233 protein-coding genes, 1 tRNA gene and 2 pseudogenes (2 of these 236 cut by a window edge) are annotated in these 222,656 nt (G+C 64.1%); 148 read left to right on the top strand and 88 right to left on the bottom strand.

Going from position 1 to position 222,656, the window contains the following annotated elements; genetic code table 11:
- From BSL82_RS08690 to BSL82_RS21750, 6 genes and pseudogenes are all read left to right on the top strand, one after another.
- On the top strand, positions 1-572 hold the 3' portion of the coding sequence (locus tag BSL82_RS08690; RefSeq protein ID WP_072596926.1) for an enoyl-CoA hydratase/isomerase family protein. Its footprint begins 241 nt before the window's first position; the window shows 572 of its 813 coding nt (coding positions 242-813); its start codon lies beyond the left edge, outside the window; it ends in the stop codon at positions 570-572.
- The gene (gloA, locus tag BSL82_RS08685) at positions 565-1,032 is read left to right on the top strand and encodes a lactoylglutathione lyase (RefSeq protein ID WP_083579118.1); all 468 of its coding nucleotides are present in this window, start codon (positions 565-567) and stop codon (positions 1,030-1,032) included. The genes BSL82_RS08690 and gloA overlap by 8 nt, the downstream gene beginning before the upstream one ends.
- Positions 1,025-2,422 (top strand): FAD-binding oxidoreductase, encoded by a 1,398-nt coding sequence (locus tag BSL82_RS08680; RefSeq protein WP_072598695.1) that lies wholly within the window; start codon positions 1,025-1,027, stop codon positions 2,420-2,422. Before gloA ends, BSL82_RS08680 begins: the two co-directional genes overlap by 8 nt.
- 121 nt (positions 2,423-2,543) lie before the next feature.
- Positions 2,544-3,971 carry an aromatic ring-hydroxylating oxygenase subunit alpha gene (locus BSL82_RS08675; RefSeq protein WP_072596925.1) on the top strand — a complete coding sequence of 476 codons (1,428 nt, stop codon included), beginning with the start codon at positions 2,544-2,546 and terminating at the stop codon, positions 3,969-3,971.
- Positions 3,972-4,069: 98 nt separating this feature from the next.
- Positions 4,070-4,402 (top strand): Rieske (2Fe-2S) protein, encoded by a 333-nt coding sequence (locus tag BSL82_RS21755; protein WP_072596922.1) that lies wholly within the window; start codon positions 4,070-4,072, stop codon positions 4,400-4,402.
- Between the two features lie 79 nt (positions 4,403-4,481).
- Positions 4,482-5,239: pseudogene (locus tag BSL82_RS21750) on the top strand (IS5 family transposase).
- Between the two features lie 158 nt (positions 5,240-5,397).
- Here BSL82_RS21750 and gloB read toward each other — a convergent pair.
- Complete coding sequence (gene gloB / locus BSL82_RS08655; protein WP_072596921.1) at positions 5,398-6,174, bottom strand: hydroxyacylglutathione hydrolase; 777 nt, start codon at positions 6,172-6,174, stop codon at positions 5,398-5,400.
- Positions 6,175-6,487: 313 nt separating this feature from the next.
- On the opposite strand from gloB, the gene BSL82_RS08650 reads away from it, so the two are divergent.
- The 3 genes from BSL82_RS08650 to BSL82_RS08640 all read left to right on the top strand — a co-directional run bounded on the left by BSL82_RS08650 (position 6,488) and on the right by BSL82_RS08640 (position 11,389).
- Entirely contained in the window at positions 6,488-8,800 is a 2,313-nt protein-coding gene (locus BSL82_RS08650) for a TonB-dependent receptor (RefSeq protein WP_072596920.1), read from the top strand.
- Positions 8,801-8,901: 101 nt separating this feature from the next.
- Positions 8,902-9,381, top strand: coding sequence for a nuclear transport factor 2 family protein (locus BSL82_RS08645; RefSeq protein WP_072596919.1), 480 nt, complete (start codon positions 8,902-8,904; stop codon positions 9,379-9,381).
- A gap of 13 nt (positions 9,382-9,394) precedes the next feature.
- On the top strand, positions 9,395-11,389 hold the full coding sequence (locus BSL82_RS08640) for an oxidoreductase (RefSeq protein WP_072598693.1): 1,995 nt from the start codon (positions 9,395-9,397) through the stop codon (positions 11,387-11,389).
- A 27-nt stretch (positions 11,390-11,416) separates the two neighbouring features.
- Here BSL82_RS08640 and BSL82_RS08635 read toward each other — a convergent pair whose 3' ends face one another.
- Positions 11,417-12,580: an epoxide hydrolase family protein gene (locus tag BSL82_RS08635; protein WP_072596918.1), complete on the bottom strand. Its 1,164-nt coding sequence runs from the start codon at positions 12,578-12,580 to the stop codon at positions 11,417-11,419.
- Positions 12,581-12,765: 185 nt separating this feature from the next.
- On the opposite strand from BSL82_RS08635, the gene BSL82_RS08630 reads away from it, so the two are divergent.
- Positions 12,766-13,506, top strand: a complete 741-nt coding sequence (locus tag BSL82_RS08630) for an SDR family NAD(P)-dependent oxidoreductase (RefSeq protein WP_072596917.1) — start codon at positions 12,766-12,768, stop codon at positions 13,504-13,506.
- A 16-nt stretch (positions 13,507-13,522) separates the two neighbouring features.
- Here the strand turns inward: BSL82_RS08630 and BSL82_RS08625 are convergent, their stop codons facing one another.
- Positions 13,523-14,608: a Zn-dependent alcohol dehydrogenase gene (locus BSL82_RS08625; RefSeq protein WP_226998680.1), complete on the bottom strand. Its 1,086-nt coding sequence runs from the start codon at positions 14,606-14,608 to the stop codon at positions 13,523-13,525.
- A 232-nt stretch (positions 14,609-14,840) separates the two neighbouring features.
- Here BSL82_RS08625 and BSL82_RS08620 point away from each other — a divergent pair, with 232 nt between their 5' ends.
- The 4 genes from BSL82_RS08620 (at position 14,841) to BSL82_RS08605 (ending at position 19,150) form a co-directional block, all read left to right on the top strand.
- Positions 14,841-16,340: an aldehyde dehydrogenase gene (locus BSL82_RS08620; protein ID WP_072596913.1), complete on the top strand. Its 1,500-nt coding sequence runs from the start codon at positions 14,841-14,843 to the stop codon at positions 16,338-16,340.
- A gap of 19 nt (positions 16,341-16,359) precedes the next feature.
- Positions 16,360-16,836: a nuclear transport factor 2 family protein gene (locus BSL82_RS08615; protein WP_226998679.1), complete on the top strand. Its 477-nt coding sequence runs from the start codon at positions 16,360-16,362 to the stop codon at positions 16,834-16,836.
- 32 nt (positions 16,837-16,868) lie between these two features.
- On the top strand, positions 16,869-17,672 hold the full coding sequence (locus BSL82_RS08610; protein ID WP_072596910.1) for an enoyl-CoA hydratase: 804 nt from the start codon (positions 16,869-16,871) through the stop codon (positions 17,670-17,672).
- Positions 17,673-17,767: 95 nt separating this feature from the next.
- Positions 17,768-19,150, top strand: coding sequence for an MFS transporter (locus tag BSL82_RS08605; RefSeq protein WP_072598692.1), 1,383 nt, complete (start codon positions 17,768-17,770; stop codon positions 19,148-19,150).
- Positions 19,151-19,266: 116 nt separating this feature from the next.
- Here the strand turns inward: BSL82_RS08605 and BSL82_RS08600 are convergent, their stop codons facing one another.
- From BSL82_RS08600 to BSL82_RS08560, 9 genes are all read right to left on the bottom strand, one after another.
- Positions 19,267-21,477, bottom strand: coding sequence for a molybdopterin-containing oxidoreductase family protein (locus BSL82_RS08600; protein ID WP_083579117.1), 2,211 nt, complete (start codon positions 21,475-21,477; stop codon positions 19,267-19,269).
- 143 nt (positions 21,478-21,620) lie between these two features.
- Positions 21,621-22,211 carry a hypothetical protein gene (locus tag BSL82_RS08595; protein WP_158010756.1) on the bottom strand — a complete coding sequence of 197 codons (591 nt, stop codon included), beginning with the start codon at positions 22,209-22,211 and terminating at the stop codon, positions 21,621-21,623.
- A gap of 98 nt (positions 22,212-22,309) precedes the next feature.
- On the bottom strand, positions 22,310-23,410 hold the full coding sequence (locus BSL82_RS08590) for a helix-turn-helix domain-containing protein (RefSeq protein WP_226998678.1): 1,101 nt from the start codon (positions 23,408-23,410) through the stop codon (positions 22,310-22,312).
- A 432-nt stretch (positions 23,411-23,842) separates the two neighbouring features.
- Positions 23,843-24,901 carry a CaiB/BaiF CoA transferase family protein gene (locus BSL82_RS08585; protein WP_237267738.1) on the bottom strand — a complete coding sequence of 353 codons (1,059 nt, stop codon included), beginning with the start codon at positions 24,899-24,901 and terminating at the stop codon, positions 23,843-23,845.
- A gap of 17 nt (positions 24,902-24,918) precedes the next feature.
- A complete protein-coding gene (locus tag BSL82_RS08580; RefSeq protein WP_226998677.1) occupies positions 24,919-25,662 on the bottom strand; it encodes a nitroreductase in 744 nt (247 codons plus the stop codon).
- Positions 25,655-26,110 (bottom strand): Zn-ribbon domain-containing OB-fold protein, encoded by a 456-nt coding sequence (locus tag BSL82_RS08575; RefSeq protein WP_083579116.1) that lies wholly within the window; start codon positions 26,108-26,110, stop codon positions 25,655-25,657. The genes BSL82_RS08580 and BSL82_RS08575 overlap by 8 nt, the downstream gene beginning before the upstream one ends.
- A complete protein-coding gene (locus BSL82_RS08570) occupies positions 26,107-27,285 on the bottom strand; it encodes a thiolase C-terminal domain-containing protein (RefSeq protein ID WP_072596903.1) in 1,179 nt (392 codons plus the stop codon). Before BSL82_RS08570 ends, BSL82_RS08575 begins: the two co-directional genes overlap by 4 nt.
- Positions 27,282-28,541, bottom strand: a complete 1,260-nt coding sequence (locus BSL82_RS08565; protein ID WP_226998676.1) for a CaiB/BaiF CoA transferase family protein — start codon at positions 28,539-28,541, stop codon at positions 27,282-27,284. The genes BSL82_RS08570 and BSL82_RS08565 overlap by 4 nt, the downstream gene beginning before the upstream one ends.
- 104 nt (positions 28,542-28,645) lie before the next feature.
- Complete coding sequence (locus BSL82_RS08560; RefSeq protein ID WP_226998675.1) at positions 28,646-29,869, bottom strand: amidohydrolase family protein; 1,224 nt, start codon at positions 29,867-29,869, stop codon at positions 28,646-28,648.
- A 529-nt stretch (positions 29,870-30,398) separates the two neighbouring features.
- Between BSL82_RS08560 and BSL82_RS08555 the strand changes: the two genes are divergently transcribed.
- The 5 genes from BSL82_RS08555 (at position 30,399) to BSL82_RS08535 (ending at position 36,244) form a co-directional block, all read left to right on the top strand.
- Positions 30,399-31,703 (top strand): amidohydrolase family protein, encoded by a 1,305-nt coding sequence (locus BSL82_RS08555; protein WP_072596899.1) that lies wholly within the window; start codon positions 30,399-30,401, stop codon positions 31,701-31,703.
- Between the two features lie 134 nt (positions 31,704-31,837).
- Positions 31,838-32,755 carry a LysR family transcriptional regulator gene (locus BSL82_RS08550; protein ID WP_072596898.1) on the top strand — a complete coding sequence of 306 codons (918 nt, stop codon included), beginning with the start codon at positions 31,838-31,840 and terminating at the stop codon, positions 32,753-32,755.
- Positions 32,752-33,696 carry a LysR family transcriptional regulator gene (locus BSL82_RS08545; RefSeq protein ID WP_072596897.1) on the top strand — a complete coding sequence of 315 codons (945 nt, stop codon included), beginning with the start codon at positions 32,752-32,754 and terminating at the stop codon, positions 33,694-33,696. The genes BSL82_RS08550 and BSL82_RS08545 overlap by 4 nt, the downstream gene beginning before the upstream one ends.
- Before the next feature lie 243 nt (positions 33,697-33,939).
- Positions 33,940-35,565 (top strand): MFS transporter, encoded by a 1,626-nt coding sequence (locus tag BSL82_RS08540; protein WP_083579114.1) that lies wholly within the window; start codon positions 33,940-33,942, stop codon positions 35,563-35,565.
- A gap of 10 nt (positions 35,566-35,575) precedes the next feature.
- Complete coding sequence (locus tag BSL82_RS08535) at positions 35,576-36,244, top strand: cysteine hydrolase family protein (RefSeq protein ID WP_158010755.1); 669 nt, start codon at positions 35,576-35,578, stop codon at positions 36,242-36,244.
- A 2-nt stretch (positions 36,245-36,246) separates the two neighbouring features.
- Here the strand turns inward: BSL82_RS08535 and BSL82_RS08530 are convergent, their stop codons facing one another.
- The 4 genes from BSL82_RS08530 to BSL82_RS08515 are packed head-to-tail and all read right to left on the bottom strand — an operon-like array spanning position 36,247 to position 38,843.
- Positions 36,247-36,597: a hypothetical protein gene (locus tag BSL82_RS08530; protein WP_072596895.1), complete on the bottom strand. Its 351-nt coding sequence runs from the start codon at positions 36,595-36,597 to the stop codon at positions 36,247-36,249.
- 46 nt (positions 36,598-36,643) lie between these two features.
- Entirely contained in the window at positions 36,644-37,402 is a 759-nt protein-coding gene (locus BSL82_RS08525; RefSeq protein WP_158010754.1) for an SDR family NAD(P)-dependent oxidoreductase, read from the bottom strand.
- On the bottom strand, positions 37,393-37,917 hold the full coding sequence (locus tag BSL82_RS08520; RefSeq protein ID WP_072596893.1) for a nuclear transport factor 2 family protein: 525 nt from the start codon (positions 37,915-37,917) through the stop codon (positions 37,393-37,395). The genes BSL82_RS08525 and BSL82_RS08520 overlap by 10 nt, the downstream gene beginning before the upstream one ends.
- A 17-nt stretch (positions 37,918-37,934) precedes the next feature.
- A complete protein-coding gene (locus BSL82_RS08515; RefSeq protein WP_226998674.1) occupies positions 37,935-38,843 on the bottom strand; it encodes an NAD-dependent epimerase/dehydratase family protein in 909 nt (302 codons plus the stop codon).
- Positions 38,844-39,155: 312 nt separating this feature from the next.
- Here BSL82_RS08515 and BSL82_RS08510 point away from each other — a divergent pair, with 312 nt between their 5' ends.
- The 7 genes from BSL82_RS08510 to BSL82_RS08480 all read left to right on the top strand — a co-directional run bounded on the left by BSL82_RS08510 (position 39,156) and on the right by BSL82_RS08480 (position 45,420).
- Entirely contained in the window at positions 39,156-40,346 is a 1,191-nt protein-coding gene (locus tag BSL82_RS08510) for an acyl-CoA dehydrogenase (protein WP_193408599.1), read from the top strand.
- A gap of 21 nt (positions 40,347-40,367) precedes the next feature.
- Entirely contained in the window at positions 40,368-41,117 is a 750-nt protein-coding gene (locus BSL82_RS08505; RefSeq protein WP_072596890.1) for an electron transfer flavoprotein subunit beta/FixA family protein, read from the top strand.
- Complete coding sequence (locus BSL82_RS08500; RefSeq protein WP_072596889.1) at positions 41,114-42,043, top strand: electron transfer flavoprotein subunit alpha/FixB family protein; 930 nt, start codon at positions 41,114-41,116, stop codon at positions 42,041-42,043. Before BSL82_RS08505 ends, BSL82_RS08500 begins: the two co-directional genes overlap by 4 nt.
- Before the next feature lie 58 nt (positions 42,044-42,101).
- A complete protein-coding gene (locus BSL82_RS08495) occupies positions 42,102-42,806 on the top strand; it encodes a CoA transferase subunit A (protein WP_072596888.1) in 705 nt (234 codons plus the stop codon).
- A 2-nt stretch (positions 42,807-42,808) separates the two neighbouring features.
- Entirely contained in the window at positions 42,809-43,444 is a 636-nt protein-coding gene (locus tag BSL82_RS08490) for a 3-oxoacid CoA-transferase subunit B (RefSeq protein WP_072596887.1), read from the top strand.
- Positions 43,445-43,560: 116 nt separating this feature from the next.
- Positions 43,561-44,583: an IS1595 family transposase gene (locus BSL82_RS08485; protein ID WP_048575010.1), complete on the top strand. Its 1,023-nt coding sequence runs from the start codon at positions 43,561-43,563 to the stop codon at positions 44,581-44,583.
- A 63-nt stretch (positions 44,584-44,646) separates the two neighbouring features.
- Positions 44,647-45,420 carry a crotonase/enoyl-CoA hydratase family protein gene (locus tag BSL82_RS08480; RefSeq protein WP_072596886.1) on the top strand — a complete coding sequence of 258 codons (774 nt, stop codon included), beginning with the start codon at positions 44,647-44,649 and terminating at the stop codon, positions 45,418-45,420.
- 752 nt (positions 45,421-46,172) lie between these two features.
- On the opposite strand, the gene BSL82_RS08475 is transcribed toward BSL82_RS08480, so the two are convergent.
- The 3 genes from BSL82_RS08475 to BSL82_RS08460 all read right to left on the bottom strand — a co-directional run bounded on the left by BSL82_RS08475 (position 46,173) and on the right by BSL82_RS08460 (position 48,261).
- Positions 46,173-46,949, bottom strand: coding sequence for an MFS transporter (locus tag BSL82_RS08475; protein WP_072596884.1), 777 nt, complete (start codon positions 46,947-46,949; stop codon positions 46,173-46,175).
- Positions 46,950-46,970: 21 nt separating this feature from the next.
- A protein-coding gene (locus tag BSL82_RS19945; RefSeq protein WP_158010753.1) for an IS630 family transposase occupies positions 46,971-47,928 on the bottom strand; the annotation gives its coding sequence in 2 pieces (ribosomal slippage) (positions 46,971-47,576 and positions 47,578-47,928; 957 coding nt in all).
- A gap of 66 nt (positions 47,929-47,994) precedes the next feature.
- The gene (locus BSL82_RS08460; RefSeq protein WP_158010752.1) at positions 47,995-48,261 is read right to left on the bottom strand and encodes an MFS transporter; all 267 of its coding nucleotides are present in this window, start codon (positions 48,259-48,261) and stop codon (positions 47,995-47,997) included.
- A 43-nt stretch (positions 48,262-48,304) separates the two neighbouring features.
- Here BSL82_RS08460 and BSL82_RS08455 point away from each other — a divergent pair, with 43 nt between their 5' ends.
- The 5 genes from BSL82_RS08455 to BSL82_RS08435 all read left to right on the top strand — a co-directional run bounded on the left by BSL82_RS08455 (position 48,305) and on the right by BSL82_RS08435 (position 53,669).
- Positions 48,305-49,045, top strand: a complete 741-nt coding sequence (locus BSL82_RS08455; protein ID WP_158010751.1) for a hypothetical protein — start codon at positions 48,305-48,307, stop codon at positions 49,043-49,045.
- A gap of 702 nt (positions 49,046-49,747) precedes the next feature.
- Positions 49,748-51,175, top strand: a complete 1,428-nt coding sequence (locus BSL82_RS08450) for a site-specific DNA-methyltransferase (RefSeq protein ID WP_083579112.1) — start codon at positions 49,748-49,750, stop codon at positions 51,173-51,175.
- 1 nt (position 51,176) lies between these two features.
- Complete coding sequence (locus tag BSL82_RS08445; RefSeq protein WP_072596879.1) at positions 51,177-51,557, top strand: DUF5681 domain-containing protein; 381 nt, start codon at positions 51,177-51,179, stop codon at positions 51,555-51,557.
- The gene (gene terL, locus BSL82_RS08440; protein ID WP_072596878.1) at positions 51,554-53,026 is read left to right on the top strand and encodes a phage terminase large subunit; all 1,473 of its coding nucleotides are present in this window, start codon (positions 51,554-51,556) and stop codon (positions 53,024-53,026) included. The genes BSL82_RS08445 and terL overlap by 4 nt, the downstream gene beginning before the upstream one ends.
- Before the next feature lie 439 nt (positions 53,027-53,465).
- Positions 53,466-53,669, top strand: coding sequence for a hypothetical protein (locus tag BSL82_RS08435; RefSeq protein ID WP_072596877.1), 204 nt, complete (start codon positions 53,466-53,468; stop codon positions 53,667-53,669).
- Between the two features lie 131 nt (positions 53,670-53,800).
- On the opposite strand, the gene BSL82_RS08430 is transcribed toward BSL82_RS08435, so the two are convergent.
- Positions 53,801-54,532 (bottom strand): endonuclease/exonuclease/phosphatase family protein, encoded by a 732-nt coding sequence (locus BSL82_RS08430; protein ID WP_072596876.1) that lies wholly within the window; start codon positions 54,530-54,532, stop codon positions 53,801-53,803.
- Positions 54,532-55,737, bottom strand: a complete 1,206-nt coding sequence (locus BSL82_RS20435) for a PDDEXK family nuclease (RefSeq protein WP_072596875.1) — start codon at positions 55,735-55,737, stop codon at positions 54,532-54,534. Before BSL82_RS20435 ends, BSL82_RS08430 begins: the two co-directional genes overlap by 1 nt.
- A 150-nt stretch (positions 55,738-55,887) precedes the next feature.
- Here BSL82_RS20435 and BSL82_RS08420 point away from each other — a divergent pair, with 150 nt between their 5' ends.
- Together BSL82_RS08420 and BSL82_RS21745 are read left to right on the top strand one after the other, a co-directional pair.
- Positions 55,888-56,091, top strand: coding sequence for a helix-turn-helix domain-containing protein (locus tag BSL82_RS08420; RefSeq protein ID WP_072596874.1), 204 nt, complete (start codon positions 55,888-55,890; stop codon positions 56,089-56,091).
- 26 nt (positions 56,092-56,117) lie between these two features.
- The gene (locus BSL82_RS21745) at positions 56,118-56,357 is read left to right on the top strand and encodes a hypothetical protein (protein WP_072596873.1); all 240 of its coding nucleotides are present in this window, start codon (positions 56,118-56,120) and stop codon (positions 56,355-56,357) included.
- A 75-nt stretch (positions 56,358-56,432) separates the two neighbouring features.
- Here BSL82_RS21745 and BSL82_RS08410 read toward each other — a convergent pair whose 3' ends face one another.
- From BSL82_RS08410 to istA, 3 genes are read right to left on the bottom strand one after another with little or no spacing between them, the layout of a single operon-like run.
- The gene (locus BSL82_RS08410) at positions 56,433-57,167 is read right to left on the bottom strand and encodes an HTD2 family dehydratase (protein ID WP_162274384.1); all 735 of its coding nucleotides are present in this window, start codon (positions 57,165-57,167) and stop codon (positions 56,433-56,435) included.
- 49 nt (positions 57,168-57,216) lie between these two features.
- The gene (istB, locus tag BSL82_RS08405; protein WP_072596180.1) at positions 57,217-57,996 is read right to left on the bottom strand and encodes an IS21-like element helper ATPase IstB; all 780 of its coding nucleotides are present in this window, start codon (positions 57,994-57,996) and stop codon (positions 57,217-57,219) included.
- Complete coding sequence (istA, locus tag BSL82_RS08400; RefSeq protein ID WP_072598586.1) at positions 57,986-59,506, bottom strand: IS21 family transposase; 1,521 nt, start codon at positions 59,504-59,506, stop codon at positions 57,986-57,988. The genes istB and istA overlap by 11 nt, the downstream gene beginning before the upstream one ends.
- A 115-nt stretch (positions 59,507-59,621) precedes the next feature.
- Here istA and BSL82_RS08395 point away from each other — a divergent pair, with 115 nt between their 5' ends.
- Positions 59,622-60,257 carry a tyrosine-type recombinase/integrase gene (locus BSL82_RS08395; protein ID WP_072596871.1) on the top strand — a complete coding sequence of 212 codons (636 nt, stop codon included), beginning with the start codon at positions 59,622-59,624 and terminating at the stop codon, positions 60,255-60,257.
- Positions 60,258-60,467: 210 nt separating this feature from the next.
- On the opposite strand, the gene groL is transcribed toward BSL82_RS08395, so the two are convergent.
- The gene (gene groL, locus BSL82_RS08390; RefSeq protein ID WP_072596870.1) at positions 60,468-62,087 is read right to left on the bottom strand and encodes a chaperonin GroEL; all 1,620 of its coding nucleotides are present in this window, start codon (positions 62,085-62,087) and stop codon (positions 60,468-60,470) included.
- Between the two features lie 55 nt (positions 62,088-62,142).
- Positions 62,143-62,457, bottom strand: coding sequence for a co-chaperone GroES (gene groES / locus BSL82_RS08385; RefSeq protein ID WP_072596869.1), 315 nt, complete (start codon positions 62,455-62,457; stop codon positions 62,143-62,145).
- Positions 62,458-62,706: 249 nt separating this feature from the next.
- Here groES and BSL82_RS08380 point away from each other — a divergent pair, with 249 nt between their 5' ends.
- From BSL82_RS08380 to BSL82_RS08370, 3 genes are read left to right on the top strand one after another with little or no spacing between them, the layout of a single operon-like run.
- Positions 62,707-62,943 (top strand): hypothetical protein, encoded by a 237-nt coding sequence (locus tag BSL82_RS08380; protein ID WP_062061345.1) that lies wholly within the window; start codon positions 62,707-62,709, stop codon positions 62,941-62,943.
- Positions 62,940-63,209 (top strand): usg protein, encoded by a 270-nt coding sequence (locus BSL82_RS08375; RefSeq protein ID WP_062061348.1) that lies wholly within the window; start codon positions 62,940-62,942, stop codon positions 63,207-63,209. Before BSL82_RS08380 ends, BSL82_RS08375 begins: the two co-directional genes overlap by 4 nt.
- Positions 63,206-63,580 (top strand): hypothetical protein, encoded by a 375-nt coding sequence (locus BSL82_RS08370; RefSeq protein ID WP_072596868.1) that lies wholly within the window; start codon positions 63,206-63,208, stop codon positions 63,578-63,580. The genes BSL82_RS08375 and BSL82_RS08370 overlap by 4 nt, the downstream gene beginning before the upstream one ends.
- 43 nt (positions 63,581-63,623) lie before the next feature.
- Here BSL82_RS08370 and BSL82_RS08365 read toward each other — a convergent pair whose 3' ends face one another.
- From BSL82_RS08365 to BSL82_RS08350, 4 genes are all read right to left on the bottom strand, one after another.
- Positions 63,624-64,157, bottom strand: a complete 534-nt coding sequence (locus tag BSL82_RS08365; protein ID WP_158010749.1) for a hypothetical protein — start codon at positions 64,155-64,157, stop codon at positions 63,624-63,626.
- A 65-nt stretch (positions 64,158-64,222) separates the two neighbouring features.
- Positions 64,223-64,600, bottom strand: a complete 378-nt coding sequence (locus BSL82_RS08360) for an NADH dehydrogenase ubiquinone Fe-S protein 4 (RefSeq protein WP_226998691.1) — start codon at positions 64,598-64,600, stop codon at positions 64,223-64,225.
- Positions 64,601-64,694: 94 nt separating this feature from the next.
- Complete coding sequence (locus BSL82_RS08355; protein WP_072596865.1) at positions 64,695-65,216, bottom strand: Hsp20/alpha crystallin family protein; 522 nt, start codon at positions 65,214-65,216, stop codon at positions 64,695-64,697.
- Between the two features lie 84 nt (positions 65,217-65,300).
- Positions 65,301-65,774 (bottom strand): Hsp20 family protein, encoded by a 474-nt coding sequence (locus BSL82_RS08350; RefSeq protein WP_062061360.1) that lies wholly within the window; start codon positions 65,772-65,774, stop codon positions 65,301-65,303.
- Positions 65,775-66,208: 434 nt separating this feature from the next.
- Here BSL82_RS08350 and BSL82_RS08345 point away from each other — a divergent pair, with 434 nt between their 5' ends.
- The 4 genes from BSL82_RS08345 to BSL82_RS08330 are packed head-to-tail and all read left to right on the top strand — an operon-like array spanning position 66,209 to position 68,604.
- Positions 66,209-66,847 (top strand): Bax inhibitor-1/YccA family protein, encoded by a 639-nt coding sequence (locus BSL82_RS08345; RefSeq protein WP_158011062.1) that lies wholly within the window; start codon positions 66,209-66,211, stop codon positions 66,845-66,847.
- 16 nt (positions 66,848-66,863) lie between these two features.
- A complete protein-coding gene (locus BSL82_RS08340) occupies positions 66,864-67,505 on the top strand; it encodes an HdeD family acid-resistance protein (RefSeq protein ID WP_072596863.1) in 642 nt (213 codons plus the stop codon).
- Entirely contained in the window at positions 67,502-67,747 is a 246-nt protein-coding gene (locus BSL82_RS08335) for a hypothetical protein (RefSeq protein WP_072596862.1), read from the top strand. Before BSL82_RS08340 ends, BSL82_RS08335 begins: the two co-directional genes overlap by 4 nt.
- Positions 67,748-67,791: 44 nt before the next feature.
- Positions 67,792-68,604 carry a trypsin-like peptidase domain-containing protein gene (locus BSL82_RS08330; RefSeq protein ID WP_226998673.1) on the top strand — a complete coding sequence of 271 codons (813 nt, stop codon included), beginning with the start codon at positions 67,792-67,794 and terminating at the stop codon, positions 68,602-68,604.
- A gap of 28 nt (positions 68,605-68,632) precedes the next feature.
- Here BSL82_RS08330 and BSL82_RS08325 read toward each other — a convergent pair whose 3' ends face one another.
- From BSL82_RS08325 to BSL82_RS08315, 3 genes are all read right to left on the bottom strand, one after another.
- Positions 68,633-69,694 carry a PAS domain S-box protein gene (locus BSL82_RS08325; protein ID WP_226998672.1) on the bottom strand — a complete coding sequence of 354 codons (1,062 nt, stop codon included), beginning with the start codon at positions 69,692-69,694 and terminating at the stop codon, positions 68,633-68,635.
- 500 nt (positions 69,695-70,194) lie between these two features.
- Entirely contained in the window at positions 70,195-70,620 is a 426-nt protein-coding gene (locus BSL82_RS08320; RefSeq protein ID WP_072596861.1) for a DUF1810 domain-containing protein, read from the bottom strand.
- A 96-nt stretch (positions 70,621-70,716) separates the two neighbouring features.
- Positions 70,717-70,938, bottom strand: a complete 222-nt coding sequence (locus BSL82_RS08315) for a hypothetical protein (protein ID WP_072596860.1) — start codon at positions 70,936-70,938, stop codon at positions 70,717-70,719.
- A gap of 209 nt (positions 70,939-71,147) precedes the next feature.
- Between BSL82_RS08315 and BSL82_RS08310 the strand changes: the two genes are divergently transcribed.
- From BSL82_RS08310 to BSL82_RS08300, 3 genes are read left to right on the top strand one after another with little or no spacing between them, the layout of a single operon-like run.
- On the top strand, positions 71,148-71,741 hold the full coding sequence (locus BSL82_RS08310; RefSeq protein WP_072598684.1) for a DUF3489 domain-containing protein: 594 nt from the start codon (positions 71,148-71,150) through the stop codon (positions 71,739-71,741).
- 2 nt (positions 71,742-71,743) lie between these two features.
- Complete coding sequence (locus tag BSL82_RS08305) at positions 71,744-72,193, top strand: DUF2924 domain-containing protein (RefSeq protein WP_072596859.1); 450 nt, start codon at positions 71,744-71,746, stop codon at positions 72,191-72,193.
- Complete coding sequence (locus BSL82_RS08300; protein ID WP_072596858.1) at positions 72,186-73,856, top strand: recombinase family protein; 1,671 nt, start codon at positions 72,186-72,188, stop codon at positions 73,854-73,856. The genes BSL82_RS08305 and BSL82_RS08300 overlap by 8 nt, the downstream gene beginning before the upstream one ends.
- A 245-nt stretch (positions 73,857-74,101) precedes the next feature.
- Here BSL82_RS08300 and BSL82_RS08295 read toward each other — a convergent pair.
- Positions 74,102-74,176, bottom strand: a tRNA-Thr gene (locus BSL82_RS08295).
- 133 nt (positions 74,177-74,309) lie between these two features.
- Here BSL82_RS08295 and BSL82_RS20775 point away from each other — a divergent pair.
- Both BSL82_RS20775 and BSL82_RS08290 read left to right on the top strand, forming a co-directional pair.
- Complete coding sequence (locus tag BSL82_RS20775; RefSeq protein WP_193408615.1) at positions 74,310-74,462, top strand: hypothetical protein; 153 nt, start codon at positions 74,310-74,312, stop codon at positions 74,460-74,462.
- 39 nt (positions 74,463-74,501) lie between these two features.
- On the top strand, positions 74,502-75,944 hold the full coding sequence (locus BSL82_RS08290; RefSeq protein WP_072596857.1) for an NAD-dependent succinate-semialdehyde dehydrogenase: 1,443 nt from the start codon (positions 74,502-74,504) through the stop codon (positions 75,942-75,944).
- A 12-nt stretch (positions 75,945-75,956) separates the two neighbouring features.
- Here the strand turns inward: BSL82_RS08290 and BSL82_RS08285 are convergent, their stop codons facing one another.
- On the bottom strand, positions 75,957-78,482 hold the full coding sequence (locus tag BSL82_RS08285) for an ABC transporter permease (protein ID WP_072596856.1): 2,526 nt from the start codon (positions 78,480-78,482) through the stop codon (positions 75,957-75,959).
- Entirely contained in the window at positions 78,479-79,180 is a 702-nt protein-coding gene (locus BSL82_RS08280) for an ABC transporter ATP-binding protein (protein WP_072596855.1), read from the bottom strand. The genes BSL82_RS08285 and BSL82_RS08280 overlap by 4 nt, the downstream gene beginning before the upstream one ends.
- Here BSL82_RS08280 and BSL82_RS08275 point away from each other — a divergent pair.
- Positions 79,179-79,901 (top strand): arylesterase, encoded by a 723-nt coding sequence (locus BSL82_RS08275; RefSeq protein WP_072596854.1) that lies wholly within the window; start codon positions 79,179-79,181, stop codon positions 79,899-79,901. The genes BSL82_RS08280 and BSL82_RS08275 overlap by 2 nt on opposite strands.
- Positions 79,902-79,928: 27 nt before the next feature.
- Here the strand turns inward: BSL82_RS08275 and BSL82_RS08270 are convergent, their stop codons facing one another.
- Together BSL82_RS08270 and BSL82_RS08265 are read right to left on the bottom strand one after the other, a co-directional pair.
- Positions 79,929-80,708 (bottom strand): hypothetical protein, encoded by a 780-nt coding sequence (locus BSL82_RS08270; protein ID WP_083579108.1) that lies wholly within the window; start codon positions 80,706-80,708, stop codon positions 79,929-79,931.
- Positions 80,709-80,796: 88 nt separating this feature from the next.
- Positions 80,797-81,951: an aminotransferase gene (locus BSL82_RS08265; RefSeq protein ID WP_072596853.1), complete on the bottom strand. Its 1,155-nt coding sequence runs from the start codon at positions 81,949-81,951 to the stop codon at positions 80,797-80,799.
- Positions 81,952-82,032: 81 nt separating this feature from the next.
- Between BSL82_RS08265 and BSL82_RS08260 the strand changes: the two genes are divergently transcribed.
- The 30 genes from BSL82_RS08260 (at position 82,033) to tatC (ending at position 114,030) form a co-directional block, all read left to right on the top strand.
- Positions 82,033-83,043: a cysteine synthase A gene (locus tag BSL82_RS08260; RefSeq protein WP_072598682.1), complete on the top strand. Its 1,011-nt coding sequence runs from the start codon at positions 82,033-82,035 to the stop codon at positions 83,041-83,043.
- Positions 83,044-83,159: 116 nt separating this feature from the next.
- Positions 83,160-83,408 carry a hypothetical protein gene (locus BSL82_RS08255; protein ID WP_226998670.1) on the top strand — a complete coding sequence of 83 codons (249 nt, stop codon included), beginning with the start codon at positions 83,160-83,162 and terminating at the stop codon, positions 83,406-83,408.
- A gap of 193 nt (positions 83,409-83,601) precedes the next feature.
- A complete protein-coding gene (locus BSL82_RS08250; protein ID WP_072596851.1) occupies positions 83,602-84,732 on the top strand; it encodes a Gldg family protein in 1,131 nt (376 codons plus the stop codon).
- 281 nt (positions 84,733-85,013) lie between these two features.
- A complete protein-coding gene (locus BSL82_RS08245; protein ID WP_072596850.1) occupies positions 85,014-85,487 on the top strand; it encodes a division/cell wall cluster transcriptional repressor MraZ in 474 nt (157 codons plus the stop codon).
- Positions 85,484-86,440 carry a 16S rRNA (cytosine(1402)-N(4))-methyltransferase RsmH gene (rsmH, locus tag BSL82_RS08240; RefSeq protein ID WP_072596849.1) on the top strand — a complete coding sequence of 319 codons (957 nt, stop codon included), beginning with the start codon at positions 85,484-85,486 and terminating at the stop codon, positions 86,438-86,440. The genes BSL82_RS08245 and rsmH overlap by 4 nt, the downstream gene beginning before the upstream one ends.
- Positions 86,440-87,048 carry a hypothetical protein gene (locus tag BSL82_RS08235; RefSeq protein WP_158010747.1) on the top strand — a complete coding sequence of 203 codons (609 nt, stop codon included), beginning with the start codon at positions 86,440-86,442 and terminating at the stop codon, positions 87,046-87,048. Before rsmH ends, BSL82_RS08235 begins: the two co-directional genes overlap by 1 nt.
- Positions 87,045-88,748, top strand: coding sequence for a peptidoglycan D,D-transpeptidase FtsI family protein (locus BSL82_RS08230; RefSeq protein WP_072596847.1), 1,704 nt, complete (start codon positions 87,045-87,047; stop codon positions 88,746-88,748). The genes BSL82_RS08235 and BSL82_RS08230 overlap by 4 nt, the downstream gene beginning before the upstream one ends.
- A 3-nt stretch (positions 88,749-88,751) precedes the next feature.
- Positions 88,752-90,167, top strand: a complete 1,416-nt coding sequence (locus BSL82_RS08225) for a UDP-N-acetylmuramoyl-L-alanyl-D-glutamate--2,6-diaminopimelate ligase (RefSeq protein WP_072596846.1) — start codon at positions 88,752-88,754, stop codon at positions 90,165-90,167.
- The gene (locus BSL82_RS08220; protein WP_072596845.1) at positions 90,164-91,549 is read left to right on the top strand and encodes a UDP-N-acetylmuramoyl-tripeptide--D-alanyl-D-alanine ligase; all 1,386 of its coding nucleotides are present in this window, start codon (positions 90,164-90,166) and stop codon (positions 91,547-91,549) included. The genes BSL82_RS08225 and BSL82_RS08220 overlap by 4 nt, the downstream gene beginning before the upstream one ends.
- Before the next feature lie 123 nt (positions 91,550-91,672).
- Positions 91,673-92,695 carry an IS1595 family transposase gene (locus BSL82_RS08215; protein ID WP_048575010.1) on the top strand — a complete coding sequence of 341 codons (1,023 nt, stop codon included), beginning with the start codon at positions 91,673-91,675 and terminating at the stop codon, positions 92,693-92,695.
- Between the two features lie 15 nt (positions 92,696-92,710).
- On the top strand, positions 92,711-93,784 hold the full coding sequence (gene mraY, locus BSL82_RS08210) for a phospho-N-acetylmuramoyl-pentapeptide-transferase (protein ID WP_072596844.1): 1,074 nt from the start codon (positions 92,711-92,713) through the stop codon (positions 93,782-93,784).
- Complete coding sequence (gene murD, locus BSL82_RS08205) at positions 93,781-95,124, top strand: UDP-N-acetylmuramoyl-L-alanine--D-glutamate ligase (protein ID WP_072596843.1); 1,344 nt, start codon at positions 93,781-93,783, stop codon at positions 95,122-95,124. Before mraY ends, murD begins: the two co-directional genes overlap by 4 nt.
- Entirely contained in the window at positions 95,121-96,311 is a 1,191-nt protein-coding gene (locus BSL82_RS08200) for an FtsW/RodA/SpoVE family cell cycle protein (RefSeq protein WP_072596842.1), read from the top strand. Before murD ends, BSL82_RS08200 begins: the two co-directional genes overlap by 4 nt.
- Complete coding sequence (gene murG / locus BSL82_RS08195) at positions 96,308-97,450, top strand: undecaprenyldiphospho-muramoylpentapeptide beta-N-acetylglucosaminyltransferase (RefSeq protein WP_072596841.1); 1,143 nt, start codon at positions 96,308-96,310, stop codon at positions 97,448-97,450. The genes BSL82_RS08200 and murG overlap by 4 nt, the downstream gene beginning before the upstream one ends.
- 3 nt (positions 97,451-97,453) lie before the next feature.
- The gene (murC, locus tag BSL82_RS08190; RefSeq protein ID WP_072596840.1) at positions 97,454-98,881 is read left to right on the top strand and encodes a UDP-N-acetylmuramate--L-alanine ligase; all 1,428 of its coding nucleotides are present in this window, start codon (positions 97,454-97,456) and stop codon (positions 98,879-98,881) included.
- A complete protein-coding gene (gene murB / locus BSL82_RS08185; RefSeq protein WP_158010746.1) occupies positions 98,878-99,798 on the top strand; it encodes a UDP-N-acetylmuramate dehydrogenase in 921 nt (306 codons plus the stop codon). The genes murC and murB overlap by 4 nt, the downstream gene beginning before the upstream one ends.
- Complete coding sequence (locus tag BSL82_RS08180; protein WP_072596839.1) at positions 99,765-100,715, top strand: D-alanine--D-alanine ligase; 951 nt, start codon at positions 99,765-99,767, stop codon at positions 100,713-100,715. The genes murB and BSL82_RS08180 overlap by 34 nt, the downstream gene beginning before the upstream one ends.
- Positions 100,712-101,608, top strand: a complete 897-nt coding sequence (locus tag BSL82_RS08175; protein ID WP_072596838.1) for a cell division protein FtsQ/DivIB — start codon at positions 100,712-100,714, stop codon at positions 101,606-101,608. Before BSL82_RS08180 ends, BSL82_RS08175 begins: the two co-directional genes overlap by 4 nt.
- Before the next feature lie 65 nt (positions 101,609-101,673).
- On the top strand, positions 101,674-102,933 hold the full coding sequence (ftsA, locus tag BSL82_RS08170; protein WP_072596837.1) for a cell division protein FtsA: 1,260 nt from the start codon (positions 101,674-101,676) through the stop codon (positions 102,931-102,933).
- 110 nt (positions 102,934-103,043) lie between these two features.
- Positions 103,044-104,612 (top strand): cell division protein FtsZ, encoded by a 1,569-nt coding sequence (ftsZ, locus tag BSL82_RS08165; protein WP_072596836.1) that lies wholly within the window; start codon positions 103,044-103,046, stop codon positions 104,610-104,612.
- A 155-nt stretch (positions 104,613-104,767) separates the two neighbouring features.
- Complete coding sequence (locus BSL82_RS08160) at positions 104,768-106,366, top strand: SPOR domain-containing protein (RefSeq protein WP_072596835.1); 1,599 nt, start codon at positions 104,768-104,770, stop codon at positions 106,364-106,366.
- A gap of 11 nt (positions 106,367-106,377) precedes the next feature.
- A complete protein-coding gene (locus BSL82_RS08155) occupies positions 106,378-107,544 on the top strand; it encodes a deoxyguanosinetriphosphate triphosphohydrolase (RefSeq protein WP_072596834.1) in 1,167 nt (388 codons plus the stop codon).
- A 73-nt stretch (positions 107,545-107,617) separates the two neighbouring features.
- The gene (argS, locus tag BSL82_RS08150; RefSeq protein WP_072596833.1) at positions 107,618-109,348 is read left to right on the top strand and encodes an arginine--tRNA ligase; all 1,731 of its coding nucleotides are present in this window, start codon (positions 107,618-107,620) and stop codon (positions 109,346-109,348) included.
- Positions 109,348-110,124: an SPOR domain-containing protein gene (locus BSL82_RS08145; protein ID WP_072596832.1), complete on the top strand. Its 777-nt coding sequence runs from the start codon at positions 109,348-109,350 to the stop codon at positions 110,122-110,124. Before argS ends, BSL82_RS08145 begins: the two co-directional genes overlap by 1 nt.
- Positions 110,124-111,146, top strand: a complete 1,023-nt coding sequence (gene nagZ / locus BSL82_RS08140) for a beta-N-acetylhexosaminidase (protein ID WP_072596831.1) — start codon at positions 110,124-110,126, stop codon at positions 111,144-111,146. The genes BSL82_RS08145 and nagZ overlap by 1 nt, the downstream gene beginning before the upstream one ends.
- Positions 111,143-111,904 carry a segregation and condensation protein A gene (locus BSL82_RS08135; RefSeq protein ID WP_072596830.1) on the top strand — a complete coding sequence of 254 codons (762 nt, stop codon included), beginning with the start codon at positions 111,143-111,145 and terminating at the stop codon, positions 111,902-111,904. Before nagZ ends, BSL82_RS08135 begins: the two co-directional genes overlap by 4 nt.
- Complete coding sequence (scpB, locus tag BSL82_RS08130) at positions 111,904-112,509, top strand: SMC-Scp complex subunit ScpB (RefSeq protein ID WP_072596829.1); 606 nt, start codon at positions 111,904-111,906, stop codon at positions 112,507-112,509. The genes BSL82_RS08135 and scpB overlap by 1 nt, the downstream gene beginning before the upstream one ends.
- A gap of 122 nt (positions 112,510-112,631) precedes the next feature.
- Positions 112,632-112,877 (top strand): twin-arginine translocase TatA/TatE family subunit, encoded by a 246-nt coding sequence (locus BSL82_RS08125; RefSeq protein ID WP_072596828.1) that lies wholly within the window; start codon positions 112,632-112,634, stop codon positions 112,875-112,877.
- A 24-nt stretch (positions 112,878-112,901) separates the two neighbouring features.
- The gene (gene tatB, locus BSL82_RS08120) at positions 112,902-113,243 is read left to right on the top strand and encodes a Sec-independent protein translocase protein TatB (RefSeq protein WP_083579107.1); all 342 of its coding nucleotides are present in this window, start codon (positions 112,902-112,904) and stop codon (positions 113,241-113,243) included.
- Positions 113,244-113,253: 10 nt separating this feature from the next.
- Positions 113,254-114,030 (top strand): twin-arginine translocase subunit TatC, encoded by a 777-nt coding sequence (tatC, locus tag BSL82_RS08115; RefSeq protein ID WP_072596827.1) that lies wholly within the window; start codon positions 113,254-113,256, stop codon positions 114,028-114,030.
- A 47-nt stretch (positions 114,031-114,077) separates the two neighbouring features.
- Here tatC and BSL82_RS08110 read toward each other — a convergent pair whose 3' ends face one another.
- The 5 genes from BSL82_RS08110 to pabB form a co-directional block, all read right to left on the bottom strand.
- Complete coding sequence (locus BSL82_RS08110; RefSeq protein WP_072596826.1) at positions 114,078-114,215, bottom strand: entericidin A/B family lipoprotein; 138 nt, start codon at positions 114,213-114,215, stop codon at positions 114,078-114,080.
- Positions 114,216-114,565: 350 nt separating this feature from the next.
- Positions 114,566-115,267, bottom strand: a complete 702-nt coding sequence (gene msrQ / locus BSL82_RS21740; RefSeq protein WP_072596825.1) for a protein-methionine-sulfoxide reductase heme-binding subunit MsrQ — start codon at positions 115,265-115,267, stop codon at positions 114,566-114,568.
- A gap of 1 nt (position 115,268) precedes the next feature.
- Positions 115,269-116,207 carry a protein-methionine-sulfoxide reductase catalytic subunit MsrP gene (gene msrP / locus BSL82_RS08100; protein WP_072596824.1) on the bottom strand — a complete coding sequence of 313 codons (939 nt, stop codon included), beginning with the start codon at positions 116,205-116,207 and terminating at the stop codon, positions 115,269-115,271.
- Between the two features lie 66 nt (positions 116,208-116,273).
- Positions 116,274-117,476 carry a pyridoxal phosphate-dependent aminotransferase gene (locus tag BSL82_RS08095; RefSeq protein WP_072596823.1) on the bottom strand — a complete coding sequence of 401 codons (1,203 nt, stop codon included), beginning with the start codon at positions 117,474-117,476 and terminating at the stop codon, positions 116,274-116,276.
- A gap of 39 nt (positions 117,477-117,515) precedes the next feature.
- The gene (gene pabB / locus BSL82_RS08090) at positions 117,516-119,315 is read right to left on the bottom strand and encodes an aminodeoxychorismate synthase component I (protein WP_083579315.1); all 1,800 of its coding nucleotides are present in this window, start codon (positions 119,313-119,315) and stop codon (positions 117,516-117,518) included.
- A gap of 99 nt (positions 119,316-119,414) precedes the next feature.
- On the opposite strand from pabB, the gene BSL82_RS08085 reads away from it, so the two are divergent.
- Positions 119,415-120,083 (top strand): MBL fold metallo-hydrolase, encoded by a 669-nt coding sequence (locus BSL82_RS08085; RefSeq protein ID WP_072596821.1) that lies wholly within the window; start codon positions 119,415-119,417, stop codon positions 120,081-120,083.
- Here BSL82_RS08085 and BSL82_RS08080 read toward each other — a convergent pair.
- The gene (locus tag BSL82_RS08080; RefSeq protein ID WP_072596820.1) at positions 120,074-120,457 is read right to left on the bottom strand and encodes an MAPEG family protein; all 384 of its coding nucleotides are present in this window, start codon (positions 120,455-120,457) and stop codon (positions 120,074-120,076) included. The two genes, BSL82_RS08085 and BSL82_RS08080, sit on opposite strands and share 10 nt — an antisense overlap.
- A gap of 217 nt (positions 120,458-120,674) precedes the next feature.
- Between BSL82_RS08080 and rpmF the strand changes: the two genes are divergently transcribed.
- The 3 genes from rpmF to BSL82_RS08065 are packed head-to-tail and all read left to right on the top strand — an operon-like array spanning position 120,675 to position 122,919.
- Entirely contained in the window at positions 120,675-120,854 is a 180-nt protein-coding gene (gene rpmF, locus BSL82_RS08075) for a 50S ribosomal protein L32 (RefSeq protein ID WP_072596819.1), read from the top strand.
- A gap of 30 nt (positions 120,855-120,884) precedes the next feature.
- Positions 120,885-121,964 carry a phosphate acyltransferase PlsX gene (plsX, locus tag BSL82_RS08070; protein ID WP_072596818.1) on the top strand — a complete coding sequence of 360 codons (1,080 nt, stop codon included), beginning with the start codon at positions 120,885-120,887 and terminating at the stop codon, positions 121,962-121,964.
- Positions 121,957-122,919, top strand: coding sequence for a beta-ketoacyl-ACP synthase III (locus tag BSL82_RS08065; RefSeq protein WP_072596817.1), 963 nt, complete (start codon positions 121,957-121,959; stop codon positions 122,917-122,919). Before plsX ends, BSL82_RS08065 begins: the two co-directional genes overlap by 8 nt.
- A gap of 9 nt (positions 122,920-122,928) precedes the next feature.
- Here the strand turns inward: BSL82_RS08065 and BSL82_RS08060 are convergent, their stop codons facing one another.
- From BSL82_RS08060 to dapF, 5 genes are read right to left on the bottom strand one after another with little or no spacing between them, the layout of a single operon-like run.
- Positions 122,929-123,672: an alpha/beta fold hydrolase gene (locus tag BSL82_RS08060; protein WP_083579106.1), complete on the bottom strand. Its 744-nt coding sequence runs from the start codon at positions 123,670-123,672 to the stop codon at positions 122,929-122,931.
- 6 nt (positions 123,673-123,678) lie between these two features.
- Positions 123,679-124,281, bottom strand: a complete 603-nt coding sequence (locus BSL82_RS08055) for a septation protein A (RefSeq protein WP_072596816.1) — start codon at positions 124,279-124,281, stop codon at positions 123,679-123,681.
- A 12-nt stretch (positions 124,282-124,293) separates the two neighbouring features.
- The gene (gene ftsY / locus BSL82_RS08050; RefSeq protein ID WP_072598679.1) at positions 124,294-125,226 is read right to left on the bottom strand and encodes a signal recognition particle-docking protein FtsY; all 933 of its coding nucleotides are present in this window, start codon (positions 125,224-125,226) and stop codon (positions 124,294-124,296) included.
- Positions 125,226-126,470 carry a tRNA (N(6)-L-threonylcarbamoyladenosine(37)-C(2))-methylthiotransferase MtaB gene (mtaB, locus tag BSL82_RS08045; protein ID WP_072596815.1) on the bottom strand — a complete coding sequence of 415 codons (1,245 nt, stop codon included), beginning with the start codon at positions 126,468-126,470 and terminating at the stop codon, positions 125,226-125,228. Before mtaB ends, ftsY begins: the two co-directional genes overlap by 1 nt.
- Positions 126,467-127,273, bottom strand: a complete 807-nt coding sequence (gene dapF, locus BSL82_RS08040) for a diaminopimelate epimerase (RefSeq protein ID WP_072596814.1) — start codon at positions 127,271-127,273, stop codon at positions 126,467-126,469. Before dapF ends, mtaB begins: the two co-directional genes overlap by 4 nt.
- Before the next feature lie 51 nt (positions 127,274-127,324).
- On the opposite strand from dapF, the gene BSL82_RS08035 reads away from it, so the two are divergent.
- Positions 127,325-127,870 (top strand): DUF924 family protein, encoded by a 546-nt coding sequence (locus BSL82_RS08035; protein ID WP_226998669.1) that lies wholly within the window; start codon positions 127,325-127,327, stop codon positions 127,868-127,870.
- 1 nt (position 127,871) lies between these two features.
- Here BSL82_RS08035 and BSL82_RS08030 read toward each other — a convergent pair whose 3' ends face one another.
- The gene (locus tag BSL82_RS08030; RefSeq protein ID WP_158010745.1) at positions 127,872-128,108 is read right to left on the bottom strand and encodes a hypothetical protein; all 237 of its coding nucleotides are present in this window, start codon (positions 128,106-128,108) and stop codon (positions 127,872-127,874) included.
- 207 nt (positions 128,109-128,315) lie between these two features.
- On the opposite strand from BSL82_RS08030, the gene ffh reads away from it, so the two are divergent.
- The 23 genes from ffh (at position 128,316) to BSL82_RS07920 (ending at position 146,062) form a co-directional block, all read left to right on the top strand.
- Positions 128,316-129,776 (top strand): signal recognition particle protein, encoded by a 1,461-nt coding sequence (gene ffh / locus BSL82_RS08025; protein ID WP_072596811.1) that lies wholly within the window; start codon positions 128,316-128,318, stop codon positions 129,774-129,776.
- A gap of 33 nt (positions 129,777-129,809) precedes the next feature.
- Positions 129,810-130,370: a 30S ribosomal protein S16 gene (gene rpsP / locus BSL82_RS08020; protein ID WP_072596810.1), complete on the top strand. Its 561-nt coding sequence runs from the start codon at positions 129,810-129,812 to the stop codon at positions 130,368-130,370.
- 6 nt (positions 130,371-130,376) lie between these two features.
- On the top strand, positions 130,377-130,865 hold the full coding sequence (gene rimM / locus BSL82_RS08015) for a ribosome maturation factor RimM (protein WP_072596809.1): 489 nt from the start codon (positions 130,377-130,379) through the stop codon (positions 130,863-130,865).
- A gap of 30 nt (positions 130,866-130,895) precedes the next feature.
- The gene (locus BSL82_RS08010) at positions 130,896-131,171 is read left to right on the top strand and encodes an AbrB/MazE/SpoVT family DNA-binding domain-containing protein (protein ID WP_072596808.1); all 276 of its coding nucleotides are present in this window, start codon (positions 130,896-130,898) and stop codon (positions 131,169-131,171) included.
- A complete protein-coding gene (locus tag BSL82_RS08005; protein WP_072596807.1) occupies positions 131,168-131,545 on the top strand; it encodes a type II toxin-antitoxin system VapC family toxin in 378 nt (125 codons plus the stop codon). The genes BSL82_RS08010 and BSL82_RS08005 overlap by 4 nt, the downstream gene beginning before the upstream one ends.
- Before the next feature lie 42 nt (positions 131,546-131,587).
- Positions 131,588-132,349: a tRNA (guanosine(37)-N1)-methyltransferase TrmD gene (trmD, locus tag BSL82_RS08000; protein WP_083579314.1), complete on the top strand. Its 762-nt coding sequence runs from the start codon at positions 131,588-131,590 to the stop codon at positions 132,347-132,349.
- Between the two features lies 1 nt (position 132,350).
- On the top strand, positions 132,351-132,740 hold the full coding sequence (gene rplS / locus BSL82_RS07995) for a 50S ribosomal protein L19 (RefSeq protein ID WP_072596806.1): 390 nt from the start codon (positions 132,351-132,353) through the stop codon (positions 132,738-132,740).
- Positions 132,741-132,829: 89 nt separating this feature from the next.
- The gene (locus tag BSL82_RS07990; RefSeq protein ID WP_072596805.1) at positions 132,830-133,870 is read left to right on the top strand and encodes an aspartate-semialdehyde dehydrogenase; all 1,041 of its coding nucleotides are present in this window, start codon (positions 132,830-132,832) and stop codon (positions 133,868-133,870) included.
- Between the two features lie 337 nt (positions 133,871-134,207).
- Positions 134,208-134,435 (top strand): hypothetical protein, encoded by a 228-nt coding sequence (locus BSL82_RS20430; RefSeq protein WP_158010744.1) that lies wholly within the window; start codon positions 134,208-134,210, stop codon positions 134,433-134,435.
- A gap of 43 nt (positions 134,436-134,478) precedes the next feature.
- Positions 134,479-134,925 carry a GFA family protein gene (locus BSL82_RS07985; RefSeq protein WP_072596804.1) on the top strand — a complete coding sequence of 149 codons (447 nt, stop codon included), beginning with the start codon at positions 134,479-134,481 and terminating at the stop codon, positions 134,923-134,925.
- Positions 134,906-135,679, top strand: a complete 774-nt coding sequence (locus BSL82_RS07980; RefSeq protein ID WP_072596803.1) for an alpha/beta fold hydrolase — start codon at positions 134,906-134,908, stop codon at positions 135,677-135,679. Before BSL82_RS07985 ends, BSL82_RS07980 begins: the two co-directional genes overlap by 20 nt.
- Positions 135,680-135,737: 58 nt before the next feature.
- Positions 135,738-137,582: a M2 family metallopeptidase gene (locus BSL82_RS07975; protein WP_158010743.1), complete on the top strand. Its 1,845-nt coding sequence runs from the start codon at positions 135,738-135,740 to the stop codon at positions 137,580-137,582.
- Between the two features lie 257 nt (positions 137,583-137,839).
- On the top strand, positions 137,840-138,931 hold the full coding sequence (locus BSL82_RS07970) for a hypothetical protein (protein ID WP_072596802.1): 1,092 nt from the start codon (positions 137,840-137,842) through the stop codon (positions 138,929-138,931).
- Between the two features lie 24 nt (positions 138,932-138,955).
- Positions 138,956-139,309, top strand: coding sequence for an ArsC family reductase (locus BSL82_RS07965; protein ID WP_072596801.1), 354 nt, complete (start codon positions 138,956-138,958; stop codon positions 139,307-139,309).
- Positions 139,306-139,689 (top strand): RidA family protein, encoded by a 384-nt coding sequence (locus BSL82_RS07960; protein ID WP_072596800.1) that lies wholly within the window; start codon positions 139,306-139,308, stop codon positions 139,687-139,689. Before BSL82_RS07965 ends, BSL82_RS07960 begins: the two co-directional genes overlap by 4 nt.
- Positions 139,690-139,709: 20 nt before the next feature.
- Positions 139,710-140,570, top strand: coding sequence for a 3-methyl-2-oxobutanoate hydroxymethyltransferase (gene panB, locus BSL82_RS07955; RefSeq protein ID WP_072596799.1), 861 nt, complete (start codon positions 139,710-139,712; stop codon positions 140,568-140,570).
- 67 nt (positions 140,571-140,637) lie between these two features.
- On the top strand, positions 140,638-141,348 hold the full coding sequence (locus tag BSL82_RS07950) for a tetratricopeptide repeat protein (RefSeq protein ID WP_072596798.1): 711 nt from the start codon (positions 140,638-140,640) through the stop codon (positions 141,346-141,348).
- Positions 141,345-142,667, top strand: a complete 1,323-nt coding sequence (locus BSL82_RS07945) for an outer membrane protein assembly factor BamB family protein (RefSeq protein WP_072596797.1) — start codon at positions 141,345-141,347, stop codon at positions 142,665-142,667. Before BSL82_RS07950 ends, BSL82_RS07945 begins: the two co-directional genes overlap by 4 nt.
- Positions 142,668-142,719: 52 nt before the next feature.
- Positions 142,720-144,090 carry a ribosome biogenesis GTPase Der gene (gene der / locus BSL82_RS07940; RefSeq protein WP_072596796.1) on the top strand — a complete coding sequence of 457 codons (1,371 nt, stop codon included), beginning with the start codon at positions 142,720-142,722 and terminating at the stop codon, positions 144,088-144,090.
- On the top strand, positions 144,087-144,308 hold the full coding sequence (locus tag BSL82_RS07935) for a sulfurtransferase TusA family protein (protein ID WP_072596795.1): 222 nt from the start codon (positions 144,087-144,089) through the stop codon (positions 144,306-144,308). The genes der and BSL82_RS07935 overlap by 4 nt, the downstream gene beginning before the upstream one ends.
- A gap of 64 nt (positions 144,309-144,372) precedes the next feature.
- Complete coding sequence (locus tag BSL82_RS07930) at positions 144,373-144,780, top strand: Hpt domain-containing protein (protein ID WP_072596794.1); 408 nt, start codon at positions 144,373-144,375, stop codon at positions 144,778-144,780.
- Positions 144,781-144,863: 83 nt separating this feature from the next.
- Positions 144,864-145,580, top strand: coding sequence for an SIMPL domain-containing protein (locus tag BSL82_RS07925; protein WP_072596793.1), 717 nt, complete (start codon positions 144,864-144,866; stop codon positions 145,578-145,580).
- Between the two features lie 80 nt (positions 145,581-145,660).
- Positions 145,661-146,062, top strand: a complete 402-nt coding sequence (locus BSL82_RS07920) for a PRC-barrel domain-containing protein (protein ID WP_083579105.1) — start codon at positions 145,661-145,663, stop codon at positions 146,060-146,062.
- On the opposite strand, the gene BSL82_RS07915 is transcribed toward BSL82_RS07920, so the two are convergent.
- Together BSL82_RS07915 and BSL82_RS07910 are read right to left on the bottom strand one after the other, a co-directional pair.
- The gene (locus BSL82_RS07915; RefSeq protein WP_072596792.1) at positions 146,035-146,793 is read right to left on the bottom strand and encodes a tetratricopeptide repeat protein; all 759 of its coding nucleotides are present in this window, start codon (positions 146,791-146,793) and stop codon (positions 146,035-146,037) included. The two genes, BSL82_RS07920 and BSL82_RS07915, sit on opposite strands and share 28 nt — an antisense overlap.
- Entirely contained in the window at positions 146,790-147,530 is a 741-nt protein-coding gene (locus BSL82_RS07910) for an alpha/beta fold hydrolase (protein WP_072596791.1), read from the bottom strand. The genes BSL82_RS07915 and BSL82_RS07910 overlap by 4 nt, the downstream gene beginning before the upstream one ends.
- Before the next feature lie 80 nt (positions 147,531-147,610).
- On the opposite strand from BSL82_RS07910, the gene thrS reads away from it, so the two are divergent.
- The 15 genes from thrS to BSL82_RS07835 all read left to right on the top strand — a co-directional run bounded on the left by thrS (position 147,611) and on the right by BSL82_RS07835 (position 162,385).
- Positions 147,611-149,623, top strand: a complete 2,013-nt coding sequence (gene thrS, locus BSL82_RS07905; protein WP_072596790.1) for a threonine--tRNA ligase — start codon at positions 147,611-147,613, stop codon at positions 149,621-149,623.
- 249 nt (positions 149,624-149,872) lie between these two features.
- Positions 149,873-150,397 (top strand): translation initiation factor IF-3, encoded by a 525-nt coding sequence (infC, locus tag BSL82_RS07900; RefSeq protein WP_418361275.1) that lies wholly within the window; start codon positions 149,873-149,875, stop codon positions 150,395-150,397.
- Positions 150,398-150,836: 439 nt separating this feature from the next.
- Entirely contained in the window at positions 150,837-151,226 is a 390-nt protein-coding gene (gene flgB, locus BSL82_RS07895; RefSeq protein ID WP_072596788.1) for a flagellar basal body rod protein FlgB, read from the top strand.
- Between the two features lie 2 nt (positions 151,227-151,228).
- Positions 151,229-151,639 carry a flagellar basal body rod protein FlgC gene (flgC, locus tag BSL82_RS07890; protein ID WP_072596787.1) on the top strand — a complete coding sequence of 137 codons (411 nt, stop codon included), beginning with the start codon at positions 151,229-151,231 and terminating at the stop codon, positions 151,637-151,639.
- Between the two features lie 7 nt (positions 151,640-151,646).
- Positions 151,647-152,327 (top strand): flagellar hook assembly protein FlgD, encoded by a 681-nt coding sequence (locus BSL82_RS07885; RefSeq protein WP_072596786.1) that lies wholly within the window; start codon positions 151,647-151,649, stop codon positions 152,325-152,327.
- 39 nt (positions 152,328-152,366) lie between these two features.
- Positions 152,367-153,665 (top strand): flagellar hook protein FlgE, encoded by a 1,299-nt coding sequence (locus BSL82_RS07880; RefSeq protein WP_072596785.1) that lies wholly within the window; start codon positions 152,367-152,369, stop codon positions 153,663-153,665.
- Between the two features lie 28 nt (positions 153,666-153,693).
- A complete protein-coding gene (gene flgF, locus BSL82_RS07875; protein ID WP_072596784.1) occupies positions 153,694-154,437 on the top strand; it encodes a flagellar basal-body rod protein FlgF in 744 nt (247 codons plus the stop codon).
- 16 nt (positions 154,438-154,453) lie between these two features.
- Complete coding sequence (gene flgG / locus BSL82_RS07870; protein WP_072596783.1) at positions 154,454-155,239, top strand: flagellar basal-body rod protein FlgG; 786 nt, start codon at positions 154,454-154,456, stop codon at positions 155,237-155,239.
- Complete coding sequence (locus tag BSL82_RS07865) at positions 155,220-155,909, top strand: flagellar basal body L-ring protein FlgH (protein WP_072596782.1); 690 nt, start codon at positions 155,220-155,222, stop codon at positions 155,907-155,909. Before flgG ends, BSL82_RS07865 begins: the two co-directional genes overlap by 20 nt.
- Positions 155,910-155,919: 10 nt before the next feature.
- A complete protein-coding gene (locus tag BSL82_RS07860) occupies positions 155,920-157,128 on the top strand; it encodes a flagellar basal body P-ring protein FlgI (protein WP_418361274.1) in 1,209 nt (402 codons plus the stop codon).
- Positions 157,129-157,234: 106 nt separating this feature from the next.
- Positions 157,235-157,564, top strand: coding sequence for a rod-binding protein (locus tag BSL82_RS07855; protein WP_072596781.1), 330 nt, complete (start codon positions 157,235-157,237; stop codon positions 157,562-157,564).
- Positions 157,561-159,450, top strand: coding sequence for a flagellar hook-associated protein FlgK (flgK, locus tag BSL82_RS07850; protein WP_072596780.1), 1,890 nt, complete (start codon positions 157,561-157,563; stop codon positions 159,448-159,450). Before BSL82_RS07855 ends, flgK begins: the two co-directional genes overlap by 4 nt.
- 6 nt (positions 159,451-159,456) lie before the next feature.
- On the top strand, positions 159,457-160,386 hold the full coding sequence (gene flgL, locus BSL82_RS07845) for a flagellar hook-associated protein FlgL (protein ID WP_072596779.1): 930 nt from the start codon (positions 159,457-159,459) through the stop codon (positions 160,384-160,386).
- Between the two features lie 99 nt (positions 160,387-160,485).
- Entirely contained in the window at positions 160,486-161,349 is an 864-nt protein-coding gene (gene motA, locus BSL82_RS07840; protein ID WP_072596778.1) for a flagellar motor stator protein MotA, read from the top strand.
- A 124-nt stretch (positions 161,350-161,473) separates the two neighbouring features.
- Positions 161,474-162,385: a flagellar motor protein MotB gene (locus BSL82_RS07835; RefSeq protein ID WP_226998668.1), complete on the top strand. Its 912-nt coding sequence runs from the start codon at positions 161,474-161,476 to the stop codon at positions 162,383-162,385.
- Positions 162,386-162,403: 18 nt separating this feature from the next.
- On the opposite strand, the gene BSL82_RS07830 is transcribed toward BSL82_RS07835, so the two are convergent.
- From BSL82_RS07830 to BSL82_RS07815, 4 genes are all read right to left on the bottom strand, one after another.
- Complete coding sequence (locus BSL82_RS07830; RefSeq protein ID WP_072596777.1) at positions 162,404-162,811, bottom strand: VOC family protein; 408 nt, start codon at positions 162,809-162,811, stop codon at positions 162,404-162,406.
- A 34-nt stretch (positions 162,812-162,845) separates the two neighbouring features.
- Positions 162,846-164,165, bottom strand: coding sequence for an AmpG family muropeptide MFS transporter (locus tag BSL82_RS07825; RefSeq protein ID WP_072596776.1), 1,320 nt, complete (start codon positions 164,163-164,165; stop codon positions 162,846-162,848).
- A gap of 58 nt (positions 164,166-164,223) precedes the next feature.
- Positions 164,224-164,577, bottom strand: a complete 354-nt coding sequence (locus BSL82_RS07820; protein ID WP_072596775.1) for a GFA family protein — start codon at positions 164,575-164,577, stop codon at positions 164,224-164,226.
- Positions 164,578-164,686: 109 nt separating this feature from the next.
- Positions 164,687-166,195 carry a YifB family Mg chelatase-like AAA ATPase gene (locus BSL82_RS07815; RefSeq protein ID WP_072596774.1) on the bottom strand — a complete coding sequence of 503 codons (1,509 nt, stop codon included), beginning with the start codon at positions 166,193-166,195 and terminating at the stop codon, positions 164,687-164,689.
- 112 nt (positions 166,196-166,307) lie between these two features.
- On the opposite strand from BSL82_RS07815, the gene BSL82_RS07810 reads away from it, so the two are divergent.
- The 10 genes from BSL82_RS07810 to BSL82_RS07765 all read left to right on the top strand — a co-directional run bounded on the left by BSL82_RS07810 (position 166,308) and on the right by BSL82_RS07765 (position 174,859).
- Complete coding sequence (locus BSL82_RS07810) at positions 166,308-166,712, top strand: LPP20 family lipoprotein (RefSeq protein WP_072596773.1); 405 nt, start codon at positions 166,308-166,310, stop codon at positions 166,710-166,712.
- The gene (locus BSL82_RS07805; RefSeq protein WP_072596772.1) at positions 166,709-167,809 is read left to right on the top strand and encodes a flagellar assembly protein T N-terminal domain-containing protein; all 1,101 of its coding nucleotides are present in this window, start codon (positions 166,709-166,711) and stop codon (positions 167,807-167,809) included. The genes BSL82_RS07810 and BSL82_RS07805 overlap by 4 nt, the downstream gene beginning before the upstream one ends.
- A gap of 55 nt (positions 167,810-167,864) precedes the next feature.
- Positions 167,865-168,593, top strand: coding sequence for a flagellar basal body P-ring formation chaperone FlgA (gene flgA / locus BSL82_RS07800; RefSeq protein WP_162274383.1), 729 nt, complete (start codon positions 167,865-167,867; stop codon positions 168,591-168,593).
- 38 nt (positions 168,594-168,631) lie between these two features.
- Positions 168,632-168,943: a flagellar biosynthesis anti-sigma factor FlgM gene (gene flgM / locus BSL82_RS07795; protein ID WP_072596770.1), complete on the top strand. Its 312-nt coding sequence runs from the start codon at positions 168,632-168,634 to the stop codon at positions 168,941-168,943.
- Positions 168,940-169,305: a hypothetical protein gene (locus BSL82_RS07790; protein WP_072596769.1), complete on the top strand. Its 366-nt coding sequence runs from the start codon at positions 168,940-168,942 to the stop codon at positions 169,303-169,305. Before flgM ends, BSL82_RS07790 begins: the two co-directional genes overlap by 4 nt.
- 71 nt (positions 169,306-169,376) lie before the next feature.
- A complete protein-coding gene (locus BSL82_RS07785; protein WP_072596768.1) occupies positions 169,377-170,198 on the top strand; it encodes a hypothetical protein in 822 nt (273 codons plus the stop codon).
- On the top strand, positions 170,195-172,282 hold the full coding sequence (gene flhA / locus BSL82_RS07780) for a flagellar biosynthesis protein FlhA (RefSeq protein ID WP_193408598.1): 2,088 nt from the start codon (positions 170,195-170,197) through the stop codon (positions 172,280-172,282). Before BSL82_RS07785 ends, flhA begins: the two co-directional genes overlap by 4 nt.
- 21 nt (positions 172,283-172,303) lie before the next feature.
- Positions 172,304-173,257, top strand: coding sequence for a flagellar biosynthesis protein FlhF (locus BSL82_RS07775; protein WP_072596767.1), 954 nt, complete (start codon positions 172,304-172,306; stop codon positions 173,255-173,257).
- Positions 173,203-174,129, top strand: coding sequence for a P-loop NTPase (locus BSL82_RS07770; protein WP_083579102.1), 927 nt, complete (start codon positions 173,203-173,205; stop codon positions 174,127-174,129). The genes BSL82_RS07775 and BSL82_RS07770 overlap by 55 nt, the downstream gene beginning before the upstream one ends.
- Positions 174,113-174,859 carry a sigma-70 family RNA polymerase sigma factor gene (locus BSL82_RS07765; RefSeq protein WP_072596766.1) on the top strand — a complete coding sequence of 249 codons (747 nt, stop codon included), beginning with the start codon at positions 174,113-174,115 and terminating at the stop codon, positions 174,857-174,859. Before BSL82_RS07770 ends, BSL82_RS07765 begins: the two co-directional genes overlap by 17 nt.
- Before the next feature lie 57 nt (positions 174,860-174,916).
- Here the strand turns inward: BSL82_RS07765 and BSL82_RS07760 are convergent, their stop codons facing one another.
- The 4 genes from BSL82_RS07760 to BSL82_RS07745 form a co-directional block, all read right to left on the bottom strand.
- Positions 174,917-175,642: a hypothetical protein gene (locus BSL82_RS07760; protein ID WP_072596765.1), complete on the bottom strand. Its 726-nt coding sequence runs from the start codon at positions 175,640-175,642 to the stop codon at positions 174,917-174,919.
- A gap of 104 nt (positions 175,643-175,746) precedes the next feature.
- On the bottom strand, positions 175,747-176,562 hold the full coding sequence (locus BSL82_RS07755) for a flagellin N-terminal helical domain-containing protein (protein ID WP_072596764.1): 816 nt from the start codon (positions 176,560-176,562) through the stop codon (positions 175,747-175,749).
- A 169-nt stretch (positions 176,563-176,731) separates the two neighbouring features.
- Positions 176,732-177,391 (bottom strand): glutathione S-transferase family protein, encoded by a 660-nt coding sequence (locus tag BSL82_RS07750; RefSeq protein ID WP_072596763.1) that lies wholly within the window; start codon positions 177,389-177,391, stop codon positions 176,732-176,734.
- Positions 177,392-177,407: 16 nt separating this feature from the next.
- On the bottom strand, positions 177,408-178,736 hold the full coding sequence (locus tag BSL82_RS07745; RefSeq protein WP_072596762.1) for a dihydroorotase: 1,329 nt from the start codon (positions 178,734-178,736) through the stop codon (positions 177,408-177,410).
- 105 nt (positions 178,737-178,841) lie between these two features.
- Here BSL82_RS07745 and ygfZ point away from each other — a divergent pair, with 105 nt between their 5' ends.
- A complete protein-coding gene (ygfZ, locus tag BSL82_RS07740; RefSeq protein ID WP_072596761.1) occupies positions 178,842-179,630 on the top strand; it encodes a CAF17-like 4Fe-4S cluster assembly/insertion protein YgfZ in 789 nt (262 codons plus the stop codon).
- On the opposite strand, the gene BSL82_RS07735 is transcribed toward ygfZ, so the two are convergent.
- Positions 179,609-180,931, bottom strand: coding sequence for a cystathionine gamma-synthase family protein (locus tag BSL82_RS07735; protein ID WP_072596760.1), 1,323 nt, complete (start codon positions 180,929-180,931; stop codon positions 179,609-179,611). The genes ygfZ and BSL82_RS07735 overlap by 22 nt on opposite strands.
- A 217-nt stretch (positions 180,932-181,148) precedes the next feature.
- Between BSL82_RS07735 and BSL82_RS07730 the strand changes: the two genes are divergently transcribed.
- The 4 genes from BSL82_RS07730 to BSL82_RS07715 all read left to right on the top strand — a co-directional run bounded on the left by BSL82_RS07730 (position 181,149) and on the right by BSL82_RS07715 (position 184,980).
- Positions 181,149-181,994: a CHAD domain-containing protein gene (locus BSL82_RS07730; protein ID WP_226998667.1), complete on the top strand. Its 846-nt coding sequence runs from the start codon at positions 181,149-181,151 to the stop codon at positions 181,992-181,994.
- Between the two features lie 77 nt (positions 181,995-182,071).
- On the top strand, positions 182,072-183,172 hold the full coding sequence (locus BSL82_RS07725) for a type III polyketide synthase (RefSeq protein WP_072596758.1): 1,101 nt from the start codon (positions 182,072-182,074) through the stop codon (positions 183,170-183,172).
- Positions 183,165-183,884 (top strand): methyltransferase domain-containing protein, encoded by a 720-nt coding sequence (locus tag BSL82_RS07720; protein ID WP_226998666.1) that lies wholly within the window; start codon positions 183,165-183,167, stop codon positions 183,882-183,884. Before BSL82_RS07725 ends, BSL82_RS07720 begins: the two co-directional genes overlap by 8 nt.
- Positions 183,877-184,980, top strand: coding sequence for an NAD(P)/FAD-dependent oxidoreductase (locus tag BSL82_RS07715; RefSeq protein WP_072596756.1), 1,104 nt, complete (start codon positions 183,877-183,879; stop codon positions 184,978-184,980). The genes BSL82_RS07720 and BSL82_RS07715 overlap by 8 nt, the downstream gene beginning before the upstream one ends.
- A gap of 5 nt (positions 184,981-184,985) precedes the next feature.
- On the opposite strand, the gene BSL82_RS07710 is transcribed toward BSL82_RS07715, so the two are convergent.
- The 4 genes from BSL82_RS07710 to BSL82_RS07695 form a co-directional block, all read right to left on the bottom strand.
- Positions 184,986-185,318, bottom strand: coding sequence for an antibiotic biosynthesis monooxygenase family protein (locus tag BSL82_RS07710; RefSeq protein ID WP_072596755.1), 333 nt, complete (start codon positions 185,316-185,318; stop codon positions 184,986-184,988).
- A 92-nt stretch (positions 185,319-185,410) separates the two neighbouring features.
- Positions 185,411-185,944, bottom strand: a complete 534-nt coding sequence (locus BSL82_RS07705) for a hypothetical protein (RefSeq protein WP_072596754.1) — start codon at positions 185,942-185,944, stop codon at positions 185,411-185,413.
- A gap of 138 nt (positions 185,945-186,082) precedes the next feature.
- Entirely contained in the window at positions 186,083-186,658 is a 576-nt protein-coding gene (locus BSL82_RS21610; RefSeq protein ID WP_083579101.1) for a PRC-barrel domain-containing protein, read from the bottom strand.
- A gap of 39 nt (positions 186,659-186,697) precedes the next feature.
- Positions 186,698-187,120 (bottom strand): hypothetical protein, encoded by a 423-nt coding sequence (locus BSL82_RS07695; RefSeq protein ID WP_072596753.1) that lies wholly within the window; start codon positions 187,118-187,120, stop codon positions 186,698-186,700.
- Positions 187,121-187,356: 236 nt separating this feature from the next.
- Here BSL82_RS07695 and BSL82_RS07690 point away from each other — a divergent pair, with 236 nt between their 5' ends.
- The 4 genes and pseudogenes from BSL82_RS07690 (at position 187,357) to BSL82_RS07670 (ending at position 191,791) form a co-directional block, all read left to right on the top strand.
- Positions 187,357-187,539 carry a CsbD family protein gene (locus BSL82_RS07690; protein ID WP_072596752.1) on the top strand — a complete coding sequence of 61 codons (183 nt, stop codon included), beginning with the start codon at positions 187,357-187,359 and terminating at the stop codon, positions 187,537-187,539.
- A 501-nt stretch (positions 187,540-188,040) separates the two neighbouring features.
- Positions 188,041-189,337 (top strand): annotated as a pseudogene (locus BSL82_RS07680) (IS110 family RNA-guided transposase).
- 415 nt (positions 189,338-189,752) lie between these two features.
- Positions 189,753-190,796 (top strand): NADP-dependent oxidoreductase, encoded by a 1,044-nt coding sequence (locus BSL82_RS07675; protein WP_072596749.1) that lies wholly within the window; start codon positions 189,753-189,755, stop codon positions 190,794-190,796.
- A 32-nt stretch (positions 190,797-190,828) separates the two neighbouring features.
- Complete coding sequence (locus BSL82_RS07670; RefSeq protein WP_072596748.1) at positions 190,829-191,791, top strand: quinone oxidoreductase family protein; 963 nt, start codon at positions 190,829-190,831, stop codon at positions 191,789-191,791.
- Positions 191,792-191,831: 40 nt separating this feature from the next.
- On the opposite strand, the gene BSL82_RS07665 is transcribed toward BSL82_RS07670, so the two are convergent.
- The 8 genes from BSL82_RS07665 to BSL82_RS07630 form a co-directional block, all read right to left on the bottom strand.
- The gene (locus BSL82_RS07665; protein ID WP_418361273.1) at positions 191,832-192,371 is read right to left on the bottom strand and encodes a VOC family protein; all 540 of its coding nucleotides are present in this window, start codon (positions 192,369-192,371) and stop codon (positions 191,832-191,834) included.
- A gap of 13 nt (positions 192,372-192,384) precedes the next feature.
- A complete protein-coding gene (locus tag BSL82_RS07660) occupies positions 192,385-193,812 on the bottom strand; it encodes a dihydrolipoamide acetyltransferase family protein (RefSeq protein ID WP_072596747.1) in 1,428 nt (475 codons plus the stop codon).
- A gap of 12 nt (positions 193,813-193,824) precedes the next feature.
- The gene (locus tag BSL82_RS07655; RefSeq protein WP_072596746.1) at positions 193,825-194,835 is read right to left on the bottom strand and encodes an alpha-ketoacid dehydrogenase subunit beta; all 1,011 of its coding nucleotides are present in this window, start codon (positions 194,833-194,835) and stop codon (positions 193,825-193,827) included.
- A 17-nt stretch (positions 194,836-194,852) separates the two neighbouring features.
- Positions 194,853-195,839 carry a thiamine pyrophosphate-dependent dehydrogenase E1 component subunit alpha gene (locus tag BSL82_RS07650; protein WP_072596745.1) on the bottom strand — a complete coding sequence of 329 codons (987 nt, stop codon included), beginning with the start codon at positions 195,837-195,839 and terminating at the stop codon, positions 194,853-194,855.
- Between the two features lie 19 nt (positions 195,840-195,858).
- On the bottom strand, positions 195,859-197,067 hold the full coding sequence (locus BSL82_RS07645; RefSeq protein WP_072596744.1) for an acyl-CoA dehydrogenase family protein: 1,209 nt from the start codon (positions 197,065-197,067) through the stop codon (positions 195,859-195,861).
- Complete coding sequence (locus tag BSL82_RS07640; protein WP_072596743.1) at positions 197,067-198,212, bottom strand: thiolase family protein; 1,146 nt, start codon at positions 198,210-198,212, stop codon at positions 197,067-197,069. Before BSL82_RS07640 ends, BSL82_RS07645 begins: the two co-directional genes overlap by 1 nt.
- Entirely contained in the window at positions 198,209-198,604 is a 396-nt protein-coding gene (locus BSL82_RS07635; RefSeq protein WP_072596742.1) for a Zn-ribbon domain-containing OB-fold protein, read from the bottom strand. Before BSL82_RS07635 ends, BSL82_RS07640 begins: the two co-directional genes overlap by 4 nt.
- Positions 198,605-198,862: 258 nt before the next feature.
- Positions 198,863-199,633 carry a helix-turn-helix transcriptional regulator gene (locus tag BSL82_RS07630; protein ID WP_158010742.1) on the bottom strand — a complete coding sequence of 257 codons (771 nt, stop codon included), beginning with the start codon at positions 199,631-199,633 and terminating at the stop codon, positions 198,863-198,865.
- A 150-nt stretch (positions 199,634-199,783) separates the two neighbouring features.
- On the opposite strand from BSL82_RS07630, the gene BSL82_RS07625 reads away from it, so the two are divergent.
- Positions 199,784-200,902 carry an acyl-CoA dehydrogenase family protein gene (locus tag BSL82_RS07625; RefSeq protein WP_072596740.1) on the top strand — a complete coding sequence of 373 codons (1,119 nt, stop codon included), beginning with the start codon at positions 199,784-199,786 and terminating at the stop codon, positions 200,900-200,902.
- A 4-nt stretch (positions 200,903-200,906) separates the two neighbouring features.
- On the opposite strand, the gene BSL82_RS07620 is transcribed toward BSL82_RS07625, so the two are convergent.
- Positions 200,907-201,686, bottom strand: a complete 780-nt coding sequence (locus tag BSL82_RS07620) for a ThuA domain-containing protein (protein WP_072596739.1) — start codon at positions 201,684-201,686, stop codon at positions 200,907-200,909.
- Positions 201,683-203,101 (bottom strand): aromatic ring-hydroxylating oxygenase subunit alpha, encoded by a 1,419-nt coding sequence (locus tag BSL82_RS07615; protein WP_072596738.1) that lies wholly within the window; start codon positions 203,099-203,101, stop codon positions 201,683-201,685. The genes BSL82_RS07620 and BSL82_RS07615 overlap by 4 nt, the downstream gene beginning before the upstream one ends.
- Positions 203,102-203,245: 144 nt before the next feature.
- Between BSL82_RS07615 and BSL82_RS07610 the strand changes: the two genes are divergently transcribed.
- From BSL82_RS07610 to BSL82_RS07600, 3 genes are read left to right on the top strand one after another with little or no spacing between them, the layout of a single operon-like run.
- The gene (locus BSL82_RS07610) at positions 203,246-204,028 is read left to right on the top strand and encodes an SDR family NAD(P)-dependent oxidoreductase (protein ID WP_072596737.1); all 783 of its coding nucleotides are present in this window, start codon (positions 203,246-203,248) and stop codon (positions 204,026-204,028) included.
- Positions 204,025-204,843 carry an SDR family oxidoreductase gene (locus BSL82_RS07605; RefSeq protein WP_072596736.1) on the top strand — a complete coding sequence of 273 codons (819 nt, stop codon included), beginning with the start codon at positions 204,025-204,027 and terminating at the stop codon, positions 204,841-204,843. Before BSL82_RS07610 ends, BSL82_RS07605 begins: the two co-directional genes overlap by 4 nt.
- Before the next feature lie 16 nt (positions 204,844-204,859).
- Positions 204,860-205,639 carry an SDR family oxidoreductase gene (locus tag BSL82_RS07600; protein ID WP_072596735.1) on the top strand — a complete coding sequence of 260 codons (780 nt, stop codon included), beginning with the start codon at positions 204,860-204,862 and terminating at the stop codon, positions 205,637-205,639.
- An 18-nt stretch (positions 205,640-205,657) separates the two neighbouring features.
- Here the strand turns inward: BSL82_RS07600 and BSL82_RS07595 are convergent, their stop codons facing one another.
- Genes BSL82_RS07595 through BSL82_RS07555 form a run of 9 tightly spaced genes read right to left on the bottom strand, consistent with a single transcriptional unit; the run spans position 205,658 to position 214,148 of the window.
- On the bottom strand, positions 205,658-206,077 hold the full coding sequence (locus BSL82_RS07595) for a nuclear transport factor 2 family protein (RefSeq protein WP_072596734.1): 420 nt from the start codon (positions 206,075-206,077) through the stop codon (positions 205,658-205,660).
- Between the two features lie 4 nt (positions 206,078-206,081).
- Positions 206,082-206,630, bottom strand: a complete 549-nt coding sequence (locus tag BSL82_RS07590; RefSeq protein ID WP_072596733.1) for a VOC family protein — start codon at positions 206,628-206,630, stop codon at positions 206,082-206,084.
- The gene (locus BSL82_RS07585) at positions 206,627-207,949 is read right to left on the bottom strand and encodes an aromatic ring-hydroxylating oxygenase subunit alpha (protein WP_072596732.1); all 1,323 of its coding nucleotides are present in this window, start codon (positions 207,947-207,949) and stop codon (positions 206,627-206,629) included. Before BSL82_RS07585 ends, BSL82_RS07590 begins: the two co-directional genes overlap by 4 nt.
- Positions 207,950-207,953: 4 nt before the next feature.
- A complete protein-coding gene (locus BSL82_RS07580; RefSeq protein ID WP_072596731.1) occupies positions 207,954-208,493 on the bottom strand; it encodes a nuclear transport factor 2 family protein in 540 nt (179 codons plus the stop codon).
- Positions 208,490-209,227, bottom strand: a complete 738-nt coding sequence (locus tag BSL82_RS07575) for an SDR family oxidoreductase (RefSeq protein WP_226998690.1) — start codon at positions 209,225-209,227, stop codon at positions 208,490-208,492. Before BSL82_RS07575 ends, BSL82_RS07580 begins: the two co-directional genes overlap by 4 nt.
- A gap of 20 nt (positions 209,228-209,247) precedes the next feature.
- Positions 209,248-209,658 carry a GFA family protein gene (locus BSL82_RS07570; RefSeq protein WP_072596729.1) on the bottom strand — a complete coding sequence of 137 codons (411 nt, stop codon included), beginning with the start codon at positions 209,656-209,658 and terminating at the stop codon, positions 209,248-209,250.
- The gene (locus BSL82_RS07565) at positions 209,655-210,863 is read right to left on the bottom strand and encodes a cytochrome P450 (protein ID WP_072596728.1); all 1,209 of its coding nucleotides are present in this window, start codon (positions 210,861-210,863) and stop codon (positions 209,655-209,657) included. The genes BSL82_RS07570 and BSL82_RS07565 overlap by 4 nt, the downstream gene beginning before the upstream one ends.
- The gene (locus BSL82_RS07560) at positions 210,860-211,918 is read right to left on the bottom strand and encodes a nuclear transport factor 2 family protein (protein WP_072598669.1); all 1,059 of its coding nucleotides are present in this window, start codon (positions 211,916-211,918) and stop codon (positions 210,860-210,862) included. Before BSL82_RS07560 ends, BSL82_RS07565 begins: the two co-directional genes overlap by 4 nt.
- 16 nt (positions 211,919-211,934) lie before the next feature.
- The gene (locus tag BSL82_RS07555; RefSeq protein WP_072596727.1) at positions 211,935-214,148 is read right to left on the bottom strand and encodes a TonB-dependent receptor; all 2,214 of its coding nucleotides are present in this window, start codon (positions 214,146-214,148) and stop codon (positions 211,935-211,937) included.
- Between the two features lie 178 nt (positions 214,149-214,326).
- Between BSL82_RS07555 and BSL82_RS07550 the strand changes: the two genes are divergently transcribed.
- The 4 genes from BSL82_RS07550 (at position 214,327) to BSL82_RS07535 (ending at position 217,596) form a co-directional block, all read left to right on the top strand.
- Entirely contained in the window at positions 214,327-214,998 is a 672-nt protein-coding gene (locus BSL82_RS07550; RefSeq protein ID WP_072596726.1) for a TetR/AcrR family transcriptional regulator, read from the top strand.
- Between the two features lie 116 nt (positions 214,999-215,114).
- Positions 215,115-216,455: an aromatic ring-hydroxylating oxygenase subunit alpha gene (locus tag BSL82_RS07545; RefSeq protein WP_072596725.1), complete on the top strand. Its 1,341-nt coding sequence runs from the start codon at positions 215,115-215,117 to the stop codon at positions 216,453-216,455.
- Positions 216,455-217,141, top strand: a complete 687-nt coding sequence (locus BSL82_RS07540) for an SDR family NAD(P)-dependent oxidoreductase (RefSeq protein ID WP_072596724.1) — start codon at positions 216,455-216,457, stop codon at positions 217,139-217,141. The genes BSL82_RS07545 and BSL82_RS07540 overlap by 1 nt, the downstream gene beginning before the upstream one ends.
- A gap of 11 nt (positions 217,142-217,152) precedes the next feature.
- Positions 217,153-217,596 carry a nuclear transport factor 2 family protein gene (locus tag BSL82_RS07535; protein ID WP_072598668.1) on the top strand — a complete coding sequence of 148 codons (444 nt, stop codon included), beginning with the start codon at positions 217,153-217,155 and terminating at the stop codon, positions 217,594-217,596.
- On the opposite strand, the gene BSL82_RS07530 is transcribed toward BSL82_RS07535, so the two are convergent.
- The 3 genes from BSL82_RS07530 to BSL82_RS07520 are packed head-to-tail and all read right to left on the bottom strand — an operon-like array spanning position 217,597 to position 219,945.
- Positions 217,597-217,986 (bottom strand): EthD domain-containing protein, encoded by a 390-nt coding sequence (locus BSL82_RS07530; RefSeq protein ID WP_226998665.1) that lies wholly within the window; start codon positions 217,984-217,986, stop codon positions 217,597-217,599.
- Entirely contained in the window at positions 217,965-218,756 is a 792-nt protein-coding gene (locus BSL82_RS07525) for a sugar phosphate isomerase/epimerase family protein (RefSeq protein ID WP_072596722.1), read from the bottom strand. Before BSL82_RS07525 ends, BSL82_RS07530 begins: the two co-directional genes overlap by 22 nt.
- 10 nt (positions 218,757-218,766) lie before the next feature.
- A complete protein-coding gene (locus BSL82_RS07520) occupies positions 218,767-219,945 on the bottom strand; it encodes an aromatic ring-hydroxylating oxygenase subunit alpha (RefSeq protein WP_072596721.1) in 1,179 nt (392 codons plus the stop codon).
- A 128-nt stretch (positions 219,946-220,073) separates the two neighbouring features.
- Here BSL82_RS07520 and BSL82_RS07515 point away from each other — a divergent pair, with 128 nt between their 5' ends.
- Positions 220,074-221,699, top strand: a complete 1,626-nt coding sequence (locus BSL82_RS07515; protein WP_072596720.1) for an AMP-binding protein — start codon at positions 220,074-220,076, stop codon at positions 221,697-221,699.
- A gap of 175 nt (positions 221,700-221,874) precedes the next feature.
- Here BSL82_RS07515 and BSL82_RS07510 read toward each other — a convergent pair whose 3' ends face one another.
- On the bottom strand, positions 221,875-222,656 hold the 3' portion of the coding sequence (locus BSL82_RS07510) for an SDR family NAD(P)-dependent oxidoreductase (protein WP_072596719.1). The gene runs 25 nt beyond the window's last position; the window shows 782 of its 807 coding nt (coding positions 26-807); its start codon lies beyond the right edge, outside the window; it ends in the stop codon at positions 221,875-221,877.

The raw sequence follows: 222,656 nt of genomic DNA, 5'->3' as shown, positions 1-222,656 counted from the left end.
TCCTCCGGGAGATGGGCGATGCACCCGACATTGTGAAATCCCTTCTTGCGCTTGAGAAGCCGACCATCGCCCATGTGAATGGTCACGCCATGGGATTGGGCGCAAGTCTTGCTCTGATGTGCGACGTGGTCTTCGCAAATGAAGCCGCGAAAATTGCCGATCCTCATGTGCTGGTTGGCCTTTCGGCAGGTGACGGAGGGGCGCTGATGTGGCCGCATCTGATAGGCTATGCGCGGGCACGCCACCATCTGTTGACCGGAGAACCGTTGACGGGAAGGGAGGCCGCGGAAATAGGGCTGATATACAAGGCCCTTCCGGAGGCCGAATTGGCCTCCGCCGTTGCCGACTATGCCGAAAGGCTTGCGGCCAAGCCCTACCAGGCACTCAGCGCCACCAAGGTTTCCATCAACATGGCCCTGTGCCGTCAGGCCTTGGCCGATGCGGACAGCCATGTCCGGCTTGAGACCCTGAGTATGATCTCCAACGATCACAAGGAAGCATTGCAGGCCATGCTCGAAAAGCGCGACCCGCAATTCGATCACGGCCGCTCGAAGGAGAAAGGTCATGGCTGATCCGGCGGACGTCGACGACCGCCTGTGGGTCTGGGGTATGAACGCAAGTCGTCCCCGGCTCCTGCATTCGATGATTCGGGTTCGCGATGTCGATGAATCGCTGCGCTTCTACCGCGACGGCATGGGGATGAAGATCCTCGACCGATATGATTTCGAGGCGCACAAGTTCTCGATCCTGTTCCTGTCATACGACGATTACGGGTCCGGCCCTGCCCTTGAGCTGACCTATAATTGGGGAGCGGAAGAGCCTTACAGTCATGGCACGGGATATGGGCATATCGCCGTGGGAGTGCCGGACGTCGCTGAAATGGCAGCGACTCTTTCCGAGCATGGCGGTACGATCACGAAAGAGCCATATAGGCTGGTTGAAGGTGGTCCTATGATGGCCTTTGTCAAAGACCCGGATGGCTATTCGATCGAGCTGATTCAGACCAGCCGGCAGGATGGCGCCGATGGTTGAGCTGGCCAGCGGCGAAGGCGTGGCATCGCTACGCGCCGAACTGTCCGCCATTCTTGGTGATGGCGGCCTGCTGGAACGGCCGGACTTTGAGACACGTTCCTGCGATCCCTTTCGCCATGTACCCATCCTGTCGCCCTTCATTGCCCGACCGTCCGATGCGCATCAGCTTTCCGCTGTGATAGAAGCAGCTGCTGCTCATGATTTCTGCATCGTGACGCATGGAGGACGAACCGGCGTGGCGGGCGGGGCATTCACCAGACCCGATTCCATCGTTGTCTCACTTGAACGGATGAACCGGATCGAAGAGATTTGCGAAGTGGACCAGCTTGCGGTGGTGCAGGCAGGGGTGCCGATTCAGGCTCTGCATGAGGCGGCGGAGGCGCGCGGCCTTTTCTATCCGGTCGATCTTGGCGCAAAGGGGAGCGCCACCCTTGGCGGCACCATATCAACCAACGCTGGTGGCAACCATGTCGTGCGCTGGGGCATGACGCGGCAGAACCTCCTCGGAGTGGAGGGCGTGCTGGCGGATGGAACGATCGTGAGTTCGCTCAACCGTCTGGTCAAAAACAATACAGGCTATGACCTGAAGCAGCTCTTTACCGGAACCGAAGGTACGATCGGCATTGTCACCAAAGCGGTCGTGAAGCTTGTCGCCATGCCCACGACGCAGTCGGTCGCTCTTGTTGCCGTGGATGGCATGAGCAAGGTTCTCAGCCTGCTCAATCTTGCGCGGGCCATGCCGACGCTGAGCGCGTTTGAGGTCATGTGGCGCGACTATTACGATCTGATGGCCGCCAGCAACAGCGGCCGCCGGCCACTGGAGCCCGGCCACTCCTACTACGTGCTGGTGGAAAGCATGGGTAACGACCAGGAAGCTGACGAAGCCGCTTTCGAGCGGTTCGTCCATCAGGCGACGCAGCAGGACCTTGTTGTCGACGGGGTGGTTGCAAGCTCGGAGAAGCAACGCCGCGACCTATGGCATGTGCGCGAAGGCTCGGAAATAATCGTGCGCGAGTTCGGCAAGATCGTTTCCTTTGATATTTCAGCCGAACTTGGATCAATAGAGCAAGTAGTCGAGGAGGCTTATGCCGCTCTTCGACAACGTTTTCCGCAGGTTCGCGGCACTACCTTCGGGCATCTGGGTGACAACAACATTCACCTGGGTATCGGCATCGGCGAAGAAACGGTGGAACGCACCGCCGAGATCGAGGAAATCGTATTCGACGTTCTGGCCCGCCACCACGGAGCGATCACGGCAGAGCATGGCATCGGGACATTGAAGCGGCAATTCCTTCGCAAATATCTGAGCGAGGGCGAAATGGCCGCGATGCGACGCATGCGCGACGCATTCGACCCCGACCGTCGCCTTAACCCCGACGTCATGCTTTGAACGCGCCACCCGCCGTGCAGGCCGGGCTAATCGCAAGTGCACATGGGGAACGTTGCCGGGGCGGCTTCTCGTTCCATAATGCGGCCAAAGGACCGACCCGGTTCGGGATCGGATTGCAGTGATGGGAGCCGTCATGGTTTATCAGTATTATCACATCGATTATGGCAAACCCGATCCTGGCTCGCGGATCGAGGATGTGCCGACCTATGCCGACATCCTGAAGGCTGATGATGTGCCTTTGCCTCCCATCGTGCAGGAACAGGGAAACCACCAACCTGCACCCAGGCTGATCACTTACGATCGCTATTATTCCAAAGATATTTTCGATCAGGAGATCGAAAAAATCTGGAAAAAGCATTGGCAAGTCGCTTGCCGGGAAGAAGATATTCCCAATGTGGGAGACCGGATATCCTACGACGTGGTCGGGATGTCCTTTGTCGTCGTGCGCTCCGGTCCCAGCGAATTCAAGGCGTTCCACAATTCCTGCAGGCATCGGGGACGCAAGCTTTGCGACAAGAAGGGATCGGGCGGCCATCTTCAATGTGCATTCCATGGATGGACCTATGGCCTCGATGGCAAGCTCAACTGGATTCCCTTCGAGCAGGAGTTCCCCAACGTCGACCGCGCCCAATATAGTCTGGCTGAAGTGCCCACTGCGCGCTGGGGTGGGAATGTTTTCATCAATCCCGATGTGAACGCCGAGCCTTTCGAGACATTTCTAGGGCCGCTTGCGCGGCATTGGGTCGATTGTCCGCAGGAAGATCGTTACACCGCCCTGCATGTTCGGAAAAAGGTGCGTTGTAACTGGAAGTCCGCGCAGGAGGCGTTCAACGAAGCCTATCATGTCGTGGAAACCCACGCGGACGGCATGCCGATGTTCGGATCGGCCCTCACGCAGATCGATTGCTGGGAGGAAGAGAATGCGCGGGTTAACCGGCTCATCACGCCGGGGATGGTTGTGGACCCCTATATTGCCGATCGGGTAAGCACCCACGAAGGATTGCGGGTATTTTGCAGCGCATATGGTTTTGAGGCTCCGCCTGCCGATCGCGGACAGACGGGGCCGGATGCGCGGCGCTATGCCGCCGAACAAATTCGGCGACGGCTGGAGCAAGCGACGGGCAGGGATTTTTCCGGCCGGGCTCCGGCATATTTCCTCGACATGGCGAAATATGCGGTATTTCCCAATTTCCACCCCTGGTGGGGCGAGATGCTTCCCTGGTGGTATCGTTTTCTGCCGTATGAAAACGATCCCGAGGCGTCGACCATGGAAATCAGGGTGCTGCAGCCTATACCGGCCGATGGCAAACTGCCCCCGCCAGCCGAGGTCGTTGAGATCGACTTTGACGAAAAGGGAATGGACTATCCTCAGCTTGGGCCGCTCGGGCATCTCGTCGATCAGGATATGGCCAACATGATCGCTGTTCAGAAAGGCTTTAAGGCAGCGGCGGCGGGCAAGGATTTTCTTACTCTGGCGCCTCGTGCCGAAGCGCAGATCGCGCATTTTTATGAAGTCTATGACAAGTTGATGGGATTCGACCGAAGCTGAAAGGCGACGGCGCTGCAATCTCCCGTTTGGGTGGTCTCGGCCACCCATTTTTTTAAGAAACGCAATCTCGTCCGGTCGCCAATGTCGAAGTTCCGTTGATGAAGAGATACTTCCCCGCCCTCCCAGTCTCGGCGTTTGAAGGGGATTGCCTGCGCGGGGTGGAGGTTGCGGGGCGGCAGATTCTTATCGCCCGCGTTTGCGGGGAGTTCTTCGGCGCGTCGAACATATGTCCGCATGCCGGTTCGCCACTCTCGATGGGGAGATTGGCCGGCACGATCGTTCAATGCTCGCTACACGGGATCCGGTTTCGGCTGTCTGACGGGAAGGTGGTTGGCGCTGCCGCTTGCGGGGCGCTTCCGGTGTACCGGACACGAGTCAAAGACGGCATCGTCGAAGTGGAAATCCCCGATAGCGTTTTGAAAAAACCCTAGGGTCCAAACTCAATCAGCCTCTTGAAAATCGTTGGTCTCATTGATTCAAGGCGTTTTCGCTGAAGAGGAGGCCTTGGGGATGTCGCGTTCGTTGTTCTGGCTATCGGATGAAGCGTGGACAGCAATCGAGCTCCACTTGCCCAAGAACCAGCCAGGAGCACGACGTGTTGATGACCGGCGGGTGATCTCCGGCATCGTTCACATGCTCAAGTGCGGCGGTCGCTGGGCAGATTGCCCCGCCGAATACGGGCCGGCGACGACGGTCTACAACCGATGGAACAGGTGGAGCCGGCGGGGCATCTGGACACGCATCCTGGCTGCACTGACCGAAGAAGGCTGGATCGCCGAGACCGGGCAGATCGATAGCAGCTACATCAAGGCTCACCGTAGCGCCGGTGGGGCAAAGGGGGGGCGCGAGCCAATGCCATTGGGATCTCGCGTGGCGGCCGGACAACAAAGATCCACGCCCTTGTCGACGTCCTCGGACGGCCGCTTCGTCTCGTCCTGACGCCCGGCAACACATCGGACGTGAAGGGCGCCGACCTGCTCATCAACGAAACAGCGGGAATGAAGCGGGTGATCGCCGACCGCGGCTACGACGCCAATCGCATTAGGACCATCCTGCGCGAACAGGGCACGACCCCGGTGATCCCCGGCCGCCGCAACCGCAAGCGCCCGATCCAATATGACAAACGCCGCTACAAAGATCGCTGGCGGGTCGAGGCTATGTTCTGCCGCCTCAAGGATTTCCGCCGGATCGCTACTCGCTACGACAAGCTTGCACGAAACTTCCTCTCAGCCGTAAGCCTCGCTGCCGCTGTGGCTTTCTGGCTCTGATTGAGTCTCAACCCTAGAGCGGCGTGGGTCAGATCTGAACCACCTGCGTTGTCCTGTGACGGACTCGATCGTAGCCACCGCTACGCCCTGCGCTCGCCTCCTGCCCACAGCCGCGAAATCCTCGCGGCGCAGGCGGCTCCGATCTGGCGCACGCCGCTTTAGCCTCTGAAATTGTCCTTGCGCGCTCGCACTTCCGCGAAAACCGCGACATCGTCGCATCCCTCCATGCCCAGCCTCTGCCTTATCGCCGACGAGCCCGTGCGCAAAAACGGGTTGGTTCGCAACTCTTCCCCGATGGTTGTCGGGACGGTTGGTACGTCCTTTTCCCGAAGGCGGTGGATGTGCGCTACCCGAGCCGCGAGATCAGTATTTTCCGGTTCGACGGTAAGGGCAAAATGCGCATTGGCCGCAGTATACTCATGTGCGCTGTAAATCACCGTATCCTCCGGCAGCGACGCCAGCTTCTGGAGGGAGTCATGCATTTGAGCGGGAGAGCCCTCAAACAGCCGGCCGCACCCCAAGGGGAACAGAACATCCCCTACAAACGCGATACTCGCGTCTTTGAAGCAATAGGCGATATGATCGGTCGTGTGCCCAGGCAAGGCAAGGATCGATGCCTGAACTCCACCCAGGTCGACGACGTCTCCGTCGCCAACGGCTATATCCACATTGGCGATCCGCTGTTCCAAATCGGCTGGCGCGACCACCACTGCGCCGTAGCGCTGTTTCAGCGCTTCGTTCCCTCCGGCATGATCGGGATGCCAATGCGTGTTGAGGATATGCGTCAAGCGCCAGCCGCGGCTGTCGAGCTCAGATGTGATCGCCCCTGCGTCGGGCGTGTCGATGGCCGCTGTTATTTCCGTGCCGACCACGTGCACAAGGTAGCCATAGTTATCGTCAAGGCAGGCAAATTGTCGAACTTCCAGATCGTGCAAGACTCCGCTCCTTCTTTCTTGGGTCTGTCAAAAGGTCTGACGAAAAAGACTGCCCAATCTGCGTCTGCGCGAAATATGACCGGGTCCGCAGGCAATGGCGCAAAACTGCTCTACCATGCAGCGAATTCCGAGATTTACCTACTGCTACCATTATAATAGCGCCGGGAAACCGAGTGATATGTGTAATTCCGCGTTGAGCAACGACCCTTTCAGTCAAGGTAAAGACGATCGTTATCGCATTGGGTTAGAAATTACCTGACAACGACCCTGCGATGCGGGCGAAAGTTACGAATTCTGAAATGGGGAGGGAGCTATGAAAATGAGAAAAAGCGCCGTTTCGATGCTGACGTTACTCGGTACGACGATGTTGGCGACATCGGCGTTCGCGCAGGATGCCGTCGAGCCGCAACAGGCTGGCGAGGACCAGCTTGCCCAAGCTCCCGCCGCTACGCAGCCGTCTGTCGTGAGCGAGTCTCAGGCGGGACTGTCCGATATCATCGTGACGGCGCGCCGCCGCGCGGAACCCCTCCAGCAAACGCCGGTGGCGATTTCCGCTATCGATAGCGCAAGGCTGGCAGAAGCTCGGGTCACCAACATCTCCGACGTCACGACCCTGGCGCCTTCGATCACGCTGGCGCGCAACTCGACCAATCCGGTTTCACTGTTCCCGTTCATTCGCGGTTTCGGCACTAAATCAAGCGATCCGGCCCAGGAGCCGCCCATCGCGCTGACTATTGATGAAATCTACCAGGCGCAGCTGATCGGCGCGTATATCAATCTTTTTGACGTTGAGGCGGTTGAAGTGCTTCGCGGTCCGCAGGGCACGGTTCTGGGCAAGAACTCCCCGGCAGGCGGCGTGGCCGTCCGCACGCGGCGACCCAAGGACGAATTTGGTGGTCTGGTGCAGGCCGATTACGGCAGCTTCGATAACGTGCACCTCCGCGGCTATGTCGATGCTCCGCTCGTTCCGGGCAAGTTGCTTGCGACCGTTTCGGCCAATTATCAGAACTCAGATGGTTACATGCGTAACATATTGACCGGCAAACGATTGGGCGGCATTGATCTCCAGTCGTACCGCGTCGGCCTGCTCGCCCATCTTGGCGAAACCGTCGATTGGTACGTCACCGGACAGATCGATTTTGACAAGGGCGAAGATGCCGGCAACCGGAACGTGAGCACCAGGGATCGGCTCGTCGTACCTGGCCTGACCTATGTCGTGCCTCCGCCCGTGACATTGACTTGCACGGCGCCTTATAGCGCAAGCCTGTGCGACTCCGCGCTTCCGATAACCAGTAAGTACAAGACGCGTGCCGCGCCTCAGCCCAAGCGCGACAGCCGCAACCTGAGCCTGGCCTCCAACCTCAATGTGGATGCCGGACCCGTTGGTCTGGCGGTGGTGACGGGATATCGTCACTTCCGCGAAGTTTCCTTCTCTGACATTGATGGCACCGAACTGGGGATCATCGATTCAGGCTATGACGGCAACTACCGCTCATTCTCTCATGAGATGCGCTTGTCCTCGAATGACGGTGAAGGGCTTGACCTTGACGGCCGTCTCAACTGGCTGGTCGGAATATATTTCTTCAACTACGAATATGATCGCTTCAATGACCAGGTCATTCTCGGTAACCGGGGCGGGACCTATCAGGAAGGCTCAACAAACAGCTATGCTATTTTCGGCCGGGCTGAGTACGAAGTGGCGGACGGCTTCAGCCTGTCGGCTGGCGGTCGTCAAACATGGGATCGCAAGAAGCACCTTTCCTGCGGGTCACGCTGCCTTCTCGGGCTTCAGGCGGACATCAGCGAGCGGGCGTCCTGGAACAACTTCTCCTACGATCTGACGGCAAACTATAATTTCACGCCGAATAATATGATCTATCTGCGTTATGCTACGGGCTATCGCGGCGGAGGATTCACCGGCGTTCCGGCCACCGTGGCAGCGTCGTCCATCGCTGATCCGGAAACCGTGAAGGCGTGGGAACTTGGCCTGAAGAACGACTTTTTCGACAATCGCCTTCGAGTCAACGTGTCCATCTTCCAGAACAAGTTCCAGGATTTGCAGCGCGTTGTGACGGAGTCGACCGACATCCCGCCGTTCTTCATCCAAAAGTTGAGGAACGCGGCAAAGGCCAAGACGCAAGGTGTTGAGGTTGAGATGCAGGCAAGGCCAGTCGATGCGCTCACGCTTCGCGGATCGGTCGGCTATCTTGACGCCAAGTATACGGACTTCGTGGCCAATGTTACCGGCGTTGAGGCGAATGGCGCTTCGGATCTGTCGTTCCTGAAGTTCCCTTATACGTCCAAGTGGACCGCAAGTTTTGGCGCCACCTATGATCTTGATCTGGGTACTGTCGGAAGCGTGTCGTTCACTGGAGACTATGCGTACAGGTCAAGCTATTACACAACGGACCTGAACTATCCATTCTCTTATCAGGATGGCGTCGGTGTCCTGTCCGGTAAAATTACCTGGCGCGACGTTGACGACCGGCTATCGGTTTCGGTCTGGGGCAGAAACCTGACGGACGAGTTCTACATTGACGGTGGTGATCCGGTCGCGAGCCTCACCACCTATGTGTCGGACGCACCTCCGCGAGAGATCGGAGTATCGGTTGGCTATCGTTTCTAAGTCAAAGCGAAATGGGGAAGGGCGCTCCGGCGCCCTTCTTCGTCAGTTTTCGTGACTAGGTACAAACTCGTTGCGTTTCGTAAGATGCGGAGGGTCTGATCTTGGATGAACCCGACACCCTAATCGACCGGATGAGAATCCGCGAAGTCGCCGATCTCTATTTTTTCTACTGCGATGCGCACGAGCCCGAAAATGTGGTGCGCTGCTTTGCACGCGAGGGCGTTTTCCGTTCCGCCACCCAGGCTGAAATGGCGCTCCGGGGGCACGCGCAGCTGGAAGAGGGATTCAGAAGTTTCACCGGCTACGGCCGCGCCTGCCACAGCGTGGCCACGATGGAGATCAACGTGACCGGTCAAACGGCTACCAGCCGCTTGTTCGGCACCTGTTTCCTGTCCGGCGCCGCCAAAGTTGGAGATCCCGTCTTCGTCCGGGGGCTTCGCTACAGCGACCGGTGGATAATCGAGGACGGGCGCTGGGTGATCGCCGAGCGGGTCCACGAAGCGTTCTGGCAGTTCGAGAGCACGCTGATCGACCGCATGTTGCCGGAAAAGTCATGCGCACCGGTTGAGCCGCGGCGCTGAAACGAGAGAAAACATGGCCGCGAAAATACTTGACCCGATTACTATAAATAAGCTGGAACTGAAGAATCGCGTGGTGATTACCCCGCACGGTACGTTTCTTTCCGTCGATTCCTTTTCCGAGGCCGCAATCGCCTATCAGACCGCCCGCGCCAGAGGCGGCTGTGGTCTTTCGATTGTCGAATGCACTTCGACCCACCCCACGAGCGTCAACACACTGAACAATTTCGACGACCGCGTTATCCCCGGTTTCCGGAAGATGATCGAGTCGATCCGTCCTTACGGCATGAAGATGTTCCAGCAACTCTATCATGGCGGGCACAACGCCAATCAACCCGGCAAGCGTCCGCCACTGGCGCCGTCGGATGTACATGGCACCGAGTTGAAGGGTGTGCCCGTTCCGCTGCTGGAAGAACAGATTGAAGAGATTGTCGCCTCCTTCGGCGACGCGGCGGAGCGGTGCCGCGAAGGCGGGCTGCACGGCGTCGAAATCCACGGCGCCCATGGCTATCTGATCCATCAGTTTTTGTCGCCGCTGGTCAACCGGCGCGAGGACAAATGGGGCGGCAGCCTGGAAAACAGGACGCGCTTTCTGCAGGAGGTGCTGCGTGCTGTCCGGCGGAAGGTCGGCCGGGATTATGTGGTAGGCGTCCGCCTTTCCGCCAGCGAGGCGATCGGAGGCATCACCGAGGAGGATCTGCAGCAGGTCGTGAGATCGCTGATCGCGGAGGATCTGATCGATTATGTGAGCGGGTCTTTCGGTGATTATTACGAAATGCGCTATATGGTCGGGACGATGGCGGAGCCGACCGGCTATATGCTGCCTTCGGCATCTCAGATCTTGAAAGATGTGCCGATTCCGCGCCTCACCGCCGGCCGTTTCCGTACTCTCGACGAAGCACAGCAGGTGCTCAACGATGACATCGCGGATATGGTCGGCATGCTGCGCGCCCATATCGCCGACCCCAATCTCGTCAGCAAATCCATGGCGGGCAAGGTCGAGGAGGTGCGCCCCTGCATCGCCTGCAATCAGGGCTGCGTCGGTGGCCTGTTCCGTGAACAATGGCTGGGCTGTACGGTAAATCCTGCCGTCGGCTTCGAAAAATACCTGGCCGAGGAACTGATCGAGCCGGCCAAGGAGCCGCGCAAGGTTCTGGTGGTCGGCGGCGGTCCGGCGGGAATGGAAGCGGCGCGTGTTGCCGCGCTTCAGGGGCACAGGGTGATCCTGGCGGAAGCTCAACCCACCCTAGGCGGCGCAGTCAATGCCGCCAAGCGAGCGCCGGTTCTTCATACAATCGGGGATATTGTGGATTGGCAGGAGCGTGAGCTATTCCGCCTCGGCGTCGAGGTGCGGCTCGGCACCTATATGGAGGCGGACGAAATCCTTGCCGAGCAGGCTGATACGATCGTTATCGCCACCGGATCGATGCCGCGCATGGATGGCGTTCAGACTGAACGGCCGGGTGAACCTCCCACAGGTGTGGACCTTCCTCACGTCCTGTCGTCAATTGACCTGATCCTCGGCGGCAAGACGGAGCTCGGCCGCCATGCCGTGGTGCTGGACGATACCGGACATTATGAAGCGATTGCAGTTGCGGACGCATTGTTCGCAAAGGGGCTGTCGGTCACCTGGGTGACGCGCTTTAACAATCTGGCGCCTCATATGCAGTTCAACTATCGCGGTGAAACGGCGCTTGCGCGCTTCTACAACAAAGATGAGGGTTTCACCTTGCTGGTGAACCATCATCTCGCCGAGATCAGGCCGGGCGAGGTGACCATACATCCCACAAAGGCGCCCACGAAGCGGGTCACTATTCCCGCCGATACCGTCGTACTCGTCACGCCCAACCAGTCGGTACGCTATCTCTATGATGAAATCAGGCACCGCCATCCCGATGTGCATCTGATAGGCGACGCGCTTGCCCCGCGCGATGTGCAATATGCAATTGCCGATGGTCACCGGGCAATGCGTCCACCGGCGCCAGTGGTAGGTGATCGCAGCCCGGCCTGACAGCTGGACGGTCCGTCGCGGCGCATGTCACTTTCGCCGGCGCGCCGCGACCAGCCATTCCTGCAAGTCCTCGACAAAGTCACCGGGCTGTTCATGAGCGGGGAAATGCCCCCCTTTTTCCGCGTCGCGCCACTGGACGATATTATAGCTCTGTTCGATGCGGGAGCGAGGCGGCGGGATGATGCGCGGATCGCCCAGCCGGTTGGTGAAGGCGGTTGGAACCTCGCACCTTTCCCCGCGGCTGAGGGTTGTAACACTGCCCCCGCTTTCGCGCGCCAGACCGTTGTAGAGATAGGCGGCTGATGCGAATGCGTCGTTCATGACGTAAACGAGAATAGCCGTGAGCAGCCAGTCGAGATCATAGACCTGTTCAAAAGGCCGATCGCGAAGATCTGACCAGTCATGATATCGTTCGGCTATCCACGCTGCCTGCCCCACGGGGTTGCCTGCGGCAAGCCAGGCGAGCGACTGGGGCCTGCTCCCCTGCAAATGGCTATAGCCGCCCATGTCACGCTGAACCTGGCCGTACCGCACAACCCAATCCTGTTCTTCCGGCGTTTCGGGCCGGGCCGGCATCGGGAGCGAGATCATGCCGAGATGGATGGCGCGCACATGCTCCGGATGGCGGATCGCCAGCCACGAGCTGACGACGGCTCCCCAATCCCCGCCATGCGCAAGATAGCTGCCTTTCCCCAGCTTTTGGATCATCAGCGTGTTGATGATATCCGCGATGAACTGAGGGCCGACGATCCCGTCTGGCTTGCCGCTGAAGCCATAGCCCGGAAGGCTCGGCACGATAACCTCGACGGCATCGGCCGGATCGCCGCCAAAGCGGGACGGGTTGCTCAGCCGCTCGATAACTCCGAAAAACTCGAAAGGGGAACTCGGCCAGCCGTGCAGTAGAAGCAAGGCGGGTGCGTTTTCCACTTCGGCCCTGGCGTGGATGTAGTGGATTTTGAGCCCGTCGATCATCGTCGAGAATTGAGGAAAGCTGTTCAAACGGGCGATTGCCTTGTCCCAGTCGAAAACCTCCAGCCAGTGATCGCGCAATCGCGACAGAAAGGCCGCATCGCATCCGACGGACCAGCCATCACCCTCAGGCGCGGGTGGGAGAGCATAATCCTTTACCTGGCGCATGATCCTGGCGCGCTGATCGGCAGGCCAATCCACTGCGAATGTTTCGATGCTCATGCATATCCTCCCAATTCGCATCCTTTGAATTAGAGTGGAGCCCGGATCAGGGTGCGTCAAAACACTATCATGTTCGATCAATGCGAAATGCAGAGGTGGTAAAGTCGCCTCAATGGACGCGCGCTCCGGCAGCGGTCACAGTCAGAAAACGAAAACGATATGACTAGCGGCGGCAGGAGAGAGATATGCGGCTCAATGGAAAGGTTGCGATTATCACGGGGGCCGCTTCCGGCATGGGCGCGTCGCACGCGCGCCTATTTGGACGCGAGGGCGCTTCGGTCATTGTCGCCGATGTACTGGAGGCAGAGGGACGGGCCGTTGCCGAAGATATTGTTGCGAAGGGCGGCAAGGCGGTTTTCGAGCGGCTCGACATCTCCAGCGAGGCGGACTGGGACAGGGTGATGGACGCAGCCGTCAGCCGGTTTGGCGCGCTTGATATTCTGGTCAACAACGCGGGGCTTACCGGTGCGGGCGTTCAGGACGTGGATGAGATCGGACTGTTCGATCGGTTGGTGGCCGTAAACCTGCGCGGGGCTTTCCTCGGGATACGCGCGGCTGTGCGTCGAATGGACGGCCGGGGTGGGGCGATCGTGAACATAGCATCCATTTCAGCCAATATAGGCAATCCCGGCGTCCACATCGGCTACAACGCTTCAAAAGGCGGGGTCAGAACGCTGACCAAGGCGGCCGCGGCAGAATATGGTCCCAAGAAGATCAGGGTAAACTCCGTGCATCCCGGCGTCCTTCCACCGATGCTCGGCTCCAAGCGAGTGGAAGTGGCGGAATCCCTGCTTTCGAGGGTGCCGCTCAGGCGTACCGGCGAACTGGAAGAAGTCTCGAACGCGGTGTTGTTCCTCGCATCGGACGAGGCATCCTACATCAGTGGTGCGGAACTCTATGTAGATGGAGGGCTGCTGGCGACCTGACCGGGTCGCCCACCTCTTAATCGAATACGACTACAGAACGTGCCACCCCGCCTTTTCCTACTTGCTGCAATGCCTCGTTGACGTCTTCCAGACGGACGCGCTGTGAGACAAGCTCGTCGAGTTTCAGCTTTCCCTGCACGTAGAAATCGATGAGCTGCGGAATGTCGTGGGGAAAGCGATTTGATCCCAGCATACTGCCGATGACCTTTTTCCCGTAAACGAACTCCTTGCCCGGAAAGGAGACATTCTCATCGGGCGGCAGCATGCCGACAAGGACCATGGCGCCACCCCGTCGAATCATTGCAAAGGCGGATTGGGCAGTCAGTGCCGTGCCGACGGCCTCGAACGCCACGTCCACCCCGCCATGCGTCATCTGCGTGACCTGCTCGGCGGCATTGCCCATGCTTGCGTCCACAGTGTCGGTCGCCCCGAACGCACGGGCCAGCTCCAGTTTTTGAGGCTGGGAGTCAATTGCGATGATCCGGCCAGCTCCGGCGATCACTGCGCCGTTGATTGCCGACAGACCCACGCCGCCACATCCGAGAACCGCGACAGACTGGCCCGGCTGCACCTTGGCGGTATTGATGACCGCACCCACCCCTGTCAGGACGCCGCAGCCGACCACTGACGCTTTATCCAGCGGCACGTCGGACCGTATGCGCACGCAGCTGTTTTTATACACCAGCATTTTCTCGGCAAAGCTGCCCAGCCGCCCGTAAGGGTGCAGCTTTTCTCCTCTTGCGGTGATCTTGGGCTTGGCGTTCGGCGCCCGGTCACGCTCCGGACTTTCGCAGAGAACGAGATTTCCGGTGACACAATGGTCGCAATGACCGCAGAAGCTTGTCATGCATGTGACGACGGCGTCTCCGACCGCGACATTGGTGACGCCTTTGCCCACTGCTTCCACGATGCCGCAGCCTTCGTGGCCCAGGATCATCGGCAAGGGGTGGGGGTGTCTTCCGCCCCAATAGGTCAAATCGGTATGACAAATGCCCGAGGCCACTGTGCGGATCAGGACTTCGTCGGCCCGCGGTTCATCGATCTCGATTTCTTCGATCGATAGATCGCCGCGAAATTCCCTCATCACAGCAGCGCGCAACACATTTCTCCCTATCACGAACGGCCCGGGTTTCGTGCCCTTGGTTTCAGTATCTTGCTAACAGATTTGACGCGGCGCTGTTTACTTGAGTGGCATTGCCTTGTGCCCCGTCGAGCAAGCGCGGGCTGCTCGCCGCCTCACCGGTTGTGATGGCGCGCCATGTCGCCCATAGCTGGTTCAGAAGCGTTCGGTCGAGGCCGCGCTTATGCGAAGCGACAGTCCAGCGGAGGGTTGAATGGCAACGGGGCTTCATGACGGGGATCAGGGCTTCAGGCTCGCCAATCCAGAGCGGTTGTTCATTGGCGGGGAATGGAAAAATCCCGTCGAAGGGCAGGGGCTGGACGTAATTTCTCCCGTTGACGGCAAGGTCGGAGCCCGCGTAGCCGCCGGCGGCCCGCGGGACGTGGAAGCGGCTGTGCGTGCGGCGCGGAATGCCTTTGACAATGGACCATGGCCTCGGATGCCCATCGCCGAACGTGCCGCGATCGTGCGCCGGATCGGCGCTTTGCTGCACGAACGGCTTGCGGAAACCGCTTGGGCGACCACGCTGGAAATGGGCGCGCCATTGCCGATGGCGCGTGCTGTGGCGGAACGTGCTGCGGCGTTGTTCGACGATTATGCCGCTATCGGTGAATCCTATCCCGTTGAAGATCTACGCCGCAGGACCAATGGCGAATATGCAATTGTAGTCAGCGAACCCGCCGGGGTCGTCGCGGCGATTGTGCCCTGGAACGGGCCGAGTCTGCTGGCGGCCTTGAAGGTTGCCCCCGCACTGGTGGCGGGCTGCACTGTCATTTTGAAGCCGGCGCCCGAAACGCCCCTGGATTCCTATATCCTGGCGGAATGCATTGAGGCTGCCGGCGTCCCCGCGGGCGTATTCAATCTGGTAACGGCCGATCGCGAGACCAGCGATCATCTGATCCGTCACCGCGACGTGGACAAGATCAGCTTCACCGGCAGCACCGCGGTTGGCAAACACATCCTGCGCACCGCGGCGGATCGCGTGGCAAGGGTAAGCCTGGAACTGGGCGGAAAGTCGGCCGCCATCGTTCTGGACGACGCCGATCCCGAGCTTGCCGTCAGCCGTCTTGCCGGTGAGGCGACGATGAATACCGGACAGGTCTGTGCGGCGCTGATGCGCGTGATCGTTCCCAGGGCGCAGGTGAAGATGTACAGCGAAATGCTGGCGGAGGCGGTTTCCGGAATGAGGGTCGGAAACCCCTTTGACGAAGGAACGCAGATTGGTCCGCTTGCCATGGAACGTCAGCTTGAACGCGTCCAGGGCTATATCAGAAAGGGGCGCGAGGAAGGCGCAAAGCTGGTGTGCGGCGGGGCGCGACCGGCTGACCTCAACAGCGGCTTTTACATCCAGCCCACGGTTTTTGCGGACGTAAGCCAGAGCATGACGATCGCGCGGGAGGAGATTTTCGGACCCGTGACGAGCGTGATCGCGCATGACGGCCTGGATGATGCCGTTCGTATCGCAAACGACAGCGATTATGGGCTGCATGGCGGCGTCTTCACAAGCGATGTGGACGCGGCTTATGCGATTGCCCGACGGATGCGCACCGGCAATGTCGGCCATAACATCCGGGCCATTGATTGGCACATGCCGTTTGGGGGATTCAAGCAGTCCGGCCTCGGCCGGGAAGGCGGCGTGGAAGGCTTCCGCAATTTTCTTGAAGTCAAGACGGTCTATGTTTCAACTCCACCGTCAAAATTCGCGAATTCATGATTTATGGTCCGGTTCAGGAATGAAAATGTCCAAATCTCTTGAAGACAGAATAAGGCATCTGGAGGATATAGAAGAGATCCGTCAGCTTCGTATGCGTTACCACATAAACACCAATGACGGTCATTTCGACCGCATGTGGGAACTTTTTACGGAAGATGCCTATGTCGACTTCGGCTACATCTCTCGCGCGCGCGGCCGAAGGGAAATAAACGAGCTGTTTCTTCGTATTCCCCGCAATCTGCCGCTGGTGAAGCAATTCATTCACAATCATCTGGTGGAGGTGGATGGCGACGAGGCGACCGGCGTCTCTTATCTGGATGCCCGCTACGCGCAGGACGGCGATAGTGTGATGGTCGCTGCCCGTTTCGACGAGATTTACACGCGCACATCAGAAGGGTGGCGGATCAGGCAGATGGGTCTCGAGCTCTATTTCTCGGTTCCGATCACGCAGGGCTGGGCCGGAGATCAGTTGAATTACGTCAAACCTTTCACCTGAGATTCCGGGCTTCAGTTCCGAAGGGACAAGCGATGGTCTATGAGCAGATACTCTACGCCACCAATGATGGCGTTTGCCGCATTGCGTTGAACCGGCCCGAGCACCGCAATGCCCAGGGCCGACAGCTGCTGGAGGAATTGGATGACGCAATGCGCCGCGCGGAGAGCGATTCCAATGTCCGGGTCGTTATCCTCGCCGCCGAAGGCGCGCACTTCTCCGCCGGTCACGACCTGAAGGAATCGCAGCGGGACCGTCCCAGCCTTTCAGTGGAACAGCGTTGGGAATGGGAAGAAGAGCATTATCTGAATTACTGCCTTCGCATCTGGGATCTGAAAAAGCCCACGATCGCGGAGGTGCACGGCGCCTGCATAGCTGCCGGTTTCATGCTCGTGAACATGTGTGATCTGATTGTGGCGTCTGAGGATGCTTATTTCGCGGACCCGGTCGCTCACAGCATCGGCGCGGCATCCGTCGAGGTGCTCGTGCATCCTTGGGTGCTTGGGGCGCGCAAGGCCAAGGAATTGCTCTACACGGGTGGTAAATTGACTGCGGCGGATGCGATGGCCGCCGGCATGGTCAATCGCGTGGTGCCGCGAGGCGAATTGGAGACCGCCACAATGGAGCTGGCGGCACGCATCGCCAATGCGCCGCCCTTCGGTCTGCGTCTCATGAAGAAATCGATCAATCGCCTGCTGGATATTCAGGGTTTTCGTAACTCCATCCAGGCGCATTTCGATACGCACCAGCTTTCACACGAATCCGAGACGTTCCGCTCGGCCACCCAAAAGGGACTTTCTGGAACAATCCGGCAAGGCAAAGCCAAGGCTGCCAGCTGAAGGTTGGATTGTTTCCATGTTCTGCTCTGGCGTGATCGGGCCGGTTCGGCGTCACGGCACAAGGAATGAGGCCTGTTGTGTCGATCGCGCCTGAAATGTCTTCGCTCAGCCCAGCCGCAGCGCGCGAGGGGCGGCGCAGCTTGCCGCCGTGGGCACGACTGTTGCTGGTTTTCAACCTGATTTACATTTTGTCTTACGTCGATCGGCAACTGCTTAGTCTGGTTGTCGGGCCTGTCAAAGCCAGCCTGAATCTAAGCGACGTGCAGATCGGGTTCCTCCAGGGCTTTGGCTTTTCGATGGTGCTTGCGGCCTCCGCGCTGCTCACTGCGCGGCGGGTGGATACCGGCAACCGCGTGCGGTTGATCGGCCTCGCCGTCATTGCCTGGTGCGTGATGACCATCATGTGTGGCCTGGCGCAAAGTTTCACAATGCTGCTCCTCGCGCGGACAGGCCTCGCGGTGGCCGAGGCGGTGGTGCCGATGGCCGTGCTCTCGATCCTGTCGGATGTAGCGCCGCGTTCCACCTTGCCGCGGGCGGCCGCCCTGTTCATGACGTCGCCTTACCTTGGCAGCGGCCTGGCATTATTATTTGGCGGCGCGCTTCTGGCATTGATGGCGCCTTATGAAGGCGTGGTGCTGCCGGTCATCGGCGTGTTCGAGCCTTGGCGCGGCCTTTTCATCATAATCGGTCTTCCAGGCATTCTGCTGGGCCTGCTCGTGCTCTTTTTGATGAAGGAACCTGCCCGTCCCAAAGGCGGAGCGATTGCGGCGAGCCAAGTTTCCGTGTGGCCTTTTCTGCGCAAGAATGCGCTGTTCCTCTTCACGATGATGTCGTTCTATGCGTTCCTGAACAGCCTTGCGATGTCGATCTATGCCTGGACACCGGCATATATGATCCGCGTGCACGGAATGGATGCGGCGAGTGTCGGCTTCTCCGTGGGTCCCATGATCGCCTTGAGTGGTGTGAGCGGCTGCATTCTCGGCACCTATATGATGAGCTGCAAAACGCCCGAGCGCGCGCTCAGCCATGTGGTGCGGCAATCGATGCGGCTCACCGTATTCGCAACGATCCCGCTGCTCCTGATGCCCATCGCGCCAACGCCCTGGCTTGCGGTGCTCTTGTTCGCGATCGGGTTGTTCCTGAACGCCGCCGTCATGTCATCGACTTTGACGCCGATCCAGCTGTTTGCCCCTCCCGAACTGAGGGGGAGGGCAACTGCAATATGCAGTCTCTACACGTCAGCCATGGGCGGCATGGGGCCGCTCGCCGTCGGTGCGCTTGCTGACTTTGTGTTCCCCACGCCCACCGGAATCGGTTATGCGATGGCGGTATCATTCGGCGCTGCGCTGCTCATCGCCTGGATCGTCGGCCCCATATCGGTACGCTGGACGTCGCGTATGGATGATATGCGCATCGCGGCCGCGGCGGAGCGCGTTTCAGATGAACCTCGTAAGCCGGTTCGTTTGCAGCTTGGCTGATAAACCTGGTTTCCTGTCGGCCAAGCCCGAAGATATTCGGCTGAAGCTTGCCAGCTCAATCGCCGGACGCAATTATGCTGCCAAGCCGCTCTTCAACCTCGCGATGGAAAGCGCTGCTACGGCCTCTTCGATATCCGGACGGGAACCGCTCCCATGCGAGGGATGCCGGAAATAGGGTCGAATTCCGCATCGGCACTTAAAAGCCGGCCAGTATTGCATCCCAAGCCTTCGGGATCGTCAGTCTCATCCGGATTGCCGCCGAAGCCTTGGGTAATCGACAGGCATCCTCGCAGGAGTCCCGCGTCAGGCTGGACTATGGCAGTGATCGAGCCGTGGCGGCTGGTGATTTCCACCTGACCGGACGGAACAAGGCGAAGGTCGGCAATGTCGTCTGGATGTAGAAAGGCGGGATTGGTCGGTTCCAGAGGGGCCAACTTCGGATTTAACCGACCGGATGAGTTCATCATCCGGTTCGTCCGCCGGGACACCATCATGAAGATACGGTGACTGGCCTCCGAGCCTCCAAAGGGCGGTGGTTGGAATGCCGCGAGTTCTGCCATCATCCGTACATTGCCGATATCCAGTCGCGCCTCACACTCTGCCGTTCGTGGAAGGACTCGCAGTTGGGCCTCGTTGAACATCCGTCCGTGCGGATAGCTTTTGACCACGTCGAGCGGGACGCGCGATTTGCGGCAGCCGAGCGCAATGAGGTCATCGTCGGTCGGCTTGGAAACCATGTCCAGCAGATCGATCTGCGTTTCGATTTCGAGATGCTGGCCAATGCCGAATGCCGTTTTCATCGCCAGCTGCAGGCCCATGCGCTGCGCGAGACCATAGTACAGTTCCCAATCGGCGATGACGTCGGCGCCTTCTGGAGGAGCGACCACGGCAGGAAAGTATCGGCCATAGGGACCTTCGATCCCGCGATTATGTCCGTAGTATTTTGCGCTCTCGACGAGAGCGGATGTGCCCGGCATCTCCAGCGTCAGCTTCGGGGCAATGACGTAATCCGAGATGCGCGCAGTGGCCGACATTTCAAGGTCCGCCGTCACGAGCAGATCGAGCGACTTCAGCGCAGCGAACGCGCGATGCTGATCCGGCCACGCCATCATGGGGTTTCCGGCCATACAGAAGAGGGCGCGAACGCGGCCTTCGCCTTCGGTGAGAATTTCGTCGGGCAGCGCCCCAGTGGGCATTCCCGCCGCATTGTACCCCAAGCCGCGCATACGCAGACGCTCACCTGTTCCCCACGCCGGAAAGGGGGCCATCGGCTCGGCGCGAGGCTGATACGCGGGAAGCAGGACGTGCGGCTTGGTGACGCGATCACCCGCTCGAGACCAGAAACCGCATAGCGTCATCAGGCAGCTAGCAAGATAGTCAGTCAATGTGCCGGTGAGCGAAAAACTCGGACCTACACCCGTACCGATCCCTGCATATCGTGAATTGGCGAATATTCGCGCCGTCTCTTCAATCGCGGCCGGATCGACGCCCGCCATCGCACCTGCGCGTTCGGGCGGAAAATCGTCCGTCACTGCCTTTAGAGACGCAAGCCCCATCACGTTTTCATCAAGAAAAGCGGAATCTTGGAGCCGTTCGCGCAGAATCACGTGGATCATCGCGGCAAGTATCGCTGGATCGGATCCTGGCCTCGCCTGTAGGTGGAGATCGGCGCGGCCAGCAGTCTCCGTCTCCCGAGGATCGATGACAATCAGCTTCATCCCGCGGCGATCGACCGCTTCCTTCAATCTCAGGCCCGGGTTATTCGGCGGGAAACCTCCGGATCGGCTGATCAACGGATTGAGGCCGATTAAAATCCATGCCTCCGCTTCCTCGAAGGGAGGATGCCCGGCAGGCCAGTGACCGTGCAACGCCTGCGCGATTGGCGCGCCCGGCTTGTCAATTGCGGTCGCGCCGAAAACCATGGGCGAACCAATCGCCTCCATCCAGGCCGCGGCGATGTTGACATTCTGCGGGAAGGTGCACAGTCCCGTGCCCCAGTACAATGCAACAGATCGCGGTCCGTGACGGGCTATGATCGACTGGACCCGCTGCGCGATCTCGTCCATCGCATCATCGCTCGAGATAGGAGCATAGGTTCCGTCAGGCCCACGCTTCCTGCTTGAAAGCAGTCGGCTAGGACCATTGTGGTGTTCAGGAAGGGCGCGCCCCTTGGGGCAGGTATAGCCTTCGTAAAGCGGTGCGTTGCGGTCACCGGTGACCTTGGTTGCCCGACCTTTCTCTACGGTAACGAGGATTGGGCAGTACGATCCGCAAAGGCGGCAAAGCGCAGGTCGAATCCCATTCTGGTCTTCCGCCGCAGTTTTCACCAGGACAGCCTCCTCTGAAGTCGGCGCCGGCCTTCATCAAAAAATGCAGCCGCGCACTGTCACCATGAGTGCCATTCCGGGGTCAGATCGCCCGTTCCTCGAGCGCACCATCAATTGCCGGAAAGGGTAATCGGCGTCGTCCGTTAGCGATCGGCCAACGTGAGGACGATCAGCGAAGCCGGCCGCCGTCCCGGGTTGGTAAAACGCGCTCTGGCCCCGCCAATCCATTTCACCGCACCCTCTTCCAGTGACAATGGCCGGACCTCCCGGTCGATCGTAAGCTGGCCAGGTGTAAGGGCAACGATGAGATCACCAGAAACGGTTTGCCGCGAGCCCGGTCCGATCTCCACGCGTGTTATCTTGCCTTGGGGAAAGTCCAGCACCGCTTGGTCCGGGGCTGCCATCGCGCGGGTCGCAGCGGGTCCGCCGGGCTGGGTGAATTCAATGCCGATAACCCAGAATTCCCTGCCGAAAGGCGTGCTGACGCGGTGGGTGAGAGCGCCAATCGTCGAATGGGGAATATAGCTGATCGCCCCCCGCGTGGAAAGGTTCGGCTGCGGCTGCGAACCCAGAATCTGACCCAAGCTTCGGGTGGAGCGCAGGACGATGCCGAGTTGATCGCGCCGGTGCCGGTGATAGACGCTGCTCTCGCCGGGATTCATCCTCACGCTGTAGACGTCGATGCGATCATTGCGGAAGACGAGCCGGTGCATCGGCTCTTCGAGAACGGGCAAGATGTGCTCTGTTTCGGCCAGTGATGGTGAGGAGGCAAATGCCGCGACCCAAACGCCCAACGAAAACCATCCGGGGACTGACGACATGGCGACTCTTGTCAGTTCATCAGTGGAGGATGCAGCGCTTCACGCAAGGACGTAGAAGGACGAGTGACGCCTTCATCGACCGGACCCTCCATCCACCGCTGGGTTTCGTCGTCGTTCACCGTGTCCTTTTGAGCCTTGTTGCTGAGTGTTTCACGCACTTCGCGTGGAGACTTGGAAAACTGATTGCGGAAGGCGCGACTGAAATGCGCGCTGCTCTTGAAGCCGATCGCATAGGCGATTTCCGATATGGTCCGCCGGGCGAGGGCGGGATCGGTCAGTTGCTGATATGCACTGTTCAGCCGGGCCTGCCAAAGATAATCATAGAATCGCGTTCCCTTGCTCTTCAGTAGATAATGCAGGTAGCGCGTTGAAATGCCACAATCCCGGGCGACCTTTTCGGTCGTCAATTCAGAATCGGAATAATTGAGTTCCAGATAATCCATCAGCCGTTGCAACTTCACTTCGCGAACGCTGAGTGAACGGCCTTGTTCGGCCCCTTCCTGGTTGACAGTCCTGAAAAGCGCGTTGAGCGCCGAAAGCGCCAGCGTTTCGGCGGAAGCGCGGTCAAGATTGTCGGACTCTTCATAGAGTGAAAGAAACAGGTCCCGCGCGATGCGAGCGCCGCCCTGGGTCGTTGAAAAAGAAATTGCGCATAGCCGGCGTGGCTCGGGAATGGCCTGACTCACCAGGTGAGCCGGCGCGGTGATCTGATAGGACAGGTGTTCACTCTCGTCGTCGGAAAGAGTTCCGATGCAAAGAGGCTCGTTGCCATAGGACAAAGCGAAACTACCAGGCTCAACGGTCGCGGTCCGCCCATTCTGGGTTATGGTGATCGCGCCCCGCATCGGCAGCCATACGAGAAAAGTATCGGAGCTGTTGCTGCGCACTTCCTTCAGCGTTCTTCGTGTCACAGTGTGGATACCGATGGTTCTGTGGCGCGAGATCGGGATATAGCCTGCAAATGACCTGGAGTTGCTGAAGTAAAGATCCTCCCTGTCCTGATAAACGCTGCAATCCGCTGTATAGAAGTCACGGCGAATTGAGGAGAGTAGCATATCCCGGTGATCTGCGGTAAAATTTCGTCCTTTAAACTCGTAAAGAGACCGTGTCATTATCCTACTCCTCAGGTTTTTATTGGGTTTTCCCCATTTGTTAATATCTTGGATTTTCCGGTTTCGTCCCCCTGCCTTCCGGCAATGCGTTATGCCGCTGTTGCTCGCTGCCGAGAGCGGCCTTTGAAAGCAGCAGCGTCTTCTTCCCGCATCTCATTCGGGAAAGGTTTTCCATCGCGTCGGGCCTCCTCAAGGGAAGGTTTCCAAAGCTCAGGAGATGTCGCTCCGCGAGTGTCACCCCTTATGGGTATGTTCGCTCACAGACTAATTCCAATGCCATTTTACCATGGTCATTGCATTTGGTTATAGATGGGCTGGGAGTCCAGTATTTGCGCGCCTTTGAGGCGTATGCCCGGCGCGCTCGCACCGCCTGTGACGCCGATTCGCCCGGTTGTCCGACGCCCGACCGGAATTCTCCCGGCCGAGGCCTGGCTAAATGTCTTTTGCGCGGGAAAATGCCGCGAGCGCAGCTTCCGGAGTCATCGCCACCGCTCGCGTGGGAGTGGTGCCGGAAAAGCGGGGGGCGGGTGAAGGGATCCAGCCGTTGTCGTCGTGGAAAAATCCGTTTCTCGCGACATGATGGGGATGCCGTGGGGCCTCTTCCATGTCCAGCACAGGGGTGCAGCATGTCTCTTGGCCATGCATGCGCTCCATCCATTCATCCCGCGTCTGCGATTTGAAGACTGCGGCTACGCGGTCGCACAGTTCTGGCCAAAGCGCGGGGTCGCCGGACGACTCCTCTCCCAGTTCCGGAACGGAGATCACTTCGGCTAAAGCCCTGCGGAATTTCATCTCCAGGGCGCCCGCCGCCACCCATTTGCCATCCTTGCACTGGTAGCAGCGATAATAGGGGCATGCGCCGTCCAACGTGTTGGACTGTCGGGCGTTGTTCCAGAATCCTTGACCGTAGCGCTCGTACTGCATCGAAAAGAGCGTTCCGACGCCATCGATCATCGCCACGTCAAGAACCTGCCCTTTGCCGCTACGATGCGCCTCCAGCAGCGCTGAGAGGACACCAAGACAGGCAAACATGGAACCGCCCCCATAATCCGCCACGAGATTAAGCGGAGGGACGGGCTGTTCCTTCGGGCCGATAGCGGCAAGAGCGCCTGTAAGGGCCAGATAATTTATGTCATGGCCCGGTTCGCTCGCCATTGGGCCTGTCTGCCCCCATCCGGTCATGCGTGCGTAGATCAGCCTCGGGTTGCGAGCCAGGCATATGTCCGGCCCCAGACCAAGCCTTTCCATCACTCCCGGCCGATAGCCTTCGATCAACACGTCGGCGCCGGCGACAAGGTCGAGCACAAAGGCCACGCTCTCCGGCTGCTTTAAGTCGTGCTCCACGACCGGGCGGTTGGCTATATGCGCGCCCTCCTTCCGGCCTTCTACATGGGCCGGACGGTCGATCCGGATAACGGTGGCACCCAGATCCGCCATGATCGTCCCGAACAGGGCGACCGGTCCGACCGCCGAGATCTCAACGATTTTCACGTTTTCCAGCGGGCGGGTCATTCCGACACCCAGGTCACGATTTCGTCGATGTCGTCGCGGCGTGTCCGGAAGCTGTTGGCCGGGTGATCTGGATCGCCATAACCAAAGGAGATTCCGCAGACGATTCGCCGATCATCGGGAATGTCGAAGAATTGTCGTACGGTGTCGGACTGCATCGCTATCGCGGCCTGCGCGATGGTGTCGACGCCAAAGCATTGCGCTGCGGTCATGAAGTTGGCGACATAGCTCCCGCAATCAACAGCGCCGTACACCCCCAGGTCGCGATCCGACGTGATGACCGCAACATGTGGCGCACCAAAAAACCTGAAATTCTCCAGCGTCTGGCGACCGGACGCCTCGCGGTCGCCGTGAGCGACGCCTACGGCTTCATAGAGTTGCCAGCCCGTTTCCCTGCGCCGCTCCTGATAACGCCCGCTATAGCGAGCGGGACGCGGAAAGTCGGTTTCAAGCGACTGGCCTTCCGGCGATGTTGCTGCCGCCATCAATGCTTCGCTGAATCGGCGCGTGGCGTTTCCACTTGTGATGTAGAGTTGCCAAGCTTGGGAGTTGCACCAGGAAGCCGTGAGTTGGGCGATCCGCAAAAAGGAATCGATAGTCTTTTGCGGAACGGGCTCGGGCAGAAAACCCCTGCAGCTATATCGCCGTCCTAAAAGCCCGGCAAAGATATGAGCGTCCTTTGGCTCATCTTCCGGCCGATCGAAAAAATATTTTTTTTCGACACTTTTAGTCAATTCAGTCACCCCGAACTACGCGCCAATGGACAAGGGCATAAGGCGAACCGGCCTCATTGTGGTGCTCGTATTCGGCTATGACTTCTGACCCGATCTGCACCTGCTGCATCGGATCGCCCAGAAGATTGCCAAGCATGCGCACATTACCCGCATCGGGCAGTTCGACCAGTACAGCAAGAAACGGGGTGTGGCCCTTCAGGGCCGGATGAACGGGGTGCCAGACGCGCTCGAAGCTGTAGATGCGGCCGCGCGGAGTCACCTCCTTCCATTTCATGTCCCATGACAGACACTTGTGGCAAATCCATTCCGGCCCCCATTGCCAGCCTCCGCAGGTATCGCAGCGTTGAACCACCAGGCGGCTTTCCAGCGTGGCTTCCCAATAGGGTCGTTCCAGTTCTGGCTCGGCGAGGGCAGGAGTTCCAAGACCTTCCGGCAGGTAATATTTGGATTCTGTCATAGCGTTGTTCCGCTTCCGAGCAGCAGGTTGGACGAGGGCGAAACCATCGGACCAGACGCGACGAACGAGATATTCGCGTCCGGCACCTGTGATGTGGAAGTGCCCCTGATCTGCCTGACCCCCTCCAGAATATGGCCCATCCCATGCACATAGGCTTCCGCGAGATTGCCGCCGCTGGTGTTGAGCGGCAGGCGTCCCGAGGGCGCGGTGAGATTCTGGAGGGTAAAGAACTCATTGGCTTCGTCCGGCGCGCAAAAGCCATGCTCGATCAGGCTCATCAGCACGCCGCCGGTGAAATTCTCATAGGACTGCGCCACATCCACATCGGCAGGGGTCACGCCGGCTTCGGCGAACAGGCGGGGGGCGACGGTGGAAAAGCTGGCAGATCCATAACGTGGGGCGTTGTGGATACGCGCCTGATTGCGATATTCAGAGCCTTGCGCCGCGCCTATTATGTAGGCGGGTTTCTGTTTCAGGTCCCTGGCGGCTTCAGCGGACATGACAACGACGGCCGCCGCGCAGTCATTCTCCATGCAGCAATCGAAAAGGTGATGCGGTTCGACGATCCAGCGGGATTCATCATAGGCCTGTTCGGAAAGCGGCCTTCCATACATGAGCGCGTTGGGATTGGCCTGCGCATGGTGATAGGACGTCATGGATATTGCCCTGAGCGCATCCTGATTTATGCCATGTTCATGCATGAAGCGCGTCACGCGCATCGTGTACCACTGGATCGGCGTGAGGAGGCCATAAGGCGCGACATAGGCTGCGTCGCGGCCATAAGCGCCGATCGTGCGCCCGTCGCCATATCGGCCTTCCGGCCCCTGTACGATGCCGCGATAAACGACCACGCAGGACGCGATACCCGCGATCACGGCAGCGGCGGCATTCGCAACGGCCGCGGAACCACCCCCGCCGCCGCCCCAGAACAGGTTGGCGAAGCGCAGTTCCTCGATGCCCAGCGCCGCGGCCATGCGCGAAGGATCGCTACGGTCGAAGTTGAATGAGCTGAAGCCGTCGATCTTGCGCGGATCGATGCCTGCATCCTCTGCAGCGGCGAGAACAGCTTTCAGCGTGAGTTTGAACTCGCTGTCCGGCGAGGTGCCACGTTTGTAAAATTGCGATGCACCTATTCCGACAATGGCCGTCTTGCCGCGAAGTTTTTTTTCGGTCACGCGGCGTCTCCCGAAACCGGATGGGGCACAGGTTCGCCTTCCAGAAGTTGAACCACACCCTGTGCGGCAAGGGCATCTATTTGCGCGTCGCTGTAGTTGAGTACGCTCTTCAATATCTCGCGGCTATGCTGCCCAAGCAGCGGCGGCGGGGTAGGGTCCACCGCCGGCGTCAGGGTCATCTTGATCGGAGACTTTATAATGGGGATCCGCTCGGCCGTGGGATGCGGTATTTCCGCGATCATATCCCGTTCGGCCGTCTCGCGCGCCATCAACGCTTCGCCGACGCTGCGCACTTCACCGCATGGGATGCCTGCCCGCTTGAGGCGATCCGACCAAAAAGCGCGACTCTGGGTGTTGAACAGGGCGGCAAGGAGATCGAACAGAACGGCAAAGTTGGCATTCCGATGCTCGACCGAATCAAACCGCGGATCATCGAACAATTCAGGCTTTTCGACGACCTGATCGCAGAAGTTGCGGAACATCTTCTGTCCTGTGCACGTAAACCAGATGTCGCCGTCGCTGCACCTGAACTGACCCCCTGGAACGCCGAACTTGGGCTTGCGGCCCAGCGACACGGGGCTCTCGCCAGAGGCCAGGAACTGATAGCCCTTGTACGACAGGTCGGCGATGGCCGTGTCGTACATTGCGGATTCGATGAACTGTCCCTTGCCGTGCAGCTTCCTGGCATGAAGCGCGGCAAGGATACCGATGGTCGCGTTCATTGCTGTCGTGATATCGACAAAGGGGACACCGCCGGGCACCGGATCCTCGCCTTCGACCGCATTCAGTGCGGAAACTCCGGTTTCCATCGAAATCGCGGAATCATATCCGGCGGCATTTGCCAGGCGGCCGGTGCGGCCATAAGCGGAAATCGAACAATAGATCAGCTGGGGAAAGCGAGCCTTGATCGAATCATAGTCCAGCCCGAATTGCTTCATGACGCGCGTCGTGAAGTTTTCGAGAACGACATCGGCGGTGGCGATCAAGTCCAGCGCAATCTTACGTCCCTCTTCGGTTCGCAGATCAAGCGATATACTGCGCTTGTTGCGGTTGAGCGCGAGGTAGAAAAAGCTCTCCCCGCCGAGCTTCGGTTCCGGCAAGAGGTTGCGTGTGTCGTCACCGGACACGATCTGCTCGACCTTGATGATCTCGGCGCCGAAATCGCCCAATATCTGTGTGGCAAACGGTCCCGCCAGCACGCGGGAAAAATCGACAATGCGGATATCGGCCAGCGCCTTGGGCGATGGCTCCGGCAATGGACGATAAGATGGAATCTGCGGCCGTGCGGGCATTCGCTAATCCTGGGATATATTGTTGGAAAACGGGCAGGAAAGGGTTTGCCCTTCCTGCCGACTGCCCGTCAGGCGCGGTATTTCTGAGGTATGTCGAACTTCAATATGCGCGCCGCGTTCAGGCCAAGTAACTTCGCCCGAGTTTCTTCCTTGAGATGGCCCATCTGCCGTTCGATCGCCTGGGCGGAATGCGGCCAGGTACCTTCGTGGTGAGGATAGTCGTTGGCCCACAACGCATTCTGGACAAGGTTGAAATCTTCCACCAGCGCAAGGCCTGAGCGATCCTCGCTGAACGTCGAGGCGCCGCTGGCGCGATAATAGTCGCTCGGCAATCCATGCTTCAACTTCGGCCGCGTCCAGAAGTGATGCTTGAGATAAGCCTCGTCCATTGCGTCAAGCGCCCAGGCTACCCAGCCTATTCCAGCCTCGATCAGCGCGAAACGGAGCTTCGGGAAGCGGTCAAGCACGCCCGACGCGCAGATGTTGGCCATCGGCTCTACGGTCGGAAGCAGGGAATGGATCACGTAGTTGATGACTGCGCCGCCCGCGCCGCGCGAGGTGCGGGGGTCGCGGCCTGTGGAGACATGGAAGGTGAAGGCGAGGTCAGCATCCTGTATGGCCGCCCACATCGGATCATAATCCTTGTGGTTATAATTGGTGTGCGACGGGTCCGAAGGGCCGAACACGGGCTTGCACGGCAGCGTCAGAACCCGGTAGCCCATCTTCGCCACCCGCTCGATCTCGCTGACCGCATTCGCCACGTCGATCGTCGGGATTGTCGCGGCAGGATTGCAGAAATCCTTGTATGGGCCGCAAAGCTCCCACGCCCAGTCATTATAGCACCGAGAAAGCGCGAGGCAGAACTCCGGGTCTGTCGTCCCGAACACGAACTGACCCGCGCCATTCGGAAATATCAGTTCGCCATCGACGCCGTCGGCCAGCTGGTCCGCGATGCGTAGACGGATGGCGGTGTCGTCCACAATGCCGGGGGTCGCCGTATTGGAGCGAGAGCCGCCGGCGACGCTGCGATATTTGTCTTCACCCTCCATCGGGGCTTCGTAGATTTTTTCGCGGCGTCCGTTTTCCAGGCCAACCATCCATTTCACGCCATCGCCGTCAACTTCTACACGGGCGAGCCGCGAATGGAATTTGGAATCCATGCGCTCATGAAATAACTTGGCAGGGGGCGACAAATGTGTGTCGCACGAGATCATGAAATATTTGTCATCGGACTTGGCGTAGGGAGATTTGTTCCAGTTTTCACTGCCGCCGGGCGTTTCGAGACGCCACATATTCTCGGAATTAACTTCGACCGGTTCAGAAGGAGCAATACCAGAACGTTCCAGTATCGTTGCCATTTCGTCTCTCCCAATGCAAAATCATCTCGAATTCAATTACGTCAGCCATTCTGGGTGCTGGCGAAGGTTGGGTCCAATATCCTTTTCCCGCTATTATTGCTTTTCGTTATGCGTCAGGAGACCGCGCCGGTTGAGGACGGCGCTTGCGCCCAATCTCACGGGTAATGTGCTCGGCTGTTTCATAAGGTGTCGGCATTGTAAACTCGAAGCGGCAGGGACTGATTTGTCATATGCGTCCTCGCCCGAGGGGCCGGTCCAGGACAATCGCTGCTTCTGCGCACGCGCTTGACTGGAGGCGAAACGGCGAACGGAGGTGTCAATCCAAGCAAGCCTGGGTGCGTTTCTGGTGAATACAGTCAGGGTCCGTCCGTGCCTAAACACTCCGGCCAGTTGTTGGCGTTGGCGCAGCATGGTCTCCGCCGTTGCCGCTTCGCGAAAGCTGCCGCCGGAAAGGACGCACCGAATGGTCGAGCCCGTCTTGTTTACAAATGTGAATCTGTTCGATGGCCACGGACTTCGTGGGCAGGGAATGGCGGTTCTCTGCCAAGACGGGAAAATCAAGGCCGTGGACCGGGATGGACAGTTTCCAGCCGGTCAAAAGCGGCTGGATCTGGGCGGCCGCACCTTGATGCCTGGTATGACGGTCGGTCATTGGCATGGGGAGTTTGTCAGCATCGGCCCGCCCATGTTCGCCGAGGGGCGAGGGGGCGTATATCTGGGTACCGAATTACCACCGGCCTTGCTTGCCCTTGCAGGTGCCAATGCGTTGCGGATCGCGCTCAACTCCGGTGTCACCCGCGTGGTTGGGGGCAGTTGCAGCAACGATCTGGATGCGCAGCTCAAAATGGCTGTGGAACACGGTCTGATCGTTGGGCCTCACATAACCGCGGCGAGCAGGCATGTGGTCGCGACCGCCGATCACGAGGACCGCGGTGTCTGGTGGCGTTCGGACCCACCGGCGCATCATGACGTGCGCCGTATAGGGCACAATGTTTTCGCCGATGGTCCGGCGGCTTTTTGCAAGGCGGTGCGACAGGAGATCTGGCGTGGTGCGGAGATCATAAAGCTGGTGCCGAGCGGGGGTCATGGTTACGGCTGGAGCAGCCGTTACCGTGGGCTCAACAAGGCGGAGCTGAACGCGGCCGTCACTGCTGCGCATGAGCGGGATGCGCGGGTCCGCGCGCATACATCGACGAAAGAGGTCATCCTGGAATGTCTGGAGGCCGGTGTCGATATCATCGACCATGGCGATTATATGGACGATAGCTGCATAGAGCGGATGGTGAAGCAGGGTACGATCTTTTGTCCCAGTCTGCTCTTTACCAAAATGGTCAGCCACGCAGGTGGGCCGGATCATGACGAGGCCGAACAGCACGATCGCGCGTGGACGAATATGAAGACGATGTTGAAGCGTGCGAATGAGGCCGGCATCACCATCGTTCCCGGTGACGATTATGGAGCGATGGGCATGGAACATGCCGAGGGCATTTATGCCCGGGAACTCGCTGTGTACGTCTATGATTACGGCATTGCGCCAGTGGATGTGCTGCGCTGGGCGACGCTAAACGGGGCAAAGCTCGCCGGACGGGAGGGAAGCAGCGGCGCGATAATTCCCGGGGCAGACGCCGATCTCATCGTTGTGAACGGGGATCCCGTCGCCAATATCGACATACTTTCACGACCGGATGAATATCTGGACATTGTGATGCTCGGGGGTCGCTATATTCGTAACAGGCTTGATCGGGAGACGCCGGTCGGGGCATCCTGATGGCGCTAAAGGAGGCCTCGGTAAAGAAAGGCCGGGGCGGTTCAGGATAAAATGGCATTTAGCAGCAGACTTGGCGGTGCTGGCTGGGGTTTCCTTCCCATAGCTTTTGGTTATACTGCGACGGAGAGGTCGCGGTGGACTTTCAGCTTCGTTTCCTGAGCTATTTCCTCACCATAGTGGAGGAGCAGTCCTTTTCGAAGGCGGCGACGAAACTCGCCATTTCGCAGCCTTCGCTGTCGCAGCGTATCCAGACGCTGGAAGCGCAACTCGGTTTCCCGCTCCTGATCCGTTCGGCGCATGGGGTGGCTCTCACTTCCGAAGCGCAACGGCTGCTGGAACCTTTTCGGGAACTGGTCGGAAGGGGCCATCGAATCGCGCGGCTTGCGCGGGACATTCGCGAGGGCGAACAGAGGCCCATCCAGTTGGGCGTAACGATGTATTCCGACTATCCGGAGCGGGCAAATCTTATCAACGCATTTCTGGACGCTCACCCTGGTAAACATGTTCAGATTGAGACCATTTATACGGTAGAGTTGTATTTGGCATTGCTAAGCGCGAGGTACGACCTCGGATTTTCGGTGGGGCCGCCGCCTGACGATGATTTCGAGTATCTCGTCATCAGGCATTTCCGGATGGAACTTCTTGTCCCGCTTCAGTTGCCACTGTCGCAAACGGATGAGATTCCTTATGAGGCGCTCGCCGGCGTTTCCATCGCTTGTATTCGCAGGCAACGCTTTCCGCGCCTGTTCGATACGGCGCTTCAACCTCTTGAAGAAGCGGGCGCGATCTTGACCTATCCTTCGGATCAGACGCCCATGGGGTTGGTTACGCACGGGCGGACTCACCAGCAGATTGTCGCAATGCCCATTCCGTTCGTGAGCGATGAAGCCTTGACGGGTGCCGGCTTTGTCCGTCGGCCGGTTCGGGGAATGGACCCGCCCGTTGCCCTCATGCTTGTCCGCCCCAAACAGGCGCCCACCCACGTCAGCACATTGATGTGGGAATTTGCCCAGGGCTGGATCTCCCGCAGGGAGAAGGAACAACGGGCGTGAAGCCATTGAATATCAATACCCGCTATCTGCGTTACCTTCTCGCCGTGGTGGATGAGGAATCCTTTTCCCGGGCGGCGGAGCGGTTGCGCGTGTCTCAGCCCGCCATTTCGCGGCGGGTGCAGATGATTGAGGATGAACTTGGCTTTGCGCTGCTGGAGCGGCTTCCGCGCAAGGTTTTGTTGACGCCGCAGGGCAAGGCGATGCTTCCGGCGCTTCGTGATCTTCTGCACTCCGCGGAAGAAACGGGCGCACTGGCGATGCAGCTGTTGTTCGAGCGCGCTCCTGCGCCAAGGATTGGAGTCGCCGTCTATGCCATCCAGCCAGAGCGCAGCGCTCTGCTGGCAGATTTCGAGGCGGCGTTCCCCAATGCCTCGTTCGAAATCGAGACGGGCTATACGCGGGCATTGCTTCACGGCCTTTGGGAAGGCAAGTTCGATATACTCGCCGTCTCCTCGCCGATACCGGATAAGCGTTTTGAGTATATCGCGCTGCGGTGGTTCCCCGTTCAAATGATAATCGCCGAAAGTTCTCCGTTGGCCGCGCTCGATGCGATTCCCTTGGAAGCATTGTCCGGCCTGTCGATATCAACATGGGAACGGCAGAGACAGCCGCGCATGTTTGACGAGATGATTGCACCGCTTGAGAAGGCCGGCGCCCGTCTGATCTTTCCCGAGGACCAAGGCAGGCTGGGCATCCTCACCCATGCGGCGGAGCATGGAATTGCCGCCATGCGTTCCTTCGATGAATATGGCGACGATGATCTTCGGCGTGTCGGCATGGTCGCGCGGCCGATGGAAAATATGCGTCCCGTGGCGGCGCTTATGCTTTTGCGCCTTGCTGGAAAGGAACGTGCTTCAGCGCGCCTGTGGAGCTTCGCCCAGGGTTGGGCGAGGCAGCGGGGAATAGCTCAGCGCCGGGAAGATATTTCCCTAGCAGGTTAGAATATCATCCGCAGTCGGGCTGTTGCAGTGCTCTCCACCGGTTGATGGCCGGCGTTTTGCGTACTCAGGCAATGCGAGGAGGTTGGTTTCGACAAATCATGGTGAACCCTTATCCGATGAACGCGGCTATCGTGCGGCAGGCAGGTTGGGCTTTTGGGATTTGGCGGTGGCAGGTTATTCAAGCCGATCGGCTCGTTCGTGGCTCGCATGACTGAAACACAGACCGCCCCTCCAAGGCAAGGCATGGCCGCCCCGCTGCGCATCCCGCGCTTTCGCCTCATCTGGACCGCAAGTGTGCTCTCCAACCTGGGGCTGCTCATTCAGGGCGTAGGTGCGGCGTGGGCGATGACGGAGTCCACAGGCGATGCAACCCTCGTGGCCATGGTGCAAAGCGCGACCTTGCTGCCCATGCTGTTGTTTACGCTGCCGGCCGGAGCCATGGCGGATATGTATCCGCGCCGGGTTGTTGCACTTGTCTCCGTATTCATATCCCTATGTGGTGTCTCGACCCTGTTCGGCTTGTCGCTGGTCGGCGCCATCACGCCGGGCGCGCTGTTGGCGCTCAGCTTCGTCGCGGGATGCGGCATGGCCTTCTTCTGGCCGTCATGGCAATCCTCGGTGACCGAGGACGTGCCTGCCGAATTACTGCAACCAGCGGTGGGACTGAACAGCCTCAGTTACAATTCGGCGCGCGTCGCCGGGCCGGCCGTCGGTGGACTCATTGTTGCGGCTGGCGGGGCTGTCATCGCCTTCGCCATCAGCGCTTTTCTTTACCTGCCGATGATCTTCGCCCAATTGCGTGCCGCGCCCGAGCGCCAAATGCCCCGGCTTCCACCAGAGCGTCTGGGAAGGGCGGTTGTATCGGGCGTGCGATATGTTTTCCACTCGCCCGCGATTCTCAGCATTGTCATCCGCGCCTTCGCGCTGGGCGCGCTGACCGGCTCGGTCCACACGCTCATGCCGCTGATAGCGCGCGACCTTTTGTCGTCGGGAGCGAACATATTCGGGTTTCTCCTTGGTACATTCGGTGCGGGCGCGATTATAGGCGTTTTCCTGATGCCCCATCTGCGCGCGCGCTTCGGCGTGGAAGGCAGTGTTTCGCGCTGCATATTTGCCCTTGGCTTAAGCATCATTGTGGTGGGCGTCAGCCGCTCGGCCGTGCTCACGGCAGCCGCTCTTCTGGTCGCCGGCGCCATGTGGATGAGCGTTTCGCAGTTCTGTAACGTGAACCTGCAGATGCTCGTGCCACGCTGGGTCGCCGGGCGCGCCGTTGCGTGTTTCCAGGCGGCGATTTCGGGCGGCATTGCGTTGGCGGGCGTTGTCTGGGGCCTTCATTCGGATCGGTTCGGCGTCGGGTCTGCGCTTGTGACCTCGGGCGTACTCACCGGCATATCGTTCTTGCTTGGGCGGCTCTGGCCGGTGCCCGACGGCGGCAGCGCCTATGTCGCGTCGGGCGAAAGCCTGCCCGATCCACAAATCCGGATAGCTGTCTCGGGTCGAAGCGGGCCGATCACGATTGAGGTTGAATATCGGGTGCCGCAGGATCGGGCGCGCGCCTTTTACCGGTTGATCGAGGCTGTGCAGCTCAGCCGCAAGCGCAATGGTGCCTATGCGGTGTCGATCTCTCGTGATCTCGGCGATCCCGAGATATGGATGGAGCGCTATCATTTCCCGACCTGGGATGAATATCTTCGGCAGCGCGATCGCATGACGAAGCAGGAGCGCGAGCTTCAGGACCAGGCGCTCGCATATCACGCCGGCGGCAGTCCAGTGACGGCCAGACGCTTTCTGGAGCGGCCATATGGTTCGGTGCGCTGGAACGAGGAAAGCGCTGATCCCGGGTTCGACAACATCCTGCCATTGAACTGAAGGAGAGATGATGACCGAGGCAATGCAAGCTGCTGCCCATCCGAACAGTACACCTGATTGGGCGCAAGCACGCGCGCTCTTCGATTTTCAGCAGATTGACCTCGCAAGGACCGCGCTTCTGGTCATAGATCTGCAGAACGGTTTCATAGAACCGGCAACGTCGGCGGATGCGATCATTCCAAGGGTGAACCGCTTGGCGAAGGCTCTGCGCTCGGTGGGCGGCACGGTGGCGTATCTGCGCCATACCGGCAGCGATGATCCCGCGCTATCCGTTCCTGCATGGCAGAAGGACATCCCCGCGCTCGCTCGGCTGGATCGGCGAATGCGGCCTGAACGGACCGAACATCGTCTCGACAGTCGGCTCGATGTCCAAGCGGATGATCTCATAGTCGATAAATATCGCTACAGCGCATTCATAGCCGGGTCATCGACGCTTCATGACGAACTGCGCGACCGCAAGATAGAAAATGTGATTATCACCGGCGCGTTCACGAATTTCTGCTGTGAATCCTCCGGACGGGATGCATTGATGCTGGGCTACCGCGTGATCTTTGTGTCCGATGCGACCATGGCGCGAACGCCGCAGGAGCACCAAATGGGACTGACGGCCATGCAACTGGCCTTTGCCGATGTCAGAAATACGGAATCGACGGCCGCGCTGATCGCGAAACCTCGCTAGGATCAGGACTTGCTGGCAGGGGCAGGAGGGGGGTTCTTTTTCAGACTTTCCGGGCCACGCGCATTCATCAGGGCATCGCTTTCCTGCACAAGCGCTTTCCGCGCGACCATGAAATCCGCAATTGCCTGACGTAGCCGCTCCGGCGAAGGCCAGGGACTTTTGGCCGCCTGGCCTTCGCCCGGTCCATTCACGCGACGTTCGAGCCAGACGGATTCACCCTCGAAGTGGACATGCTCTGGATTGGCCAGCAATTGCTCGCCCACATCGCGCAAGAGCGACGCCACCGCGTCCAGATATGCCAGCGATTCCACATAGCGGCTGTGCGCAACTAGATAATCGTCGATAACGTGCATTCTACGTCCTTCCCCCCTACGCCGTTACGATGTGCGATCTGGCTCTTCATGTGTCATCCCTGCGGGCAGGCCGCGTCAGATGCATGCCCCCGCTGACCGGCAGGTTATGGCCGGTAAGATAGGGCGCATGGACAAAGGCCATGACCGCGTCGGCAATATCCTTTGGCAGCGCGACTCGACCGAGGGGGATTTCTCGCGCGCGTCGTTCTTCAGCGCCCGGCTCCGCATAAATGTGCGCCGCCATACCGGTTTTTATCGGACCGGGCAGGATTGAGTTTACGCGAATGCCGCGTGGCCCGAACTCCAGCGCCGCATAGCGGACAAGGCAATCGGCTGCCGCTTTTGCGCAGGCGTAGGGAAACATGGGGAGAAGCGGCTGGTTCGCGCTGGACGAAGAGATCAGAAGAATAAGACCACCATCCCGCATCGCACCGGCTGCATGCCGGATGAAATGGACACTGCCGACATAGTTGACGTTGAGTGCGCGCTCGATGTCGTCGTCGCTTGCATCCTTTATCAACCCCGTGGGTGCGATTGCTGCCGCGTTGACGGCTACATCGATCTCGCCCAACTGTTCTTTGGCCTGCCGGATCATCGCCGCCATGCTCGGGGGCTGTGCAGCGTCCGCCACAATGGCGATCCCGCCGATCCGGGTTGCAAGCGCCTCCAGTCCCTCGCGCCGCCGCGCGGCGACCGCAACCTTGTAACCTTCCTCGGCCAGCCGCTCGGCAATGGCCCAACCGCTCCCTCCTTCCGCCGAGGCGCCAAGCACCACGGCGTTTCGGCTCGTGTTCCCTACGCCCATTGATCCGCCCATCCTTTTAGCGGCTGCAACGACCGGGCGTGCGGCGAGTGCTGCAGCGAGCTTGTCTTGTGCAGGAAGCGCACACCGGTGTTGGAGCCTATGGCGTCGTTTCCTTCGCGATAGACCTGTCGCGATTGCCGTTTGCGCAACCGCCAGCCCTTTGATGTCCGGACATGTTCGTCTTCGTACCAGCCTTCTCCGTACCAGTAATCGCCCCCTTCCGCACCAGATCTTACCAGACGATATTGGCCATAGGTAATGCTGCGGGCGGTGTCTCCGTTCAATTCTATGATGAAATTACTCATCGAGTGGCGCGTGCTGTCGAATATCCGATGAAAAATCTCGAAATCATTTTTGAACATAGCAAGGTCGGTCCATGGTTCCCGCTCTCCATGACGGACATGCAGCCCTTCCGATGCGAATATCTCGTCAAAAAGATCCCAGCGCAGGCTATCGACTGCAAAACCATAGAGTATCAGGCGGGATCGGATATCCTCCCGGTCGTCCAGCGACATGGCATCGTGTCCTTTGGCTATGCGTTGCGAGGCTGAAACCGCTCCCGGTAGCTGCCGTTCAGAATGTCGTCGATCAGGTCGATGTGGCGAGGCGCCCAGTCCAGATCGCGACGGGTTGCAATGGCGCGGCATCTGCTGCTCACCGCGAAGCGGTAGGGCGCGTCCAGCTTGCCCCAAAGGTCGCACATCTCGTCATAGCTTATGCTGCGGGCCTCGCAGCCCATCACAGCGGCCACGGCTTCGGAGATCGTCCGCCAGCAGACTTCGCCGGCGACGGCGTGATAGAGAGCCCCTGGCCGTCCTTTTTGCAGGGCCAGAACGAAAATCTGCGCCAGATCCTCTACATGGACATTGGTGTAAAGATTAAGGCCATAGCCCAGGTAACAGGCGGCGCCCGCCCGGGGTACCGCATCGAATATCCAGGGTATTTGCCCATTGCCGCCGCCATTTCCCCAAATCATCGGCGGACGGACCACGATTCCGCGAACGCCTACTTTCGCCGAACCGCGGACCAGTTGTTCGCTTTCCATCCGAACCCGGGTCCAGAGCTTTGAATCGAAAGGATCGTCTTCGGCAAAACTCTCCTGATTCCATTCACCCAATGGCGTGTCGATGGACAGACAAGAGGTGCCCGATGTCATGATCAGGGGCTTACCGCTGTCGCGCATGGCGCGAATCATCGGCTCCAGGATTTCAGCTTCTCTGGCGAAGTCCACCCGCGCGGCGAATACCACGCCGTCATGCTCCTGCGCCAGTCGCGCCATCAGTTCTGCGTCGTCTATCTGTCCTTCGATCGGCCGCGCGCCTAGTTGGCGGATGCCTGCCGCGCTTTTTTCGTTTCGGGCGAGGGCGGTCAACTCATGACCTGCCGCTCTCAATGCCTGTGCGACATGCGATCCCAGAAAGCCATTGGCGCCGAAGAGCAAGATGTGAATGATGGTCCTCCGCTCTCATGAATCCGGCAAATGCTATGGGGCTATCCGAGGTGAAACACGCCCCCCAAGTGCCAGCCCTGTTGACGCAACCCGCAATTGGCGAGGCGTTCCCATCCCGCTTTTTGGATTTACGGCGCACGAAAGTGTGCAAAAATGTCATTTATTATCGGGTATTTAGCTGACGGCAATTGAGCGGTGAATCCATGGGATCATTTGGGACCGCGGGTGTATGCCGGGTGTGCGGCAGGCTTTTCCTGCCAGGGGCGAACCGTTACCAACGCTGGCCGATGAATGAGGAACTCCATGGCAGATTTAGAATCCTTGCCTTTCGACTGGGCGGATCCATTCGCCCTCGACGCGCAGCTATCCGATGAGGAGCGGATGGTCCGCGACACCGCGGAAGCCTATGCGGCCGAGAAACTTCTTCCCCGTGTAAAACACGCCTATCTGGAAGAGCAGTTCGATCGCGAGATCATGAACGAAATGGGCGCGCTGGGCCTGCTGGGTGCAACTGTTTCGCCGGAATATGGCGGCGCTGGTCTCAACTATGTGAGCTATGGTCTGATCGCGCGCGCGGTGGAGCGGGTGGATTCGGGCTATCGCTCGGCCATGTCGGTGCAATCCAGCCTCGTCATGCACCCCATTGCCGCTTATGGCAGCGAGGAACAGAAGAAGAAGTACCTGCCGCGGCTCGCCAGCGGGGAATGGGTCGGCTGCTTCGGCCTTACGGAACCGGACGCAGGGTCGGACCCCGGTTCCATGCGCACGCGGGCCAAAAAGGTCGACGGCGGATATCTGCTTTCGGGCGCCAAGATGTGGATTACAAATTCACCCATCGCCGACGTCTTTGTCGTCTGGGCAAAGTCCGATGCGCATGACGGCAAGATCAGGGGGTTTTTGCTCGAGAAGGGCATGGCGGGCCTGTCCGCGCCCAAGATCAGGGAAAAACTGTCGCTTCGGGCCTCCGTCACCGGCGAAATCGTGATGGACAATGTTGAGGTGCCGGAAGCAAATCTGCTGCCTCAAATCCAAGGACTCGGCGGTCCGTTCGGATGCCTCAATCGGGCCAGATATGGTATTGCCTGGGGTAGCATGGGCGCCGCCGAAGCCTGTTTTCACGCGGCTCGCGCCTATACCCTGGAGCGCAAGCAGTTCAACCGGCCGTTGGCCGCGACGCAATTGGTGCAACTCAAGCTTGCCAATATGGTGACGGAGATCGCGATGGGCCTGCAGGCCGCGCTGCGGGTGGGGCGGCGTCTTGACGAGGGCGAACTCGTGCCCGAGACGATCAGCCTCATCAAGCGCAACAATTGCGGAAAGGCTTTGGAGATCGCCCGCATTGCGCGCGACATGCATGGCGGAAACGGTATTTCTGCGGAATTTCAAGTCATGCGGCACGCCGCCAATCTGGAAACGGTCAATACTTATGAAGGCACGCACGATGTGCACGCGCTTATTCTCGGCCGAGCTATTACTGGGATTGCCGCGTTCTGACTGTTTTCAAGGAGCGTAAAGATGAAGCTGTTGGTGGCAGTGAAGCGAGTGCTGGATTACAATGTGAAGCCGCGTGTGAAGGCGGACGGGACGGGTGTCGATCTTGCGAATGTGAAGATGTCGATGAACCCGTTTGACGAGATTGCGGTGGAAGAGGCGATCCGGCTGAAGGAAAAGGGTGCGGCGTCGGAGATAGTGGTGGTGTCGATCGGCGAGGCGAAGGCGCAGGAGACGCTGCGCACGGCGCTTGCGATGGGCGCTGACCGTGCGATCCTGATCCAGGCCGAGGGCGTGGTGGAGCCGCTGGCGGTCGCCAAGCTGCTGGCGAAGGTCGCCGAGGAAGAGCAGCCGGGCATGGTGATCCTTGGCAAGCAGGCGATCGACGATGATTCGAACCAGACGGGGCAGATGCTGGCGGCGCTGCTCGGCTGGAGCCAGGGCACCTTTGCGTCGAAGGTGGAGATTGCCGACGGCCGCGCCAAGGTGACGCGCGAGGTGGACGGCGGCCTTGAGACGGTGGACCTGAAGCTTCCGGCGATCGTCACGACCGATCTGCGGCTCAACGAGCCGCGCTATGCGTCGCTTCCCAACATCATGAAGGCGAAATCCAAGCCGCTGGCGAGCAAGACGCCGGCGGATTACGGCGTCGACGCGACGCCCCGGCTGACGACGCTGAAGGTGGAAGAGCCGCCCAAGCGGCAGGCCGGGATCAAGGTGGCCGATGTCGACGTGCTGGTCGCCAAGCTTAAGGAAATGGGAGTAGGCGCATGAAGACGCTGGTCTGGGTTGAGCATGACAATGCCTCGGTGAAGGACGCGACGCTGTCGGCAGTGACGGCGGCGGGCAAGCTGGGCGAAGTGCATCTGCTGGTTGCGGGCAAGGGCTGCGGCGCGGTGGCGGAGGCTGCGGCGAAGATCGCGGGCGTGGGCAAGGTGCATGTCGCAGACGACGCGGCCTATGAGCATGGGCTGGCCGAGAATGTCGCGCCGCTGGTGGTGGGGCTGATGGCGCACCATGATGCGTTTGTCGTGCCTGCGACGACGACGGGCAAGAACATCGCCCCGCGCGTGGCGGCGCTGCTCGATGTGGCGCAGATCTCCGACATTCTGTCGGTCGAGGGGCCGGACAGCTTCACCCGCCCGATCTATGCGGGCAACGCGATTGCGACGGTGAAGACGTCGGATGCAAAGAAGGTGATCACGGTGCGCGGCACGGCGTTCGAAAAGGCGTCGGCGACCGGCGGCAGCGCGACGGTGGAAGCCGTGTCGGGCGCGGGCGATGCGGGGCTTTCGAGCTTTGCGGGCGCCGAGATCGCAAAGTCGGAGCGGCCGGAGCTGACCAGCGCAAAAATCATCGTCTCGGGTGGACGCGCGCTCGGTTCGTCCGAGCAGTTCCATGCGCTGATCGATCCCTTGGCCGACAAGCTGAAGGCGGGCGTCGGCGCGAGCCGCGCGGCGGTGGACGCGGGCTATGCGCCCAATGACTATCAGGTCGGCCAGACCGGCAAGATCGTCGCGCCCGAAATCTATATCGCGGTCGGCATCTCCGGGGCGATCCAGCACCTTGCGGGCATGAAGGACTCAAAGACCATCATCGCCATCAACAAGGACGAGGACGCCCCGATCTTCCAGGTCGCCGACCTCGGCCTCGTCGGAGACCTCTTCAAGATCCTCCCCGAACTCACACAAAAATTGTGAGAAAGGGCGGGGCAGGAAGGTTGATGACGGGCCGCGCAACTCAGGCTGGAGAGTATTGATGTCGCAAAAGCTTTATGCGGATGCGTCGAGTGCGCTGGACGGGTTGTTGTTTGACGGAATGACGATCGCGGCGGGTGGGTTCGGCCTTTGCGGGATACCGGAGACGTTGATCGGGGCGCTGTTGGAAAGCGGGGTCGGCGACCTGACGATTATATCCAATAATGCCGGTGTGGACGATTATGGTCTGGGGCTTCTGTTGAAGGCGCGTCGCGTGCGCAAGATGATTGCGTCCTATGTCGGCGAGAACAAGGAGTTTGAACGGCAGTATCTGTCTGGCGAGCTGGAACTGGAGTTCAACCCGCAGGGGACGCTGGCGGAGCGGATCCGTGCCGGGGGTGCGGGGATCGGCGGCTTCTATACCCGCACCGGGGTGGGCACGATGGTGGCGGAAGGAAAGGAGGAGCGAGTCTTCAAGGGAGAGCGCCAGATATTGGAGACGGGCCTGACGGCGGACCTCGCGATCGTAAAGGGGTGGCGCGGGGATAGCCGTGGCAATCTGGTGTACCGGAAGACCGCGCGGAACTTCAATCCGATGGTCGCGACCTGTGGGGCCGTGACGGTGGCCGAGGTTGAGCACATTGTGGAAGCGGGGGAGATCGATCCGGATCATATCCACACCCCCGGCATTTTCGTGCAGCGTCTGATCCCGGCGGCGGTGAACGAGCGGCGGATCGAGCGGCGCGTTCTTCGGGCGGAGGGCTGATCATGCCGTGGACACGGAACGAAATGGCCGCTCGCGCCGCCCGGGAACTGCGCGACGGCTATTATGTGAACCTGGGGATCGGCATCCCGACGCTGGTGGGGAACAATATTCCGCCCGGTATCGACATCACGCTGCAGTCAGAGAACGGGATGCTTGGCCTCGGCCCCTATCCGCGCGCGGACGAGGTAGACCCCGACATCATAAACGCGGGCAAGGAGACGATCACAGAGCTTGCCGGCACAAGCTATGTCTCGTCCGCCGATAGCTTTGCGATGATCCGGGGCGGGCACATGGATGCCTCTGTGCTCGGGGCGATGGAGGTGTCGGAGAGGGGCGACATCGCCAACTGGATGATTCCGGGAAAAATGGTCAAGGGGATGGGCGGGGCAATGGACCTTGTCGCTGGTGCCAGGCGGATCATCGTGTTGATGGATCATGTCTCGCGCGATGGCGCGCCCAAGTTCCGCAAGGCCTGCACCCTGCCGCTTACCGGCTCCAACGTCGTCGACATGATCATCACCGATCTCGCGGTCTTCTCCCGACCCGATCGTAATGCTCCGTTCCGGCTTGAAGAAATCGCTCCGGGTATAAGTATCGAGACCATCCGGTCTCAAACAGAGGCGCGATTTGAGGAATAAACCGTGCCTATCCGCTTGACGCATACACCCACTACATCTAGTGGCTGCCTTGTGGCGCGCGCCTGACTTTTCCTGCGGCTTGGTGCCACCCAAAGCGGTTGTAAAGGGTGGGGATTGTGGACGTTCTTGACCGCGACAAGCTGCCGTTCCCGAAATCCCTCCCCGAGTTCCAGCGGCTTTTCCCGGATGATGGCGCTTGCGCGTCCTGGCTTGAAAAAGCTCGCTGGCCTGATGGATTTGCGTGCCCACGCTGTGGCGTCGTCGGCGATCCGTTTCGTTTCACCACTCGGCCTGTCATCCTGATGTGCCGCTCGTGTCGCCGTCAGACCGGCCTGATGGTCGGCACGGCCATGGAACGAAGCCACATCCCGCTCAGCGTGTGGTTCTGGGCCGCTTACCTGGTTGCGAGTCAGACGACCGGCATATCTGCCGTCCAGTTGCAGCGCCAGCTTGGCCTGACCCGGTACGAGACGGCCTTTGGCCTGCTCCATAAACTGCGCGCCGCGATGGTGCGCCCCGATCAGGATCGGATCGGCGGGCAGAGCGGTCAGCATGTCGAGGTCGATGAGACCTGGATCGGCGGGCGAACGCGCGGCGAAGGCCGGGGAACCCACCACAAAACGCTGGTGGTCGCCGCCGTCGAAGTTCGTCACCGGGAGCCTGGCACTGGCCAGGACCGCCGCCGGAACGGACGCTATGCCGGAAGGGTTCGATTGGCCATCGGTGCAGACCGCAGTGCCGGTGCCCTTGGTGGCTTTGTACAGAGCGCGGTCGAGCCGGGAACGCTGGTCATCACCGATGATTGGAGCGGCTATAGCGGGTTGCAGGGCGGCGGTTACGACCATCACGCCATCGCCCAGTGTGGCGACCCGGAGGTGTCCGAAGAGTTCCTGCCCATCGTCCATCTGGTGTTCTCAAACCTCAAAGCGTGGCTCAACGGCATCCACCACGGCGTCAGCACCAAGCATCTGCAAGCCTACCTCAACGAGTTCACTTTCCGCTTCAATCGCCGCTTCTACCCGTTCAACGCCTTCCGATCCCTCCTCGGGATCGCCAGTGATATCGAGGCGCCGACCTTTGCCGAACTCTACTCAGGCCAATGGACCCACCATACCATATCTAGTGGGTGTATGCCTTAAGCGGATAGGCACGGAATAAACATAGCTTGGTAATGAAAATAGTCTGGGTCGGAGGAGTGTGCCATGGCTGATTTTCCTGCAACCGTTGACCTGCAGATAGCTGATCATGTGGCGGTCGTGACGATCAACCGCCCCGATGCGCGCAACGCAGTGGACGCATCGGTAGCAAACGGGCTGGCGGCCGCGCTGGACGAAGTCGAGTCCCGCCCGGACGTGTCGGTAGGAATCCTCACCGGGGCGGGGGGGAACTTTTGCGCGGGCATGGACCTGAAGGCCTTCGTCCGTGGCGAGGTCGTCCGCTTGCCCGATCGCGGGTTCGCGGGCGTGACGCAATTCGTCTCGCGGAAACCGTGGATTGCGGCGCTGGAGGGCTATGCGCTCGCCGGAGGGTTTGAAATTGCCTTATGGGCCGATCTTATCGTTGCGACCGTGGATACCAAAGTGGGCCTTCCCGAAGTCAAGAGGGGCCTCGTCGCCAATGCCGGAGGCCTTGTCAGGCTGCCTCGCCAGATGCCGTCGCGCATCGCGGCGGAATTGGTTCTAACCGGCGATATTGTGCCGGCAAGCCAGCTTCAACCTTTTGGCATCGTGAATCGTCTAGTGGCGGCAGGTCAGGCACTGGAAGAAGCCCGCCAGATTGCGTTGAAGATTGCTTCAAACGGACCCCTTGCCGTGGCGGCGAGCAAACGTGTCCTTCAGGAAAGCATTGACTGGCCAAGGGCCGAGATGTTCGAGCGACAAAACGAAATTACCCTGCCGGTATTTGCCTCAGCAGATGCCAAAGAGGGGGCCAGCGCTTTCGCCGAAAAGCGTGCGCCGGTCTGGCGAGGAGAATAGCCATGCTCCTTGGCACATACTGATAAGTGGCTGGTAGCATCCCTCCTGAAGGTCCAAGCTTCCCTCAGGGGCATATCCCCACACATTAGTTTCACTGTCGGGGCTGAAGCCGACTCTCCGTGGCTAAGCGTGGACCGCAGACGCGCGGATCGGCGACATCATCGGCGCGGGGGCCAAGATCCGTTGCGCCCGCATCGCTCAGGCCCAAAGAATCTCAGGACAGATTCTCTTCAATCCTTGAAGCATGGGATTGGGTGGTGCGCGACGCAGTCCGGAGCGAACGGGTCTCGACGCGCCGTTCCCTGTATTTCCCTGGATACAGGGAATAAAATCCGTTTTACCGCTGTCTTGGCGTTGTGTCGGAGCCTGTTTCCTCGTTCCGGCAGTCGCTTAGCGGATCCGGCTGCGCCAGGCGGCAGGGTAGAGGCGATCCTGGCGGCGGACCGGGTGGCGCTGGTCAGTCGTGAAGCCGGGGGATGTGCAATTTCACTGCAATCCGGGTGTTTGGACGATCGGCCGATGATGGCCATGGCGACGAGAGGGCTCGGCGCAGAAGGCGTGACTGGCGCCGCGTTCACCGTGATAACATGCGTTGACGATCGTCCTCGCCACACGGGCCAAGTGACCGAACACGTCACCGACCTCGTACAGGTCGCACGCCGAGAAATTCGGGCCGCACTGACTCTGCCCAACGTGCCATGGCAGGGTTGTTACGCCGAACAGTTCAATCTGGCGCTGAACGGCATCGCACGTCATCCACGCGGGAAACGCGAAACCCAGCCGGAGCGAGTTATACGGTGCCGCTGCGTGCTGATGCACATTACCGCTGCAAGTAATGCAATCATCAACAGCGCGGATCGAAGCCCCAGCAGTACAATTACCGGCTCCAAAGCAGCGACGCCGAGCGCAGGTGCAACCGCGAGCGAACTTTTTACCCAACCCACCGTGCGCCCACGCCGACCGTCTTCAACCGAGGCGATCGTGCGGCTGAGCAAGTTCGGGTAAAGCCAGGCCGAGGCAAGGCCTATCAACAGCAGGCTGGCGAGCGCCACATGGTAGCTGGGCGCAAGTGCGAAGGCTGTCACGCCGACGGCCATTCCGCCGCAGCTGAACATGAAAAGGGATTGTGACGAGAAGTGCCGCCGCGCGCGCCCAAACTGGATGGCCACAAGCGCTCCTATGAGCAATTCGAGCGTCAAGGCGAACCCGATTGTTGACGGCTTGTCGATCCCCAGCCGCGACAGCTGGAAAGGCACATAAATGGGCACCAGATACATGAGTACGCCGATAAGCAGCCCCTTCAGCACGAGCTGGAAAGGGAAAAATGTTGCGGGCGCCACCCGAACGTTTGCTTCTGCTCCGGCCTCGATGGACTGCCGTGGCGCCGACTGCCGGAGACCCAGCGACGCCATCAAGGCGAAAGGAAGTCCGCTCAGATAGAGGAGAAAGGGCCAGCGCCACCCCGCGTCGCCCAGCAGGCCGGCTATCGGCACGGCCAGGATCGCCGAGATCATCGAACTCGCCAGCATTGCACCTAGAGCATCGAGCGTTTAATCGTGTGCATATCCGGCGGCGATGAAGTAGTTGCGGCATTCGTCGGGCGGATAGAGGTCGCAGATGCTGCCGACGGCTCGCCAGAGGTCATCGATCGTCCTGGCCCCGATGCGCCTGAGGTGCGCTTTCAGTTTTGAGAAGGCCATCTCGATCGGGTTGAGATCAGGGCTGTATGGCGGGAGGAAGAGGAACCAGGCGCCGCGCTGCTTGAGGATCGCCTTGGCCTTTTCGCTCTTGTGGCTCGGCAGGTTGTCGAGGATCACGACGTCGCCCGGATCGAGTGTCGGCGCGAGCTGGGTTTCCACGTAGATTTCGAAGATCTCTTTGGTCATCGGCCGATCGATGATCCAGGGAGCGGTCAGGCCGTCGCACCGTAATCCTGCTATGAAGGTCTGCGTCTTCCAATGGCCAAATGGCGCGCGTCCCTTCAGGCGCTGGCCACGGCGAGCCCGCCCCCGCAGACGCGTCATTTTCGTCGTGGTCGCTGTCTCATCGATGAATACCAAGCGGTGCGCCTGCTCGCGCATGCGCGGCTGGCGATGCAGCCGCCATCGCCGACGAGCCTCGCAAACATCATCGCGTCCGCACTCCGAGGCCAGAAGCTGTTTTTTTATATCTGAAGCCCGCTCCCAGAAGGGCGCGCGACAATGAGGCTGGATGAACACGCATCTTCGTCGTCGCCTCAAGCTTTGCCGCAAGCTCGGGCATGCTGATATCCGACTGCGCCTCCACCCAGCGGATCAGCATTGTCATGTACGGCGCAAGCTTGCCTGCTCCCGGCGGCCGCCCCTGCCGCGCCGGAGCCGCCGACCCCGTCTTCGCCACACGCTGCACAAGCTTGATCGCGCAGCTCACGCTCACTCCAAATCGCCGCGCCGCATCACGTCGCGAATGACCCGCCGCCACATGATCAGATATCCGATTCCGAAGATCGCTCGAAAAGGCTTTCCCCATGATCCACCTCCAGCAACGGTGAATCATATTTTCCGGTCGCTGGGAATCCTTGGCCTGATTCCTATTTCACGCCCGTTGCTCTAGCCAACGCGGCTGTTCGGCGGGCCGGAAATGATCACCGACCAGGGTGGCGCCCACAGTTGAAAAAGCGACCGCCGCGATGCCAAGCCCGAAGCGGGTGGCCAGAATGATCACGATGTCGTCCAGAAAAAACGGCGCTACGCCCAGACCAGCGAACAGCAGGCCCGACCCGATCAGCAACGGGCGGCGACCTAGTTTGTCCGCAAGCAGGCCCGAAAGCGGCGAGCAGCTCTTCAGCAGGGCAAGCCACACGCCTCGACCGCGCAAGAGCCTGCCGAGCCCGCTGAGCGGTTTCGTGGAAGATGCGCTGGGGCGACGCATGGGACCGGCCCATGCCAACAAGGGCAACCGCTGCTATCGCTACTATGTCTCGAAGGAGAGCCCTGAGCAGTCGGAGGCCGCATGGCGCATCCCGGCTCTGGAGCTGGAGACCATCGCGCAGCGGGGGCTGGCGGACTTCCTCTGCGATGGTCTGCGCATCGCAGCGGCGCTGGGCGAGACCCTCAAAGCAAGCGAAGGATTGAAGCTCGAAGGGGCCCGGCTCGCAGCGCGTGCTACCGATGCGATGTCGCTGGCACCTCTGCTCGAGGAGCTGGATGCGCGGATCATCGTCCGGCAGGACATCGTCTCCATCCAGATCGACGGGGGCAGGCTGCTCGAGCTGCTGGCCCATGGAACCGAGGTCCAGGCTTCCACCATCAGCATCGATATCGCGGTGCAGATGCGCAGACGTGGGCATGAGTTGAAGCTCGTCTATGCCGCACCCGAGGCGCGGCCAGCGATGCGCGATGATCGACTGATCCAGCTCCTCGGCGAAGCGCGTGCTGCCTATCAGCAACTCTGCTCGGGCAAAGCCACCGAGGCATCGCGCCGGCACACGGTCAGGCTTGCGCGGCTCAACTTCCTGGCACCCGGCATCGTGACCGCGATACTGGAGGGGAAGCAGCCGGTTGAGCTCAACGCTCGGTCGCTGCTCCGCGTGGCTGAGCTGCCGATTGCCTGGTCAGAGCAGCGGCGCATGCTCGGTTTCGGCTGAGTCGATCCACGTCGATCATCTTCGAGGCGCGCCGCTTGGCGCGCCTCGCCTGTTCAAGCGCCACACCATCCGTGGACAGTTTTTCGGGCAGGTGAGACGCGGCGGCAAACTGGCAGAGAACTGCCGGGAATTTCGGCGTCTCTGTCCACGCCTCCTGCGGCCGGGCTAAGGAATGGCGCGGAAGTGCGGGGTTCTTGCGGAGAATGCCGAGGCGGTCTCTCAATACCCATGTCTTAGTGACTGGGTGGTGCGCGACGCAGTCTGGAGCGAACGGGTCTCGGCTTGCCGTTACCCTGTATTTCCCTGGATGCAGGGAAAATATCCCTTTCACCGCTGTCTTGCCGTTGCGTCGGAGGCTGTTTCCTCGTTCCGGCAGTCGCTTAGCGGATACGGTTGCGCCAGGCGGCAGGGAATTGCCTGGGCCGCTTTTCCGGTGGAGCAGGGAATTCAATGTTGGCGATTGCACCGCCTCGTCCCCTTCACCCGTGGAGCACCAACGACGCAATCCTTCGTCAATGAATACAGGTACTTGACGGCAATTTGCGGGGCTGATACATAGCAGCTTCATCCCATGTTGCAACCGCCGAACGGGATGCCAGCGGCAGCACATAAGTCCTCATCGAGGCAGGGCAGACAAAGAGACTTCACCCCGCAAGAGCGGGAGCGCCTCTCCGTCTGCCGGCGTCGTCAGAGGATTTCCAGATGTCCAACCTTCCTGTCGTGCGCAAACGCACGCGCACCCCCGTTTCAGGTTCTGACGCGGATCTGAAGCCGCCGTGTGACCTGTTGCACCACAATCTCCGCCTGGCATGCACCTATGTCGCGACGAACAGCCTGCAACCGCCGGCGCGCGCACTCCGCAAGACGAGCAAGCGCCAGATGGTCGCGCTGAAGGCGTCGCTGACCAACTTCGGCTTTACCAGGCCGCTGCTGATTGACCAGGAGGGCCGCATTATCGCCGGCCACAATGTCTGGCTGGCGGCGAAGGCGCATCGCCTGGCCGAGGTGCCGGTGGTCCAGATCGACCATCTCTCGCCCGAGCAGATCCAGCTTTACCAGCTGATGGATAACAGGAGCGCCGAGCTCAGCGTCTGGGACGACGATCTGCTTCATGACGCTGTGCGCGAACTGACCGATCTCGATCTGTCCGGCGTCGCCGAGCTCAACCTCGAACTGTCCGGCTTTTCATCGGCCGAGTTCGACAGGATTCTTGATGTGCGGGGTGTGGAACAGGGCAATTCCGAAGGTGCGCCCTCTGTCGAATCGGTCGCGATCACTGCGCTTGGCGACCTTTACGACCTTGGCGATCAGCACAGGCTGATCTGCGGCAATGCGCTTGAAGCGCAAACCTATACCGCATTGCTGGGCGAGGAGAAGGCACAGCTCGTCGTAACCGACCCTCCCTATGGGGTTGCGATCAACGGCCATGTCTCGGGGCTCGGCAAAACGAAGCACCGCGAGTTTGTCATGGGCGGTGCAGAACTGGAAGGCGAGAAGCTGACCGAGTTCCTGGCGACCGCCTTCGGCCATATCGCTGCGCACAGCATCGATGGCGCCATCCTCTTCACCTTTATCGACTGGCGGCACCTGCGCCAGATGCTCGACGCCGGTAACCATGTGTTCAGCGAACTCAAGAATCTGATTGTATGGAATAAGCATCCCTATGCCGGAATGGGCAGCTTCTACCGGTCCCAGCATGAGTTATGCTTCGCCTGGAAGCACGGCAAAGCGCCCCATATCAACAATTTCGGACTGGGCGAGACCGGCCGCCACCGCACCAATGTGTGGACCTGTCCACCAGCGAACAACTTCCAGCGCAGTCAGGATGAGTTCCTCAAAGCGCATCCCACTCCGAAACCACCCTCGCTGTTCGCCGATGCGATGCGCGATTGCTCCAAGCGCGGCGGTATCGTCCTCGACCCCTTTGCAGGATCGGGGGTGACCGCGATTGCCGCCGAGATGACCGGCCGCAAGGCGCGGCTGATCGAGCTTGATCCGCTCTATTGCGATGTGATCGTCCGCCGCTGGCAGGCATATACCGGCGAGGCCGCGATCCATGTCGCGACCGGGTGCACCTTCGACGACCTCGCCGCAGAACGCGGGGCCGCTTCTTCGGACGAGGAGGCGTGACATGGCCGGAAAGCGCAAGCGCAACGCCGATTATGAAGTCGGCTATGGCAAGCCGCCCCGGTCAGGCCAGTTCAAGCCCGGCCAGTCCGGCAACCCTTCGGGCAAACGCCGCGGCAAACATCTCGCCACGCTGATCGACGACGAACTGGCGGTGGCGGTCAACGTGCCCGACGGCGACAAGACGATCAAGCTCAGCAAGGCCGAGCTGATGGTCAAGACGCTCGTCAACACGGCCGTGAAGGGCGATCTGCGCGCGATCGACATGCTCATTCGCCTGATCGGCGATGGCGCCGAGAGCGAGGCGGGCGGCATGGAGGCGGTCGATCCGGCAACGGTGATCGCCTATCTCCAGCGCGCGCTTGCCCAGGGAGGCGGCCAATGATCCCGCTTCCTCAAGCCTATTGGGACGCGATGATCCGGGCGGATTTTCCGACCTTCGTCGCACAGGTGATGGCGGTGCTGGAGCCCGGCACCGTCTATGAGCCCAATTGGCATATCGATGTCATCGCCGATCGGCTGCTCAAGGTCGAGGCGGGCGCATGCCGGCGGCTGATGATCAACCTGCCGCCGCGCAGCATGAAGACCATCACCATCAGCATCGCCTATGCCGCCTGGGTGCTGGGGCGTGACCCGACGCGCCAGATCATCTGCGTGACCTATAGCCAGGAGGTGGCCAAGGCGCAGGCGCAACTGTTCAACCGCATCGTGCGCGCAGACTGGTATCGCCGCATCTTCCCCGACTGTCGTCCCGCCGTGCCCAACCGCATGATGGAGTGGCAGACCTCACGCGGCGGCCATCGGCTTGCTGCCTCGATCGAGGGCAGCCTGCTCGGGCGCGGCGCCGACTTCATCATCCTCGATGATCCCAACAAGGGCCAGGAGATCCATTCGAAGCTTGCCCGCGAGAAGGTCAAGGCCGCCTATGACATTGTGGTCTCCACCCGCCTCAATCACCCGAAGAAAAGCGCGATCATCTGCGTGATGCAGCGGCTCCACCAGGATGACCTGGCCGGCCATATGCTGGATCAGGAGGCGTTTGAGGAGGTGGTGATCGCCGCCACCGCGCCTGAGGACGAGGTCTGGGATCTTGGCTGGGGCCGGACCTATCATCGCGCAGCCGGCGAACTGCTCCAGCCAAGCCGCGCCGGTCCTGCCGAGCTTGCGCTCCAGAAGCGCAAGATGGGCCCCACCATGTACGAGGCGCAATATCAGCAGCGGCCGATCCCGCCCGACGGCATCGTCATCCGCCGCTCCTGGCTTCGCTATTATGACGTGGAGCCCGAGGCGTTCGAGTTCAAGCTGGCGAGCTGGGATACGGCCTCCACCCTCTCGGAGAACGCCGACTGGTCGGTCGGCACCATCTGGGGGCTGGCCGATGGCGACATCTATCTGCTCCATGTCGAGCGCGCCAGGCTCGAGGCGCCCGAGCTTCGCCACAGGATCGAGGCCATTCACGGCGAGCACCGCCTCGACCTGACGATCATCGAGGACGCCGATCTTGGCCGCGGCATTGTGCAGGATCTGCGCCGCACCTCGCGCATCTGCACGCCGCTTGCGGTCAAGCCGCGCATCGGGAAGCTTGCCCGCATGCAGGCGCGCTCGGTGATGTTCGAGACGGGCAGGGTGTTGCTGCCGCGCGCGGCGGAATGGATGCCCGCCTATCTGGACGAACTGCTGGGATTCCCCAACAGCAGTCACGACGATCAGGTCGACAGCACATCCCAGGCGCTCGACTATATCCAGCAGCGATTCTCGGACGACATCGTGCGCGCGCCGCGCGAACGGCCCAGAGGCGACCGGCGGCCCCACGGCGCCGCCCGGCCGCAGGGCGCCCCCGTCAGGCGAAGATGAATGCAGCGCCGGCGACTGCACCCGCGATGCAGATGCCGGCGCTGCGTGCATGGAAAGATGACCGGGCGCTGAGGTGGGAGGTGCTGGAGAAGGGGGTGTCCCCGCCGCGCCTCTGCGTCGGCGATAAGAATCGTCAGCGACAGGCTTCGCCTGTGCGGCCGAGCCATACCGCCACTCCGCAAGGAGCACCGCGGCCGTGACGATGCTGGTGCAGCCCCTTGATGCTGTCGCCGGCGTTCAGGACCGCAGTCTGGTGCCGGCAGATCGGCGTCCGCGGCTAGCCTCTGTACCAACGGTATCGCGAACATGACCGCTGTGCCGATTGCATCGGCATAAACTGCACCGGGGTTGGCGGCCGAGGCGTGGCTTGCCCGCACGCGCTTGCCGTCGGCCAAAGCTGCGGGTGGACTTTGCAGGTGGTTCCCGCCTTACTGCCGTCATGGCGCGACCTGATGAGCTTGGCGATCTGATCCAGCATCTCTTCGCGCTCGTCGCGTCCCGCCTTGAGGATGCGCATCTGCTGGCCACAGAGGGGCAGGGGAGGTCCGGGCACACCGCGGACCTCGTCCAGGGCGCACGCTGTCAGATTCGGGCGGCGCTGACTTTGGTCGATGCCATCGAGGCGATTCAGACTCAGCGCTGAGGGGGAGTGCTGGGAAGAGTGTGCCCCTCGGGGTCCGGAAGTGTTTTGCCGATAATCGCGTCCGGCAGGCATGCAGTTATTCGGCATCACGGAAGCGATCGCCGTCAGGCCGGCCGACAGTTGCCGGATCGTCAGCGACAGGCTTCGCCTGTGCGGCCGAGCTGCACCACCACACCGAAATGATCGCTGATCGGGCGGCCCTGGGGCGAGAGATTGGAGAGGGCGCGGATGCGGAGCGGGGCGAGCTCGGACGTATGCGCGACATGATCGATGGCGAGGCGGTCGAGCGGCGCGATCGGGCCGGCGGTGGCGATCCGGAAGCGATCGCCCAGCGCTGCGTGGAGTGCGGCATGGACATGGGGCGGCGTGTAGCGCCGCGGCACCCGCTGGTTGAAGTCGCCGATGAGCAGCGCGGGGCCTCGGGTGTGATCGAGATGCTGCCGCAGGGCGGAGAGGTAAAGGAGATGATCCTGCCAGAATGCGCGGTCGCGGCGGCCGGTCTGGACATGCGCGCCGCGCCAGGGAATGCACAGGCCGATGACCTGCAGCGGACCGGCAGGTGTCAGCGTCCGCCCGGCGATGAAGCGGCCCGGCGGCAGATCGGCATGGCCGAGCGGGTCGACCTCCACCCAGGGTTCACGGCTCCACAGCAGCACCTTGTGCCTGCCCGGGATCACCGGATAGCCATGATCGGGATCACAGGCGATCACATGGCCTTCGTTGCCAGGCAGATCGGCACAGGCTTCGGTCAGACAGATGATGTCGGGCGAGGTTGCCTTCAGCCGCGCAACGATCAATTCGGCATCCTTTGATCCGGGCATTCGCCATTGGGTGTTCCAGGTGGCAATGGTGAGCACGCCCATCAGGCGGCAGCTCCGGTATGCGTCAGCCGGGGCGCAAGACTGTTGACGAAGCGATTGGCGGCACGGCCAAGCCGGTCGGCCTGCGCGTCTTCGGCTGCCGGGTCCCACGGCCATGGCGCCGGCCAGCTCAGCCGGAGCGCGGCCTCGGTCTCGCCACGCTCCCAGACGGGTGCTGCAAGCCCGGCTGCGACGAACTCGGCATCGATCGCCTCACGGTCGGCCGCCAGCCTGTCATGGACGGAAAGGCCATCGCTTCCGGAGAGGCGGACAAAGGCGCCGGCCAGCTCCTGCGGGCGGCTCCGCCACAGGGTGAGCGCCGCCGGCGGCGGCAGCGGCACCCGCATCCAGCCGAAGCCGCCGATGCGTGGCGGTGGTTGGCCAGGATCGTCGAACTGCAGCCCGGCAATGAAGCGTTCGGCAAAGGCCCGCCACTGCTGCTGCGCTTCCGGATCGATCCGGGTCTCGCGCGGGCCGGGGCCTGTGCTCTCCGGGCGGAGATCGTCGATGACGAGCGATCCCGCTTCATTGCGGATGACCGCACGTTCGATCACCACGGTCCTTGCAAGCACGCGCGGCTGAACGATCAGCCGCGATACGCCGCTTGCCGGATCGGTAAAGCGGTATTCGGCCATCTCAATCAGCGCAAAATCAAAGGCGAGGCCGGGCTGGGCGCGCAGGAAGGCGCCGATGCGCTGCGTGCCCTCGGTGATGCCATCGCCCACCACCAGCAGCGTGAAGCGGCCGCCAGCGAGATTGCGCGCGACCTGATCGACAAAGCGCGCTTCGTCGAGCGTCCCAGGCAGATCGCGGACGATCTCGTAGAGCGCATTGCCCTTGCGCCCGGTGGCGCTCGACACCTCGCGCTGGAGATCGTCATAGCTGAACCGGGCGAGCGCCCGGGCATAGTCGAGGATCTGGCCGACCACCTCGCGCCGCGCCTGCGGGTTGCGCCACAATTTGCACTCGACAATCACCAGCCGGCCGCAGCCATCGGCGAGCAGCGCATCGATCCGCCCGACCTCGGGGATGTTGAGTTCGCGCGCCACCGAAGCAACCGCACCGATCGAGGGATCGATCTCGCCCAGCGGCAATATCGCCGGATGATCGAACAGCAGGTCGCGCAGGTCGTTCTCGCGGCGCGTCATGCCTTGGGGCACCCGGCGCATCAGTTGCGGCGGCCCATCGCCGAGCAGCACCAGCGTCATCTGCGCCTTTCCCCAACACAATCCATCTGCGCCCCTTCCTGTCGACGATCAGTGACAGGGCGCACAAGCCTTGGAAGGGCGGGGGAAGTCAACCCGAATGTCACCGATCGTCTGTAGATTGATCGTCGACAGGGCGGTCACGGTGCCGCAGTGGACGTCATCGATCGCCTTGCCCGCAACCTGCGCCGCCTGCGCCAGCTCAAAGGCTGGTCACAGGAAGAGTTCGCGTTCCGCGCCGAGATCCACCGCACCTATATCAGCGACCTCGAACGCGGTGCACGCAATCCCACCATCACCGTCGTCAGCCGCCTCGCAACCGCACTCCAGGTCCCCATCGGCGACCTGCTCGATTGAGGCGTTCACACGCCGCGGCATCGGTGATGGGGGACGGCGTCAAGGTTCTGCTCAAATACCTCGACGATGCTGCTAGCCTGGGCAATCGCATCCGGTGGCGGCGTGAACGCTTTTCCAGTAGCACGCGATTGTCGCCGAAACGGGCCGCCGCCTCTCGCTTGCAGGAAGCGAGCGCCTCGGTGAAATTCCGCACCGCGTTCACCCAGCGCATGCTCTATGTCGCCGCCCACCACGGCCTTGATGAAGACGGGATAGCCGATGGCTAAAGCTCGCGCCGCAGATGTTCCGGAGACTGGTTCTCCCCCAGATAGCCCGCGTGACGGGAACGCCCGCGTCGGCCATCAGCTTCCTGGTGCCAGCTTTGCCATGCCCGTCATAAGCAGTCCCTCCGGACCGATCGCGCGCAGCTGCACGTCGTTTCCGTCGCGCCGAAGGCCGAGCTGGATTGTCTCGCCATCGAATGAAGGCGCGACCGCGCGAAAGCTGTAGGACTGGATCGGCGACGTTAACTCACGCAGGAGATGGTCAAGCATCAATGTGGCGATCAGCGGACCATGCACCACCAGTGCGGGATAGCCTTCCGCATTGCGCGCATAGTCACGGTCGTAATGGATGCGGTGGCCATTGAAGGTTAGCGCCGAATACCGGAACAAGAGCAGTGGATCGGGTGTCACCGCCCGTGCGACAGGATCGACATCGTCCGGATGTGCAGTGGCGCGAGCGAAGGGCGTATTCAAGGACGCGGCTTCGCGGTAGACGATATCCTGCTCCTCCACTATCCCCGTTTCACTCCCTTCCGCTGTGATTTCGTGCCGCACCGTTGCGAACAGCATCTTGCCGGACCGGCCCGTTTTCGGCGTGGCGGCAATCAGCGTCGACTTGCGGGTGATGCTCACATCAAGCGGGATGTCGGCGAGGAACTTAATCCTGCTCCCCGCCCACATGCGTCTCGGCAGCTCCACATTGGGCAGCAAGCCGCTGTCGGTTCGCCTCGGATGCCCGTCCTCTCCCATGTTGGATTGTCGATCGGAAGGGAGGATGTTGATTTCCGTTGAGAGTTGACCCGGGATTTTCATCGAGAAGTGACCCTGGTGGATGTGTGTCTCCCGCGTTGCGGGATGTGGGTCAAGCTGGTGATTTTTCCTTTCTGGTTTTGGGTGCGGCAGAACTCGCCCTGAACCGGAAGCTGTCGTTGCCGGTTTCCAGGATGTGGCAGTGGTGGGTGAGCCGGTCGAGCAGCGCGGTGGTCATCTTGGCATCGCCGAACACGCCAGCCCATTCGCTGAAGCTGAGGTTGGTGGTGATGATCACGCTGGTCTGCTCGTAGAGCTTGGAGAGCAAGTGGAACAGCAGGGCGCCGCCTGACGGGCTGAACGGCAGGTATCCAAGCTCATCGAGGATGACGAGGTCGAGGCGCAGCAGGCGCTCGGCAAGCTGGCCAGCCTTGTTCATGGCCTTTTCCTGTTCGAGCATGTTGACCAGGTCGACGGTGGAGAAGAACCGGGCCTTCCTGCGGTGGTGTTCCACGGCCTGGATACCGAGCGCGGTGGCCATGTGGGTCTTGCCCGTGCCGGGGCCGCCGATCAGCACGACATTATCGGCGCCGTCGATGAACTCGCCGCGATGGAGCTGGCGGACCAGGGCTTCATTGACCTCGCTGGAAGCAAAGTCGAACCCGGCGAGGTCCTTGTAGGCCGGGAACCGGGCCGCCTTGATCTGATAGGCGATGGATCGCACTTCGCGTTCCGCCATCTCGGCCTTGAGCAGCTGGGAGAGGATCGGCACGGCGTCATCGAAGGCCGGGGCGCCCTGGGCGATGAGATCGCTCACTGCCTGGGCCATGCCGTACATCTTGAGACCGCGCAGCATGACCTCGACGGCAGCGCTGGCGGGATCATGACGCACGGCGCAGCTCCCGCAGGTTATCATAGCGGCCGACGTCGGCGAGCGGTTCCTGGGCAAGGCGCAGGGCTTGCGGCGCATCGATCGGTGATGCTGGCGGCGCCTTGCCATCGGTCAGCCGATGCAGGATGTTGAGCACGTGGATCTTGGTCGGAACACCGCCCTCCAGCGCCAGCTCGACGGCGCCCAACACCGCCTGTTCGTCGTGGTGCAGCACAAGCGAGAGTATCTCGACCATCTCCCTATCGCCGCCCGGGCGCTTGAGAAGATGCCCCTGCAACTGGCGGAACGCATCGGGCATCTCGGTAAACGGCGCGCCGTTGCGCAAAGCACCGGGCTTACGCTGGATCACCGCCAGATAGTGCCGCCAGTCATAGACGATCCGTCCCGGCAGATGATGTGAGCGGGCGATGATCCGCCCATGCTCGCACAGGATCCGCCCCTCGGCGGCGATGACGATACGGTCCGGATAAACTCGCAGACTCACCGGGCGGTTGGCGAAGGAGGCCGGCACTGAGTACCGGTTGCGCTCGAAGTTTACGAGGCAGGTCGGCGATACCCGCTTGGTATGCTCGACGAAGCCGTCGAAGGGCCGCCCCAGCGGCATCAGGCTGGCGACCTCCGCGGCATGCATATCGGCGATGCTGCCGGGTAGCGCGCCGTGGGGGATATGGCTCCACTGGGCGATGCATTGCTCCTCGAGCCAGGCATTGAGCGCATCGATATCCGCAAAGCTGGGTATCGGCTGCCACAGCCGGCGACGGGCATCCTGGACGTTCTTCTCGACCTGCCCCTTCTCCCACCCCGAGGCCGGGTTACAGAACTCGGGCTCGAACAGGTAATGGCTGGCCAGCGCCGCGAACCGGGCGTTGACCTGCCGTGCCTTGCCACTGCCGATCCGATCAACCGCGGTCTTCATGTTATCAAAGATCCCGCGCTGCGGCACACCGCCCAGCACCCGGAACGCCTGCGTCAGCGCATCGAACAGCATCTCGTGGGTCTGGAGCAGATAGGCCCTGACGATGAACGCCCGGCTGTGCGACAGCTTGGTGTGCGCCACCTGTAGCTTGGTCTGCTTGCCGGCAATGATCGCCCAATCCTCGCTCCAGTCGAACTGGAACGCTTCGCCAGGCTGAAACACCAGCGGCACGAAGGTCCCGCGCCCGCTGGTCTGGGCATCACGCTGGCGGTCGGCCTTCCAACTGCGCGCAAAGGCCGCAACACGTCCGTAGGAGCCATCGAAGCCCAGGGCGACGAGATCGGCGTGCAGCTGCTTGACCGTGCGCCGCTGCTTGCGCGAGCGACCAGCCTCGATCCGCAGCCAACCCGCCAGCTTCCCTGCGAACGGGTCCAGCTTGCTTGGCCGTTCGGGAACCTTGAACCTGGGCTCAACCGTGCCCGCCCGAAGGTACTTGCGGATCGTGTTGCGCGACAGTCCGGTCCGTCGCTCAATCTCCCGGATCGGCATCCCCTCACGAAAATGCCAGCGCCGGATTACGCTCAGTAACGCCATGTCGATCACTCCAATGTCCCCCGACGCATCAGCCAGGGGGAAGGTCAGAACATGGGTCACTTCTCAGTGGAAATTTATGCCCCTCCCGGGTCAACTCTCAACGGAAATCAACAAGATGACGCCTGAAACCGAGCCCACGACCGCTACCACGAAGCGCGCGGTCTGGAATGCGGGAAGAACGGTTGGCGCGAAACGCGCTCTGAAACCGAAGGAAATTTGGGAGATTCGATTCTACCTTAATCAGCGCCGCCGCTTGCGAGATCGCGCACTTTTCGACTTGGCGATCGATAGCAAGCTTAGGGGCTGCGACTTGGTGCAAATGAAGATCGGCGACCTTGTTAGCGGCGGGCAGATCCGAACGCGCGCGATCGTCATGCAGCAGAAAACAGGTCGGCCTGTTCAGTTCGAGCTGCTCCCAGACGCCCGAGCCAGTCTGCTGGCCTGGCTTGAACGGCGGGGCGGCACAGTGGACGATTACGTTTTTCCCAGCCGGGTCGATCACAATGGGCATCTCAGCACCCGGCAGTATGCCCGGCTTGTCGATGAATGGGTGACCGGGGTCGGTCTGATGCGGAGCGAGTACGGCACACACTCGCTTCGCCGAACGAAAGCATCGATCATCTACAGGGCGACCGGCAATCTTCGTGCCGTCCAGATACTTCTCGGTCATAGCAAGATCGAGAATACGGTGCGCTATCTCGGGATCGACGTGGAAGACGCGCTCGCCCTTGCCGAGAATACCGAAATTTGACCCGCCGGCTCCTCGCCTCCGGCGAGGGGCCAACCTCCCGGCCATTTGGGACAGAGCCGCCGTCCCACAGCAATAAGTCGACCGACAGCTGTTGCCAGGAGCCGACATCCAGCAGTTGCCTGACCGGCATCGAAGAATAATAGAAAGGGACTTGTCGCTCTTAAGCTCTTAAGCTCCGGGGAGCCCGAGTATCGGGCTCCCCGTCTCACGTCAGTAGTCCATCGCCGGCATCGGCGCGGCCTTTTCCTCTTTCGGCACTTCGGCGACGAGGGCCTCGGTAGTGATGAGGAGCGAGGCGACAGAGGCCGCGTCCTGCAGCGCGGTACGCACGACCTTGGCCGGGTCGATCACACCGGCCTGGACGAGATCCTGGTACTCGCCGGACGCTGCGTTGAAGCCCCAGTTGTAGTCGTCGCTCTCGAGCAGCTTGCCGACGATCCAGGCGCCGTCCTCGCCGGCGTTCTCGGCGATCTGTCGCGCGGGGGCGCGTAGCGCCCGGCGGACGATGTCGATGCCCGACTGCTGGTCGTCATTGGCGGTCTTGAGGCCATCCAAGGCCTTGAGCGCGCGCAGCAACGACACGCCGCCGCCGGGCAGGATGCCCTCTTCGACCGCGGCGCGGGTGGCATGCAGCGCATCGTCGACCCGGTCTTTCTTCTCCTTGACCTCGACTTCGGTCGCACCGCCGACGCGGATCACCGCGACACCGCCGGCAAGCTTGGCGAGCCGTTCCTGCAGCTTCTCGCGGTCATAATCGCTGGTGGTCGTCTCGATCTGCTGGCGGATCTGCGCGACGCGGCCGTCGATGTCGGCCTTGGTACCGACGCCGTCGATGATCGTGGTGTTGTCCTTGTCGATCGTGACTTTCTTGGCGCGGCCGAGCATGCCGATCGTCACGTTCTCGAGCTTGGTGCCGAGCTCCTCACTGACGACATTGCCACCGGTGAGGACGGCGATATCCTCGAGCATCGCCTTGCGGCGATCACCGAAGCCCGGCGCCTTGACCGCCGCGATCTTGAGGCCGCCGCGCAGCTTGTTGACGACCAAGGTCGCCAGGGCCTCGCCCTCCACATCCTCGGCGATGATCAGCAGCGGGCGGCCCGATTGGACGACCTTCTCGAGCAGCGGCACGAGGGCCTGCAAGTTCGACAGCTTCTTCTCGTGGATCAGGATGTACGGATCATCCAGTTCCACCTTGAGCTTCTCGGCATTGGTGATGAAGTACGGCGAGAGGTAGCCGCGGTCGAACTGCATACCCTCGACGGTCTCGAGCTCGGTCGCGAGGCTCTTGGCCTCCTCGACCGTGATCACGCCCTCATTGCCGACCTTCTCCATTGCCTCGGCAAGGATTCGGCCCACTTCCTCGTCGCCATTGGCCGAGATTGTCGCGACCTGCGCGATCTCGCTATTGGCGCTCACCTTCCTGGCATGGGCTTCGAGGTCGGCGACGACGGTGGTCACCGCCAGATCGATGCCGCGCTTGATGTCCATCGGGTTCATGCCCGCAGCGACGGCCTTCGCGCCTTCGCGCACGATCGCCTGGGCGAGCACGGTCGCTGTGGTGGTGCCGTCGCCGGCCTTGTCGTTCTGCTTGCTTGCGACCTCGCGCAGCATCTGCGCGCCCATATTCTCGAACTTGTCGGCAAGTTCGATTTCCTTGGCGACGGTGACGCCGTCCTTGGTGATGCGGGGGGCGCCGAAGCTCTTCTCGATGACGACGTTGCGGCCCTTGGGGCCAAGCGTCACCTTGACCGCGTTCGCGAGCGTATCGACGCCGCGCAGCATGCGGTCACGCGCGTCCGATGCAAATTTGACTTCCTTTGCAGCCATCGCTGCTACTCCTTTCTATGTCCTTCCTGAATGTTCGAGGGATGAGGGCGGTCGATCAGGCCGCCTGCTTGAGCGGCACGACGTTGTCGATCACGCCAAGGATATCGCTCTCCTTCATGATGAGCAGATCCTCGCCATCGATCTTGACCTCGGTGCCCGACCATTTGCCGAACAGGATCCGATCACCGGCCTTCACCGACAGTTCGACGAGAGTGCCGTTGTCGTCGCGGGCGCCCGGCCCGACGGCGACAACCTCGCCTTCCTGCGGTTTTTCCTTAGCGGTATCAGGGATGATGATGCCGCCCGAGGTCTTCTCCTCGGCGTCGATGCGACGGACGACCACACGGTCGTGCAAGGGGCGGAAATGCATGGCAAAACCTCCAGATGCAAAACATGATGTGACAACCCTGCCGTTCATCCGAACGACAGGTTTCGCTGAGCTAGGAAAACCGATTTTTCCGTTCAAGAGGCGGAATGAAATTTTTTGGCACTCTTGGCGTTGGAGTGCCAATCGGGTCCAACTTGCCTCTTGACGAGACTCGGAACGGAACCAAAATTCTCCGGTGCGGGTCTGTCCCGCATCAACGAAAGGAGCGACACAAGGAAAGGAGTTTTGGCCATGTCGCAGCCCTACGCACGTTTTCTTCACCCCTTTGATGTTGCGCGGCATCCGGATTTGGAACCCGAAGTGAAGCGTGCCATCCTCGCATCCTGGGCATCGGATCGATCTGCCGTGCGAGACAAGCCGGCGCTTCGCAAACCCCCGGGCGCAAAACGCGCCGTACCGATCGATGAGGTGCTCGCCGCCATGCGCTCGCTCGACGAAGGCAGGGATTCGGGTAGTCGGCTTCAATGAGGGATCGCGCTTTCCTCGCTCAGCTGCAGGGATATGGGCTAACCACCGCCGAAGTGCACTACTACCGGCCGGACGCCCCTTCACTACTGCAGCTGTACGTTTGGCAGGAGTATGATCTTGCGCCCGATTTCCCGGTGCTTTTCGACTTCCTCGATCATTGGCGGCGCGAGATCGAGGCGGCGCTCCACTCGGTGCAAATCGCGCACGACCAGCTTGTTCGTCCGACCGAGTGGCGCGCCGTCGATGGCGTGATCAGGATGCAATGACGAGGGGGCCGCTGCGAAAGTGGCGCGAACGCGGCAGCCGCCGCGTCCGCATTGCCTTGCCATTCGACGACATCATGGAGTTCGCGCTCGCGCTCCTGTCGGTGCCGCCCGAGGAACTGGAGGCGCTGGGCTGGAGCTTTGCCGATCGCAAGCGGCTGCTCGATCATTTTCTGCGCTCAGGCAAGGCCGCGCAGCGGATCGCGCCCGATCGTCTCGGAGCCATGCCGATCGAGCTCCGCCTGCCGCAGCGCGACGTCGACCGGCTGCAGCACTTCGCGCGCCGCGAGCTTCCCAAGGCGGCGAGCAGCGCCGGCGTGATCGACCGGGTCCTCGCCGCGCTGGATCGGGCGTCCCATCGGCAGCGCGGGTGAATCGTGAAAGGCCCGGGAGAAATCGCTTCTCCCGGGCCATCGCTCAAATGGTCTTCGCTGGTGATGCCAGCTTGCCATGATCGACAACGGCTTGAACCGGCCCGCGTGACGGTGCGCCGCAGTCACCGGAACTACTCGAAACGACCTTTGGCTGCTGGTCCGCGCCGAGCGACGTTACCTGGATGCTGCGGCTGCAAGTACCGTTTCCGGTGCTGGTAGAGACGAAGCGATAGCTCACGGTTCCTGCCGGCAGGGTGCCGAAGGCGGCCCGGTCCGGCGTTGCGCCTCTGGCCGCCGCCGCTTCGAGCATCCGCGCCTGGCGGAACATCGCATCCATCTGCCGATCCATGTCGGCGGCGATCCGGTCGAACAGCGCGAACGAGGCGGTTATCGCCGGATCGGCAAATCGCACCGGCGCGAACCTCATCGTCGGCTCAACGGTGACCTTGGGCGCCACATCGCCTTGGTACTCGATCCGGGCAAGCGAGCCGTCGGGCAAGTCGATAGTCATGACCCGGTTGTGGTTTGCGGCCGCGATAGCCGCCCCCGCGGTGGCGATTGCCGCCGCGCCGGCCAAGACGGCTGTACGAAGCAATTTTCGCATCATTCGTCCTTTCGTTGCTGGTTTGGTGGGTGAGAGATCTAACCGGCCACGCTGAACCTTGGATGACAATCACGCTCTGCCGCAGCGATCGAATAGGCACCGCAGCAACGCGCATGCGGACCTGTCGGCGAGCAGCACAGCACTGGAGCGGGCGCCGCTGGCAGGTAAGCGTGAAGCGGGCGCTGGCGACGCGCCTCTCCATGGACTGAGAAACGCAATCCTTGCCGCTGGCAATAGTTCGCCGCCGCCTCCAAGTTGGGAAAGCGCAGCTCTATCGTCTCGAGCGGATCGCCGCCGCCGGTCCATCCGGTTAGTGGATCCGCCACTGGCCGCCAGCGAGGCGCGAAGCGAACCTTCCACTGTTCGCGCCGGCCTCGTCCGCCTTGATTAGTGGCCGGCAGCACCGGCTCTATCATGGCACAGGCCTCGCGTGGCAGCGCGCTGGACGGGTCAGGCCCGGTGTGATTGTCGTTGGCGAATGGCCCGGAACCGAGGTTCCGGGCCAGACCGTCACGCCGCCTTGCCATTGACCGGGATGCGGCGGACATTTTCGTTCGCCGCCTCCGTCTTGGGCAGGGTGACCGTCAACACGCCGTTCCTGAACGTCGCGTTCGCCTGGTCACGGTCGACCCCCTTGGGCAGTCCGATACGCCGTTCAAAGCGGCCGTAGCTGCGCTCGCTATAGCCACGATCCTTGTCTTCGACCTCGGACCGCTTCTCGCCGCGAAGCGTTAGCGCACCGTCTTCGACGGTAATCTCCACCTCCTTCTCGTCGAGACCCGGCAGTTCCGCCGTGACGCGGATCTCCTTGTCGGTCTCGCCGAGCTCCACATGGGGCCAACCGGCAGCGCGGTCGAGGCCGGCGAAGGCGGGCACGCCGAAGCCGCGGAAGACGTCGTCGAACAGTCGGTTCACCTCGCGATGGAGCGAGAGCAGCGGGTGGGTATCATTGTCGCGGCCGCGCTCGGCACTGACCGGGACAGGGAGCCGGTTTTCCTGCCGGCTCCAGGGAATGAGATCACGAAAAGCCATGATGGTCATCTCCTTTTTTGGCTGGAAGGCTAAAGGCCTGCCGGCCCGCAGAGTGCGGCGCCGGCAAACCAGTTAAACTAAGGATCAAGCCGCTTCGCGGACCTTGTCCTTGGGCGCCTCGATCTGATCCTGGGCAGCATTGCTGCCGCCGATCTCGATCCGGCGCGGCTTCATCGCCTCGGGGACGACACGCTTGAGCGCGATGCTCAGCAGGCCGTTCTCAAAGCTGGCATTGCCGGCTTCCACGAAGTCAGCGAGCTGGAAGCGCCGCTCGAAGGCGCGCGCGGCGATACCGCGATGCAGATAGTCGCCCTTGCCGTTATCCTCGGCGCGTTTGCCGGTGACGGTGAGCTGGTTCTGCTGCGCCACCACCTCGATGTCTTCGGGGCGGAAGCCGGCGACTGCCAGCGTGATGCGATAGCTGTCCTCGCCATCCTTCAGGATGTCGAAGGGCGGATAGCCATCGTCTTCACGCGCGCCTGCTTCGAGCAGGTTGAACAGGCGATCGAAGCCTACGGTCGAGCGCCGATAGGGCGCGAAATCAAAGTTAGTTCTCATTTCCAAATCCTCCTATGAAGCGATCTGGGCATGAGAGGCGCCGGTAAACGGAGAGCCGACGCTCTCTATGTCCAACCGGACCCGAACGGCGTCCGGCAACAAAAATCTAGGTAGGCATCGAGGGCTTTCAAGAGGTTTTTGCGCACACACTTTTTGCCCGCGCGTGCTCTTGAATTTACAGAAGCGGTACAAGATCTTGCCTGCGGACCGGGCCCCTCTGGCGGCGGCTGCAAAGCCTCCGCGATGTCGGACCGCATCGAGTGCGCTCGGTGCAGGATCGCGCAGCTTCAACGTGAAGCCGGCCGAGTGCCTCATTGACTTGAAGATCAATGGAGTGAGGCATGAACAGACATTTTGACCCTATCACCTATCCGCCCCCTTCGCCGGCGCGCGCCGGCGGCGCAGCCATCTATGATGAAGGCCCTCGCCGGCACATGCTCGGCGTCTATCGCAACATGGCGCTGGGCCTCGGTATCACGGCGCTCGTCGCGCTGCTGGTCGCGAGCACGCCCGCGCTTTACCAGCCGATCTTCGGTACGCCGCTGAAGTGGGTGGCCATCTTCGCACCTTTGGCGTTCGTGCTGTTCTTCTCGTTCCGCGTCGAGCGGATGACGACCACGCAAGCGCGAACCGCTTTCTATGCCTTCGCAGCTGTGATGGGCGTGTCGATGGCGAGCATCTTCCTCATCTTCACCGGCACCAGCATCGCGCTCGCCTTCTTCAGCGCAGCGGCGGTGTTCGCGGGCATGAGCCTGTGGGGCTATACGACCAACGTCGACCTGTCGCGCTGGTCCACCTTCCTGATGGTCGGGTTGATCGGCGTGGTCATCGCCAGCCTCGTCAACCTGTTCCTCGGGTCCTCGATGCTCCAGCTAGTCTTCTCGATCGCCGGCGTCCTGGTGTTTACGGGGCTCACCGCTTGGGACACCCAGCGCCTGAAGAGCGAGTATCTGGCCTATGCTGGAACCGAGCGGGCGGACAAGTTGGCCGTGATGGGCGCGCTGTCGCTCTATCTCAATCTTATCAACCTGTTCCAGCTGCTGCTGAGCCTGTTCGGGCAGCGTGAGGAGTGACGAAGGAGGCCAAGCTATGACGAGCATATCGGCCACGGTTCCCCATGCCGGTGCGGGCAGCGACGCCCGCCCCGGCGTTCCGCTGCTCAACCACAACTGGGGATGGTTTGTCGTTCGCGGCGTCCTCGCGTTGACCTTGGGCGTGGTCGCGTTCCTGTTTCCGGTAAGCGCCCTGTTTGCCTTCACCATGGTGTTCGCCGCCTATGCCGGCGCCGATGGCCTACTCTCGACGATCGCTGGCGTGCGCGGCGCCACCCGAAAGGAAGAGCGCTGGTGGACGCTGATCCTGCGCGGCATCATCGGCCTCGCGGTCGCGGTCTTGTTCGTGCTGATGCCCTTTGTGGCGACAGCCAGCTATGCTCTGGCGACACTGTCGGTGCTGAGCGCCTGGGCCATCCTCACCGGAGTGCTGGAGATCGCCGCCGCGATCCGCCTGCGCAAGGAGATCGAGGGCGAGTGGCTGCTCGCGCTTTCGGGCGTGCTCTCCCTATTGCTCGGGATTGCGGTGCCGGTGGCGCTTTATATGAATCCGCCCGCCACGATCCTGTCGGTCGCATGGGCGATCGCGATCTATGCTGTCATCGCCGGTGTGGTCCTGATCGGCTTCGGGCTGCGGCTGCGCCAGCGGCCGGAGGAAACGAAAGGAGAGACGGCATGATGCGCGAAGACGTGATCGCAATCGCCGGTTCGCTGGAGGATCACTTTATCGTCGAGATATTGGAGGTCGGCGGTGATCGGGCGGATCTGATCGAGGCGGTCGCCCGGGCACGCGGCGATCCGCTGGACTTTCCGGCGCTACCGCATCCGATGTCCCCAATCGTGTCGCGACTGTGCGAGATCATCGAAACCGCCGACGCAGCGGTCGCAGACCCGCTCGAGTGGGAGGATGGTCGCCCGTGAGCCCACATGGACCGGGCTTCTGTCCGCCGCGCGGCTGGCTGGCCTTGCTGGCAGCGATCGGCCTGGTCTCGGGTGTGGCCGGCGGCGTGGGGGTGGCTTGGCTCAACTCCGACCGTGACATGGTGATTGGGGCGGAAAGCGCACAGGTTTCCGTCGACGCCGTCCCGCTTAATCGGCTGACGGTCGCACCGCTTGTCGAGCGTGTTGCGCCCGCTGTGGTAAACATCGCGGTGCTGCAGGCGTCGCCCTATGCGCAGAACCCGCTGCTGCGCGATCCTTATTATCGCTTCTTCCTCGGCGTGCCCGACGAGGCACTGGCGCCGCGGATCTCGGCGGGCTCCGGGTTCGTGGTCGATGCCGCGCGCGGTCTGGTTGTCACCAACCACCATGTCGTCGAGAATGCCCGCGCCATTGCCGTTGGCATTGGTGATCGGCAGGTCGAAGCCGAGTTTCTCGGCAGCGATCCGCGGTCCGACATCGCCGTGCTGCGCATTCCAGCTCGCAGGCTGAAACAGCTTCCGTTGGGTGACTCGGACAAGACGCAGGTCGGTGACTATGTGGTCGCCATCGGCAACCCGTTCGAGGTGGGGCAGACCGTCACGGCGGGAATCGTCAGCGGGCTGCGCGGCTCGCCCGACGGCGGCGCTCGCTACATCCAGACCGATGCGCCGATCAACCCGGGGAACTCGGGCGGCCCCTTGATCAACATGCGTGGCGAAGCGGTCGGCGTGAACAGCGCGATCATCGGCCCCAATGGCGGTAATGTCGGCATCGGCCTGGCCGTGCCATCGCGCGCTGCGCGCCAGGTCGTCGAGCATATAGCCGGTGTAAGCTTACCCGGTGGAAGCGAGTCTTAGACCGGGAAGTCCAGCTGCTTTGAGAGCGTCATCTCAGGCGATCACGTAGAACCGTCAGGGTGACACGCAATCCCTCCGGCCGCCACTCGCGCTCGATGGTGCCGCCAAGCTGTCCGCTGGCCAGGCGCCCAAGCAAGCTGCCGAATCCATCTTCCCCCGGCTCATCGCCCCGCGGGCCGCCGCGCTCATCCCAGATCAAAGCAAGCGTATCTTTTTTCGCGACGCATTCGACGGTGACGGTGCCCGATGGTGACGACAACGCGCCGTATTTCGCGGCATTGGTAGCCAGTTCGTGGAGGATGAGTGCGATCGTGGTCATCGCGTTTCCGGGCAACGTCACATCATCGCCGTTGATTCGCAGCCGGTCATCGCCACCGCCAGCACCCTCGTAAGGTGCCAAAATCGTCCGAAGCAATACGTGGAGACTAACCGAATCGTTACTGCCGGCAGCGGAGTCCTTCGGCATTGTGAGAGCGTGCGCACGCGCCAGCGCGCTCAAACGCTCCTGGACGATGGAGGCCAGTTCCTGTGGGCTTGCAGCATCACGCACGCTCATGCCGACGAGGCTGCCCGCAAGCGCGAACAGGTTCTTCATCCGGTGGTCCATCTCACGCAGCAACAAGCGTTGCCGCTCCTCGGCTTGCTTGCGCTCCGTAATGTCGCGCGCGATCGTGGACGCGCCGATGACCCTGCCGCTCGCTTCGCGCAACGGTGATACGCTGAGCGAGATGTCTATCAGACTCCCGTCCTTGCGGCGCCTGACCGTTTCATAGTGACGGACGCGCTCGCCTCGGCGCAGCCGTGCCAGGATCGGTGCCTCGTCGTCCTGCCGATCATCTGGCAGGAGAAGCATGACCGACTTTCCGACGATCTCGGTGGCGCGATAGCCGAACAGCCGTTCCGCTCCCCTGTTCCAGCTCGTGACGGTTCCATCCAGATCTTTCGCCAGAATGGCGTCGTCGGAGGACTCGACGATCGCGGCCAGGCGCTGCGCGATCTCGTCCCTTGCGCGGCGCCGCTCATAAGGCAGGCCGGGCATCGCGCCAGATGGCGCGTGGCTTTCACCAAGGTCACTCATCCTCTTTTCCACTCACTCGAAGAGTGGTCGTTTCCAAAGCGTTCGCGGCCGAGATTAGCCGGGGTTTGGCGCTACCGCCTTCGAACGCTGCGCCGGCGACGCCCCTTGGAGCGATGGCTGGCTAGATCGGACCGATTTGGAATTTTCGACCCGCCCCGAAGCCGCAGAGTCTGAAGTGCCACCAAGAGTCGACGCAGCAAACGTAACAAAAGCATGGTCGTCGAACAACCGCCCGATCACCTGTGACGTTATACGGACGCTGCTGTCCCGGCTATCGCAGACCTCACGCGGTGACGCACCCCGCCGCCGGCCGTTTCTGGCACGTTGCCGATTGTCCTCTTGGATCAGCCCGGGCGGCAGCTTCCGTCGAGACCGGACGTTGATCGAGCAAACCTAGACGACCGACCCTGGTCGGGATCTGCCTTACGCCGAGCCGCACTTTCAATGTCCGCTTACTGCGAGATGATTTCTGATTCCGGAAAGTCTGGAAGGTCCGACATAGCGGCCAAGCTTCATCCCCGTGCGAGAATATTGAGGGTGGCGGGATCCTTGACGCCCTGAAACCAGCGGTCGAGGGCTGCGGTAAAGAGGTGAGGTGCGCCAGCCTCGATGAACAGGGTGAGCGACGAACGCAGCTTCATTGCATCGGTGGCGCCGAAAGCCTGTTCAGCCGTCGTGCCTTGAAGATCCTGCAGCGCTTCGACACAGGCGATGAGCCTTGGTCCGAGCACCGGATGGTCAAGATAGGCTCGGGCTTCATCAAGTGATCCGATTGCATAATATTGTGCAGTGGGGCTGTGGCCGAGTCCTGCGATTTGCGGGAAGATGAACCATATCCAGTGGTTTTGCTTGCGGCCGCCGCGGATCTCGGCAAGCGCGGTGTCGTAGGTTTGTTCCTGCGCTTCGGTAAAGCGGTGGAGGTTGATGCTGTCGTTCATGGCTGCAGGTTTATCAGCTTGCCGGTGGCGTTCCAACGTGCAGCACCCGATTGTCGCCCGGCCGGCAATGTCGCTGACAGCGTCCGATAACAGCTCTCATCCGCGGCTTTTGCCGATAATGACGCTGAGTGCCTCTGCGATGAGGGTGATGTGCTGTCCGATATCCTGAAGCCGGTCAGCAAGCTCATGGGCGCGGGCGGAGCCGATGGCCTGGGATTGCCCCTCGGCCGCCAGGCCGGCGGCATCTTCCGCCTTTGCGGTGAGCAGAGCGAAGAGTCGGGCGATGAGCTCGCGGCAGGGGACGTCGTCGATATCCATAGCGCCACCAAGGCCCCATACGCCGCGACAGTCGATAACCAGCTTTTGCAGTCCCGCAGATTCTATTCGACTTCGCCGCGCCGCCGAGCATTGGTATGCGTGTGAATCGCGCCGGTTGAAGGGACCGGCGCATGCCCCGACCGGTCCGACCGGCGGGGCTGTGGGTGGTGGGAAGGCAATCAGGCCTTGCCGCTATGAAGGACCACCCCATGACCAAATTGACCGATCTGCAACTGGTGCTGCTCGCCACCGCCGCGCAACGCCCGGACGGCAGCCTGCTGCCCCCCGCCGACAGCCTCAGCCATCCGCCTGAGGTGCTGGCAAAGGCGATCACCGCGCTTCTTCGCCGCAAGCTCGCCGCCGAGGTTGCACTCGAAGAGGAAGGCGCCGATCCCCGCACGCTCGATGCGCGCTGCTGGCGGCAGAAGGGCGACAAGCTGCTCGTCGTCGTCATCACCGATGCCGGCCGCAGCGCGATCGGTATAGGGCAAGAACCGCAGGTGGACGGAGACTGCGAGGCGAGCGGGGCTGCCGCCGATGTGCCACCCACTGACGAAGCGGCGTCGCTCCGCCAGAATGAGGACCCGACGGCCGTCCCATCCGAACCACCCAGCAAGATCGCGCAGGTGCTGGTCCTGCTACGCCGGCGGGGCGGCGCCTCACTCGCCGAGATCGTCTCGGCGACCGGCTGGCTGCCGCACACATCGCGTGCGGCGCTGACCGGGCTGCGCAAGAAGGGCCATGCGATCGCAAAGGAGAAGATTGAGGGTACGACCCGCTATCAGCTCAAGGCGGTCGCCTGAGCATGGCGAAGCTCGATCAGGAACTGGCTGCGCTGGCGACCATGTCGCTGGCGCAGCTGCGCGGGGAATGGGTCTCCACCTTCGGCGAAGATGCGCCGGATCTGCCAGGCTCGATGCTCCGCCGGGTGATCGCCTATCGACTGCAGGAGAGCGTGCTGGGAGGATTGCCGGTTCACGCCAGGCGCATGCTGGAGATTGTGGCCGAGGGAGGGGCCGACCTCCCCGCGCCGCCCATCCAGCTCAAGCCAGGCTCACGCCTGCTGCGCGAGTGGAACGGCAAGCTCCACACGGTAATGGTGGAGGCGGACGGCTTCACCTTCGGGGGAAAGCGCTATGCCTCGCTGTCCCATGTCGCCGAGGCGATCACCGGCGCCCATTGGTCGGGTCCGCGCTTCTTCGGGCTGAAGCGAAGGCCGCCACCGCCGCGGCGGGGGGCTGAGATCCATGGCTAAGCGGGGACCGCAGACGCGCACCGCAAATGGATCATCGGCGCGGGCCAGCCAGATCCGCTGCGCGATCTATACGCGCAAGTCGACCGAGGAGGGGCTCGACCAGGAATTCAACAGCCTCGATGCCCAGCGCGAGGCCTGCGCCGCTTACATCGCAAGCCAGCGCCATGAAGGCTGGACGCTTGTGCCCGAGCCTTATGACGATGGCGGCTTTACCGGCGGCAATATGGACCGCCCGGGTCTTCGTCAGCTGCTTGCCGATATCGAGGCGGGCAGGGTCGATGTCATCGTCGTCTACAAGGTCGACCGGCTGACCCGGAGCTTGGCCGACTTCGCCAAGATCGTCGAGATACTGGACGGGAAGGGCGCAAGCTTCGTCTCGGTGACCCAGGCGTTCAACACCACGACCAGCATGGGACGCCTCACGCTCAATGTGCTGCTCTCTTTTGCGCAGTTCGAGCGCGAGGTCACCGGCGAGCGCATCCGCGACAAGATCGCCGCCTCCAAGAAGAAGGGCATGTGGATGGGAGGCCCGGTGCCGATGGGCTATGACCTCAAGGAACGGAAGCTGCTGATCAACCAGGTCGAGGCCGATATCGTACGGTTGATCTTCGGGCGGCATGTGCAGCTCCGCTCGCTGCGCGCGCTGGCGCTCGACCTGGAGGTCAGGGGCATTCGCTCAAAGCTGAGGACGATGCAGGACGGCAGGATCGTGGGAGGCCAGCCCTATACCGAGGGTGCTCTTGGCTATCTGCTGCGCAATGTCCTCTACATCGGCAAGATACGCCATGGTGATCAGGTCTATGAGGGGGAGCATGAGGCGATCATCTCGCCGGAACTATGGGAGGCCAACGAGCAGCTCTTCAGCAGGGCAAGCCACACGCCTCGACCGCGCAAGAGCCTGCCGAGCCCCCTGAGCGGTTTCGTGGAAGATGCGCTGGGGCGACGCATGGGACCGGCCCATGCCAACAAGGGCAACCGCTGCTATCGCTACTATGTCTCGAAGGAGAGCCCTGAGCAGTCGGAGGCCGCATGGCGCATCCCGGCTCTGGAGCTGGAGACCATCGTGCAGCGAGGGCTGGCGGACTTCCTCTGCGATGGTCTGCGCATCGCAGCGGCGCTGGGCGAGACCCTCAAAGCAAGCGAAGGATTGAAGCTCGAAGGGGCCAGGCTCGCAGCGCGTGCTGCCGATGCGATGGCGCTGGCACCTCTGCTCAAGGAACTGGATGCGCGGATCATCGTCCGGCAGGACATCGTCTCCATCCAGATCGACGGGGGCAGGCTGCTCGAGCTGCTGGCCTATGGAACCGAGGTCCAGGCTTCCACCATCAGCATCGATATCGCGGTGCAGATGCGCAGACGTGGGCATGAGCTGAAGCTCGTCTATGCCGCACCCGAGGCGCGGCCAGCGATGCGCGATGATCGTCTGATCCAGCTCCTCGGCGAAGCGCGTGCTGCCTATCAGCAACTCTGCTCGGGCAAAGCCACCGAGGCATCGCGCCGGCACACGGTCAGGCTTGCGCGGCTCAACTTCCTGGCACCCGGCATCGTGACCGCGATACTGGAGGGGAAGCAGCCGGTTGAGCTCAACGCTCGGTCGCTGCTCCGCGTGGCTGAGCTGCCGATTGCCTGGTCAGAGCAGCGGCGCATGCTCGGTTTCGGCTGAGTCGATCCACGTCGATCATCTTCGAGGCGCGCCGCTTGGCGCGCCTCGCCTGTTCAAGCGCCACACCATCCGTGGACAGTTTTTCGGGCAGGTGAGACGCGGCGGCAAACTGGCAGAGAACTGCCGGGAATTTCGGCGTCTCTGTCCACGCCTCCTGCGGCCGGGCTAAGGAATGGCGCGGAAGTGCGGGGTTTTTGCGGAGAATGCCGGGGCGGTCTCTCAATACCCATGTCTTAGTGACTGGGTGGTGCTGCCGGTGAGGATTGAACTCACGACCTCAGCCTTACCAAGGATGCGCTCTACCACTGAGCTACGGCAGCATGTCCGGTCCAACCGGGAGGCCGCGCTATGGCGACTGCCCACCCCGTTTGTCAAGGCGCGAAGCGTCCCGTCGGCCGGTCCGCCCTGTTCGGCCATGTTTCAATCATGGGGGCTTTCGCCTAGAAGGCGGTCATGTCGAGGGATGACGAGAAACAGGCCCGGCTTGCCGAAGCGTTGCGCGCCAATCTGCGCAGGCGCAAGGCGCAGGCGCGCGGCCAGACAGGCGGTGGCGACGAGAACGGCCGGAACGATACGGACGCAACGAAACAGGCCCCGGGGGATTAGATTACCAAAACCCCCGCCACACGGCGCAATGGAGTGAACATGTCTGATACGCCGCTGCTGCGCGAAAGCTGCTATATCGACGGTAAATGGGTGAAGGCCGACGGCGGCGGGACGATTGCCGTCACCGATCCCGCGACCGGCGCGCGCATCGGCGCTGTCCCCGACATGGGCGAAGCCGAAACGCGCCGTGCGATCGAAGCCGCGCATGCCGCCATGCCCGGCTGGGTCGCGCTCACCGCGAAGGAGCGCGCAACCATCCTGCGGCGGCTCCACGACCTGATGATGACGCATCAGGAAGAGCTTGCCCGGCTCCTGACGCGGGAACAGGGGAAAAGCCTGGCCGAGGCGCGCGGTGAGATCGCCTATGCGGCGAGCTTCATCGAGTGGTTCGCCGAGGAGGGCCGCCGCGTCTATGGCGATGTCATACCCTCGCACGCGGCCGACAAGCGGATCGTCGTGCTGAAACAGCCGGTCGGCGTGGTTGCTGCGATCACGCCCTGGAACTTCCCGTCCGCCATGATCACCCGCAAGATTGCGCCGGCGCTGGCGGCGGGCTGTGCCGTGGTTCTGAAGCCTGCGAGCGAGACGCCCTTTTCCGCGCTTGCGCTGGCGGCGCTGGCGGAGGAGGCGGGGCTTCCCGCCGGGCTGTTCAACGTGATCACCGGCGGATCGCGGGCGATCGGCGGCGAACTGACCGGCAGCCCGCTCGTCAGGAAGCTCAGCTTCACCGGGTCGACCGAAGTGGGGCGGCTGCTGCTTGGCCAATGCGCGCCGACGATCAAGAAGGCGTCGATGGAGCTTGGCGGAAACGCGCCCTTCATCGTCTTCGACGACGCGGATGTGGACGCGGCGGTGGAAGGCGCGCTTGCCTCCAAATATCGCAACAGCGGCCAGACCTGCGTCTGCACCAATCGCTTCTATGTGCAGGCGGGCGTCCATGACGCCTTTGTCGCAAAGCTCGCCGAACGGTCGCGCGCGCTGAAGGTGGGCAACGGCTTTGACGACGGAACGCAGATCGGGCCGCTCATCAATCCGGCGGCGGTGGAAAAGGTGGAGCAGCACGTCGCCGACGCCACCGCAAAGGGTGCCGTCGTTCTGGCGGGCGGCCATCGCCACAAGCTGGGCGGCAGCTTTTTCGAGCCGACCGTATTGTCGGGCGTGACGCAGGACATGCTGATCGCGCGCGAGGAAACCTTCGGACCGGTGGCAGGCGTGATCCGTTTCGAGACGGAGGCCGATGCAATCGCGCTCGCCAATGACAGCGAGTTCGGTCTTGCCGCTTATTTCTACGCGCGCGATCTGGGGCGCGTCTGGCGCGTGGCGGAAGCGCTGGAAACCGGCATCGTCGGTATCAACACGGGGCTGATCTCGACAGAGGTCGCGCCTTTCGGCGGCGTCAAGCAATCCGGCATCGGGCGCGAGGGCTCGCGCTATGGCATCGAGGACTATCTCGAAACCAAATATCTCTGCATGGGCCTGTAAAGCCCGGCCGCCCTATAGCTGACGCAACGCGCGCGCCGGACGCAGGGCCATCAACGGGAATGATCCGGCGATGCCGATGCCCAGCGTCAGAAGCGCGCCGCCCGCCAGCGTGCCCAGCACCGTTGGCCAGTCCGGCGCCCAGCCGAATTCGAACACCTGGACGATGACATACCAGGCCGCAGCCGTACCCAGCACCAGCGAGACGAGCGCCAGCACCAGCGCGAGCAACCCATATTCGAGCACCTGGGCGCCAAGCACCTGAAGCCGGCTTGCGCCCAGCGTCTTCAGGATCACGCTGTCATAGCTGCGCGCCTGCCTGGAGGCGGCAATCGCCCCGATCAGCACCGCGATTCCGGCCAGGATCGCGACCGACGCGGCGGCGACGATCGCGCTCGACATCTGGCCCAGAAGCCCGCCGACCTGGCTCACGATATCGCCCACTGCCACGACCGAAACGCCGGGAAAGGTGCGGAGCAGGGCCTGTGTGACGGGGGCGTCGCGGTCCGGCGGCATGGTGATGGTGGCGGCGAGGCTGTGCGGGGCGCTGGCCAGCGGGTGGGGCGAGAAGACCAGCACATAGTTGAAGCCCATCGTGTCCCAGTTGACCTTGCGCAGCGAGGCGATGCGCGCCTCGATCTCCCGCCCCAGCACGCTCACGGTCAGCGTGTCGCCGACGCCGATATCCAGAATCCTGGCCGCCTCCTCGTCCAGCGAGATCAACGGCGGCCCGCGATAGTCGCTTGGCCACCATTCGCCCGCCACCAGATCGCTGCCTTCCGGCAGGGTTTCGCTATAGGTCACCCCGCGTTCGCCGCGCAGGAACCATGCGCCGTCCGGAATCTCCTCCAGATCCGCGACGCGCTGCCCTCCATAGGCGACGATGGTACCGCGCAGGACAGGCACGATGTTGAGTTCGGGGTTGCGCGCGTCCTCCCCGACGACCTCGCGAAACCGCGTCTCCTGACCGGAGGGGATATCGAGCACGAACAGGTTCGGCGCGGTTTTGGGGACGGTGCGGCTGATCTCGGCGTCAAGACTGGTCTGGATGCCCGCAAGCGTGACGAACAGGGTGAGCGCAAGCCCGAGCGCCACCACCAGCGCTGAAGTCTGCGCCCCCGGCCGGTAGAGGTTCGCAAGCGCGAGCCGCAACAGCGGGCCGTGGGGGCGGGGCACGCGGCGCGCCACCCGGCTCACCGCCCAGCCGAGCAGCAGCAGGAAAAGCAGCACGGCCCCCACGGCCGCAAGCACGGCGGCGGAAAACAGCGGTTCGCGCGCGGTCAGCAGGGCCAGCGCGACCAGCGCGACGGCTGCGGCCCCCACCGCAATCGTGCTTCGCCAGTCGATCGGCGCGCGCGGCGCGAGGTGCGCGCGAAAGATCGCCGCCGCCGGCTGGGTTCGCGCCCGGGCAAGCGGCGGCAGGGTGAAGATCAAGCCGATGAGCAGCCCATAGGCGGCGCTGGTCGCAAGCGGCAGCGGATACAGCCGGAAGCCGGGCTGCACCGGCAGCATGTCGCCCGCCACCGCGACGATGGCGAAGGGGAGCAGCGCGCCTGCCGCCAGTCCGCAGCCGATCGCGACCGCTGCAATCGCGCCCGTTTGAAGCAGGTAGATGCGCTCGATATCCGCCGATGTGGCCCCAAGCACCTTCAGCGTCGCGATCCCGTTGCGCTTCAGGGCGAGATAGGAGGAAACGCCGTTGCTGACGCCGATCCCGGCGATGACCAGCGCGGTCAGCCCGATCAGCGAGAGGAACTGGCCCATTCGCTCGAAGAACCGGTTGGCGCCCGGCGCGGCGCGGTCGCGGTCCTTGAACTCCCAGCCAGCCGTGGCGTAGCGCCTCTCCAGACGCTCACGCAGCGCATGCGCGTCTGTGCCGGGCGCAAGGCGGATGCGATATTTGCTTTCGAAAAGGCTGCCCGGCTGGATCAGGCCGGTGCGGCGCATTGCCTCCATCGATACGATCGCGACGGGGCCAAGGGTAAAGCCTTCGCCCACGCGGTCCGGCTCGTCGGTGATGATGTCCGCTATCGTGAAATCGGCTTCGCCATAGCGCAGCCGGCCGCCCGGCCCGACGCCCAGCCGGTCGGCCAGCGCAACGCCGATCAGGATTTGATCGGGCTGCAACGGCGGACGATAGCCGCCCTTGCGTAGCGCGAGCGTGCCATAAAGCGGATAGGCGGCGTCGACCCCTTTCAACTCGGTGAGCACCGCGAGCGGTTCGTCACCCGCCGCCGTGCCGGAGCGCTGCGCCATCGCGCGCATCCGGATCGTCTCGCTCAGCGCGCCAAGGCTGCCGAGGGCGGCTTTCTCCGACGCGCTCGCCTCACGCTGGGTCATTGCGATTTCGATGTCGCCGCCAAGCAGCGTCTGGCCGCGCGCTGCGAGTTCGTCGGTGATCGCGGACGTCAGGCTGCCGATCGCCGCCAGCGTCGCGACGCCAAGGAAGAGGCAGACGAACAACAGGCGCAGCCCACGAAAGCCGAGATGAAGATCACGCCGCGCGATCCGCCAGCTTTGCCTCCAGCCAAGCGTCCTCACAGGCGGCGCTCGCCGATGATCCGGCCGTCCTTCATCTCGACGATCCGTCCGCATCGTTCGGCGAGCGCAGGATCATGGGTGATGATGAGCAGTGTCGCGCCGGCCGCGTGCTTGCGCGCGAAGAGCAGGTCGATGACGGCCGCGCCGGTCGCAGCGTCCAGATTGCCGGTCGGCTCGTCGGCGAAGATGATCGTCGGACCGGGCGCAACCCCCCGCGCGATGGCAACGCGCTGCTGCTCGCCGCCGGAAAGCTGCGCCGGATAGTGATGGAGCCTATGACCAAGTCCCACGGCTGTCAGTTCTTCCGCGGCACGGGCGAAGGCGTCGGGATCGCCCGCCAGCTCAAGCGGCACCGCGACATTTTCCAGCGCGGTCATCGTCGGCAGCAGATGGAAGGCCTGGAGGACGATGCCGATCCGGCCGCGCCGCGCGCGGGCAAGCGCATCCTCGTCGAGCGGCCCATAATCGATCCCGTCGACGATAACTGAACCGCCGCTCGCGCGCTCCAGCCCGGAAAGCACCGCCATCAGCGACGATTTTCCCGATCCCGATGCGCCGAGGATCGCAATGCTTTCATTGCGCGCGATATCGAGATCGATGCCTTTCAATATTTCCACCGGCGCTTCGCGGGTTCCGAGTGAGAGGGTGACATTGCGCGCGCGTATCGCAATAGTGTCTGTATCGGCCGGTGCGTGCATGAAGATGGGGCAGTCCTTGGTAAGCAGAACTTGGGTATATGGAGCGCCGTTGCTGCTTGTCCAACTGATCATCGGCTGTTCGCCGTCGGCGCCTGAACAAAATAGCGGTCGGGCCGAGGCGAACGTCGCCGTATTGGCGGAGACATCGGCCGTCGCCGAAGACAAGAAGCTGGTAGTGGCCTTCGGCGACAGCCTGTTCGCCGGTTACAACCTCGATCAGGATCAGGGGTTCGCGCCCGCGCTTGAACGCAGCCTCTCAGCGCAGGGGCTCGCGGTCCGGGTGCTGAACGCCGGTGTGTCGGGAGACACCAGCGCGGCGGGGCTGCAGCGGCTTGCCTTCACGCTCGACGGGCTGGATCGCAAGCCCGACCTCGTGATCGTGGGCCTGGGGGCCAATGACATGCTGCGCGGGCTCAGTCCCCGGGCGACCCGCGCCAATCTGGAAGCGATCCTGACCGAACTGAAGAAGCGCGACATTCCGACGATGCTCACCGGCATGGTGGCCGCGCCCAACATGGGGACGGATTATGCGGCGGCGTTCAATCCGATCTACCCCGAACTGGCGGAAGAGTTCGGCGTGCCGCTCTATCCGTTTTTCCTTGAGGGGGTGATCGGCAACCGCGCGCTGCTGCTGCCCGACGGCATGCACCCGAACGACCGGGGCGTGAACGCGATCGTCAGCCGCGTTTCGCCGATGATCGCCGCTGGTCTGGAGGGCTGAACCGCCAAGCGGAGCCGCAGGGCCGCCTTAGAATCCCGGTGGCATGAACGACGCGATCGGCCGCTCCGCGCCCGGCGTGCCTGCGATCAGGGCCTCGGTGACCCCCACGCCCCAGGGGCTGTAGGCGATGATGTCGGCTGCGACCTGCACGACAATGATCGCGCCCACGCTCCACCACCACGCCGGATGGACACGGCCGTGTCGGCGCTTGTCGGCGATCATGCCGATGACGGGGAAGATCAGCGTCACCGCTATCGAGATTCGCCATGAGTGCGGCATCAGCAACGGCATCGGCAGCAGCCGCCCGATGCCCGGCCCCGTGAGGATCGACATGGCGCTCAGCATCAGCCGGCGGTGCCAGCCGGTATGGCGGCGGCGGCGCAGCGCGACGATAACCATCGCGCCGAACAGCATCAGCAGCATGGTGTTGCTGAACAGGAATTCGTTCTGGTCGAAAAAGAACGGTCCCCCGGTGCGGCGCAGGACGGTGATGATGATGACGATACCCAACAGCACCATCAGTGGCGCAAGCGGATAGGCCAACAGCCCAAGCGTCCGGTGGAGCCTGATATTGTTGGTCGCGACCAGCCGGTTCTGCGCGAGGTAGAGCGCCACCCAGCCGAAGAACACCACCGCATGCACATGATAGGCGAGCGGTACAGCGAAGGTCGACCGCCCCAGCACCAGGTTGACGGAGAAACCGGCGACGATGATCGCCGACATGATGACCGCCATGATCCAGAAGAAATGGGCTTCGGATGTCCTCACGCCCTTGTCAGGTGAAGCCAGCTCGCCAAGCGTCGCCATCCCGGTGATCCCCCCATTTCGTCGACGCAGATTAACCTTGTTGCGGCGGGACCGGAAGGTGAAAAGATGGGGCGCGGCGCGCGCCGTATCAGCCCAGCATCAACCTTGCCTTGGCGAGCCTCTCAAGCCCCTTGTCGACGGTCGCGTCGCTCTTGGCGAAGCACAGCCGCACGACATTGGTGACGGGATCGCTTGCGTAAAAGGATGACACGGGAATGGCGGCGACGCCCGCCTCGCGCACGGCGCGGTGGCAAAAGGTCATGTCGTCCAGCGCGATGCCCGACCCGTTGAGATCGACCGAGACGAAATAGGTTCCGTCGGAGGGCAGGAGGGCATATCCGGCCGCGCCCAGCCCGTCCGTCATGCGCGCGCGCGACCGCGCGAACCCCTCGCGCATTGCGGTGAAATATGCGTCGTCCTTGCCCAGCCCATAGGCCACCGCCGTCTGCAATGACGGTGCGGTGGTGAAGGTCAGGAACTGGTGCGCCCGGGCGATGGCGGCGGTCAGCCGGGGCGCGGCGCAGGTCCAGCCCACCTTCCAGCCGGTGAGCGAGAAGATCTTGCCCGCAGAGCCGATCTTCACGGTCCGCTCGCGCATGCCGGGCAGCGTCATCAGCGGAATTTGGGCATGGCCGTCGAACACCAGATGTTCCCACACCTCGTCGCAGATCGCCACCGCGTCGTTCCGGACGCAGGCGTCGGCGATCAGCGCAAGCTGATCGAGGCTGAAGACCGTGCCCGTGGGGTTGAGCGGATTGTTGAAGATCACCAGCCGCGTCGCCGGGCCGAAGGCTTCGGCAAGCGCCTTTTCGGTGATCTTCCAGTCGGGCGGCGTCAGCTTCACCGCTTTGGCTATGCCGCCGGCCTGCCGGATCAACGGCAGATAGGCGTCATAGGCCGGCTCGAACAGCACCACCTCGTCGCCCGGCGTGACGAGGCCGAGGATTGCTGCAGCCAGCGCCTCCGTCGCGCCGGAAGTGACGGTCACTTCCTCCGGCTTCAGGTCCAGTCGCTGGAATCGCGCATAATGCACGGCCACCGCCTCGCGCAGTTCCGGCAGGCCGGACATGGAGGGATATTGATTCCACCCGTGCCTCACCGCGTCGGCCGCCTTGTCCAGCACGTCTTCCGGCCAGCCGAAATCTGGAAAGCCTTGGCCAAGGTTCACCGCCTCCAGCTCCCGCGAAAGGCCGGACATGGTTTCAAAGATGGTGGTGGGCAGGTTGGCGAACAGCGGGTTCATTCGGGGTTGATGGGCAGGAACTTGCACCTCGTCAAGCAAGGCTTGCTTGCATCGCGCGGCGCGTCCATTCATTGGTGCGCCATGATCGACACGCGAACCACACCGGCGGCCGATGTTCTGCAACTGATCGGCAACACGCCCCTCATCCGCCTGAAGGGACCGTCCGAGGCGACGGGCTGCGAGATTCTCGCCAAATGCGAGTTCATGAACCCCGGCGGGTCGGTGAAGGACCGGGCGGCGCTGTTCATCGTGGAAGACGCCGAGGCGCGCGGCGCGCTTGAGCCGGGCGGCGTCGTCGTCGAAGGCACCGCCGGCAACACCGGCATCGGCCTTGCCGTCGTCTGCAACGCCAAGGGCTATCGCACCATCATCGTCATGCCCGAGACGCAGAGCCGGGAAAAGATGGATACGCTGAGGGCGCTTGGGGCCGAACTGGTGCTGGTGCCAGCGGCACCCTATTCGAACCCCAACCACTTCGTCCACACCTCACGCCGCATCGCGGAAGAGACGCCGGGCGCGCTCTGGGCCGACCAGTTCGACAACACGGCCAACCGCTTCGCCCATATCCGCACGACCGCGGCGGAGATCTGGGCGCAGACCGGCGGGAAGCTGCACGGCTTCACCTGTGCGGTCGGCACCGGAGGCACGCTCGCCGGGACCGGGCTGGGACTGAAGGAACATTCGCCCGACATCACCATCGCCCTGACCGACCCCTATGGCGCGGCGCTCTATAATTATTACGCGCATGGCGAACTGCGGGCAGAAGGCTCGTCGGTGGCAGAAGGCATTGGCCAGGGGCGGATCACGGCAAATCTTGAAGGCGCACCCGTCGATGCGCAGTTCCGCATTTCGGATGCCGAGGGTGTGCAATGGGTGCATCGGCTGATGATGGAGGAAGGCCTGTGCCTTGGTCTGTCGTCGGGCATCAATGTGGCGGGCGCGGTGGCGCTTGCCCGCGAACTCGGCCCCGGCAAGACCGTCGTCACCATGCTGTGTGATTCAGGGCTGCGCTATCTGTCGACCTTGTTCAACCCGGAATGGTGTAAAACCAAGGACTTGCCCGCTCCTCCGTGGCTGGAAGCTGTGGCATAGAAGGCACAGGGCCGGATAATTCGACATTGACTGCCGGCTCTGTTAGATTGCGACGTAACGACAACCACGAGGGACGAGTTGCGGCCATGCCGACGACGACATCCCGAGCGAGGGTTATGCAACGGGTTCGCATTGGTTTGACAGGTCTGGCGTGCGTGTTTCTGCTCGTCCTGATCGGAACGGCGAGCATCAGCAACGAAGCGCCGGCCGCCAAGCCGGACAAACCTGAAGAAACCCTGGCGCAGCTTGGTATTGCGCCGGGCTCCGGCGAGCAGAGCCGGAGCGAGGAGGAACAGCCGGCGGCGGAGCCGGCCTCCCAGCCCATAGCGATCACACCACCACCGGCGCCGGTTCTGGCGGAATAATCTGACGGCCGCTGCCTTTCCCGGCCGCAATCGCCGGCACATCGCCTCAATCCTTATCCTGACAGGCGGCATTGCCGCCGCCGAGGTCCTGCTTGGCTTCGGGCCGGGGCATTTCCTCATCCGCGAACGAGCGGAGCCTGACGCCTTTCTCGCCTTTCGGCCCTGGCTGATCGGCCTTGCGCTGGCGTCGGCGGTGCTTCTGACAGGCGCGTGGCGGACGGCCGCCGCCGGTGCGGCGCTCTTCATCATAACGGCGACGGTGGCGGAATGGCTCATGCTGTCGGTCACGGGCGAGCCCGATCTCATGGTGCTGGCGCGCGCCGCCGGGCTCAGCCTCGTGCTGGCAGGTGGCGGGGCGCTGGCAGCCGCGGCGTTCCTGCGGCTGCTCGGCGGGAGACGATCGGCGGCCCTCGCCATGCTTGCCTTCGCAGTCGGGATGCTCGCCCTTCGCCCGCCCTATCCATCGGCCGTGCGCTGGTTCGAGGCGAGGCTTCGACCGCCGGTCGCCGAGCCTGACGACAGGGCGCGAAAGGCGGTGCTGGTCAGTGACCTTCCGCTCGTCTGGGGGGAAGGTTCGGCCGCCAGGCTGTTCGCCGATGCGCCGCCGCCACCCGCCAGCTATCGGGCGATGCGCAAGGCTGCGGCCATAACCCCCGCCGATGTGCTGAGCGAGGACGCGCTTGCCGGCGCGGATCTGTTGATCCTGGCCCAGCCGCGCGCCTTGACCCCGGTCGAACTGCTTGTCGTCGACGAGTGGGTGAGGGCGGGGGGACGCGCCCTGCTGTTCGCCGATCCGGCGCTGCATTGGGCGGGTGAACTGCCGCCGCACCTGCCGCGCCCGCCACGAACGTCGCTGATCCGACCGTTGCTCTCGCATTGGGGGCTGGAGTTGCTGCCCGGCGAACCCGGCTTTCGGGTCATGCGCCCATCGTCTTCGGCCATGGTCCGCGTGGGCGTGCACAGCCCCGGCAACCTCCGCTCGCGGACGAGCGACTGCACCATCTCGATGAACGGCCTCATGGCCGATTGCGCGATCGGCAAGGGGCGGGCGCTCGTCCTTGCCGACGCCGATCTTCTGCGCGACGCAAGCTGGTTTGGGCCTGGCGCTCAGGGCGAAAGCCGGGGCGCACGGATCGCCGACAACGGCCACCTTGTTTCGGCCGCCGCGCAAATGCTGCTGGACGGGCAGGACAGCATGTCCGCATCCGATGTCCGCTGGATGACCGCCGTCCCAAAAAGGGACGTGCCGTTGATTCTCGCAGGGCTCGCCATCCCGCTGCTGCTGGCCTGCGCGGGAATCGCAAAGCGACTCAAAACCCGCTGATCTGTCCCGTTATCGGAATACACCGACTTATCCACAGGCTTTTCCGGCCGTGGATTAGGCGCGCTTGCACCAACATCACGGTGGGAAAAGCCCGGATTTCCGTGCTATCCCCAACTTAAACCAGCTTTGCCCACAAAATCCCATTGAAGCCCATTGCATCCCCATGTTATCCATCAATCCACAGGGACGGGCTTTCCTATGTCGGATAGCTGACACGGTTGCGGACGCGTGGCCGTGAACAGGGAGGTCTTGGTTCCTGCTGATGGGGCTTTGCCGGGACAATGCAGGGATTCTTCCACGGCTATGCGATGAACGGGATCGACGCGAAGAACCGCGTTTCGGTCCCGTCCGGCTATCGTGAGGTGATCGAGGCCCGGTCCCATGCCCGCATCATCGTGCTTGCCCCGCACGAACGCGAACCCTGCCTCATCGGATATGACCAGGCCTATTCGGCCAGACTCTACGAAAAGCTCGACCGCCGCTTCGGCGACGATTTCGGCCCCGAGCGCGACGACGCCGCGCGCAGGCAGTTCGGCGCGACCGAACAGCTTGGCTATGACGACAATGGGCGGATCGTCCTCTCGCCCATGATCAAGGAGCTGGGCGAGCTGGACAGGCTGGCCTTCTTCATTGCCGCCGGCGACACCTTTGAAATCTGGAATCCCAACGTCCTGCTCGAGGTGAAGGGCGCTTCCGATCCGCGTCTGGCGCGCATCGTCCGGGCGCAGATCGAAGCGAAGGGAGGCAAGGCATGACCGCTGCCGTCCCCGCCGCCGCGCCCCATGTCCCGGTTCTCCTTGCCGAGGTGATGCGGGGGCTTGCCCTCAACGCCGGTGACGTTCTGGTGGACGGCACCTTCGGCGCGGGCGGCTATACGCGCGCGGCCCTTGCCGCCGGCGCGGGCCATGTCTGGGCCTTTGATCGCGATCCCAACGCCATTGCCGAAGGGCGCTCGTTGGAAGATGGGTCCGACGGGCGGCTGACGCTGATCCACGACCGCTTTTCCAACATGGTGTCGGCGCTCGGCGCACGCGGCGTCGCAGAGGTGGACGCCGTGACCTTCGACATCGGCGTTTCCTCGATGCAGCTCGACAGGGCGGAGCGCGGCTTCAGCTTCCAGTCCGACGGCCCGCTCGACATGCGGATGGAGGGGGAGGGGCCAAGCGCTGCCGATTTCCTCAACACCGCCGACGAATCGATGATCGCCGACGTCATCTTTGCGCTGGGCGAGGAGCCCAAGGCGCGTCGCATCGCAAGGGCGATCGTCCACGCCCGCCCGATCGAGCGCACCGGCCAGCTCGCCGATATCGTCCGCAAGGCGACGGGGCACCGCCCCGGCGAGCCGAAGGACCCGGCGACCCGAACCTTTCAGGCGATCCGCATTCATGTGAACCGCGAGCTTGAGGAACTGGACGAAGGGCTGCGCGCGGCCGAGCGGATGCTGAAGCCGGGCGGGCGGCTGGCCGTCGTCAGCTTTCACAGCCTTGAAGACCGGGTGGTGAAGCGCTTCCTGCGCGATCGCAGCGGCAAGGCTCCCGGTGCGTCGCGTCACATGCCGCTGACCGGCTCCGGCCCGCAGCCGAGCTTTGAAGCCGTCGCAAAGCCGGTCCGGGCGGGCGAGGCCGAACTCAAGACAAATCCCCGCGCGCGATCGGCGACGCTGCGGGTTGCCCGGCGGACCGCCGCGAATTCATGGGAGGCCAGGTGATGATCGTTGGAACGCGTTTGCGATCGGTTGTGATGATTGCGGTGATGACGTCGTTCGCGCTGGCATTCTACATGATCTCGCTGAAGGTTTCTGCCGAGCGGTCTGCCGTCGAAAGGCTGGAGCGGCGGATCGCGTCCAGCATGATGAGCATCCGGCAGCTTCAGTCCGAACTCGGCACGCGCGAGCGGCTGCCACAGATCGAAAAGTGGAACGCCGAGGTGCTGGCCCTGTCGGCTCCGAAGGCAGGCCAGTATCTGGACGGCGCTGTCGAGCTGGCGGCCTTCGCCAATGATGGCCGGTCGTCGCTCGATGCACGCCTGCAGCCGGCGATCGCCGATGGCGAACAGGCGCCTCGCACCGCCCAGGTGCGGACCGTCGCCTATGCCAGCGTGGCAAAGCCGGCCGCTTCTCCCGGACAGCCGGTCGTGACCTTCACGGCCGAGCGTGAAGGCGAGAGCGGCGGCCAGCCGCTGCTGCGGACAGCGTCCTATCGCGCCAGGCCGGATCGCCCTGCCGCGGCGTCGGTGCTCAGCGCCTCGGTACTCACCGAAATCCGCGACGTCGCGGCGCTTGAGGCGAGCGGCCTCACCCAGGCGCGGGTGCGGTGAACGCCGCCGCCGCGCGCGAAGCACGGATCAGACTAGCGGGCCAGCGCCAGGCGGCGCTGGCTCTCGCGCGTCAGCGGCTGATGGTTGTCCTGCTGCTGTTTCTGGGCGTGCTTGCGGTGATCGCGCTGCGGCTGTTCGACCTGTCCGTTCTGCAGAACCGCTCCAGCAGCGCTCCGGCCGATCCATTCGCGGCGCTGGTGCCGCCGCGCGCCGACATCGTCGACAGGAACGGCGTCTATCTCGCCCGCACGTTCGAGGCCTATGCAGTCTCCGTTCGCCCGCGCCAGTTGATTGGCGATCCCCGCCAGCGCGCGCGCGAACTCGCGCAGCTGCTGCCCGGCACGGACGAGGACGTCATCTACAAGACCCTGAAAAGTGACCGTAGCTTTGCATTTCTGAAACGTCGCGTGCTGCCGGAGACCGCGCATGCGATCAACGCTTTGGGCGAGCCCGCGATCACGCTGGAGCGCGAGACCGAGCGGCTCTATCCGCAGACGTCGCTTGCCGCCCATGTGCTCGGCTTCACCGATATCGACGGGCGTGGACGCGCGGGCATGGAACGCGCCGAAGACGACCGGCTGGTGCGCGAGGACATGCGCGACACGCCGCTGGTCCTGTCGATCGACAGCCGCGTCCAGCAGGCGGTCGAGGGAGAACTTGGCGCGGCAATGGCCAAGTTCAACGCCATCGGTGCGGCGGGCATCGTGCTGGACGTGCACACAGGCGAAGTCATCGCCATGACGTCGCTGCCCAGCTTCAACCCGAACGATCCCGCCGGGGCGTCTCCGGAGGAGATGTTCAACCGCGCGACGCTTGGCGTCTATGAGCTTGGTTCCACCTTCAAGACCATCACGCTCGCCATGGGCATGGATCTGGGCGTCATCCGTTCAATGGGCCAGCGCTATGACGCGACCGCGCCGCTCAAGATCGGGCGGTTCCGGATCAACGACGACCATCCGCTGAACCGCTGGTTGTCGATCCCCGAGATATTCATCCATTCCAGCAACATCGGCACCGCGCGGATCGCCGACGAGATCGGCATGGAGCGGCAGCGCGCCTATCTGCGAAAGCTGGGGTTCATGGCGCCGGTCGACATCGAACTGAAGGAGCGCGGCCGCACCCTGACGCCCGATCCCTGGGGCAGGGCGGCGGTGCTAACCGTCGGCTTCGGACACGGCATGGCGGTCACCCCGCTTCATCTTGCGACCGCCTATGCGGCGATCGTCAACGGCGGCGTCTGGCGCCCGGCGACGCTGGAAAAGCGCGACCCGGCAAGGGTTCCGGAAGGCAGGCGGGTGTTTTCGGAAGCTACCAGCAGGCAGATGCGCTCGCTCATGCGGCTGGTGGTGCTTGACGGCACCGGCAGGAAGGCGGATGCGCCGGGCTATCGCGTGGGCGGCAAGACGGGCACCGCGGAAAAGGCACGGGCTGGCGGCTATGCCCGCAATGCGCTGGTGACGACCTTCGCGGGCGCTTTCCCGATGGACAATCCGCGCTATGTGGTGGTCGCCATGCTGGACGAGCCGAAGGGAACCAAGGATACCTATGGTTTCGCGACGGCGGGCTGGAACACGGCCCCGGTGGTGTCGAAGGTGGTGAGCCGGATCGGCCCGATACTGGGCGTGGTCCCCAATGAGCGGAAGGACGCCGACTGGCATCCGCTCACCCAATATGTGCAGCAAGAGAAGAAGGGCGATTGAGAGGTGCGGCTTGGCGAACTGATCGGCGGAGAGTCGGGGCCTGAGGTCACCGGCTTTGCGATCGACCATCGCAAGATCGCGCCCGGCAACATCTTCGGGGCCTTTCGGGGCACGCGCGCCAATGGCGAGGATTTCATCCCCGACGCCGTAAGGGCGGGGGCTGTCGCGGTGGTCGCCCGGCCGGAGGCGCGAGTGACAGGCGCGGCCCATGTCGCCGATCCTGAACCGCGCCGCGCCTTTGCACGGCTGGCCGCGCGCTATTATGCGCCATTTCCAACGACGGTGGCGGCCGTCACGGGCACCAACGGCAAGACGTCCACCGTCGAGCTGGCGCGACAGCTGTGGCGGCTGGCTGGGCACAGGGCGGCCTCGATCGGCACGCTGGGCGTGACGACCGCCGACGATCAGGTTTCGACCGGCCTCACCACGCCCGACGTCGCGACTTTCCTGATGAACATGGCGGGGCTCCGCCGCGAAGGCATAAGCCATGCCGCGTTCGAAGCGTCGAGCCATGGCCTGGCGCAATATCGGATCGAAGGGCTGCCGGTGCTGGCGGCCGCCTTCACCAATCTGTCGCGCGACCATCTTGACTATCACGAGACGATGGAGGCCTATCTCGCCGCCAAGCTGCGGCTGTTCAGCGAAGTGGTCGACAGCGACGGAACGGCGGTGATCTGGGCGGACGATCCGGTGTCCTCGCAGGTGATCGATGCGGCGCGTGCCCGTGGATTAAAGGTCATGACGGTCGGCGAGTCCGGTGAGGCGCTGCGCCTCGCCTCCCGCACGACCGCGCTTCTCGGGCAGACGCTTCAGGTGGAGGCGGACGGCAGGGCGCATAGCGTCAATCTTCCGCTGATCGGCGCTTATCAGGCGGCGAACGCGCTGGTCGCGGCCGCGCTGGTGATCGCGACCGGAGGCGATGTGGCGCAAACGCTTGGCGATCTGGCGCGGGTACAGCCGGTGCGCGGGCGGCTGGAGCGGGCGGCGCTGACGAAGACGTGCGCGCCCGTCTATGTCGATTACGCGCATACGCCCGACGGGTTGAAGGCCGCGCTGGAAGCGCTCCGGCCGCATGCGAGTGAGCGGCTGATCCTGGTGTTCGGGGCGGGCGGCGACCGCGACAAAGGCAAGCGTCCGGAAATGGGCCGGGTGGCGGCGGATTTCGCCGACCGGGTGATCGTGACCGACGACAACCCCCGCACCGAGGATGCCGCTGCGATCCGCGCCGATGTTCTGGCGGGCGTTCCGGACGCGGTGGAGATCGGCGGGCGGCGCGAGGCGATTGCCGCCGCCATCGCCGAGGCGGGTGCGCGCGATGTCGTGCTGATCGCGGGCAAGGGACATGAACAGGGACAGATAGTCGGCGATCGGGTGCTGCCCTTCGACGATGTGACGGTTGCGAGGGAGTGCGCGGCATGAACGCGCTCTGGACCTCCGACGAGATCGCGACTGCCACCGGGGGGATGGCGGGCGCGGCCTTCAGTGCGAGTGGCGTTGCGTTCGATTCCCGGGAGATAGAGCCCGGGCATCTGTTTGTTGCGTTGAAGGGAGAGTCCACGGACGGTCATTTGTTCGTGGAGCAGGCGTTTGCGCGGGGCGCTTCGGGCGCGCTGGTCAGCCAGCCCGCCCAACACCCTCATGTTCTGGTTCCCGACACCATGCGGGGGCTGGAAGCACTAGGGATTGCGTCCCGCGCCCGTGCCACAGGCCGTATCGCCGGGATCACCGGCAGCGTCGGCAAGACCGGAACCAAGGAAGCGCTGCGCCTGGCGCTGGAACGCAGCGCGCCGGGCCGGGTCCATGCCTCGGTCAAAAGCTACAACAACCACACCGGCGTGCCGCTCAGCCTTGCCCGCATGCCCGCCGACAGCTGTTACGGCGTGTTCGAAATGGGCATGAACCATGCGGGGGAGCTTGCCGCTCTCACCCGCCTTGTGCGTCCCCATGTGGCGGTCGTCACATGGATTGCTTCCGCCCACCGCGAATTCTTTGCCTCGGAGGAGGCCATTGCCGACGCAAAAGGCGAGATTTTCGAAGGGCTGGAGCCGGGCGGAACGGCGATCATCCCGTTCGACAGCCCGCACCGGGACCGGCTGATCGGCCATGCGCGGCCGCATGCCGGAAAGATCGTCACCTTCGGCAGCGGCGAGGGCGCGGACGTCCGCGCGAGCCATGTCGGCACGGGGAGGGAAGGCGGCAGCCTGATCTCCGCCGAACTGGGCGGCCGGACGCTGACCTTTTCCGTCGGCATGGCGGGCGCGCACTGGGTGAACAACGCGCTTGCCGTCATCGCCGCCGTCGATGCGCTGGGCGGGGATCTGGCGGCGGCGGGTCTCGCGCTTGCCGATCTGAAGGGGTTGCCGGGCCGTGGCGCGCGGCGTCGCATATCGATCGGCGGGGAGGCTGCGCTGCTGATCGACGAAAGCTATAATGCCAATCCCGCCTCCATGGCGGCGGCGCTCAGGGTGCTGGGGGAAACCCCGGCCACGGGCCGCAAGATCGCCGTGCTTGGCGCGATGCGCGAGCTTGGCCCCGGCAGCGACGAATATCATGCAGGTCTTGCCGACGCGGTGCTTGCATCGGGCGCTGCCCATGCACTAGTCGTCGGGCCGGAAATGGCGGCGCTGGCAAGCGCGCTTGGAAGCGGTATCGACGTCCGGCATCTCGCCGACGCGGCCGCCGCCGAGCAGGCGCTGCGCGACCTGATCGGGGCGGGCGACGTGGTTCTCGTCAAAGGGTCCAATTCAGTGGGGCTGGGGCGGCTGGTGGCGTCGCTTTCAGACGATGGGGTCGAGTCATAAGAAATGTTCCGTGCCTATCCGCTTGACGCATACACCCACTACATCTAGTGGCTGCCTTGTGGCGCGCGCCTGACTTTTCCTGCGGCTTGGTGCCACCCAAAGCGGTTGTAAAGGGTGGGGATTGTGGACGTTCTTGACCGCGACAAGCTGCCGTTCCCGAAATCCCTCCCCGAGTTCCAGCGGCTTTTCCCGGATGATGGCGCTTGCGCGTCCTGGCTTGAAAAAGCTCGCTGGCCTGATGGATTTGCGTGCCCACGCTGTGGCGTCGTCGGCGATCCGTTTCGTTTCACCACTCGGCCTGTCATCCTGATGTGCCGCTCGTGTCGCCGTCAGACCGGCCTGATGGTCGGCACGGCCATGGAACGAAGCCACATCCCGCTCAGCGTGTGGTTCTGGGCCGCTTACCTGGTTGCGAGTCAGACGACCGGCATATCTGCCGTCCAGTTGCAGCGCCAGCTTGGCCTGACCCGGTACGAGACGGCCTTTGGCCTGCTCCATAAACTGCGCGCCGCGATGGTGCGCCCCGATCAGGATCGGATCGGCGGGCAGAGCGGTCAGCATGTCGAGGTCGATGAGACCTGGATCGGCGGGCGAACGCGCGGCGAAGGCCGGGGAACCCACCACAAAACGCTGGTGGTCGCCGCCGTCGAAGTTCGTCACCGGGAGCCTGGCACTGGCCAGGACCGCCGCCGGAACGGACGCTATGCCGGAAGGGTTCGATTGGCCATCGGTGCAGACCGCAGTGCCGGTGCCCTTGGTGGCTTTGTACAGAGCGCGGTCGAGCCGGGAACGCTGGTCATCACCGATGATTGGAGCGGCTATAGCGGGTTGCAGGGCGGCGGTTACGACCATCACGCCATCGCCCAGTGTGGCGACCCGGAGGTGTCCGAAGAGTTCCTGCCCATCGTCCATCTGGTGTTCTCAAACCTCAAAGCGTGGCTCAACGGCATCCACCACGGCGTCAGCACCAAGCATCTGCAAGCCTACCTCAACGAGTTCACTTTCCGCTTCAATCGCCGCTTCTACCCGTTCAACGCCTTCCGATCCCTCCTCGGGATCGCCAGTGATATCGAGGCGCCGACCTTTGCCGAACTCTACTCAGGCCAATGGACCCACCATACCATATCTAGTGGGTGTATGCCTTAAGCGGATAGGCACGATATGTTCTATGAACTGGCGCAGGCGCTCGATTTTCCGGGGATTCTCAACCTCATCCGCTACCTCTCCTTCCGGGCGGGCGCGGCGGCGCTGACGGCGCTTGTCATCGGCCTGTTGATCGGCCCCAAGTTCATCGGCTGGCTGCGGCTGAAGCAGGGCAAGGGCCAGCCGATCCGCGAGGACGGCCCCGCCTCGCACCTCATCACGAAAAAAGGCACGCCCACCATGGGCGGGCTGATGATCCTCGCCGCGATGACGCTGTCGACATTGCTGTGGATGGATTTCAGCAACCGCTACACCTGGGCGTGCCTGTTCGTGACGCTGGGCTTCGGCCTGATCGGCTTTCTCGACGATTACGACAAGGTGACCAAGCGCAGCCACAAGGGCGTGTCGGGCAAAGTCCGGCTGCTGCTGGAGTTTGCAATCGCGATGATGGCGGTGTTCGCCATCAGCCAGATGTCGGGCACCATGCTTTACCTGCCGTTCCTGAAGGACGCCGGGCTGGAGCTTGGGCTGTTCTACATCCTGTTCGCGGCGACCGTAATCGTCGGATCCGGCAACGCCGTGAACCTGACCGACGGGCTGGACGGCCTTGCCACCATGCCGGTCATCATCGCCGCCCTCACCTTCGCGGTGATCGCCTATCTGGTCGGCAATGCGTTGTTCGCCGATTATCTGGGCGTCCATCATGTGCTGGGTGCGGGCGATCTGGCGGTGTTCTGCGCCGCCATCATCGGCGCGGGCCTTGCCTTTTTGTGGTATAATGCGCCGCCTGCGGCCGTGTTCATGGGCGATACCGGAAGCCTCGCGCTTGGCGGCGCGCTCGGCTCGATCGCGGTCGTCACCAACCATGAGATCGTTCTGGCGATCGTCGGCGGCCTGTTCGTGCTGGAAGCGGTGTCGGTGATCGTGCAGGTCGCAAGCTACAAGGCCACCGGCAAGCGCGTGTTCAGAATGGCTCCCATTCACCATCATTTCGAGCATCTCGGATGGTCGGAACCGACCGTGGTCATCCGCTTCTGGATCATCAGCCTCGTGCTGGCGCTGGCGGGCCTTTCAACGCTGAAGCTCAGATGATCGTCTCCGCCGCCTTTCGCGGCAAACGCTATGCCGTGTTCGGGCTGGCGCGATCCGGGCTGGCCGCGGTGCGCGCGCTTGTCGCCAGCGGCGCCGACGTTATCGCGTGGGACGACAACGAGGCTGCCCGACAGGCTGCCGGGGGGGCGGAACTCGTCGATCTCGGCGCTGCCGATCTGAAGTCGCTCCGCCTCGATGCGCTGGTCGTGTCGCCGGGCGTGCCGCTCAACACCCATCCGCTGGCGGCCGCCGCCAGAAGCGCCGGCGTTCCCGTCATCGGCGACATCGAACTGTTCGCCCGCGCCCGCCGGTCGCTGCCGCAGCACCGGGTGGTCGGCATCACCGGCACGAACGGCAAGTCGACCACCACGGCGCTTGTCCACCACATACTGACGCAGACCGGCGTGTCCTCGCTGCTGGGCGGCAACATCGGCCTGCCGATCCTGGATCAGGAGCCGCTGCCCAAGGGCGGCGTCTATGTGTTGGAACTGTCCTCCTTCCAGCTTGATCTGACGCAGAGCCTTGCCTGCGACATCGCGGTGCTGACCAACATCACGCCCGATCATCTGGACCGCTATCAGAGCTTTGAGGCCTATGCCGAATCCAAGGCGCGGCTGTTTGCGATGCAGGCCCCGAGCGGACGGGCGGTGATCGCGACCGACGATGAGGAGACCCGCAGGATCGCCCGCAACGTCCGCGCCCAGTTGACCGAGGTGTCGGCCACCCGCCGCACGCGCTACGGCGTGCAGGTGATCGACGGCAGGCTCCATGTCGATGGCCGTATCCTCGGGAGTCAGGCGGACTGGCCCAACCTCCAGGGGCCGCACAACGCCCAGAATGCAGCAGCCGCGGTCGCCGCCTGCCGCGCGCTTGGCCTTCCCGATGCCGCGATCGCATCGGCGCTCAGGAGCTATCGCGGCCTGCCGCACCGAATGGAGCGGGTGAAGGAAAAGGGCGGCGTCCTCTTCGTCAACGACAGCAAGGCGACCAATCCCACCTCCGCCGCTCCGGCGTTGGGCGCTTATCCGGCGATCCACTGGATATTGGGCGGCCGTGCGAAGTCGGATGATCTGGATGCGTGCGAGCCGTGGCTGGACCACATCAAGGCGGCCTATACCATCGGCGAGGCCGGGCCGATGTTCGCGCGGTTGCTGAAGGGCAAGGTTGGCAAGGTGATCGAGGCGGGCGACATCGACAAGGCCGTTGCCGCCGCCGCCGCCGCCGCAAGGCCGGGCGAGGTGGTGCTGCTTTCGCCTGCCTGTGCGTCCTACGATCAGTTCAGCGATTTCGAGGCGCGCGGCCGCGCCTTTGCGGCGGCGGTGGAAAGGGTGACGCAGTGATTGGCCCGGCAACCGTCAAGGCCAATCCGGTGGCCCGCCTGGGGCGGTCCGACCGGACGCCGCTCGGCCGCTGGTTCTGGACGATCGACCGCGTGCTGCTGCTGATGATCTTCGTTCTGATGTGTATCGGCCTCATCGCCGTGGCGGCTGCCTCGCCCGCCGCCGCCTATCGATATTCGGGCGGCGCGCACCAGCTGGGCGACCTGCACTATTTCAAGCGCCAGCTGATGTGGGTGATGCTCGGCCTGCCGGTGATGTTGGGCGTTTCGATGCTCAGCCGAAAATGGGCGCTCCGGCTGGCGCTTGCCGGAACGCTGCTGTTCATGCTGCTGCTCGCCCTTGTGCCGTTCATCGGCAAGGAGGCGAATGGCGCGCATCGCTGGATCGGCGTCGGCGGCTTTCTGATCCAGCCGTCGGAGTTCCTGAAGCCGCTGTTCATCGTCACGACCGCCTGGCTGCTGGCGCTGGGGCATGAAGACCGCACCGTCCCCGCCAAGCGAATATCCGCCGTTCTGCTCGCCATCGTCGTCGTCCTGCTCGTCCAGCAGCCCGACATCGGCCAGACCGCCCTGTTCGGCGCGGTGTGGATGGTTCAGGCGGTGCTTGCGGGCCTGACCGTCCAGGCCATCGCTGGACTGGTCGCCGCGGGCATCGTCGGCCTCAGCGCCTGCTATCTGCTCATCCCGCACGTCACCTCGCGCATCGACCGCTTTCTGACCGGCGGCGGCGACACCTATCAGATCGACCGCGCGCTGGATGCATTGCGGGCCGGCGGTCTGTTCGGCGCGGGCCCCGGCGAAGGTGCGATGAAGCTGAAGCTGCCCGAGCCGCACACCGACTATATCTTCGCCGTCATCGGTGAGGAGTTCGGCGCGATCGCCTGCCTTGCGCTCGCGTCGCTGTTCATCGCCATCGTCGTGCGGGTGACGATCCGGCTGCTGGACGAGGAAGACCCGTTCCTGCTCTATGCCTCGGCCGGGCTGGTGACGCAGTTCGGGCTTCAGGCCGTGATCAACATGGGGGTGAACCTCAACCTGCTGCCGTCAAAGGGAATGACCTTGCCCTTTATCAGCCACGGCGGCTCGTCGATGATCGCATTGTGCATCGGAATGGGGCTTCTGCTGGCCTTCACGCGCCGCAATGCGTATCTGAAGCGGTCCCCCTATGTCGGCGGGTGGAAGGAATGAACTCGATCTCGCTTCATATCGTGCTGGCGGCCGGCGGCACCGGCGGCCATATGGTGCCCGCCGATGTGCTGGGCCAGGTTCTGCGCGCGCGGGGGCATCATGTCGCGCTTGTCACCGACGAGCGGGGGCTGAAGCTGCCGGGGCTGTTCGACGGCGTGCCACGCCATGTCATCCCGTCCAGCACGCTGTCCGGCGGGCCGCTTGGCTGGCTCAGGGCCTGGAAGACGATCCGCGAGGGGCGGGCCGCCGCCTCAAGGCTTTACGAAAGCTTCCATCCGTCGGTCGTCGTCGGCTTCGGCGGCTATCCGGTGCTGCCTGCGATGCTGGCGGCGCGGAAGATGGGCATCGCGACGGTCATCCACGAGCAGAACTCCGTGCTGGGCCGGGTCAACCGGCTGCTGGCGCGCAAGGTGGACATGATCGCCACCGCCTATGCCGATGTGAAGTGGCTGCCCTCGGCCACGCTTGAAAAGACCGTCATGGTCGGCAATCCGGTGCGGGAAGAGATCAGGGCGCTTCGGGAGCAGCCCTATCCGGCGCTGAGCGACGAAGGCCTGTTCCGGGTTCTGGTCGTCGGCGGCAGCCAGGGGGCGACGGTTCTGTCGGACATCGTGCCGGACGGGCTCGGGATGCTGCCCCCCAATTTCCGCTCGCGGCTGCAGGTGACGCAGCAGTGCCGCCCCGAAGACATCGAGCGGGTGCGCGAAACCTATGCCCGGCTTGGCATTCCCGCCGAATGCGCCACCTATCTGGAAGACCTGCCGCAAAGGCTTGCATGGACGCATCTGGTGATCGCGCGTTCGGGCGCATCGACCGTGGCGGAGCTGACCACCGCCGGTCGCCCCGCCATCCTCATTCCCTTTGCCGCCGCCACCGACGATCACCAGACCTTCAACGCGCGCGATATCGTGGAGGCGGGCGGCGCGCGGATGATCCCGCAGGATCGTTTCACCCCGGTGGAACTCGCCAAGCAGATGCAGAAGCTGGGGCTGGAGCCGCAGGCGCTGGCCAACGCCGCCGGACGGGCGCGATCGGTCGGCTGGCCCGATGCGGCGAACCGGCTTGCCGATCTGGTGGAAGAGCTTGGCTATTCGCGCATCGGCTGGAACGTCGAAACCCGCGCCTTCGAGGATGCTTGAGCGATGAAAGGCGTCAGCCGCGATATCGGGACCATCCATTTCATCGGCATCGGCGGCATCGGCATGTCCGGGATCGCCGAGGTGATGCACAACCTCGGCTATACGGTGCAGGGGTCCGACGTCGCCGACAGCTATGTGGTGGCGGGGCTCAGGAAGCGCGGCATCAAGGTGATGATCGGCCATGACGCGGGGAATCTCGGCGATGCGGCGGTGGTCGTCACGTCGACTGCGATCCGGCGCGGCAATCCCGAGGTGGAGGCGGCGCTTGAGCGGCGCATTCCGGTCGTCCGGCGTGCGGAGATGCTGGCCGAACTGATGCGGCTGAAATCCACCGTCGCCATCGCGGGCACGCACGGCAAGACGACGACCACGTCGATGGTCGCGGCGCTGCTGGATGCGGGCCATCTGGACCCCACCGTCATCAACGGCGGCATCATCAACAGCTATGGCTCCAACGCCCGGCTGGGCGAGGGCGAATGGATGGTGGTGGAGGCCGACGAGAGCGACGGCTCCTTCCTCCGGCTGGACGGCACGGTCGCCGTCGTCACCAACATAGACCCCGAACACCTCGATCACTATGGCGATTTCGACAGGGTGAAGAACGCCTTTGTCGAGTTTGTCGAGAATGTGCCCTTTTACGGCGCGGCCGTGCTCTGCCTCGACCATGCGGAGGTGCAGGCGATCATCCCGCGCATCCGCGACCGGCGCGTCGTCACCTATGGCTTTTCCGCCCAGGCCGATGTGCGCGGCGACAATGTCACGCCGGTGCCGGGCGGCAACCGCTTCGACGTGGCGGTGCGCGATCGTTCGGGCGCAAGCCGCACGATCACCGGCCTGATGCTGCCGATGCCCGGCCGCCACAATGTGCAGAACGCGCTTGCGGCCGTCGCCGTCGCGATCGAGCTTGGCATAGACGATGGTTCGATCCGCGACGGATTTGCCCGTTTCGGCGGGGTGAAGCGGCGCTTCACCAAGGTGGGTGAGATTGCCTGCGAGGGCGGGGTTGCCGCCGTGATCGACGATTACGCCCATCATCCGGTGGAAATCCGCGCCGTGCTGGCCGCCGCGCGGGAAGGGGCCACGGGCCGCGTCGTCGCTGTCGTCCAGCCGCACCGCTTCACCCGGCTGCGCGACCTGATGGAGGACTTCCGCTCCGCCTTCAACGATGCGGACACGGTCTATGTGACGCCCGTCTATCCTGCGGGAGAAGCGCCCATCGAAGGCATCGACGCCGCCGCGCTGGTGACGGGCCTGAAGCAGCGCGGGCATCGCGCCGCGATGGAAACATCGGGGCCGGACGACCTCGCCGCCCAGCTTGCCGACACGCTGCAACAGGGCGACACGGTGATCTGCCTCGGCGCGGGTGACATCACCAAATGGGCTGCGGGCCTTGCCGATGCGGTCAACATCCGGCGGAAGGCGGCTGAATGACGCGCATCGCCTCCCTGCGCTCGGGCGATCTACCGCTGCCGCCCCTTGCCGGAACGGCGGAGGCGGGCGGCTCGCTTGCCGATTTCATCTGGTTCCGGACGGGCGGCGCTGCCGAATGGCTGGTGAGGCCCAGGGACATGGCCGATCTCGCGCAGTTCCTTGCCGCACTTCCCCCGCAAATGCCGGTGCTTCCCGTCGGCGTGGGGTCCAACCTGATCGTGCGCGACGGCGGGGTGCCGGGGGTGGTGATCCGGCTTCCGAAGGCCTTCGCCAAAGTGGCGGTGGAGCCGGGCAACCGCATCCGCGCCGGTGGCGCCGCCATGGGCATCACCGTCGCTTCGGCGGCGCGGGACGCGGGCATTGCCGGGCTGGAGTTCCTGCGCGGAATCCCCGGCACGGTCGGCGGCGCGGTGAAGATGAACGCCGGGGCCTATGGGCGCGAGGCCAAGGATATTCTGGTCGAATGCACGCTGGTGACGCGTGAAGGCGTGATCGAGGTCTGGCCGCTCGACCGGCTGCGCTACAGCTACCGCCATTCGGAGTTGCCCGATGGTGCGGTGGTGGTGGAGGCGCTGTTCGAGGGTGCGCCCGGCGACCCGGTCGTCATCGGCGCGGAGATGGATCGCATCGCGGCCGAGCGCGAGGCAAGCCAGCCTTTGCGTTCGCGCACGGGCGGCTCCACCTTCAAGAATCCCGATGGGCACAAGGCATGGCAACTTGTCGACGCGGCCGGTTGCCGGGGCTTGCGGAAGGGCGGGGCGCAGGTTTCCGAAAAGCACTGCAATTTCCTGCTGAACCTCGGCGACGCCACCTCGGCCGACATCGAGGATCTGGGCGATGAGGTGCGCGCCCGCGTCAAGGCGCAATCCGGTGTCGACCTGCAATGGGAAATCGCGCGCGTGGGAGTGAGAAAGTGACCAGCCCCCTTCATGTTGCTGTTCTGATGGGCGGATGGTCGTCGGAGCGGGAGGTTTCGCTCGTCTCCGGCGCGGGCATTGCCGATGCGCTGGAAAAGCTGGGGCACAGGGTCACGCGCATCGACATGGGCCGCGACGTGGCCCAGCGGCTTGCCGAAACGAAGCCCGACGTCGTGTTCAACGCGCTGCACGGCACCCCCGGAGAGGATGGCACGGTGCAGGGTATGCTGGACCTGATGGGCCTGAAATACACCCACAGCGGCCTTGCGACCTCGGTTCTCGCCATCGACAAGCAGATTACCAAGACGCTGCTCGCAGGCACCGGCGTGCGCGTGCCGGGCGGCATGATCGTGTCGTCGGAAAGCATATATGCGCGCGATCCGCTGCCGCGTCCCTATGTGCTGAAGCCGGTCAACGAAGGGTCGTCGGTCGGTGTCGCGATCGTGACGGAGGAGAGCAATTACGGCTCGCCGATCAGCCGCGACGCCGAAGGGCCTTGGAAGCATTTCGGCCGCCTGCTTGCGGAGCCTTTCATCCCCGGCCGCGAACTGACCGTGGCGGTGCTCGGCGACCAGCCGCTCGCCGTCACCGAACTGAAGCCGATGCGCGGCTTTTATGATTATGACGCGAAGTATACCGATGGCCTCACCACCCATGTCTGCCCGGCGGAAGTCCCGGCGGACGTGGCGCAGGCGGCGATGGACATGGCCTTGGCCGCGCACCAGGCGCTGGGCTGCAAGGGCTGCTCGCGCTCCGATTTTCGCTGGGACGACAGCAAGGGCGTGGAAGGCCTTTATTTCCTTGAGGTCAACACCCAGCCGGGCATGACTCCGCTCAGCCTTGTTCCCGAACAGGCAAGGCATTGCGGCATCAGCTATGAGGATCTGGTCGGCAGGATATTGGAGGCGGCCTTATGAGCGAGCCAATCGCGCTCAGGCGCGGATCGCGCCCCAAACCGGCTTCGCTCAAACGCCGGACTCCGCCTCAGACGCGGCGGAACGGAGCGACCTCGCCCTTTCCACCCGATCTCGTCCGGCGCGCGACCCAATGGGGCATCGGCGGATTGATCGCGGTCGGATCGGTCGTCACGGTCTGGTTGATGGGCCTGCCGCAGCAGATCGCATGGGAAACGGGCGAAGCGATCGGGCGGGCGGGCTTTGCCGTGCGCCATGTCGATGTCAGCGGCGTTCAGCGCATGGCCCGGCTGCCCGTCTATGCGGCCGCGCTCGATCAGCCGTCCAACGCGATGCCGCTGGTCGATCTCCAGCAGATCCGCGAACGCCTGCTGGCGCAGCCATGGGTTGCCGATGTCAGCGTTTCCCGCCGCCTGCCCGATACGCTTGCGATCCGGGTGGTGGAGCGCGAGCCGATGGCCCTGTGGCAGAATCAGGGCGTTGTGCATCTGGTCGATGCCAATGGAGTCGCGCTTCAGCCCGTCGACGCACGGAACTGGCCGGACCTGCCGCTGATCGTCGGGCCGGACGCCAATCTCCAGGCCAAGGCGCTGCTGACGCTGCTGGATGCAGCACCCGCGCTCAAGGCCGAAATGACCGACGCAGTCTGGATCGGCGGCCGGCGCTGGGACATTCGCTTCCGCTCGGGCGAGACGCTGGCCCTGCCCGAAGGCGATGCGGCCGCGATTCGCGCGTTGAAGCTGTTTGCAAAGCTGGATGGCGCGCAGGGCCTGCTCAAGCGCGGTTTCGTCCGGTTCGACATGCGCCTGCCCGACAAGATGGTGATCCGCGTCACCGACGAGCCGGGGCGGCAGGCGACGCCCGTGATCTCGGCCGAAAATGCGGTGCCGATCTGACATGCTGGCGCGGGGCGGCGATTTGTGATTCAGCGGTTGGGTTGGTTGGGGGGATTTGAAACGGGATGGTGAGGCCGGGCAGCGAAAGGGTGATCGCGGCGCTTGACGTCGGTTCGTCGAAGGTCTGCGCGCTGATCGCGCTGATCTCGCCCGAAGGCGAGACGCGCGTGCTTGGCACCGGCCAGCGCGCCTGCCAGGGCGTGAAGCGCGGCTATGTCGCCGATATGGAAAAGACCGAACTCGCCATTCGTCAGGCGGTAGACCAGGCGGAACGCAACGCTCAGGTCAACGCCGACAGCGCGTTCGTTAGCTTTTCGGCGGGCGGGCTCGACAGCGACATTGCGTCGGTCGATGTCGATATCGCCGGGCATCGCATCGAGCAGGCCGACATCGACCTGGTGCTGTCGGAAGGCAAGCGCAGCCTCGATCCGGGCAATCGCACCGTGCTCCATGCCCAACCGGCGCTCTATACGCTGGACGGGCTTCAGGGGGTTATGAACCCGCTTGGCTTTCACGCCAACCGGCTTGGCGTCGACATTCACGTCATCACCGCCGACACGCCGCCGATCCGCAATCTCGACCTGTCTGTCCGGCAGGCGCATATGGGTGTCGACAAGATCGTGGCCGCGCCTGTCGCAAGCGGGCTTTCCTGTCTTGTGGCCGAAGAGCGGGAGCTTGGCGTCGCGCTGGTGGAGCTTGGCGCGGGCGTCACCAATGTGGCGGTCTTCGCGCGCGGAATGCTGGTGGGGCTTTCATCCATCCCGATGGGCGCGGCCGACATCACCGACGACATCGCGGCTGCCTTTTCAACCCGCCGCGAACATGCCGAGCGGCTGAAATGCTTCTATGGCTCGGCGACCAACAGCCCGCGCGACAATCATGAGATGATCGAGATCATGCCGCTGTCGGAAGACGACGGGGCCGAGCCGGGTCGAGTCACCCGGTCCCAGCTGATTTCCGTGATCCGTCAACGGCTTGACCTTCTGCTCGGCGACATTGGAGCGCGGCTCAACGATATGGGCTTTACGGGACCGGGTGGAAGGCAGCTAGTGTTGTGCGGCGGCGGCGCGGAATTGAAGGGCATCGCCGACTTTGCGCAGGGCGTGCTTGGCCGTTCGGTCAGGGTCGGGCGTCCGCGCGGACTGGTGGGGCTGCCGGAAGCGCAGTCGACGGCGGCTTTTTCGACATTGGCGGGTCTCGCGCTGTTCGCGGGATCGGACAATGTGGATATCACCAGCATAGGAATGCAGGAAAATGCGGCCCCGCGGTCGCTGGGAAATGCACTGTTGGGCAAGTTGATCCAGGTCTTTCGGAGCAATCCGTAGAAAAATTTCGGGAAAGGGCATTTTCGGGATTCCCCCGCGAATCGCTTTAGGGTTAGATAGTGTGGTGCTTGCGTCGAAGGGCGCAACATATGGGGGCAAGGGAGCTTATCATGAGCCTGGAGCTGGTTCGTCCGGAACTCACTGAACTGAAGCCGCGGATCACCGTGATCGGCGTTGGCGGGGCTGGCGGAAACGCGGTCGACAACATGATCCAGTCGGGGCTTCAGGGCGTCGATTTCGTCGTGGCGAACACCGATGCGCAGGCGCTGGCGCTGAACCCGGCGGAAACGCGCATCCAGCTTGGCCTCAAGATCACCCAGGGGCTGGGCGCGGGCTCCCGTCCCGAGATCGGCCGCGCCGCCGCAGAGGAGACGATGGAGCAGCTCGAGGGCGCGCTTGACGGCGCTCACATGTGCTTCATCACCGCCGGCATGGGCGGCGGCACCGGCACCGGCGCTGCCCCCGTCGTCGCCAAGGCCGCGCGCGAACGTGGCATCCTGACGGTCGGCGTCGTGACCAAGCCCTTTTCGTTCGAGGGCCAGCGCCGCATGCGCTCGGCCGAGGAAGGCATCGTCGAGCTGCAAAAGCATGTCGACACCCTCATCATCATTCCGAACCAGAATCTCTTCCTGATCGCCAACGCCAACACGACCTTCAAGGAAGCGTTCGCCATGGCCGACCAGGTGCTGCACCAGGGCGTGCGCGGCATCACCGATCTGATGGTGATGCCCGGCCTCATCAACCTGGATTTCGCCGACATCCGCACCGTGATGAGCGAGATGGGCAAGGCGATGATGGGCACCGGCGAGGCGGACGGCGACAACCGAGCGATCGAGGCGGCCGAAAAGGCCATCGCCAACCCGCTGCTGGACGAAGTGTCGATGCGGGGCGCAAAGGGCGTCATCATCAACATCACCGGCGGCGACGACCTGCGCCTGATGGAGGTGGACGAGGCCGCCAATCATATCCGCGAGATGGTGGACCCCGACGCCAACATCATCGTCGGTTCGGCCTTCAATCCCGATCTTGACGGCAAGATGCGCGTTTCGGTGGTCGCGACCGGCATTGACGCGCGCGCGGTCGAAGAGCCGCAGCCGCAGGCCAGCCGGTTCGGCGGTTTTTCCGCCACGCCCATCGGCGCCGGTCTCGGCGGATCGCGGAGCTGGTCGGCGACGCCCGCCCCCGCCAAGGTGGAGCCGGCCCCCGCGCCCGTGGCGGCCGCTGCGCCGGAACCCGCTCCAGCGCCGGCGCCTGCTCCGGTGGAAGCGGCGGCTCCCGAACCCGCCACCCAGGAAGTGGCGGACGACGAGCTGAATCTGGAAGCCGAGAATATCATGCAGCCGGAAGCCGAGGCTGTGGCTGAACCCACGCCCGCGCCGGTCGAGGAGCCGGTCCAGCAGGCCCGGATCACTCCGCTGCGCAGCGAGCCGGAAGCAAGGACGCCGCCTGCCGAGCGGGACTGGATCGCCCAGCCTTCCGCCCGCCCCGCCGATCCGGTCGTGGATGCCGACCGCCCGCTGACGCTGTTCGAGCGGATGATGAACATCAGCCGCGGCGCGCCCAAGGCGAATGAGGCCGGCGCTGCTCCGGCAGCGCCCGAGCCTGCCCCACCGGCGCGGTCGGGCAGTTCGGACAATATCGAGATTCCGCGCTTTTTCCGCCGACAGGTCAACGACTGATCCACGGCAAGGCCGGTTACGGGGCCGCGTGACCTTTCCGGTCGCGTGGCCCTTGTCCGTCAGGAATGGCGTTCCGGCGCGATGCGCCCCCGGCGGAGGTTGACCGCCGCCGCCGAAGCTGGTCTTTGGCGGCACGCTCTTCTGGTTAGGACTTCATGATCAGCTTGCGGCTGCTGCTGGCCTTCGCCCTTCTTGCCCTTGCGCCCGACGCCACAGCCCAGACCGGCGCGTCGGCTCGCGCCGCCGAGGCGATCCGGCTTGCCGGGATCGCACGTCAGGAATCGGCGCTCGGCCGCCATCAATCGGCCCTGTCCCATTATGTCCGCGCCATCGCAGGCGATCCGGATAACGTCACGATCCTCTCCGCCGCCGGGGAGGAGGCGTTATTGGTGGGCGACAGCGACGCCGCGTTCGGATTTCTGGGGCGGGCGGTGACTCTCAGCCCCCGCGATCCACGCGTGCGTGCGGCCTATGGGCGGGCGCTCGTGATGTCCGCCCGGCCCAAGGATGCGCTGACCCTGTTCCGGCAGGCGGTCGATCTTGGCATGCTGGAGGGAGCGGTAGCGGGCGACCGGGGCCTCGCCCGCGATCTGCTGGGGGATAGCCGCAAGGCGCAGCGCGATTACCGGCTGGCGCTGACGGCTAGGCCCGGCGATCCCGTCGTGACGCAAAGACTGGGTCTGTCGCTTGCGATTTCGGGCGAAAGGGCGGCGGCGCTGGCGCTGGTCCAGCCGCTCGCGCGCGGGCAGACCGAGGGCAATGCCGTGCGGACGCTCGCCTTCATCCACGCCCTGACCGGCGATGTGGCTTCGGCGCGCAGGCTTGCGCTTTCCAGCATGGGCACCGAGGAGGCCGACGCCTATACCCCCTTCTTCGCCCGTCTTGCGTTGCTCAACGCTGAAAACAAGGCGATGGCCGTGCATCTCGGGCGGTTACCGCAAAGCCGTCGTAAACCGGAAGAGGCGGCGGTCCCGCTCAGCGTGAAAATGCCCAAGGGCGATCCCGTCTCGATGCGCGCCGCAGCGCACGGCCATGCGCCGCCGGAGATTGGCCCGCGTTCGGCCGATACGCCCGCGCCCGCTCCCGCTGAAAGTGTGACGAAAGCGCCGCCCCCGCAGGCGATTGCAGCCAGCCCCTGCGACGCCTTGTCGGGGCGGGCGAAGACACGCTGCGAAGCCAATGAGCGAGCGCTGGCAAGGCGGTGCGCAAGCGGCCGACGCACGGCCGAATGCGTGGAATATGCCGCCCGCCGGACTGTTTCGAATGAGGGCAAAGCCAAGACGGCCGAAGCCGCGCCGCCGCGTTCGACCCCGCCCGCACCCGTCGCCGATCCTTGCGCGGGACTGAGCGGAGCAAGGGCGGTGCAGTGCCGCGCCGATACCCGTGCGCTTGATCGCCGCTGCGGCGGTCCCAATCCCCAAAAGACGGCGGAATGCCTCGCCTATGCCAGGACGCGCACCGGCGCGGAACCGGCAAAAGCTGTGGAACGTCACTGGGTGCAGATCGCAAGCGGGCGCAACGAAGACGACATGCCCAGGGAATGGGCGCGGCTGAAGGCGAAGGCCCCGGCGGTGCTTGCCCGCCGCACGCCCTATGTCGCGGCCGCTTCCGGAACCAACCGCCTGCTCATCGGTCCTTTTGACAGCCTGTCCGCCGCGCGCGATGTTGTGAACAGGTTGAGCGGCGTGGGCATATCAACCTTTCCATGGACCAGCCCTGCTGGAGAAGATGTCGACAAGCTCGCGGGCAAGTGAGGGCAAGAGAGATGCTGTTGGCACCCTATGCTGGCGATCCGGCCCGGTCGCGGGGGAGATTGCATGATGAGGCGAACCGGGGCGTGCGGGGGCCGCGCGACGCCTTTCAGCGCGACCGCGACCGCATCATCCATTCCATCGCCTTCCGCCGCCTGCGGCACAAGACGCAGGTGTTCGTCGCGCCCGACGGCGATCACTTCCGCGTGCGCCTCACGCACAGCCTTGAGGTCGCGCAGATCGCCCGGACCATCGCCCGCGCGCTTCGATTGAACGAGGATCTGACGGAGGCGCTGGCGCTTGCCCATGACATCGGCCACCCGCCCTTCGGCCATGCGGGCGAGTTCGCGCTCCAGTCGGCGATGGAATCGGCCGGCGGGTTCGATCACAACGCCAACACCATCAGGGTGCTGACGCTGCTGGAGATGCCCTATCCGGACTGCACCGGGCTGAACCTCAGCTGGGAAACGCTGGAAGGGCTGGCCAAGCACAATGGCCCGGTCACGGCACCGTCCTGGGCGCTTGCCGAATATGATGCTCTACATCCGCTGGATCTGAACAGCTGGCCCAGCCTTGAAGCGCAGGTGGCGGCACTTGCCGACGATATCGCCTATGACAATCACGATATCGACGACGGCCTGCGCGCCGGGCTCTTTACGCTTGAGGATCTGTTGACGGTGCCGTTCGTCGCCTCGAGCTGGGATGCGGTGCGCAGCCGATTCCCGCAGGCGGAGCCGAAGCGACTGGTGCTGGAGCTGACCCGCGAGATGATCGGGCACATGGTCAACAACCTTATCAGCGAGAGCAGCGACCTGATCGAGCGCAGCGGCGTGCAAAGCCCCGAGGACGTGCGCGAAGCGGGCCGCGCCCTCATCGCCTTCAGCCCCGCCATGCTTCGCGCCGAGCATCAGATGAAGGCCTTTCTGCGCGCACACATGTATCGCCATCCGGCCGTGCTGGAGCTTACCAATGCAGCCCAATCTGTGGTTGGCACGCTTGCCGAGGCCTATCTGGCCGCGCCCGAGCGGATGCCCGAGGAATGGGGCGGGGAACTGCCCGCCGGTCAGCAGGATCGCGCCCGGCAGGTGGGCGACTTCATATCGGGCATGACGGACCGCTACGCGCTGGCCCGCTATCGCGAACTGACGGGCAAGCCGTCGCCGTTGCCGGACGGGTTCTAACATTGTGGCTTCGCGGCAAATGATGCGTTAGAGGCTCACCCGATTTCCGTGACCTTCTGGACTGGGCCGCACATTGCCGACGCTTTTCGACACCTATCGCGGGCATCTGCTCGATATACTCAAGACGCTTGAGGGCGAAGGCGCGCTTCCGGCCGGGCTGGATTTCCGCAATGTCGCGGTGGAGCCGCCGCGCGACGCCTCGCACGGCGATTTGGCGACCAATGCGGCAATGGTCCTCGCAAAGCCCGCCGGGCAGAATCCGCGCGCGCTTGCGGGGCTGATCGCGCCTCGCCTCGCCGACCTGCCCGAAGTTGCTGCGGCGGAGCTTGCCGGACCGGGCTTCATCAACATCCGGCTGAAACCGGGCGCGTGGCTGCGCGAGCTGGATGCCGTGCTTGCCGGGCGCGCCGATTACGGTCGTGCGTCCATCGGCGCGGGGCAGCGCGTCAATGTGGAATATGTTTCCGCCAACCCAACCGGCCCGATGCACATGGGCCATTGCCGGGGCGCGGTGGTGGGCGATGCGCTGGCGAATGTGCTGGCCTTCGCCGGATATGACGTGACCCGCGAATATTACATCAACGACGCGGGCAGCCAGGTCGATACGCTCGCCCGCTCCGCCCATCTGCGTTACCGCGAGGCGCTGGGCGAGGACATCGGCGAGATTCCCGAAGGCTATTATCCCGGCGAATATCTGAAGCCGGTGGGGGAGGCGCTCGCCGCCGAGTTCGGCGACCGATATGTCGGCAAGCCGGAGTCCGAATGGCTCCAGCTCTTCAAGCGCAAGGCGTCGGGCGCGATGATGGACATGATCCGCACCGATCTGGCGCTGCTCGGCATCAGCCACGACCTTTATTCGTCGGAGGCCGAATTGCAGGCGTCGGGCGCGATCGAGGCGGCGGTCGCGCAGCTGCGCGCCGATGGCCTGGTTTACGAAGGCGTGCTGGAGGCGCCGAAGGGCGAGCTTCCCGACGATTGGGAGCCGGTGGAACTGACGCTGTTCCGCTCCACGCGCTTTGGCGACGATGTGGACCGGCCGATCAGGAAGTCCGATGGAAGCTGGACCTATTTCGGGGCCGATCTCGCCTATCATTTCCAGAAGGCGCGCAATGCCGACCAGCTTATCGACATCTGGGGCGCGGACCATGCGGGCACGGTCAAGCGCATCCAGGCGGCGGTCGCGGCGCTGACCGGCGGCAGCGTGCCGCTCGACGTCAAGCTCGTCCAGATGGTGCGGTTGTTCCGCGCGGGCGAGCCGGTGAAGATGTCGAAGCGCTCGGGCAATTTCGTGACTCTGGCCGATGTGGTGGAGGAAGTCGGCAAGGACGTCGTGCGCTTCATCATGCTCACGCGGCGGTCCGACGCGCAGCTCGATTTCGATTTCGCCAAGGTTGTCGAACAGTCGAAGGACAATCCGGTCTTCTACGTCCAATACGCCCATGCGCGGACCTGTTCGTTGAAGCGCAAGTTCGCCGAGGCGGGCTTCGATGCGGCGCGCGCGCCCGATCTGTCGCTGCTGGACGAGGACGAGATCGCGCTGGTGAAGCTGATCGCACAGTTCCCCCGGGTGGTGGAAGCGGCCGCCACGCACCACGAGCCGCACCGCATCGCCTTTTATCTGGGCGATCTGGCCGCCGCCTTCCACGCCTTGTGGAACCGGGGCAATGACGATCCCGCGCGGCGGTTCATCATTGAAAGCGAAGCGTTGAGCCGTGCGCGTCTGGCCTTGGCCGATGCGATCGGGCAGGTTATTCGTAACGGACTTGGGGTGATGGGCGTTACTGCGGCCGAGGAGCTTAATTGATGGCACGCAACCAGGGCGGCGACTGGCTTCGTTATGAAAATCCGGACGAGAAGCTGCCTTGGCTTGAACCGGCCGAGGAGCTGGACCGTCGTTCGTCGCCCATGCGCGGCAGGCTGATCGGCGGCCTTGCGGCGGTAGTCGCCGTCATCGTCCTGCTGGTCGCCGGAATGACCTGGTATCTGAACCGCGACGTGCTGCCGGGCAGCGGCGAGGCGGGGCTGATCAAGGCATCCGACGCGCCCTATAAGGTGCCGCCGAACGACCCGGGCGGAATGATCGTCGAAGGGCAGGGCGATACCGTCTACGCCGCCGGGGCGGGGGGCGATCCGGGCGGCACGATAGACCTGACCGCCATTCCCGAAGAGCCGATCGCGCGTGGTCCGGGCGCGGCGGACACCGCCGCTTCGCAGCCGTCGGCCACAGCCCGGCCCGAGGCGTCGGCCCCGGCCGCGAAGCCCGCCACACCTGCGCAGCCGCCGGCCTCCAAGCCCGCGACGCCTGCTCCACCGGCCGGCCAGACGGCGGCTTCGGGCGGCAATTACGCGATACAGCTCGGCGCCTTTTCAAGCCGCGCCTCGGCGGAAAGCGCATGGAAGACGCTTTCCGGCCGCTTCACCTTCATCGCAGCACTCGGCAAGTGGATCGAGCCGGTCGGACAGGGCGACAAGACGCTCTACCGGCTTCGCGCCACTGGCATCGCCTCCAAGGCATCGGCCGACAATCTGTGCGGGCGGCTGAAGGTGTCGGGCGACAGCTGCACGGTGATCGCACCCTGATGACTCCGCTGTTCCTCGGCCTTGGAGGCCCGGCGCTGACGGATGCGGAAAGGGCGTTCTTCAGGTCCGTAAACCCTGCGGGCTATATCCTGTTCAGGCGGAACGTCGCCGATCCGGCGCAGCTGCGGGCGCTTACGGCCGATCTGCGCAGCCTTACCGGTCGCGACGACCTGCCGATCCTGATCGACCAGGAGGGCGGCCGCGTCGCCCGTCTCCAGCCGCCGCATTGGCCCGTCTTTCCGCCGGGAAGCGCGTTCGACAGGCTGTACGATATCTCCCCCATCGGCGCGATCGAGGCGGCGCGCCACAACGCCCGCGCCCTGGGACTGATGCTGGCCGATCTCGGAATCACCGTCGATTGCCTGCCGCTGCTCGACGTGCCCGTTCCGGGCGCGCATGACATCATCGGCGACCGCGCGCTGGGCCATGAGCCGATGCGCGTCGCCGCACTTGGCAAGGCCGTGCTTGAAGGGCTGGCGCAAGGCGGCGTGGTAGGCGTGGTGAAGCACATCCCGGGCCATGGCCGCGCGGGTGCCGACAGCCATCTGGAGCTTCCGGTCGTCACCGCTACGCTGGACGAACTCGCCGTTGACCTGGAGCCGTTCGAAAAGCTGAAGGACGCGCCGATGGCGATGACCGCGCATGTGGTCTACACCGCACTTGATCCGGACCGCTGCGCAACGCTTTCGCCCGTCGTCATCAATGATATCATCCGCAGGCGGATCGGCTTTGACGGACTGCTGATGTCGGACGACCTTGGCATGCATGCGCTGAAGGGCAGCTTTGCCGAGCGGGCGCAGGGCGTTCTCGACGCCGGGTGCGACATCGTGCTCCATTGCTCCGGCGACATGGCGGAGATGGAGGAGGTGGCCGGGGCCGTCACCGCCATCTCGCCCAGGGCGAGCGACCGGCTGGAGCGCGCGATGGCCGTCGCCACGCGGGATGCGCGGCTGGAGTTCGCCGACGCCGTTGCGAAGCGCGACGCGCTGCTCGCGCTGGTCCATCAGCCGGATCCGGCGTGAGCGACGCCGAGGATTTCGACCTCGCCCCGCCGCGCGACGCCGCGCAAACCCTCAATCTCGAGCTGGATGGCTGGGAGGGTCCACTGGACCTGCTGCTGCTGCTGGCCCGGCAGCAAAAGGTCGATCTGGCGAGGATTTCGATCCTCGATCTGGTGGAGCAATATCTCGCCTTCATCGCCGATGCGCGGGCGCTGCGGCTTGAGATCGCGGCCGATTATCTCGTCATGGCGGCGTGGCTCGCCTATCTGAAGTCCTGCCTGCTGTTGCCCAAGGAAGCGCAGGAGGAGCCATCGGCAGAGGAACTGGCGCTCCGGCTCCAGATGCGGCTTCAGCGGCTGGATGCCATGCGCGAGGCGGGCGCGCGGCTGATGGGCCGCGACCGGATCGGCCGGGATGTGTTCACGCGCGGCGCGCCCGAGGGATTGCGGGTCGTCCGCAAGGCGGCCTGGGACGTTTCGCTATACGAGCTGATTTCGGCCTATGGCGGCATCCAGGCGCGGATGACGCCCGCCGTGCATGTGGTGGAGCGCCGCCCCGTGATGACGCTGGATGCGGCGATCGAAAGGCTGGAGCGGCTGCTCGACGTCAGGCTGGACTGGGCCTCGCTGGAGCAATTCCTGCCGCCTACCGCCGACCCCGAATATCGCCGTTCGGCCCTGGCCTCCAGCTTCGTCGCGGCGCTGGAACTGGCCCGCCAGGGGCGGGTGACGTTGCAGCAGGAAGCCGCTTTCCAGCCGTTGATGTTGAGGCGCGCCTGATGCCGAACGACGATCTTCGCCGGATCGAGGCGGTTCTCTTTGCCGCCGAAAGGCCGCTGACGCGCGACGAGATCGCGCTCTACATGCCCGAAGGCAGCGACATAGCGGGCCTGCTCGCCAGCCTTGGCGAAAGCTATATGGGGCGCGGCGTGGAACTGGTGGAACGCGGCGGCAAATGGCATTTCCAGACCGCACCCGATCTGGGCCACATCCTGCGCCGCGAGCGGGAGGAAAGTCGCCGGCTGAGCCGGGCGGCGATAGAGACGCTTGCGATCATCGCCTATCATGAGCCGGTCACGCGCGCGCAGATTGAAGAAATCAGGGGCGTCGCCATATCCAAGGGCACGCTCGATGTGCTGATGGAGGCCGGATGGGTGCGCCCGGCAGGACGGCGCGAAGTGCCGGGGCGGCCGCTGCTTTATGCGACCACCCAGGGCTTTCTCACCCAGTTCGGGCTGGAAAGCCGCCGCGATCTGCCGGGTCTGGCCGATCTGAAGGCCGCAGGTCTGCTCGATCCGATCGACCTCTCGCTGGCGCTTTGGGCAGAGGCGGAGGAGAGTCGCGAGAAAGCGTCCGAAGAAGAAGCCGACGTCGACCAGATCTGACGCACGCCGCTCTAGCACGTCGACCTTGCAGGGTTTAGAAGGGGATCAATGAAGGCGCGCCGGTCACGGGTTGCGACGGCGGCCGCGATGGGCGGGCTGCCTTGCGGAATTGGAGAATTGCCATGGGTTCATTCAGCATCTGGCATTGGCTGATAGTTGGCATCGTCGTGATGCTGCTGTTCGGCAAGGGCCGGTTTTCCGACATGATGGGCGATGTCGCCAAGGGCATCAAAAGCTTCAAGAAGGGCATGGCGGAAGACGAGGAGCAGCCGAAGCAGCCTCAGCGCCTTCAGGCGCAGCCGCCGATGGAGGCCGCCGATCCCAAATCCAAGCTTCAGGAAATGCAGAACGACCGTCCTGCTTCCTGAGCGCTGCTGGCACTGACCTAGATCATGTTCGATTTCGGATCCTCCGAACTGCTGCTTTGCGCGGTCGTCGCCCTGGTGGTGATCGGCCCGAAGGACCTGCCGCGCGCGATGCGCGTGGTCGGTCAGTGGGTGGGACGGATACGCGGCATGGCGCGGCATTTCCGTTCCGGCGTCGACGCGATGATCCGCGAAGCGGAGCTGGAGGAACTTCAGAAGAAATGGCAGGCGGAAAACGCGCGGATCATGGCGGAACATCCCATGCTGCCCGATCCGGACGCTCCTCCTCCCGCCGGGGAAGAGCCCGGCCTCCCCGCAACGGACGAGCCCCGGCCCCAACAGGGCATGGAAGGCACGGTCCGTTCGTGAAGCTCCACCAATGAAGGACCTTGACGACAGCCGCGCCCCGCTGCTCGACCATCTGATCGAGCTGAGGCGGCGGCTGCTTTACTGTGTCGGAATGTTGCTCGCGTCATTCGCGGTCTGCATGTATTTCGCCGACGATATTTTCGGAATCCTCGTTCGTCCGCTTGCCGAGGCGTTCGGCCCCGGCCAGGGGCGGCTTGTCTACACCAAGCTGTACGAGGCGTTTTTCGTCGAGGTGAAGGTTGCGCTGTTCGCCGCCTTCATGCTGGCGTTTCCGGTGATCGCCAACCAGATATGGCTGTTCGTCGCGCCGGGCCTGTATCGCAATGAAAAGCGCGCCTTCCTACCGTTTCTGCTGGCCACCCCGGTGCTTTTCGCAATGGGCGCGTCGCTCGCCTATTTCGTCGTCATGCCCACGGCGTTTCATTTCTTCCTGGGTTTTCAGGGAAATGCCGGGGGCCTGGCGCAGGAGGCGCTGCCGGCCATGGGCGACTATCTGTCGCTGGTCATGCATTTCATACTGGCGTTCGGAATCGCGTTCCTGCTGCCGGTGCTGTTGATGCTGATGGAAAGGGCGGGGCTGGTGACGCGTGGCCAGCTTGTGGCGGGACGCCGCTATGCGATTGTCGCCGCTTTCATCGTGGCCGCGATCCTCACCCCGCCGGACGTGGTGTCGCAACTCATGCTCGCGATTCCGCTGATTGTGCTCTACGAGCTTTCGCTGATCGGCATATGGTTCACCGAACGGCGTCGGGCTGACGCTTCAGGCCTGGGGGCGGAGGGGAGCTGACGAAAAGAGCGTGACCTGTCGCCACGCTCCTCTCGTCCGATTGCTCCTTACTTCGCGTCTTCCGCGGCGTCGTCTACGGCGCGTCCGGCGGAGCTGACATCCTCGCCTACGCCTTCAACGGTGTTGCAGGCGGCAGCGAGCAGACCAAGGGCCACAATCGCCGCAGTCGTGATCGAACGTATCATTCATTGTCTCCTGGTTCACACGGGGCCATGGCGAATGCCATAGGCCTTTCATGTGTGAGCCCGAACGCGGCGAACGGGGGGTGAACGACGCATTCGGGCTCTGAGCGGATAGCGAGAGCGGGGGGATGGGTCACTATCCGCATTTCACAACGCGCCGGTGGCCGGGCGGTTCCCAAAAAACATTACGGCTGCATATGGGGATCGCCTTGGCGTGTGAGCGGGCCTTCTCGCAAAAGGAACCTGCCCATGCCGCGCACGTTTCGTTCTTGAATCGGAGGTTGTTTCATGGACGAGCCGGAACACCGTACCCCAGTCGAAGCGCGCGCCGGGACGACGCCCCATATCGTTCGCTATATATTGGGAATATCGCTGGCGCTGGTCGCTATCGCGTTCCTTGTCATATTCCTAGGCGGAGCCTGAACGGGTGCTTTGGCCGCAGCCGGCACCGATCGTCTCCGCCGCTGGGGCAGGTAGCGCGCGGCGAGCAGCATCGCCAGGATCAGCAGATATATTTTGGGGGCAGCCTGATTGCCCTTCACCAGCATCGCATAGTGAATGCAGCCCGCGGCCCCCGCCACATAAACCAGCCGGTGCAGGCTCTGCCAGCGGCGCGCGCCAAGCCGCCTGATCCAGCCACGGGTCGATGTGATCGCAAGCGACAACAGGCACAGAAAGCCCGCCATTCCGAACAGGACATAGCGGCGTTTCGCGATTTCCTTCGCCAGTTCGGCGGGCGACCATGCCAGGTCCAGCCACATCCAGAAACTCCAGTGCACCAGCACATAGGAAAAGGCGATCAGCCCCACCATGCGACGCGCGGTCAGGATCGGCGTCCACCCCGTGAGGCGGGCGACCGGAGTGACGGCAAGCGCCGCCAGCAGGCTGCGGAGCGACCATTCGCCCAGTACCCGCGTCGTCTCGGCAACCGGATCGGCGGTGAGGGCGGGCACGTCCGTTCCGCTCAACAGCCGTATCCAGGAAATGGCGAGCACAGTCATGGGCGCGAGAAGCACGACGAACAGCAGCGGCTTCAGCCAGACCGGCTTTTTCATTTCAGAAGAACCGCTTCAGGTCCATGCCGGCATAAAGCGGCGCGACCGCCGATCCATAGCCGTTGAACATCAGCGTCCGCCGCTTGGCGAATTCGCCGATGCGGCGTTCGCGGCCCTGGCTCCAGCGGGGATGGTCCACATCGGGGTTCACATTGGAATAAAAGCCGTATTCCTGCGGGTTGGCCTTGTTCCAGCTCGTCGGCGGCTGCCGCTCGGTAAAGCGCATCTCGACGATCGATTTGATCGACTTGAAGCCATATTTCCATGGCACCACCAGCCGCACCGGCGCGCCGTTCTGCGGCAGCAGCGTCCGCCCGTAAAGGCCGACCGACAGCATCGCGAGGGGGTGGCGCGCCTCGTCCATGCGAAGGCCCTCGACATAAGGCCAGTCAAGCACGCTGCCGCGCTGGCCGGGCATCTGGTCGGGGTCCAGAAGCGTCCGGAACGCAACATACCTGGCCGATCCCAGCGGCTCCACATGGTTGATGATGTGACTGAGCGACACGCCGACCCAGGGGATCACCATCGACCAGGCTTCGACGCAGCGCATCCGGTAGATTCGCTCTTCCAGCGGCAATTGCCGGATGAGCTGATCGACGTCGTAGACCTGCGGCTTCTTGACCAGCCCGGACACCTTGAGCGTCCAGGGTGATGTCTGGAGACCGCCGCCATTGCGGCTCGGGTCGAGCTTGTCGGTCCCGAACTCGTAGAAGTTGTTATAGTGGGCGATGTCGTCGAACGAGGTCGGCGTCTCGCCCGGCGTCACAAATGTCTGCCGCGTTTTCAGATTTGGCGCGGGGGCCGGTTGGGCGGCGGCCGGGGCGGGCAGCAGCCCGGCGGCGACCATCCCGCCCAATATTTCCCGCCGCCTGAGGTAGATGCCTTCCGGCGTCACATCACCTTCCGGCAGTTCCCAGTCGTCAGGGTTGCGGATCAGCATGGCCGTACCTCCGATCGGCCGACTATGGTCGCGCAGCCGTTCGGGTGCAACCCGGCGGAAGGGGGTTCAGCGCAGGGCGGCGCAGGCCCGCTGTATGCGCGAACAGGCGTCTTCCAGAATGGCTTCCGAAGTCGCATAGCTGATGCGGAAGGCCGGCTCGACGCCAAAGGCCGCGCCATGCACCACCGCCACGCCTTCGCCGTCCAGCAGATAGCCGCACAGCTTCTCGTCGCTGTCGATCTTCGTGCCGTCCGGCGCGGTCTTGCCGATCAGGCCGGAACAGTCGGGATAGACGTAGAACGCGCCTTCCGGCCTCGGGCAGGTGACGCCATGGATCTGGTTCAGCATCGACACCACCAGATCGCGCCGGCGCTGGAAGGCGGTGTTGCGTTCCTTCAGGAAATCCTGCGGACCGTTGAGCGCCGCCACAGCCGCCGCCTGCGCGATGGAGCAGGGATTTGAGGTCGACTGCGACTGCAGCTTCGCCATCGCCTTGATCAGCCACTTCGGGCCGCCAGCAAAGCCGATGCGCCAGCCGGTCATCGCATAGGCCTTGGACGCGCCGTTCACCGTCAGCGTCCGCTCGTACAGCGCGGGTTCGACTTCGGCCAGCGTCGCAAAGCGGAAATCGTCATAGACGATGTGCTCGTACATGTCGTCGGCAAGGATCAGCACATGCGGGTGCTTCACCAGAACGTCGGCCAGCGCCTTCAGCTCGTCGCGGCTGTAGGCGGCGCCCGTCGGGTTGGACGGCGAGTTGAAGATCAGCCATTTGGTCTTGGGCGTGATCGCGGCGTCAAGCTGCTCGGGCCGGATCTTGAAGTTCTGGTCGACCCCGGCTTTGACGAAGACGGGCTTGCCGCCGGCGAACTGCACGATGTCGGGATAGCTCACCCAATAGGGGGCGGGGATGACAACCTCGTCGCCCGCCTCCACCGTCGCGACCAGCGCGTTGAAGATGGTGTGCTTGCCGCCCACGTTCACGCTGATCTGGTCCAGCGCATAGTCGAGGCTGTTGTCGCGCTTGAACTTGGCCTGGATGGCTTCCTTCAGCTCATGCGTGCCGTCGACATTGGTGTATTTGGTCTTGCCCGACCGGATCGCCTCGATCGCGGCTTCCTTGACGAAATCCGGGGTGTCGAAATCGGGTTCGCCTGCGCCCAGGCCGATAATGTCGCGGCCCTGCCGTTTCAGCTCAAGCGTCTTGGTCGTAAGCGCGAGCGTGGCGGAAGGCGTGATGCGGTCAAGCGCGGCGGAGGTCTGCGCCATGGTCATTATCTCCGAATGTCTGATTTGCAGGCGGGGGCGCTATAGACCCGGCTGTGCCGCGCTTGCAACCAGTTGTGCGCGGACAAGGCCCCGCAATGCGTTGCCGATGTAAAAGCCATGGGCAAGGTCGGCGGGGGTCAGATCGGCCTCGATGGCGCGTCCCTCTTCGATCAGCGTCCGCCGGAGGATTCCGGGCAGCAGGCCGCGCTGGAGCGCAGGGGTGAGCAGCAGGCCACCCCTTTCCACGAACAGGTTGGTGAAGCTGCCCTCCGTCAGTCGTCCTTCCGGATCGGTGAAGACGACCTCGAACGTCCCGGCCGCGATGCGCGCCTCGTCATAAAATCGCCTGGAGCTGGTCTTGTGACGCAGCCGGAAATCGCCCGGTGAAACCGGAAGCGTCGCCAGCGCAACTCCGACCGGCTCGGCCGGGGGGGCGGGGAAGGGCGCCGTCTCGATCGCGACAGCGCCCGAGCGGCCCAGCAGCAGCCGGACCCGCACGGGCTGGCGAAGGGTGAAGACAGCCGCCTGAAGCTCGTTGCGGATGTCGTGCCGGTTGAAGGCGAAGCCGAACGTCCGGGCGGATTCCTCCATTCGTTCCAGATGGTGCGACAGATGAATAATGCCTTCATCTGGGTCGAACCGCATCGTCTCGATCAGGTCGAAAGCGATGTTGCCGGACCCGGCGAACGCGCTCTTGGCCAGGCATTCGCGCCATTCGGCATCCGCCGTGCTGTCGGCGACCACGGCCGAGCCGACGCTCAGCCGCGCGGGGCCGGGCTCCTCCGGAATGACAAGGGTGCGGATCGCGACGTTGAACCCGCCTTCGCCGCCGGGACCGACCCAGCCGATCGAGCCGGTGTAGACCCCGCGCGGCTCCTTCTCGATCTCGGCGATCACTTCCATCGCGCGGATCTTGGGCGCGCCCGTCACCGACCCGCAGGGAAAGAGCGCCGCAAGCACATCGACGGCGGTTCGGCCCTTGCCCAGCCCCGCGGCGACGGTCGACGTCATCTGATGGATGGAGGGATAGGTCTCTATGTCGAAGAGGCTCTTCGTCTCGACGCTGCCCACAGCCGCGATCCGCGACAGATCGTTGCGGATCAGGTCGACGATCATCAGATTTTCGGCCCGCTCCTTGGCGTCGTTGCGAAGCGCTTCGGCCCCGGCCCGGTCACGGTCGGCGTCGCTGTCGCGCGTCGCGGTGCCCTTCATCGGCCGCGTCGTGATCCGGCCATCGCCTACAGTAAAGAACAGCTCGGGCGAGGCGGAGAGAATCCATCGTTCGCCGGTGTGGACCACCGCGCCCCAGCCCGCCCCGGCTGTGCCGCGCAGTCTCGCGTAAAGCGCCAGCGGATCGCCTTCCGTCGCCACATGGCCGTGAAAGGTGAGATTGGCCTGATAGATATCGCCCGCCCCGATCAGGCGCAGGACCCTCTCGGCCATCGCCTGATATTCTGAATAGGAGATGCCGGGCTGAAGCGGCCCGATCCACGCCCCGTCGGGGTCGGGCAGCAGCGCCGGGATTTCGTTCGCCGGAATCTGCTCGACACGATCGAACAGCGCCATCCAGATCAGCGGCAGTCCGTCGACCGGCGCTTGATAAAGCGGACGCAGCCGTTCTTCCAGCGCGAGCCCCGCGTCATAGCCGATGAAGCCCGCCGCCGTCCGCCCAAGCGCGATCGCCAGACGCAATTGCTCCAGCGCGTTTTCCACCTGATCGGGGCTGGAGGCGGAAATCACGCCGCGCGGCCTGGTGAACAGACGCGCCGGGGCGGCGGCCATGCCCTCCCGTGCGTCGTCCAGCAGAACAAAAGGCTGTGAAGCGTCGAACCCCTGCATCCGCCACTCCATGCCAAGCCGGAAGCTTTTCCGCTAGGCATGAACGCCGGTCGAGCGGCAAAACTTGCAAAAGCAGCGCGCCGTCGTCATCTCCCACCCATGACGGCGCAACCTCCTCTTCAGGCCGCGATCATCCCGGTGACCGCGTTTCAGCAGAATTGCACGCTTTTATGGTGCACGCGCACGATGAAGGGCGCGTTCGTCGATCCGGGCGGTGATCTGGAAAAGCTGAAGGCCGCCGCCGCGCAGCATGGCGTGACGATAGAGAAGATTCTCATCACCCATGGCCATATCGATCATTGCGGCTCGGCCGGAATCCTTGCCGAAGAACTGGGCGTGCCGATCGAAGGCCCGCATGAGGCGGACCGCTTCTGGATCGCGCGGCTGGCCGATGACGGGCGCGGTTACGGAATCCCCGGAAGGCCGTTCGAGCCGGACCGCTGGCTTCAGGACGGCGACCGGGTGACGGTGGGCGAACTGGTGCTGGATGTGATCCACTGCCCCGGCCACACGCCCGGCCATGTCGTGTTCCACCATCCCGAGTCGCGGCTGGCGTTGGTCGGCGACGTGCTGTTCCAGGGGTCCATCGGGCGCACCGACTTTCCCATGGGCAATCACGACGATCTGATCGCCTCGATCACGCGCAAGCTCTGGCCGCTGGGCGGGGAAACCGCCTTCGTGCCGGGCCACGGTCCGATGTCCAGCTTCGCGCAGGAGCGCAAGACGAACCCGTTCGTGGCCGATCAGGCGCTCGGCGCTCAGGCGTAGGCGAGGAAAAGTCCCCAGCCGGCAAGCCCCGCTGTTACGGCGAGCGTTACGACTATGCCGCCCATGCGCAGTGGATTGGGCGCGGGCCGGTCCATGCCATAGGCGTGCGCCACCCGCGCGACGAGCAAGGCCGCGCCCGCAACGATCAGCGGCGTCCGCGCGGCGCCCGCCATCTCGATCAATCCGATCAGGATCACCGGCAGGGGCACATATTCGCCGAAATTGGCATGGGCGCGCATCCGCGCGACAAGGGCCGGCTTGCCCGCGTCGCCAAGCGACACCTTTTCCCTCGTCCTGATCTGGCCCACCCTGTAGCCAAGCCAGATGTTGACAAACGCAAGCAGCGCCGCAGTGATAAGCGTGACGTCGAGCATTTTTCTCTCCCCCTGCCGAACGATCGTGAATCCTGTCACGCCGCTGGTACATTGCAGGATGTTCCGAAAGCTTATGGCTTGCAACAGGCGAGCAAATCGCTATAGGTCGCCCGCTCGCACGAGCCCGGGCCGCCAGGGCACGCGGCCCCTCAGGCCGTTCCGCTCCGATGGTCCGCCAGCTCGTGCTTTTCGGTTTTTTGACGAATAAGGTGCCGACATGGCCGTTCCCAAGAGAAAGACTTCCCCCTCACGGCGGAACATGCGCCGCAGCCATCATGCCCTGACGGTGGAGGCATTTCAGGAATGCCCGAACTGTGGCGAGCTGAAGCGCCCGCATAACCTCTGCAATGCCTGCGGCCATTATAATGGCCGCGAGGTCGTTTCGGTCGAAGCCTGATCCCGATAGCCGGAGGCGGTTGAAAACCCAATGGTCAGCCGTCCCGTCATCGCGCTTGATGTCATGGGCGGCGATGGTGGCGCGCCCGTGGTCATCGCCGGGGCGGAAATCGCCAAGCGCCGCGATCCGGACCTGTGCTTCCATCTCTATGGACGCGAGGAGGACATCCGCCGCGAGCTTGCCGCCGCGCCCGGGGTCGCCGCCGATTCGACCGTGGTTCACACCAATGTCGCGGTGGGTCCGAACGACAAGCCCACCCAGGCGATCCGCCGTGCCCGCGACAGCTCGATGGGCCTTGCCATCGCCGATGTGAAATCGGGGGCTGCGCAGGCTGCCGTTTCAGCCGGGAATACCGGGGCGCTGATGGCCATGGCCAAGCTGTCGCTCCGCACCATGGAAGGTATCGAACGTCCTGCGCTGGCGGCGCTGCTGCCGACGCTTGGCGACAACGACCTTGTCATGCTCGATCTGGGCGCGAACACCGAGTGCGACACTGAAAATCTCGTCCAGTTCGCAGTGATGGGCGCGGCCTATGCCCGCACGGTGATGGGGCTGGAGCGCCCGCGCGTGAAGCTGCTCAACATCGGCGAGGAAGACCTGAAGGGCACCAGCGAGCTTAAGGAAGCAGCCACGCTGCTGCGCGGGGCCACCTATCTGCCGATGCGGTTCGAAGGTTTCACCGAAGGCGACAAGCTGGGTCGGGGCGATGCCGATGTGATCGTCACCGACGGTTTTTCGGGCAATATCGCGCTCAAGACCATTGAAGGCACCGCCCGGATGGTGACCGACCTGCTGCGCAGGTCGTTTGAAAGCTCGCTTCGGTCAAAGCTCGGCTTTCTCATGTCGCGGCCCGCGCTGCAGATGCTGAGGGTTCATCTGGACCCCAACAACCATAATGGCGCGGTGTTTCTGGGGCTGAACGGACTTGTGGTGAAAAGTCACGGCGGGGCCAACTCCATCGGCATCGCCAACGCAATAGGTGTTGCCGCTGCGCTGGTGAGGGAGGATATTACCCGCCGGATCATTCAGGATCTCGATAATTTCAAGGCGCATATGACCGCGTCGCAAACCGCCGAACAGCAGCAGGGGCAGGATTCTATCAATGGCTGAACGCCGATCCGTCATCGTTGGAACCGGAAGCTGCCTGCCCGAACGTGAAGTCACCAATGCGGAGCTTTCAACCCGCGTCGACACATCCGACGATTGGATCGTCGAGCGCACCGGCATCCGGTCGCGCCGCATCGCGGCGGAAGGCGAGACCACGTCCACGCTTGCGACCGTCGCCGCGCGCCACGCCCTTGAGGCGGCAGGCGTGGAGGCCGGGCAGATCGGGCTGATCATCGTTGCGACCGCCACGCCGGACTACACCTTTCCTTCGGTCGCGACCCAGGTGCAGGCGGCGCTTGGCATCAACGATTGCGTCGCCTTCGACGTGCAGGCCGTCTGCTCCGGCTTCCTCTATGCGCTGTCGGTCGCCGACAGCATGATGAAGGGCGGCACGACCGACAAGGCGCTGGTGATCGGGGCGGAGACGTTCAGCCGAATCCTCGACTGGGAAGACCGGACGACCTGCGTTCTGTTCGGCGACGGCGCGGGCGCGGTGGTGCTCGACGCCCAAAACGGCGATCGCGGCATATTGGCGACCCGGCTGCACGCCGATGGGCGGCACCGCGAAATGCTTTACGTCGACGGCGGGCCGTCCGCGACCGGCACGGTCGGCAAGCTGCGGATGCGCGGCAAGGAGGTTTTCCGCCACGCCGTCGTGAATCTTGCCGATGTTCTGGTGGAAACAATGGATGCGCTCGGCCTTACGCCGAGCGATATCGACTGGGTTGTCCCGCACCAGGCCAATATGCGCATCCTGCAGGGCACGGCAAAGAAGCTGGGCCTTGCGCCCGAAAAGGTCGTCGTCACGGTCGATCGCCACGCCAACACCTCGGCCGCGTCAGTGCCGCTCGCGCTTGACGAGGCGGTGCGCGACGGCCGCGTAAAACAGGGCGACATGGTGGTGCTGGAAGCGATGGGCGGTGGCTTTACCTGGGGCGCGGCTGCCGTTCGCTTCTAGCTGGCCGCTTCAATAGGGCTGGCTTGCAAGCGCTGCCTCTATCAGCAGATCGGCAAGGGTGGCGGGCATCGTCACCTGCGGCAGATGGCCGGTGTGAAGGACATGGACCGGCCAGATCTTCCGCCGCGCGCGTGCCGCCGCTCCCGAGAACGCATCCACCTTCGCGCCCTGGTCCATCGTCAGTATGTAGGTGCCGGGAATGGCGGCGGCGGCCGGGTTGGTCAGGCTGATCCTTTCCTCCAGCGTGCCGATCGGCTGGGGCGGACCCTTGCCGTCGTTCGACGCGATGGCCCAGCCTTCGCCCCGATCCGCCGCCCGTTTTTTCAGCGTCGCGACGAAGGCCGGAGCCATCTGGTCAAAGGCCGATTCGCCATGTTGGGGCAGAAAGGCGTCGACATAGACGAGGCGTGCAAGTTTTTCCGGGGTGCGCTCGGCCACGCCTGAAACCACCATGCCGCCAAGGCTGTGTCCGACGAGGACGACATGCTCCAGCCGCTCGCGCGCGATCAGCGCGACGATGGCGTTCACATGGCTGGTGAGGTTGACGTGCGGCCCGCCTTCCTGCGCCCGGTCTCCCTGTCCCGGCAGGGAAGGGGCGAACACGCGATGGCCCTGCTTTTCCAGCAGCGATTTCACTTTCCACCAGCCCTGACCGCCGCCCCAGCCGCCGTGGATCAGGATGAAGGGCAGCTTGTCCGCCGCCTGTGCGGGAAGGGGGATGGCGAAAAGCAGAATGGCAAGGATGAGCCGCACCGGCGCTCAGCCTTGCGGTGTGATCGGCGGTTCCGCCTTGTCCAGCTTCATGCCGTGCTTCATCAATATCGGGGCTTGTGCCATGGCGAAGACCAGCGACAGCGGCACCACGCCCCAAAGCTTGAACGCGATCCAGAAATCGGTGGACTGGGTGCGCCACACTGCCTCGTTCAGCAGCGCCATGGCGATGAAGAACAGGCCCCAGTTGCGGGTCAGCTTGTGCCAGCCCGCCTCGTCAAGGCCGGGATAGGCGGTCTCCAGCACGATCTTCAAGGTCGGCTTTCCGCTGATGAGGCCGAAGAAGAGGATCGACGCGAACATGACATAGACGATGGTCGGCTTCACCTTGATGAAGGTTTCATTGTGCAGCCACAGCGTCAGCCCGCCAAAGCCGAGCACCATCACGCCCGACAGCCACAGGATCGGCGAGACCCTGCCCATCTTCATCTTCGACACCAGCATGGCGACGGCCGTGGCCGCCATGAAGGCGGCGGTGGCGGTGAACACGCCCGCCAGGCTGTTGGCGATGAAGAAGGCCAGCAACGGCCCGAAATCGATCGCCAGCTTAAGGCCCGTGCCCGGTTCTGTGGTCTTGGCGGCGTCGGTCATCCTTGGTCCTCGTCAACGTGCGCCGGCGATGGCGCGGGCCAGTTCATCCGCATCGAACGGGCGCAGGTCGGTCATGGTTTCACCAACGCCCACGGCATGGATCGGCAGGCCATAGCGTTCCGCCGCCGCAACCAGCACGCCGCCGCGCGCCGTGCCGTCCAGCTTGGTCATCACCAGCCCGGTGACACCGGCCGTCTCGCGGAATGCCTCGATCTGGCTGAACGCATTCTGGCCGACGGTCGCATCCAGCACCAGCACCACGTCGTGCGGCGCGGCGGCGTCCAGCTTGCCGAGCACGCGCTTCACCTTGGCAAGCTCGTCCATCAGGCCCTGCTTGTTCTGGAGGCGTCCGGCGGTGTCGACGATCAGCACGTCGACTCCTTCGGCCCGCGCGCGCTGATGCGCGTCGAACACGAGGCCTGCCGCATCCGCGCCTTCTTTGCCCGAGACCACCGGCACGCCCGCGCGGTCGCCCCATGTCTGGAGCTGGGCGATGGCGGCGGCGCGAAAGGTGTCTCCCGCCGCAAGCATCACCGAATAATCCTGCTCGGTGAACAGATGCGCCAGCTTTGCGATGGTCGTGGTCTTGCCCGATCCGTTGACGCCCACCACCAGCACCACATGCGGGCGCGGAAAGGCGGTGATCTCCAGCGGCTTGGCGACCGGGCGCAGGATCTTTGCGATTTCATCGGCAACGATGGCGCGCAGGCCAGCCTCGTCCAGCGTCTTGCTGTAGCGCCCTTCGCCCACCCGCGCGGCGATTCGGGCCGCAGCAGCGGGGCCAAGGTCGGTCGCGATCAGCGCCTCCTCAAGCTCGCCAAGCGTCCGTTCGTCAAGCTCGATGCCAGGCCCGACAAGGCCGGTGAGATTCTCGTTCAGCCGCTCCGACGTGCGGGAGAAGCCGCGCCTCAGCCGATCGAGCCAGCTTCCGCCCTTTTCTTCGATCACGCTTTCACCGCCTCAAGCATCCCATCCACAACGCCGGATGTCTTAACAGCCACAATCTCTCCCGGTTCGCCGCCGCCATCGATGCGGATGGGGGCAAAGCTCTCGCCATGTCCGCTGCCGTCCTCCCGCTCCACGAGCAGGCGCTGGGTGGTTCCGACCAGGGAAGCGAGCCAGCGATCGAGCCGGGTCGCCGAAGCGGCGCGCAACCGGGCGGCGCGTTCCTTCCGCACCGGCACGGGCACCTGCGGCATTTTGGCGGCAGGGGTTCCGGTGCGCGCGGAATAGGGGAAGATATGGCCGAAGACGATGTCGCATTCGTCGATCAGCCGCAGCGTGTTCTCGAACATTTCGTCGGTTTCGGTCGGAAAGCCCGCGATCAGGTCCGCGCCAAAGGCTACATCGGGCCGCGCCTTGCGCACCCGCGCGCAGAAATCGATCGACTGCCTGCGGTCGTGCCTGCGCTTCATCCGTTTCAGGATCATGTCGTCACCGGCCTGCAACGACAGGTGAAGATGTGGCATCAGCCGGGATTCCCCGGTGATCGCGTCAAGCAGCGCCTCGTCGATTTCCACCGAATCGATCGATGACAGGCGCAGGCGCTTCAACTCCGGCACATGGGTCAGGATGCGTTGCACCAGCCTTCCGAGCGTGGAGCCGCCCGGCAGATCGGGGCCATAGGATGTCACGTCCACGCCCGTCAGCACCACTTCGCCAAAGCCCTGATCGACCAGCGCCTTGATCCGGTCGATCACCAGCCCGGCGGGGGCGGAGCGTGAGTTTCCCCGCCCATAGGGGATGATGCAGAAGGTGCAGCGGTGGTCGCAGCCGTTCTGCACCTCCACAAAGGCGCGGGCGCGTTCGGCGAAACCACCCAGCATGTGGGGCGCTGTCTGTCGCACGGCCATGATGTCGGACATGCGCACGTCGGGAACATCCGCATCGTCGAAACGCAGATTGGCAGGCTCGAACTTGTCGATATTGCCCAGCACCCGCGAAACCTCGGGCATTGCGGCGAAGGTCTGCGGCTCGATCTGCGCGGCGCAGCCGGTGACGATCACCCGGGCTGCCGGATTGGCCCGCTTGGCCTTGCGGATCGCCTGCCGCGCCTGCCGCACCGCTTCGCCCGTCACAGCACAGGTGTTGACGATCACCGTCTCCCCGCCGTCCGCCGCCAGCGCGCGCATGGCGTCGGAATCCGCGGCGTTCAGGCGGCATCCAAAGGTGATGACCTCCGCCGTCACCGGAACGCCTCAAGGTCGATCTCGCCGGTATAGGCAAGGGTCGCCGGGCCGGTCATGCGGATGTTGCCGCCCGACCGCCATTCGATGACCAGCGGCCCGCCCGGCAATTCCACGGTCACCTCGTTGTCGGCCAGCCCCGCCCGGATCGCCGCGACTGCGGTGGCGCATGCGCCGGTGCCGCAGGCCCGGGTCAGGCCCGCGCCGCGTTCCCACGTTCGCGCGCGGACGCGGCCTCTGTCGATGACCTGCGCGACATTGACGTTGATCCGGTTGGGGAACAGCGGATCGGTTTCTATCTGCGGCCCAAGCCGCTCCAGCGGCACGTCATCCAGGTCGGGCACGAAGAACACGAGGTGCGGGTTGCCGACGTTGATCGCGGTCGCCCCCTCCAGCATCTCCCAGCCCACCGGCAGGGCCGTGGTGTCCATTGCATAGGCAAGCGGGATCTCCTCCCAGCCGAAACGGGGGGCGCCCATGTCCACGCTTGCGCCATCGCCGCCGGGCGCTGCCGAAAGCAGCCCGCCCGCCGTCTCTATCGAGCACTCCCGGCCGACCAGCGCCGCGACGCAGCGGGTGGCGTTTCCGCAGGCTTCCACTTCCGATCCATCGGCGTTCCAGATGCGCATGCGGACATCGGCGATGGTGGACGGCTCGACGACGATCAACTGGTCGCAGCCGATGCCGGTATGGCGGTCGGCAAGCGCGGCGGCGAGCGCCGGCGTCATCGCCAGCGGCGTCTCGCGCGCATCGAATACGGCGAAGTCATTGCCGAGCCCGTGCATCTTGTGGAATGATCGCGTCATCGCGCGCGATTTAGGGTTTCAGAGGCCCCAAGTCCACCAATGGAGTCGCCAGTGCCGATCGAAGCCGAAGAGGTTCTGCAATTCTGGCTGTCCGAAACCCCGATGGAGCGTCGCTTTGTGCGCGACAAGGCGCTGGACGCGGCGATCCGGGAGCGTTTTGGCGCCCTGCACGCGCGGCTGGCGGAAAAGGTGCCGCAGGAGTGGCGCGACAGGCCGCGCGGCCTGCTGGCCGCCGTGATCGTGCTGGATCAGTTCTCGCGCAATCTCTATCGTGATGATCCGCGCGCCTTTGCCCAGGACGAGGCGGCGCGGGCGCTGATGCGCGAAGCGCTCGACAAGGGTTGGGACAGGCTGCTTGGCGTGGAGGAAAAATGGTTCCTCTACATGCCGCTGATGCACAGCGAGGATCTGGCCGATCAGGAGCTTTCGGTGGAGCTTTACCGCGCGCTGGGCATGAAGGACGTGCTGGACTTCGCAATCCGCCATCGCGACCAGATCGCGTGTTTCGGTCGTTTCCCGCAGCGAAACGACGTGCTGGAGCGCGACAGCACGGCGGCTGAAGCGGCCTTTCTGAAAGAACCCGGCAGCCGCTTTTGAATTATCGGCGCGCGCCCTGCCTTTGCCGGGCGTGGGTGAGCAGGATCAGCGAGAGCACGAGCGCCATCGTCGATAGCGGCAGCAGATTGGCGGTCGCCGCCGATTTCCACGCCTGTTCGATGATCCGGAGGCTGGGCAGGATGACCGTCATCAGCAGCCCGCAGCAGGCCGTCATGATCAGGCCCCGGAGCATCTCGGTGTTCCGGCTGGCGGTGATTGGGGCGACCCGTTCCTGCATCAATGCCTCCTGCTGCATGTTGACCCGGAGCTTCGCGCGAAAATCTTTCCAAGGTATGAAGATCGCCCCGGCGTTGACTTTTGCGGCCGTCCGGCGTTAGGAGCGAACTGCTTCGATCTTCGAAGAGCATGATTGCACAGCGTCCACGGATGCACGCCGGCCAGCGAGTTTTCGCCCGCCGGCGTAAAACCGTTTGGGAGTAGGTCTATGTTTGAGAGCCTGAGCGACCGGCTTGGCGGCGTGTTCGACCGCCTGCGTGGGCGTGGTGCGCTCTCCGAAGCCGATGTCCGCGAGGCGATGCGCGAAGTGCGCGTCGCGCTGCTGGAGGCCGATGTCGCGCTTCCGGTCGCCCGCAGCTTTGTCGACAAGGTCACCGAGCAGGCTGTCGGCCAGCAGGTGATTCGCTCGGTCACGCCCGGCCAGCAGGTCGTGAAGATCGTCCATGACGGCCTTGTCGAAATGCTGGGGTCGGATGCAGTCGACCTCAATCTCGACGTCACGCCTCCGGCGGTCGTCATGATGGTTGGTCTGCAAGGCTCCGGCAAGACGACGACCACCGCCAAGATCGCCAAGCGGCTGACCGAAAAGGGCCGCAAGAAGGTGATGATGGCGTCGCTGGACGTCGCCCGCCCGGCCGCGCAGGAACAGCTCCGCGTGCTCGGCGAGCAGACCGGCGTCGCGACGCTGCCGATCGTCGTCGGGCAGCAGCCGGTCGACATCGCCCGCCGCGCGCTTCAGGCGGCGAAGCTCCAGGGCTTTGACGTGGTGATGCTGGACACGGCGGGCCGCCTCCACGTCGACGCGCAGTTGATGGAGGAGATGAAGGCGGTGGCCCGGGTGGCCGAGCCGGACGAGACGCTGCTCGTCGTCGATGCGCTGACCGGGCAGGACGCGGTCAATGTCGCGAGGAGCTTTTCCGATCAGGTCGAACTCTCCGGCGTCGTCCTCACCCGGATGGACGGCGATGCGCGCGGCGGCGCGGCGCTCTCGATGCGCGCCGTCACCGGACGCCCGATCAAGTTCGTCGGCGTCGGCGAGAAGCTGGACGCGCTCGACACCTTCGATCCGCGCCGGGTCGCCGGTCGCATCCTCGGCATGGGCGACGTCGTCAGCCTTGTCGAAAAGGCGGCCGAGACGATGGAGCAGGACGCCGCCGAAAGGCTGGCGGCCAAGATGTCGAAGGGCCAGTTCGACATGGAGGACCTGCGCTCCCAGCTTCGCCAGATGCGCAACATGGGCGGAATCGGCGCACTTGCCTCGATGATACCGGGGCTGGCGAAGGCCAAGGCCGCGATGGCGAACAACGGACCCGACGACCGGCTGCTGCTTCGCATGGAGGCGATGGTCGGCTCCATGACTCCCAAGGAGCGCGCCAAGCCAGACATCCTCAACGCCAAGCGCAAGATCCGCATCGCCAAGGGATCGGGCACCACGGTTCAGGACGTGAACCGGCTGCTCAAGATGCATCAGGAAATGTCCACCGCCATGAAGAAGCTCAGGAAGATGGGCGGGATGAAGGCGTTGATGGGCCTGATGGGAAAGATGCCGGGCGGTGCTGGCGGCCTTGCCGGAATGATGGGCGGCGGTGGGGGAGGCCTGCCCGGTCTTCCCGGCGCGGGCGGTCCGGGCGGCTTGCCGCCGGGCTTCGACAAGTTTCTGAAGCGATAGTTTTTTGAAGGTTACAGGAAGGAAGAGCGAAGAATGTCAGTTTCAATCCGTCTGGCGCGCGGTGGCGCCAAGAAGCGTCCCTATTACCGCATCGTCGTTGCGAACAGCCGCGCCCCGCGCGATGGCCGCTTCATCGAGAAGATCGGCACCTATAATCCGCTGCTCGCCAAGGACGATCCCAAGCGCGTGACGCTGGACGGCGACCGCGCGAAGCATTGGCTGAGCGTCGGCGCGCAGCCGACCGATCGCGTTGCCCGCTTCTTCGACGCCGCCGGCATCGTGGAGCGCGCCGCACGCAACAACCCGAACAAGGCGAAGCCGGGCGAAAAGGCGGTGGAACGCGCCGAAACCAGGGCTGCCAAGGCTGCCGAAGCCGAGGAAGCTGCAAACGCCGCCGCCAACGCTCCGGCCGAGGAAGAAGCTCCAGCCGAGGAAGTCGTCGCCGAAGCTCCTGCCGAGGAAACCGCTGCGGAGGCTCCCGCCCAGGAAGAGCCGGCCAACGAAGGCGTTTCCGCTGAGGCTCCGGCCGAAGGCGCGGTCGACGCCGCTCCGGCTGAAGGCGCTGAAACCGCCGAGGAAAAGGCCCAGGGCTGACGCTCCATGGCTGAAAAGCTGGTTACCCTCGCCGCCGTCGCCGGAGCGCACGGCATAGGCGGCGAGGTGCGCCTGAAGCTGTTCGCGCACGACATTGAAAGCCTGAAGCGCCACCGGACGTTCGATGCCGGTGGCCGCATGCTTTCATTGAAGTCCATCCGCCCGGACAAGGGCGACGCGGTCGCGCGTTTCGCCGAGGTGAGCGACCGCACCGACGCCGAAAAGCTGCGGGGCACGGTGCTTGCCGTCGCGCGCGAGTCGCTGCCGCCGCTCGGCGAGGGCGAATATTATCATGCCGACCTGATCGGGCTGCCATGCACCTCCACCACGGGTGAAGACCTTGGCCATGTCGTCGCGGTCGACAATTACGGCGCGGGCGACGTGATCGAGATCGAACGGCCGGACGGCGGCCGCTTCATGGTGTCGATGAACCGGGAGGCGGTGCCGCAATGGTCCGCCGAAGGCATGGTGATTGACGCCAGCTTTGCGGCTTAGTATATACATTGCGTATATACGGAGGCCGTGATGGGCAAGGAATATCGCGCGAAGGTGTTCAAGTCGGGCAACTCGCTTGCGTTGCGGCTGCCGAAGGCGCTGGGTCTCAAGGAAGGCGCCGAAATGGTGGTCCGCGAGGAGCAGAGCAAATACACCTTCGAACCGGCCGATACGTCAGGCCGAAAGCTCGATATCAGTGGTTTTGCCGGAAAGGCGCCGTGGCTGAAGCCCATCCCGAGGGAACTTCGTGAATTTGACGAGCGGCCCAGCACGGTCGCCAAACGTGCACGCCAGCACGAATCGTGACGAAGTATCTGATCGATGCGGAGTCGGCCATCTATGCGATGGCCGAACGCCACTCCCCATTGACCGAGCGAATGGAGCAATGTGCGCCCGGCGACATTGCGATCTCGGCCATCAGCTTTGCCGAAGTCGCCCTTGGAACGCACAATGGCAAACCGCCTCCGACAGAGGTTCTCGACGCCTTTCTCGCGGTGATTCCGATGCTGCCTTTCGATGAGGCGGCTGCTCGCGCCTATGCGGGGCTTCCGTTCAGGCGTGCGCGCTTCGACCGCTTGCTGGCAGCACATGCGCTGAGTCTCGACGCCGTGATCATCACCAACAATGAAGATGACTTTGCGGATGTGCCGGGTCTGAAGCTTGAGAATTGGGCGGCGTGATGGTTGCTCGTCTTTCAACTCGTCATTCCCGCCTTCGCGGGAATGACAAATGAGGTAACCGGCTCCATGTGGTCCGCCGCCGTCCTTACGCTCTATCCGGAGATGTTTCCCGGCACGCTCGGCCAGAGCCTTGCCGGGCGTGCGCTGGCCGACGGGCTGTGGTCGCTGGATGCTATCCAGATCAGGGGTTTCGCGACAGACAGGCACCGGTCGGTCGACGATACGCCCGCCGGCGGAGGCGCGGGCATGGTGATGCGTGCCGATATTCTTGCAGCCGCCGTGGATGCAGCCGCCGCGCGCCATCCGGGCAATCCGGTGCTGGCGATGACTCCGCGCGGGCGGCCGCTCACGCAATCCCGCGTGCATGAACTCGCCGCTGGGCCGGGCGTGACGATCCTGTGCGGCCGGTTCGAAGGCATGGACGAGCGGCTGTTCGAGGCGCGCGCCGTGGAACCCGTCTCCATCGGCGACTATGTGCTGTCGGGCGGGGAAGTGGCGGCCCAGGTCGTACTGGACGCTTGCATCCGGCTCATTCCCGGCGTAATGGGCGCGGCTTCGAGCGGTGAGGAGGAAAGCTTCGAGGCTGGCCTTCTTGAATACCCTCAATACACCCGCCCCCCCTTGTGGGAAGGGCGCGCGATCCCTGAAGTGCTGCGATCGGGGGATCACGCGAAGATCGCCGCCTGGCGGAAGCAAAGGGCGGAGGATGACACACGGCTAAGGCGGCCGGACCTTTGGGAGCGCCATGGGGGCGCGCCGGTCCATCCGCCCTCTGGCGCGCAGGCAAAAGAAGAGGACGAATGAGATGAACCTCATCCAGGCGCTTGAAGCCGAGCAGATCGCCAAGTTCAACGAGGCGAAGAAGATTCCCGAGTTCCGCGCCGGCGACACGCTGCGCGTCGGCGTGAGGGTCGTGGAAGGCGAACGCACCCGTATCCAGAACTACGAAGGCGTGTGCATCGCGCGTTCGAACAAGGGTTTCGGCTCCAGCTTCACCGTGCGCAAGATTTCCTTCGGCGAGGGTGTGGAGCGTGTGTTCCCGCTCTACTCGCCGAACATCGAGAGCATCGATGTCGTTCGCCGTGGCGTGGTGCGCCGGGCGAAACTTTACTATCTGCGCGGCCGCTCGGGCAAATCGGCCCGAATTGCGGAGCTTCGCGACAATCGACCGGCCGCCGAGGCACGCGAGGGCTGATCCCTCAGACTTCGGAAAGACAAGTTCTCGGACGGCCGGGCTTCTGGAAGGAAGCGCCGGCCGTTCGCACATTCAAGAAGGATTGATACATGGGTTACCGCGTAGTTGTGGTCGGAGCGACCGGCAATGTCGGGCGCGAAATGCTGAACATCCTGGCGGAGCGCCAGTTTCCGGCGGACGAGGTGGCCGCGGTGGCGTCCTCCCGGTCCACCGGCAACCGCATCGATTTCGGCGAGAGCGGCAAGGAACTGACGGTCAGGAACATCGAGCATTTCGACTTCACCGGGTGGGACATGGCGCTGTTCGCCGCCGGTTCCGGCCCGACCAAGACCTATGCGCCCAAGGCGGCGGAGCAGGGCTGCACCGTCATCGACAATTCGTCGCTCTACCGCATGGACCCGGATGTGCCGCTGATCGTGCCGGAAGTGAACCCGGAGGCGATCGACGGCTACAAGGCGAAGAACATCATCGCCAACCCGAACTGCTCGACCGCCCAGATGGTCGTCGCGCTGAAGCCGCTGCACGACGCGGCCGGCATCAAGCGGGTCGTCGTATCGACCTATCAGTCGGTGTCGGGCGCGGGCAAGGAAGGCATGGACGAACTGTTCGAGCAGACCCGCGCGGTCTTCGTCGGCGATCCGAAGGAGAACAGGAAGTTCACCAAGCAGATCGCCTTCAACGTCATCCCGCACATCGACGTGTTCCTCGGACCCGATTCGGGCCTCGACGGCTACACCAAGGAAGAGTGGAAGATGACGGCCGAGACGCAGAAGATTCTCGACCCCGACATCAAGCTGACGGCCACCTGCGTGCGCGTGCCGGTGTTTGTCGGCCATTCGGAAGCGATCAACATCGAGTTCGAACGCCCGCTGTCCGTCAAGCAGGCGCAGGCGATCCTGCGCGAGGCTCCGGGCGTGATGCTGATCGATAAGCGGGAGGACGGCGGCTACATCACGCCGATCGAATGCGTGGGCGATTACGCCACCTTCATCAGCCGCGTCCGCAAGGACCCGACGGTGGAGAACGGCCTTGCCCTGTGGTGCGTGTCGGACAACCTCCGCAAGGGCGCGGCGCTCAACGCGGTGCAGATCGCCGAGCTTCTCGGCCGCCGCCATCTGAAGAAGGCGTAAGGTCCGCCCCGGTCATTCCGGCGAAGGCCGGAACCGCGTGGATCCATGAACACGGTGGCGGACAGTTCGCATAGGCCTGTGTTCATGGATTCCGGCCTTCACCGGAATGACGAGAGGTGACGAGGAGGAGGATGCGGATGCTTCACACGCCCGCCGCCCCTCCGCGTCCTCTGCGCGCCCCTTCCCACACACAGCCCGCAAAAACCGCTGTCCTACACGATCGCCGCTGCGGTAAGTGATTCGCCGTCCGTGCAGCTCGAGATGCAGGGACAGGCGTTCCCCCGGCGACGGGGGAGATGATCGGCGCGGACGTCCCGGCTTCAGGTCGAACGTTCGCATGGCACATAGTCAGCAAGCACGGCTCCGTCTGTCCGTCATCGAGTGGCGGGTCCGGCTGCCGCTGGCGTCAAATCTCGACGTGCTTCACCATTGCACTACCGAAACCGTCGAGTCCGGGCACGAAACGCGGCAACTCCGCGCCGGTCATCAGTCTTCCCGCCACCCCGGCCGCCCCAGCGCGAGCCGGGCCACAGGCGCATCCCCCGTCATTCCCGTCTTCGCCTGACTCACCGAAGGGAGTAGGCTGGCCGCCACCACGGAGGTGAGCCATGACCCAGACGACGACGGGCGGTTGCCAGTGCGGCCAGGTGCGGTTTGAAGCAAAGCCGCCGGAGCTTTCAGCCTATTTCTGTCATTGCCGCATGTGCCAGCGGGCGGTCGGCAATATTTTTGCCAGCTTCGTGAACCTGCCCAAGGCTGATGTCCGCTGGACAACGCGGGAGCCGGATTATTACGCCTCCACCATGTTCGCGCGGCGCGGCTTCTGCAGCGCGTGCGGCACGCCGCTGACGTTCGATTATCCGGACAGCGACGTGATCGACCTCACGCTGGGCGCGTTCGACGATCCTTCGCTCTTCACGTTCAAGCATCATTTCGGCGTCGAGAGCCGGATAGAGGCTTTCCGCCACACCGAGGGCTTTCCAGAATACCGGACGACGGACTATCAGCCGATAAGGCAACGATGGCTGGATCATTATGGCAAGCTCCCCGACTGAGGTTTCAACCCGCTATTTCAAGACGGACGATGGGGTGGAACTCGCCTGGCATGAAATGGGCGAGGGGCGGCCCGTCATCCTGATCCACGGCCTGTTTTCCAACGCGCACACCAACTGGGTGAAATATGGCGCGGCGGCCGAGGTCGCATCGCGCGGCTTTCGAGTCATCATGCCCGATCTGCGCGGCCATGGGATGAGCGCGAAGCCGCATGACGCCGCCTCCTATCCCAAAGACGTGCTCGCCGATGACGGGCTGGCGCTGCTCCGCCATCTGGGGCTTGCCGAGGGCGAATATGACCTTGGCGGCTATTCGCTGGGCGCCCGGACGACGATGCGGATGCTGATCCGGGGCGCGTTGCCGCGCAGGGCGGTGCTGGGCGGCATGGGCCTGCAGGGCCTTGTCGACACCGGCAGGCGGTCGGCGCATTTCCATCATGTGCTGGATCATATCGACGAGCATCCGCGCGGCTCGCCCGAGTGGATGGCGGTGCAGTTCCTGAAGACCACCAAGGGCGATCCGCTGGCGATGAAGCCGCTGCTCGACAGCTTCACCGATTCGACCGAGGAAGAGATCAGGAGCGTCGTCACCGACACGCTGGTCGTCTGCGGCGAGGACGACGAGGACAATGGCTCGGCCGAAGCGCTCGCCGCCCTGCTGCCCAATGCGCAATATGTGGCCGTGCCGGGAAATCACATGAGCGTGATGCTGCGGACGGAGCTGAACACCGCCATCGCCGATTTCCTCGCGGCTTGACCTGAAGCCTTCGCTTCGCTCCACTGCCGGTCGTTGAACCCGTAGCGGAGTACCGGACATGAAGGCCCCGATCAAAGCCAGAACCTCCCTTCTCGCGCTGGCGCTGTTGCTCGGCGGCTGTGCCGCAACGGCATCCCCTCCGCCGCAGCAGGCGGCAGCGACTTCCGGGGTCAGTGCGGCCGATGCCGACGCCTTTGTCGCGGCGGCCGAAAAGGAGCTGTTCGACTTCTCGGTCTTCAACGCGCGGGTGCAGTGGATCAACAACACCTACATCACCGAAGACAGCGATGCCGTGGCCGCCCGCGTCGGTGCGGAGGGCACCGAAATGTCGGTCCGGCTGGCGAAGGAGGCCGCCCGGTTCGACAAGACGCCCGGCCTTTCCGTCGACACCCGCCGCAAGCTTGGCATATTGAAGCAGGGCATCGTCCTGCCAGCGCCGTCGACTCCGGGCGCTGCGGCCGAACTCAACACCATCGCCACCCGCCTCCAATCCACCTATGGCAAGGGCAAGGGCACGCTGGACGGCAAGCCGATCTCGGGCAACGACATCGAAGAGAAGATGGGCACCGTCCGCGATCCCGCGAAGCTGAAGGAAATGTGGGTAAGCTGGCACAAGGTCGGGCAGCCCATGAAGGACGATTATGTCCGCATGGTCGATATCGCCAATGCGGGCGCGCGCGAGCTTGGCTTTGCCGACACCGGCGCGATGTGGCGGGCGGGCTATGACATGCCCGCCGACGAATTCGCAGGGCTGACCGACAGGCTGTGGGATCAGGTGAAGCCGCTCTATCTCCAGCTGCACTGCTACACGCGGGCGAAGCTGAACCGGAAATACGGCGATGCGGTGCAGCCCGCGACCGGCCCGATCCGCGCCGATCTGCTGGGCAATATGTGGGCGCAGGAATGGGGCAACATCTATGATGTCGTCGCGCCTCCGGGATTGGGCGATCTCGGCTATGACGTGACCGATCTGCTGGTGGCGAACAAATATGATCCGCTGAAGATGGTGAAGACCGGCGAGGGCTTTTTCTCCTCGCTCGGGTTTGCGCCGCTGCCCGAGACGTTCTGGCAGCGCTCGCAGATCACCCGGCCGCGCGACCGCGAGGTGGTTTGCCATGCCTCCGCCTGGAACCTCGACAACAAGGACGATCTCAGGATCAAGATGTGCACCAAGGTCAACGGCGACGATTTCGTCACCATCCACCACGAGCTTGGGCACAACTACTATCAGCGCGCCTACAACCAGCAGCCTTTGCTCTACATGAACGGCGCGAACGACGGCTTTCACGAGGCGATCGGCGACATGATCGCGCTGTCGATCACGCCCGATTATCTGGTCCGGATCGGGCTTCTGGACGAAAAGCAGGTGCCGTCGGCCGACAAGGACATCGGCCTGCTGCTGCGTCAGGCAATGGACAAGGTCGCTTTCCTGCCCTTTGGCCTGCTGGTCGACAAATGGCGCTGGGGCGTGTTTTCGGGCGAGATCACGCCGGACAATTACAACAAGGCGTGGACCGACCTGCGCCACCAGTATCAGGGCATCATCCCGCCCGTGCCGCGAAGCGAAGCGGATTTCGATCCCGGCGCGAAATTCCACATCCCCGGCAACACGCCCTACACCCGCTATTTCCTGGCGCGGCTGCTCCAGTTCCAGTTCTACAAGGCGGCATGCGACCAGGCTGGCTGGAAGGGGCCGCTCCACCGCTGCTCCTTCTATGGCAACGAGCAGGTCGGCCAGCGGCTGAACGCGATGCTGGAGCTGGGCGCGTCAAAGCCGTGGCCCGATGCGCTGGAAGCCTTCACCGGCGCGCGCGAGATGGACGGCACGGCGATGATCGCCTATTTCCGGCCGCTGATGACCTGGCTTGAGGAACAGAACAAGGGCCGCCAGTGTAGCTGGTGAGTTGCCTGCCGAAGTGAAATCCAGCCTTTCCGGTTTCTTGACCGCCCGCCGGGCGCTGTGCTGAATGCGCGCGCCTTTCCAGCGGCATGGCGGCATATGTGAGGACGGCCGAATGACGATCACCATGTACGGGATCAAGAACTGCGAGCAGCCTGCGTCCCTTTATTGACGGAAGAGGGCCGATCTCTTACCGTCGGCACTTTCTCTCTAGTTTCCAGCCAGATAGCTGCTAGTACGAACAGCAAGCGGGGGTATAGATGAACGTTGGGGAAATCGAGAGGCTAGCTAATTGGTACCTAGAGTACTTTCAACCGCTAAGCAAAAGTTATCAAAGACTAATAGCTCCCATCCAGCACAATGCCAGTCAGCCTAATAAACAGCCCTTTGAAACACAGCTGACCAACGTTCTCAACTATCTCAGGGGGATGGACTTTGAAGTGCTCTCACTCCAGCAAATCAGGTTGCTGGATCAGTTAGGCGTTAGCCGCTTTCTTGGAATCGAGGGGGCTAACTTTATAGAGGCGACAATCAAATCATCGAATTACGATCCGGCGACCGCTCTGAGCGAATTGAATGCAGCATTCAGTGCCCTGTCAACGGCGGGTAAGCACTTTGACGCATTTCTCAATGCGTTGAATGGTCTCAACCTGCGCAATGCTGGCCCGGAAGACGATGGCGATCTTATCACAATTCGCGTTGGCTTCCAGAAGGAAGCAGCGATCAACAATCTGACCGAATGGAAGGACTCTGCGAAGGACTGGTATGATATTGTCCGAGGGCTAGCTCTTGCTTCCAATGAGGCGCCGGAAGAGACCCGTGTTGTCGGCGCTACTACAGGTTCAATCATCCTTATCCTGGCAGGGACGGCTGCTGTCACAGCGATGCTTGCAATTATCTCTAAGCATGTTGCCGGTGTTGCGAAGGACGGGTTGGAAGTACTTAACTTGATGGAAGACCTGCGACAAAAAAAGCTGCTCACAACAACGATGGAACAGGAACTCCAAAGCCTTATTGAGACACGTAAGATAGATGCCTTAGACACTATCTTGGGTGAGTTGAAGCCGCTCTTGGCGGATGCTAACGGCGACAAAATCCCTGCGCTGAAAAACTCAATCAAGAAGCTGCTCACATTCAACGAGAAGGGGGGCAATGTAGATTTTGTTGCTCCCGATGGCGGTGAGGATGATGAGGAAGCCAATTTTGAAGGCAATGAGGAATCTAGGCCGGAAAAGGGCAATGCGGCTCTTTCCGCTGCACGAGAAGCCATTCGCGGGTATCAGGCCGTCCGCGAACAATTAAAGATGTTATCCTACCAGCGATCCCCTGCCGAACGAGGCGAGGGGGCTTGAGGTATTACAGTTGAAAGTTTTTCGATGACGATCACCATGTACGGGATCAAGAACTGCGACACGATCAAGAAGGCGCGCAACTGGCTTGAGGCGCGCGGCATCGACTATCGCTTTCACGATTACAAGGCGGCAGGCATAGACGGCGCGAAGCTGGCGGAATGGAGCGGAAAGCTGGGCTGGGAAAAGCTGCTCAACCGCGCCGGGACGACGTTCAAGAAGCTGCCGGACGCCGACAAGGCGGACATCGACGAAGCAAAGGCGATCCGGCTGATGCTGGCCCAGCCTTCCATGATAAAGCGGCCGGTGCTGGATACGGGCGACGCTTTGCTCGTCGGATTCAAACCGGAAATCTATGAACAGGGAGTGACGGCGAAGTGACACGACGGCTGATTTCCAGCGGATCGCCTTTTGAAAAGCAGGTGGGTTATTCGCGCGCGGTGGTGGACGGCGACTGGTGCTTCGTCGCCGGCACGACCGGCTATGATCCGGTCACCAAGGTGATGCCGGAAAGCGCGGCAGAACAGGCGAAAAATGCGCTTGCCGTGATCGAGAAGGCGCTGGGGGAGGCGGGCTTCGCGCTCGCCGACGTGGTCCGCGCGACCTATTATTTCACCGACGCCGCCTATTGGGACGAGGTCGGCCCGACGCTTGGCGCTGCCTTTGGCGACATTCGCCCGGCCGCGTCCGCGATCGTCGTCGGGCTTGTGAAACCGGAAATGAAGGTCGAAATTGAGGTGACGGCGCTGAAGCGCGGCTGATCCGGAACGGGAGCGAACCGATGTCCACCACCTACACGCTCGACACGTCGACGAGCCGGGCAACGCCCACGCCCGCGCCGATGAAGCGGCTGACGGTGCCCGCCATCGGCAAGCGCAAGGGCGGCGAACCGCTGGTGATGCTGACCGCCTATACCGCACGCATGGCGCAACTGCTCGATCCGCATTGCGACATGCTGCTGGTGGGCGACAGCCTGGGGCAGGTGATCTACGGCCTGCCCTCCACCCTGCCGGTGACGCTCGACATGATGTGCGCCCATGGCGCGGCGGTCGTCCGTGGCTCCTATCATTCGGTCGTGGCGATCGACATGCCGTTCGGCAGCTATGAGGCCTCGCCCGAACAGGCGTTTCGCAGCGCCTCGCGCGTGATGGCGGAAACGGGGGCCGCCGCGGTCAAGATGGAAGGCGGCGAGGCGATGGCCGAGACGGTGCGCTTTCTGGTGACGCGCGGCATCCCCGTCATCGGCCATGTCGGGCTTACGCCGCAGGCGGTGAACGTGCTTGGCGGCTATGGCGCGCGCGGCCGCTCGGCGGAGGAGCAGGCAAAGATCGCGTCGGACGCCAAGGCCATAGCCGATGCGGGCGCGTTCGCGATCGTGCTGGAAGGCGTGATCGCGCCGCTTGCGGACCGCATCACGGCCGAGGTGGCTTGCCCGATCATCGGTATCGGCGCATCCGCCAATTGTGACGGACAGGTGCTCGTCATCGACGATATGCTGGGGATGTTCGAGCGCGTGCCCCGCTTCGTGAAGCGCTATGGCGACATGGCGAGCGAGATTTCAGCCGCCGTTCAGGCCTATGCCGGAGAAGTGCGGAGCAGGGCCTTTCCGGGAGAGGACAACATCTATCTTCCGAAGCCTTGAAGGCGGGCCTTGAGCACGGGGGGCGCTCCGCCTAAGGTCCGCCCGCTCATGACACGGAGTTCGCCGTTTGGCCCAGAATAAAGAAGTCGACGAAGCCTTTCTGCGGGAGGTGGATGATGAACTGCGGCGCGACCAGCTTGCAGGCTGGTGGCGCCGCTGGGGCCGCTGGCTGGTCGTTCTCGTCGGGCTCGGGCTGATCGCGCTTGCCGCCTGGCTGTGGTGGCAGGAAGAGCAGAAGCGGCAGGCGGGGCTGCTCGGCGAAACCTTGGTGCAGGCTTTCCAGAGCGCGGAATCGGGCAACGAGACCCGCGCCATCGCCGGTTTTTCGGAACTCAAGCTGTCCGGCAACAACGCCTATCGCGCGGCCGCGATGCTGGGCGAGGCCGAAATGGCCGCCAAGCAGGGCGACGCCAAGAAGGCGGCCGACGCCTTCGGCAAGGTGGCGGCGGACATGAACGTGCCCGAGGCCTATCGCAATCTGGCGCTGGTGCGGCAGACGGCCTTGCAGTTCGACAGCCTGAAGCCGGCCCAGGTGATCGCGCGGATGAAGCCGCTGGCGATTGCGGGCGGGCCATGGTTCGCCTCCGCCGGAGAAATGACGGCGATCGCATATCTGAACGACAACAAGCCTGATCTGGCCGGGCCGCTGTTCGCGGCGATTGCAAAGGACAAGGATGCGCCGGCTTCGGCGCGGTCGCGCGCGGCGCAAATGGCCGTGGCGCTCGGAATCGATGTTGCGCCGGATCAGGCGGCGGGTGAGGCGGGAGCCACTGAATGAAGCGCATAATATTTGTTTTGACGGCAGCCGCACTGGTTTCCGGCTGCGGCATCTTTGGCGGCGGCGGCGACAAGAAGCGCACTCCGGTGCTTGGCGAGCGTTTGCCGATCCTCGTCTATGAAGCCAACGCCGAGCCCGATCCTGAACTCGCGGACGTCACCATCGTGCTTCCCGCGCCCCGGACGAACGAGGAATGGACACAGCCCGGCGGCAATGCATCGAAGAACATGGGCCATCTGACGGTCACCCAGCCGCTGGACCGGGCGTGGAGCGCATCGATCGGCAAGGGCAGCACGTCCAGGGCGCAGCTGGTCGCGGGGCCTGTCGTCGGCGCAGGCCGGGTCTACACGATCGACACCCGGGGCGAGGTGCGCGCATTCGACGCACGGAGCGGATCGGTCGTCTGGCGGTCGGACCTGGCAAAGCGCGGCGATTCCGACGCCACGGCGTTCGGCGGCGGCGTGAGCTACGGCAATGGGCGCGTCTTTGCGACCACCGGATGGGGCAAGGTCGTCGCGCTCGACGCGACGACCGGAAACGAGGTCTGGCGGACCAGTCTCAACGCACCGCTGCGCGGCGCGCCCGCCGTCGACGGGGATCGCGTCGTCGTCATCACCCAGGACAACCAGATCGCGACGCTTTCGGCGACCGACGGCAGCACCCTGTGGGAATCGGCGGGAACGATCGAAACCTCTAGCCTGCTGGGCGCCGCGACGCCCGCGATTGCGCTTGATACCGTGGTCGCCGGCTACTCGTCGGGCGAACTGGTCGCCATGCGCATCGAGAACGGCCGTCCGGTATGGCAGGACACGCTTGCCCGGACGGGCGTCGCAACCTCGGTGGCGATGCTTTCCGATATAGACGCTTCTCCCGCGATCGATGAGGGCCGCGTTTTCGCCATCGGCCAGGGCGGCCGCATGGCTGCGGTTGAACTCGCGACCGGCCAGCGTGTGTGGGAAGTCAACATCGCCGGAATCTCGACGCCATGGGCGGCGGGCGACTGGGTTTATGTCGTGACGTCGGACGCGCGGCTGCTGTGCCTTTCGCGCGGCACCGGCAAGATACGCTGGGCGACGCAGCTTCCCGCCTACAAGAACGAGAAGAAGCGGAAGAACCCGATCCGCTGGTCAGGGCCGGTGCTTGCCTCCGAAGGCCTGTTCCTGGTCAGCACCCATGGGCAGATGATCAGCGTGTCGCCGTTCGACGGGGAGATCGCCTCGCGGACGAAGCTGTCCGACGGCAGCCACCTGAGCCCCATCGTCGCCAACAACACGCTTTATGTGCTGACCGAGGACGGGAAGCTCAGCGCCTGGCGCTGAGCTGTTCCAGCTTCGGCCGGACGATTTACGCTTTGGCCTGGAACTGAAAAACATGTCCATCCTTCCGGTCGTTGCGATCGTCGGCCGCCCCAATGTCGGCAAGTCCACGCTGTTCAACCGGCTGGCGGGCAAGAAGCTGGCGCTGGTCGACGATCTGCCGGGCGTCACGCGCGACCGGCGCGAGGGTGAGGGACGGCTGTTCGATCTCGATTTCCGGATCGTCGACACGGCCGGTTTCGAAGAGGCCGATCCCGATACCCTGCCCGGCCGGATGCGCGCGCAGACGGAGGCGGCGCTGGGCGAGGCGGATGTCGTGCTGTTCCTGATCGATGCGCGGGCGGGCGTGACTCCGCTCGACAAGACGATCGCCCAATGGCTTCGCGTCCAGCCGCGCCCGGTCATCCTTGTCGCCAACAAGGTGGAAGGCCGCGCGACGAGCGAGGCGGGCCTTTCGGAAAGCTATGAATTGGGCCTCGACGAGCCGGTTGCCTTTTCGGCCGAGCATGGCGAGGGCATGGTCGAGCTGTACGATGCGCTGCGCCCCTATATCGATGCCTTTGTCGAGGCGCGCCAGATCGAAGCGGCCGAAGACGCCGAGGGGGAGGACAGCGCCGACGGGCCGCTGAAACTCGCCATCATCGGCCGACCGAATGCAGGCAAGTCCACCCTCATCAACCAGCTTCTGGGGCAGGAGCGGCTGATCACCGGGCCGGAGGCCGGGATCACGCGCGATTCCATTTCGATAGACTGGGAATGGCAGGGCCGCGCCGTCCGCCTGATCGACACGGCGGGCCTCCGTCGCAAGGCGAAGGTGACCGAAAAGCTTGAAAAGCTGTCGGCCGCCGACACGCGCCGCGCGGTCGATTTCGCCGAGGTGGTCGTCCTCCTTCTCGACGCGACGCTGGGGCTTGAGGCGCAGGACCTGCGCATCGCCGACATGGCGCTGACGGAAGGCCGTGCGTTCATCATCGCGCTCAACAAATGGGACGTCGCCCACGACCAGAGCCGCCTGTTCCAGGGCGTCCAGGCGGCGCTGGAGGAGGGGCTGGCGCAGATCAAGGGCGTGCCGCTGCTCACCGTGTCGGGCAAGACCGGCAAAGGGCTGGACACGCTGATGAAGGTCGCCTTCGAGGCGCGCGAGAAGTGGAGCCGCCGCGTCGGCACATCCACGCTCAACCGCTGGTTCGAAAAGGCCATCGACAAGAACCCGCCGCCCGCGCCCGGCGGCAGGCGCATCAAGCTCCGCTACATCACCCAGGCAAAGACGCGGCCGCCGACCTTCATCGTGTTCGGCAACCGACTGGACGAACTGCCCGAAAGCTATCGCCGCTATCTGGTCAACGCGCTCCGGACCGGCCTTGATTTCGACGGCGTGCCGATCCGGCTGAACCTGCGCAGCCGGACCAATCCGTTCGACCGTTGAGCGCCGCCGCCGTCATCGACGCGCGGGGCCTCAGATGCCCCTGGCCGGCGCTCCGGCTGGCGCGCGCGGTGCGTCGGGCCGGTGGCGGCTGTTTCGAGTTGCTGGCCGAAGATCCGGCGGCGGCGCGCGACATCCCCCGGCTGGCGGAGGAGCATGGCTGGGAGATAGAGCAGCTTCCGGCCGATCCGCCGCTTCTCAAATGGCGAATTAACGCCTGATCGCAACCATTGGTTTACTGCTTCCGGCTAGGATCGCCCGGAGTGCGGGAGCGGGGGCTCATTGATGCTGGATCAGGTCGAGGACGAGATCGTCGATACGCGCGTTTTCGAGCGCGCCCGCGCCGAGCTGGGCGGCGCCTTCCTGCGCATCCTCAGCTATTTTCGCGAAGATGGCGTGAAAGCCGTCGACCGGATCGAGCATGCGATGCGCAACGGCGACTCCGCTTCGCTCGTGCTTCCCGCGCATACGTTGAAGGGTGAAGCGCGGCATTTCGGCGCATTGTCGCTGGGCGATCTTGCCGAAACCATCGAGATGGGCGCGCGCCGCTGCGTCGATCATCAGGAAACGCCGGAAGAGCTGCTGGTGCCGGTCGCACGCCTGCGTTCGATGTTCGAGCAGACGCTCGCCTGGTTCGACAAGGAAACCAATCCGCTGGTAGCCCGGCGCAAGCAGCAGAACCACGCTTCCTGAATCGTCCAATCCCGCTTTTTGGTTGAAGTCATTTCGGCGGCATGCTGCTATCCTGCCTCACGATTGGCGGCGGGAGTAGCGCGATGGACGGGGCGGGGCGACTGTCTGACCGGCTGGGCATGATCGCTGCGGCGATCATTCTGGCGCTTGGCCTCATGATCGGCGGCTATCTGCTCGGCAACGGGCTGGTGAGGGCGCGCGAGGCGGACCGGTCGGTCACGGTGCGCGGCCTTGCCGAACGCGACGTCACCGCCGATCTTGCGACCTGGACGCTCGCCTATTCGGCGCAGGGGTCTGAGCTTGGACCCGTTCAGGCGCAGGTCGACGCCAACACCAAGGTCATCGAGGACTTTCTGAAGGGCTTCGGCTTTCAGCCCGGCGAGATCAGCGTGGGCGGGGTGAATGTCAGTCAGTACACCAACAATAATGGCGTGCCGAACATCACCGTCCGCCAGCGCATGCAGTTGCGCACCACCAGGGTCATGGAGGCGCGCCGGGCCTTTGCGCGGCAGTTCGAGCTGGTCCGGCGCGGCGTGGCGTTGGAAGGCGAGTCGGGCATTGCCTACAGCTTCACCAAGCTGAACGAGGTCAAGCCGGCGATGATCGCCGAGGCGACGCGCGATGCGCGCGCCGGGGCGGAACAGTTCGCGAGGGATTCGGCCACCAGCGTCGGCACGATCAAGCAGGCGACGCAGGGCTATTTCTCCATCGGCGCGCGCGATGGGGACAATAGCTCTTCAAGCGAATCCCCATTCCAGAAGGTTCGCGTGGTGACGACGGTGGATTTCTACCTCGATTGAAGGGTCGCGAGGAACTTCTGAGCCTTCCCGCTGGTTGCGTGAACAGTGCGTCAGTGTTCGGACTCGAAGAGGAGAAGAAGATGAGCGCCCATCCGCCGGAATATCCCGAAAAGATCAGCGACGCCTTGCCGATCGAGGAAACCGACCGGACGATCGCATCGGACAAGGTGGAAGGAACGGCCGTCTATGACCTGGACGGGGAACGCCTCGGCCATATCCATAATTTCATGATCGACAAGCACAGCGGCGAGGTCCTTTACGCCGTGATGTCGTTCGGTGGCTTTCTCGGCATCGGGGAGCATTATCATCCGCTGCCCTGGAAGGTGCTGAAATATGACGAGGAACGCGGCGGCTATGTCGTGGGGATCAACAAGGACGCGCTGAAAGACGCGCCGCGCTTCGCCGCCGACGATTTTCCGGTGTTCGACGCGCGCTACGGCGCGGGCGTCTATGGCTATTGGGGGGTTCCGTTCCCCTGGTGAACGTCGCCGGGAGGATTGGCCTCGAGCGCGGCCCGAGCGGCGGCGCTGGCCGGGCCGTCGCCCTTCGCGGCGGCCGACCATTTCTCGCGGGCTTCGGCCAGCCTGCCTTGCAGCCCGGCGATATTGCCCGCCTCAAGTGCGATATTCGGGTCGCCGGGCGCGCGCTTTTCCGCCTCCGCGATGTGCAATGCCGCATGGGCGATGTCATTCTGCCGCCGGGCGAGGGTGGCCGATAGCAACCATCCCATCGGATCGCCCGGAACCAGTTCCAGCGCCCTGTCCAGATCGGCCCGCGCTGCGTCCGGCTGCCCCAGCTCCACCAGCGCCCGTGCGCGGTCGATATAAAGCTCGCCCTTCCAGTCATCGCTGCCGCCGCCGTGCGCCAGCGCGGTGTTGAACGCGGCCCGCGCCTTTTCGGCCTCTCCCGCTACAAGCCAGGCATTGCCCGCCTGACCCCATAGATCGGTGACGCGCTGGTCCTGCACCGCCTCCGCCGCGCGCGCCGCCTGCTCGAAGACGACCGCCGCGGGCGCCGCGCGATCCATCGCCATATAGGCGAGCCCCAGGCACTGCCGCGCCGGTATGTCGCCGCCCGTGGCCTGCCATGCCTGCGCCGCTTCAACGCCCGCGCTGGCATCCTTCTGCGCAAGCGCGGCGCATTGCCGGAACCTGTCCGTCTCGTCCCCGGAGGGCTGGGCGGCGACGGCGGCGAGAATCAGAAGCAGGCTCATTCCATCTCCAGCAGTTCGGACACGGTCGTCAGCAGCAGGCCGATGTCTTCCGGCCGCGACAGGCGATGGTCGCCGTTCTTGACCAGCACAGTCCGAACGTCGTCTGAACGAAGCGTGTTGGCGAGCTTGGGCGAGATCGGCCAGGGCACGTCATTGTCGTCATGCCCGTGGAGCAGCCGGACCGGAACGTCGATGGGGATGGGGTCGTTCAGCAACAGATTGCGCTCGCCGCTCTCCCAGAAGCGCAGCGTGGTGACATAGGGCGCCTCGTCATATTCCGACGGCTCCTCGATCCTGCCCTTCGCGCGGATCAGCGCCTTTTGATCGGCGGTGAAGCCCCAGCTGGTGAAATCGGGCGCGGCGGCGATCCCGACGAGCGCCTTCACCCGCTCCGGCCTTGCGCACGCCACCAGCAGCATCAGCCAGCCGCCCATGGAGGAGCCGACCAGCAGCACCGGACCTTCGACCAAAGTGTCGATCAGCTTCAGCACGTCGTCGCGCCAACGGTCGAGCGTTCCGTCCTCGAACGGCCCTTCCGACGCGCCGCAGCCGGAATAGTCGAGCCTCAGCATCGCCCGGCCCTCAACCCCCGCCCATTCCCAGAGCGCGATGGCCTTGGTTCCTTCCATGTCAGACATATATCCGGGCAGGAAAACGATGGTCGGGCCCTTGCCCCGGCGGTGGCGATAGGCGATGCGAACGCCGTCGCCGCGATCCATATAGTTGAGTTCGGTCATGGCTTTGCCTTGACAGTTTGCCCGGCCGTTTCCAAGGGTCGAGCGCATTTTTGACAACACACATGCAAGCGACTGGATTTATGGCCGACACTCTCTCCGTCACGCTTCCCGATGGCTCGGTGCGAGAGGTTGCGGCCGGAACGACCCCCGCCGATATCGCCGCAAGCATCAGCCCCGGGCTGTTGAAGGCCTCGCTCGCCGCGCGCGTCGATGGCGAGCTGCGCGACCTCGGGCGGCCGTTCGAGGCCGACGCGACGCTCTCGCTGGTGACGGCGAAGGACGAGACGGACGCGCTGGAGCTTGTCCGCCACGACTTCGCCCACGTGCTGGCGGAAGCCGTTCAGGCCCTGTTTCCGGGGACGCAGATCACCTTCGGCCCGTCGACCGAGGACGGATTCTATTATGATTTCGCGCCAAGGGACCGGCCGTTCACGGACGAGGACCTGCCCGCCATCGAGGCGAAGATGCGAGAGATCATCGCCGCCGACAAACCGCTCCGTCGGGAAGTCTGGAAGCGTGAGGACCTGATCGCGCGCTGGAAGGACGGCGGCGAGACGTTCAAGGCCGAATGGGCGGCCGAACTGCCCGAGGGCGAGGAACTGACCGTCTACTGGTCGGGCTCCGACTGGCTCGACATGTGCCGTGGGCCGCATCTGCCGTCGACCGGCAAGCTCGATCCGCAGGCGTTCAAGCTGACGCGGGTGTCGGGGGCCTATTGGCGCGGCGACCAGAAGAACGCGATGCTGTCGCGCATCTACGGCACCGGCTGGCTCAACAGAAAGCAGCTCGACGCGCACCTCCACCGGCTGGAGGAAGCGGCCAAGCGCGATCATCGCAAGCTGGGCCAGGAGATGGACCTGTTCCACCTCCAGCAGGAGGCGCATGGCTCGGTGTTCTGGCACCCCAGGGGCTATATGGTCTGGCGAGAGCTGGAAGCCTATATGCGCCGCGCCATCGACGGCGCGGGATATCGCGAGGTCAAGACGCCGCAGATCATGGACGCGCGCCAGTGGGAGCAATCCGGCCACTGGGGCAAGTACAGCGAGAGCATGTTCGTCATCCCCGACGAGACGCCCAATACCGAGGGCGAGGGTCCGGTGATTTCGGGCGAGGCGGACTGGATGGCGCTGAAGCCGATGAACTGTCCGGCGCACATCCTGATCTTCAAGCAGGGCATCAAGAGCTATCGCGACCTGCCGCTGCGCTTGTACGAGAACGGCTGCTGCCACCGCAACGAGCCGCACGGCGCGCTGCACGGGCTGATGCGCGTGCGCCAGTTCACGCAGGACGATGCGCACATTTTCTGCCGCGAGGACCAGATCGTCGAGGAAGTGCGCAACTTCTGCGCGCTCGCCGACCGGATCTACAAGGATTTCGGCTTCACCTATTCGATCAAGCTGGCGCTCAGGCCCGAAAAGCGGTTCGGCAGCGACGAGATGTGGGACCAGGCGGAAGCCGAACTGCGCGAGGCGGTGGTGGCGGCGGGGCTCGCGACCGAGGAATATGGCTGGGAAGAACTGCCGGGCGAGGGGGCCTTTTACGCGCCCAAGCTGGAATGGCACCTGACCGACGCCATTGGCCGCACCTGGCAGGTGGGCACGATCCAGTCGGACCGGGTGCTGCCCGAAAGGCTGGACGCAAGCTATGTGGCGGAGGACGGGGAGAGGCATCGCCCGGTCCTGCTTCATCGCGCGATCTTCGGCTCATATGAGCGGTTCATCGGCATATTGATCGAGCATTTCGCAGGCAGGCTGCCGCTCTGGCTCGCGCCGGTGCAGGCGGTGGTGGCGACCATCGTGTCCGACGCCGATTCCTATGCGCTTGAGGTGGTCGACAGGCTGAAGGCGGCCGGCATCCGCGTGGAGAGCGACCTCCGGAACGAGAAGATCAACTACAAGGTGCGCGAGCACAGTCTCGCCAAGACGCCCTATCTGCTGGTCGTGGGCAAGCGCGAGGCGGAGGAGGGCACCGTCACGATTCGGACGCTCGGCCAGCAGGAACAGACGTCGAAAACCCTTGCTGAAGCTGCAGAGTGGTTGAGAGGCGAGGCCATGCCCCCGGATCGGAAACAGCTGTTATCCACGTCATCCTGAACTTGTTTCAGGATCCATGAACACCGCCGTGACCCGTTCTCGCCCAACGGTGTTCATGGATGCTGAAATGAATTCAGCATGACGCGGAGCATGGGAAACCCGTGCGCCTATGCAACAGACGAATAAAAAGCGCGGTCGGGCCTCGCATGGGGCTTCCGCTTTGCGCCAAGGCACACTAAATCGCGTGCTTGGAATCTATCCGAGGCAACAACAGGAGAACCTGCCATACCACCGCCCATGTCAAGGCGCATGATGACGCCGCCGCCGCCCACCAATGGTCCTCGTTACAATGAATTCATCACCGTGCCGAAGGTGCGGGTGATCGACGAGGAGGGCGAAAACCTGGGGGTGATGTACACGCGGGAGGCGATCGAGCAGGCCGCCGAAGCGGGGCTCGACCTGGTGGAGGTTTCTCCCAGCGCCGATCCGCCCGTGTGCAAGTTCCTCGATGTCGGCAAGTTCAAGTACGAGGCCCAGAAGAAGGCGAACATCGCCCGCAAGAGCCAGAAGACGCAGGACATCAAGGAAATCAAGATGCGTCCCAACATCGACGATCATGATTATGAGACGAAGATGAAGGCCATCCACAAGTTCATCGGCGAAGGCGACAAGGTGAAGGTCACGCTGCGCTTCCGCGGCCGCGAACTCGCCCATGGCCAGCTTGGCATGCAGCTTCTCCAGCGCGTTCAGGAAGATACGAACGAGATCGCCAAGATCGAGCAGTATCCGCGCATGGAAGGCCGTCAGATGCTGATGGTGATTTCACCGAAATAGGCGTTCTCAAAGCCTGAGTCGAAAGCCCGCCCGACCCCGTCGCGGCGGGTTTTCTTCATTTCGCGCAGAGACTGGAGAAGCGATATCGCGCAGAGACGCGGAGGGCGCGGAGCGATTGGTGAAGCGAAATCCCGCGGCGTCCCGCTGCCGCCTCCAGAGCGCCATGAAGGGCCTTCGGCGCTCATGGCTTCTCTGCGCTCTTTGCGTCTCTGCGCGACATGAAGGGTGTGGTTGCTGAAGTTCAGCATGCCGTTGGAGTGTAAATGGGCGTCGGGAAGCCGTCATATCACCCCGTCAATTCACCGACAGGGCCGCGCCCGATAGCCTGCATCGCGCGCCGAAACCCGCGCAAATTCACGCTTTTGTCCAAACTGGCACGGCGTTTGCTGATCCCCTGTTGCCGGAATCCCGGCGATGAGGAGTTGCAGGACCGACGCTTATGGACGTGCTCGACAAATATTTCGGTGTGCATGGCGATGCTCTCGCACTGCGTTCGAAACGGCTGGAGATGCTCGCGTCGAACATCGCCAACGCCGCTACGCCCGGCTTTAAGGCGCGCGACATCGATTTCGCGGCGGAGCTGAAGCGGGCCGAAGGCGGGGGCGCCGGATTGCAGGCGACCAGCGCTGCCCATATTGCGCAAGGAACGCCGGGGTTCGGCGGCGACGCGCTGTACCGGATACCGGTCCAGTCGTCGCTTGACGGAAACACGGTCGAGCTTTCGGTCGAACAGACGAAGTTCGGCGAAAACGCCGTCCAGTATCAGACGACGCTCTCCTTCCTCAACGGCCGCATCAACACGCTGATGCGCGCGATGAAGGGAGAATAGCCATGTCCGGCCTTTCGATATTCGACATTTCCGGCCGCGCCATGTCGGCGCAGCTCGTGCGGCTGAACACGACGGCCAGCAACCTCGCCAACGCAGGTTCGATCGCGAAAAGCGAGGCGGAGGTCTATCGCGCCCGCAAGCCCGTGTTCGAGACCGTGTTCGACGAAACCACGGGCGGCGCGAACGCGACGGTGAAGGTGGACGAGATTGTCACCAGCACCGCAACGCCCGTGAAGCGCTATGACCCCGGCCACCCGCTGGCCGACAAGCAGGGCTATATCTACGAGGCGGCCGTCGACCAGACGCAGGAAATGGTCGAGCTGCTGGAAGCCTCCCGCCAGTATCAGAACAACGTCGAGGTCATCCAGACCGCGAAGTCGCTGATGCTCAACACCCTGAAACTTGGACAGTGAGGCAGCGATGAGCGGCACCTCGACACTTGATCTGAACGCACTCGGCATTCGCAGCTATGACGCGAGCAACGCGCCGACGAAAAAGACCAATCTCGACCAGGGCGATTTCCTGAAGCTGCTCACCACGCAGCTCAAGAACCAGGACCCGCTGAAGCCGGTGGAGAACGAAGCGTTCGTCGCACAGATGGCGCAGTTCTCGTCGCTGAGCGGCATCACCGAGATGAACACCAAGCTCGGCAATATTCTGGAAGCGATGAACCAGGGCCAGCTTTCGACCGCGACCGGGCTGGTAGGCAAATATGCGCTCACATCGGGCACGACCGCCGTCCAGGATTCGACCGGCGCGGTCTATGGCCAGATCGACATTCCCGAAGGTTCGACCGACACCAGCGTCGCGATCAAGGATTCCACCGGCAAGACGCTCAGGACCATCTCGGTCGGCGCGGTGGAGGCGGGCAAGCACGATTTCGCCTGGGACGGCAAGAACGACGCGGGCGAGGCTGTCACGCCCGGCCCGGTCACGATCGAGGCGACCGCCAATGTCGGCGGCAAGCGCGAGGCGCTCAACACCTCGGTCTATGCGCTTGTCCAGGCCGTCAGCCTTCCCACCGCCAATTCACCGATGACCGTCGAGCTGCTGGGCGTCGGGCCGGTGTCGTTCGACAAGATCCAGAAGATCAGCAGCTAGTTCCCGCAGCGTTTCAAAGCCTTCCCAAGGAGACCAGTCATGGCAATGTACACCTCGCTCACCGGCCTCAACGCCGCCCAGACCGACCTTTCGACCACATCAAACAATATCGCCAACGTCGGCACCATCGGCTTCAAGCGTTCGCGCGCGGAGTTTGGCGACATCATCTCCAGCTCGGCGCTTCAGAGCGCGGGCCGCGTCGCGGGTTCGGGCACGGCGCTGAAGACGATTAAGCAGCAGTTCACCCAGGGCGCGATCCAGTCGTCGCTCAACGTGATGGACATGTCGATCATGGGCGAAGGCTTCTTCATGGTGAAGTCGACGTCCGGCACCACCGACATGAGCTTCACCCGCAACGGCTCGTTCAGCGTCAACAGCGACCGCTTCGTCGTGGATAGCGGCGGCCAGGCGCTGCAGGTCTATCCGGTCAATGATTCCGGCACCGTCATTTCGACCAGCATCAGCGACACAAGGGCGCTTCGCCTGCCGCTGACCTCGGGCCAGCCCCGCGCGACGACGGGCATCAACCTGGCGCTTAACCTTCCGTCCGACGCGGAAGTGATCCCCAACAACCCGATCTACGATCCGGTGACGAACCCCTACACGTTCAACCCGGACAGCCCCACGACGTACAACAAGATGACGTCGACCACGGTCTATGACTCGCTGGGCAATCCGCTGGCGGCGGAAATCTATTATGTCCGCACCTCCAGCTCCAATTCGGCGGCCACCACCAACGACTGGAATGTCCACCTGATCGTGGACGGGACCGAACTGACGCCGTCGAGCGGCGCTTCGCCGATGCAGCTGAGCTTCGACACCAACGGCCAGCTCGTGACGCCCACCACCGGGATCGGCTTCAATCCGCTGCCGATCCCCGGCGGCGATCCGCTGACGGTATCGCTTGATCACGGCACTGCGACCACCCAATATTCCGATCCGTTTTCCATCATATCGTTCACGCAGGACGGCTTTCCTTCCGGCCGGCTGGACAGCGTCACGGTGGACAGCGACGGCGTGGTGCGCGCCAGCTTCACCAATGGCGAGACCCAGGCGCTCGGCAAGGTGGCGGTCGCGAGCTTTGCAAACCTGAACGGCCTGAAGCAGACCGGCGACGCCCATTACACCGCAACCGGGCTGTCCGGCGCGCCGATCCTTGGCGAAGCCGGGTCGAGCGGCGTCGGCACCATCCGGTCCGGCTCGCTTGAACAGTCGAACGTCGACATCACCGAGGAGCTGGTCAACCTCATCACCGCGCAGCGCAACTTCCAGGCGAATGCGAAGGCGATCGAGACCGACAGCACGATGACGTCGGCCATCATCAACATCCGCTCGTAACGCGATCTGACCGGGACCGGAGCCCATCATGGACCGCCTCGTCTACACCGCCCTGTCCGGCCTGCGCAGCACCATGTCTGCGCAGGACGTGCTGGCGCACAATGTCGCCAACGCGACCACCCTTGGCTTCAAGCGCGACATCAGCGCGTCGCAAAGCCGGGTGCTGCAGGGCGGCGAGTCGTTCCAGAGCCGCATTCAGGCGGCGGAGGGCGTACTCGCTCCCGATCAGGAGACGGGCGTCATCAACCAGACCGGCCGCACGCTGGACGTGGCGCTTCTGGGCGATGCCATGATGGCGGTTCAGGTGCCGGACGGGACCGAAGCCTATACGCGGCGCGGCGATCTCAGGATCGGCGCGACCGGCGTGCTGGAGACTGGCGACGGCTTTCCCGTCATCGGCGAGGGCGGGCCGATCACGGTGCCGCCCGCCAACAAGGTGGAGATCGGCGCGGACGGCACGGTCAGCATTCAGCCGCAGGGCGCGGAAGCGACCGAGGTCACGCAGATCGGCCGCATCAAGCTGGTGACCGGCGATCCGGCAAGGCTGAAGAAGGGCCTCGACAATCTGATGCGGTCCGACGACGGGCTGGAACTGCCGCAGGACCAGACCGCGCAGCTCCAGACCGGCAGCCTCGAATCCTCCAACGTCAACATGATGGACGCGATGGTGCAGATGATCGAGCAGGCCCGCGCCTATGAGGTGCAGGTCCAGCTGGTCAGCAGCGTGCGCGATATGGACGTGAACAGCACGTCGCTCTTGAAGCTCGAATAGTCAGGAAGGACCGGCAATGACCTCTGCCTTGCATACGGCACGAAGCGGCCTGGACGCGCAGGACATGCGCATGCGCGTGATCTCCAACAACCTCGCCAACGTCAACACCACGGGCTTCAAGCGCGACCGCGCCGAGTTCGAGACGCTGATGTACCAGAACTACAAGCAGGCGGGCGCGAACAGCGACCAGACGAACCAGTACGCGACCGGCCTCAACATCGGCACGGGCGTGAAGGTGGTCGGCACCGAGCGGATCAACACGCAAGGGGCGATGCAGGCGACCGACAATCCGACCGACATGGCGATCAACGGCCAGGGCTTCTTCCAGGTGCAGAAGCCTGATGGAAGCACCGCCTATACGCGCGATGGTTCCTTCAGCGTCAGCTCCGAAGGGCGGCTGGTGACGAACGACGGCTATCCGCTTCAGCCCGACATCAACATCCCCGAAGGCGCGCAGTCGCTCACCATCGGCAAGGACGGCACGGTGACCGTGATGGTCCCCGGGGACACCCAGCCGAGCCAGATCGGCCAGATCGAGCTTGTAAACTTCCTGAACCCGGCGGGTCTTCAGCCGCTGGGCGACAATCTGTTCGCGGAGACCGCCGCCAGCGGCGCGCCACAGGCGGGCACGCCGGGCATCGATGGCCTGGGCGAGATCAGCCAGAACATGCTGGAAACCTCGAACGTCAACATGGTCGAGGAACTGGTCAACATGATCGAGACCCAGCGCGCCTATGAAGTGAACTCCAAGGTGATCAGCACCGTCGACGGGATGATGCAATATGCCACGCAGAACATGTAATTTCAGTTCTCCCAAACCGTTCGTGCTTGGCGCAGTCCTTCCGCTCGTCGGTCTCGCCGCCTGCGCCGCGCCATATGAGCGGCCGTCGGCGGAGTTCGCGCCCAGCTATGCGCCGCCCGTCACCCAGCCCGCCCAGCCGACCGGCGCGATCTATCAGCCCGGCCGCTTCGCGAGCCTGGTGGAGGACAATCGCGCCCGGCGCGTGGGCGATGTGCTGACGATCGCGCTGGTGGAGCGCACCCAGGCGTCGAAGACGGCGTCGGCCACCAGCTCGCGCGACAGCGACATGAGCCTCACCCTGCCGGACGCTAAGCCCTTTTCATGGGTGCCGGACGGGCTGCTTTCGGGCGGCAGCGCACAGAGCTTCAAGGGGCAGGGGGGTGCCGCGCAATCGAACCAGCTTTCCGGGCAGATCACCGTCACCGTCGCCCAGGTCTATCCCAACGGCACGATGCTGGTGCGCGGCCAGAAGCTGATGAAGCTGAACCGGGGCGAGGAATATATCCAGATCGCAGGCATCGTCCGCCCGCAGGACGTGACGCCCGAGAATGTCGTGCTTTCCACCCGGGTGGCGGACGCCCGCATCGCCTATTCCGGCACCGGCGAGATAGCGCAGCAAAGCCGCATGGGCTGGCTGCAGCGCTTCTTCACCGCGATCACCCCGTTTTGAGGTGCTGAACATGCATCCCGATCCTTTTCCCGTCATTCCCGCGAAGGCGGGAATCCATGAACACCGCCGCGCCCGTGTTGGCGGCCGCCTGCGTTCATGGACCCCGGCCTTCGCCAGGGTGACGAAACATTTGCGGCTCGCGGCCATGGCGCTACTCTGTCTTGTCGCCACGCCCGCCTCGGCCGAACGGATCAAGGATCTGGGCAATTTCGCGGGCATCCGGACGAACCAGCTGGTCGGCTATGGCATCGTCGTCGGCCTCAACGGCACCGGCGATGATAATCTGGAATATACGATCCAGAGCATGAAGAGCGCGATCGCCCGCTTTGGCGTCGTCATCCCGCCCAACGTCAAGGCCAGCCTCAAGAACGCGGCGGCGGTGATGATCACCGCCGATCTGCCGCCGTTCGCAAAGCCGGGCCAGAAGATCGACGTCACCGTTTCCGCCATCGGCAAGGCCAAGTCGCTTCGCGGCGGCAATCTGCTTTTGACTCCGCTCGTCGGCGCGGACGGGGAGCCCTATGCGATGGCGCAGGGCAGCCTCGCCGTCGGCGGGCTTGGCGTGGAAGGCGGCGACGGATCGCAGGTGGTCGTGAACGTCCCTTCATCGGGCCGCATTCCCGATGGCGCGACGGTGGAGCGGATGGTCGACACCCCGTTCAACACCTCGCCCGCGCTGATGTTCAACCTGCGCGAGGCCGATTTCACCACCAGCAAGCGTGTTGCCGAAGCGATCAACGGCACGTTGGGGCCAGGCGCTGCCTCGCCGCTCGATGCGGTGTCGATCCAGGTGTCGGCCCCGATGGACGCCAGCCAGCGCATCAGCCTGGTCTCGATCGTAGAGAATATCGAAGTGAGGCCTGCCGATCCGGTCGCGCGCGTCGTCGTCAATTCGCGCACCGGTACGGTCGTGATCGGCGCCAATGTCCGCGTCTCGGCGGCGGCGGTCAGTCACGGCAGCATGACGGTGAAGATCACCGAAAATCCGCAGGTCAGCCAGCCGGGACCGTTCTCGCGCGGGCAGACGGCGGTGGTTGCCGACAGCGGCATCGAGGTGGAGCAGAAGGGCGGCAACATGTTCCTCTTCGCGCCCGGCGTCGCGCTGGACGACATCGTGAAGTCGGTGAACGCGCTTGGCGCAAGCCCCGGCGACCTCGTGGCCATATTGGAGGCGCTCAAGCAGGCGGGCGCACTCAAGGCCGAGCTGATCGTGATTTGAGGATGAAGTTTGCTCCACCCATGAACACGGGACCGTACATCCCTGCGCGGCGGCGTTCATGGATGCTGAACCAAGTTCAGCATGACGGTCAGAAGGAATGTGCAAGATGACCGCACCGATCAACAGCATCCAGTCTGCCGGACCGGCGGCGGTCGACGACAGCCGCCGCGCCAGCCGCGCCAATCTGGAAAAGGCGGCGCAGAAGTTCGAGGCGGTGTTCGTCAACATGATGCTGAAGGAGGCGCGCAAGACGAGCCTTGGCGGCGGCATGTTTGAAAATGACGCGATGAGGACCTTCCGCGACATGCAGGACGCGCGCTTTTCCGAGGAAATGGCAAAGCGCGGCACGCTTGGCATCGCAAAGGCGATGGCCGATTTTCTGGATCGGGCGCAGCCGATGGCGGCGACGGACGAAGCGAAGGGAGCGCCTGAATGAGCGACCTGCTTGGCCTTGGCGCGGCGGGCGTCCGCGCCTATCAGACGGCGCTCGACATCATCGGCGAGAATATCTCCAACGCCAACGTCGCCGGCTATGCGCGCCGTCAGGCGGTGGTGACCGAGAACCCGTCCGCCGGCACCGGCTATCCGCTGGTGCGCGACGTGAAGGCAGGCTCGGGCGTCAACGTCTCCGGCGTGCTGCGCGCCTATAACAGCTTTTTGACCAACGATGCCCGGACGGCGGCGGGTGATTATGCGCGTGCGGCCGCCAGGCAGGGCTGGCTCGATCAGATCCAGTCCTATCTCAACAATGATTCCCAGGGACTGGGCGGGCAGCTTACCGGCTTCTACAACGCCGCGCAGGACCTTGCGGCCGATCCGACATCCGGCTCGGCGCGTGACGCCTTTCTGGCATCGGCGGGCAAGGTCGCCGATCAGTTCCGCTCGCTTGCCCAGTCGTTCGCGGGCACGCGCACCGGCATCAGGCAGGACGTCGACCAGACGGTCGCGCGGATCAACGAGATCGGCCGTTCGCTTTCCAGCCTCAATTCCAGCCTGCGCCGCACGGCCGACGGCACCTCGCAGAACGCGGGGCTTGAGGACGACCGCGACCGGCTGCTTCAGGAGCTGGCCGGGCTGGTGAAGATCGACGCGGAGATCAGGCCCGACGGCACGGTCAACGTCCGGCTGGACAACAGCAACGGGCCGTTGCTTGTCGACCAGAGGGGGCCAAAGCTGCTCGGCGCGGCCGAAGCCAATGGCAAGATCCAGCTCACGCTCGACCCGTTCGGCAATTCGGGGCTGATCTCGGTCCCGGCCAGCGGCGCGCTCGCCGGCCTTGCCGACGCCTATGTCCAGCTTTCGGACAGCGCCGCCGCGCTCGACACTCTCGCCAATCAGTTCGTCACCACGGTCAACGCCGTGCACCGCCAGGGCGTTGACCTGAACGGCCAGCCGGGCGCGGACCTGTTCGCCACCAGTTCGCTTGCGGCCACCCCGTCGCGCACCAATGTGGGGCAGGCCACGTTGCGGATGGAGGTGACCGACCAGACGCAGGTTTTCCCCGGCGGCTACGAGCTTCGCTATGACGGAACGACCAGCCAGTGGACGCTGTCGCGCACCGATGGCAGCGCGTCGGTGTCTGGCACGGACTCGCTCGATCTTGACGGGGTCCACCTCGATCTTGGCGGCGCGCCGGTGGGCGGCGACTGGTTCGCGATCAAGGGGCAGACCGGCGCTGCGGGCATGCGCGTGCTGATCGACGATGGGGCAGAGGTCGCCGCCGCGGCGCCCTTTTCCGCCAGCATATCGGGGGACAATGAGGGCAGCGGCACGGTCGCGGTTCGCACCAATCCGGCGGCGGCCGCCATTCCAGCGCCTGCGCCTTCCAGCTTCGTCATTCAGGCCGGCGCGGGCAATATATATGAGATCATCGACGCCGCCGACACTGCCGTTCCGCCGACCGTGCTGGCGAGCGGCCCCTATGTTCCGGGCGCATGGATTCCGGTGAACGGCTTTGACGTTCAGCTGTCGGGCAGCCTCCAGCCCGGAGACAGCTTCACGGTGCAGCCGACGCCCGCCGGCATGGCCGACAACGGCAATATCCGGGCGCTCATCGACACGCGGCTCGGCAACCCCGGATTTGAAGGCAAGTTCACGCGCGAGGTGACGCGGGTCGCGACCAACCTCAGCGACACCACGGCGCTCGCCACCGCCGCCCAGGCCGTCCGCGACAAGGCGCTGGAGGCGCGCGACTCCGCATCCGCCGTCAATCTCGACGAGGAAGCGGCCGAACTCATCCGTTTCCAACAGGCCTATCAGGCCAGCGCAAAGATCATCGCGGCAGCGCGCGAGATCTTCCAGACCATGCTCGACATTCGGTGATGAACAATGCGTATCGGCAGCTTCCAGTCCTATAATTCGCAGACCAGCCGCATGGCGGACCTGCAATCGACGATCGATCGGCTCCAGACGCAGATCGCGACCGGCAAGCGCGTGCTGCGCCCGTCGGACGATCCGCTTGGCGCGAACCGGGTGGTCGATCTTCAACGCAGCATCACCGACAACCAGCAGTTCATCCGCAACATGGACACGATCACCACGCAGATTTCGCTGGCCGACAGTGCGGCGGAATCCATGTCGAACCAGCTTGTCCGGGCGCGCGAGCTTGCGATCATCGCGGCGAACGGCACCATGACCGCAACCGACCGGCAGAATATCTCGACCGAACTGGCCCAGATCATCGAGCAGGTGCTGGCGCTGGCGAACACGCGCGATTCCTCCGGCAACTATATTTTCTCCGGCGCGCAGGTCGGCGCACCCGCCTTTGCGCGCGACGCATCGGGCGCAATCCTCTGGCAGGGCAGCGGGGAGCCGCCCCGCGTTCCGGTCAACGCAGACGTCACCGTCTCCACGGGGGCGAGCGGCCTTTCGATGCTGTCGATCGACACGTCATCGGGCCGGCAGACGATCTTCCAGTCGCTGATGGAGTTCAAGGACGCGCTCGACAATCCGCCGCTGACGCCCGCCGATCAACCGGCGTTTCAGGCCAGCATGGACAAGGCGCTTGCAGACCTCAGCGCCGGGGTGGACCGGCTGATCGACCAGCGCGCCATCTTCGGCTCGCGGCTGGCGCAGGTGGATACGGAAAGCGAGCGGCTGAAGACGCTGGAGACGACGATGACCATCGCCCAGAGCAAGATCGAAAGCCTCGACGTGGCGGGCGCGATCACGCAGCTGCAAAGCGCGATGACCCTGCTTCAGGCATCGCAGCAGAGCTTCGCGCAGATCAAGAAACTGTCGCTTTTCCAGTATCTTTGATGGCGAAGCGTTAACCTGGCGGCGGCTAAAGTTTTTCCGGATCGGGTCGTTAAACAGATCAGGCGGAAAGACGCGTGATCTAATCGGGGTGGCGGGAATATGTTTGCGGCAATCGGGCTTATCGTGCTGTTTGCCATGGTGTTCGGCGGTTTCGCCATTACCGGCGGGCATCTCGGCCCGGTGTTTCACGCCATCCCCCATGAAATGCTCATCATCGGCGGTGCCGCGGCGGGCGCGCTGCTGCTGGGCAACTCCATGGGCCTGCTCAAGCAGGTAGGCGGCGGCGTCGGCAAGGTCTTCAAGGGGCCGACCTATTTCAAGCAGGATTATCTCGACACCATCTTCCTCACCGCCAAGCTGATGAAGATGCTGCGCACCGACGGCCCCGTGGCGATGGAAGCGCACATCGAAAATCCCCAGTCCAGCAACATCTTTGCCGATTATCCCAAGCTGCTGAAAGACCATTTCCTGATCGATTTCATCTGCGACGCGATCCGGCTTGTGGTCGTGTCGTCGGGCACGCTCAACGTCCACGCAGTCGAGGAGATCATGGACAATGCGCTGAAGACCCACCATCACGGCGTCGAAAAGACGGTGAAGGTGCTTCAGACGCTGGGCGACGCGCTTCCTGCGCTTGGTATCGTCGCGGCGGTGCTTGGCGTGGTGAAGACCATGGGATCGATCGACCAGCCGCCCGCCGTGCTTGGCGGCATGATCGGATCGGCGCTGGTCGGCACCTTCCTAGGCGTGCTGCTCGCCTATGGCATCGTCTCGCCGCTCGCCAGCCGCCTGGAGCAGATCGTCGAGGAGGACGGCGAGATCTATCACGTCGCCAAGGCGATCATCATATCCTCGCTGTTCGGCAATCCGCAGCCGATCGTGATCGAGGCGGCGCGTACCAGCATCAGCCACAAGAACCAGCCCGGCTTTGCCGAGGTGTTCGACGGGCTGAGGGCGAAATAATGCGCGGTCGCGCAGCTACGGCACCGGCCCGCCCCCCCACCCGGCCACCCGTTCAGGATGCTGCCGCTGGGTGGCCGGGTGGGGGAGCGGGCTGGCACCGCTCAATCCGTAAGGATTCAGAAAGATGAGCGCCGAGCCGATGAAGCCGTTGGTCGCGGAATCAGAGGTTCTGCCGCCGATCATCATCAAGAAGATCACGGTGGCCGGACATGGCGGCCATCACGGCGGCGCGTGGAAGGTCGCCTATGCCGATTTCGTGACCGCGATGATGGCGTTCTTCCTGCTGCTCTGGATCGTCGGCGCCACCAACGAGGATCAGCGCAAGGGCATCGCCGATTATTTCTCGCCCACCCTGGTCCAGCACACCAAGGCGGGCGGGTCGAACGGCGTGATGGGTGGCCGAGCGATGATGGCGCCCGACGGCAATGCGCCCCAGGCTGTGCCCGCCGGATCGCAGCGGGTGCTGCCCGTCACAATGTATGCGCAGGTTGCGCCGCCGACGCCGGAGGAACGGCTCCGGACCGAGCAGATGAAGAAGGAAGACCAGAAAAGGTTCGAGCAGGCCGCCAACGAGCTTGGCCAGCGCATGTCGCGCGACGGCGATCTGGCGAAGCTGCGCGACAAGGTGCGCCTGTCGATCACGCCCGAAGGCCTGCGGATAGAGATATTGGACGAGGCCGATTTCGCGATGTTCGATATCGGCACCAATCGTCTGTCGCGGGCAGCCGCCGAACTGCTGGTGGAGGTCGGGGGCGCCATCTCTACGCTGCCCAACCCGATCGCGATGCGCGGCCACACCGACAGCCTGCCCTATAATCCGCGTCCCGGAACGCCGCAGGGCATGAACAACTGGATCTTGTCGTCGCAGCGGGCCGAGGCGACGCGGGCCATGCTCGCCACCAATGGGGTGGATCCGACGCGCTTCGCCCGACTGGAAGGCGTCGCCGACCGCGAGCCCTTCAACGCCCAGAACCCCTATGATCCGCGCAACCGCCGGATCAGCGTCACCTTGCTGTACCGCACGCCGGGCAAGTGATGTTCAGCCTGTCGCGCGTCACGCCTCGCGGAAGTTCAGTTCGATCAGCACGCCGTTCGGCTCGTGGACGAAGATCTGCCGCAGCCCTGCTGCCCGAATATGGTTTTCGGTGAAGCTCAGGCCGAGCCGGGCGAACCTGTCGCGCGTGGCTGCATAGTCGCCGCAGTTCAGCGCGACATGATGGACCGCGCCGCTGCCACGCGAAGCCACCGCGGCCTGCTTGTCATCGCCCGGAAAGGCGAGGCTTGTGGACCCCACATGGATCGCGGCATGGCCGTTGCCGTCCAGCACCCATCCGCTGTCGCTGATGCTGGACCGGCCGGGCGGCGGCGTGACCGTCATCTCCAGCACATCCCTGAAAAAACCGAGGGTTGCGGCGACATCCGAAGTGCGGATGTTCACATGGTCGATGCCGATGACGGCCATGGACCTCTCCTTTGCATCTTTCTCCGGGTCGGGTTCAGCCTTCTCTCGCGGCCGACCCGACCGAGCGGTCGACAAGGCCGGACCGCATCATCAACCAGTAGATGATCACGCCCGGCAAGGCGAGCGCGGTCGTCAGCAGATAGAAATCCACATAGCCGATACCTTCGATCAGCGCGCCTGCCGTGGTGCCGGTGAGGAAGCGTCCGACAATCGCGGCCGCAGCCGACAGAAGCGCGAACTGCGTCGCAGTGAACGCCAGGTTGCACAGCGCCGACAGATAGGCCACCACCACCACGCCGCCGATGCCGCTTGCAAAGTTTTCAAAGCCGATGGTGAACGCAAGCCACGGCATCGAATGGCCCGCAGCCGCAAGCGCTGCAAAGCTCAGGTTCGATACCGCCATCAGGAGCAGGCTGATCATCACCGACCGCTTCATGCCGAGCCGCGCGTAAAGCCAGCCGCCGACGAAGATCCCGGCCAGCAGCGCGATGAAGCCAACCCAGACATCGCCCACCAGTATCTCGTCCTTGGTGAAGCCAAGGCCGACGAGCAGGTCGCGGATCATCAGATTGGCCATGGTGTCGCCGATCTTGTGGACCAGCACGAACAGCAGCACGACAAGCGCGCCCTCGCGAGTGAAGAAGTCCTTGAGCGGGGAGACGAAGGCGTCGACCAGCTCGGCCATGCCCCGCTTGGGCGTGGGCTCGCGATGCCGTTCGGGTTCGCCCATCACCAGCGAGGCGAGCATGGCGGAAAGCGCAAGCGGCGCACAGGCGATATAGCCAAGCGTCCAGTCAGTCCGCAGCGCGACGAACAGCGCCAGCGAGGCGGCCACCGCCGCCCCGATCCGCCAGCCATATTGCGACATGCCGGAGCCCACGCCCAGCTGTTCCGGCTTCAACAGCTCGATCCGGTAGGCATCGATCACGATGTCGAAGGTTGCGCCGCAGAAGCCCAGCAGAATCGCGGCATAGGCGACGGTGCGGATGTCGGCCGCCGGATCGGCGAAGCCAAGCGTCACCACGGCCGCCATCACCGCGAACCCGGCCAGCCAAAGCCACGCGCGGCGCTGGCCGAAGCGGGCGGAGAGAATGGGGATGTGGACCCGGTCCACCAGCGGAGCCCAGGCCCATTTGAAGCTGTAGATCAGCAGCGCGAGCGCGAAGGCCGAGATCGATTTCTTGTCGATCCCCGCTTCCGACAGCCGGTTGGTGAGCGTCGCCGCGAGCATCGCGAAGGGAAAGCCCGACGAGATGCCGAGAAACAGCGCCGCCAACGGCGCGGGTTCCAGATACGGACGGACGCCTTGCGGTAGGCGGTCACGCCAGGTCGGCGCGGCGAAGGGGCTGATCATCGGGCGCAACTTAGCCGAACGTGCGCGGGAGGAAAGCCGTTTGCTTAGGGTCAGGACCCTAAAAGCTTGCGCCGTCGACGCGGCGTATCGGCAGCGAGTCTATATCCACCTCCGGAATGCAGCGTACGTTGATTGCCGCAGTCCGTTCGCCGGTATTGGGATTCGCGCCTTCAGAATAGGGCGCGCATCCACAGACGCCGCAGTGATGATGCTCGATCTTGTGGGCGCCAAAGAAATAGCTGGCCACCGCGTTCTCGTCGGTCACTAGTCGAAACTGGCTGTCCGGCAGAAACCACCATTTGCGTCCCTGGCGGCGGCAGTAGGAGCAGTTGCATTCAACCACCTCGGCCGGCGGTTCCGCATCGACTTCAAACCGAATCGCTCCGCAATGACAGCTTCCCTGTAACGCCATGGCATGTTCCTTTCCTCGATTTGCCCACCTTGAACCGGATCGTGCAACATTATGCCAAACCCGGCATTGTTCCAGTCAGTCCACCGCTCCAGTCAGTTCACCATTTCAGTCAGTTAACCGGGGCCTGTCTGCGGTAGCTGAGTGCTTCGGCAATATGGATGCGGCCCACATTCTCGGCGTCGGCAAGATCGGCAAGGGTGCGGGCGACGCGCAGCACGCGGTGAAATCCGCGCGCGGTCAGCCGCATCGCCTCGGCCGCCTGGTGCAGCAGCTTGCGGCCGGCTTCGTCGGGCGTGGCGACCTGCTCCAGCAGCGTGCCGTCCGCCTCGGCGTTGGTGCGGATGCCGTGTCCGGCATAGCGGGCGCTCTGGCGGTCTCGCGCCGCCTTCACCCGGGCCGAAACTTCGGCCGATCCTTCGGCTGGTGGTGGCAACACCAGATCGGCGGCGGAGACGGGCTGGACATCGACGTGCAGGTCGATGCGGTCCAGCAGCGGGCCGGAGATGCGCGTCTGATATTCGGCCGCGCAGCGCGGCGCGCGGGCGCAGGCAAGCGAGGCATCGCCCAGATGGCCGCACCGGCACGGGTTCATCGCCGCGACAAGCTGAACCCGCGCCGGAAAGGTGACATGGGCATTGGCGCGCGCGACCGTGACCTTGCCCGTTTCCAGCGGCTGGCGCAGCGAATCCAGCACCGATCGCTGAAACTCCGGCAGTTCGTCCAGAAACAGCACCCCCAGATGGGCAAGGCTGACCTCGCCCGGCCGCGCCTTCAGCCCGCCGCCGACCAGCGCCGGCATGGACGCGGAATGATGGGGCGCGCGATAGGGGCGGGCGCGCAGCAGCTTGCCGCCTTCCAGCGATCCGGCGACCGATGCGACCATCGACACTTCCAGCGCCTCGGCCGGCGTCAGGTCCGGCAATATGCCGGGCAGGCAGGAGGCGAGAAGCGACTTGCCGGACCCCGGAGGGCCGCTGAAAAGCAGATTGTGTCCGCCCGCCGCCGCCACCTCCAGCGCGCGCTTGGCGCTTTCCTGCCCCTTGATCTCCGACAGGCAGGGGCCGCCGACCTGCTTTTCGGCCCGCGCGGGTTCAGGCGGCGACATGAGCTGGATGCCGCGAAAATGGTTGAGCAGCGTCAGCAGATCGGTGGCGGCAAGCACCTCGATCCGTCCCGCCCAGGCCGCCTCGCCCCCCTGGTCGGCGGGGCAGATCATGCCGAGGTCGTTCTCCGACGCGTGGAGCGCCGCCAGCAGCACGCCGGGCACCGGCGCGACGCGGCCGTCCAGCCCAAGCTCGCCAACCACCAGATACTGGCCCAGTTGTTCGGCATCGACCACGCCCATCGCCGCCAGCAGGCCAAGCGCGATCGGCAGGTCGTAATGCGAGCCTTCCTTCGGAAGATCGGCCGGGGAAAGATTGACGGTGATCCGCTTTGGCGGAAGCGCCAGGCCAAGGGCGGAAAGCGTTGCGTGCACGCGGTCGCGGCTTTCGCCCACGGCCTTGTCGGGCAGGCCGACGACCCTGAAGGCCGGGACGCCATTGGCGATCTGCACCTGCACATCGACCGTGCGGGCCTCCAGCCCCAGAAAGGCAACCGTCGTGACGTGCGCAACCATGGACCCCGGCCCCTGTTCCCCTTTGGTTCCGTCGCTTAGCCGCATAGGGGACTGAGCGGCAAGGAAAATGACGCCCGCTAAACAACTTGCCGCTGCCGCCGTTCATTGAAACATGAAACGCGCTTTGCTTGTCCTTTTCGTCGGTCTGGCCGCAGCGGGCGGACTTGCGCCCATCGCCGTCGCTCGCGAGACCGTGCTGCCCGCGCCCAGGGTCATCACCGGGGTCGGCTATGCGCCGATCTCGTCCCAGCCCGCCACCACCGATGAGGAGCGGCGGCTGCTGGCGATCCGGGCCTCGCAGCTTGCTGCGATGCGCAACCTTGCCGAACAGATCCATGGCCTGAGGGTAGAAAGCAGCTCGCGCGCGGCTGGCTCCACCATCCAGTCGGACCGGATCAGCGCGACGGTGAGCGGGGTCGTGTCCGGGGCGCGGATCGTGAAGATCACGCCCAAGGGCGACGACGCCTATGAAACGGTGGTCGAGGTGGAACGCGCGGCGGAAGGCGCGAAGCAATGATCCGCAGGGCCATTGTTGCGCTTTCGATGTTGGTCGCATCCCCCGCCATTGCGCGCGAACAGGTGGTGGAAGCGACCGGCGTCGCGCCGCTGTCCGGCGATCCGGCGCAGGCGCGCTGGCGGGCGATCGGCGACGCGCTTCGCCAGGCGATCGCAGCGGGCGGGATGGACATGCGCGCCGCCACGCTCATCGACCGCAACGTCATCCGCTCGGACGCGATGTGGGCGACCGCCCAGGCGCGTGTCACCGGCTATCGCCTGACCGACGAATGGCGCGAGGCGGGGCTGATGAAGGTCAGCATCTCGGCCACCATCGCGCCGATCGATGCACCATCGTGCGGGGCCGATCCGCTCCCGCCGGTGCATCTGGGCGAAATGCGGCTGGACGTGGACCCGGCGCTTGATCCCGCCGCGGCCGATCCGCTGGTCGCGCAGTTCCGATATGCGCTTCGCCGCGCCTTCGGGGCTGACCCGAGCGACGCGACGCTTGGCCCGGCGGCGGTGCCATTGTCGGTGGCGACAAGAAGCTGGGATCGCTATTCCGTGCTCGCCTATGGCAATGCGCCGGGCAGCGGCGTTTATGTTCGCCCCTATGTGCGGCTGACCGGGCGCGCGGTGTCGGGGCCGGGGCTGGTCAAAGGCAGGCGCATGGACGCGCTGCTGGGCCTTGAACTGCTGGATGCGGCGCGCGGCACATTGCTTGGCCGGGCGGAACGCGACGGCGACTGGACGCTCGCCTCGCGCGGATGGGACTATCTGCCCGCCGACTATCGCCCCGCGCGGCGCGCCACCTCGCCGGACGTGCGCGGGATGATCGGCCGCCTGATCGAGGATGCGCGCGAACTGGTCCGCTGCCGCCCGGTGGCGATCCGAATAGCAGGGCGGCAGGGCGACGATCTGCTGCTGGGCGGTGGAAGCGATTCCGGGCTGAAGGTGGGCGATCTTCTCCGCGTCGGCGGGCCGACGGTCGATGCGTCGGAAAGCCTCGACTGGCCGATGGCGCAGGTCGTTTCCCTTGGTGATTCAACTGCCCGCGCGCGGCTGTTCGACCCCGCAAGTCGCGGAAATGCGGGACATGTCGCAACGCGGATGCGCTAGGCGTATCCCTTGGCATGGACATTGCTTCCATCTGCGGATGCAATGGATTGTCCGGATGACTGAACGAACAGGCCTGGCCTTTGCTGCAACCTTGCTCGCGCTCGCTATTTTGCAGGTGGCGGCAGTGGGCGCATCGGCGCGCGGCTATGAGGACATGACCCGGCTGGAACAGCGCATAGCGGAGTTCGCGAGCCGGGGCGGCGGCCATCGCCAGCCGCGCCTCGATCGGCGGCTCAGGCTTTCGGGCTGCGACGTGCTTCCCGAACTGCTCTGGTACGGCACGGGCGAAAGCACGGTGCTGGTACGCTGCGGCGGGCCGGAATCCTGGCAGATTTATGTGCCGGTGGTGGTGGCACATGATGCTCCGGCCGCGGCGGCGCAGCGCAACGGAACCGTGGTCGTCACCCGTCCTGTGCCGCGCGGGGCGGCGCTGACGGCGGCCGATCTGAAGGTCGAGCCCGCAACCGCCGTGCCCGGCGGCGTTTCCGACATTGGCGATGTGACGGGGAAGATCGCGGTTCGCGCGCTCAATCCGGGCGAGCCGGTGCGGGCGAAGCTGATCGCGACCGCGCCTGCCGTGAAACGGGGCGATCCGGTCATCATCAAGACGGGATCGCCGGGCTTCGAGATTTCCGCCGAAGGCGTGGCCGAGCAGGACGGCGCGCCCGGCAGCCGCATCAAGGTGAAAAACGCGGCGTCCGGCGGCCGGGTGCAGGCGATTGTTGGCGGGCCGGGAATTGTTTTTCTGCCGGGCTATAAAAATGCGCGGACCGGTCGTGAATAGTCGTATGACCCCGGTTCGATTGATTGTGAGGCGATGAGATGATCGACGGAATTGCAGGGCGTCCGGCCGGGCTTGGCGGTCCGTCTCCGCGGCTGGAGGCGTCCGTCCCCGAAGCTGGTGGAGCGGCCCGGCCAGCAGAAGCCGCCGCGTTGCAAGCACCGGCGCGCGCGGAACTGTCGCCGCTTGCGACCGAGGCGCGCGATGCCGCGTCCGCGCCAATCGACAAGGCGCGCGTCGCAGAACTGCGCGAGGCCATCGCCAGCGGCAGCTACAAGGTTGATCCCGAGAGGATCGCCGCGAAGATGGTCGAGCTTGATCTCGGCTGGGCGGACAAGGACGGCGCGGCATGACGGGCGCGCCCGCCTATCAGCAAACATTGAGGAACCTGAACGAAGCGCTGCGGCAGGAGCTGGCGGCGCTCGATTCTGGTGACGTGGCGGCGCTTGAATCGTCCACGGCATCGAAGCTCGCCGCGATTTCCGCTCTCCAGCTTTCGCCGCTGGTCGCGCCCGACGACGAGACCGAGGCGCTGATCCACGAGGGGGCCGCGCTTTGCGAGCAGGCCGCGCTCAGGGTCAACCTGTTGCTCGCCGGGATCGAGCGGCGGCTGAACGTTCTGGCGCACGCCGCCGGACACGCGCCTGCCGCAGCCTATGGCCGCGACGGGCGGATCGCGGGCGGCTATCGCAGCATCGATCTGGACTGCGCCTGAATCCTTCGAACTTTCCATAGTTAGACTGGCACGGGCTTTGCTTCTGCTCCTGAAAAGGAGTCGAAGCCGTCATGAATCCGACGCTGCTTGGTGAGATCACGTCTGGGGTGGACCGCGTCCGTTCGGCAATCGCGCAGGCGAGCCGCCGCACCGGCATGGATTTCGGCTATCTCTACAAGCAGGCCAGGATCGAAAGCGGGCTGCGGCCCGATGCGAAGGCGCGCACCAGCAGCGCGACCGGACTCTATCAGTTCATCGACCAGAGCTGGCTTGCAGCCCTGAAGCGCCACGGCGCGAAGCACGGCCTGCAATGGGCCGCCGATTGCATCGCGGCCGACCGGCGCGGCCGGTTGTGCGTGACCGATCCCGGCGCTCGCGCGGCGATCATGAACCTTCGCAACGAGCCGGAGGCATCGGCGCTGATGGCGGCCGAGACGGCGGCCGACAACCGGCAGCATATCGAACGCGCCACCGGCCGCACCGCCAATGCGGCGGATCTCTATATGGGCCATTTCCTGGGGCCGAAGGGCGCGGCCGATTTCCTTGGCGCGATGGCGGCCGATCCGAACCAGCGCGCCGACCGCATCCTGCCTGCCGCCGCTGCAAGCAATCGCCCCGTCTTCTACGCGGAGAACGGTAGGCCGCGCTCGCTCGCGGAGATTTACGACCGCTTCGCCCGGAAGATGGATGACGATGCCGGGCCGTTGCCCGCCGCGCAGCCGGTGATGATGGCCGACGCGGCGCAAGGGAGCGATCTGCCGCCCCTGCCGATGGCGCTGGCCCGCGCGCTGTCGGCCGATGACGGCACACCCGGACCGGAAGAGATGTTCACGAAGACGCGGCCTGAAAACGCGCGGCTCGCCTATCTGATGCTTGCGAGCATGGGCGCATGACGACCGCCGCATTGCAGATGAACCGGACGATCTGGGCCGGTGCGGGCAGGGCGGCGATGCTGCCGCTCGGCATATTGCTGCTGGTCGTGCTGATGGTGGTGCCGATCGCGCCGTTCCTCCTCGACGTGTTCTTCATCCTCAACATCATGATCGCGCTTGCGGTGCTGATGGTGTCGCTCAATACGCAGAAGCCGCTCGATTTCTCGTCCTTCCCGACCGTGTTGCTGTTCGCCACGCTGCTCCGCCTGGCGCTGAACGTCGCCTCGACCCGGGTGGTGCTGGTCAACGGCCACACCGGGCCTGACGCTGCGGGACAGGTGATCGAGGCCTTCGGCCATTTCCTGATCGGCGGCGACTATGTCGTCGGCTTGTTCGTCTTCATGATCCTGATCATCATCAATCTGGTCGTCATCACCAAGGGCGCGGGTCGCGTGTCCGAAGTGTCGGCGCGCTTCACGCTCGATGCGTTGCCCGGCAAGCAGATGGCGATCGACGCCGATCTCAACGCCGGGCTGCTGACCCCGGACGAGGCCAAGTCGCGGCGGCAGGAAGTCGCGACCGAGGCCGATTTCTACGGATCGATGGACGGCGCATCCAAGTTCGTGAAGGGCGATGCGATCGCGGGTCTTTTGATCCTTGCGGTCAACATCATCGGCGGGCTGATCCTGGGCACGGTGCAGCATGGCCTGACGATGGCCGAGGCCGGGTCCAACTATATATTGCTGGCGATCGGCGACGGCCTTGTCGCGCAGGTGCCCGCGCTGATGCTTTCGATTGCGGCGGCCGTCATCGTCACCCGCGTTTCCTCGCCGCTGGACCTGACCGGCCAGATGTCCAGCCAGTTCGGTTCGGCCGCCGCATGGACTCCGGTTGCGGCCATCCTCGCATTGCTGGGCGTGCTGCCCGGCATGCCGCAGATGATCATCCTGCCTGCCGCCGGTCTTGCGGCCTATGCCGCCTGGCGGCTGAAGAAGGCGCAATCCGCATCCGCCGCGCCGGAAACGGCCGATGCGGCCGTCGCCGATCCGGCGCGAGAATCGCAGATCAACTGGGAAGACGTGACCGACAATGTCCAGATCAGCGTCGAGATCGGCTATGGGCTGATCGGGCTGGTGGACGAAAAGCTCAGCGCCCCGCTGATGGGCCGCCTCACCGGCATCCGCCGCCAGCTGTCGCGCGAGTTTGGCTTCGTCGTCCCGCCCATTCGCGTGCGCGACAATATGAGCCTTGCCCCTCATGCCTATCGCGTGCTCGTGTCGGGCGTCGTGCACGGCGAGGACGAGGTTTCGCCCAACGACATGCTGGCGCTCGATTCCGGCCTCGTCCATGCGTCGGTTTCCGGGCGCGCCGTCAAGGATCCGACGTTCGGCCTGGAAGCACTCTGGATTCCGGCCGAGCAGAAGGACCAGGCCGTCGCCAGCGGCTATACGGTCGTCGATGCGTCGACGGTGGTCGCAACGCACGTCAACCAGATCCTCCAGAGCCAGTCCTGCCAGCTTCTCGGTCAGGACGAAGTGCAAAAGCTGCTCGACACCCTGCAGGCGGCAGCACCCCAGCTTGTCGGCAATATCACCAAGGCGCTGTCGCTCCAGACGATCACGCAGGTGCTCCAGACGCTGCTCGACGAAAGCGTGCCCGTCCGCGATTTCCGGCGGATTGTGGAGGCTCTGGCAGGGGCCGCGCACCGGACACAAGACCCGGCCGAGCTGACCGAGCTTATCCGCCCGGCCTTGGGCGGACTGATCGTGCAGCGGCTGTGCGGGCTGAAGGACCAGCTCAAGATCATCACGCTGGACGGCGATCTGGAACAGCTTCTGGTGTCGTCTGTGCGGGCCGATCCTAGCGGCGCCTATCCGCTGGACCCGGCGCTTTCGCAACGCATCCTGACGGCGCTTGGCGAAGCCGCCAAGCCGCTGCTCGCAGATGGCACGACTTTTGCTGTGGTTACGACGCCGCTCGTGCGCAGGCCGCTGTTCCAACTCCTGCGCCAGCATCTGCCGGATGTGACGGTGCTGTCCTTCTACGAGATACCGGACAGCCGTCAGGTTCAGGTGGTGGCCGTGGTCGGCCGCGGCACGGAATAACAAAGGGTTGAGGTCAAGAACATGCAGACGACAACGATCACCGCACCGGACAGCCGCAGCGCCTTGAACCGCGTGATGGACGCGCTCGGCCCGGACGCGGTCATCATCCAGACCCGCAAGACAAGGGGCGGGGTGGAAGTTGTCGCAGGCGTCGAACGGCGCATGCCGCCCATCGCCCCGCAAGCGCTCAAGCCCCGACATGATCCGATGGTGCGCTTCATCGCCCAGGCGCGCGCGGTGGGCGTGGACCCCGAACTGCTTTCGGCCGAACTGGCGATCTGCGGCGACGATCTGGCCGATGTCTGGTCGCGCTTTACCTTGAGGGTGGAACGCGAGCTTGCCCTCGCGCCCCTGCCGCACCGCGACCTCGCGCATCTGTGCGTAGTGGGCGACAGCGGCAGCGCAAAGACGACGACGCTGGCCCAGCTGGCCGCGATGGCGAGATCGGAATGGCCGCATGAGCCGGTCGCATTGCTTGCCGCCGACCGGCGACTGGGCGCGCGCGAGCAGCTGCGCATCATCTCCGGCATGATCGGCGTGCCGATGGTGGAACCGGAACCGCGCGAAAGCCTGGCCGATGCGGTGGTGCGTCTCGGCGGCAGCCGCCGGCTGTTCATCGACATGCCGAGCGACCCCCGGCTCGCCGCCTGCGAGACCGAGGAGCTTCGCCTCCGCTTCGGGCGGGTGGGCACGCTCACCGTGCTCTGCACGCTGCCCCTCAACGGGCAATTGGCGCGGCACCGGCAGGTCGCCCAGCTCTTTGCCTCCGAGTTCGACGGCTATGTGCTGACCCATGCGGGCGAGACGCTGCCGCCGGGGGCAGCGCTCCACATGCTGCTTGAAAGCGGCATACCGTTGGCCGCCATCGGCCGCTCTGCCGAACTGGCCGACGGGCTTGCCACCGCGCGCGGCACCAGCCTGTGCCGGATGATCGCGGCCGCGCTGTCGGCGGGCGGATCGGCGGCGCTGCAATGATCGCTCAAATCGAAAGGGTTTCCCGCCACATGAACACGCCCGACACCTCGGCTCAGGACAATGGCAGGCGCCCGGTGGTGGTGGCGGTTGCAAGCGGCAAGGGCGGGGTCGGCAAGACTCATGTGTCGGTCAATGTCGCGGTGTCGCTCGCACGGGGCGGCAAAAGGGTGATGCTGTTCGACGCCGACCTTGGCCTTGCCAATGCCGGTGTCGTGCTGGGCCTGCCCGCGCAGGCGACGGTGGAAGATGCGCTGTCGGGCAAGGCCCCGCTCGCCGACATCGTCCAGGCCGGGCCGGGTGGCATCGGCCTCATCAGTGGTGGATCGGGTGACGCGAGCCTTGCCGTTCTGGACGACGATGTGCAGCAAAGGTTGTGCGGCGCGTTCCGCGTGTTCGAGGATGAACTCGATTATCTGGTGATCGACACTGCGGCCGGAATCGCGCCGATCGTCACCGGCTTTGTCGAACGGGCCGATCTTGCGGTCATCGTCATCAACGACGAGCCCGCCAGCTTCATCGACGGCTATGGCCTGTTGAAGGCGCTTGCCGCCCGCGGCCGGTGCAGGCGCGCGCTGGTCCTGACCAACATGACGACGAGCGAGGCGGCGGGGCGGCATCTGTTCCAGCGGTTCAAGGCGGTGGCAGAAAAGTTTCTCGACATCGCGCTTGATCATCTGGGTTCGATCCCGGCCGATCCGCATGTCCGCCGCGCCGCGCTTCGCAAGAAATGCGTGGTGGAAGCCTATCCGCTGACCTCGGCCGGTCAGGCCTTCAACCGCATTGCATGGGAAATCGACAAGCGGACCCGGACGGAAGCCTTCGCCTTCACCGCCAATTCCTTCTTCGAGGGTGAGAATGCACGCGCAGCCTGACATAAGGTCGGCAGGCGATCTCGTCTATTCGCGGGCGCCCGCCGCCCGCCCGTCTCCACAAAAGCTGGTGGAGACGCACCTGGGCCTTGTCCGCAAGATCGCGTGGCATGTGCATGGCCATGTCAGCTCGGCGATAGAGGTGGGCGATCTGGTGCAGATCGGCACCGTCGCCCTGCTGGAGGCGGCGCGCAATTTCGAGGAACGCGGCGTGGCGGCCTTTTCCTCCTACGCAACCACCCGCATCCGTGGCGCGATGATCGACCAGCTTCGGCGGCAGGCGAACATGTGCCGCAGCGCGCTGGTGCGGCGAAGGAGGCTGAACGCTGCCCGCAAGGAAGCCGAGGTCGTCCTCGGCCGCTCGCCGACGCAGGTCGAGCTTGCGGCCCGCATGGGCATATCGATCGAGGAACTGCTGCGCGAGATCGACGCCACCCAGGGCGTGCAATATGAAAATCTGGACGACATCTATTCCGATCATTCGGAATGGTTCGTCGATGATGGCGAAACGCCCGCCGATGCGCTGGAGCGCGCCGATCTGGAACGGGCGCTGGCGGCCGGCATCCGCAACCTGCCCGAACGCGAGGCGATGGTCCTCCAGCTTTACTATGTCGAGGAACTGAACCTCGACGAGATCGGCGAGGTGCTGGGCGTCGGCGCGGCGCGCGTCTGCCAGATCAAGAAGGTGGCGCTGGACCGGATGCGCGGCCAGCTTTCCGAATGGACCGAATAGCCATTCAGGCCCGGTCGGCCTGCAAATGGCGACCTAACCTGAATGGGTGGGCGGAAGTCAGGGATAGCGGATCGCATCTCCCGCCGGGCGCTTTGCCTCCACCTGCTGCACGACTGCCGGAGACGCCGCCGCCGGTTGCGGCGCTGGCGCAGGCGCTGCCGCTGCGGGCTTCGCGCTGGGCTTGGGGGATGGCGTTCCCGCTTTCCGATAGGGCCGGGCGACCGCGCGCGGAGCCGAACGTTCAACCCTTGCAAGCCGGGCATCCACCTGCCTCATGACGACGGACGGAAGCCGCTCGTTCATTTCCTGATTGGCGCGGACGGCGGCGGCAAGCGCGTTGATCTGGCTCTCATCGGCCGGACCCGCAGAGCTGACGGGCGATGCCGGATTGGCTGAAAGCGCATCCAGTGCGTTGCGCTGCTGCTCAAGCAGCTTCTCGATCTTGTTGAGCCGTGCGGCAAGCGCGTCGGGCGAGGAGGCTGCGCTGCCATGTGCAGCGCTTGCGGCGCGCGACGCCTGAACGGCGGATGTCACCGAAGCGACGATACAGACGGCGAAGCCGGCGGCCACCGCCATTCCCACATTCGAGCGCTTTTTTGGCGCGGAGGCTGGCCCGGCATCCTGCTTCGGAGCAGGTTCGGCGGCAGCTGTCGGTTGCGCCTGTGCGGCCTCCGGGGCCTTTGACGGCGCTCGCTCCGGCTCCGGCTCTGCTCCGGCATCCGGCGCAGCGGCTGGCGGATTGTCGTCGAAGGTCAATTCCTCGTCATCGATGTCGGCGGACATCCTGCCCTCCCGCAGAGGCAATGAGATCGTCTGAGGTGACGCCAGACGAACTGGCCCCGGCGTTCAGTTGAGCGCCGGGGCCTGCCGTCGGGCTCTGTGCTCTATTAGCGGAGCAGCGACAGCACGTTCTGCTGCGACTGGTTCGCCTGGGCGAGCATTGCGGTGGCGGCCTGGGACAGGATCTGCGACTTGGCGAGATTGGTCGTCTCTGCCGAGAAATCCGTGTCTTCGATCCGCGAACGCGATTCCGTCAGGTTCGTGGCGCGGTCGGTCAGGCTGTTGACGGTGGCGTCGAGGCGGTTCTGAACCGCGCCCAGCGTTGCCCGTGCGGTTGTCACCGTGTCGAGCGCAGCGTCGATGGCGGTCATCGCGGCGTCCGCGTCACCGGCGGAGCCGATGTCTAACGCGTCGATCGCAAGCGTCGCCGCCGTCAGGTCGGACAGCGTGACGTCCACGGTCTCGCCGGCGCTGGTGCCGGTCTGGATCGAGACGGTGGCGTTGGTGCCGTCAGCCAGCGCAACGCCGTTGAAGGTGGTGCGGTTGGCGATGTCGTCGATCTGTGCGATCAGCTCGGCGAATTCGGCCTGCAGATTGTCCTTGTCGCCGTCGCTCAGCGTTCCGTTGGCCGACTGGACCGAAAGTTCCTTCATGCGCTGAAGCATGTTGGTGACTTCGCCCATCGCGCCTTCGGCCGTCTGGGCCAGCGAGATGCCGTCATTTGCGTTGCGGATCGCAGCGCCAAGGCCACGGATTTCCGCAGTCATACGCGATGCGACGGCAAGGCCGGCGGCGTCGTCGCGAGCGGAGTTGATGCGCTTGCCCGAAGACAGGCGTTCCATTGCACGCGAAAGGTTCATTTCAGCGAGGCGCGAGGCGTTCTGAGCCCGAAGCGCCGAAGTGTTGGTGTTGATAACAGTCATGGCTATCTCTCTTTTCCCGCTTCTACCCGGCTATCCTCACCCCTAGACTGGCGAAGCATCTGCCGTATCCATGTTCACGGCAGGGCCGGATCAAAGTTTAGCGACGGCGCGGAGAGAAAGTTTTTCCGTTTGAAAACAACATGAAGAGGGTGATTTTTTGCAGGCATGTTCAATCCCGGTCGGGCGCGCCCAGCGGAAAAAAGCTTCGATACGGCCGCGCCTCGTCTACGGCGCGCGCGACGGACGGGCGCGCGAGCAGGCGCTGCCGGTAAGCGGCCACATGTGGGAAGCGGCCATCCATGGGATGCGCCCAGTCGGCATAGAATAACGAAGGCGCTGCGGCGCAATCGGCAAGGGTGAAGCTGTCCCCGGCCGCCCATTGGCCGCCGCTCATCCGGTCGTCCAGCCACTGATAGGCGGTGTCGAGCAGCGTCCGCGCTTCGGAAACGCCGAAGGAGTCACGCGCCTCGGCGGGGCGCAGGCTGTCGCCGACGATCCGTTGCATCGGCGTCATGATGTAGTTGTCGAAGAAGCGGTCCATCGCCCTGACGGGAAGCGCGGCCTTCGGATCGGCCGGGACAAGCTCCACCGGGCCGGGATGATGAAGGCCCAGATGCTCGATGATGACCGTCGCCTCCATGACCGGGCGGCCGTTGTCGACCAGCAGCGGAAAGCGCTTCAGCGGCCAGAGCCTCGCCCATTCCGCCGCATTCTCCGGGTGATCGGGGTCTATCATCCGGAAGTCGAACGGGGTCGCGTTCTCGTAGAGCGCGATGAAGACCTTCTGGCAGTAGGAGGAAAAGGGGTGGCCATAAACCTCGAGTGTCATGTGCGCCTCCGGCCTCCTATGCCCTGATCGTCTCGTCGAAGCGGAACGGCTGCCCGGCCGCCTGATCGGCAAGCTGACCGTCCCACATCACGCGATTGCCCCTGATGATCGTGCCCACGGGCCTGCCCGTGATCCGCATCCCGGTGAAGGGGGACCAGCCGCACCGGCTCGCCAGCCAGCTTTCCTCAATCGTCCAGCGGGATTTCAGGTCGACGATGGAAAAATCGGCGTCATAGCCCATGGCGATGCGTCCCTTGCCGGTCAGGCCGAACAGTCGCTGGGGGCCGAAGGCGGTCAGATCCACCAGCCGTTCCAGCGTCAGCCGCCCCTCGGCGACATGGTTCAGCATCAGCGGCAGCAGCGTCTGCACGCCGGGCATTCCGCTGGGGGACGCCGGATAGGGCTTCGCCTTTTCCTCCAGCGTGTGGGGGGCGTGGTCCGATCCGATGACGTCGGGCACGCCCTGATCGAGCCAGTGCCACAGCCCGTCGCGGTGCGCGGCTGAACGGATCGGCGGGTTCATCTGGGCGTGGGAGCCAAGCCGGGGATAGGCGTCTTCCGCCGCAAGCGTCAGGTGCTGCGGCGTCACCTCGCAGCTTGCGATGTCCTTGTTCCGGCCCAGCAGCTCCAGCTCGGCGGGCGTGGTGACGTGCAGGACATGGATACGACGCCGTGCCTCGCGCGCCAGCTTCAGGATTCGGCGGGTGGCGAGGATCGCGCTTTCATCGTCGCGCCAGACGGGGTGACTGGACGGTTCGCCTTCCACCCGCTCCCCCATGCGGGCCTGCATCCGCGCTTCGTCCTCGGCATGGATGGCGACGCGGCGGCGGCCGCTGGCGAGCACTTCGGCAAGCACATCGTCTTCCGACACCAGCAGGTCGCCGGTCGATGCGCCCATGAACACCTTTATGCCCGCCGCACCCGGTAGCATTTCAAGTTCGTCCAGGTGGCGCGCGTTGGCGTTGGTCGCCCCGACATAAAAGGCATGCTCGCACCACATGCGGCCCGCGGCGCGCTTCAGCTTGTCGGCGAGCGCGTCGGCAGTGTCGGTGTTGGGCTTGGTGTTCGGCATTTCAAAGACGCCGGTGATTCCGCCAAGCACGGCAGCGCGGCTGCCGGACTCAAGGTCTTCCTTCTGCTCCAGCCCCGGCTCGCGGAAGTGAACCTGCGTGTCGATCGCGCCTGGAAGGACGACAAGACCGGCGCAGTCGATGACTTCGCCTGCATCGCCGGATGCGCCGATCGCGGCGATCCTGCCGTCCCTCACGCCGATGCTGGTCTCCGCCAGTCCACCGGGCGTGAACACGCGGCCGTTCTTGAGGATGAGGTCATAGGTCTGGGGCATTTCAAACTCCGTTCGTCCCGAGCTTAGTCGAGGGACGGGGGCGTGTCTCGACTTCGCTCGACACGAACGGTTTATTTTTCCGGATTGAGTCCCTAGCTTCCCCTGATGCCCAACACCACCCTTTCGAACCGCGCCGTGATCCGCCTGTCGGGCGAAGGCGTTCGGGATTTCCTGCAAGGCCTCGTCACCAATGATGTGGCGCTGCTCGCCCCCGCGCGGCCGGTGTGGGCGGGGTTGCTGTCCGCGCAGGGCAAGGCGCTGTTCGATTTCATCCTCTGGGCGGACGGCGAGGACGTGCTGATCGACTGCGAGGCAGCGCGCGCCGACGAACTGGCGAAGCGGCTGACGCTCTATCGCCTGCGCAGGCCCATCGTCATCGGCCGCGGCGATGCGTTGGCGGTCCATTGGTCGGCGGAAGGGGAGGCGGGAAGTCCCGATCCTCGCCTGGCGGCGCTGGGCCGCCGCTGGATCGCACCCGCCGATGGCGAGGCCGCGGACTATGACGAACGCCGCATCGCGCTTGGCGTGGCGGAAGGGACAGCCGAGCTGGGCGTGGACAAGACCTTGTGGCTGGAAGCCAATGCCGTCGAGCTGAACGGCGTCAGCTTTTCCAAGGGCTGCTATGTCGGGCAGGAGAACACCGCGCGCATGCACCATCGCGACAAGCTGCGCCGCCGCCTGCTGCCGGTGAAGATCGTCGGCGCGCCGGGCGACGAGGCGGAGTTGCGGACCGGCGAGGGAAAGGCTGCGGGCGAGCTGCGATCACAGGTCGGCGATGTCGGCATGGCATGGCTGCGGATGGAACATGCCGACGGCGTGCTGACCGTCGGGAGCGCGGAGGCCGAGGTGATCTGGCCGCAATGGCTGCAGGATCAGACCGCCGCCAGCGCCTGATCGAAATCGGCGATGAGATCGTCGGCGTCCTCCACGCCGATCGAGATGCGGACGAGATTGTCCGAAATGTCGAGCTGCCGCTTGCGTTCGTCCGGCACGGAAAGATGGGTCATCGCGGCAGGGTGGCTGGCAAGCGTCTCGGTGCCGCCAAGGCTGACGGCGAGCTTCACGATCTTGAGCGAATCGAGGAATCGGAACGCCTCCGCCTCGCCGCCCTTCAGATAGAGCGAGAAGGTGGAGCCGGCACCGGTGCAATGGCGGCGGTAGATGTCGGCCTGCCGCGATTCGGGATCGAGAAAGCCGAGATAGCCGATACGTTCCACGCCGGGATGGTCCTTCAGCCATGTGCAGACCTTCGCCGCGCTTTCGCCAGCGCGCGTCATGCGCAGCTCCAGCGTCTCAAGGCTCCGGAGCAGCATCCAGGCGGTATGCGGGTCGGTGATCGTGCCGATGGTGTTCCGCATCGAGCGGACGGGCGCAAGCATCGCCCGGCTGCCCAGCACGCCGCCGGCGACAAGATCGCTGTGGCCGCCCGCATATTTGGTAAGCGAATAGACGACCAGGTCCGCGCCATGCTTCAGCGGCTTCTGCCAGAGCGGCCCCAGAAAGGTGTTGTCGATGATGACCGGCGGCCGGCTTGCGGGGTCGGGGTGGAAGGCGTCCCGCGCATCCGCCACGGCGGCGATGTCGACAAGCTGGTTGGTGGGGTTGGCCGGGCTTTCCAGATAGACGCAGCCGATACGACCGAGCGCCTTCGCCCGCTCGAACGCGGCGTCGATCTCCTGTCTGGAAGCGCCTGCCGGAAAATCCACCCATTGCACGCCGAACCGGCCGAGGATGCGGCCGATCAGCGTTTCGGTGGCTGCGTAAAGCGGGGAGGAATGGATGATGACATCGCCGGGCTGGACCAGTGCAAGCAGGGTGGTGGCGATCGCCGACATGCCCGACGAGAAGGTGAGGGCGTCCTCCACCTCTTCCCAAAGGCTCAGCCGGTCCTCCAGTATCTCCTGATCGGGGCCGTTGAAGCGGGAATAGACAAGGCCTTCCGCCGGTCCCTCCCGCTTGCCGGTAATGTGCTCGAAGAAGCGTTTGCCTGCCGCCGCGCTTTCAAAGACGAAGGTGGAGGTCAGGAAGATCGGCGGCTTCAGCGCGCCTTCGGAAAGCGCGGGATCGAAGCCGTGGCCCATCATCAAGGTGGCGGGCTTCAGCTTGCGGCCGCCGAGTTCCAGGACATCGGCCTTCGGGCGGCGACGCGCCGTCGGAATAGTCGCGGGACCGTTGGGATCGTGCGAGCGGGTCATAACAAGGCGGCTCCTCTCCAAACGGCGCGCGGACGCAATAGTATAGCATCAAACCGGTTCGCGCGTCGTTCATCTACCCCCTTTTGGACTGACGTATTGGTGAACTCGTTCCATTAAGCCGCAACCATTACATTGGCGGAGCATTTCCGCTGTTAATGCGAATCCGAGGGACCGGAGACCAATGCCCGGCAGGGAGCCGATACCGCTGCACCGGGCCATGCCGGTCCTTGACGCCTTTCGGGTGATCGCACGCGATTGCCTGCAAAGACTGTCGGATCAGGCCCAGCAATTCGGCGATATCGGCGGAGCGGAGCCATTGCACCAGTGCCGGGTTGCCATAAGGCAGTTGAGGGCCGCGCTGGCGCTGTTCCAGCCCGTGCTGTCGCCCGGTGGCCCCATCCGGTTCCAGATCGAGCTGCGCTGGATCATGGGCCAGCTTGGCGACGCGCGTAATCTGGATGCGCTGCTCGCCCGCTTCTTCGACGCGCGCAGCGGCCATGCCGGACCGCTGCTCGACCGGATGCTGGTGGTGCAGGAGGCGGCCTATGCGCAGGCGAATGCGGCGATCACGTCGCACCGCATGAACCAGCTTGTCGCCGAGATGACCGTGTGGCTCAATCGCGACATTCTGAATATCGTCGGGCGGGATGAGCGGATCGGCGATTTCGCGGACCGTGCGCTTTCCAAGCGCTGGCGCAGGCTGCGCGGACGCGCCCGCCGTGCGGTTAGGAATCCCGATCCGGCGGCCCTTCACCGGCTGCGGATCGAACTGAAGAAGATGCGCTACACGGCGAATTTTCTGGCGCCGCTCTATGCCGACGAGGACACGCTGGACGCCGAGCGGTTCCGCAAGCGGATGGCCAAGGCGCAGGACCGGCTCGGGGCTATCAACGATCTGGTCGTCGCAGAGACGATCATGGAAAATGTCGGCCTCGCCACGCGGGAGCGGCAGGCGGCGGACCTTCTGCTGCAAGAAGCGCGAGAAGCGCGAAAGGCGCTCATCCAGCGCATACCCCGGCGCTTGAAGAAGCTGCGCGGCACGAAACCATTCTGGCGGCGTTAGTCGGGGCAAGCCTGACGCATTTCTCCCAATCCTGCCGCATCTGCGGTATGGTCTGACGCCCGTCCGAAGGGAATCAAGTGACCACAGCCCATATCAACGCCATTGGCACGGCTGTGCCCCGGCACGACATCCACGCCCGCTTCATCGGGCTGGCGGACCGGCTGCTGGAAGGCGACGCCAGCCGCAGAATCTTTCGTCGCATGGCGGGTCTTGCCGGGATCGAGCATCGTTGGTCGTTCCTGGAACCGGCCGACGATGATGATTTCGAGGCCGCCGACCGCGAGGGTTTCTACCGGCTCGGCGCATTTCCCGGCACCGCCCAGCGGATGGAGCGGTTCGAAACGCAAGGCGTAAAACTGTGCGAGGAGGCTGTCCGCGCCCTGGGCGAGAATGAGGATGTGCAATCGGCGACGCATCTGCTGCTCGTCTCCTGCACCGGCTTTGTCGCGCCCGGCATAGATCAGATGCTGATAGACAGCTTTGGGCTGGACCCCGGCCTGGAGCGCACCGCCATAGGCTTCATGGGATGTTCGGCGGCGATCAACGCGATACGGCTCGCCAACCATATCGTCCGGTCGGAACCGGCCGCGCGGGTGCTGATGGTGAACATAGAGCTATGCTCGCTCCACCTCCAGGAGACCCGCGAACTCGAGCGGCTGTTGAGCGGTCTGCTGTTCGGCGACGGCTGTGCGGCCGCGATGATCTCCAGCGATGCGCGGGGCATTGCGCTGAGGGATTTTCGTACCGTCACCATTCCCGAGAGCGCGCATCTGATCACATGGCGGATCGGCGATCAGGGGTTTGAAATGCACCTGTCCGGAGAGGTGCCACAGCGACTGGCGAAGGCGCTCGACGCGGAGCGGCTGCGGAACGACCGGGACGGCATATTGCGCGGCGAACCGGCCGAAAGCTACGATCTCTGGGCGGTGCATCCGGGCGGCCGCACGATTCTGGACGCGGTGGAGCGGGGGCTGGGGCTGGAGGCCGACGCGCTCGGCCGGTCGCGGTCGGTGCTGCGGGATTTCGGCAACATGTCTTCCGCCACGCTGATGTTCGTGCTTGCCCGGATGGTGACGGCGGGCGATGCCGGACGCGGTGTCGCCATGGCCTTTGGACCGGGGCTGGTGGCCGAGACCTTCCGCTTCGATCTGGGCGATGTCGGGAAGGGCCATGGCTGATGCGGATTTCAGCCGCCGCAGCACCATGCCGGAGCTGATGGACACGGAAGAGACCGGTTATGAGGACTTCCGACAGTGCCTGCGGCATCTGGCGCTCGTCAACCGGCTGACGCTCGCCCATCGGCCGACGCTTGACTGGATGGAACGCGCGATTGCCCGCGCGCCGGGCAGGCCGCTCAATATTCTCGATGCAGGCTCTGGCTATGGCGACATGCTTCGCGCCATCCACCGCTGGGCGGCGCGGCGCGGGGTGGAGGTGCGGCTGACCGGCATCGACCTCAACCGCTGGAGCGCCGACGCGGCGCGGGAGGCCATTCCGGCCGGGGCGGGCATCGACTATGTCACCGGGGACCTGTTCGCCTATCAGCCGTCGCAGCCGCCCGACATCATCCTGAGTTCGCTTTTCGCGCATCATCTGGATGACGCGGCGCTGGTCCGCTTTCTGCGCTGGATGGATGCGACCGCGCGGATCGGCTGGTTCGTCAACGACCTGCGGCGGAGCAGGGCTGCCCATGCGCTGTTCGGCATCGGGACCGCGCTTGCCCCCTGGCACCGCTTCATCCGGCAGGACGGGCTGACATCGATTACGCGCGCCTTTGTGGAGGAGGACTGGAAGCGCCTGCTGCAACAGGCGGGCATCGCCGATGCGCGCGCCGAGATATGCCGCCGGTTCCCCTACCGGCTGTGCGTTGGTGCATTCACCAGTGGATGAGGCGCTGGTCATCGCGGGCGGCGGCCCGGCGGGAACGGCGGCGGCGCTGACGCTGGCGCGCGCGGGACAATCGCCCTTGGTGATCGAACGTGGCGAAGCCGCCGATGAAAAGCTCTGCGGCTGCTTCCTGAGCAGCGAGACGGAGGCGATGCTCGCGCGGCTGGGTGTGGAGGCGGACCGGCTGGGTGCAAGCACAATCGACCGGGTGCGGCTGGTCGCGGCCCATCGGTCGGCCGAGGTGCGTCTGCCGTTTCGTGCGCGGGGGCTTTCGCGGCATCGCCTCGACGGCGCGCTGATCGAGGCGGCTGCAAGGGCCGGAGCGCGGATCGTGAGGGAGACGATTGTCGCGGTTGCCGAGACGGGCGGCGGGGGCGGCGAGATCGAAACGCGCGGCAAGGGGAGGCTGCGCGCGTCCACGCTTTTCCTTGCGACCGGAAAGCATGAGGTGAGGGGCGCGGCGCGCCCGGTGACGGAACCGTGTCACAATATCGGGCTGAAGCAGATGTTCGCGCTGTCGCCCCGCCAGCGCGAGAGGTTGGCGGGCGCGGTCGAGCTTTATCTGTTCGACGGCGGCTATGCGGGCCTGCAGCTTGTCGAGAACGGCAGGGCCAATTTCTGCCTCGTCATCGGCGACTCCGCGTGGCGGGCGAGGGGCGGGGCATGGGACGATCTGGTCCGGTCGCTGACGGACGAAATGCCGATGCTGAAGGAGCGGCTGGAAGGCGCGGAGCCGTTGCTCGCGCGGCCCTTGGCCGTTGCGCGCATTCCCTATGGCTTCCTTCACACGCCCGGATCCGCGGATGGTGGCGTCTACCGTCTGGGCGATCAGGCGGCGGTGATCCCGTCCTTTTCAGGCGATGGCATGGCGATTGCGCTTCACAGCGGCATTGCGGCGGCGGACAGCTTTCTGGCCGGAAGCGCGGCGGCGGATTACCAAATGAGGCTCAGGCGGCGGCTTGCCCGCCAATTCGCCGTCGCGGGCGGGCTCCACCGGCTTGCGTCCACCGGGCCGGGCCGGACGGGGCTTGTCGCCACCGCGCGACATTGGCCGCTGCCGATGCGCTGGGCCGCCAGCCTGACCCGACTCTCCGGCTGACCTGCCTATGGTGATCCGGTTGAGCGAACGAGAAGGTCGTCGGTGACGGTCATGGTGAAGATCGGGTCCGCGTCCGCCGGAACCTCGGCAATCGCATCGACGAAGGCAGCCCGTGTTTCGGGATCGTCATAGACCATCTTCTGGTCGAATGCGGCGCGCCATGTCGCCTCGTCCGGCCATTCGGCATAGCCGACAAAGCGGCCGTCGGCATCGCGGTGCAGGCGCGAGCCATAGCTCCCATAGCGTTCCCTGATCAGATCCGTCCCGCGCCTCCAGGCGGCGCGAAACTGTTCTTCCTTGCCGGGGTGGACGCGCCACCAATAGACCGCCACGAACATGCACATTGCTCCCTCAAACACGAAAGAACAGCGCGCGTGGCCGGGGCTAAGTTCCCAGCTAAGTTCCCAAAGGAAGGGAAAAGATCAAACGCTCAGGCGGCGATGTTGACCGGCATTTCCACCCAGCGGGGGAAGAACACCGGCTCTTCGCGCGGCCAATCCGTCCGCAGAACCTCGTCCTCCGCCAGCGTCCCGATAAGCTCGCCCCTGTGGCGGGGGCTCAGAAGCGGGAGCACCGCCGCCGCGCCGAAGCTGCTTGCAAGCCAGGGACGGATTGCTCCCCCGATGAGCCGTTCATAAAGGAAGCGATAAGCCGGGAAAGAGCGGATCTGCCGCTGGGAAAGATCGAATATGCTGATCTCCGTCAAGGGCGCGGCCATCTCCAGATAGCGCTCCTCGGCGAGCAGCCGTACCACATGGTCACGCCGACGGTAGGTCCGCGCCTGATTGCGGACGCTGCGGGCTTCATCGATGTCGCGCGCCCAGCGCCGCAGCGCCGAGTGGGAACCGGCCGCCACTTCCAGCGCCCGGCAGATGTAGCGCTGCTCTGCCGGAGCAAAGCTGCTGAACTCCTGCATTTCCGCAAGCATCGCCGCGCCGCGGCCGGTCTTTGCGACCCTGCCCATCCAAAACTCCGCTCTCTTTTGCGCAGCACGAAGCTGCCGCCAGCCCGATATCGAGGATGACGGCAGCCCGGTCGCCGCACAACAGCTTTGCGGTGAATCGAAGGCGTGCGGCCCCCGCTGGCGGGCCTGCGCCTCCGGTCAGTAGCTCAGGCCATAATAGCTGTAGACGCGGCTTCCATAGCGGCGGTTGAACGACGGCTCGCTGTTCCTGTCGAAGCTGGGCGCGCGCTCCAGATCCCGCTCGGTCATGTCGATCCGGTAGCCGCCTCTGCGCGTGTCATAATCAAGCGTCTGCCACGGCAGGGGGAAATAGCGCTCGCCCATGCGCAGGAACCCACCATAGGCCATGACTGCATATTCGACATGGCCGCTCACCTTGTCGACCATGAAGTTGTAGATGTGGCCCAGGCGTTCGCCGTCCCTGCCATAAACGGCAGTGCCTTCCACCTTATTCGATGCGATCAGATGGTTGGTCTCGTTCCTCGGCAGGTCGTCGCGATCGTCGTCGGGACCATAGCCCTCGTCGCCGCTGTCCCGGCTCTGGTAATTCCGATTGCCAGAGCTGCCGCGTGTGGAGCGCCGCGTCCGCCAGTCGCCATCGTCATCGCGTCTGTTGCTGCGGCCGAAGATGCTTTCGTTCCGCCAGTTCGACGAACGCTCGGATGAGTCCCGCGTCCGGGTGTAGCTGTCGTCGTCACGATCATAATAGCCCATTGGTCAGGCCTCCTCTTTGATGATGGGTCGTTGGGTCGGTCAGGCCTTGCCGCTGCTGGTGGAGCTGCCGCCGATCGATGTCGCCGCCTGCCGCTCTTTGGGGGCCGACAACGGTTGCTGCCGTTCCTGCCCCTGCGCCTGCTGCCGGCGGTTCTGACGCCAGCTGTCGAAATCGGACTGGAACTGCTGCTGGCGCTCCCTGCGGTATTCGTCATAGTCGCGGTCCAACTGCTCGATCTGGCTGTCGCGCCAGCGGCGATAATGGCCGTCCTCGCCCTGGTCGTCGCCTGTGTCGTCGTCCTCATGTCCGAACCAAGAACCCGTCCGGGCCTCGCTGCGGGCGAAAGACCTGCGGCCCTCGTCCCGCTCCATTCCGGACGCATCGTCGAATATGGAGTTCTGGCGGCTGCGCTGGCCGCTTTCAGGGCTGCGCTGCCTTTGTTCGTACCGTTCGTCTGCCATCGGCCTTCTCCGTCTCGCAATTCCGTTGCCCGCTCATGCTGATTGAACAACGGAACGAGGTCGGCGTTCCGGAATGGGACGGGCCATGCGGCGAAATGCGCAGTGCATGGTTTGAATGCCCCGTGGGCTTGGCCCAAACGGGCGGCCGGAACCAACCTCGTGTCCCAGGCGTCTCTAGTCTCATGTGAAGCCGGGGCGATAATCGTCCTGGTCTGCCTCCAGAAGGAGTGGACGACATGGGTGAACTGAAGGACAAGGCGAAGGGCCTGGCCAATGAAGCGGCGGGCAATGCGAAACAGGCGGCGGGAAAGGCCGCCGGCCGGCCCGATGTGACCGCTGAAGGCGCGGCGCAGGAACGCAAGGGCGAGGCGCAGAACCTGAAAGGCAAGGTAAAGGGCGCATTGGGCGACAAGGTGTGAAACCCGTGATTGCGCCGAACAAGCGGAAGGGCCCTACGGGGCCCTTTTTTATTGGGTAGTGACCGCCATCAGTCGTGAACTGTCGAGTTGGCTGCAGCTGGTTGGGTGGAGGCCCGAGCCAAGATCGAACTGCCATTCGCCATTGGCGGCCGCCTCCCGGCCTTAACGGTCGAGCCTGTGCCACTCTGATCGCGCAGCCCCGTGAGCCGGATTTTCCCGCTGGCCGCGTCGAACCCCGACGCTGGCGAGGACCGGCAGCACCATGGGCTGCCGGGCTCGATATAAAGGTTCGTGACGCCGACCCGCCCGAGCCATTCGCGCACTGCATGGGCGACGAACTCCGGACCGTAGCACATTGGGAAGCGGGCCCTCGAAGGGCCGCTTCGCCTTGATGAAGGCAAGGGTGCGTAGCGCCCGCCGCCTTCATCAAGGCGGTCATGACCGGCCAGCAGGTCTCTAAAAGTGAAGTTGTCGACTCAACACTTTGGAGACGGACCGACCATGACCAAGCGTACCTCTACTCCCGCCGACGCCGTGCTGGTAGCCATCGATATGTCCAAGCACCGCCAGGAGGTGCTGATCGAGCGCCCCGAAGGTGGGCGCCGGCGGCGGATGACGGTGATGGCGACCAAGGCGGACTATGATCGTCTCGCCTCGGAGCTCGGGGATGTCGCTCGTCCCGTGATCGTCGGCTTCGAGGCCACCGGCAACTACCACCGCACCCTAGCGCATCGCTTGCTCTCGGCGGGTTTCGAGCTGCGGCTGATTTCGTCGGTTGCCCTGGCCCGCACCCGCGAGGCGCTGCACAATGGCTGGGACAAGAACGATTCCAAGGATGCGCAGGTAATCCTGCACATGCTGCGGATCGGTGCCACCCAACGCTACGTCGATCCACTCGCCGCCGGCATCAACGATCTGCAGGAGATGTCAAAGACGCACGAGGCGATCTCCAAGGCCAAGACCCAGACGTGGCATCGCCTCCTGACGCACTACCTGCCGCTGTACTTTCCGGAGATCGAACGTTTCGCCGGCAACAGCCGGTCCGACTGGTTCCTGGCCCTGCTCGAGCGGTTCCCGACCCCGGCCAGCATGATCACGCTCGGCAAGGAGGCCTTCACGCGCGAGGCATGGGGCCTGGTCGGCCGCAAGGTGTCCAAGGCCCGGCTGCTCAACGATATTTACGAGACGGCCTGCGCCTCGGTGGCGCTCCCGGTCGATGAGGATTCCATCGCGATCGCCATGTTCCGTATGGTCATCGCTCAGGCCCGCAGCCTGATCCGGCAACGCGACGAGATCGAGCGAACTGCCCATGCTTTGCTCAGCGACAACCGCGATTACCAGCTCCTGCGCATGATCCCCGGGATCGGGCCGATCAACGCGCTGACCATCCTCGCCGAGGCCGGCGACCTTCGCCGGTTTGCCCACCATCGCCAGTTCCTCAAGTTCTGCGGGCTTGATCTTGCGACCTGCCAGTCAGGCACCTTTCGTGGGCGTACCAAGCTCTCGAAGTACGGTAATGCCCGGCTACGGCGCACCTTCTGGATGGCTACCCAGGTTGCCATCCGCCAACGCGACAACAGTTTCCGCGACAAGCTTGGTCGCTATGTGGCCGGACACGGCAACGACCCTGATCGCCGCCGCAAGGCGATGACCGCACTCACCGCCAAGATGGCGCGCGTCGCGCATGCCGTCATCAAGACGGGAGCCGAGTACCGTCCGTTCGTCGAACGGGCGGACACCAGATGGAAGGACCCCTCTCTGTCGTGCCGTGAGGGCGCTGCGGCGACCCTGTAGATAATGTTCGGGCCTTCCATCTGGCATCCGCATCTCATTTTAAGGACGGTGAGGACCACGACCGATGCGGCCGCTGGATCCTGTGTTTGCTATGGCCGAGAGCGCATTCCTTGACGATGGAAGCCATCTGGATCAGAACGACATCAGCGCTGATCATGATCGGCGCAACGAGACCTGCTGGCCGTTTTCCGCCGCTGCTTCCCGACCTAGGACGTTGTCGGACCTGATATGCTCGGGTGGCCCATGGCGATAGCGCCGTCATGGGGTTAACATGATCGCTTGCTGTCGCTTCCGCTCGCTTGTCTCCGCACAGGCTCATGCTTACTGGCCAATATGTCAGTCACGTTGACTCTGTGGCTGCTATATCCCGGCTTTGGCGCCGTGATGCGCCTCATGGAACAAAAGCGGGCGAGAGGGTCATGATCAACCAGCGGATTGTCTTGTCGTCGCGCCCCCAGGGCGTCCCGGTCCCGGAGAATTTCCGAACCGACGAAGCGCCCGTTCCCGAACTGGCGGACGGGCAGGTCCTGCTGGAGAATCTGGTTTTCGCGATCGATCCGGCGGTGCGCGGCATGATGGATGACGTAAAGAGCTATATGCCGCCCGTGCCCATCGGCGGCCTCATCCCAGCCATGGTTCTGGGGCGGGTCGTCAAATCCCGCCATCCCGATTTCCGCGAGGGGGATTTCGGTCGCGGCTTCGCCGGTTGGGAGCGCTATTCCGTCCTCGATCCCGGCGGCGTCGCCTTCGAGAATGTGCGTGTCGCCGATGATCTGCCGCTGACGGTCTATATGGGCGCGGTCGGCTGGTCGGGGATCACCGCCTATGTGGGGCTGAAGCGCTATGGCGAGCTGCGCGCGGGCGATGAGGTGCTGGTCAGCGCCGCCGCCGGGGCCGTCGGCAGCGTCGCGGGCCAGGTCGCCCGGCTGTCGGGCTGCCGCGTCGTCGGCACGGTCGGCTCGGAAGACAAGGCGCGCATCGTCACCGATCTGCTCGGCTTCGACGCTGCCATCAACTACCGCGCCGTCGATGATCTGGGGGCGGCGATCGACCGGCATTTCCCGGAAGGAATCGACCTGTATTTCGACAATGTGGGCGGCGCGACGCTCGATGCCGTGCTGCCGCGCATGAAGGCGTTCGGACGCATTCCGGTGTGCGGCATGATCGCCAATTACAACAATCAGTCCGAGCCCTATCGACTGCGCAACATCTGGCAGGTGCTGGTCAACCGGATCACCATGCGCGGTTTCCTGGCCTATGAGGCGGGCGACATGGTGCATGAGGCGGAGGATGCGCTTGGCGAATGGGTGCGGTCCGGGCAACTGGTCGCGACCGAGAATGTGTCAACCGGCATCGGGAGCGCCCCGGCGGCGTTCATCCGCCTGATGTCGGGCGAGACCATGGGTAAGACGCTGGTACGGGTGGACGATCGCGTGAGCACACTCGCCGATCGTGGTGCATAGTGCGGTCGCCGACCACGTGGAGATACTGAGTCATGCGCGCTGCCTGGTATGAGGAGAATGGCGGGCCGGACGTGCTGCGCGTCGGCCAACTGCCCGACCCCGCGGTCGGCCCCGACACCGTCCTGATCCGCGTCGAGGCGATCAGCATCGAGGGCGGCGACCTCCTCAACCGCCAGTTTTCACCTCCGCGGGAGGTGCCGTTCGTCCCCGGCTATCAGGCCGCGGGGCGGGTCGAGGCGATCGGCGAAAGGGTCACGCGCTTCGCGCCGGGCGATCGGGTGGTGGGCTTCAATTGGAACGGCAGCCATGCCGAGCTGTTCGCTGTGCTCGAGCATCATGCCTATGCGGTGCCCGACGGCCTCGACCTCGATCTTGCCGCCACCGTCCCGGTCGCTTTCGGTACGGCGAGCGACTGCCTGTTCGAGTTCGGCAGGGTCAAGCCTGGCGAAACCGTGCTGGTCCAGGGCGCGGCGGGTGGCGTCGGGCTGGCCGCCGTGCAACTGGCGGCTCAGGCGGGCGCGACCGTTATCGGCACCGCGTCCGGCGCCGAGCGGCTGGCGCGGATCGCACCTTACGGCATGCACCATGGCATCGATCACCGCAGCGAGGATATCGCCGCGCGCTGCCGCGAGACCACGGGCGGCAAGGGCGCCGACATCATCCTCGACATGGCGGGCGGCCAGTCGGTCGAGGCGCTGATCGACGCCGCACGACCACGGGCGCGCTATGCCGTCGTCGGCGCCGCCGCCGGGGCTCTGCCGAGCTTCGGCTTCTTCCCCCTGATCCGCAAGAGTCTGACGGTGTTCGGTATTTCCTTCGGGCGCGACATGGCAACGCCGCGCGCGCACAGGCTGATCGACAGCTTGCTCCGGCGCATGGCCGAGGGGCGGCTGGTCATGCCGATCGACCGCAGCTTTGCGCTGTCGGAGGTTCAGGCGGCGCACCGCCACGTCGCCGAGGCGCATCCTTTCGGCCGGGTGCTGATGCGCCCCTGACGCACTTCGTTGCGCGACGCGGAGGAATCGCTCGCCTGGCTCAGGCGAGGATACGGACCGGGTCGGTGCCGTCCCAGTCCCTTGCGGCGTCGCGCATCATTGCGAACAGCGTTTCGGAGCCGCTCATTGGCTGCAGGATTTCGATGATATGGCCCGGGCCGCCCCCTGCGTCGACATAGATGACCTCGCCATCCTCGCCGACCTTGCCCTCGACCAGGATTTCGGCCCCCGCCTCCGCACAGGCGGTGCGCGCTTCGGCGATGGAGTTCACGAACAGGCAGACATGGTGAACGCGGTCGGTAACGGCATATTCGCCATTGTAGATCGACGGCGCGTCGTTCTCCGGGCGGATCAGCTCGATCTGGATATCGCCCCAATAGCCGATCGCAAGCGAGAAGACGGCGTCGGTTGGCTGGCCGCGATATTTCATGTCGCCCAGCCGGATATTCTCCATGACGAAAAAGGGACCGACTCCGACCGTTTCGGTCCAGTAGCGAAGCGCTGCGTCGAAGTCGGTCGGCAGATAGGCGAGTTGCTCGATCGGGGCGAGCTTCTTGATCGGGCCGAGTGTGGTCATCATTCTTGTCTCCGGATCAGGCGAAGAGGCCTTCGGGTGCTTCGATCAGCGATTTCAGTGTGGCGAGGAAGGCGGCGCCCGCCGCGCCGTCGATCGCGCGATGATCGACCGACAGCGTCATAGCGATGCGGCTTTCGAACGCGATGCCACCCTCGGCGGTCTCGACCGGCTGACGCGTGATGCCGCCGACGGCCAGGATCGCACCCTGCGGAGGGTTGATGATTGCGGCGAAGTCCTCGATCTCCATCATGCCGAGGTTGGAGACGGAGAAGGTGCCCCCATCCATATCCTCAAAGCCCAGACGCCCGGCCGCCGCCTTGTCGATCAGCGCGCGCGTGGCCCCGGCGATCTGGTCGATGCGCATGCGGTCCGCCTGGCGGACGATGGGGGTTACCAGCCCCTTGGGGCTGGCGACGGCGATGGCGATGTCGGCATGGGGGAAGCGATGGATCTCCTGCCCATGCACCTGCACATTGACGTCGGGATGGCGGGCGAGAGCCATGGCCGCCGCCTTGATGACATAGTCGTTGATCGAGGCCTTGCAGCCGAGGATCAGATTGGCGGTCTTGCGCATGGCCGCCAGTTCGTCGGCGCGCGCGCTGACCCTCAGGTAGACATGCGGGATCTGCTGCTTGGCTTCGGTCAGCCGCTGCGCCACGACCTTCCGAATGCGGTCGAAAGGCACGACCGTCGGGCGGTTGTCGACCGGCACGAACGGAGCCGCGATAGCGCCGCCAGCGGCCGGGGCAGGGGCGGGTACCAGCGCCAGCACGTCGGCCTTGGAAATGCGGCCCCGCGCGCCGGTTCCGCTGAGACCGGCGAGGTCGACGCCGTGCAGCGCCGCGATCCGCCGGGCGAGCGGGGAGGCGAAGACCGCGCTTTCGGGCTCGACCGGAACCGTGCCGCGTAAGGGGCCCCGCGCCGCGGGGCGGCGGGCCTGGTCAACATCCTGATAGGTGATGCGGCCGCCGCGCCCCGAGCCCTCGATCCCGGCAAGGTCGACGTCTGCCTGCTCTGCGAGCTTCAGCGCCTCGGGGCTGATCGGGCGGTTGGTGATGATCTTGCGCGGGGTGGCAGCGGCGGGTGCCGGCGCAGGGGTGGCCGGCTTCGCCTTCTCGCCCGCGCCCTTGGCGGCAACCGCCGTGTCGGCGGGCTTGAAGTTCGCGATGAAGGCGTCGATCGCCGCGCTGTCGGTGCCCGGCTCCGCGAAGACGCCGATCAGCGCGCCCACCGGCGCGGGATCGCTCCCAGCCGGCACCAGGATCCGCGCCAGCACGGCGTCGAACTCGGCATCGACGTCATTGGTGATCTTGGCGGTTTCGATCAGGCAGATGGTCTGTCCCTTGTGGAACGCCTCGCCTTCGGCCACCATCCATTCGGCGACGGTGCCCTCGGTCATCTCGATGCCCCATTTGGGCATGCAGAAAGGGCGAATATCAGCCATGCTCCGCCTCCCTCAGCGCCAGTCGAGGAGCTTGCGAACAGCTGCCTCGATCTTGTCCGCAGACGGCAGATAGGCGCTCTCCATCTCTCGGGCGAACGGGATCGGCGTGTGCGGCGGCGTGACCGGCTGCGGCGGCGCCTTCAGGCTGGCGAATGCCTTGTTGGCGACGAGCGAACAGATGTCAGTGGCAAGGCCGCAGCGCGGCGGCGCCTCGTCGACCACCACCAGCCGCCCGGTGACCTCGACCGAATCCAGGATGGCCTCCTCGTCGAGCGGGCTGGTGGTGCGCAGGTCGATGACGTCGCAACCGATGCCTTCGCCCGCCAGCTTGTCGGCGACCGCCTCGCAGAAGCCGAGCAGCATGCCGGTCGCAACGATCGTCACATCCTCGCCCGCCCGCGCGATGCGCGCATGGCCGAAGGGGACGAGATGCTCGCCGTCGGGCACCTCGCCGCTGGTGGCGTAGAGTGCCTTGTGCTCGAGGAAGATGACCGGGTCGTCGTCGCGGATCGCCTGCCGGAGCAGGCCGGCGACATCGGCGGGGGTGGAGGGCATCACGACCTTCAGCCCCGGCATGCCGGTCAGGATCTGGTGGACGGACTGGCTGTGCTGTGCAGCGGCATTGAAACCCGCGCCATAGGCCATGCGGATCACCGCCGGACATTTGGACTTGCCGCCGAACATGTAGCGGAACTTGCCGATCTGGTTCCAGATCTGGTCGAGCGACACGCCGATGAAGTCGGCGAACATCAGCTCGGCGATCGGCCGCTTGCCCGCCAACGCGAGACCGGCGGCTGCACCCATGATGGCGCTTTCGGAAATCGGCGTGTCGATCACGCGATCCTTGCCGAACTTGCCGAACAGCCCGGTCGATGTCGACCAGATGCCGCCGATGGCTTCAGGGCCGCCGGCGGTGCCCATGCCGCCCACCACATCCTCGCCAAGGACGACGACGCTGGGGTCCCGTTCCATCTCGGCCGCGATGGTCGACACCACCGCTTCGCGATACATCATCTTTGCCATCAGTCCCGCGCCCTCGCTCAATAGTTCACATAGACGTCGGTCAGGACGTCTTCGGCGGTCGGTCGCGGGGCAGCGCGCGCCGTTTCGACCGCGCCCTCGATCGCGTCCATCACCTCGGCATCGAGCGCGTCGAGATCGGCATCGGTCAGCAGCCTGGCCCCGGTCACGCTTGCGCGGAAAGCCTTGAGGCAATCGCGCGTCTCGCGGATGCGGTCGAGTTCGCCGGGACCGCGATAGCGCTGCGGGTCGCCCTCGAAATGGCCGTAGAAGCGCTCGGTGTCGAACTCGACGGCGGCAGGGCCGTTGCCGGCGCGCACATAGTCCAGAAGCTCGCGCATCGTTTCATAGACCGCGAAGAAGTCGGTGCCATCGGCGCGCCATACCTTCATCCCGAAGGCCTCGGCGCGGCTGGCGATGTCCTTTGATGTGCCGACCGCATAGTCGACGCCGGTATGTTCCGAATAATGATTGTTTTCGAACACGAAGATGCAGGGCGCCTGCGTGACGACGGCGAGATTCATCGCCTCGAAAGTCGTGCCCTGGTTGCAGGCGCCGTCGCCGGAAAAGGCGATCGCGACCCTGAGCTTCCCGTTCTCGTCAGGTCCGTCGAGCTTGTTCGACAGCGCCGCGCCCACCGCGATCGGTGCGCCCGCCCCGACGATGCCATTGGCGCCCAGCATGCCGACGTTGGTGTCGGCGATGTGCATGGAGCCGCCCTTGCCCCTGCATAACCCCTCGCGGCTGCCCCAGATCTCCTTCATCATGTCGTTCACGTCGCAGCCCTTGGCGAGGCAGTGGCCGTGGCCGCGATGGGTGGAGATGATCTTGTCGGCGGGGGTTAGATGCTCGCACACGCCGACAGCCACGGCTTCCTGCCCGGCATAGAGATGGGTGAAGCCGGCGATCTCGCCGGTCTGGATCTCGCTGTGCAGGCGCTCCTCGAACTCGCGGATCACCTTCATCTGGCGATAGGCCTGCAAAAGCGCTTCCCGGCTCAGTTGCATGGTCTCTCCTCGTCCTGTTTCACAAGCCCAGAACGGACTTGGCGATGATATTGGCCTGCACCTCGTTCGTCCCGCCGAAGATGGTCCAGGCGCGACTGTTGAGATAGCGGGGCGCGGCGAGCTGCGCGGCGCGGCTGTGGACGGGCGGCGGCGCGTCGGCGCCGTAGAGCGGCCGCACCTCGGTGAGCTGAAGCCCCGCCGGCCCGTAAAGGTCGACCGCCAGCAGGTCGATGTCCTGCCGCAGGTTGGATGCGAGCAGCTTGGTGAGCGATGTCTGCGGGCCCGGTGGCCGGCCATGCGCAATGTCAGCGAGGATCTTGAGTTCGATCATCTCCAGTGCCTGGACGCCAAGGCGGCAGCGCGCGATCTTGCGCCGCCATTGCGGATCGTCGGCCAGCACGTCGCCGCGCCCGTCGGTTTCCGACCTGGCGGCGCGTTCCAGCTGTTCCAGATCATAGCCGAGCTTGGGCGCGTGGCACGATCCGCCGCGCTCGTTCTCCAGCAGGAATTTGGCGATCTTCCAGCCGTCGCCTTCCTGCCCCACGAGATCGTCGGCCGGGACAGTGACGCCTTCAAGGAACACTTGGTTGACCTCATGGTCGCCGGCGGTGGTCAGGATGGGACGTACCGACACGCCGGGCTGGTTCATGTCGACGAGGAAAAAGCTGATCCCCGCCTGCTTGCGTCCGCTGGCGTCCGTCCGCGCGAGGCAGAACATGCGGTTGGCGTGATGCGCGTGCGTGGTCCAGATCTTGGAGCCGTCGAGGACATAGCGGTCGCCGTCGCGCACCGCGCGGCAGCCGAGCGACGCAAGGTCGGACCCGCTGCCCGGCTCCGAAAAGCCTTGGCACCAATAGTCCTCGCCCGACAGGATGCGGGGCAGATAGAACGCCTTCTGCGCTTCCGTCCCGAAGCTGTAGATGACCGGCGCGACGAGCTTGAGGCTTAGTACGGTAAGGTTCGGCGCGCCGGCGAGCGCGCATTCCTTTTCGAAGATATACCGCTGAACCGGGCTCCATCCGGTGCCGCCATGCGCGGTCGGCCATTGATAGCCGAGCCAGCCCTTGGCGTTCAGGACGGCGTTCCACGTCTGGCCGATTTCCGGTTCGACGAAGACCGACGGCGTCGCCGCCGCGCCCTCGCGCACGCTGTCGGGCAGGGACGTGGCCAGAAAGGCTCTGACTTCGTCGCGGAAGGCGCTGTCTTCAGGGGAAAGGTCGATATCCATCAGCGTTCCAGGATCGTGACGGCCGAAACGCCCGGCGCGCCATAGACGTGGCTGTAAGCGGTCTTCGGTTCACCCGGCACTTGCCGGCCGCCGCCGTGCCCGCGCAGCTGGACTACATTCTCATAGACCTGACGCAGGCCCGACGCGCCGATCGGCTCGCCACAGGCAAGGCAGCCGCCATCGGTGTTGACGGGCAAGCGGCCGCCTATTTCCGTCCGGCCTTCGGCAAGCCATTGCTCCTGCTCGCCGTCCCGGCAGAAGCCGTTTTCGGCCATGTGCATGATCTCGGCCCCGGATTCCGTATCCTGAAGCTGGGCGACGGCGATGCCTTCCGGACCGATGCCTGCCTGGCGGAAGGCGTCGGCGGACGCGATGTTGGTCGCAGAGCCGCCGCGGTCGACGTCGATCGACGGGGCGAACACCTCGAACGACCCCGGCGGGCGTGTGCGCATCGTCGCGGCCTTCAGGCGGATGAGCGGCTTGCCCAGTTCGCGCGCCTTCTTCTCGCTGGCGAGAATCAGCGCGACGCCGCCTTCGGCCGGTGAGCAGAACATGAACTTGCTGTAGGGATCGCTCACCATCGGCGCGTCGAGGATCACATCGAGCGGCACCGGTTCGCGCCGCCAGGCATGGGGCGCGTGCACTGCGTTGCGGAACGCCTTTTCCGAAACCCGTCCCAGCGTTTCACGGCTGATGCCATGCTGGTGCATGTAGCGCATGATCTTGCACGCGAAGAACTGCGTGGTGATCATGTAGCCGGCTTCGCCATACCAGTCGGGCAGGTTGTATTCCGATGGCAGCGCGTTGAAGGCGCCGTGCGGATGCTTGTCGAAGCCGACCGCGAGACCGAGGTCATACTCGCCCGACTTGATCGCCATCTGCGCCGAAAACAAAGCCGATCCGCCGGCGGCGCAGCCATTGCGCACATTGATGAACTGGACACCCGTCAGCCCCAGCCGGTCGACCATCGTGTCGGGATTCCCAGCCGCATCGGATGCGCCATAGGCGAACTGGATCGCGGGCCAGTCGATTCCCGCGTCGTCGAGCGCCTGCCGCACGGCAACGACGCCCTGATCGACGCCCGACAGTCCATCGGTGCGGCCGAAGGGATGGATGCCGATGCCGACTATGCACACATCGCTCATCGGTTCGCACTCGCGGGCATGAAGGCGGGGATCAGAGCCGATTCGGGCGCGGCGGGATCGAGCGGCACCTGCGTCAGCTCCAGTGCCATGCCGATGCGCAGGGAATCGAACTCCACGCCGACGATGCGCGCCTCGACGATCGTCTCGCCCGGAAGCTCGACATAGCCGACGGCCCAGGGTGTGAAGGCGTCGGGGCCGGCATAAGGCGGCGACTTCGGCCGATAGCGCTGCACCGTCCAGGACCAGAGCGTCCCTTTGCGCTGGAGCGGCCAAGGCTCGAACCGCTCGCCCTGCGGACAGGGGAAAACGATTCGACCTGTCGTGCGGTCGCGGCCGCCGATCAGGCGCGGCGGAGTCTCATCGGTAAAAAGGCCTTCGGCGATTGCCTGCATCGTTCTCCACTCCGGCATGGGTCCGGTATGGTTGAGAGATACGCCCGATTTCCGAACTTTTCCGACTCTGCAAAACGCTAGGGTAGCTCTTCTGCCAGTTCATGAGAGTATGGGCCCAAGGAATAGCGGAGAGGGCGTTGGCCGATCCCCGGCTTTGGGTGGAGGGCGTCGATGGCCTGCGTGGAGGACCGTCCCTGTATCATCCAGGCGCGTTCGCGCCGCCCGGTTTACCGCACACGACAGCGCGGAGGGCCACCTTCACTTGTTCAGTGAGATGTAGCCGAGCTGTGCCGCCTTGAAGACGGTCTGGCTGCGATTCACGGCGTTGAGCTTCAGCGAGGCATTGTGGATATGGAAGCGCACCGTTGCCCGGCTGCGCGACATGATCATGCTGATCTCCATGTCGGTCTTGCCGATCGCCGCCCAACGCAGGCACTCGACCTCGCGCTTGGACAGGCGCGATTGCGGCGGCAGGGCCTGGATCGAGCCCATCACATGCACATAGCTGGCGATAAAGGTGCGGGCGTAGAGGCCCAGCGCATCGCTGACCAACTCGAACGCCTCCGACAGGTCCGTCTGTTCAGGGTCAAGCGGATTGAAGCTGACCGCGCCGATCTGGCCGAACGGTAGATGGACGGGCACCACAATGGCCGCGCGGGTCATCGCGCGCGTATCGAAGTTGGTGAGATCGACCGAGTCGAGATAGGCGCTGGGCTGACGCGTGTGAAAGCCCGATGCGTTGACCCAGAAGGGTTGGCTTTCGAAGCGGCAGGCGGACGTGATCGGCGAATCCAGCGCAATGCGGGCGTTGCGCCACCAGACCCGCTCCTCGGTCCAGCCGAATACGTCGCGCGCCAGCGGGTTGCCGTCGGCATCCACCGGTGTCCGCTTGTCGGCTATGTCATGTGCCGGCGCGGCTCGCAGCCCGCACTCCATGGCGAAGGCGTGGAGCGCTTCCGCCGCACGCTTGATGTCCTCGGGTCTGGAGATCCTGACGGCCTCCACCCTCGCCTGGGAATATGGACTCACTCCGCTCCCTTCCATTTTACGGCAAGTTAGCGGAGTTTAGCATCCGGAACAATGCGACCATCGTTGCATCGGACCAGTCCTCCCCTGATCTTTTGCGCAGCGGGCCAACCTCCTTCGACCTGCTACACAGTCCCAGAAGGGAGAGCGTGGGTGAATTTCGATCTCAGCCAAGACGAGGAAATGCTCAAGGCCCTGGCAGAGCGCTTCGTCAACGAGACATATGACATCGACCGACGTCGGGCTTACCAGCGTGAAGCCACCGGTTTTTCGATCGACAACTGGCGTCTGCTGGGCGAGCTGGGTTTGATCGCGGCGCTGTTCGACGAAGCCTCGGGCGGCCTCGAGCTTGACGCCACGGGCATCGCCACGGTGTTCGAGGCGCTGGGACGCGGCTTGGTCGTCGAACCACTGATCGAAAACGGACTGTTCGCGGGGCGCCTGTTCGCGGACACGGCGCCGGCGGCGCTGCGCGATGCGTGGCTCCCCGACCTGATCACCGGTGATCGGCGGCTTGCGGTCGCGCATGCCGAAGCCGGCAGCCGCGCCGGCCGGCTGTGGGTCAAGACCCGGGCGGAGCTGTCCGCCGACGGTGCCGTGCTGAACGGCGCCAAGGCCTATGTTCCGGCCGGTGTCGACGCAGATGGCTATCTGGTGAGCGCACGCGAAGGTGGCGATCCGGGCGATCCCGCATCGGTGCGGCTGTTCCTTGTGCCCGCCGATGCGCCGGGCCTCGCGATTTCCGACTGGCGCATGGCCGACGGCGGCGCGGCGGTCTCGCTCCGGCTGGACGGCGTCCGCGTGTCGGCCGATCATATGGTCTCAGGAGGCGCCGCCGCTATCGACAAGGCCACGATGCTCGCCAATCTTGCGCGCGCCGCCGAAGCGCTGGGCATCATGGAACGGCTGTTTGCGGAGACAAAGGACTATCTGCGCACGCGCGAGCAGTTCGGCGTGCCGCTGTCGAGCTTTCAGGCGATCCAGCACCGCATGGTCGCGCAATATGCCGCGATCGAGCAGGCGCGCGCCCTTCTCAACCTCGCCATGGTCGCGCGCGGCGATGCGGACTTCGTCAATGCCGTGTGCGGCGTGCGGGCATTCATCTCCGACGTGTCGCTGACGCTCGCGCATGAAATGGTGCAGTTCCACGGCGGCATGGGCGTGACCGACGAACTCAGCATCGGCCACGGCCACAAGCGGCTGCTCGTCCTGTCGCGCTGGCCTGACGACCCCGACGCGGCGCTTGATCGCTTTGCGGGCATCGCCGCCTGAGCGATCAGGCGGCGGGTTCGCGTTCCTTGAGCCAGCCGATGCCGTGCCGAAGCAGTTCGTAAAAGACCGGCAGGTCCCAGGCGCAACGGTCGACGGTCGGCCACCAGTCGAGCATCGGCTGCAGGTCGTAGTGACCCCGGCAATGGCCGAGCGTGTTGTACAGCACCGCACCCCGGCCGTGCTGCTTCAGGTACATGACCGGATGCATGCCGGGCGCGTCCGCGGCCTCGACAAAGCCGGTGCCTTCCTGCGTGCACTCGGTTTCGAGGAGCACGTGAAGGTCGCCATGACATTCCATGTGATAGAGTTCGTCCGTCGTGTCGAACGGCTCGATCCCTTGGGTCAGCGGATGCGCAGGGTCAGCGACCGTCACACGATATGGCGCGATCGGCGGGTGGCTGAGGAACTGGCTGCCCAGTAGGTCCATGAACAGTGGCGCCCAGCGTGGCGCCTCCCACAGGCCCGCATCCGGGCCCTCGGCGAGCAGACGCAGCACCGAATTGGTCCCATGCAGCGCATACCAGCGCCCGCCGTTCGCCAGCCAACCGCGAAGGAGTTCCTGCGCCGCGAGCGAAGGAGTCACGTCGCAGGTGTAGGTGATCAGGATATCGGCCTCGCGCAGCGCGTCGAGCGTCTCGTAATTCTCGAACACGCGGGTGCGGACCCGCTGGTCCTCGGCGAGCAGCTTCAGCAATTCGAGCCGCGCGAAGTCCATGTCATGCCAGACGCCGCCGCAGATCAACACGCAGTCGATCCGCGGCGGATGCGTCTCCTTCTCGCTCACGCCTTGGCTCCGAGCCGCCCATCGAGATATTTCTCGAGCGTCTGGTGAAACTGGCGGATGCGGATTTCCTGATAGTTCGCCAGTTGGACGACGCCCGTCTTGGAAGCATGGAGACCTTCCTGCACATAAGGCAGGTTCTCCATATCCTGTTCGAACACGTCGCCGAGGATGCCGAGTTCGGGCGCCGCTGTCCATTTATCGTCCGGGCCGAGCAGCTTCATCGGCACGCCGCGCGGCATCGGCTCGCCCTTCTTGACGCGTGACAGGATGCGCACTTCCATCAGGCAGGTGTCGGGCGTCTTGCCCGGCCGCCAGCGATAGATGATGTTCGGCATGAAGCCGCCCCAGGGCGCGAAATTGGGGAAGACGTTGTAAACCAGCGCATCCAGTAATTCAGCGTCGGTCGCATGGTCGTGGTCATAGCCGGTCTGCGCGGTATAGCCGGCGCGCATTGCCGCTCCCAGCGCCTCGCGCGCGCTCATGCCTTGGGGCACCGAGACCGCGAAAGGATCGCTGGCGGTCTCGTAATTGTCGGCCGAGCGGCCGTTATACTTGACGAACTCGTCGACGATCCACTGCTGTTCCTTGCCGTTGGCGTCGAGATGGGGGGACATGATGCCGAAGGGAACGAGGTTGGCGTTCACATTGTCGCCCCAGTTCCAATAGGCGCTGTTGCAGTCGCCAGTGAACGGCAGCAGTTGCGGATGGGTGATGACGGTGTGCCATGCTTCCATGAAGGCCTCGGCCGTCACTTTCCAGTTGGCCGCCACTTCCTTGGCCACCCAGATCACCGTCGTGCATTCCTCGTGCCGCCAGCGGGCGAAATGCTCGGGCAGGGGCGCGAGATAGTCGCGCAGGCTGGGTCCGCCCTTCTCCTCGCGCAGGAAGATGTAGCCGCTCCAGCGGTCGACCTCGGCCTCGGGCAGGTTCATCGCGGCAGGATCGAGATGGGAGAAATCCCACTGGCAGGGCATCTGCGCGAAGCTGCCGTCCTTGTTCCAGCTGAAGCCGTGGAACGGGCAGGTGAAGCGGTCCGCCGTTCCCGTCTCGCGCTTCAGCTTGCGTCCGCGATGCAGGCAGACATTGTGGAAGGCGCGGACCGAACCGTCCTCCTGCCGCGACAGCAGCCAGGACCGGCCGGCATTTTCATAAACGGCATAGTCGCCGGGATCGGGCAAGTCCTCCTCGCGCGCGGCGAACTGCCAGACATAGGGCCACATCCGCTCACGCTCCGCCTTTGCGAAGGCCTCGCTGGTATAGCGGTCCGCCGGGATCGGGTCGGACCCGCGATATTCATAATGTTCCTGCGTCAGGCTATCGGGCGCGGGCCGTGAGTCCTGCGCCATCAGCTCGGTCCAGCTGATGCCGGGGCTGCGCGCCATGCCGCCTTTGCATGTCGGGTCACGTTCCGCCATCGATCCCGCTCCGTAATTGCAGTTTGGCCATTTTTTGTTCTTGTGCGCCGTTTCCGTCATCGGGTCACCTTGAACAAAAGCTAGGTTGCGGGGCGGCGGCGTTTGCCGGAACAATAAGGCAGCAACGGAGAGGAGGGCTGGCGCGTGGGCGGACGGCTGGACGGCAAGGTCGCGCTGGTGACGGGCGGCACATCGGGAATTGGCGCGGGAACCGTGCGGCGTCTCGTGAGCGAAGGCGCCAAGGTCGCGTTTACCGGCTCCAACGCCGAAGCGGCCGCGGCACTGTGCGCGGAGACGGGGGCGCAGTTTCACAGGCACGACGTGCGCGACGGTGCCGCATGGGTCGCCCTGATGGAGAGCCTTCTGAGCGCGCGTGGTCGCCTCGACATCGCCTTCGCCAATGCCGGTACCGAACATGGCGACGGCAGCGTGGAGGATATCAGTCTCGACGGCTGGAACAACGTCATCGGCATCAACCAGACTGGTGCGATGCTGACCGTGCAGCACGCCATCAAGGCGATGGCGCGCAACGCCGGAGGGCCGACCGGCTCGATCATCATCAACAGTTCGATGAACGCGCATCGGGCGATGGGTAATTTCGTCGCCTATTCGGTGTCGAAGGCCGCGGTGGTCGCGCTCGCGAAATCGGCGGCGGTCCATTGCGGCAATCGCGGGTACCGGATCCGCGTCAACGCGATCCTGCCGGGTGTCGTCGAGACCGCCATGATCCAGAAACTGATCGAGCAGTCGGGCGCTGCCGAAGCGACCCGCGCCGCCTATGAAGGCATGTCGCCGCTCAAACGCATGGCGTCGGTCGATGAAGTGGCCGGACTTGTCGCCTGGCTCGCATCCGACGAGGCCGCGTTCGTGTCGGGCGCCGAATATGTGATCGACGGTGCAACAACGGCGGGGATGATGGGCGTATGAGCGACCTGGGTGCACAGCGGCTGACGGGGCGCGTCGCTTTCGTATCCGGCGGCCTGCGCGGCATCGGGTTTGCCTGTGTAGAGCGCTTCCTGGCCGAAGGGGCGGAGGTCGTGCTGTCGGACCTGGATAGCTCCGACAGCCCGGTGGCGCAGGACACAATGGCGCGGCTTGGCGAGGCGGCCAGCTATGTGCAGGCCAATGTCGCGAAGGAGGAGGACTGGGCGCGCGCAGCGGAGGCCGTGGCCGAACGGCACGGCAAGCTCCACATCCTCGTCAACAATGCCGGAATCGACCTCACCGGCCCGGTCGAGACCCTGTCGATGGACGGCTGGCGGCGGATCATGGCGGTCAACGTCGATGGCGTATTCCTGGGCGTCCGCGCCTTCGTGCCGCTGATGGCCCAGAGCGGGTGGGATGTGAAGGGTGGCAGCTCGATCATCAACGTCAGTTCGATCATGGGGCTTGTCGGCATGAACGAGGTGTCTGCATACAACGCTAGCAAGGGCGCGGTGCGCCTCTTCACCAAGGGCATAGCAGTCGAGTTCGCGGCGAAGAAGATGCCGATACGCGCCAACTCGCTCCATCCCGGCTTCGTGGTGACGCCGCTCCTCCAGGCGGGTTTTCAGCGTTGGGTCGACACGGGCATTGCGGAAAAGCCCGACGACCTCGTCGCGATGGTGGCGGGCAAGACGCCGATCGGCCGGCTCGCCGATCCGTCGGAACTGGCGTCGGCCGCCTTCTTCCTCGCCAGCGCCGACAGCAGCTACATGACGGGTGCGGAACTGGTGATCGACGGCGGCTGGACCGCGCAATAGGTCAAAGGATCGAGCGATGACGATTGCACTCGACAATGTCGTGGCGGTGGTGACCGGCGCGGCGGGCGGCATCGGGCGTGCGACGGTGCAGGCGATGAAGGACGCGCATGCCACCGTGATCGCAACCGATATCGGCGACAATCCGGGCGACATCGGGGCCGAGCATTATTTGCGTCACGACGTCACCAGCGAGGCCGACTGGAAGGCGGTCGCGGCGCTGGCGCAGGAACGCTATGGACGGATCGACGCTCTCGTGAATGTCGCCGCGATCTCGGTCGTCAGCAAGATCGAGGATACGCCGCTGACCGAGTTCCATCGGGTCAACGCGATCAACGTCGACAGCATCATCATCGGCGTGCAGACGCTGTTGCCGCTGCTGAAGGAAGGCGGCAAGGCGAGGGCCAGCGGCGCCTCGGTCGTCAATTTTTCGAGCGTCGGCGGGATGCGCGGCGCCGCCTTCAACGCCGCCTATTGCACCAGCAAGGCGGCGGTGAAAATGCTGTCTAAGTGCATGGGGATCGAGTTCGCGGCGCTCGGTTACAACATCCGCTGCAACAGCGTGCATCCGGGCGGCATCGACACGGCCATGCTGACCAGCATCATGGACAAATACGTCGCGCTCGGCGCTGTGCCATCGCGTGAGGTCGCGATGCAGGCGATCGTCGCCAGTCACCCGATCGGCCGGCTCGGCCGTCCCGACGAGATGGCGGGCGGTGTCGTCTATCTCTGTTCCGACGCGGCAAGCTTCGTCACGTCGTCGGAACTCGTCATGGACGGCGGCTTTACGCAGGTCTGACGGCGCGTCCGATCCGCGTCAGGCTTCGACGGGGATCAGGAAGTCCATCGTATAGCGCCTGGTCTTCCATCCCTGGGGGGTGCGCACGACGTCGAAATAATAGCGGCCATGCACGGTGATGCCGCCGCCATCCTTGTACCGGCCCATGCCGATGACATAGGCGCGCATGGTCGCGCTGTCGCCGGCGTATGCGGTGACCGCAAAGTTGGTCAGATAGTGCGCATGATGCGCCATGCCTGCGAAAACACCGGTAAAGAACTCGCGGATGCCGCTATGCCCTTTGACGCTGGGATAGTTGATCCCGGAGAGGTCGAAATCGGCATCCTCGGTGAAGACGTCGCAGATGCCGTCGATGTCGGACAGGCTGTCGACCGCGTGGGCATAGGCGATCATCAGATCCTGAATGGCGAGGCGGTCTTCGATGGGGCACGGGGTCATGGCGTCACTCCGGAAACAGCGGTCGGATCGGGTCGGTGCTGCCGTCCCAGTCGCGCGCCGCCTCGGCGATGCGGGTGAAGGCAGCGGTCTGGGCGTCGTCCTGCTCGACGATCTCGATCATGCAGCCGAGGGCAGGTGACGTGTCCACATAGCAGAAGCGCATCGCGCCGAAGACGCCATCGACCGCACTGACGAAGCCCTGGTCCAGATAGCGCTGCCGGGTCGCGTCATAATCGTCGGTGTAGACGCAGAAATGGTGGAAGCCTGTCGTCCCCCTGGCAATCGTGTCGCGATAGGCGCTGGGGCGGTCGCAATGCTGCTGGATCAGTTCGATCTGCACGCCGCCCGACTGGGCGATCGCGACCGAGAAGTCGATGCCATCCGAGGGCGCTCCGCGATAGCGCGCCTCGGCAAGGCGGATATGCGGCACCAGGAAGAAGGGGCCGATGCCGGTGGTGGCGATCCACGCACGCGCTGCCGCCTCCACATCCTCGACTATGAAGGCGGCCTGCATGACATGCGGGCCGACCTGACCCAGCGTGACGGTCGTCATCCTTCCTTGCCGCACAGCATGTCGTTCAGCAGCTCGTGAAAGCGCTGCACGCGCTTTTCCTGATTGGACAGGATGCAGCCCTTGAACCCGCGCGAGTTCAGTCCCTGCTGCTGGGTGGTGCCGATCGACAGGTCCTGGTCGGCAACGAAACCGAGCGAAACGCCGTCGCCATAGGTGCTGTGCCGGTGGATTGCGTCATGCTTCAGCGGCGCCTTGCCCACCGGCGTCTCGACTTCCTTCATGCCCTTGACCGGCGGATAGAGACACCAGTGCTGGAAGACGCACTTTTCGGGGTCGGTCGGATGCGGTTCGGTGCGCAGGATCTGGCACTGTTCGGGAGACATGGTGATCGTCAGATTGGGAAACAGCGTGCAGTGGAAATAGTCGACAAGCTGCTGGTCGCTCATGTTCGTATAGTCATAGCCGCGTTCCGGGCCGAATTTGCGCTTGGCCTCGATGACCGCCTGCCGGATGTCTGCGGTGCGGCCGCGATAGGCTTTGGGGTCGATACCCCAGGCCTCCGCAGCCTCATAGAGGCCGGGGGGTACGTCACCGCTGACATAATCCTTCCGCGTGGTCGCCTGATGCCCGACCATCCACATCGAGTTGTGGCCTGACGGGTACATCTCGAACAGGGTCGTCGGCAGCCCGTCGTTGATGAAGGTCGACAGCTCCGGATGGATCGTCGGCAGATGATAGCTCTCGTTGAAATTGTCGCGGATGATTTTCCAGTTGAAATCGCAGTCCGCCGAGACGTTGAGCACGCGCACCCAGTTTTCGAGGCGATAGCCGGCGAGCCGCTGGGGGAAGGGCGCCAGCCACTCGTGGAGCGGGGCGACATCGTCATCCATGCACCAGAAGACGAACGGACCCCATGTATCGCAGCGCAGTTCGCTCAGCTTCACCTTGCCGCACGGGTTGCCGTTCGGGAAATCGTCAGGATCCTGCACATGGACGAGCGTGCCGTCGGGGTCGAACTGCCATCCATGATAGCCGCAGGTGATGCGCGGGGTCGAACCGACGTCGCCCAGCACCAGCCGATTACCGCGATGGGGGCAGCTGTTGTAGAACGCCTTGATCGATCCGTCGGCCTGGCGGACCATGATGACCGACTCCTTGGCGAAGTTGTGGCGGATGAAATCGCCTTCCTCCTCCAGTTCCGCGACCAGCCCGCCGAGATGCCAGACCTTGGGCCAGAGATATTTCATCTCCCGCTCCATCCACTCGCGCGAGATATAGCGGTCGGCGGTGATGGTATCGCCGCGCACGGGCTGATCGAAGTCCTTCGAATAGCGGGAAAGCATGGGTTCGGCGGTCATGGTGTCATTCCTCTCTTGCCGGCCAGTTGCGGGTGTCGCTGAAATCCTGGCCCCGTCTCCCGGCGCGGATGAGTTCGGGGCCGGCGGCGAAGAAAGCGCGGTGGGCCGGATTGTCACATACCCAGTCGGTTATGAGCGCGCGTCTCACGATCCGCCACTCGCCATTGCGACAGGCATATTCGTCGACATATCGGCCGGACACGAACAGGTCGCGCGAATTGCCGGCTTCGTCGCGCGTATCGTGCCATGCCTGGAAGTAGCATTCGCCCCGGGCGGTGTCCCCGTCCACTTCGATGCGCACCTGCCCCAGCATGTGGTGCGTGCCCTCCATCGTCGCAAGGAGCGCCTGCGCTTGCTCGACAAAACCGTTAGCGTCGCCCTTGACGGTGCCGGCGTCGATCCAGGCATCGTCGTGAAAGGCGCTGCGCTGGAGCACGGGGTCGAGCCGGTCGAGCCCGCGCATGTAGCGGCAGACGGCGTCGTGTATGTCGCGCCGCGCGGCGAGGTCGCGGACCTCCGCCTCCAGGTCGAAGGCGCTGGTCATGCCACCGTCTCCCCATTGTCGATGGTGATGGTGGTGCCGGTAATGTGACGCCCATCCTCGCAGGCGAGATAAAGGACCATGTTGGCGATGTCGCTCGGCTGGCCCATGCCGAAAGCATTGGTCTGGGCGCGGCCTGGATCGTCGTCGGGCAGTTCGGCGACGGCCTGCGCCGTCATCGGCGTAGCGATGCCGCCGGGCGCGATGGCGTTGCAGCGGATCTTGTAGCCCTGCTCGCGGCAGTGGACGGCGATGCTGCGCGTCATGCCGATGATGCCCGCCTTGGCGGCACTGTACGCGGGAATGGCGCTGATCCCCATCAGCCCGGCGATCGATGCCATGTTGATGATCGCGCCGGAGCCGTCCTTCGACATGTGCGGCAGGGCGACATGGCAGCCGAGGAAGGTGCCATCGAGCATGACGTCGACCTGCAGCTTGTAGTCGGCGTAGGACATCAACTCGATATGAGCGAAGCGGACGAGGCCGGCGTTGTTGACCAGCGTGTCGAGCCGTCCGAAGCGGTCGATCGTCGCCTCGACGACCTCCCGCCAGCGCGCTTCGTCGCGAACGTCGTGGTTGAGATAGAGACAATCGGGGATCGACGCCGCCACTTCCTGACCCAGCCGGTCCTGCACGTCGGTGATGACCACCCTGGCGCCTTCGCGCGCGAGGACGCGGGCGTCCTCCGCCCCCAGTCCCGAAGCGCCGCCGGTGATCAGCGCGACCTTGCCGTCCATCTTGGCCAAAACATCTCTCCTCATTGCGTCTCGAGGCGCTGGGTGCCCTCGGGAAACGGGAACCAGTGTTGCGCGCGGCATGACCAGAAATGCACCGTGGGCGTCAGGTCCGCGGTCTCGTCGAGCGTGCCCGCCTTGATGAAGATATGGCCTTCCGCCTGCGCGGCCGGCGTGTCGGTCACCAGCGGCGAGCCGCAGGCCGGACAGAAATGGCGGTAAACGGCCTGTCCGCTCGATCCCCGATCCTCGAACATTGCCATTTCGCCAGTGACGTTGAGGCCGTTGCGCGCGACCATGGCGACGACCGATAGCGCGGAGCCCGATTGTTTCTGGCAGTTACGACAATGGCAGACGACCAACGCCAGCGGCGGCCATGCCGCCTCATAGCGGACGGCGCCGCACAGGCATCCGCCGGAGCGAGTGGCGCTCATCGATCCCACTCCAGTACGAGGCGATTGACCTGTCCGACGATGCCGCCCGAGCAGCGCGTATCGGCATCGGCGGCGACGCGGAAGTCGGGAATGCGCCGCAGCCACTGTTCCAGCGTGATTGCCACTTCCGCGCGCGCCAGTTCCTGACCGGGGCACATGTGCGGCCCGCTGCCGAACGTGGAGTGACGGCCGCTGCGACGGCTGAAATCGACATCCATCGGGCAGGCGTTGATCCGCGCATCGAGACCATGCACCTGCGTGGGGATGCACACCAGCTCGCCCGCCTTCAGGCGGACGCCGTGAAACTCCATGTCCTCGCGCACGATGCGGGCAATGATAACAAGGCCGAAGCGGCGGAACAGTTCGTTTGATGCAGTGAGCAGCCCACTGCTGCTCATCGCCGCCAGCTCCCGCCTCGTATCGTCGTGCGTGGCGAGATGGAGGAACAGGAAGCCGAGGAAATTGACGACCGTATCGACGCCGGCGATCAGGACCTGGGTGGACAGCGCCAGCGCCTCATCCGTGGTTAGCCGTCGGCCTTCCATATCGGCGGTCACGACATGGCTGATCAGGTCCTCGCCCGGGGCGGCGCTGCGCGCGGCAACCACGGGCGCCAGATAGTCGTAGAAGGCGCGCTTGGCGGCGCCGAAGGGCATGGGCGGATTGGGTCGGGTCATGCACTCCGCCCAGTGGCGGATACGCTCGACGTCGGCGATTGGCAGGTCGACCAGCGACATGAAGATGCGTAGCGGGAAGACCCGCGCATAGTCGTGGGTGAAATCGCACCGGCCCGCATCCACGAAGCCGTCGATCAGTTCGGCCGCCGTCTGTCTGATACTCTCGTGCATCCGGCGCACCTTGGCGAGCGACATGGCGTCATTGAGCAGCTTGCGATAGGGGCGATGCTCGGGCGGGTCGATGGTGGTCGGGATCAGGCCGTGCTGCGCGCCGACCGACTTGGGGATGACGATGATGCGGTTGGAAAAGCGCTCATAGTCGGACTGCACCTCCGCCAGCACCTCGCCGGATAGCGCGATCCAGTGCCCCTCGTTGCGGGGCGTCCAGACGATCGGCGGCGCGCCGTCCTGGAGCGTCCTCCACGCGGCGTGAAAATCGTCGGACTGTCCCGGCAGCGCGTAGATGTCGATGTCGACCACCCGCTCGGGAGCGACATGCGTGGGCGTGGCGAGCACCGCGCTGGTCACGACTGGCTCCACAGCCCGTAAACGAGATCCTCGCGCCCGAAGCATCCGCGCGTCGTCAGCGCCTCGTAGAAGCCGCCGCTCTCATAGGTCGTGGGGTGGCTGGTCGCCCAGTCGCTGACGAAGGCGCGGCTGGCGATCTTCCATACGCCGTCCCGGCGCTCGTACCGGTCGATATAGCGGCCCCCGGTCATGCTGTCGGTTTCGGCCGCGCGCGCATGGGCGATGACATAATGCTCGCCCACGGCGTGATCGCCGCGTACCTTGATCCATTCGTTCGCGACCGAGTGGAAGCAGCTTTGCATGTTGGCGCGGACGAAGGCGGTGATGTCGCGCGCGAAATCCGGCGCGGTGCCGTTCACGATGCCGGAGATGACGGTCGCGTCTTCCCAGAAGATCGACGCGAGCAGCGCCGCGTCGGCGCGGTCGACGCCGCGGCAATAGCCGGCGACAAGCTGGCGGATCGCTTCGCGGGCAAGCGCCGCGTCGAGGGCGGCTTCGTCAGGGGCCATGGGTGTCACCTTCTGCAGCATGCGGGTGGAGGCATCATGATGGGCAAGCAGCGCGCGGCCGGCGTCGCTCGCGCCCTTGCCCCCCGCGGGCACGAAATGGTCGCTCGCGACCGGCGGGTCGGCGCGGCTGGTATCGCCGGGCCGATTGGTGTTGCCGTCAAGCACATAGATCCGGTGCGCGATCCGCCACGCGTCGCCGTCGTGGCGGAACCGGTCGAGATAGCGGCCGAAGACCGTGCGTCTCAGCCCGGGCTCCTCGATCGCCGCGATGACATAGGATTCCGCGACCGCCTGTGCGCCGGAAACGCGGATGTCGCTGCCTGCGGTACGGTGCATTGTTGGCGGGGCGGCTGCCTGCGCACCGGCGAGGATCGACACCAGCGTCGATGCCTCACCGGCGAAGAAGCCGTAATCGACCGTCGCGTCGGCATGATAGGCAGCGCCCAGCAGGTTGCCGTCACCCCGGTCCACGCCCCGACTGTGGATTGCCAGCACGTTGCGGATCGCATGGCTTGCCGCCAACGTCCAGGCGTCGACGGTCGACATCATTCCCGTCCCCGCGTCAGAAGTTGAAGCGGAACACCGCGCCATATTCGCGCGGATTGCCGAGCGAGGCGAGGGTGCCGATCCCGGCGAGGCTCAGCTTCTGGTTGAAATACTGTTCGTCGAAGAGGTTTCGGGCATAGGCGCCCAGCTCCCAGTTGCCGTCGGTCGGCCCCCAGGAAAGGCTGACGTTGACCAGATTGACCGCGCCGACCAGCTCGACCGGCAGGTTGGTGTAGCTCGTGTATTTGGAACTGGTGTAGCTGTACTGGCCGGTCGCGGTGAGCGTTCCCGATCCCACCGGCTGGGTCCAGTTGAACCCCAGCGATGCGCTCCACTCGGGCGAGTTCATCAAACGGTTGCCGGCATAGGAGACCGGCACCAGATTGCCGGTGCCCGGGTCGAGCACGCGGGTGTCATATTCCTCGTACCGGGCGTCGAGATAGGCGAGCGAACCCGTGAGGGTCAGGCCCTGGGCCGGCGCGGCGGTCAGCTCCAGCTCGAAACCCTTTGTTTCGGCCCTGCCCGCATTGGCGATTGAGGCGGAGTTGGCGCCACTGGGGTAGGTGATGTTCTGCACCACCTGCATGTCACGATATTTGTTGAGGAACGCCGCGAGGTTCACCCGCAGCCTCCGGTCGAGAAGATCGGCCTTGAGACCCGCCTCGAAAGTGTCGACTTCCTCCGGATTGAACGGGCCGATGTCCTCCGCTATGGCGATACGGCCGGTGAAGCCGCCCGATTTGAAGCCGCGCGCATAATAGCCGTAGAGCATCAGTTCATCGATCGGCCGGTAATCGATGCCGACCTTGTATCCGATGCGGTTCCAGCTTTTTTTGCCCGATGCGACAATCAGGCTGCCGGGGATCAGCGGATCGTCGAACGTCGCCTGACCGCTGGGGTTGATCGTGTTGGCTGTGGTCGACACCGCCTCGGTACGCTCGTGGCTGTAGCGGAGACCCGCCTGGACACGCAGCTCGGGGGTCAGATCGTGGTAGAGCTGGGCGAAGCCGGAGATCGACTGGTTCTCCTGATCCTGGGTCTGCGGTTGCCCCAGGCCGGGAAGGAAGCCGTCCAGCTTGCCATCCTGATCGAGGAAATAGCTCTGCTCGAAATAGAAGGCTCCGACGATGAGCCGTGTCGAATCGCCGATTCTGATAAGATCGCGTAATTCCTGCGAGAATTGACGATGGTCGGTCTGCCGCCGGGTCTGCAGGAGGATGCGGGTGGTCGCATCGTCGTCGGAATACAGATCGCTGTCATATTCGCGATAGTTGGTGATCGACGTGATCTCGCCGACGGGGCTGTCGAGATTTTGGGTGAGGGTGATCGAATAGGTGTCGCGGTTGTTGTAGTCGGGCTGATCGTTGCTCAGGCCCCGGCGGAAGGAGAACGGATCTTCGGTCTCTCCCGGCGTGTAGAACAGCTCGCCCGGCCCCGCGATAATAACCCCCGTCTGGGAGCCGTTGCGGCTGCGCACATATTCGCCGATCAGCGTGGCGTCATAGTCGCCCTGCTCATATTTCAGATAGCCACGCAGGGAGGTGACGTTCCGCTCCCCGATGCGCCGGCCGTCGCCATAGTTGCGGAAAAAGCCGTCCATCGAGTTGTGCAGGATGCTCACCTTGCCGGCGAGATTGTCTGTGATCGGGAAGTTGACGGCGGCATTCGCCTCGAGATGATTGTAGTTGCCGTAGATGATCTCGCCCTCGACGCCCAGCGTGCCGGTCGGCTGCTTGGTCACCACGTTGATGACGCCGCCGGTGGTATTGGCGCCGAACAGCGTGCCCTGAGGGCCGCGCAGAACCTCCACCCGCTCGATATCGAACAGCGACAGCAGGGCGGCGGTGTTGACCCCCACGACAACTCCATCGACGACCACCGAGACGGTCGTGCCGACATAGGGGTCGGCGTCGTTCACGCCGATGCCCCGGATGGTGAAGACCGCCGAGTCGGGTGAGTTGGAGAAGCTGTTGATCTGAACGTTCGGCAGGCTGTTGGACAGGTCGGCAATGTTGGTGACCTGCTGATCCTGCAGCGTTTCCGCCGTGATGGCGGAGACGGATATCGGCACGTCCTGGAGATTTTCCGACTGCTTCTGCGCGGTGACGACAATATCGCTGATGCCCTGGTCCTGTTCCTGGGCGACAGCGGAGTCCGGGTGGCCGGCGATGCCCAGCGCCATTGCAAGGCTCAGGCAACTGGACGACAACTTGCGGTGGTGCGGCGTCATTGGTCCTCTCCCTGTGACAGCATACCGGCGGCGCCCCGCGTTGGGTGGTGAGGTGGTTCTCGCTTCACACCGGCACTACTGTCGGTTTTATCCGACTGCTGCCCGGCTTCGGGAACTGAGGTTTGTGCTAGGCAGGAAACGCTGGTGATGCCGCGGGCGTGCGCATTATGATTGCGCGATGTCCCTCCAACTGATCCGCGAGCGCATGTTGGCCGCCGTCAACCCGGTGCATGGGGCGGAACCGCCGCGCCACTGGCAGCAGCGCAAAAGCGCCGGCACCCGCCTCAGGCTTGTCGAGATGGCTATCGATTGCCTGGTCGAGAGCGGATACGCCAGTTTCTCGGCCGCGCATGTCGCGCAGCGTTGCGGCGTGTCGCGCGGTGCGATGCACCATCACTTCGCCACGCGCATGGAACTGGTGGCGGCCACGATCGAGCATGTCTTCTACAAGAGGATGGGCGCCTACCTCGACGCCTATCTCGAGGCGCTGGCCACGAACGGCGATCTCTCCTCGGTCGAGATCGCGAGCGAACTGCATTGGCAATCGGTCCACAGTCGCGAATATTCCGCCTATGTGGAACTTGCGGTGGCGGCCCGCACCGATAGCGAACTGGCGCAGCAGTTCGTGCCGCAGGCGCAGCGTTACGATACGATCTGGTTCGACGAGATGAGCCGTGCCTTCCCGCAATGGCAGGCGCACTGGGACGACATGCGGCTGGCGAACGACCTGACGACGGTGGCGCACATGGGCATGCTGATGCTTGAGCCGGTGCTCGGCCAGGGGGAACGAAGCGCGCGTATCCGCGGGCTGGTGACGCAGATGGTCGACGCCCTCTATCGGGGGCGCTGAGAGAAACCGGCACCTCTGCCGCTTTTCTCTCCTTTATGCCAGTTTGGCCTGGCGCGTCGCGCGGGCACACTTGCATCACCCCGTCCGCAATACCAGACTTCAACCGGGAGAGGATCATGACGCTGCACGCACCGCCGCCGCCGCTGAGCGGCCGCGATCCCGCCAACCTGCGGGGCGACGCCATCACGGGCGACCGCTATTTTTCCAGCGAATTTGCCCAGCGTGAATGGGACATGCTGTGGACCCGCATCTGGCACATCGCCGGCCGCACCGCGGAAATGCCGGAGCCGGGTGATTATGTCGTCCATAATTTCATGAAGGAATCGGTGATCTGCATCCGTCAGGAAGACGGATCGGTCCGCGCCTTCTACAACAGTTGCGCGCATCGCGGCATGCGGATGGTGGGCCAGTCCTCTTCCGCCGACATGATCGCCTGTCCATATCACGGTTGGCGCTACGGGCTCGACGGCGTGCTGGTACATGCGCAGGACCCGGAAGACTTTCCTCAGGGCAATCCCTGCGGAAAGCTCAAGCTCAGGGAATTGCGCTGCGATACATGGGGCGGTTTCGTCTGGTACACCATGGCCGAACAAGGGCCCAGCCTCGCCGAATATCTGGCGCCCATGCCCGACGTCTATCGCAACTATCCGATGGACACGGCGGTGCGCGTCGCCTGGTATCGGATCGCGCTCAATGCCAACTGGAAGTTCGTCACCGACAATTTCAGCGAGAGCTATCATACCCGTACCGCGCATCCGCAGGTACCGCCGTGGATCGACCAGGATGTCGACACCGCCCGGCACGAGATGTGGCCCAGCGGCCATGGGCGGACGGTGCAGCCGATGCGCCCGTCGCTGTCAGACCGGCTGCCGGAGCACTTGCCGCACCCGTACAAGATGATCCTTCAGGCCTGGGGTATCGATCCCGACAGCTACGCCTCCTACGAGGATCTGGCGATGCAGGGGTGGCTCGACCTCAAGGCGGCAAAGCGTCGGCTGTGGAAGGAACGCGGCTACGTTCATTACGAGCATATGAATGACGAGGAACTGACCGACAGTCCGCACACCGTCATTTTCCCCAATGTGACGATCAGCTTCCTGCCTGACAATCTGGTGTTTTTCCGGTCCGAGCCGCACCCGGACGATCCGGGAAAATGCTATTTCGACCTGTGGTGCATGGCCTTTCCCGTCGAGGGGCAGGAGACGGTCGAATCGATCATGGCCGGGCCGCGTCCGCTCAAGGAAGCGACAGAATGCGAGCATCGCGACTTCGACGCCGGGCGCGGAATCCCGGAACTCGCGGGGCAGATCGTCTATCAGGACATGGAGCTTGCCGAGGGGATGCAGGCCGGCCTGCATTCCAAAGGCTATCAGGATGCTTATCTTTCGGCACAGGAAACACGCGTGCGCTTCTTCCATGAAGTGCTCAACGATTGGCTCGAAGGAAGGAGGCCCTGATGAAGACGGTGGCGATTACGGGCGCAGGACGCGGCATCGGCCTCGAACTTGCGCGGCAGCATCTCAGCGTGGGTGACCGCGTCCTGGCCCTGGTGCGCAATCCGGCTGGGGCGACCGAACTGGAGGCGATGGCCGCTGGCTCGGACGGTCGTTTGACCGTGCACCGCATGGACGTCGGGGACGACGCCTCGGTGCGCGAAGGCGCCGCCTCGACCGGCGACGAGGCGGTCGATATCCTGTACAATGTCGCGGGCGTCACTGGGCCGGCGACCGGCGAGCTGGAAGCCGCCGACTGGGAGGCATGGGACGATGCCTTTCGCATCATGGTGCAGGGGCCGTTGCGGGTGCTTCAGGCTTTCCTTCCGCGCCTGCGCTCCGGCTCCAGGGTCATCAACTTCTCCAGCCAGCTGGCGGCATCGACCTGGCCCTATGGGGGCTATTATGCCTATGGCGCCGCCAAGGCCGCCCTCAACCGAATGATGCGGTCGGTCGCCATCGATCTCAAGGATCGCGGCATCATCGTCGGGCTGGTCCACCCCGGCTGGGTCCAAACTGACATGGGCGGCGCCGATGCCGAGATCACGCCGCAGGAGAGCGCGTCAGGCATCCGCAAGCTCGCCGACGCCTGGACCATCGAGATGTCGGGCGACTTCTACAAATGGAACGGCGAGCCGCATAGCTGGTGAGGGAGGCCGACATGGCTTTTGCAGGACCGATTGAGGATCGCCTCGCGATCCGGGAGCTGGTGGAAACCTACTCCCACGGTGTCATGACCAAGGATGCCGAACTCTGGGGCTCGACCTGGGCCGACGATGCCTATTGGGCGCTGCCGGAGTTTCCGGGGCTCGACGGGTTCGACGGCAAGGCGGCCATCGTCGCCGGCTGGGTCGAATCGATGAAGGTCTATGGGCTCGAAAACTGCACCAAGCCGATGATCTATGTCTCCACCCCGGGCGAAATCGCGGTGGATGGCGACCGCGCGAGCGCCATTGTCTATACCTCGGAAATCTTTCAGGATCCGGAATCAGGCAAGACCCTGCGGGTGCGCGGCCGCTACGCCGATGAACTGAGCAAGGCGACCGGCCGCTGGCTCTTCACGCGCCGCGAATATCGGGTGATGCACATGGCGAGCGAGGGCTGATCAGCGGGAGACCGCTCTCGGATCAGGGAGCGTCGATGCATGTTCCTCGACCGTGAACGCCCGGTTGCGCGAGCGGTCGAAGAAGCGTTCCTCGTCGGCGATGATGCGGTCCATGATCTCGGGCGGTTGCATCGCCGCGAAGCAGGCATCCATTGTCGCCTGATCGGGGAAGTCGATTTCCAGCACGACATCGAAGTCATGATCCTGGTCGGTGCCGTCTACCGGATGAAGGAAACGCCGGACATAGCGACTGGCATAGCCTGACAGCACCTCCTCGCCGATGCGGCGGTGACGGGTCTCGTAATAGGCGATGAAGTCGGCTTTGCTCATGCCGCTCCGGCGCTTGAGCAGGGTGATCAGCGTCACGGTCATTGCAGAACCTTCAGCCATGCGCGAGTCGCCTGCGCGGTGATTCGCGCGCGGTCGGCGGGATCGGGAAAGGTCTCGCGAAGGGCCTTGGAGCGAAGCTCGATGCTGAGCGGAATGCCGGCCGGCAGCGCGTGGTAAAGCGCGCCGAGCGGCAGTGCGCCCGCGCCGCACTGCTCGCGAAGGTCGATCGCGTCGGTGATCACCGCATCGAAATCGGCCGGATCGGGCCGCGCGGCGGGCGCGTCACAGAACTGGGCATAGGGCAGCAGCGCAGGGTCGATATCCGCGATGGCATCGATCGCGCTTCGCGACCGGTCGACATGGACCGGGTCGATCAGCAACGCACGCAAGGGATGACCGACATCGTCGAGTATCGCCAGTGCGGCAGCAAGATTCTTCACCTCGGTGAAAATGCCGAATTCCAGCGCGATGCGCATGCCGCTGCCCTCGGCATGGCGGCACAGTGCGGCCAGTTCGGCGACGGTGGCCGACCTGTCGGAATGCGAGGACACGCAAAGCATGTGCGCCGCGCCGAGGTCCGCGCCGATGTCGATGATGCGGCGATGATCGCCCAGCGCGGCATCGGGCTTCAGCCAGGCGACCTCCACGTCGAGGACGGGAAGCCCCTCGTCGGCGAGCGCCGCGCGAATCTCCCGCGTCGTCTCGGCCGTCCATTGCGCCGGCTCGACCCAGAGGCCCACGGCGTCGAACCCGCCCGCGGCTGCGGCGCGCACGGTGTCGAGCGGGCCGAACTCGGGCACTACGCCCGAGGCAAGCGAGATGGGGTTCACACGCCTGCCCTTACATCGTCGGCTCGGGCGCCGACGGATCATCCTCCAGATACCAGTTCAGCCACTCGTGGAAGAACTGGTTGCCCCGCTCGTTGCGGCCGAAGACGATCTCGTCATGCGCGCCGCTTTCCAGGCCCTTCTGGATTTCAAGCCCGATGACATAATCCTCCTGATAGGTGACGTCGCGGAAGAAGTTGATCATCGTCTCGACAGCCGCCCGATCCTCCTCGTCGCGCACGGGTTCCCGGCGCAGATAGTTGAGGACGGTGCGATTGCGGTCGGGCGTCGGCCCGGGGAACAGTTGCGCCACCTGCGTGATCTCCGGCGCGACGAAGATCGAGACATTGGGGAAGAAGATCCGCACGAAGTCGTAGCCGTTGTTCTCCTGAGCGCCCCAGTCGCTGCGCGGAAGGCCGCGAAGCGCTTCCGAGATGTGCCGCTGCGGGAAGCCGATACGCATGTTCGGCCCGAAGCCTTCGAAATGCATGCGGTTGGACGGCGTGCGCGGGTGAATGGTGTCGGCATGGAGCGACGCGAAATGATAGCCTTCCAGATAGCCGTCGAACGCGATCTTCCAGTTCGCGCCTTCGATCGTGCGCGCGCCCAGAAAAGTCCAGTTGCCGAAGTCGAGCGCTTCGAAGTCCTCCAGATAGCCCCGGAAATAACCGTCGAGGTCGATCGGCGCATTGGGCGTCAGGCAGACGAAGATCATGCCTGCCCGCTCCTCGCACGGCAGTTCGGTTAGGCCGCGCTCGGCCTTGTTGACGTCGCCGAACGTGCTTGCCTCCGCGACAGCGATCAGCCGGCCGTCCTGACCGAAGGTCCAGCTGTGGTATTTGCAGGTGAAGCGCGCGCAATTGCCGTGCCCTTCCGGCGCGACGGGGGCGCCACGGTGCGAGCAGACGTTGAGGAAGGCGCGGACCTTGCCCGCCTTGTCGCGGTTGATAAGGATGGGCAGGCCGACAGCCTCCATCGCCTTGTAATCGCCGGGGTTCGGCAGCTCCGCCGTGAAGGCGAGCATCAGCGGCACGCGCTTGAAGACCAGCTCCATCTCGGCGCGCCACTGGTCCTTGCTGGTGTAGCTTTCGGTGGGTACCGACATCGTCTTGTCGCCGGCGAAGGTCCGGTTGTTCTCGACATAGTCGAGCATGATCTCGGCCACATTGCCTAGCTGTTTGACGCGGTCCATGTAACTCTCCTCATTGGCTTTGTGGCCATGTCGCCACAGCGGAACGAGGGGCACAAGCTGCAAGAGATGATAGGTGCCTGCCTTTTTGGCCAATTGGCGGATGCAGCACGGACGGGCAGGAATCGGGCATGAACGAGAGGAAGAAAACGCCGTGGGACTGGCTGCCCGTGCCGGCACCGCATCTTGAGCGCTTTGCCCGCGCGGGGCTTTGGGACGAGCGGACGATTGCCGATCAGGCGCATGCGCTGGCGGCGGACGATCCCGACGCCGTGGCGATCGTCGATGGCGACCGCGTGATCACGCGCGCGGCGCTGCTCGCCGACGCCGAGGCGCTGGCGACGGCGCTGTACGACAGGGGGTTGCGCCCCGGCGACGTCATCGCCTTCCAGCTACCGAACTGGCACGAGGCTGCGGTCGTAAATCTGGCGGCAGCGCTCGGCGGGATGATCGTCAACCCGATCGTGCCGATCTACCGCGATCATGAGGTATCGCTGATGGTCGGCGACTGCGGCGCGCGGGCGCTGTTCGTGCCGACGACCTTCCGCAAGTTCGATTTCGCTTCCATGGCCGCCCGCATCCGCGACACCATCCCCGGCTTCGACCATGTCTTCACCGTCCGCGGCGATGGTCCCGACGATTATGCGGCGCTGCTCGCCGAGGGACGGGGGAGGCCCTTCGCACGCCCCTCGGTCGATCCGCTCGGCGTCAAGATGGTCCTCTACACCTCGGGCACGACGGGGCGGCCCAAGGGCGTGCTTCACAGCCATGTCTCGATCCAGCGCATCCTTCGCGAGAGCGCGCGGCACTGGGAACTGCGCGCCGGGGAGGGCACGCTGATGCCGTCGCCGGTGACTCACATCTCCGGCTATGCCAATGGCCTTGAAGCGCCGCTGGTCTGCCAGACCCGCGCCGTCCTGATGGAAAGCTGGGATGCAAAGGTCGCGCTGGCGCTGATCGACCGCCACGGCCTCGTCGGCACGGTAGCGGCGACGCCGTTCCTGGTCGAACTGGCGGCGGCGGCGCGGGAGGCCGGCAACCGGCTGCCGACGTTCCGCTTCTTCGCCTGTGGCGGGGCGGCCGTTCCTGCCGAGCTCATCCCGGCCGCGAACGCGGCATTCGAGAATTGCCGCGCCTTCCGTGTGTTCGGCGCGTCGGAAGTGCCGCTGGTGACATTCGGCTGGCCGCGCGATCCGCAGCTCGCCGCGACGACCGACGGCGAGATCGTCGACTATGACGTGCGCATCGTCGATGCCGGGGACCGCGACCTGCCCGACGGGCAGGAGGGGGAAATACTGGCGCGCGGTCCCGGCATGATGCTCGGCTATGCCGACGAGGCGCAGACGCGCGAGGCGATCACCAGCGACGGCTATTTCCGCACCGGCGACGTTGGCGTGCGGACGCCTGAAGGTGCGCTGACCATCACCGGGCGCAAGAAGGACCTGATCATCCGGGGCGGCGAGAATATCTCCGCCAAGGAGATCGAGGACGTGCTCCACAGCCATCCTTCGGTACGCGAGGCCAGCGTGGTGGCCATGCCCCACGAGCGCCTCGGCGAAGGCGTCTGCGCGTTCGTGATCGCGGGAGAGGTTGAGCCGGAGGCGGAGACGCTGGCGGCGCACGTCCGGGCAAGCGGGCTGGCCCCTCAGAAAATCCCCGAGCGCTTCGTATTCGTTGCCGACTTTCCCCGCACCGCGTCCGGAAAGGTGCGCAAGGATCTGCTGAGGGCGGCCGCGAGAGAGGCATCGCAGCGCTAATCCGCGCCGCCATTAAACGGTGGCGGCAAATCCGATCAGCGCGCATGCGGAGCACAGCACGCCAATGCGCAGCCAGGACGCTGGCTCCCCCAGGACGGTGATCGCGACTATGATCGTGCAAGCGGCACGAGTGCGACCATGATGATGGCACGAAGCGGCAGCTGATCGACCATATTCAGGCTCCTTTGGCTGCGCGGGCGATTGACTGCTCGATTTCCGCCTTGGACGGGTTGCGGCGCAGCGTCAGACCGCCGTTCACCTGCAGGTTTTCGCCCGTCATGAAGCATTCGTCGCTGGCGAGGAACACCGCCGCCGCCGCAATGTCCTCCGACGTGCCGATCCGGCCCAGCGGATAGCCTGGCAGGAACGCCTCGAAGACACCCGGCACGGTCTTCGCCTCCGCTGTCATCGGGGTGTCGGTCAGGCCGGGCGAGATCGAGTTGGCGCGGATGCCCTCTTCGCCGAACTCGTTGGCGATGCAGCGGATGACGTGATCGATCCCCGCCTTGGTGCCCATATAGGCCGCGTGGTCGTCGAGCATGATGGTAGCCGTCGCCGAACTGATCGTCAGTATCGATCCGCCACGCCCGCCCATGCTGCGCGCCATCTTGCGGATCATGGCCTGGAAGAAGTGGAACGGACCGACGAACTGCAGCGCGGTCATCGCCATCAGGTCTTCGTGGCTATTGTCGAGAAACGGCTTGAGCAAGCCCCAGCCGGTGGCGTTAAGCGCAATGTCGATGCCGCCCAGCCGGCCGGCCGAGGTGTCCGCCAGCGCGTTGACGCTCGCCTCATCGGTCAGGTCGCAAGAGGCCCACTCGCAGCCATGAGCGTCCGCGAAATCCCGAAGTACGTCTTCCTTGCGTCCCGAGACCAGCACGCGCGCGCCTTCGGCCAGGAAGCGCCGGGCAATGCACTGGCCCATGTTGTCGACGCCCGACGCGCCCAGAACGACAG

This window comes from Tardibacter chloracetimidivorans (genome assembly GCF_001890385.1).
Taxonomy (GTDB): Bacteria; Pseudomonadota; Alphaproteobacteria; order Sphingomonadales; family Sphingomonadaceae; genus Tardibacter; species Tardibacter chloracetimidivorans.
Note: the sequence above shows the minus strand (reverse complement) of the source record. Positions and strands in the feature narration are given on the sequence as shown.

Coding starts and splice junctions, on each gene's coding strand:
- BSL82_RS08355 (WP_072596865.1), bottom strand. CDS start 65,216: ATGGCTTTTCGTGATCTCATTCCCTGGAGCCGGCAGGAAAACCGGCTC.
- BSL82_RS08435 (WP_072596877.1), top strand. CDS start 53,466: ATGGCGCGACCTGATGAGCTTGGCGATCTGATCCAGCATCTCTTCGCG.
- BSL82_RS08650 (WP_072596920.1), top strand. CDS start 6,488: ATGAAAATGAGAAAAAGCGCCGTTTCGATGCTGACGTTACTCGGTACG.
- BSL82_RS08380 (WP_062061345.1), top strand. CDS start 62,707: ATGTCGCAGCCCTACGCACGTTTTCTTCACCCCTTTGATGTTGCGCGG.
- BSL82_RS07925 (WP_072596793.1), top strand. CDS start 144,864: ATGGACGGGGCGGGGCGACTGTCTGACCGGCTGGGCATGATCGCTGCG.
- BSL82_RS07530 (WP_226998665.1), bottom strand. CDS start 217,986: ATGGCTGAAGGTTCTGCAATGACCGTGACGCTGATCACCCTGCTCAAG.
- BSL82_RS07945 (WP_072596797.1), top strand. CDS start 141,345: ATGAAGCGCATAATATTTGTTTTGACGGCAGCCGCACTGGTTTCCGGC.
- flgM (WP_072596770.1), top strand. CDS start 168,632: ATGATCGACGGAATTGCAGGGCGTCCGGCCGGGCTTGGCGGTCCGTCT.
- BSL82_RS07615 (WP_072596738.1), bottom strand. CDS start 203,101: ATGGCGGAACGTGACCCGACATGCAAAGGCGGCATGGCGCGCAGCCCC.
- BSL82_RS08505 (WP_072596890.1), top strand. CDS start 40,368: ATGAAGCTGTTGGTGGCAGTGAAGCGAGTGCTGGATTACAATGTGAAG.
- BSL82_RS07570 (WP_072596729.1), bottom strand. CDS start 209,658: ATGAGCGCCACTCGCTCCGGCGGATGCCTGTGCGGCGCCGTCCGCTAT.
- flgL (WP_072596779.1), top strand. CDS start 159,457: ATGCGTATCGGCAGCTTCCAGTCCTATAATTCGCAGACCAGCCGCATG.
- dapF (WP_072596814.1), bottom strand. CDS start 127,273: ATGACGCGATCATTCCACAAGATGCACGGGCTCGGCAATGACTTCGCC.
- BSL82_RS07605 (WP_072596736.1), top strand. CDS start 204,025: ATGAGCGACCTGGGTGCACAGCGGCTGACGGGGCGCGTCGCTTTCGTA.
- BSL82_RS07580 (WP_072596731.1), bottom strand. CDS start 208,493: ATGACCAGCGCCTTCGACCTGGAGGCGGAGGTCCGCGACCTCGCCGCG.
- BSL82_RS08280 (WP_072596855.1), bottom strand. CDS start 79,180: ATGCACGCACCGGCCGATACAGACACTATTGCGATACGCGCGCGCAAT.
- murB (WP_158010746.1), top strand. CDS start 98,878: ATGACGCGCATCGCCTCCCTGCGCTCGGGCGATCTACCGCTGCCGCCC.
- ffh (WP_072596811.1), top strand. CDS start 128,316: ATGTTTGAGAGCCTGAGCGACCGGCTTGGCGGCGTGTTCGACCGCCTG.
- BSL82_RS07765 (WP_072596766.1), top strand. CDS start 174,113: ATGCACGCGCAGCCTGACATAAGGTCGGCAGGCGATCTCGTCTATTCG.
- BSL82_RS20430 (WP_158010744.1), top strand. CDS start 134,208: ATGGCACATAGTCAGCAAGCACGGCTCCGTCTGTCCGTCATCGAGTGG.
- BSL82_RS08320 (WP_072596861.1), bottom strand. CDS start 70,620: ATGAACGACAGCATCAACCTCCACCGCTTTACCGAAGCGCAGGAACAA.
- tatB (WP_083579107.1), top strand. CDS start 112,902: ATGTTCGATTTCGGATCCTCCGAACTGCTGCTTTGCGCGGTCGTCGCC.
- BSL82_RS07855 (WP_072596781.1), top strand. CDS start 157,235: ATGACCGCACCGATCAACAGCATCCAGTCTGCCGGACCGGCGGCGGTC.
- mraY (WP_072596844.1), top strand. CDS start 92,711: ATGTTCTATGAACTGGCGCAGGCGCTCGATTTTCCGGGGATTCTCAAC.
- BSL82_RS08370 (WP_072596868.1), top strand. CDS start 63,206: ATGACGAGGGGGCCGCTGCGAAAGTGGCGCGAACGCGGCAGCCGCCGC.
- BSL82_RS08525 (WP_158010754.1), bottom strand. CDS start 37,402: ATGGGCGTAGGGAACACGAGCCGAAACGCCGTGGTGCTTGGCGCCTCG.
- terL (WP_072596878.1), top strand. CDS start 51,554: ATGATCCCGCTTCCTCAAGCCTATTGGGACGCGATGATCCGGGCGGAT.
- flgK (WP_072596780.1), top strand. CDS start 157,561: ATGAGCGACCTGCTTGGCCTTGGCGCGGCGGGCGTCCGCGCCTATCAG.
- BSL82_RS21745 (WP_072596873.1), top strand. CDS start 56,118: ATGGGGGACGGCGTCAAGGTTCTGCTCAAATACCTCGACGATGCTGCT.
- BSL82_RS08620 (WP_072596913.1), top strand. CDS start 14,841: ATGGCAACGGGGCTTCATGACGGGGATCAGGGCTTCAGGCTCGCCAAT.
- BSL82_RS08530 (WP_072596895.1), bottom strand. CDS start 36,597: ATGCACGTTATCGACGATTATCTAGTTGCGCACAGCCGCTATGTGGAA.
- BSL82_RS08300 (WP_072596858.1), top strand. CDS start 72,186: ATGGCTAAGCGGGGACCGCAGACGCGCACCGCAAATGGATCATCGGCG.
- BSL82_RS08310 (WP_072598684.1), top strand. CDS start 71,148: ATGACCAAATTGACCGATCTGCAACTGGTGCTGCTCGCCACCGCCGCG.
- BSL82_RS08260 (WP_072598682.1), top strand. CDS start 82,033: ATGATCGACACGCGAACCACACCGGCGGCCGATGTTCTGCAACTGATC.
- BSL82_RS07515 (WP_072596720.1), top strand. CDS start 220,074: ATGAACGAGAGGAAGAAAACGCCGTGGGACTGGCTGCCCGTGCCGGCA.
- BSL82_RS20775 (WP_193408615.1), top strand. CDS start 74,310: ATGTCGAGGGATGACGAGAAACAGGCCCGGCTTGCCGAAGCGTTGCGC.
- BSL82_RS07560 (WP_072598669.1), bottom strand. CDS start 211,918: ATGTCGACCGTCGACGCCTGGACGTTGGCGGCAAGCCATGCGATCCGC.
- BSL82_RS07860 (WP_418361274.1), top strand. CDS start 155,920: ATGCATCCCGATCCTTTTCCCGTCATTCCCGCGAAGGCGGGAATCCAT.
- BSL82_RS08110 (WP_072596826.1), bottom strand. CDS start 114,215: ATGATACGTTCGATCACGACTGCGGCGATTGTGGCCCTTGGTCTGCTC.
- BSL82_RS07550 (WP_072596726.1), top strand. CDS start 214,327: ATGTCCCTCCAACTGATCCGCGAGCGCATGTTGGCCGCCGTCAACCCG.
- BSL82_RS07595 (WP_072596734.1), bottom strand. CDS start 206,077: ATGACCCCGTGCCCCATCGAAGACCGCCTCGCCATTCAGGATCTGATG.
- BSL82_RS07775 (WP_072596767.1), top strand. CDS start 172,304: ATGCAGACGACAACGATCACCGCACCGGACAGCCGCAGCGCCTTGAAC.
- BSL82_RS08030 (WP_158010745.1), bottom strand. CDS start 128,108: ATGCAGGAACGGGTCGCCCCAATCACCGCCAGCCGGAACACCGAGATG.
- BSL82_RS08315 (WP_072596860.1), bottom strand. CDS start 70,938: ATGGATATCGACGACGTCCCCTGCCGCGAGCTCATCGCCCGACTCTTC.
- BSL82_RS07760 (WP_072596765.1), bottom strand. CDS start 175,642: ATGTCCGCCGACATCGATGACGAGGAATTGACCTTCGACGACAATCCG.
- rpsP (WP_072596810.1), top strand. CDS start 129,810: ATGTCAGTTTCAATCCGTCTGGCGCGCGGTGGCGCCAAGAAGCGTCCC.
- BSL82_RS08540 (WP_083579114.1), top strand. CDS start 33,940: ATGGCCGCCCCGCTGCGCATCCCGCGCTTTCGCCTCATCTGGACCGCA.
- BSL82_RS08350 (WP_062061360.1), bottom strand. CDS start 65,774: ATGAGAACTAACTTTGATTTCGCGCCCTATCGGCGCTCGACCGTAGGC.
- BSL82_RS08245 (WP_072596850.1), top strand. CDS start 85,014: ATGCAGGGATTCTTCCACGGCTATGCGATGAACGGGATCGACGCGAAG.
- flhA (WP_193408598.1), top strand. CDS start 170,195: ATGACGACCGCCGCATTGCAGATGAACCGGACGATCTGGGCCGGTGCG.
- BSL82_RS07645 (WP_072596744.1), bottom strand. CDS start 197,067: ATGGATATCGACCTTTCCCCTGAAGACAGCGCCTTCCGCGACGAAGTC.
- flgG (WP_072596783.1), top strand. CDS start 154,454: ATGACCTCTGCCTTGCATACGGCACGAAGCGGCCTGGACGCGCAGGAC.
- BSL82_RS07575 (WP_226998690.1), bottom strand. CDS start 209,227: ATGGACGGCAAGGTCGCGCTGATCACCGGCGGCGCTTCGGGACTGGGG.
- groL (WP_072596870.1), bottom strand. CDS start 62,087: ATGGCTGCAAAGGAAGTCAAATTTGCATCGGACGCGCGTGACCGCATG.
- BSL82_RS07910 (WP_072596791.1), bottom strand. CDS start 147,530: ATGACCGAACTCAACTATATGGATCGCGGCGACGGCGTTCGCATCGCC.
- BSL82_RS07745 (WP_072596762.1), bottom strand. CDS start 178,736: ATGCCCCAGACCTATGACCTCATCCTCAAGAACGGCCGCGTGTTCACG.
- BSL82_RS08510 (WP_193408599.1), top strand. CDS start 39,156: ATGGCAGATTTAGAATCCTTGCCTTTCGACTGGGCGGATCCATTCGCC.
- BSL82_RS07815 (WP_072596774.1), bottom strand. CDS start 166,195: ATGGTTGCGCACGTCACGACGGTTGCCTTTCTGGGGCTGGAGGCCCGC.
- BSL82_RS07980 (WP_072596803.1), top strand. CDS start 134,906: ATGGCAAGCTCCCCGACTGAGGTTTCAACCCGCTATTTCAAGACGGAC.
- BSL82_RS07705 (WP_072596754.1), bottom strand. CDS start 185,944: ATGGGCAGGGTCGCAAAGACCGGCCGCGGCGCGGCGATGCTTGCGGAA.
- BSL82_RS08630 (WP_072596917.1), top strand. CDS start 12,766: ATGCGGCTCAATGGAAAGGTTGCGATTATCACGGGGGCCGCTTCCGGC.
- BSL82_RS07635 (WP_072596742.1), bottom strand. CDS start 198,604: ATGCAGGCAATCGCCGAAGGCCTTTTTACCGATGAGACTCCGCCGCGC.
- BSL82_RS08475 (WP_072596884.1), bottom strand. CDS start 46,949: ATGCTGGCGAGTTCGATGATCTCGGCGATCCTGGCCGTGCCGATAGCC.
- BSL82_RS08290 (WP_072596857.1), top strand. CDS start 74,502: ATGTCTGATACGCCGCTGCTGCGCGAAAGCTGCTATATCGACGGTAAA.
- BSL82_RS07820 (WP_072596775.1), bottom strand. CDS start 164,577: ATGGCGTTACAGGGAAGCTGTCATTGCGGAGCGATTCGGTTTGAAGTC.
- BSL82_RS08560 (WP_226998675.1), bottom strand. CDS start 29,869: ATGTGGCGTCTCGAAACGCCCGGCGGCAGTGAAAACTGGAACAAATCT.
- BSL82_RS08265 (WP_072596853.1), bottom strand. CDS start 81,951: ATGAACCCGCTGTTCGCCAACCTGCCCACCACCATCTTTGAAACCATG.
- BSL82_RS08180 (WP_072596839.1), top strand. CDS start 99,765: ATGGGAAATCGCGCGCGTGGGAGTGAGAAAGTGACCAGCCCCCTTCAT.
- flgF (WP_072596784.1), top strand. CDS start 153,694: ATGGACCGCCTCGTCTACACCGCCCTGTCCGGCCTGCGCAGCACCATG.
- BSL82_RS07880 (WP_072596785.1), top strand. CDS start 152,367: ATGGCAATGTACACCTCGCTCACCGGCCTCAACGCCGCCCAGACCGAC.
- BSL82_RS07695 (WP_072596753.1), bottom strand. CDS start 187,120: ATGGCAGACGAACGGTACGAACAAAGGCAGCGCAGCCCTGAAAGCGGC.
- BSL82_RS08095 (WP_072596823.1), bottom strand. CDS start 117,476: ATGGCGCAGACCTCCGCCGCGCTTGACCGCATCACGCCTTCCGCCACG.
- BSL82_RS07710 (WP_072596755.1), bottom strand. CDS start 185,318: ATGTTCGTGGCGGTCTATTGGTGGCGCGTCCACCCCGGCAAGGAAGAA.
- BSL82_RS08055 (WP_072596816.1), bottom strand. CDS start 124,281: ATGACCGACGCCGCCAAGACCACAGAACCGGGCACGGGCCTTAAGCTG.
- BSL82_RS07830 (WP_072596777.1), bottom strand. CDS start 162,811: ATGGCCGTCATCGGCATCGACCATGTGAACATCCGCACTTCGGATGTC.
- BSL82_RS07655 (WP_072596746.1), bottom strand. CDS start 194,835: ATGGCAAAGATGATGTATCGCGAAGCGGTGGTGTCGACCATCGCGGCC.
- BSL82_RS07660 (WP_072596747.1), bottom strand. CDS start 193,812: ATGGCTGATATTCGCCCTTTCTGCATGCCCAAATGGGGCATCGAGATG.
- BSL82_RS07535 (WP_072598668.1), top strand. CDS start 217,153: ATGGCTTTTGCAGGACCGATTGAGGATCGCCTCGCGATCCGGGAGCTG.
- thrS (WP_072596790.1), top strand. CDS start 147,611: ATGGCCGACACTCTCTCCGTCACGCTTCCCGATGGCTCGGTGCGAGAG.
- ygfZ (WP_072596761.1), top strand. CDS start 178,842: ATGCCCAACACCACCCTTTCGAACCGCGCCGTGATCCGCCTGTCGGGC.
- BSL82_RS07640 (WP_072596743.1), bottom strand. CDS start 198,212: ATGAGCGATGTGTGCATAGTCGGCATCGGCATCCATCCCTTCGGCCGC.
- BSL82_RS07970 (WP_072596802.1), top strand. CDS start 137,840: ATGAACGTTGGGGAAATCGAGAGGCTAGCTAATTGGTACCTAGAGTAC.
- BSL82_RS07915 (WP_072596792.1), bottom strand. CDS start 146,793: ATGAGCCTGCTTCTGATTCTCGCCGCCGTCGCCGCCCAGCCCTCCGGG.
- BSL82_RS08490 (WP_072596887.1), top strand. CDS start 42,809: ATGCCGTGGACACGGAACGAAATGGCCGCTCGCGCCGCCCGGGAACTG.
- BSL82_RS08615 (WP_226998679.1), top strand. CDS start 16,360: ATGAAAATGTCCAAATCTCTTGAAGACAGAATAAGGCATCTGGAGGAT.
- motA (WP_072596778.1), top strand. CDS start 160,486: ATGTTTGCGGCAATCGGGCTTATCGTGCTGTTTGCCATGGTGTTCGGC.
- BSL82_RS07665 (WP_418361273.1), bottom strand. CDS start 192,371: ATGATGACCACACTCGGCCCGATCAAGAAGCTCGCCCCGATCGAGCAA.
- BSL82_RS08495 (WP_072596888.1), top strand. CDS start 42,102: ATGTCGCAAAAGCTTTATGCGGATGCGTCGAGTGCGCTGGACGGGTTG.
- flgA (WP_162274383.1), top strand. CDS start 167,865: ATGACTGAACGAACAGGCCTGGCCTTTGCTGCAACCTTGCTCGCGCTC.
- BSL82_RS07805 (WP_072596772.1), top strand. CDS start 166,709: ATGATCCGCAGGGCCATTGTTGCGCTTTCGATGTTGGTCGCATCCCCC.
- BSL82_RS08675 (WP_072596925.1), top strand. CDS start 2,544: ATGGGAGCCGTCATGGTTTATCAGTATTATCACATCGATTATGGCAAA.
- BSL82_RS08345 (WP_158011062.1), top strand. CDS start 66,209: ATGCTCGGCGTCTATCGCAACATGGCGCTGGGCCTCGGTATCACGGCG.
- msrP (WP_072596824.1), bottom strand. CDS start 116,207: ATGCTGATCCGCAACCCTGACGACTGGGAACTGCCGGAAGGTGATGTG.
- BSL82_RS08635 (WP_072596918.1), bottom strand. CDS start 12,580: ATGAGCATCGAAACATTCGCAGTGGATTGGCCTGCCGATCAGCGCGCC.
- plsX (WP_072596818.1), top strand. CDS start 120,885: ATGGTCAGCCGTCCCGTCATCGCGCTTGATGTCATGGGCGGCGATGGT.
- BSL82_RS07730 (WP_226998667.1), top strand. CDS start 181,149: ATGCCGGTCCTTGACGCCTTTCGGGTGATCGCACGCGATTGCCTGCAA.
- BSL82_RS07590 (WP_072596733.1), bottom strand. CDS start 206,630: ATGACGACCGTCACGCTGGGTCAGGTCGGCCCGCATGTCATGCAGGCC.
- pabB (WP_083579315.1), bottom strand. CDS start 119,315: ATGCAGGGGTTCGACGCTTCACAGCCTTTTGTTCTGCTGGACGACGCA.
- BSL82_RS07790 (WP_072596769.1), top strand. CDS start 168,940: ATGACGGGCGCGCCCGCCTATCAGCAAACATTGAGGAACCTGAACGAA.
- BSL82_RS08340 (WP_072596863.1), top strand. CDS start 66,864: ATGACGAGCATATCGGCCACGGTTCCCCATGCCGGTGCGGGCAGCGAC.
- BSL82_RS07965 (WP_072596801.1), top strand. CDS start 138,956: ATGACGATCACCATGTACGGGATCAAGAACTGCGACACGATCAAGAAG.
- BSL82_RS08080 (WP_072596820.1), bottom strand. CDS start 120,457: ATGCTCGACGTCACGCTTATCACTGCGGCGCTGCTTGCGTTTGTCAAC.
- BSL82_RS08360 (WP_226998691.1), bottom strand. CDS start 64,600: ATGATAGAGCCGGTGCTGCCGGCCACTAATCAAGGCGGACGAGGCCGG.
- BSL82_RS08430 (WP_072596876.1), bottom strand. CDS start 54,532: ATGGGCGTGCTCACCATTGCCACCTGGAACACCCAATGGCGAATGCCC.
- BSL82_RS07865 (WP_072596782.1), top strand. CDS start 155,220: ATGCCACGCAGAACATGTAATTTCAGTTCTCCCAAACCGTTCGTGCTT.
- BSL82_RS08590 (WP_226998678.1), bottom strand. CDS start 23,410: ATGACACGGTCTCTTTACGAGTTTAAAGGACGAAATTTTACCGCAGAT.
- BSL82_RS08575 (WP_083579116.1), bottom strand. CDS start 26,110: ATGACAGAATCCAAATATTACCTGCCGGAAGGTCTTGGAACTCCTGCC.
- BSL82_RS08605 (WP_072598692.1), top strand. CDS start 17,768: ATGTCTTCGCTCAGCCCAGCCGCAGCGCGCGAGGGGCGGCGCAGCTTG.
- BSL82_RS07720 (WP_226998666.1), top strand. CDS start 183,165: ATGGCTGATGCGGATTTCAGCCGCCGCAGCACCATGCCGGAGCTGATG.
- BSL82_RS07540 (WP_072596724.1), top strand. CDS start 216,455: ATGAAGACGGTGGCGATTACGGGCGCAGGACGCGGCATCGGCCTCGAA.
- tatC (WP_072596827.1), top strand. CDS start 113,254: ATGAAGGACCTTGACGACAGCCGCGCCCCGCTGCTCGACCATCTGATC.
- rsmH (WP_072596849.1), top strand. CDS start 85,484: ATGACCGCTGCCGTCCCCGCCGCCGCGCCCCATGTCCCGGTTCTCCTT.
- BSL82_RS08500 (WP_072596889.1), top strand. CDS start 41,114: ATGAAGACGCTGGTCTGGGTTGAGCATGACAATGCCTCGGTGAAGGAC.
- BSL82_RS08535 (WP_158010755.1), top strand. CDS start 35,576: ATGACCGAGGCAATGCAAGCTGCTGCCCATCCGAACAGTACACCTGAT.
- BSL82_RS08395 (WP_072596871.1), top strand. CDS start 59,622: ATGACGCCTGAAACCGAGCCCACGACCGCTACCACGAAGCGCGCGGTC.
- scpB (WP_072596829.1), top strand. CDS start 111,904: ATGCCGAACGACGATCTTCGCCGGATCGAGGCGGTTCTCTTTGCCGCC.
- BSL82_RS07755 (WP_072596764.1), bottom strand. CDS start 176,562: ATGACTGTTATCAACACCAACACTTCGGCGCTTCGGGCTCAGAACGCC.
- BSL82_RS08305 (WP_072596859.1), top strand. CDS start 71,744: ATGGCGAAGCTCGATCAGGAACTGGCTGCGCTGGCGACCATGTCGCTG.
- BSL82_RS08480 (WP_072596886.1), top strand. CDS start 44,647: ATGGCTGATTTTCCTGCAACCGTTGACCTGCAGATAGCTGATCATGTG.
- BSL82_RS07835 (WP_226998668.1), top strand. CDS start 161,474: ATGAGCGCCGAGCCGATGAAGCCGTTGGTCGCGGAATCAGAGGTTCTG.
- ftsA (WP_072596837.1), top strand. CDS start 101,674: ATGGTGAGGCCGGGCAGCGAAAGGGTGATCGCGGCGCTTGACGTCGGT.
- rplS (WP_072596806.1), top strand. CDS start 132,351: ATGAACCTCATCCAGGCGCTTGAAGCCGAGCAGATCGCCAAGTTCAAC.
- murD (WP_072596843.1), top strand. CDS start 93,781: ATGATCGTCTCCGCCGCCTTTCGCGGCAAACGCTATGCCGTGTTCGGG.
- BSL82_RS07520 (WP_072596721.1), bottom strand. CDS start 219,945: ATGGACCGCGTCAAACAGCTAGGCAATGTGGCCGAGATCATGCTCGAC.
- BSL82_RS07990 (WP_072596805.1), top strand. CDS start 132,830: ATGGGTTACCGCGTAGTTGTGGTCGGAGCGACCGGCAATGTCGGGCGC.
- flgB (WP_072596788.1), top strand. CDS start 150,837: ATGGACGTGCTCGACAAATATTTCGGTGTGCATGGCGATGCTCTCGCA.
- msrQ (WP_072596825.1), bottom strand. CDS start 115,267: ATGAAAAAGCCGGTCTGGCTGAAGCCGCTGCTGTTCGTCGTGCTTCTC.
- BSL82_RS07750 (WP_072596763.1), bottom strand. CDS start 177,391: ATGACACTCGAGGTTTATGGCCACCCCTTTTCCTCCTACTGCCAGAAG.
- murC (WP_072596840.1), top strand. CDS start 97,454: ATGAAAGGCGTCAGCCGCGATATCGGGACCATCCATTTCATCGGCATC.
- BSL82_RS07735 (WP_072596760.1), bottom strand. CDS start 180,931: ATGACCCGCTCGCACGATCCCAACGGTCCCGCGACTATTCCGACGGCG.
- rimM (WP_072596809.1), top strand. CDS start 130,377: ATGGCTGAAAAGCTGGTTACCCTCGCCGCCGTCGCCGGAGCGCACGGC.
- BSL82_RS07785 (WP_072596768.1), top strand. CDS start 169,377: ATGAATCCGACGCTGCTTGGTGAGATCACGTCTGGGGTGGACCGCGTC.
- BSL82_RS07930 (WP_072596794.1), top strand. CDS start 144,373: ATGCTGGATCAGGTCGAGGACGAGATCGTCGATACGCGCGTTTTCGAG.
- rpmF (WP_072596819.1), top strand. CDS start 120,675: ATGGCCGTTCCCAAGAGAAAGACTTCCCCCTCACGGCGGAACATGCGC.
- BSL82_RS07885 (WP_072596786.1), top strand. CDS start 151,647: ATGAGCGGCACCTCGACACTTGATCTGAACGCACTCGGCATTCGCAGC.
- istA (WP_072598586.1), bottom strand. CDS start 59,506: ATGGCGTTACTGAGCGTAATCCGGCGCTGGCATTTTCGTGAGGGGATG.
- infC (WP_418361275.1), top strand. CDS start 149,873: ATGATGACGCCGCCGCCGCCCACCAATGGTCCTCGTTACAATGAATTC.
- BSL82_RS08610 (WP_072596910.1), top strand. CDS start 16,869: ATGGTCTATGAGCAGATACTCTACGCCACCAATGATGGCGTTTGCCGC.
- BSL82_RS08450 (WP_083579112.1), top strand. CDS start 49,748: ATGTCCAACCTTCCTGTCGTGCGCAAACGCACGCGCACCCCCGTTTCA.
- BSL82_RS21610 (WP_083579101.1), bottom strand. CDS start 186,658: ATGGGCTATTATGATCGTGACGACGACAGCTACACCCGGACGCGGGAC.
- BSL82_RS07585 (WP_072596732.1), bottom strand. CDS start 207,949: ATGACCGCCGAACCCATGCTTTCCCGCTATTCGAAGGACTTCGATCAG.
- groES (WP_072596869.1), bottom strand. CDS start 62,457: ATGCATTTCCGCCCCTTGCACGACCGTGTGGTCGTCCGTCGCATCGAC.
- BSL82_RS07670 (WP_072596748.1), top strand. CDS start 190,829: ATGCGCGCTGCCTGGTATGAGGAGAATGGCGGGCCGGACGTGCTGCGC.
- nagZ (WP_072596831.1), top strand. CDS start 110,124: ATGACTCCGCTGTTCCTCGGCCTTGGAGGCCCGGCGCTGACGGATGCG.
- BSL82_RS07825 (WP_072596776.1), bottom strand. CDS start 164,165: ATGATCAGCCCCTTCGCCGCGCCGACCTGGCGTGACCGCCTACCGCAA.
- BSL82_RS08445 (WP_072596879.1), top strand. CDS start 51,177: ATGGCCGGAAAGCGCAAGCGCAACGCCGATTATGAAGTCGGCTATGGC.
- der (WP_072596796.1), top strand. CDS start 142,720: ATGTCCATCCTTCCGGTCGTTGCGATCGTCGGCCGCCCCAATGTCGGC.
- panB (WP_072596799.1), top strand. CDS start 139,710: ATGTCCACCACCTACACGCTCGACACGTCGACGAGCCGGGCAACGCCC.
- BSL82_RS08270 (WP_083579108.1), bottom strand. CDS start 80,708: ATGGCGACGCTTGGCGAGCTGGCTTCACCTGACAAGGGCGTGAGGACA.
- BSL82_RS07650 (WP_072596745.1), bottom strand. CDS start 195,839: ATGCAACTGAGCCGGGAAGCGCTTTTGCAGGCCTATCGCCAGATGAAG.
- BSL82_RS08555 (WP_072596899.1), top strand. CDS start 30,399: ATGGTCGAGCCCGTCTTGTTTACAAATGTGAATCTGTTCGATGGCCAC.
- BSL82_RS08220 (WP_072596845.1), top strand. CDS start 90,164: ATGAACGCGCTCTGGACCTCCGACGAGATCGCGACTGCCACCGGGGGG.
- BSL82_RS07810 (WP_072596773.1), top strand. CDS start 166,308: ATGAAACGCGCTTTGCTTGTCCTTTTCGTCGGTCTGGCCGCAGCGGGC.
- BSL82_RS08640 (WP_072598693.1), top strand. CDS start 9,395: ATGGCCGCGAAAATACTTGACCCGATTACTATAAATAAGCTGGAACTG.
- BSL82_RS08275 (WP_072596854.1), top strand. CDS start 79,179: ATGAAGATGGGGCAGTCCTTGGTAAGCAGAACTTGGGTATATGGAGCG.
- BSL82_RS08145 (WP_072596832.1), top strand. CDS start 109,348: ATGGCACGCAACCAGGGCGGCGACTGGCTTCGTTATGAAAATCCGGAC.
- BSL82_RS07920 (WP_083579105.1), top strand. CDS start 145,661: ATGAGCGCCCATCCGCCGGAATATCCCGAAAAGATCAGCGACGCCTTG.
- BSL82_RS08410 (WP_162274384.1), bottom strand. CDS start 57,167: ATGAAAATCCCGGGTCAACTCTCAACGGAAATCAACATCCTCCCTTCC.
- BSL82_RS08155 (WP_072596834.1), top strand. CDS start 106,378: ATGCTGTTGGCACCCTATGCTGGCGATCCGGCCCGGTCGCGGGGGAGA.
- BSL82_RS20435 (WP_072596875.1), bottom strand. CDS start 55,737: ATGACGCTGGTGCTGCTCGGCGATGGGCCGCCGCAACTGATGCGCCGG.
- BSL82_RS08125 (WP_072596828.1), top strand. CDS start 112,632: ATGGGTTCATTCAGCATCTGGCATTGGCTGATAGTTGGCATCGTCGTG.
- BSL82_RS07600 (WP_072596735.1), top strand. CDS start 204,860: ATGACGATTGCACTCGACAATGTCGTGGCGGTGGTGACCGGCGCGGCG.
- BSL82_RS07675 (WP_072596749.1), top strand. CDS start 189,753: ATGATCAACCAGCGGATTGTCTTGTCGTCGCGCCCCCAGGGCGTCCCG.
- BSL82_RS08065 (WP_072596817.1), top strand. CDS start 121,957: ATGGCTGAACGCCGATCCGTCATCGTTGGAACCGGAAGCTGCCTGCCC.
- gloA (WP_083579118.1), top strand. CDS start 565: ATGGCTGATCCGGCGGACGTCGACGACCGCCTGTGGGTCTGGGGTATG.
- BSL82_RS07985 (WP_072596804.1), top strand. CDS start 134,479: ATGACCCAGACGACGACGGGCGGTTGCCAGTGCGGCCAGGTGCGGTTT.
- trmD (WP_083579314.1), top strand. CDS start 131,588: ATGACAAATGAGGTAACCGGCTCCATGTGGTCCGCCGCCGTCCTTACG.
- flgC (WP_072596787.1), top strand. CDS start 151,229: ATGTCCGGCCTTTCGATATTCGACATTTCCGGCCGCGCCATGTCGGCG.
- BSL82_RS08680 (WP_072598695.1), top strand. CDS start 1,025: ATGGTTGAGCTGGCCAGCGGCGAAGGCGTGGCATCGCTACGCGCCGAA.
- BSL82_RS08160 (WP_072596835.1), top strand. CDS start 104,768: ATGATCAGCTTGCGGCTGCTGCTGGCCTTCGCCCTTCTTGCCCTTGCG.
- murG (WP_072596841.1), top strand. CDS start 96,308: ATGAACTCGATCTCGCTTCATATCGTGCTGGCGGCCGGCGGCACCGGC.
- ftsZ (WP_072596836.1), top strand. CDS start 103,044: ATGAGCCTGGAGCTGGTTCGTCCGGAACTCACTGAACTGAAGCCGCGG.
- BSL82_RS08255 (WP_226998670.1), top strand. CDS start 83,160: ATGCAACGGGTTCGCATTGGTTTGACAGGTCTGGCGTGCGTGTTTCTG.
- BSL82_RS08175 (WP_072596838.1), top strand. CDS start 100,712: ATGAGCGAGCCAATCGCGCTCAGGCGCGGATCGCGCCCCAAACCGGCT.
- BSL82_RS08010 (WP_072596808.1), top strand. CDS start 130,896: ATGGGCAAGGAATATCGCGCGAAGGTGTTCAAGTCGGGCAACTCGCTT.
- BSL82_RS08235 (WP_158010747.1), top strand. CDS start 86,440: ATGATCGTTGGAACGCGTTTGCGATCGGTTGTGATGATTGCGGTGATG.
- BSL82_RS07545 (WP_072596725.1), top strand. CDS start 215,115: ATGACGCTGCACGCACCGCCGCCGCCGCTGAGCGGCCGCGATCCCGCC.
- BSL82_RS07690 (WP_072596752.1), top strand. CDS start 187,357: ATGGGTGAACTGAAGGACAAGGCGAAGGGCCTGGCCAATGAAGCGGCG.
- BSL82_RS08085 (WP_072596821.1), top strand. CDS start 119,415: ATGACGGCGCAACCTCCTCTTCAGGCCGCGATCATCCCGGTGACCGCG.
- BSL82_RS07555 (WP_072596727.1), bottom strand. CDS start 214,148: ATGACGCCGCACCACCGCAAGTTGTCGTCCAGTTGCCTGAGCCTTGCA.
- BSL82_RS08520 (WP_072596893.1), bottom strand. CDS start 37,917: ATGTCGCTGGACGACCGGGAGGATATCCGATCCCGCCTGATACTCTAT.
- BSL82_RS08375 (WP_062061348.1), top strand. CDS start 62,940: ATGAGGGATCGCGCTTTCCTCGCTCAGCTGCAGGGATATGGGCTAACC.
- BSL82_RS07975 (WP_158010743.1), top strand. CDS start 135,738: ATGAAGGCCCCGATCAAAGCCAGAACCTCCCTTCTCGCGCTGGCGCTG.
- BSL82_RS21755 (WP_072596922.1), top strand. CDS start 4,070: ATGAAGAGATACTTCCCCGCCCTCCCAGTCTCGGCGTTTGAAGGGGAT.
- BSL82_RS08335 (WP_072596862.1), top strand. CDS start 67,502: ATGATGCGCGAAGACGTGATCGCAATCGCCGGTTCGCTGGAGGATCAC.